The 206,961-nt window shown below is 30.1% G+C and carries 182 protein-coding genes, 2 tRNA genes, 1 other RNA gene and 16 pseudogenes; 126 read left to right on the top strand and 75 right to left on the bottom strand.

Annotated features, from left to right (window positions below):
* Window positions 1–979: cache domain-containing protein (locus AJ882_RS02265; protein WP_186820453.1), on the bottom strand; the 979-nt coding region annotated here is incomplete at its 3' end.
* 78 nt (window positions 980–1,057) lie between these two features.
* Between AJ882_RS02265 and AJ882_RS02260 the strand changes: the two are divergent.
* Window positions 1,058–1,486, top strand: a pseudogene (locus tag AJ882_RS02260) (MerR family transcriptional regulator).
* On the opposite strand, the gene acr3 reads toward AJ882_RS02260, so the two are convergent.
* The 5 genes and pseudogenes from acr3 to AJ882_RS02235 form a co-directional block, all read right to left on the bottom strand.
* Window positions 1,481–2,524: an arsenite efflux transporter Acr3 gene (acr3, locus tag AJ882_RS02255; protein ID WP_002858915.1), complete on the bottom strand. Its 1,044-nt coding sequence runs from the start codon at window positions 2,522–2,524 to the stop codon at window positions 1,481–1,483. The pseudogene AJ882_RS02260 and the gene acr3 overlap by 6 nt on opposite strands.
* Window positions 2,518–2,940 carry a low molecular weight phosphatase family protein gene (locus AJ882_RS02250; RefSeq protein ID WP_002787630.1) on the bottom strand — a complete coding sequence of 141 codons (423 nt, stop codon included), beginning with the start codon at window positions 2,938–2,940 and terminating at the stop codon, window positions 2,518–2,520. Before AJ882_RS02250 ends, acr3 begins: the two co-directional genes overlap by 7 nt.
* Complete coding sequence (locus AJ882_RS02245; RefSeq protein WP_002858914.1) at window positions 2,937–3,254, bottom strand: ArsR/SmtB family transcription factor; 318 nt, start codon at window positions 3,252–3,254, stop codon at window positions 2,937–2,939. The genes AJ882_RS02250 and AJ882_RS02245 overlap by 4 nt, the downstream gene beginning before the upstream one ends.
* A gap of 9 nt (window positions 3,255–3,263) precedes the next feature.
* Window positions 3,264–4,211, bottom strand: a complete 948-nt coding sequence (arsP, locus tag AJ882_RS02240; protein ID WP_002867862.1) for an organoarsenical efflux permease ArsP — start codon at window positions 4,209–4,211, stop codon at window positions 3,264–3,266.
* A 109-nt stretch (window positions 4,212–4,320) separates the two neighbouring features.
* Window positions 4,321–4,425: pseudogene (locus tag AJ882_RS02235) on the bottom strand (winged helix-turn-helix transcriptional regulator); the annotation flags it as partial.
* Here AJ882_RS02235 and AJ882_RS02230 point away from each other — a divergent pair.
* The 4 genes and pseudogenes from AJ882_RS02230 to AJ882_RS02215 all read left to right on the top strand — a co-directional run.
* Window positions 4,412–4,993: pseudogene (locus tag AJ882_RS02230) on the top strand (NAD(P)-dependent oxidoreductase). The pseudogenes AJ882_RS02235 and AJ882_RS02230 overlap by 14 nt on opposite strands.
* Window positions 4,994–5,168: 175 nt before the next feature.
* The gene (locus tag AJ882_RS02225; protein WP_002924228.1) at window positions 5,169–6,344 is read left to right on the top strand and encodes an MFS transporter; all 1,176 of its coding nucleotides are present in this window, start codon (window positions 5,169–5,171) and stop codon (window positions 6,342–6,344) included.
* Window positions 6,345–6,401: 57 nt separating this feature from the next.
* Window positions 6,402–6,821 (top strand): cupin domain-containing protein, encoded by a 420-nt coding sequence (locus AJ882_RS02220; RefSeq protein WP_002901921.1) that lies wholly within the window; start codon window positions 6,402–6,404, stop codon window positions 6,819–6,821.
* A gap of 193 nt (window positions 6,822–7,014) precedes the next feature.
* Window positions 7,015–7,392 (top strand): annotated as a pseudogene (locus AJ882_RS02215) (carboxymuconolactone decarboxylase family protein); the annotation flags it as partial.
* Window positions 7,393–7,469: 77 nt separating this feature from the next.
* On the opposite strand, the gene AJ882_RS02210 reads toward AJ882_RS02215, so the two are convergent.
* From AJ882_RS02210 to hsdR, 5 genes and pseudogenes are all read right to left on the bottom strand, one after another.
* Window positions 7,470–8,954: a type I restriction-modification system subunit M gene (locus AJ882_RS02210; RefSeq protein WP_011049998.1), complete on the bottom strand. Its 1,485-nt coding sequence runs from the start codon at window positions 8,952–8,954 to the stop codon at window positions 7,470–7,472.
* Window positions 8,955–10,025, bottom strand: coding sequence for a Fic family protein (locus AJ882_RS02205; protein WP_011049997.1), 1,071 nt, complete (start codon window positions 10,023–10,025; stop codon window positions 8,955–8,957).
* A gap of 119 nt (window positions 10,026–10,144) precedes the next feature.
* Window positions 10,145–11,353, bottom strand: coding sequence for a restriction endonuclease subunit S (locus tag AJ882_RS02200; RefSeq protein WP_079254359.1), 1,209 nt, complete (start codon window positions 11,351–11,353; stop codon window positions 10,145–10,147).
* A pseudogene (locus AJ882_RS02195) lies at window positions 11,343–13,674 on the bottom strand (AAA family ATPase). The gene AJ882_RS02200 and the pseudogene AJ882_RS02195 overlap by 11 nt, the downstream one beginning before the upstream one ends.
* Before the next feature lie 3 nt (window positions 13,675–13,677).
* On the bottom strand, window positions 13,678–15,987 hold the full coding sequence (hsdR, locus tag AJ882_RS02190; RefSeq protein ID WP_014517299.1) for an EcoAI/FtnUII family type I restriction enzme subunit R: 2,310 nt from the start codon (window positions 15,985–15,987) through the stop codon (window positions 13,678–13,680).
* A gap of 129 nt (window positions 15,988–16,116) precedes the next feature.
* Between hsdR and AJ882_RS02185 the strand changes: the two genes are divergently transcribed.
* The gene (locus AJ882_RS02185; protein WP_002855313.1) at window positions 16,117–17,193 is read left to right on the top strand and encodes an NAD(P)-dependent alcohol dehydrogenase; all 1,077 of its coding nucleotides are present in this window, start codon (window positions 16,117–16,119) and stop codon (window positions 17,191–17,193) included.
* A gap of 1 nt (window position 17,194) precedes the next feature.
* Here the strand turns inward: AJ882_RS02185 and AJ882_RS09185 are convergent.
* A pseudogene (locus AJ882_RS09185) lies at window positions 17,195–17,645 on the bottom strand (lipocalin family protein).
* The gene (gene rrpA, locus AJ882_RS02170; protein ID WP_002867871.1) at window positions 17,633–17,980 is read right to left on the bottom strand and encodes a MarR family transcription factor RrpA; all 348 of its coding nucleotides are present in this window, start codon (window positions 17,978–17,980) and stop codon (window positions 17,633–17,635) included. Before rrpA ends, AJ882_RS09185 begins: the two are co-directional and overlap by 13 nt.
* A gap of 99 nt (window positions 17,981–18,079) precedes the next feature.
* Here rrpA and AJ882_RS02165 point away from each other — a divergent pair, with 99 nt between their 5' ends.
* The gene (locus tag AJ882_RS02165; RefSeq protein ID WP_002867872.1) at window positions 18,080–18,658 is read left to right on the top strand and encodes an NAD(P)H-dependent oxidoreductase; all 579 of its coding nucleotides are present in this window, start codon (window positions 18,080–18,082) and stop codon (window positions 18,656–18,658) included.
* A gap of 32 nt (window positions 18,659–18,690) precedes the next feature.
* A complete protein-coding gene (locus AJ882_RS02160; RefSeq protein ID WP_002867873.1) occupies window positions 18,691–19,587 on the top strand; it encodes a DMT family transporter in 897 nt (298 codons plus the stop codon).
* Here AJ882_RS02160 and AJ882_RS02155 read toward each other — a convergent pair.
* The 4 genes from AJ882_RS02155 to tupA form a co-directional block, all read right to left on the bottom strand.
* On the bottom strand, window positions 19,584–20,549 hold the full coding sequence (locus AJ882_RS02155) for a biotin-dependent carboxyltransferase family protein (RefSeq protein ID WP_002858255.1): 966 nt from the start codon (window positions 20,547–20,549) through the stop codon (window positions 19,584–19,586). The two genes, AJ882_RS02160 and AJ882_RS02155, sit on opposite strands and share 4 nt — an antisense overlap.
* Window positions 20,530–21,270: a 5-oxoprolinase subunit PxpB gene (pxpB, locus tag AJ882_RS02150; RefSeq protein ID WP_002867874.1), complete on the bottom strand. Its 741-nt coding sequence runs from the start codon at window positions 21,268–21,270 to the stop codon at window positions 20,530–20,532. Before pxpB ends, AJ882_RS02155 begins: the two co-directional genes overlap by 20 nt.
* Before the next feature lie 9 nt (window positions 21,271–21,279).
* On the bottom strand, window positions 21,280–22,047 hold the full coding sequence (locus tag AJ882_RS02145; RefSeq protein ID WP_002860678.1) for a LamB/YcsF family protein: 768 nt from the start codon (window positions 22,045–22,047) through the stop codon (window positions 21,280–21,282).
* Window positions 22,048–22,188: 141 nt separating this feature from the next.
* A complete protein-coding gene (tupA, locus tag AJ882_RS02140) occupies window positions 22,189–22,998 on the bottom strand; it encodes a tungstate ABC transporter substrate-binding protein TupA (RefSeq protein ID WP_002867875.1) in 810 nt (269 codons plus the stop codon).
* 78 nt (window positions 22,999–23,076) lie between these two features.
* Here tupA and tupB point away from each other — a divergent pair, with 78 nt between their 5' ends.
* From tupB to AJ882_RS02105, 7 genes are all read left to right on the top strand, one after another.
* The gene (gene tupB, locus AJ882_RS02135) at window positions 23,077–23,763 is read left to right on the top strand and encodes a tungstate ABC transporter permease TupB (protein WP_002867876.1); all 687 of its coding nucleotides are present in this window, start codon (window positions 23,077–23,079) and stop codon (window positions 23,761–23,763) included.
* Between the two features lies 1 nt (window position 23,764).
* Window positions 23,765–24,760: a tungstate ABC transporter ATP-binding protein TupC gene (gene tupC, locus AJ882_RS02130; protein WP_002867877.1), complete on the top strand. Its 996-nt coding sequence runs from the start codon at window positions 23,765–23,767 to the stop codon at window positions 24,758–24,760.
* 138 nt (window positions 24,761–24,898) lie between these two features.
* Window positions 24,899–26,872 carry an acetate--CoA ligase gene (acs, locus tag AJ882_RS02125; protein ID WP_002867878.1) on the top strand — a complete coding sequence of 658 codons (1,974 nt, stop codon included), beginning with the start codon at window positions 24,899–24,901 and terminating at the stop codon, window positions 26,870–26,872.
* An 81-nt stretch (window positions 26,873–26,953) separates the two neighbouring features.
* Entirely contained in the window at window positions 26,954–27,778 is an 825-nt protein-coding gene (galU, locus tag AJ882_RS02120; protein WP_002860681.1) for a UTP--glucose-1-phosphate uridylyltransferase GalU, read from the top strand.
* On the top strand, window positions 27,772–28,992 hold the full coding sequence (locus AJ882_RS02115) for a glucose-6-phosphate isomerase (RefSeq protein WP_002860682.1): 1,221 nt from the start codon (window positions 27,772–27,774) through the stop codon (window positions 28,990–28,992). Before galU ends, AJ882_RS02115 begins: the two co-directional genes overlap by 7 nt.
* 126 nt (window positions 28,993–29,118) lie before the next feature.
* The gene (locus AJ882_RS02110) at window positions 29,119–29,568 is read left to right on the top strand and encodes a Dps family protein (RefSeq protein WP_002851546.1); all 450 of its coding nucleotides are present in this window, start codon (window positions 29,119–29,121) and stop codon (window positions 29,566–29,568) included.
* 64 nt (window positions 29,569–29,632) lie between these two features.
* Window positions 29,633–30,670 (top strand): DUF4143 domain-containing protein, encoded by a 1,038-nt coding sequence (locus AJ882_RS02105; protein ID WP_002867217.1) that lies wholly within the window; start codon window positions 29,633–29,635, stop codon window positions 30,668–30,670.
* Here AJ882_RS02105 and AJ882_RS02100 read toward each other — a convergent pair.
* From AJ882_RS02100 to coaE, 3 genes are read right to left on the bottom strand one after another with little or no spacing between them, the layout of a single operon-like run.
* Entirely contained in the window at window positions 30,667–31,398 is a 732-nt protein-coding gene (locus tag AJ882_RS02100; protein ID WP_002855377.1) for a glucosaminidase domain-containing protein, read from the bottom strand. The two genes, AJ882_RS02105 and AJ882_RS02100, sit on opposite strands and share 4 nt — an antisense overlap.
* Window positions 31,373–32,122, bottom strand: a complete 750-nt coding sequence (gene dapF, locus AJ882_RS02095; protein WP_002867218.1) for a diaminopimelate epimerase — start codon at window positions 32,120–32,122, stop codon at window positions 31,373–31,375. Before dapF ends, AJ882_RS02100 begins: the two co-directional genes overlap by 26 nt.
* Complete coding sequence (coaE, locus tag AJ882_RS02090) at window positions 32,119–32,724, bottom strand: dephospho-CoA kinase (RefSeq protein ID WP_002860686.1); 606 nt, start codon at window positions 32,722–32,724, stop codon at window positions 32,119–32,121. Before coaE ends, dapF begins: the two co-directional genes overlap by 4 nt.
* Window positions 32,725–32,784: 60 nt before the next feature.
* On the opposite strand from coaE, the gene purM reads away from it, so the two are divergent.
* Window positions 32,785–33,774, top strand: coding sequence for a phosphoribosylformylglycinamidine cyclo-ligase (gene purM / locus AJ882_RS02085; RefSeq protein WP_002867219.1), 990 nt, complete (start codon window positions 32,785–32,787; stop codon window positions 33,772–33,774).
* 19 nt (window positions 33,775–33,793) lie between these two features.
* Here purM and dcuC (AJ882_RS09180) read toward each other — a convergent pair.
* Window positions 33,794–35,227 (bottom strand): annotated as a pseudogene (dcuC, locus tag AJ882_RS09180) (C4-dicarboxylate transporter DcuC).
* Window positions 35,228–35,400: 173 nt separating this feature from the next.
* Between dcuC (AJ882_RS09180) and cas9 the strand changes: the two are divergent.
* From cas9 to cas2, 3 genes and pseudogenes are all read left to right on the top strand, one after another.
* Window positions 35,401–38,354: pseudogene (gene cas9 / locus AJ882_RS02075) on the top strand (type II CRISPR RNA-guided endonuclease Cas9).
* A complete protein-coding gene (gene cas1 / locus AJ882_RS02070) occupies window positions 38,351–39,241 on the top strand; it encodes a type II CRISPR-associated endonuclease Cas1 (protein ID WP_002799307.1) in 891 nt (296 codons plus the stop codon). Before cas9 ends, cas1 begins: the two are co-directional and overlap by 4 nt.
* Entirely contained in the window at window positions 39,234–39,665 is a 432-nt protein-coding gene (gene cas2, locus AJ882_RS02065; RefSeq protein WP_002780988.1) for a CRISPR-associated endonuclease Cas2, read from the top strand. Before cas1 ends, cas2 begins: the two co-directional genes overlap by 8 nt.
* A gap of 365 nt (window positions 39,666–40,030) precedes the next feature.
* On the opposite strand, the gene AJ882_RS02060 is transcribed toward cas2, so the two are convergent.
* Genes AJ882_RS02060 through cueO form a run of 5 tightly spaced genes read right to left on the bottom strand, consistent with a single transcriptional unit; the run spans window position 40,031 to window position 43,845 of the window.
* Entirely contained in the window at window positions 40,031–41,221 is a 1,191-nt protein-coding gene (locus tag AJ882_RS02060) for a molybdopterin molybdotransferase MoeA (RefSeq protein WP_002912466.1), read from the bottom strand.
* A gap of 2 nt (window positions 41,222–41,223) precedes the next feature.
* Window positions 41,224–41,640: a GyrI-like domain-containing protein gene (locus AJ882_RS02055; RefSeq protein WP_002869804.1), complete on the bottom strand. Its 417-nt coding sequence runs from the start codon at window positions 41,638–41,640 to the stop codon at window positions 41,224–41,226.
* Entirely contained in the window at window positions 41,637–42,080 is a 444-nt protein-coding gene (locus tag AJ882_RS02050; protein ID WP_002867223.1) for a molybdopterin synthase catalytic subunit, read from the bottom strand. The genes AJ882_RS02055 and AJ882_RS02050 overlap by 4 nt, the downstream gene beginning before the upstream one ends.
* Window positions 42,081–42,302, bottom strand: a complete 222-nt coding sequence (locus AJ882_RS02045; protein WP_002779488.1) for a MoaD/ThiS family protein — start codon at window positions 42,300–42,302, stop codon at window positions 42,081–42,083.
* A 1-nt stretch (window position 42,303) separates the two neighbouring features.
* Window positions 42,304–43,845 (bottom strand): multicopper oxidase CueO, encoded by a 1,542-nt coding sequence (cueO, locus tag AJ882_RS02040; protein ID WP_002869803.1) that lies wholly within the window; start codon window positions 43,843–43,845, stop codon window positions 42,304–42,306.
* A gap of 123 nt (window positions 43,846–43,968) precedes the next feature.
* Between cueO and nspC the strand changes: the two genes are divergently transcribed.
* The 13 genes from nspC to putP all read left to right on the top strand — a co-directional run bounded on the left by nspC (window position 43,969) and on the right by putP (window position 61,387).
* Window positions 43,969–45,117 (top strand): carboxynorspermidine decarboxylase, encoded by a 1,149-nt coding sequence (nspC, locus tag AJ882_RS02035; protein ID WP_002867225.1) that lies wholly within the window; start codon window positions 43,969–43,971, stop codon window positions 45,115–45,117.
* A gap of 304 nt (window positions 45,118–45,421) precedes the next feature.
* Complete coding sequence (locus AJ882_RS02030) at window positions 45,422–46,135, top strand: molecular chaperone (protein WP_002851502.1); 714 nt, start codon at window positions 45,422–45,424, stop codon at window positions 46,133–46,135.
* Complete coding sequence (locus AJ882_RS02025; protein WP_002803269.1) at window positions 46,110–46,301, top strand: twin-arginine translocation signal domain-containing protein; 192 nt, start codon at window positions 46,110–46,112, stop codon at window positions 46,299–46,301. The genes AJ882_RS02030 and AJ882_RS02025 overlap by 26 nt, the downstream gene beginning before the upstream one ends.
* Complete coding sequence (locus AJ882_RS02015; protein WP_011049993.1) at window positions 46,301–49,105, top strand: formate dehydrogenase subunit alpha; 2,805 nt, start codon at window positions 46,301–46,303, stop codon at window positions 49,103–49,105. Before AJ882_RS02025 ends, AJ882_RS02015 begins: the two co-directional genes overlap by 1 nt.
* Complete coding sequence (gene fdh3B / locus AJ882_RS02010; protein WP_002867228.1) at window positions 49,102–49,743, top strand: formate dehydrogenase FDH3 subunit beta; 642 nt, start codon at window positions 49,102–49,104, stop codon at window positions 49,741–49,743. Before AJ882_RS02015 ends, fdh3B begins: the two co-directional genes overlap by 4 nt.
* Window positions 49,740–50,672 (top strand): formate dehydrogenase subunit gamma, encoded by a 933-nt coding sequence (locus AJ882_RS02005; protein WP_002867229.1) that lies wholly within the window; start codon window positions 49,740–49,742, stop codon window positions 50,670–50,672. The genes fdh3B and AJ882_RS02005 overlap by 4 nt, the downstream gene beginning before the upstream one ends.
* A 166-nt stretch (window positions 50,673–50,838) precedes the next feature.
* Window positions 50,839–51,621 (top strand): formate dehydrogenase accessory sulfurtransferase FdhD, encoded by a 783-nt coding sequence (gene fdhD, locus AJ882_RS02000; protein ID WP_002867230.1) that lies wholly within the window; start codon window positions 50,839–50,841, stop codon window positions 51,619–51,621.
* On the top strand, window positions 51,614–52,351 hold the full coding sequence (locus AJ882_RS01995) for a winged helix-turn-helix domain-containing protein (RefSeq protein ID WP_002867231.1): 738 nt from the start codon (window positions 51,614–51,616) through the stop codon (window positions 52,349–52,351). The genes fdhD and AJ882_RS01995 overlap by 8 nt, the downstream gene beginning before the upstream one ends.
* A gap of 112 nt (window positions 52,352–52,463) precedes the next feature.
* On the top strand, window positions 52,464–54,566 hold the full coding sequence (ccaA, locus tag AJ882_RS01990; protein ID WP_002833220.1) for an aspartate chemotaxis receptor CcaA: 2,103 nt from the start codon (window positions 52,464–52,466) through the stop codon (window positions 54,564–54,566).
* 110 nt (window positions 54,567–54,676) lie between these two features.
* Window positions 54,677–55,249: a sulfurtransferase-like selenium metabolism protein YedF gene (yedF, locus tag AJ882_RS01985; protein ID WP_002867232.1), complete on the top strand. Its 573-nt coding sequence runs from the start codon at window positions 54,677–54,679 to the stop codon at window positions 55,247–55,249.
* 9 nt (window positions 55,250–55,258) lie between these two features.
* Window positions 55,259–56,281 carry a selenide, water dikinase SelD gene (gene selD / locus AJ882_RS01980; protein WP_011049992.1) on the top strand — a complete coding sequence of 341 codons (1,023 nt, stop codon included), beginning with the start codon at window positions 55,259–55,261 and terminating at the stop codon, window positions 56,279–56,281.
* Between the two features lie 130 nt (window positions 56,282–56,411).
* Complete coding sequence (locus AJ882_RS01975; RefSeq protein WP_002867234.1) at window positions 56,412–59,900, top strand: proline dehydrogenase family protein; 3,489 nt, start codon at window positions 56,412–56,414, stop codon at window positions 59,898–59,900.
* A 17-nt stretch (window positions 59,901–59,917) separates the two neighbouring features.
* On the top strand, window positions 59,918–61,387 hold the full coding sequence (gene putP / locus AJ882_RS01970; protein ID WP_002867235.1) for a sodium/proline symporter PutP: 1,470 nt from the start codon (window positions 59,918–59,920) through the stop codon (window positions 61,385–61,387).
* 15 nt (window positions 61,388–61,402) lie between these two features.
* Here putP and yedF (AJ882_RS01965) read toward each other — a convergent pair whose 3' ends face one another.
* Window positions 61,403–61,630 (bottom strand): sulfurtransferase-like selenium metabolism protein YedF, encoded by a 228-nt coding sequence (gene yedF / locus AJ882_RS01965; RefSeq protein WP_002851188.1) that lies wholly within the window; start codon window positions 61,628–61,630, stop codon window positions 61,403–61,405.
* A gap of 3 nt (window positions 61,631–61,633) precedes the next feature.
* Complete coding sequence (gene yedE, locus AJ882_RS01960; protein ID WP_002851361.1) at window positions 61,634–62,842, bottom strand: selenium metabolism membrane protein YedE/FdhT; 1,209 nt, start codon at window positions 62,840–62,842, stop codon at window positions 61,634–61,636.
* Window positions 62,843–62,981: 139 nt separating this feature from the next.
* Between yedE and AJ882_RS01955 the strand changes: the two genes are divergently transcribed.
* The 30 genes from AJ882_RS01955 (at window position 62,982) to AJ882_RS01810 (ending at window position 91,474) form a co-directional block, all read left to right on the top strand.
* Window positions 62,982–63,079 (top strand) — tRNA-Sec (locus AJ882_RS01955).
* 27 nt (window positions 63,080–63,106) lie between these two features.
* Entirely contained in the window at window positions 63,107–64,357 is a 1,251-nt protein-coding gene (locus tag AJ882_RS01950; protein WP_002855302.1) for an adenylosuccinate synthase, read from the top strand.
* Window positions 64,354–64,782 carry a flagellar export protein FliJ gene (locus AJ882_RS01945; protein ID WP_002797496.1) on the top strand — a complete coding sequence of 143 codons (429 nt, stop codon included), beginning with the start codon at window positions 64,354–64,356 and terminating at the stop codon, window positions 64,780–64,782. The genes AJ882_RS01950 and AJ882_RS01945 overlap by 4 nt, the downstream gene beginning before the upstream one ends.
* On the top strand, window positions 64,775–65,293 hold the full coding sequence (locus AJ882_RS01940; RefSeq protein WP_002855458.1) for a MotE family protein: 519 nt from the start codon (window positions 64,775–64,777) through the stop codon (window positions 65,291–65,293). Before AJ882_RS01945 ends, AJ882_RS01940 begins: the two co-directional genes overlap by 8 nt.
* 92 nt (window positions 65,294–65,385) lie before the next feature.
* Window positions 65,386–65,937 carry a DUF507 family protein gene (locus AJ882_RS01935; protein ID WP_002851269.1) on the top strand — a complete coding sequence of 184 codons (552 nt, stop codon included), beginning with the start codon at window positions 65,386–65,388 and terminating at the stop codon, window positions 65,935–65,937.
* Window positions 65,937–67,055 carry a glutamine-hydrolyzing carbamoyl-phosphate synthase small subunit gene (gene carA, locus AJ882_RS01930; protein ID WP_002851156.1) on the top strand — a complete coding sequence of 373 codons (1,119 nt, stop codon included), beginning with the start codon at window positions 65,937–65,939 and terminating at the stop codon, window positions 67,053–67,055. Before AJ882_RS01935 ends, carA begins: the two co-directional genes overlap by 1 nt.
* Window positions 67,052–67,711 (top strand): sulfite exporter TauE/SafE family protein, encoded by a 660-nt coding sequence (locus AJ882_RS01925; RefSeq protein WP_002867237.1) that lies wholly within the window; start codon window positions 67,052–67,054, stop codon window positions 67,709–67,711. Before carA ends, AJ882_RS01925 begins: the two co-directional genes overlap by 4 nt.
* The gene (gene bumS / locus AJ882_RS01920; protein ID WP_002851243.1) at window positions 67,708–68,919 is read left to right on the top strand and encodes a butyrate sensor histidiine kinase-like phosphatase BumS; all 1,212 of its coding nucleotides are present in this window, start codon (window positions 67,708–67,710) and stop codon (window positions 68,917–68,919) included. The genes AJ882_RS01925 and bumS overlap by 4 nt, the downstream gene beginning before the upstream one ends.
* A gap of 2 nt (window positions 68,920–68,921) precedes the next feature.
* Window positions 68,922–69,602, top strand: a complete 681-nt coding sequence (gene bumR / locus AJ882_RS01915; protein WP_002858876.1) for a butyrate response regulator transcription factor BumR — start codon at window positions 68,922–68,924, stop codon at window positions 69,600–69,602.
* 125 nt (window positions 69,603–69,727) lie between these two features.
* Complete coding sequence (gene ccoN, locus AJ882_RS01910) at window positions 69,728–71,194, top strand: cytochrome-c oxidase, cbb3-type subunit I (protein ID WP_011049990.1); 1,467 nt, start codon at window positions 69,728–69,730, stop codon at window positions 71,192–71,194.
* A 12-nt stretch (window positions 71,195–71,206) separates the two neighbouring features.
* Complete coding sequence (ccoO, locus tag AJ882_RS01905) at window positions 71,207–71,872, top strand: cytochrome-c oxidase, cbb3-type subunit II (RefSeq protein ID WP_002851187.1); 666 nt, start codon at window positions 71,207–71,209, stop codon at window positions 71,870–71,872.
* Between the two features lie 4 nt (window positions 71,873–71,876).
* Window positions 71,877–72,140 (top strand): cytochrome c oxidase, cbb3-type, CcoQ subunit, encoded by a 264-nt coding sequence (locus AJ882_RS01900; RefSeq protein ID WP_002804842.1) that lies wholly within the window; start codon window positions 71,877–71,879, stop codon window positions 72,138–72,140.
* Window positions 72,140–73,003 carry a cbb3-type cytochrome c oxidase N-terminal domain-containing protein gene (locus AJ882_RS01895; protein WP_002851306.1) on the top strand — a complete coding sequence of 288 codons (864 nt, stop codon included), beginning with the start codon at window positions 72,140–72,142 and terminating at the stop codon, window positions 73,001–73,003. The genes AJ882_RS01900 and AJ882_RS01895 overlap by 1 nt, the downstream gene beginning before the upstream one ends.
* Entirely contained in the window at window positions 73,000–73,221 is a 222-nt protein-coding gene (locus tag AJ882_RS01890; protein ID WP_002858873.1) for a DUF4006 family protein, read from the top strand. The genes AJ882_RS01895 and AJ882_RS01890 overlap by 4 nt, the downstream gene beginning before the upstream one ends.
* Entirely contained in the window at window positions 73,218–73,319 is a 102-nt protein-coding gene (locus tag AJ882_RS01885) for a hypothetical protein (protein ID WP_002858872.1), read from the top strand. The genes AJ882_RS01890 and AJ882_RS01885 overlap by 4 nt, the downstream gene beginning before the upstream one ends.
* A complete protein-coding gene (locus AJ882_RS01880; protein ID WP_002851454.1) occupies window positions 73,316–73,918 on the top strand; it encodes a hypothetical protein in 603 nt (200 codons plus the stop codon). The genes AJ882_RS01885 and AJ882_RS01880 overlap by 4 nt, the downstream gene beginning before the upstream one ends.
* Complete coding sequence (locus AJ882_RS01875) at window positions 73,905–74,426, top strand: FixH family protein (RefSeq protein ID WP_002851150.1); 522 nt, start codon at window positions 73,905–73,907, stop codon at window positions 74,424–74,426. Before AJ882_RS01880 ends, AJ882_RS01875 begins: the two co-directional genes overlap by 14 nt.
* A complete protein-coding gene (locus AJ882_RS01870; protein WP_070279643.1) occupies window positions 74,423–76,789 on the top strand; it encodes a PD-(D/E)XK nuclease family protein in 2,367 nt (788 codons plus the stop codon). Before AJ882_RS01875 ends, AJ882_RS01870 begins: the two co-directional genes overlap by 4 nt.
* Entirely contained in the window at window positions 76,786–79,551 is a 2,766-nt protein-coding gene (locus tag AJ882_RS01865) for a RecB-like helicase (protein WP_070279641.1), read from the top strand. The genes AJ882_RS01870 and AJ882_RS01865 overlap by 4 nt, the downstream gene beginning before the upstream one ends.
* Window positions 79,552–79,634: 83 nt before the next feature.
* Entirely contained in the window at window positions 79,635–80,060 is a 426-nt protein-coding gene (gene rplM / locus AJ882_RS01860; RefSeq protein WP_002779321.1) for a 50S ribosomal protein L13, read from the top strand.
* 2 nt (window positions 80,061–80,062) lie between these two features.
* The gene (gene rpsI / locus AJ882_RS01855) at window positions 80,063–80,452 is read left to right on the top strand and encodes a 30S ribosomal protein S9 (RefSeq protein ID WP_002851459.1); all 390 of its coding nucleotides are present in this window, start codon (window positions 80,063–80,065) and stop codon (window positions 80,450–80,452) included.
* Between the two features lie 124 nt (window positions 80,453–80,576).
* Window positions 80,577–81,536 carry a fibronectin-binding outer membrane protein CadF gene (gene cadF, locus AJ882_RS01850; RefSeq protein WP_002867241.1) on the top strand — a complete coding sequence of 320 codons (960 nt, stop codon included), beginning with the start codon at window positions 80,577–80,579 and terminating at the stop codon, window positions 81,534–81,536.
* Window positions 81,536–82,177 carry an HAD family hydrolase gene (locus AJ882_RS01845; RefSeq protein ID WP_002867242.1) on the top strand — a complete coding sequence of 214 codons (642 nt, stop codon included), beginning with the start codon at window positions 81,536–81,538 and terminating at the stop codon, window positions 82,175–82,177. Before cadF ends, AJ882_RS01845 begins: the two co-directional genes overlap by 1 nt.
* A gap of 92 nt (window positions 82,178–82,269) precedes the next feature.
* A complete protein-coding gene (gene nifJ / locus AJ882_RS01840; protein ID WP_002877436.1) occupies window positions 82,270–85,830 on the top strand; it encodes a pyruvate:ferredoxin (flavodoxin) oxidoreductase in 3,561 nt (1,186 codons plus the stop codon).
* Window positions 85,831–85,853: 23 nt separating this feature from the next.
* Window positions 85,854–86,165 carry a hypothetical protein gene (locus tag AJ882_RS01835; RefSeq protein WP_002855438.1) on the top strand — a complete coding sequence of 104 codons (312 nt, stop codon included), beginning with the start codon at window positions 85,854–85,856 and terminating at the stop codon, window positions 86,163–86,165.
* On the top strand, window positions 86,143–87,555 hold the full coding sequence (mshL, locus tag AJ882_RS01830; protein ID WP_002856543.1) for a pilus (MSHA type) biogenesis protein MshL: 1,413 nt from the start codon (window positions 86,143–86,145) through the stop codon (window positions 87,553–87,555). The genes AJ882_RS01835 and mshL overlap by 23 nt, the downstream gene beginning before the upstream one ends.
* On the top strand, window positions 87,548–88,156 hold the full coding sequence (locus AJ882_RS01825) for an ATP-binding protein (RefSeq protein WP_002851464.1): 609 nt from the start codon (window positions 87,548–87,550) through the stop codon (window positions 88,154–88,156). Before mshL ends, AJ882_RS01825 begins: the two co-directional genes overlap by 8 nt.
* 3 nt (window positions 88,157–88,159) lie before the next feature.
* Complete coding sequence (locus tag AJ882_RS01820; RefSeq protein WP_002867245.1) at window positions 88,160–88,747, top strand: hypothetical protein; 588 nt, start codon at window positions 88,160–88,162, stop codon at window positions 88,745–88,747.
* Window positions 88,737–90,296 (top strand): GspE/PulE family protein, encoded by a 1,560-nt coding sequence (locus AJ882_RS01815; protein WP_070279639.1) that lies wholly within the window; start codon window positions 88,737–88,739, stop codon window positions 90,294–90,296. Before AJ882_RS01820 ends, AJ882_RS01815 begins: the two co-directional genes overlap by 11 nt.
* Window positions 90,293–91,474: a type II secretion system F family protein gene (locus tag AJ882_RS01810; protein WP_002867247.1), complete on the top strand. Its 1,182-nt coding sequence runs from the start codon at window positions 90,293–90,295 to the stop codon at window positions 91,472–91,474. The genes AJ882_RS01815 and AJ882_RS01810 overlap by 4 nt, the downstream gene beginning before the upstream one ends.
* Here the strand turns inward: AJ882_RS01810 and AJ882_RS01805 are convergent.
* The 10 genes from AJ882_RS01805 to AJ882_RS01760 all read right to left on the bottom strand — a co-directional run bounded on the left by AJ882_RS01805 (window position 91,467) and on the right by AJ882_RS01760 (window position 99,164).
* Window positions 91,467–92,231, bottom strand: coding sequence for a TSUP family transporter (locus AJ882_RS01805; protein ID WP_002855821.1), 765 nt, complete (start codon window positions 92,229–92,231; stop codon window positions 91,467–91,469). The genes AJ882_RS01810 and AJ882_RS01805 overlap by 8 nt on opposite strands.
* A 3-nt stretch (window positions 92,232–92,234) precedes the next feature.
* Window positions 92,235–92,999: a TIGR02757 family protein gene (locus AJ882_RS01800; protein ID WP_011049985.1), complete on the bottom strand. Its 765-nt coding sequence runs from the start codon at window positions 92,997–92,999 to the stop codon at window positions 92,235–92,237.
* A 16-nt stretch (window positions 93,000–93,015) separates the two neighbouring features.
* Complete coding sequence (flgK, locus tag AJ882_RS01795) at window positions 93,016–94,842, bottom strand: flagellar hook-associated protein FlgK (RefSeq protein ID WP_002867248.1); 1,827 nt, start codon at window positions 94,840–94,842, stop codon at window positions 93,016–93,018.
* Between the two features lie 9 nt (window positions 94,843–94,851).
* Window positions 94,852–95,286 (bottom strand): flagellar protein FlgN, encoded by a 435-nt coding sequence (locus tag AJ882_RS01790; RefSeq protein ID WP_002779263.1) that lies wholly within the window; start codon window positions 95,284–95,286, stop codon window positions 94,852–94,854.
* Between the two features lie 42 nt (window positions 95,287–95,328).
* Entirely contained in the window at window positions 95,329–95,526 is a 198-nt protein-coding gene (gene flgM, locus AJ882_RS01785) for a flagellar biosynthesis anti-sigma factor FlgM (protein WP_002867249.1), read from the bottom strand.
* Window positions 95,527–95,588: 62 nt separating this feature from the next.
* Complete coding sequence (locus AJ882_RS01780; RefSeq protein ID WP_002867250.1) at window positions 95,589–95,930, bottom strand: hypothetical protein; 342 nt, start codon at window positions 95,928–95,930, stop codon at window positions 95,589–95,591.
* The gene (locus AJ882_RS01775; RefSeq protein ID WP_002826014.1) at window positions 95,930–96,976 is read right to left on the bottom strand and encodes a flagellar basal body P-ring protein FlgI; all 1,047 of its coding nucleotides are present in this window, start codon (window positions 96,974–96,976) and stop codon (window positions 95,930–95,932) included. The genes AJ882_RS01780 and AJ882_RS01775 overlap by 1 nt, the downstream gene beginning before the upstream one ends.
* Window positions 96,977–97,034: 58 nt before the next feature.
* The gene (rsmD, locus tag AJ882_RS01770; RefSeq protein WP_002869781.1) at window positions 97,035–97,718 is read right to left on the bottom strand and encodes a 16S rRNA (guanine(966)-N(2))-methyltransferase RsmD; all 684 of its coding nucleotides are present in this window, start codon (window positions 97,716–97,718) and stop codon (window positions 97,035–97,037) included.
* Window positions 97,711–98,094, bottom strand: coding sequence for a hypothetical protein (locus tag AJ882_RS01765; protein WP_002867252.1), 384 nt, complete (start codon window positions 98,092–98,094; stop codon window positions 97,711–97,713). The genes rsmD and AJ882_RS01765 overlap by 8 nt, the downstream gene beginning before the upstream one ends.
* Entirely contained in the window at window positions 98,091–99,164 is a 1,074-nt protein-coding gene (locus AJ882_RS01760; RefSeq protein WP_002867253.1) for a DUF5644 domain-containing protein, read from the bottom strand. The genes AJ882_RS01765 and AJ882_RS01760 overlap by 4 nt, the downstream gene beginning before the upstream one ends.
* An 86-nt stretch (window positions 99,165–99,250) precedes the next feature.
* Here AJ882_RS01760 and AJ882_RS01755 point away from each other — a divergent pair, with 86 nt between their 5' ends.
* The 3 genes and pseudogenes from AJ882_RS01755 (at window position 99,251) to AJ882_RS09535 (ending at window position 101,594) form a co-directional block, all read left to right on the top strand.
* Window positions 99,251–100,072 carry a thiamine-phosphate kinase gene (locus AJ882_RS01755; protein ID WP_002867254.1) on the top strand — a complete coding sequence of 274 codons (822 nt, stop codon included), beginning with the start codon at window positions 99,251–99,253 and terminating at the stop codon, window positions 100,070–100,072.
* Entirely contained in the window at window positions 100,041–101,159 is a 1,119-nt protein-coding gene (gene truD, locus AJ882_RS01750; protein ID WP_002867255.1) for a tRNA pseudouridine(13) synthase TruD, read from the top strand. The genes AJ882_RS01755 and truD overlap by 32 nt, the downstream gene beginning before the upstream one ends.
* A 120-nt stretch (window positions 101,160–101,279) precedes the next feature.
* A pseudogene (locus AJ882_RS09535) lies at window positions 101,280–101,594 on the top strand (hypothetical protein).
* A 157-nt stretch (window positions 101,595–101,751) separates the two neighbouring features.
* Here AJ882_RS09535 and prfB read toward each other — a convergent pair.
* Entirely contained in the window at window positions 101,752–102,849 is a 1,098-nt protein-coding gene (prfB, locus tag AJ882_RS01740) for a peptide chain release factor 2 (RefSeq protein WP_011049983.1), read from the bottom strand.
* 73 nt (window positions 102,850–102,922) lie between these two features.
* Here prfB and rimO point away from each other — a divergent pair, with 73 nt between their 5' ends.
* Together rimO and tilS are read left to right on the top strand one after the other, a co-directional pair.
* Window positions 102,923–104,242 carry a 30S ribosomal protein S12 methylthiotransferase RimO gene (rimO, locus tag AJ882_RS01735; RefSeq protein WP_011049982.1) on the top strand — a complete coding sequence of 440 codons (1,320 nt, stop codon included), beginning with the start codon at window positions 102,923–102,925 and terminating at the stop codon, window positions 104,240–104,242.
* Window positions 104,232–105,197: a tRNA lysidine(34) synthetase TilS gene (gene tilS, locus AJ882_RS01730; protein ID WP_002867260.1), complete on the top strand. Its 966-nt coding sequence runs from the start codon at window positions 104,232–104,234 to the stop codon at window positions 105,195–105,197. Before rimO ends, tilS begins: the two co-directional genes overlap by 11 nt.
* Here the strand turns inward: tilS and AJ882_RS01725 are convergent.
* From AJ882_RS01725 to ciaI, 3 genes are read right to left on the bottom strand one after another with little or no spacing between them, the layout of a single operon-like run.
* Complete coding sequence (locus AJ882_RS01725; RefSeq protein WP_002867261.1) at window positions 105,180–105,893, bottom strand: EI24 domain-containing protein; 714 nt, start codon at window positions 105,891–105,893, stop codon at window positions 105,180–105,182. The two genes, tilS and AJ882_RS01725, sit on opposite strands and share 18 nt — an antisense overlap.
* A gap of 1 nt (window position 105,894) precedes the next feature.
* Window positions 105,895–106,584 (bottom strand): dUTPase, encoded by a 690-nt coding sequence (gene dut / locus AJ882_RS01720; RefSeq protein WP_002867262.1) that lies wholly within the window; start codon window positions 106,582–106,584, stop codon window positions 105,895–105,897.
* 35 nt (window positions 106,585–106,619) lie between these two features.
* Complete coding sequence (gene ciaI, locus AJ882_RS01715; protein WP_002867263.1) at window positions 106,620–107,183, bottom strand: intracellular survival protein CiaI; 564 nt, start codon at window positions 107,181–107,183, stop codon at window positions 106,620–106,622.
* 74 nt (window positions 107,184–107,257) lie between these two features.
* Between ciaI and AJ882_RS01710 the strand changes: the two genes are divergently transcribed.
* From AJ882_RS01710 to AJ882_RS01585, 26 genes are all read left to right on the top strand, one after another.
* A complete protein-coding gene (locus AJ882_RS01710; RefSeq protein WP_011049981.1) occupies window positions 107,258–107,665 on the top strand; it encodes a hypothetical protein in 408 nt (135 codons plus the stop codon).
* Window positions 107,666–107,736: 71 nt separating this feature from the next.
* Window positions 107,737–108,519: a capsule polysaccharide transporter KpsM gene (gene kpsM / locus AJ882_RS01705; protein WP_002818958.1), complete on the top strand. Its 783-nt coding sequence runs from the start codon at window positions 107,737–107,739 to the stop codon at window positions 108,517–108,519.
* Window positions 108,516–109,178, top strand: coding sequence for an ABC transporter ATP-binding protein (locus AJ882_RS01700; RefSeq protein ID WP_002818959.1), 663 nt, complete (start codon window positions 108,516–108,518; stop codon window positions 109,176–109,178). Before kpsM ends, AJ882_RS01700 begins: the two co-directional genes overlap by 4 nt.
* Complete coding sequence (locus AJ882_RS01695; protein WP_002860355.1) at window positions 109,178–110,296, top strand: capsule polysaccharide transporter; 1,119 nt, start codon at window positions 109,178–109,180, stop codon at window positions 110,294–110,296. Before AJ882_RS01700 ends, AJ882_RS01695 begins: the two co-directional genes overlap by 1 nt.
* A gap of 1 nt (window position 110,297) precedes the next feature.
* Entirely contained in the window at window positions 110,298–111,956 is a 1,659-nt protein-coding gene (locus AJ882_RS01690; RefSeq protein ID WP_002869771.1) for a polysaccharide biosynthesis/export family protein, read from the top strand.
* Window positions 111,957–111,965: 9 nt separating this feature from the next.
* On the top strand, window positions 111,966–112,913 hold the full coding sequence (locus AJ882_RS01685; protein ID WP_002867265.1) for an SIS domain-containing protein: 948 nt from the start codon (window positions 111,966–111,968) through the stop codon (window positions 112,911–112,913).
* A 44-nt stretch (window positions 112,914–112,957) separates the two neighbouring features.
* The gene (locus AJ882_RS01680; protein ID WP_237957587.1) at window positions 112,958–114,511 is read left to right on the top strand and encodes a CDP-glycerol glycerophosphotransferase family protein; all 1,554 of its coding nucleotides are present in this window, start codon (window positions 112,958–112,960) and stop codon (window positions 114,509–114,511) included.
* A gap of 2 nt (window positions 114,512–114,513) precedes the next feature.
* Window positions 114,514–115,857 (top strand): glycosyltransferase, encoded by a 1,344-nt coding sequence (locus tag AJ882_RS01675; RefSeq protein ID WP_002867267.1) that lies wholly within the window; start codon window positions 114,514–114,516, stop codon window positions 115,855–115,857.
* Between the two features lie 35 nt (window positions 115,858–115,892).
* Complete coding sequence (locus AJ882_RS01670; RefSeq protein ID WP_002867268.1) at window positions 115,893–117,329, top strand: hypothetical protein; 1,437 nt, start codon at window positions 115,893–115,895, stop codon at window positions 117,327–117,329.
* Complete coding sequence (locus tag AJ882_RS01665; protein ID WP_002867269.1) at window positions 117,326–118,936, top strand: CDP-glycerol glycerophosphotransferase family protein; 1,611 nt, start codon at window positions 117,326–117,328, stop codon at window positions 118,934–118,936. The genes AJ882_RS01670 and AJ882_RS01665 overlap by 4 nt, the downstream gene beginning before the upstream one ends.
* Window positions 118,937–118,947: 11 nt before the next feature.
* Window positions 118,948–119,997 carry a GDP-L-fucose synthase family protein gene (locus AJ882_RS01660; RefSeq protein ID WP_002867270.1) on the top strand — a complete coding sequence of 350 codons (1,050 nt, stop codon included), beginning with the start codon at window positions 118,948–118,950 and terminating at the stop codon, window positions 119,995–119,997.
* Window positions 119,994–121,025, top strand: a complete 1,032-nt coding sequence (locus AJ882_RS01655) for a GDP-mannose 4,6-dehydratase (RefSeq protein WP_002867271.1) — start codon at window positions 119,994–119,996, stop codon at window positions 121,023–121,025. Before AJ882_RS01660 ends, AJ882_RS01655 begins: the two co-directional genes overlap by 4 nt.
* Complete coding sequence (gene hddA / locus AJ882_RS01650; protein WP_052773657.1) at window positions 121,022–122,041, top strand: D-glycero-D-manno-heptose 7-phosphate kinase; 1,020 nt, start codon at window positions 121,022–121,024, stop codon at window positions 122,039–122,041. Before AJ882_RS01655 ends, hddA begins: the two co-directional genes overlap by 4 nt.
* Entirely contained in the window at window positions 122,029–122,634 is a 606-nt protein-coding gene (gene gmhA2 / locus AJ882_RS01645; RefSeq protein ID WP_002860371.1) for a D-sedoheptulose 7-phosphate isomerase, read from the top strand. Before hddA ends, gmhA2 begins: the two co-directional genes overlap by 13 nt.
* Window positions 122,622–123,302: a nucleotidyltransferase family protein gene (locus AJ882_RS01640; protein WP_002870158.1), complete on the top strand. Its 681-nt coding sequence runs from the start codon at window positions 122,622–122,624 to the stop codon at window positions 123,300–123,302. The genes gmhA2 and AJ882_RS01640 overlap by 13 nt, the downstream gene beginning before the upstream one ends.
* Window positions 123,277–123,870, top strand: coding sequence for a hypothetical protein (locus tag AJ882_RS01635; protein ID WP_002867274.1), 594 nt, complete (start codon window positions 123,277–123,279; stop codon window positions 123,868–123,870). Before AJ882_RS01640 ends, AJ882_RS01635 begins: the two co-directional genes overlap by 26 nt.
* A complete protein-coding gene (locus AJ882_RS01630; protein WP_002867275.1) occupies window positions 123,863–125,164 on the top strand; it encodes an HAD-IA family hydrolase in 1,302 nt (433 codons plus the stop codon). The genes AJ882_RS01635 and AJ882_RS01630 overlap by 8 nt, the downstream gene beginning before the upstream one ends.
* The gene (locus AJ882_RS01625; RefSeq protein ID WP_002867276.1) at window positions 125,151–125,876 is read left to right on the top strand and encodes a class II aldolase/adducin family protein; all 726 of its coding nucleotides are present in this window, start codon (window positions 125,151–125,153) and stop codon (window positions 125,874–125,876) included. The genes AJ882_RS01630 and AJ882_RS01625 overlap by 14 nt, the downstream gene beginning before the upstream one ends.
* Window position 125,877: 1 nt before the next feature.
* On the top strand, window positions 125,878–127,359 hold the full coding sequence (locus tag AJ882_RS01620; RefSeq protein WP_002867277.1) for a sugar phosphate nucleotidyltransferase: 1,482 nt from the start codon (window positions 125,878–125,880) through the stop codon (window positions 127,357–127,359).
* Window positions 127,359–129,311: a hypothetical protein gene (locus tag AJ882_RS09530; RefSeq protein WP_011049979.1), complete on the top strand. Its 1,953-nt coding sequence runs from the start codon at window positions 127,359–127,361 to the stop codon at window positions 129,309–129,311. Before AJ882_RS01620 ends, AJ882_RS09530 begins: the two co-directional genes overlap by 1 nt.
* Window positions 129,280–131,148: a hypothetical protein gene (locus AJ882_RS01610; protein WP_186820452.1), complete on the top strand. Its 1,869-nt coding sequence runs from the start codon at window positions 129,280–129,282 to the stop codon at window positions 131,146–131,148. Before AJ882_RS09530 ends, AJ882_RS01610 begins: the two co-directional genes overlap by 32 nt.
* Window positions 131,149–131,177: 29 nt before the next feature.
* Entirely contained in the window at window positions 131,178–133,247 is a 2,070-nt protein-coding gene (locus AJ882_RS01605) for a capsular polysaccharide biosynthesis protein (RefSeq protein WP_032597527.1), read from the top strand.
* Window positions 133,244–134,428: a capsule polysaccharide modification protein KpsS gene (gene kpsS, locus AJ882_RS01600; RefSeq protein WP_011049977.1), complete on the top strand. Its 1,185-nt coding sequence runs from the start codon at window positions 133,244–133,246 to the stop codon at window positions 134,426–134,428. The genes AJ882_RS01605 and kpsS overlap by 4 nt, the downstream gene beginning before the upstream one ends.
* A 72-nt stretch (window positions 134,429–134,500) precedes the next feature.
* A complete protein-coding gene (locus tag AJ882_RS01595; protein WP_002780436.1) occupies window positions 134,501–135,622 on the top strand; it encodes a hypothetical protein in 1,122 nt (373 codons plus the stop codon).
* Entirely contained in the window at window positions 135,619–136,980 is a 1,362-nt protein-coding gene (locus tag AJ882_RS01590) for a cytochrome P450 (RefSeq protein WP_002780438.1), read from the top strand. Before AJ882_RS01595 ends, AJ882_RS01590 begins: the two co-directional genes overlap by 4 nt.
* A complete protein-coding gene (locus AJ882_RS01585; RefSeq protein WP_002780440.1) occupies window positions 136,977–137,396 on the top strand; it encodes a hypothetical protein in 420 nt (139 codons plus the stop codon). The genes AJ882_RS01590 and AJ882_RS01585 overlap by 4 nt, the downstream gene beginning before the upstream one ends.
* On the opposite strand, the gene acpS is transcribed toward AJ882_RS01585, so the two are convergent.
* A complete protein-coding gene (gene acpS, locus AJ882_RS01580; RefSeq protein ID WP_002780441.1) occupies window positions 137,397–137,744 on the bottom strand; it encodes a holo-ACP synthase in 348 nt (115 codons plus the stop codon).
* Window positions 137,744–138,280 (bottom strand): flagellar basal body-associated protein FliL, encoded by a 537-nt coding sequence (gene fliL / locus AJ882_RS01575; protein WP_002868488.1) that lies wholly within the window; start codon window positions 138,278–138,280, stop codon window positions 137,744–137,746. Before fliL ends, acpS begins: the two co-directional genes overlap by 1 nt.
* Window positions 138,281–138,382: 102 nt before the next feature.
* On the opposite strand from fliL, the pseudogene pgmL reads away from it, so the two are divergent.
* Together pgmL and AJ882_RS01565 are read left to right on the top strand one after the other, a co-directional pair.
* Window positions 138,383–139,772: pseudogene (gene pgmL / locus AJ882_RS01570) on the top strand (phosphoglucosamine mutase PgmL).
* Between the two features lie 47 nt (window positions 139,773–139,819).
* Window positions 139,820–140,197 carry a DUF1090 domain-containing protein gene (locus tag AJ882_RS01565; RefSeq protein ID WP_002869577.1) on the top strand — a complete coding sequence of 126 codons (378 nt, stop codon included), beginning with the start codon at window positions 139,820–139,822 and terminating at the stop codon, window positions 140,195–140,197.
* A 30-nt stretch (window positions 140,198–140,227) separates the two neighbouring features.
* Here the strand turns inward: AJ882_RS01565 and rsfS are convergent, their stop codons facing one another.
* On the bottom strand, window positions 140,228–140,554 hold the full coding sequence (gene rsfS / locus AJ882_RS01560) for a ribosome silencing factor (RefSeq protein WP_002874401.1): 327 nt from the start codon (window positions 140,552–140,554) through the stop codon (window positions 140,228–140,230).
* Window positions 140,555–140,581: 27 nt separating this feature from the next.
* Window positions 140,582–141,127, bottom strand: coding sequence for a nicotinate (nicotinamide) nucleotide adenylyltransferase (gene nadD / locus AJ882_RS01555; RefSeq protein ID WP_002780449.1), 546 nt, complete (start codon window positions 141,125–141,127; stop codon window positions 140,582–140,584).
* A 59-nt stretch (window positions 141,128–141,186) separates the two neighbouring features.
* Here nadD and gap point away from each other — a divergent pair, with 59 nt between their 5' ends.
* The 5 genes from gap to AJ882_RS01530 are packed head-to-tail and all read left to right on the top strand — an operon-like array spanning window position 141,187 to window position 146,383.
* Entirely contained in the window at window positions 141,187–142,185 is a 999-nt protein-coding gene (gap, locus tag AJ882_RS01550) for a type I glyceraldehyde-3-phosphate dehydrogenase (RefSeq protein ID WP_011049976.1), read from the top strand.
* Between the two features lie 2 nt (window positions 142,186–142,187).
* Window positions 142,188–143,390 (top strand): phosphoglycerate kinase, encoded by a 1,203-nt coding sequence (locus AJ882_RS01545; protein ID WP_011049975.1) that lies wholly within the window; start codon window positions 142,188–142,190, stop codon window positions 143,388–143,390.
* The gene (locus tag AJ882_RS01540; RefSeq protein ID WP_002859678.1) at window positions 143,387–144,058 is read left to right on the top strand and encodes a triose-phosphate isomerase; all 672 of its coding nucleotides are present in this window, start codon (window positions 143,387–143,389) and stop codon (window positions 144,056–144,058) included. The genes AJ882_RS01545 and AJ882_RS01540 overlap by 4 nt, the downstream gene beginning before the upstream one ends.
* A 3-nt stretch (window positions 144,059–144,061) precedes the next feature.
* On the top strand, window positions 144,062–144,886 hold the full coding sequence (fabI, locus tag AJ882_RS01535) for an enoyl-ACP reductase FabI (protein WP_002923484.1): 825 nt from the start codon (window positions 144,062–144,064) through the stop codon (window positions 144,884–144,886).
* A 3-nt stretch (window positions 144,887–144,889) separates the two neighbouring features.
* Window positions 144,890–146,383 carry a hydrogenase small subunit gene (locus AJ882_RS01530; RefSeq protein ID WP_011049974.1) on the top strand — a complete coding sequence of 498 codons (1,494 nt, stop codon included), beginning with the start codon at window positions 144,890–144,892 and terminating at the stop codon, window positions 146,381–146,383.
* On the opposite strand, the pseudogene feoB reads toward AJ882_RS01530, so the two are convergent.
* The 7 genes and pseudogenes from feoB to AJ882_RS01495 form a co-directional block, all read right to left on the bottom strand.
* A pseudogene (gene feoB, locus AJ882_RS01525) lies at window positions 146,380–148,220 on the bottom strand (ferrous iron transport protein B). The gene AJ882_RS01530 and the pseudogene feoB overlap by 4 nt on opposite strands.
* Window positions 148,217–148,441 carry a ferrous iron transport protein A gene (locus tag AJ882_RS01520; protein WP_002779147.1) on the bottom strand — a complete coding sequence of 75 codons (225 nt, stop codon included), beginning with the start codon at window positions 148,439–148,441 and terminating at the stop codon, window positions 148,217–148,219. The pseudogene feoB and the gene AJ882_RS01520 overlap by 4 nt, the downstream one beginning before the upstream one ends.
* Window positions 148,442–148,522: 81 nt before the next feature.
* Entirely contained in the window at window positions 148,523–149,863 is a 1,341-nt protein-coding gene (locus AJ882_RS01515) for an MmgE/PrpD family protein (RefSeq protein WP_011049973.1), read from the bottom strand.
* A gap of 8 nt (window positions 149,864–149,871) precedes the next feature.
* Window positions 149,872–151,239 carry an adenylosuccinate lyase gene (gene purB / locus AJ882_RS01510; RefSeq protein ID WP_011049972.1) on the bottom strand — a complete coding sequence of 456 codons (1,368 nt, stop codon included), beginning with the start codon at window positions 151,237–151,239 and terminating at the stop codon, window positions 149,872–149,874.
* A 9-nt stretch (window positions 151,240–151,248) separates the two neighbouring features.
* On the bottom strand, window positions 151,249–152,412 hold the full coding sequence (locus AJ882_RS01505; protein ID WP_011049971.1) for a trans-sulfuration enzyme family protein: 1,164 nt from the start codon (window positions 152,410–152,412) through the stop codon (window positions 151,249–151,251).
* Between the two features lie 12 nt (window positions 152,413–152,424).
* A pseudogene (dcuC, locus tag AJ882_RS01500) lies at window positions 152,425–153,817 on the bottom strand (C4-dicarboxylate transporter DcuC).
* Window positions 153,818–153,868: 51 nt separating this feature from the next.
* A complete protein-coding gene (locus tag AJ882_RS01495; RefSeq protein WP_014517285.1) occupies window positions 153,869–154,231 on the bottom strand; it encodes a RidA family protein in 363 nt (120 codons plus the stop codon).
* Between the two features lie 167 nt (window positions 154,232–154,398).
* On the opposite strand from AJ882_RS01495, the gene AJ882_RS01490 reads away from it, so the two are divergent.
* A complete protein-coding gene (locus AJ882_RS01490; protein WP_002867288.1) occupies window positions 154,399–155,055 on the top strand; it encodes a transcriptional regulator in 657 nt (218 codons plus the stop codon).
* Here the strand turns inward: AJ882_RS01490 and AJ882_RS01485 are convergent, their stop codons facing one another.
* Window positions 155,056–155,526, bottom strand: a complete 471-nt coding sequence (locus tag AJ882_RS01485; protein ID WP_002858381.1) for a Cj1386 family hemin-binding protein — start codon at window positions 155,524–155,526, stop codon at window positions 155,056–155,058.
* Between the two features lie 56 nt (window positions 155,527–155,582).
* Window positions 155,583–157,007 carry a catalase gene (locus tag AJ882_RS01480; RefSeq protein ID WP_011049970.1) on the bottom strand — a complete coding sequence of 475 codons (1,425 nt, stop codon included), beginning with the start codon at window positions 157,005–157,007 and terminating at the stop codon, window positions 155,583–155,585.
* Window positions 157,008–157,177: 170 nt separating this feature from the next.
* On the opposite strand from AJ882_RS01480, the gene AJ882_RS01475 reads away from it, so the two are divergent.
* Genes AJ882_RS01475 through fldA form a run of 3 tightly spaced genes read left to right on the top strand, consistent with a single transcriptional unit; the run spans window position 157,178 to window position 158,681 of the window.
* Window positions 157,178–157,492, top strand: a complete 315-nt coding sequence (locus tag AJ882_RS01475; protein ID WP_002855637.1) for a DUF2325 domain-containing protein — start codon at window positions 157,178–157,180, stop codon at window positions 157,490–157,492.
* Between the two features lie 2 nt (window positions 157,493–157,494).
* A complete protein-coding gene (locus AJ882_RS01470; protein WP_011049969.1) occupies window positions 157,495–158,190 on the top strand; it encodes a hypothetical protein in 696 nt (231 codons plus the stop codon).
* Window positions 158,190–158,681 (top strand): flavodoxin FldA, encoded by a 492-nt coding sequence (gene fldA / locus AJ882_RS01465; protein WP_002859666.1) that lies wholly within the window; start codon window positions 158,190–158,192, stop codon window positions 158,679–158,681. Before AJ882_RS01470 ends, fldA begins: the two co-directional genes overlap by 1 nt.
* A 44-nt stretch (window positions 158,682–158,725) precedes the next feature.
* Here the strand turns inward: fldA and AJ882_RS01460 are convergent.
* The 4 genes and pseudogenes from AJ882_RS01460 to selA form a co-directional block, all read right to left on the bottom strand.
* Window positions 158,726–159,255, bottom strand: a pseudogene (locus AJ882_RS01460) (hypothetical protein).
* A 5-nt stretch (window positions 159,256–159,260) separates the two neighbouring features.
* A complete protein-coding gene (locus tag AJ882_RS01455) occupies window positions 159,261–159,971 on the bottom strand; it encodes a thioredoxin fold domain-containing protein (RefSeq protein ID WP_002867291.1) in 711 nt (236 codons plus the stop codon).
* A gap of 48 nt (window positions 159,972–160,019) precedes the next feature.
* Complete coding sequence (gene selB, locus AJ882_RS01450; protein ID WP_011049968.1) at window positions 160,020–161,825, bottom strand: selenocysteine-specific translation elongation factor; 1,806 nt, start codon at window positions 161,823–161,825, stop codon at window positions 160,020–160,022.
* Window positions 161,822–163,144 carry an L-seryl-tRNA(Sec) selenium transferase gene (gene selA, locus AJ882_RS01445; RefSeq protein WP_002867293.1) on the bottom strand — a complete coding sequence of 441 codons (1,323 nt, stop codon included), beginning with the start codon at window positions 163,142–163,144 and terminating at the stop codon, window positions 161,822–161,824. Before selA ends, selB begins: the two co-directional genes overlap by 4 nt.
* A 77-nt stretch (window positions 163,145–163,221) precedes the next feature.
* Here selA and AJ882_RS01440 point away from each other — a divergent pair, with 77 nt between their 5' ends.
* Complete coding sequence (locus AJ882_RS01440) at window positions 163,222–164,895, top strand: 4Fe-4S dicluster domain-containing protein (RefSeq protein WP_002867294.1); 1,674 nt, start codon at window positions 163,222–163,224, stop codon at window positions 164,893–164,895.
* Here AJ882_RS01440 and AJ882_RS01435 read toward each other — a convergent pair.
* Window positions 164,892–166,193 carry an MFS transporter gene (locus AJ882_RS01435; protein WP_011049967.1) on the bottom strand — a complete coding sequence of 434 codons (1,302 nt, stop codon included), beginning with the start codon at window positions 166,191–166,193 and terminating at the stop codon, window positions 164,892–164,894. The genes AJ882_RS01440 and AJ882_RS01435 overlap by 4 nt on opposite strands.
* Window positions 166,194–166,358: 165 nt before the next feature.
* Here AJ882_RS01435 and rdgB point away from each other — a divergent pair, with 165 nt between their 5' ends.
* Window positions 166,359–166,961: an RdgB/HAM1 family non-canonical purine NTP pyrophosphatase gene (gene rdgB, locus AJ882_RS01430; protein WP_002855675.1), complete on the top strand. Its 603-nt coding sequence runs from the start codon at window positions 166,359–166,361 to the stop codon at window positions 166,959–166,961.
* A 30-nt stretch (window positions 166,962–166,991) separates the two neighbouring features.
* Here rdgB and AJ882_RS01425 read toward each other — a convergent pair whose 3' ends face one another.
* Genes AJ882_RS01425 through mqnE form a run of 6 tightly spaced genes read right to left on the bottom strand, consistent with a single transcriptional unit; the run spans window position 166,992 to window position 173,635 of the window.
* Window positions 166,992–169,463: an efflux RND transporter permease subunit gene (locus AJ882_RS01425; RefSeq protein ID WP_011049966.1), complete on the bottom strand. Its 2,472-nt coding sequence runs from the start codon at window positions 169,461–169,463 to the stop codon at window positions 166,992–166,994.
* The gene (locus tag AJ882_RS01420) at window positions 169,463–170,032 is read right to left on the bottom strand and encodes an ABC transporter substrate-binding protein (protein WP_002856450.1); all 570 of its coding nucleotides are present in this window, start codon (window positions 170,030–170,032) and stop codon (window positions 169,463–169,465) included. The genes AJ882_RS01425 and AJ882_RS01420 overlap by 1 nt, the downstream gene beginning before the upstream one ends.
* Window positions 170,033–170,041: 9 nt before the next feature.
* A complete protein-coding gene (locus AJ882_RS01415; protein WP_002867297.1) occupies window positions 170,042–170,740 on the bottom strand; it encodes a VacJ family lipoprotein in 699 nt (232 codons plus the stop codon).
* A 44-nt stretch (window positions 170,741–170,784) separates the two neighbouring features.
* On the bottom strand, window positions 170,785–171,228 hold the full coding sequence (locus AJ882_RS01410; RefSeq protein ID WP_002852389.1) for a phosphoribosyltransferase: 444 nt from the start codon (window positions 171,226–171,228) through the stop codon (window positions 170,785–170,787).
* A 13-nt stretch (window positions 171,229–171,241) separates the two neighbouring features.
* Window positions 171,242–172,561 carry an NCS2 family permease gene (locus AJ882_RS01405; protein WP_002856518.1) on the bottom strand — a complete coding sequence of 440 codons (1,320 nt, stop codon included), beginning with the start codon at window positions 172,559–172,561 and terminating at the stop codon, window positions 171,242–171,244.
* 9 nt (window positions 172,562–172,570) lie between these two features.
* On the bottom strand, window positions 172,571–173,635 hold the full coding sequence (gene mqnE, locus AJ882_RS01400) for an aminofutalosine synthase MqnE (protein ID WP_002856525.1): 1,065 nt from the start codon (window positions 173,633–173,635) through the stop codon (window positions 172,571–172,573).
* A gap of 143 nt (window positions 173,636–173,778) precedes the next feature.
* On the opposite strand from mqnE, the gene AJ882_RS01395 reads away from it, so the two are divergent.
* From AJ882_RS01395 to fumC, 4 genes are read left to right on the top strand one after another with little or no spacing between them, the layout of a single operon-like run.
* On the top strand, window positions 173,779–176,127 hold the full coding sequence (locus AJ882_RS01395) for a nucleotidyltransferase (RefSeq protein WP_002867298.1): 2,349 nt from the start codon (window positions 173,779–173,781) through the stop codon (window positions 176,125–176,127).
* Window positions 176,128–176,131: 4 nt separating this feature from the next.
* Window positions 176,132–177,928, top strand: a complete 1,797-nt coding sequence (glmS, locus tag AJ882_RS01390; protein WP_002867299.1) for a glutamine--fructose-6-phosphate transaminase (isomerizing) — start codon at window positions 176,132–176,134, stop codon at window positions 177,926–177,928.
* 2 nt (window positions 177,929–177,930) lie between these two features.
* Window positions 177,931–181,056: a S8 family serine peptidase gene (locus AJ882_RS01385; RefSeq protein ID WP_002867300.1), complete on the top strand. Its 3,126-nt coding sequence runs from the start codon at window positions 177,931–177,933 to the stop codon at window positions 181,054–181,056.
* A 55-nt stretch (window positions 181,057–181,111) separates the two neighbouring features.
* A complete protein-coding gene (gene fumC / locus AJ882_RS01380) occupies window positions 181,112–182,503 on the top strand; it encodes a class II fumarate hydratase (RefSeq protein WP_002867301.1) in 1,392 nt (463 codons plus the stop codon).
* A gap of 29 nt (window positions 182,504–182,532) precedes the next feature.
* On the opposite strand, the gene AJ882_RS01375 is transcribed toward fumC, so the two are convergent.
* Window positions 182,533–183,576, bottom strand: coding sequence for an AI-2E family transporter (locus AJ882_RS01375; protein ID WP_002859651.1), 1,044 nt, complete (start codon window positions 183,574–183,576; stop codon window positions 182,533–182,535).
* 3 nt (window positions 183,577–183,579) lie between these two features.
* Window positions 183,580–184,587, bottom strand: a complete 1,008-nt coding sequence (gene ruvB, locus AJ882_RS01370; RefSeq protein ID WP_002859650.1) for a Holliday junction branch migration DNA helicase RuvB — start codon at window positions 184,585–184,587, stop codon at window positions 183,580–183,582.
* 90 nt (window positions 184,588–184,677) lie between these two features.
* Here ruvB and AJ882_RS01365 point away from each other — a divergent pair, with 90 nt between their 5' ends.
* The 3 genes and pseudogenes from AJ882_RS01365 (at window position 184,678) to AJ882_RS09525 (ending at window position 187,932) form a co-directional block, all read left to right on the top strand.
* Window positions 184,678–185,088 (top strand): hypothetical protein, encoded by a 411-nt coding sequence (locus AJ882_RS01365; RefSeq protein WP_002783915.1) that lies wholly within the window; start codon window positions 184,678–184,680, stop codon window positions 185,086–185,088.
* Window positions 185,089–185,447, top strand: a transfer-messenger RNA (tmRNA) gene (gene ssrA / locus AJ882_RS01360). It begins immediately after the preceding gene.
* A 206-nt stretch (window positions 185,448–185,653) separates the two neighbouring features.
* Window positions 185,654–187,932: pseudogene (locus AJ882_RS09525) on the top strand (autotransporter domain-containing protein).
* A gap of 142 nt (window positions 187,933–188,074) precedes the next feature.
* On the opposite strand, the gene AJ882_RS01335 reads toward AJ882_RS09525, so the two are convergent.
* Entirely contained in the window at window positions 188,075–190,159 is a 2,085-nt protein-coding gene (locus AJ882_RS01335; RefSeq protein WP_002859644.1) for an RNA degradosome polyphosphate kinase, read from the bottom strand.
* A gap of 187 nt (window positions 190,160–190,346) precedes the next feature.
* Here AJ882_RS01335 and nrfH point away from each other — a divergent pair, with 187 nt between their 5' ends.
* The 4 genes from nrfH to AJ882_RS01315 all read left to right on the top strand — a co-directional run bounded on the left by nrfH (window position 190,347) and on the right by AJ882_RS01315 (window position 193,551).
* Window positions 190,347–190,862: a cytochrome c nitrite reductase small subunit gene (gene nrfH, locus AJ882_RS01330; protein WP_010891930.1), complete on the top strand. Its 516-nt coding sequence runs from the start codon at window positions 190,347–190,349 to the stop codon at window positions 190,860–190,862.
* Between the two features lie 14 nt (window positions 190,863–190,876).
* The gene (locus AJ882_RS01325) at window positions 190,877–192,709 is read left to right on the top strand and encodes an ammonia-forming cytochrome c nitrite reductase subunit c552 (protein ID WP_002867305.1); all 1,833 of its coding nucleotides are present in this window, start codon (window positions 190,877–190,879) and stop codon (window positions 192,707–192,709) included.
* Window positions 192,710–192,843: 134 nt separating this feature from the next.
* Window positions 192,844–193,398 carry a membrane protein gene (locus AJ882_RS01320; protein WP_011049963.1) on the top strand — a complete coding sequence of 185 codons (555 nt, stop codon included), beginning with the start codon at window positions 192,844–192,846 and terminating at the stop codon, window positions 193,396–193,398.
* A 63-nt stretch (window positions 193,399–193,461) separates the two neighbouring features.
* Window positions 193,462–193,551: transfer RNA gene (locus AJ882_RS01315), tRNA-Ser, on the top strand.
* Window positions 193,552–193,623: 72 nt separating this feature from the next.
* Here the strand turns inward: AJ882_RS01315 and ceuB are convergent.
* From ceuB to AJ882_RS01285, 6 genes are all read right to left on the bottom strand, one after another.
* Entirely contained in the window at window positions 193,624–194,616 is a 993-nt protein-coding gene (gene ceuB / locus AJ882_RS01310) for an enterochelin ABC transporter substrate-binding protein CeuB (RefSeq protein WP_014517282.1), read from the bottom strand.
* A gap of 12 nt (window positions 194,617–194,628) precedes the next feature.
* Window positions 194,629–195,384, bottom strand: a complete 756-nt coding sequence (locus tag AJ882_RS01305; protein ID WP_002867308.1) for an ABC transporter ATP-binding protein — start codon at window positions 195,382–195,384, stop codon at window positions 194,629–194,631.
* On the bottom strand, window positions 195,381–196,319 hold the full coding sequence (locus AJ882_RS01300) for an iron chelate uptake ABC transporter family permease subunit (RefSeq protein WP_002867309.1): 939 nt from the start codon (window positions 196,317–196,319) through the stop codon (window positions 195,381–195,383). The genes AJ882_RS01305 and AJ882_RS01300 overlap by 4 nt, the downstream gene beginning before the upstream one ends.
* Entirely contained in the window at window positions 196,312–197,280 is a 969-nt protein-coding gene (locus AJ882_RS01295) for an ABC transporter permease (RefSeq protein ID WP_002867310.1), read from the bottom strand. The genes AJ882_RS01300 and AJ882_RS01295 overlap by 8 nt, the downstream gene beginning before the upstream one ends.
* A gap of 85 nt (window positions 197,281–197,365) precedes the next feature.
* Window positions 197,366–198,355 carry a phospholipase A gene (locus AJ882_RS01290; RefSeq protein ID WP_002867311.1) on the bottom strand — a complete coding sequence of 330 codons (990 nt, stop codon included), beginning with the start codon at window positions 198,353–198,355 and terminating at the stop codon, window positions 197,366–197,368.
* Complete coding sequence (locus tag AJ882_RS01285; RefSeq protein WP_002867312.1) at window positions 198,352–198,927, bottom strand: molybdenum cofactor guanylyltransferase; 576 nt, start codon at window positions 198,925–198,927, stop codon at window positions 198,352–198,354. Before AJ882_RS01285 ends, AJ882_RS01290 begins: the two co-directional genes overlap by 4 nt.
* Window positions 198,928–198,988: 61 nt before the next feature.
* Between AJ882_RS01285 and AJ882_RS01280 the strand changes: the two genes are divergently transcribed.
* The 9 genes and pseudogenes from AJ882_RS01280 to AJ882_RS01240 form a co-directional block, all read left to right on the top strand.
* Window positions 198,989–200,296 carry an NFACT RNA binding domain-containing protein gene (locus tag AJ882_RS01280; RefSeq protein WP_002914001.1) on the top strand — a complete coding sequence of 436 codons (1,308 nt, stop codon included), beginning with the start codon at window positions 198,989–198,991 and terminating at the stop codon, window positions 200,294–200,296.
* Between the two features lies 1 nt (window position 200,297).
* Window positions 200,298–200,636, top strand: a complete 339-nt coding sequence (locus AJ882_RS01275) for a hypothetical protein (RefSeq protein WP_002852397.1) — start codon at window positions 200,298–200,300, stop codon at window positions 200,634–200,636.
* An 8-nt stretch (window positions 200,637–200,644) separates the two neighbouring features.
* Window positions 200,645–201,370: a phosphatidate cytidylyltransferase gene (locus AJ882_RS01270; RefSeq protein WP_002867314.1), complete on the top strand. Its 726-nt coding sequence runs from the start codon at window positions 200,645–200,647 to the stop codon at window positions 201,368–201,370.
* The gene (dxr, locus tag AJ882_RS01265) at window positions 201,367–202,437 is read left to right on the top strand and encodes a 1-deoxy-D-xylulose-5-phosphate reductoisomerase (protein ID WP_002867315.1); all 1,071 of its coding nucleotides are present in this window, start codon (window positions 201,367–201,369) and stop codon (window positions 202,435–202,437) included. The genes AJ882_RS01270 and dxr overlap by 4 nt, the downstream gene beginning before the upstream one ends.
* 1 nt (window position 202,438) lies before the next feature.
* Window positions 202,439–203,833 carry a M99 family carboxypeptidase catalytic domain-containing protein gene (locus AJ882_RS01260; RefSeq protein WP_011049962.1) on the top strand — a complete coding sequence of 465 codons (1,395 nt, stop codon included), beginning with the start codon at window positions 202,439–202,441 and terminating at the stop codon, window positions 203,831–203,833.
* Window positions 203,830–204,837, top strand: coding sequence for a tRNA (adenosine(37)-N6)-threonylcarbamoyltransferase complex transferase subunit TsaD (tsaD, locus tag AJ882_RS01255; protein WP_002864246.1), 1,008 nt, complete (start codon window positions 203,830–203,832; stop codon window positions 204,835–204,837). Before AJ882_RS01260 ends, tsaD begins: the two co-directional genes overlap by 4 nt.
* Window positions 204,838–205,353: a type II secretion system protein gene (locus AJ882_RS01250; protein WP_002799196.1), complete on the top strand. Its 516-nt coding sequence runs from the start codon at window positions 204,838–204,840 to the stop codon at window positions 205,351–205,353.
* Window positions 205,353–206,592, top strand: a pseudogene (locus tag AJ882_RS09315) (DUF2920 family protein). Before AJ882_RS01250 ends, AJ882_RS09315 begins: the two are co-directional and overlap by 1 nt.
* A gap of 9 nt (window positions 206,593–206,601) precedes the next feature.
* Window positions 206,602–206,961, top strand: a pseudogene (locus AJ882_RS01240) (motility associated factor glycosyltransferase family protein); the annotation flags it as partial.

Genomic DNA, 206,961 nt, shown 5'->3' with positions numbered 1-206,961 from the left:
AACCTGTTTGGATAGCTGCAAGTGGGGAGAGGTATTTTGATACGATGAAATAAAGGAGGATGATGCTAATAGATATCATAACAATTAAGGCTATAACTTGTATATATGCTGCTTTAAATATAGGTTTATTTATAATATCAGCGCTTTCGGTAATACAAGCTGTATAAGCAAAGACTTTAGTACAAGCTCCAAGTCTTTCTTCATTATTTAGCTTATAAGAGAAGAAGTTGTTATCACCATTGAGTTTATATGCATTTAGAACAGGAGAATGATCAATGGATGGATTTAATAATTCTTTATTGGTTGCTGCAAATATTTTATTTTTTTGATCAAATAAAAAAGTATTTCCAGGAGTGTTTGCAACTAAATTTTGCAAATCTTCTGATGGTATATCGACACCCAGTACTCCTATGATTTTGCCATCTTTATAAATAGCTTTAGAATACGTTATTACATATTGTTTTAAAATTGTATCTAAATATGCTGGTGTAACAAAAATATCATTTGTTTTTAAAGCTTCTTGATACCAATCTTTTGTCTTTATATCTAAATCATCACGTAATTCAGGCATTTTTGCATCATTAGATTTTTGACTAAGTAAAACTTTTCCATTGTTTAAACCTAAATAAACATTTAGTGCATTTATACTATGACGATAATATTTCAATATTGGACCAACATTGTTAATAATATTTTCTTCAGTGATTAAAGATTGATAAGGTAAGTTCGCGATATCTTTTTCTAAAGCTCTAGTAAAAGATTGATTTGTGGAACGGAAATCTTCAACGGTAGATTGTGTGACTTTAAGTAGATCAGTTTGATTTTTAAGAGTGCTTTCATATAGTGAGGTTTTTGTAAAATAAAAACTTACAATACCTAGAACAATTAAGGCAAAAATTGCAATTAAATTTGCAATGAGAGAAAGTTTGATTTTAATACTATTCATTATTTTCCTTTTAATTTTTGTTATTTTTAGTATAAAACTAATAATTTGGCTATTATTTTATCACAAAAAAATAAAAATAAATTTTTATTTTTATTTTAAAAAGGAGAAAATATGGCTTATACTATGAAAAGAGGTAGAAAAAGAAACAAAAATTAGTGCTCATACTTTAAGATTTTGGGCTAAAAAGGTTTGTTTCCTTTTGTTCAAAAAGATGAAAATAGTGTGAAATATTTTTCAAAAAGCGATATAGAATGGGCAAAATGGATAGAATGGTTTCGAATTTCAGGTATGCCAATAGAACAAATCAAACATTATATAAAACTTTGCTCTTTGGGTATAAAAACTGCCAAAGAGAGACAAGAGATGTTAAAGCAAACAAAGAAAAAATTACAAAACCAGATTAAAACATTAAAAGAAAGTGAAAAAGTTTTAAGCAAAAAGATAAAAATTTATGAAGAAATGCTTGCAAATGAAGTCGATGGGTTTAATCCAGAAAGCAAGGACTATCAACCTTGCGATAAGTTTTGTAAAGAATCATGAGGCTTGATTCATTTTTTTAGAATTTAAACTTTTGCCTAATGCCCATTTTACAAGTAAGATAAGTACAGGAACTTCTACTAAGGGGCCTATAATGCTTGCAAAAGCTTGTTCTGAGTGAAGCCCAAAAGTAGCAATGCAAATGATTATAGCTAATTCAAAGTTATTTCCACTAGCACTAAAGCATAAAGAACAAGTTTTAGGATAAGAAAGATGATTTTTCTTAGAAATAAACCAAGTTAGAAAAAACATGAAGATAAAATACAAAGTCAAAACAAAGGCTATTTTTAAAGCTTCTAAAGGCAGGTGAAATACTTCATTTGCTTTGTAAGAACACATAATGATAATAGTTGCTAGCAGGGTGATAAGAGTTATAGGGCTGATTTTAGGTAAAAAGGTATTTTCGTACCATCGTTTGCTTTTGTATTTTAAAAGTAGGGTTCTTGTTATAAAGCCCATTAAAAAAGGAATTCCTAAATAAATCAAAACATTTTTACTTAGAGCTGAAAAATCTATATCTAAACTTGTAGCTAAAGTGCTTTGACCTAGTAATTTTGGTAAAAAATCCAGATAAATATAAGCCAAAGTGGAAAAAAATAAAATTTGAAAAATGCTATTCATCGCTACTAAAGCACTGGTGTATTCTCTATCACCTTTTGCTAAATCGCTCCATACCACCACCATTGCGATACATCTTGCCAAGCCGATGATGATAACTCCTTGCATATATAAAGGCTCGTCTTTTAAGAAAATAAAAGCTAAGATAAACATAAGCAAAGGGCCTATAAACCAATTTAAAATCATAGAAAGCAAGATAACTTTTTTAGAATCAAATACCTTTGAAAGCTTTGCATAATCAACCTTAGCCAAAGGCGGATACATCATCAAAATAAGACATAAAGTCAATACTACATTTACAGACTTGTACTCAAATAAATTCCAAAATAAAGCGATATTGGGGAAAATGATACCTAAAATTAAACCCAAAAAAATAGCTAAAAATATCCAAAGCGTGAGAAATCTATCGATAAAACCTAACATGTAAAGTCCTTAAGAGAATTTGTCTTTATGGCTTGTAAAAGAGCTGTTATTTTATAATCTAAAATTTGAATTATTTTCCTAAATTCATCATCATAACTTCCGCTAGGATCTTTTAATCCAAAATCAAAATAATACCTTGATTTTAAGCTAGGACAAGCCACGCCACAACCCATACTTACGACTATGTCTAAATTTTGAGGCAAAGAATCAATGAGTTTAGAATAATGCTTTTTCATATCGATTTGATAAATTTCACGCATAAGTCTTATAGCCTGTGAATTTACACCCTTAGAAGTGTCGCTTCCTGCGGAAAATACTTCGATATCTATGCCCATTTTTTCAGCTTTATGCCTAGCTAGTGCTTCTGCCATTTGAGAACGGCAGCTATTGTGAATACAAATAAATGCAAGTTTCATTTATCGTTCTCGCAAGTGTTTTGTTCTAAAACTATGTTGTCAATATCTAGATTTTTAATATTTTCAAAAAGGTCAGAATGCAGTTTTAAAAGCTCATTGTTGATACCATAATACGCCCAAGTTCCCTTACGCTTGACATATAAAAATCCTGCATCTTTTAAAATTTTTAAATGTCTTGAAAGTCTTGATTGACCCATGTTTAAGAGCTCTTGTAGATCACAAACACAAAGTTCTTTGTATCTTAAAAGATGATGCAAAATCAAAACCCTACTTTCATCATTGATTGCTGAAATAATGGTTAAAAATTTTTGCATTTTATTTCCTTAAATTAAATTAATAAAAATTCCAAAAGATATAGCCACGCCTAAAATAATCATAACAAATAAAAATAAAAATTTTATTTTAAACATTTGTTTGAGTAAAATAAGCTCAGGTAAAGAACATCCAGCACCAGCGATTAAAAAACTCATAATCACTCCTTGGGAAATTCCCATTTGCAAAAGTGCTAAGCCTATAGGAATAATAGTTTCTACTCTTAAATAAAGGAAAATTCCTAAAAAAGCCGCTAATACAATGCTTAAAATTTCATTCCCATTTAGGTATTTTTGTAAAATTTCTTGAGGAATGAAACCATGAATAAAAGCACCGATAAAAACTGCCACAACGATATAGGGTAATAATTTTTTATAATTTTTCAAACTTTCTTTGAATAATTCTTTATAGTTTATCGTTATATTTTTAGGCTTATCTTGAGTATTTGCACAGCATGATTTTTGTTTAAAAATAAAATTGCTAGGATTGTGAGTGGTTTGGGTAAAAATATTTGATTTTGTATTTTTAGGGATATGTTTTAAAAAACTCTCTTCCTTAAATTTGGAAAAAACAAAAGAAACAATAAATATCAAAAATACCAAAAAAACCACATAAGTCAAACTTAACTTTAAACCAAAAGTTATAAAAAGCATGGAAAAAATGATAGGATTAATAAGAGGTGAAGTAAAAAGATAAGCTAAAGCTACGCTAAGTTTTACTTTCGCTTCCAAAAAAGCTCTTAAAAGCGGTATGGTAGAACAGGAACAAAATGGCGTTAAAGCACCTAAAAATATAGCTTTAAAATAACTTGAAATTTTATCACCAGCAAGTTGTTTTTTAAAAATTCCTTCGTATTTTTGATTGATAATAGAAACTAAAAAAGAAATAGCTATAAAAAGTACAGAAAGCTCAGTAAATAGATATAAAAACTCTTTGAAAGTATTTAAAAAAGACTGCATTTTTTATCCTTTTAAAAATATTTCCAAAAATATAACATATATAAATTAATATATCAATATATATTGATATATTAATTTGTTTCTTAAACGATATTTTATAGCTATTTCCCTAATTCTCAAGACTTTTTAAGATGGATTCTAAACTATTGCCTAAAGATATAAGTAAGTATTCAACTATTGGAGGAATTTCTGCGTAAACTTTGCGTTTGATCAGAAATTTAGAACCAGTATGTTTTATACGCAATAACTCTAAAATGAATGAATTTTTACCTCAAGCTAAAATAGCGCAAAAAGATCTTTTTGAGCTTGATTTTAAAGATCTGATAGATTTTGATATTATTATCGACGCTTTTGGAGAATGGGAAAAATTAAGCTTACATAAAAAGCACATAGAATGCTTGAGTAAAATTTTGCAAGGAAGCAAGGCTAAATTATTTGTTATATGGGGTATTGGAAGTTTGTATATGGATGAAAATCATACTACAAGACTTATGGATATACCTGATTTTCTTAAAGAGTATTTGGATATAGCTAAAGCAAGTGCAGAAGTATTGGAAATTTTTACGTAATGAAAAAGGCTTTAAATGGGTATATGTGAGCACATCTGCTATTTTTCACCAGAACTTCCAAAAACCAATCATTATAAAATCATAGGTGAAAAATTTGAAATTAATGCCAACAATGAAAGTAAAATCAGCTATAGTGATTATGCTAGTGCTATGATAGACATAGTGCTTAATTCTTGCTATGAAAACACACGCATTGGAGTAATAAGCCTATAAATAAAAGATGCCTTATGCTTTTAAGGCATCTTTTATTTCTTTTAAATGCTTATTTTGAAGTTTCAAATTTTTCTAAAGATTTTATTTAATATAGATAAATATTTTTATTTTAGGTTATTGACTTAGACCTACTCTCATCTTTTATACTTTTAAAAATATTAATTGAAAGGATAAAATGAAAAATTTAAATAAAGCTTCAAGTACTCAAATTATTCTAGTATTTTGTTTAGGGGTATTTGGGATTTTGAGCACAGAACTAGGGATGATGGGTATAATTCCTATTGTTTCTCAAAATTTCAGTGTAAGTATTTCAGATGCGGGTTGGTGTGCGAGTATTTTTGCACTCGTGATAACTTTTTGCGCCCCTATTGTCCCCCTGCTTTGTGCAAATTTCAATCCTAAAAAACTTATGCTTATTTGTTTAGCTGTGTTTATCTTAAGCTCGTTAACTTCTGCTTTTGTGAGTGAATTTTGGCAATTGCTTATTTTAAGAGCTATTCCTGCTTTTTTTCATCCTATTTATATAGCTCTTGCTCTAAGTATGGTTGCAAATTTGGTCGAAGATAAGAAAGAAATTCCAAAAGCTACAGCTAAGATTTTTGCAGCAGTTAGTGCTGGAATGGTTTTGGGTGTACCTATGACTAGTTATTTTGGTGGAAATTTTAGTTTTAAAATGGCAATGTTATTTTTTGTATTTTTAAATACCTTATCTTTTATAGCAACTTTATTTTTTGTTCCTGATTTTAAAAAAGTAAATTCTGTAAAAATAAGCAAACAATTGCTTATTTTAAGATACCCACTTTTATGGATTAGCATACTTTGTGTTATTTGTATAAATGCTGGAATTTGGGGTTTTTACTCTTATTTTTCTGATTTCTTACATAGTGTAGGAAAGATGAATTTTACTTTAATTAGTATTGTATTGGCTATTTATGGTTTTTCAAATATTATAGGCAATTATATAGCCGGAAAGACCCTTGTTAAAAACGCAAATTTTACTTTGATTTTAACACCTTTAATTATGATAGGATTTTATATTTTACTTTTTAGTTTTTATAGTGAAATTATACTTATAATATTTGCCTTTATATTAGGAATTTTAGCAGGTGTGATGAATAACGGCACGCATTTTATGATAAGTTATCCCTTTCCAAAGGCTGCTAATTTTAGCAATGGACTTTTTATAAGCGTGGCCAATATAGGATTAAGCACCGGAACTGCTATTTGTGGACTTGTGATTTCTTTGAGCGATACGCGTTATATTATCGTAAATACTATTGTTTTGTTGATTTTAGGAATTATCATGATTTTTGTAAGAAGTAGGATAGAAAAAATGAAATTAAGATTTTAAATTTTTACTTGACTTAGAGTAGCTCTCATGTTTTATAATACTAAAAAATGAGGTAAAATGCAAGAATTAGAAAAAGCAGGAATTCATGGAAGTTTTAAAGGTGATAGTAAATTTTTTAGCAAAAATGTAAAAGTTTCTATGATGTTTAAATCAAATGAGTGGAGAAATTTTAGTGGGGCTTTAGTTGAATTTGAAGTCAGTGCTAGAAGTGCATGCCATACTCATCCTCAAGGACAAACCTTAATCGTAACAGAGGGTGAAATCATCACAAAAGTTCCAGGCCAAAAAGCCTTTATAGCTAAAAAAGGCGATGTCATAAGCTGTCCTATAGGAGTAAAGCATTTTCATGGTGCAACTAATACAAGTAGTGGAGCACACATAGCACTTACAGGCGAGAAAGAGGGTAAAAATGTAGAATGGCTTGAGCTTGTTAGCGATGAAGAATATGAAAATGCCTTAAAAGAAGCAAGAGAGTAAAGAAATTTGTAAATAAAACATAAAAATTTTATAAAAACTTTTATGTTTTTTTGGAGTATTTTAAATGCTCTTTTTTATAAACTTTAAAAATCACAAAGGATAAAACCATGCAATTAAGACAAAAAGCAAGAGAAAATTTTGAAAAACTCTTAGGAGAAGTAAAAAAAGGATCAACTTTTTGCAAGTGATGAAAGACACTACTACGCAAGAAAATCGCAAAATAAAAGGTAGGGAAATACAAAATACTATTTTTGGTGAAGCTAATATCACTAAAATGATAGAATCTACCCCAGAAGATAAAGCTTTTATAAATGATTTTTTGAGTGCGAATTGTTTTGGAGACTACTATACACGCATGGGGCTTGATCTAAAAACTAGGGAGCTTTTAACCCTTGTATATCTTATCTCACTTGGTGGGCTAGACAATCAAGTAAAAGCTCACATACAAGGCAATCTTAACATGGGGCAAAGTAGAAAAGATTTGCTAAATATCATTGCAGCTCTTATTCCATATATTGGCTATCCAAAGGCTTTAAATGCCCTAAATTTGCTTGATGATATTAAAAAGTAGAATGCAAGCAATAAATATTTATTGTAAATTGAGCTTAGAAGTTATTTGTAAATTAGTTTTTATCAAAAAACTTGCAATCATTTTAGTATGCTTTTAAGCTCATTTAGATATTCTTGTTGTATTTTTAGATTTTCTTCTAAAGAATTTAAAATCTCTTCACTAGTTTTTAGGATTTTTTCTTCTTTTACATTTGGATTTTTAGCACTTAAATCATAATTTCTTTCTTCAAGCTCTTTTTTGCTAACAAGCCAAGAATTAGCAGTGATTTTTCTTTCTTTGTAGCACTTTAGAAATTCTTTAAAATGTGTGTATTCTAAAGGCTTGTTTTTAGTAAGTTTATAAGGCGGTATAAGTTCGTAGTAATAAACTCCATCGCCTTCACAAATACATTTTTTACCTTTAGAGAAAAAAAGCACATTAGTCTTAACAGCACTATAAGGCAAAAATACCCCACTTGGCAAACTCAAAACGCATTCTAAATTAAAATCATCTAGTAAATCTTTTTTTACACTCACAAAGGCATTTGAATTTTGAAAAAGCACACCTTCAGGCACGATGATCGCACATCTTCCGTTGTTTTTTAAAGATTTTAAAATGTGTTGTAAAAACAAAAGTTCAGTAGCGTTTGATTTTATAGGAAAATTTTCTTGAATTTGTTCTTTTTCTTTACCTCCAAAGGGTGGATTTGCCAAAATCACTTCGTATTTTTCGCTTTGGGTTATGTCTGTGATTTTTTTATTTAGAGTGTTTGTTTTGATGATATTTGGAGATTTTACCTCGTGCAAGATCATATTCATCACGCCCATTGCGTAGCTAAGCGGAGTTTTTTCTTTACCAAAAAGAGCATCATTTTTTAAAAATTCAAGCTCTTCTACGCTTAAATTTGCTTTTTTGCCTTTGGTTCTATCTTTATATAAAATATGTAAAAAACTCTCAACTAAAAATCCACAACTACCACAAGAAGGATCATAAATTCTTTCTTTTGGTTTAGGATCTATTACTTCCACCATAGCCTTTATCAAAGGACGAGGGGTGTAAAATTCTCCACTATTTCCACCATCGCTACCCATATCTTTTAGAAGTTTTTCATAAACTTCACCTAAGGCAAATACTTCATCTTCTTTATTAAAACTAATCTCATCAATGATATTTATCACTTCTCTTAAAGTATGTCCATTTGCTATGCGATTGTCTATAAATTCAAAAATTCCACCGATTTTATACTCTATACTTTTAAAATCATCATTATTTTTAAAATTTTTAAGATAAGGAAAAAGCTCTTTATTTACAAATTCAAGCAAATCCGATCCACTTAAAGCATTTTTTACATCAAGTTTGCCATCTTTTTTAGGCGCTGCCCAAACACTCCAACTAAATTTTTCTTGCAAAATGCTTTTATAATCTTTGCCATCTAAAAACGCTAAATCTTTTAAATTTGTCTCATAATCATCTAAAAATTTTAAAAAAAGTATCCAGCCAATCTGCTCTGTATAGTGCATAGCACCACTTATGCCATCATCTCTTCTTAGAATATCTGTGATTTTATCGACTTTATTTTGCATTTAAAAAATTCCTTTTCTAAAAAGTCTTAAAAGTTCTATATTTATATAATAATTACTTCTACCCATTTTAATACACTCTAATATTCCTAAATTTTCACAAATTTTAAGATATTTTGAAGCACTTTGTCTTGAAATGTCTAATTTTTTTATTAAAAAATCTATCTTTGTATAAGGATGAGAAAACAAAAGCTCCACAAAATCTTTACTATAAAAATTCGTTTTATTTTGTAAAATTTCACCTACATTAGACATCATTTTTTCTATCTTAATAATAGTTTCAATAGTTTTTACAGCGGTTTGCTCTATGCCTTTAAGTATGTATTCTATCCACTTTAAAATATCCCCTTCATCACGCACTTTTTGCAAAAGCTTATAATACTCATCTTTATTTTTTACTATGTAAGCACTAAGATATAAAATAGGAAAATCCAAAAGTCCTTTATATACTAAATAAAGTATATTTATAATCCTACCCGTTCTGCCATTGCCATCATAAAAAGGATGAATGCTTTCAAATTGATAATGTATAATTGCCATCTTTACTAAAAAATCAAATTCATCTAAACTATCATCGTTAATGTATAGTTCTAAATTTCTCATAAGTTCTTGTATATTATTAGGATTTTGGGGTGGTATGTGTTTTATTTCTCCTGTAATAGGATTTTTAAGCATAGTTCCACTTTGTTTTCTAAAACCTGCATTATTTCTTTCTAATCTTTTTTGAATTTCTAAAATATGTGCATTTCTTAATAACTGCTCTTTTTTTAATAACTCATATCCTTTTTTCAAAGCACTTTCATAATCTTTCACTTCTTTTGCTGCTCTTGTGAGTTTGTTTTCATCAACTCGTGATAAAAAAAGTTCATCATGTGTTGTGATGATATTTTCTATCTCACTTGAATCTTTTGCTTCTTGCAAAATCAAAGCATTGATTAAAATACTTGGATTTGGTATGCTTTTACTAAGTCCATTTAACTCTGCTAATTTTCTAGAAGCTTTAATGATAAGACTATAAATATTTGCATTTAATTCTATATTTAAAGGCAATTTTTGAGGTATAAATTCTTTCATAATTTTCCAATATGTTAATTTTTTCTAAAAATTTTAACATTATAAAAAAATATGTTAAAAAAATCAAAAATTTTTAACATATCAAGCCAATGTGTTAAAATTTGGCAAATTTTTTAACATTATAATTCTCCCTTAAAAGCTTTATTAAGCAAGGATTGCTTAAGCTCTTCATAATCTTTTAGCTCTTTAGTGTAAAGTTCTTTTAAAGCCTTTGCCTTTTCAAAGACAAAATCTAAATGCTCTGCGATTTGCTCTTGCTCTTTGAGTGGGGGTAGGGGGATTTGTAGGGATTTAAATTTTGGTATAGTAAGTTGCGGAATACTAGAACCTTCACCTTTTGCTATAAAAAAATTCAAACAAAAATATAAATAATGTAAGCATAATATATTTTCACAAGGAATTAAAGAAATAAGCCTTACAATAGGAAAATAAGGTTCTTTTCTAATGCAAACAAAACCTATTGTTCCTCTAGCAGATATAGTTAAAGAAGGTTTTATAATGGTAGCTTTATCTGTATATCCAACTAAACCATTATTATTTACACCATTTGCATAAACAGGGATTTGATTTTTGGCAGTTTTACTTTCTGTGCAGTTTTTTGGCTTATCTCCACCCGCAGAAATATTTTCGCTAATCTCTTCTAAGCTTTTCCATTCCCAAGATTGTGGGAGTTTATAGTTTTCTTTAGCATTGTCTTTTAATGGATTGAAAGCTTTTTGCAAGGCGCTTTGCATTAACTCATCTAAATTTAGCAAATCTTGCTCTAAGATTTTTATACTCTCATCTATCTTTGCAAAACTCTCATCTAAAATTCCCACTATCCTTTCTTGCTCTTTGAGCGGCGGTAGTGGGATTTGAATTTGTTTTAATCTTGTAATTGCCAATTTTGGTTGAGCAACTATTTTTGTAGAAGTTTGTATTTGTGTTTTAAATATATTTGATAATGTAAAAAAATACATAAATTTATTGGAAATATTGTTTTGAATATATTCTAGCTTTACAGCATTTTCTGTTAGAATGGCTCCGTTTAATTCTTTGGGGATAATACCGCTTTTTCCAATAGTTCCAGCAATGCTAATATATAGATTATCATCATAAATTTTATAATTTTTTAAAACATTGTAAGTGTTTTCATTGATAAATTTAATATTTTGTAAATTTATAGTCCCATTGTCCTGAAAATCCGCAACTCTTATATAAGCAAATTTTGTATTATTGTCTAATAAATTTTTACCCTTGGGAAGTCTTTTACCTCCTTTGATATTTGCAATTTCTTCAAGCTTTTTAACTTCCCAACCCTGTGGTAAATTTGTCATTTTATTTTGCATTGTCATTTTCTTCTATATCAAGGCTTTTTAATAATGCCTCAAATTGTTCTTTGTCTTTATTTTTAATATTTTCAATAATAATATTAATAACTTTATGTATTTCTAATAAATCTAAAGGCATTTTGGCTCTTTCAATATTTTCTAAATGAGAAAATTCGTTAATTACTCTATTAATTAAAATAGCATTCTCTTCTCCAAAAAAAAATATAATATTTTGTCATTAGACTATCATTATTTGGATATTTAAAATACATATAAGTATCTAAAAATTTTCTAATATTATTTGCCAGACTATAATATGAATCTATAGTAATATTTGTGTTGTTATAGTTTTTAAAAATTTGCTCAAATAGATAATTAAATTCAGTTACATACTTACGAATATAATCAGGTAAAATTTTAATATCACTATTGTTTGTTTTTTCTATCAAATACATAAAACTTTTTTTATCATTTTTATCGTATCCTGTTAAACTTTTTAGGTATTTTAGAAAATCTAAATTATGCGTTGATATAAAAAGTTGAGAATATTTGTTATCTTTAATCTTTTTTGCAATTTTAGCTTCTATTAAAGAGAAGATAAAAAATATATGATTGTTATCTAGGCTAGAGATAGGGTCATCTATCCATATTATAGGATTTTTATCTTTAGTTTTTGCATCTTCCAAACTTGCCACAAAATAGCAAAAGGCTACCAAACTACACTCACCCTCACTTAAATTCTTAGCTTGTTTGCCATTCCTTAAAATCTCAAATTCTCCATTTAATTGTCCTTTGTCATCTTTTTTTACTTTTAACTCTAGCATATTATGTCCAAAATATGATTTTAAATATTTGTTTATATTGCTTGTAGAGGTTTCTAGATTACTAAGTTTTTCTTTATATTTTTCTATTTCAAGGTTGTAGTTATTTATTTCATTTTTTTCTGTCTCAATAGTACTTTGCATATTGCTTAGTTTTTGGCCTAAGTTTTTAATTTCATCTTGTTTAGCAAAACAATCACTATCTTTAGCAAATTTTGCTACTTCATTTAGTCTTAGTTTTTTTCTTGCTTCATCTTGCTTTGATAATAAATTTTTTGCGTATTCGTTATTTTCTTTACATAAATTTTCAATTTTATTTAATATCTGCAATATCTCATCTGAAAAATCATTTATGTTTTCTAATTTCATAGGGGTAAAAACATCTTTTTTCTTTTTTGTTAATTTTTTTTCTATTTTTAACAACTCTTCGTTGTAATTTGCAATACTTACTCCTAGCTGTTCTTTCAAGCCAATAAAAATATCTTTATAGTTAGAATAAAAATTTTCATATTCAATACCTAGCAATAATTTTTTTGATTCTAGCTTATAGCTTTCAAAATTATCTAGTAAATCTTTTAATTCTTTTTCAATTTGTTCTTTTTCTCCGCTATCATCTTTTATGTTATTTTCAATCCAAGCTATTCTTTCTAGTGTTAAAGGGTTATTGCAAAATTTACATTGCTGTGTAAATGAATGCTCTTTGTGAAATTCCAAACCCTCTTCTAGCCATTTTCTCAATTCGCTTGTTAAATTTTCTTTAATGATAACTTCTTTTTCAAGAATCTTTAATGAATATGTGAAAATACCTTGAAAATTATCTTTATTAAAAGTATTTTTGAAAATTATATTTTGTTTTTCTTTATCTTCTAAGATTTTTATAAGTTGATTTTGTTCTTCATTGTTAAGAATATAAGCATTTATATTATCTTTAATTTCTATTAAATCATTTTCTAAATTTCTTTTATCATAATTACTGCCCTGTTTTATTAAATTTGGTTCACTTTTTACTAACTTAGCTTTATCTATAAGCTTTTCGTTTAAAGTTTTTATTTTAGCTTGTTGTGTTTTAGAAATATTTTCCCGATTGGCTTGTATATCTTTTAATTTTTCATTTCTTGTTTTTAAAATTTCCTTTCTTTTTTCAATACTTTCTTTTATATCTTTTTGCTCCACACCTATACTTTTAAAACCTTTTATATTTCCTTTTTTATCATATAAATAATTTAAATTTTCCTTTGCAAAATCACTATTATAAACTCTAATATCTAGATTAGAATTTATAACATCATTTTGGGTTAAAAAACTACCATCTTCTAGTTTTATTTTAAAATTTCCATCCAAAAAATCTTCATTATGTTTTTTAAGCTCAAAACTTCTAGCTATCCTTGAAAGTGTAGTTTTACCTGAATAATTTCTACCATAAAAAATATTAATTGTTTTAAATTCTTCAAGATTATTACCCCATTTAAAATTTTTATAAGAGCCAAAATTTATTTCATTAAATTTTAAAATTTTCATTTTTTACCTCGCATAAATCTCCCTTTGTAAATCATCAAAGCTTTGTTTTAGAATTTCTAAGCCACCAAATTCATCGGCCAATTCTCTTACATTACCCAAAGAACTAAGTTCTATAAGTGGTTTTAAGCCATCATCAAAATCTTTTATGCCGTATTCTTGATATCTATTTAGTAAAAATTCTATAAATTTTATAGCCTTTTCTTTTTGAAAGCGTTTTAAAAACTCACCATTTTCTACTTGTAAAACACGCTCTTGCCTTGTTTTTATCTCGGCATTAAAGCTTAAATGCGCTAAAACATCGTATATATCACAATCTTTTTGAAAAATTTCTCTTAGATCTTTTAAAGCATTTTCATCTACTCCATCATTTGCAAGGGCTTTTAAAAATCTTTCTCTATTTTTTTGATCACTCCAAATTTCACGCAATTTTGCTTCATCATCATAATACTCACCAAGCTTTCCTATCAAAAATTCCAAAAACTCCTTAGTGCTAAGTGGCTTACCTTGTGCTCCTACATAAGTAGTTGTGATATCTAAAACCTTAAGTTTTGTGCCTTTTAAGTGTATGGTTACGCTCTTTTTTTCTTTGCTTTCTTCTTTTGTTTGTTTTATATGCTCTTTAGTGATTTTTTCTTTTTCATCTTGCTCTTTTAATTCTTCTATTTTTTCACCATCCCATTTTGGATCATAAAAAAGCTTAGTCGCACCGACAAAATCAAGTATGGTAAAAAAGTCTTTGCCTTCATAAACCCTAGTGCCACGCCCGATAATTTGCTTAAATTCCACCATAGAACCTATATTTGCTAGCAATACTATATTTCGCACATTTTTTGCATCCACTCCAGTTGTGAGCATTTTAGAGCTAGTAAGTATGACAGGATAGCTTTTATCATTATCTTGAAACAATTTTAGATAATCAAGCCCTATTTTACCTTCATCACTCGTAACTCTTACACAATAATCATCTCTTTTAACACTTTTATATTTATCTATAGCTCTTTTTACTTCATTTGCATGAGCTTGATTTACACAAAAAATTATGGTTTTATCCATAGGATTTATAAGCTCTAAAATTTTCTTAGCGATAAAGTCATTATAGTTTGGTAAAAAGATATTTCTTTCAAACTCACTTTGTTTATAAAAGCCTTTTTCAAGCTCACCTTGTATCAAATCATCAGGATTGTAAGTATAACCATCACTCAAAGTTGTTTTTATGAGTTTGACTTTATAAGGGGTTAAAAATCCATCTTCAATACCACTTTTAAGACTATAATCATAAACACTCTCACCAAAATACTCATAAGTGTCTATATTTTCTTCTTTTTTTGGAGTAGCGGTTAAACCAAGCTGAGTCGCATAAGAAAAATACTCAAGCACAGCTCTCCAGCTTCCTTCTTCGTTTGCTCCACCTCTGTGGCACTCATCTATGATGATAAGATCAAAAAAATCTTTTGGGTATTGAAGATAAAATTTGCTCTCTTGTTCTTCTTGGATGTTTTCTTGTTCTTTTGAATTTGCGGCTAAGCTTTGATAAATTCCAAAGAAAATATTTGCATTTGTTATGATTTTTCCATCATTTTTCTTTATTTCTTCAGCACTAATTGCCTTACAATCACTTTCTATAGGATTAAATTCTCCTAAGGCTTGATCTCTTAAGCTCACTCTATCACATAAAAATAGTATTTTAGGCTTTTGATCTTTGTTTTCTTTATTCCATCTAGCTTCAAGCAAACGATAGCACAAATTAAAAGCTATGGTTGTTTTTCCTGTGCCTGTAGCAAGAGTGAGTAAAATTCTATTTTTGTTATTTATAATAGCTTCTATGACTTTGTCTATGGCTATTTTTTGATAATATCTTAATTCTTTTTGCGGAATATACATAACATTTTGGGTTAAAAGCCTGTATTGCCATTCTTTGACATTGCCATAAATCCTATCAAAAAGCTCTTTAGGACTTGGGAATTTATCTATATATTTACCACTATGATTTCTTATATCGTATTCATAAATTTTTTCTCCATTGCTACTATATACAAAAGGCACATTTAAAATTTTTGCATATTCTATGCCTTGAGATAAACCATCTAAAGGATCTTTACTAAATTTTTTAGCTTCTATTATAGCAAGGTTGTTTCCTTCATATCTAAGCAAATAATCTGCAAATTTTCTTTGTGCTCTTTTACCACCTAAAAGCTTTCTACCATCTGTAAAATAATAATTTCTTTTTATATTTTCTTCATTCCAAGAACTATCATAAAGCTTTGCATCTATAAATTTTACTCTAGTATCATCTTCTGAATACAAATTTTGCATTTTTACCCCAAAGTGAAATTAAATTTTATAATTATAGCATTTATACTAATTTTTAAAAAATTATTTTCACTCTTGACTTATAGCTACTCTAATGTTTTATAATTATAAAAAATCAAAAAAGGAGCAAAAATGCAATACAAAATTTTAGAAAACAATCGCATCGCAAGTAAAGGCTATGCAATGCTTAGCAAGGATGCGAAATTTACACCCTTTGAATTTAGTCGCCATGCTATTGGCGATAATGATATTTTGATTAAAATCCTATATGCAGGCATTTGTCATAGCGATATTCACACCGCAAGAAGCGAGTGGGGAGAAGCTACTTATCCTTGCGTGCCTGGGCATGAGATAGCAGGAGAAGTTATCGCTGTGGGTAAAAATGTGAGTAAATTTAAAGTAGGAGATTACGCAGGGGTTGGTTGTATGGTAAATTCATGCGGTGAGTGCGATGCTTGCAAACGCTCACAAGAGCAGTTTTGCGAAAATGGCAAAACCATCTTTACTTACAATAGTTGTGATGTATTTCATGGCAATGAAAACACTTATGGGGGCTACTCAAACAACATAGTTGTAAGTGAAAAATTTGCCGTTTGTGTGCCAAAAGATGCACCGATGGAAAAAGTCGCGCCTTTGCTTTGTGCAGGAATTACCACTTATTCTCCGCTTAAATTTTCAAATATCAAAGAAGGCTCAAGCGTAGCAGTAGCGGGATTTGGCGGACTTGGTATGATGGCGGTTAAATATGCTGTTAAAATGGGTGCAAAGGTTAGCGTTTTTGCTAGAAATGAAAACAAAAAAGCCGATGCTTTGGCTATGGGCGTGAGTTCTTTTTATACAAGCACAGATAAAAATGCTGTAAAAGAACGCTTTGATCTTATCATCTCTACCATCCCAACTCCTTATGATCCTAGTACTTATATGGATTTGCTTAAATTTGGCGGTGAAATGGCGATAGTGGGTTTGCCACCTCACGAAGTTGCTCCAAGTATCAGCGTGATAACCTTTGTACATAAAGCGGGTAAAAAAGTCTATGGTTCGCTAATCGGCGGGATCGCAGAAACTCAAGAAATGCTTGATTTTTCTTTAAAACATGAAATTTATCCAGAAACCGAGCTTATCACCCCACAAGAAATCGATAAAGCTTATGAAAATCTAACCTCAGGAAAGGCTAAATTTCGCTATGTCATTGATATGACAAAAGAATAATTTAATACTTATCAAAAACCACATCGCTAATGTCAAATCCCCTTTTTGCTTAGCGATGTTTAAAAGCTCTTTTATATTTTTTTCATCTATTATATTTCTTGCTAAAATCCAAAGATATTTTTTATCAGGACTACCCACAATGGCAACTTTATACTCGCTATCAACAAAAATGATTTCATAATTTACTTTATTAAAAAGGTTCATAAAGATGTTAAATCTCACTGCTAATTGCCTATTTGAAACGATTTTTGCCTTACCCTTTATACTTGAAATTTCATTTTTTTACTGCAAAAATTCTCAATTTCTACATAAGGAATGCCATTTTTGTATTTAAGCTCGTATTTTGCCTTTGAATTTAGGCAAGATTTTTGAAAAAAGGCCGGTTTTCTAGCCATTTCAAGCCATTCTCCCATATAATTTTGCAAAGAAAGTTCGCCAATTAATTCAAGCATTTTTTCCCTTTTTTGTCTTTCTTGCCCCATTTGCTCATAGCTTGTAAAATGGGAATTAAACTTTGTCCACGTTTGGATAAGCTATATTCTACCTTGGGTGGAATTTGAGCGTATTCTTTTCTGATAATTAAACCATCGTTTTCTAGTTCTCTTAAGGTATTGGTTAAAGTTTTAAAAGATATGGAGCTTAAAAAGCGTTTGAGTTCATTATAACGTACGATTTCATAGCGAAATAAGCAGTATAAAATACTCATTTTATATTTTCCATTAATTAATGCTAGAGTATAGTTAAATCCACATTCTTCGAAATTGCACTGAGAATTCTCTTTAGTCATTTAACATTCCTTTAGTATAGTATATTACTTTATTTTCTGTATTGAAAATGATATTATGCTAAGTTATAATTGTATCATAAAATTTAAAAAAGGATAAAAATGAAAAATATACTCTTGCTTAATGGTGCTAAAGAATTTGGAAGTTCAAAAGGACAGCTTAATTTGACATTGCATAATCATGCTTTAGAAATTTTAAAAACATTAGGATACGAAGTAGATCAAACTCACATAGATCAAGGATATGATCCTAAAGAAGAGATACAAAAATTTATAAAAGCTGATGCTGTGATCTATCAAATGCCAGCTTGGTGGATGGGCGAGCCTTGGATAGTTAAAAAATATATCGATGAAGTGTTTGGTTTGGGTGCTGGAGTGCTTTTTAAAAATGATGGAAGAACTCATGAAAATCCTAGTAAAAACTATGGAAAAGGTGGTTTAGATCATGGTAAAAAATACATGTTTTCTCTCACTTGGAATGCACCTCTTGAAGCCTTTAATGATAAAAATGAATTTTTTGAAGGAAAGGGTGTAGATATGGTGTATTGGCATTTGCATAAGGCTCATGAATTTATAGGTATGAAAGCTTTACCAACTTTTATGTGTAATGATGTGGTAAAAAATCCTCAAGTGGAAAAATATCTAAACGAGTATGAACTACACTTGAAAAAAATTTTTTAAAAAATTTGACTTAAAAATTTCAAGGTGTAACATTGACTCGAACAAAGTATTTGTATATCTTGCTTGTTATTGCTATGTTTTTATGGGGCTCATCTTGGCCAACATCTAAGATTTTAGTAAATTATACGGATACTTCTATTATTACCTTTTGGCGTTTTTTCTTTGTTGTATTGGGTTCATTTTTTGTTTTAAACTTCTTAAAAATTCCTCTTAAAATCGAAAAAACTGCCTTAAAATGGGTATTGATAGCAGGAGTTTTAAATGGGCTTTATGCCTTTGTATTTTTTATCGCTATAAAGCACGGCTTGGCAGGCAAAGGAGGAGTTTTAGTAACCACTATGATTCCTATTTTTTCTTATTTGATATTTATGATAGCGATATTTTTTCAAAAAAACAAAAAATCAACTCACAAGATCACAAAGAGTGAAATTCTAGGCTTATTTTTAGGTTTATTATCTGGATTTTGTTTGCTAAATTTAGGGAGTTTAGAAGATTTATTTGGTAAATTTAATATTTTATTTTTAACTTGTTCTTTTATTTGGGCTTTGATAGCAGTGTTTAATCATAAAGCCAAAGGAGCTCACCCTTTGGCGATTAACTTTTATATTAATCTCATTTCTGTTTTAATGTTTTCTTGGGTATTGTTTGATGTAAAAAGTTATGAAATTTTTCATTTTGAATTTAAATTTTGGATCAGTATGTTTGTCGTGGCTTTTTTATCAACTATTATAGGAACTAGTATTTATTATTATGGGATTCACATTTTAGGAAGCGTTAAGGCAAATTCTTTTGTTTTAATCACTCCTGCTAGTGCTTTAATTTGCAGTTATTTTATACTAGACGAGGTGCCAAATGCACTTACCTTGTTAGGTTGTGCCTTGGCTATAGGTGCTATATATTTTATCAATATTTATGGTAAAAAAGCTTAGATTAAATTTTCAAAATCAAGATTGATTTTTTGATCCATAGCTTTAAATTTCATTTCTCTTTGTTTATAAAGTTCTAAGGCTTCTTGCATGCTAATGCTTTGAAATTTAAAGCTAGAACCTAACTTAGCTTGTGCGAGTAAGCTTAGATCATTTTCTATAACCGTGGCTATTTTTGTATAGCCTCCTGTGCTTTGTCTTCCTGCCATTAAAATGATAGGAATACCACTTTTTGGCACTTGTATGCTTCCAAAAACTGCAGGATCTGAGATGATATCTGCTGAGTTTTTATGCTCTATACTTTCACTAGATTCTGCATAAATTGCCATTCTATCGCTTTTTAAACCTACTTTATAAGTAGTATTTAAAAAGGTTTCTATGCCTTTTTGGGTAAAAGCATCTTCATTTGTTCCTAAAATAACGCGTATAATAGGCTCTTTAGGGCTTTTAAAAAGAGGGTTTTCACATTCTCTAGCTTCTAAATTAAAAGGTATAAAAGTATTATGAGTATTTAAAATATCATCTTTTTGCAAAGCTCTTCCTTCAAAAACTCCAGCTCCCATTTTAGCATCACTGGATTTAGAGTTTAAAAAACTTTTTACTTCAAAGCCACCCGCTACGCATAAATACCCACGAAAACCTATTTTTGCTAAATCAAGTTCTAAAATATCGCCTTTATTTGCTTGATATACTTTGCAAGTTTTGATTTTTTGATTATCAAGCTTTGCCTCAAATTCAGCTCCACTTAAAACAAAATAATTCTCATCTAAAAATTCGTATTTTCCACCCTTTAAACAAAGCTCAATTCCTGCTTCATCTTGTTTGTTTCCAAGCAAGATATTTGCCATTCTTAAAGCATCTTCATCCATAGCTCCACTTCTTGCTATGCCAAATTTAGCAAATTTTTTTCTACCAAAGTCTTGCAAACTTGAATTTATAGACGCTTCAATGATTTTTATACTCATAAATTTCCTTTTGATAGACTTTTTTAGCAACTTGCTCTTGGATATCGAAAAATTCATCTTTTGAAATGGCTTTAAATTTTAAAAACATACCCGCTTTTAAAAGAGTGGGATTTTTTTCATCTTCTTTATCAAAAAATTCCAAAGGTGTTCTAGCAATGATTTGCCAACCCCCTGGGCTTGATATAGGATAAACTCCTGTTTGTTTATCGGCTATGCCTACGCTTCCAGCTTCTATTTTTGCTCTAGGGCTTGAAAGGCGTGGGGTAAAAAGTCTTTCATCTAAACCTCCAAGATAAGGAAAACCTGCCATAAAACCTAGCATAAAAACAAGATAATAAGGTTTAGTGTGAAGAGATATAAGCTCTTCTTTTGAAATTTGATTGTGTTTGCACACAAATTCTAAATCCAGCCCAAATTCTTCATCATAACAAAGTGGAACTTCTATACAAAGACTTGAGTTTTGCTCCGTAAGTTTGATATCCTTTTTAATTTTTTCCAAAAAATCAAGCAAAGAATTTAAAGAAAGCACGCAAGGATTAAAGTATATCAACAAACTTGCATAAGTACTTACCAACTCATCAATACCATAAATTTCACCTTCTTTTAGGGCTTTTTGTATCCTTTGTTCTGTGCTTAAAACATAGGCATTGATTTGAGGTGAAATTTCTTGCTCAAAACGCAAAAGCAAAGCTTTACTTCCACTAAAATGCACACTAAACATTGCTAAAACTTATATAAAATTTTCCAAAGCACAAATTTGAATTTGCTCTTTTTTTAAATTTTCTTTGATTTTTTTAACAAATTCTAAAGCTTTTGCATTATCCCCATGAACACAAATACTATCGGCTTTTAAATCAATTTCTTTGCCATTTATGCTTGTAACTTTGCTTTCTTTTATCATTTTTATCACGCGTTTGATAGCTAAATTTTCATCGTGTATTAACGCCCCTTCTAATTTTCTTGAAACTAAAGTGCCATCATCATTATAGGCACGATCCGCAAAAACTTCATTAGCATATCTTAAACCCTTTTTCTTAGCTGCTTCATTCATAGCAGAATTACTAAGCCCTAGAAAAATAATATTTTCATCAAAACTCGCCACTGCCTCACAAAGTGCTAAGGCTAAATTTTCATCAATAGCTGCCATATTATAAAGCGCCCCATGGGCTTTACAATGCTGTATTTTCATACCTTTTGCCTTAGCAAAGCCAAATAAAGCTCCTAGTTGATACAAGGCATAGTTTTTAGCCTCTTCAAAGCTTATTTGCATATTGCGTCTTCCAAAACCCAAAAGATCAGGATAAGATGGATGTGCTCCTATGCAAACACCATTTTGCTTGGCTAAATTTAAGGTTTCATCCATCACGCAAGGATCACCCGCATGAAAGCCACAAGCGACATTTACTGAACTTACAAATTTTAAAATTTCTTCATCCATTCCCATTTTATAGGCGCCAAAACTTTCCCCTAAATCACTATTTAAATCCACTTTGAACATTATTTGACCTTGTATATTTAATTATTGATTTTATTATATCTAAAGAAGAATTTTAAATAAACTAAAAGTTTTGAAAAATAAATAAAAAAGTTACAATAAGTAAAAAATGATATTTTAAGCAGGTTAAAACCTGCTTAATTTTTAGTCTTTTCTTGTTTTTGCATCAATTACAAATAAAGGTTTATTAAGAAGTTTAAAATCAGCAATGAAATTTAAAGTCTTATCACTTGTTACCCATTTGATAAATTTACTAGCTTCTGTATAATTTACATTTTTACAATGCTTAGGATTTGTCGCTATAACAGAATAAAAATTTTTAAGACTATCATCGCCTTCATTTACAATAACTAAGTTTGGTTTGCCTTTTTCATTGGCTTCATATTTGATATAAGTACCACGATCGGTTAAAATCACACCTTTTTTTTCTTCAGCGATTTTAATGCTTGCTAACATACCTTGTCCGCTTTGTTGATACCAGCTTTGCTTTTCAGGAACACCACCAAGATTTTTCCAAAGGCTTTTTTCTTTATTGTCAGTGCCTGATTTATCACCTCTTGAGATGAAAGTAAGCTTTTCATTTTTGATAAGTTCTAAGCTTTCTTTTAAATTTTTACCTTTAAATTTAGAAGCTAAAGATTTATCTGCGATGATGATAAAATCATTATACATCACAGGAGTTCTATCTACGCCAAAGTCTTTTTTCATAAATTCTTTTTCAGCCTTTGGAGAATGCACAAAAAGCACATCAGCATTGCAATCTTCACCCATTTTTAAAGCCGCACCTGTTCCTACGGCAACCCATTTTAAGGTATTGCCACTTTCTTTTTCATAAAGAGGTTTTAGAGCATCTAAAAGTCCTGTATTGTCAGTGCTTGTTGTAGTTGCCATTTTAAGTTCTGCTGCACTTGCACTTAAAGCTAAAGCAAGGGCTAAAGAAATGATTTTTTTCATTTTTTTTCCTTATAAATTTACATAAAAAAATATTTTAGCATAATTATGCTAAAATTACTTATTTTAAAAAGGATATTTTTGGATTATATTTTTGATGGTTTTAAACAGGCTTTATTTTTACTTTTCAATGCTGATGAAAGCGTAATTTCAGCTATAAAAACTACACTTTTAAGCTCAAGTATTTCTATAGTTTTAGCTTTGCTTATAGGTTTTCCTTTGGGATTTATCTTAGGCTTTTTTGATTTTAAAATCAAACGCTTTATAAAACTTATCATAGATACTAGCCTCTCTTTTCCAACAGTTGCAGTAGGACTTATACTTTATGCGCTGATTTCAAGTCGAGGACCTTTGGGAGAATTTGGACTACTTTTTACTATAAAGGCTTTAATTTTAGGGCAGTTTATCTTAGCGCTTCCTATAGTGATCGCACTTTTTTCAAATTTGATAGAAAATATGAATAAAAAACATTTTTTACTTATAAAATCTTTTCACCTAAGTCCTTTAAAACTTGTTTTAACGATGATTTATGAATTACGCTTTGCTTTGATTAGCGTCGTTGCACTAGCTTATGGACGCATTGTAGCAGAAGTAGGAGTAGCGATGATAGTAGGTGGAAATATCAAATACGATACTAGAACCATAACCACAGCTATTTCTCTTGAAACAAACAAAGGCGAATTTGCTAGCGGTATAGCTTTGGCTTTGGTTTTAATTCTCATTGCCTTTTGTTTAAATTTCATCACGCACAAACTCAAAAGAACATAAAATGATAGAAATTTCTAATCTTTTTTTCAACTATCAAAACAAAGAAGTTTTAAAAATCAAAAATTTAAAACTTGATACAAGTAAAATTAGCATCTTAATGGGAGCGAATGGAAGTGGAAAATCTACATTTTTAAGAATATTAAAATTTTTAGAAGGAGATTTTTCAAAAAATATTTCTTATTTTGGAAATTTTAAACCTAATAATAAACAAAAGCGTGAAATTTATTTGCTTTTTCCAGAGCCTATTTTGTTAAATCGTAGTGTAAGGGCAAATTTTTTATTTACCTTAAAAACTTATGGGATTAAAGAAGATATTGAAGAACGCATAAAAGAAAGTTTGATGTTTTTAAATTTAGATGAAAGTCTTTTAAGTAAACATCCTAATGAACTTTCATCAGGACAAAGTCAAAAAATAGCTTTTGCTATAGCTTTAAGCGTAAGAGCGAAGTATTATTTACTTGATGAACCAAGTGCTTTTTTGGATAAAAATACTACACTTTTATTTAAAAAAGCTATTCTTAAAATGCATGAAAATTTCAATACAGGTTTTTTAATCGCAAGTCATGATAAACATTTTTTAGATTCTTTGGCGCAAAAAAAGCTTTATTTACACAGTGGAGAAATTTTAGAATTTGAAAATACTAATGTTTTTGAACTAGAAAATCAAGGTGTGAAATTTTGTAATTTTATAGATTTTAGTAATTGTAAAAAATATAAAGATTTTAAAAAACCTCCAAGTAAAATTGCGATTGATCCTTATAAAATTTCTTTTTTTAATTCTAAAAATATCCCAAAAAATAATTATGATTTTATTTTAGAAAAATGTTATATTATAGCACTTAGAAGTAGGAAAAGTGATGTTTTTATAAGGGTAAGTTGTATGGATAAAATTTTAGAATTTGCCTTAGAAAAACAAGAATTTTTAAAATTCGATTTAAAATTATACGAAGAACTCAGTCTTTATTTTTATGAAGATGCAATATGTTTCTTAAATTAACATACATTATAAAATTTAAATAAAATATTACAAATATTCCCATTTTTTATAAAATTTATATTAATTATTTTTTAAATTTGTATTTAATACAAATAAACTCTTATATAATGTTTAAAAATAACCATATAAGGAGTTTTTATGCTTAATCAAAATAATCAAGAGCTTTTTAAGCCAAGTAAAGAATTTTCTCGTAATGCTCGTATAAAAAATTTATGTGAATACTATGATTTATGCGATGAAGCCAAGGAAGGTTTTGAAGGTTTTTGGAAAAGACAAGCACTTGAGAAGATCGAGTGGTTTTCGCCTTTTTCAAGAGTGTTAAATGAGGATAAAGCTCCATTTTATAAATGGTTTGAAGGTGGAACTTTAAATGTAAGTTATCAATGTCTTGATCGTCATATGAAAACAAGACGCAATAAAGCTGCTTTGATTTTTGAAGGTGAAATGGGAGATTATGAAGTTTATACTTATAGAAGATTATTGCATGAAACTTGCAAGGCGGCCAATTTGCTTAAAAAATTCGGAGTAAAAAAAGGCGATAGGGTTGTAATTTATATGCCTATGATTCCAGAAACAGCTATAGTAATGTTAGCTTGCGCAAGGATTGGGGCTATTCATAGTGTAGTATTTGGAGGGTTTTCTCCTGAAGCCTTAAGAGATAGAATTATAGATGCAGGAGCTAAACTTGTAGTAACGGCTGATGGTGCTTTTCGTCGTGGCAAACCTTATATGTTAAAACCTGCAGTAGATAAGGCTTTAAGTGAAGGGTGTGAAAGTGTAGAAAAAGTACTTATAGTTATACGCAATAATGAGCCTATAGAATATATTAAAGGAAGGGACTATGTTTATAACGAACTTGTGAAAAATGAGTCTTATAAGTGTGAACCCGAAATTATGGATAGTGAGGATTTGTTGTTTTTGCTTTACACTTCAGGATCAACAGGCAAGCCAAAAGGAGTTATGCATGCAAGTGCAGGATATATACTTTGGGCACAAATGACTATGGAATGGGTTTTTGATATTAAAGATTATGATAATTATTGGTGTAGTGCTGATGTGGGTTGGATTACAGGACATACTTATGTAGTTTATGGGCCTTTAGCATGTGGAGCAACGACTATAATGCATGAAGGAACTCCTACTTATCCAAATTCTGGGCGTTGGTGGAGAATGATAGAAGAGTATCAAATAAGCAAATTCTACACTTCGCCAACTGCCATAAGAATGCTTCATGCTGATGCACCTAATGAGCCAAGAAAATATGATTTAAGTACGCTTGAAGTGCTTGGAACGGTTGGAGAGCCTATCAATCCTAGTGCTTGGAAGTGGTTTTATGATGAAATAGGGGGAACTAAAAGTCCTATAGTCGATACTTGGTGGCAAACAGAAACAGGTGGGCATATGATCACGCCTTTACCAGGCGCCACTCCTTTAAAACCAGGTTGTGCCACCTTGCCTTTGCCAGGGATTTTTGCAGAAGTTATTGATGAAGAAGGCAATAAAAAAGATGAAGGTGAAGATGGGTTGCTTTGTATAACTAAACCTTGGCCTTCGATGATTCGTGGAATTTGGGGCAATGATGAACGCTATATAGAAAGTTATTTTTCTCAAGCTAAAAAAGATGGAAAAGCTGTATATTTTAGTGGCGATGGTGCTTTTTATGATAAAAATGGTTATATTACCATCACAGGAAGAACAGATGATGTGGTTAATGTTGCAGGACATCGTATAGGAACGGCTGAAATTGAAAGCGCTATTGCTAAACATCCAAGTGTAGCAGAATCAGCTGTAGTGAGTATTTTGGATACGATTAAGGGCGAGTCATTGTTTGCTTTTGTGGTTTTAAGTCCTGCATCCAGTTGTGATCTTGGCGGAGCTATAGAAACTTTAAAAGAACTTAATGACATTTTAAGAGTAGAAATAGGACCTATAGCTAAAATAGAAAAAATTCTTTATACTCCAGATTTGCCAAAAACTAGAAGTGGTAAAATAATGAGAAGAATTTTAAGAACTATAGCAAGAGGTGAAGAAATCAAACAGGATATTTCAACACTTGAAGATTCTAAAGTAGTAGAAACCATTGTTAAATTAGCTAAGGCAGAGTTTGAATAACAAGGTAAAAAGAACTTTGCCTAGTTGCATGAAAATTCATAAAAATAAGCTATAATGATAAAAAAATAAAAGGAAATTTTTATGCTTCAAACTTGTATTTTCCCTGCGGCAGGTTATGGGACGAGATTTTTACCTGCAACAAAAACTTTACCTAAAGAGATGTTACCTATCTTAACCAAGCCTTTGATCCATTATGGAGTTGATGAAGCTTTAGAAGCAGGAATGGAAAATATGGGATTTGTCACAGGGCGTGGAAAAAGAGCTTTGGAGGATTATTTTGATATTTCTTATGAACTTGAACATCAAATTTCAGGTACAAAAAAAGAATACTTACTTGATGAAATTCGCTCTTTGATCAATCGTTGTACCTTTACTTTTACAAGACAAAATCAAATGAAAGGCTTAGGTGATGCGGTTTTAAAAGGTAGACCTTTGGTTGGCGATGAAGCTTTTGGCGTAATTTTGGCTGATGATTTGTGTGTTAATGAAGAAGGCTTAAATGTTATGGCTCAAATGGTAAAAATTTATGAAAAATATCGCTGCACCATCATAGCTGTGATGGAAGTACCAAAAGAGCAAGTTTCAAACTATGGAGTAATTTCTGGAAATTTTGTAGAAGAAAATCTTATCATGGTTAATTCTATGATAGAAAAACCAAGTCCTGATGAAGCTCCAAGTAATCTTGCTATCATAGGAAGATATATTTTAACTCCTGATATTTTTGGAATTTTAGAAAATACTAAAGCGGGAAAAAATGGTGAAGTCCAACTTACCGATGCGCTTTTAACTCAAGCAACTAATGGTATGGTTTTAGCTTATAAATTTCAAGGAAAACGCTTTGATTGTGGAAGTGTAGAAGGCTTTGTAGAAGCGACAAATTATTTTTACGAGAAAAGTAAATGTTAAACAATACACTTTTTTTTAAGCAAAGTGAAATTCACACTATAAGTTCTTATGCAAATCGTATTAATGATGAGGTAAAAAGTGGAGATATAGGGTATTATCATCTTATTGATACAAGTTTGAATTTAATCGATGAGAGTTTGGCTTTTATCAAAGACAAAGAACACATAAAAAATATCGTTTTAGTGGGAATGGGTGGTTCAAGTTGTGGTGTAAAAGCCTTGCGTGATATGCTTTTTAATGAAAAAAGCAACCAAAGAGAACTTTTTATACTCGATAACACAAGTTCACATTCTTTTAATAAGACTTTAGAAAAAATCAAGCTTGAGGAAAGTTTGTTTTTAATCATCAGCAAAACAGGTAGTACTATAGAAGTTGTATCGCTTTTTAAACTTCTTATTGAACATTTTAAACTTGATATGCAAGAATTAAAAAAATACTTTGTTTTTATTACCGATAAGGATTCAAAACTTCATCAAGAAGGTGAAAATTTAGGTATTAAATGCTTTTTTATCCCTGCAAATGTAGGAGGTCGTTTTAGCATACTTTCAGCCGTAGGTATAGTTCCGCTTTGTTTTTGTGGCTATAATGCCAAAGCTCTTTTAGAAGGAGCTAAAGCTTGTTTTGAAGATTTTTTTACTCATAAAAAAGATGAAATTTTACAAAAAGCCTATCATTATTGCACACACAAAAATGCCAATATCAATGTACTTTTTTCATATAGTGATGCTTTTAAAGGCTTTAATGAATGGTATATCCAGCTTATTGCTGAAAGTTTAGGTAAAAAGCAAGGCTATAAACGTATAGGTTTAACTCCTATTGCACTCATTGGAGCAAGAGATCAGCATAGTTTTTTACAACTCATTATGGATGGACCTAAAAATAAAACTGTAACTTTTTTAAAAATCAAAGACGCTCAAAAAGCACCTATTATCCCTGATATTCATTTTAAATTTTTAGATTCTTTAAGTAATAAAGTCAATCTTCACGAACTTTTAAACGCTCAATGTAATGCAACTATGCACGCTTTAATCGCTGAAAATTTGAGTGTTGATGTGATAGAACTTGAAAAACTTGATGCTTGGCATGCGGGATATTTGATGTATTATTATGAACTTTTTACTTCAACTTGCGGTGTTATGCTAGGGATTAACACCTATGATCAACCTGGTGTGGAAGTTGGAAAGTTGATCTTAAAAAATATATTAAATTCTTAATCAAAATTCATTAAAAAAGAGTATAATAATTTTAAGTTAAAATTATAATAAAAATTTTTAATTAATAATAATTATTATTTAAGAATTTTATGTTATAATTTTAAAAATTAAAAAAAGGAGTCAATCATGTCAGTTACAAAACAATTATTACAAATGCAAGCAGATGCTCATCATCTATGGGTTAAATTTCATAATTATCACTGGAATGTAAAAGGTTTGCAATTTTTTTCTATACACGAGTACACAGAAAAAGCTTATGAAGAAATGGCAGAACTTTTTGATAGTTGTGCTGAAAGAGTTTTACAACTTGGCGAAAAAGCTATCACTTGCCAAAAAGTTTTAATGGAAAATGCAAAAAGTCCAAAAGTTGCAAAAGATTGCTTTACTCCGCTTGAAGTCATAGAACTGATCAAACAAGATTATGAATATCTTTTAGCAGAATTTAAAAAACTCAATGAAGCAGCAGAAAAAGAAAGTGATACCACAACAGCTGCTTTTGCGCAAGAAAATATTGCAAAATATGAAAAAAGTCTTTGGATGATAGGTGCTACTTTACAGGGTGCTTGCAAAATGTAATTTAAGGGGCTTTATGCCCCAATTATACAAACTAGGTTATAATATCCTTTTTTAAAGGATAAAATTGAAAGTACTTAATTTTTTTTATGAAAATCACCCTAAATTTGAAGTAAGTTATGAAAGAAAAAATCAAATTTCAAAACCAAATATTATCATAAAAGGCCCACGATTTTGTGGTAAAAAAACACTTATTTTTAATTTTTTATCTCAATTTAAAGCAAGTGAAATTTTGTTTTTAGATTTATATGATACACGCTTTGAAAAACAAAGTTTAGAAAGACTTGCTGATTTTCTGAATGAAAATTTACAAATTAAAATTCTTTGCCTTTATAATTTGGATTTTATCCCTAATTTAGAAAAAATTAAAATTCCCATCATCTTAAGTACAAATATAAAAGATTTAAATATAAATGGGTTTGAAGAGCTTGAACTTGATTATTTTGATTTTGAAGAATTTATTAGTGTAAGTAAGAAAAATTTACCTATAAATAATTTAGTAGGTCTTTTTTTACAAAGTGGACGCAGTAAATTTGGAGAAAAAAACATACTTCTAAGACAAAGCTTTACTCTTTTAGAATTAGAAATTTTAAAGTATTTAGCTTTAAATTTGGGTCAGCAAATCAGTATTTCTAAGATATTTATAGAACTTAAAAAAAGATTAAAAACTTCAAAAGATAGTGTTTATCAAGCTATAAAAAAATTAGAAAATACTTATGTGATCTATACTTTAAAACATGATGAAAAAAAACTTCAAAAGATTTATTTTAAAGATTTTGGCCTAAGAAATAATCTTTGTATTTCAAAGGATTTTTCGCATTTATTTGAAAATTTAGTTTTAAGCGAGTTGTTTAAATTTAAAGAAGATTTTTTTTATAACAAATACTTTAACTTTTATAGCCAAATATCTAAAATTGCTTATATTTCAAGTCCAACTTTAGATATTGATTTGATTAAATTACGTACTAAGAAAATTTTACCAAAGGCTTTAGAACTTGGAATTTTTCATGTGATTTTTATCACTCTTTCAAGCGAGGATAGTTTTTTTGAGCAAGGGGTTAAATTTGAAGTCATATCTTTTGATAAATTTTCACTTGGATTTTAGGTGTTATTTGAGTTTGTATCGTATTTTTCAAGGTTGTATCGTTTGATGATTTTTGTAATAAGATTGATATAATATCCCTTGCGTTCAGAATAAGAATCTAAAGTTTTAATAGCCTCTAGTCCTGTTATCTCTTTGCCTTCGCTTGCAAATTTAGCTCTTGCATCGCGAAACTTTTCATAAGCAAAATGACGATTTAAATTTAAAACATAAGAGTAAACACTATCTTGCAGACTATCAAAAATCTTAATTTTATGTTTTTTATCTGGATGTCTTAAATCAGGAATTAAACCTTTCTCACCCCAAGTCCATTCTCCAAAAAGATTATTTGCTTCTCTTGCGAAGCGACTTGTACCTGTAGCACTTTCAACTAAAGCTTGGGCTATACCCATGGATTTTGGAATTTTTTGAATACGTTTTTTATATTCTGCAAAATCATAAAGATTTTCAATGCGATATTTGTTTTTTATCGTGATAAGTTTTTCAAGATTTGTTTGATTTGAAGTCCTAAAGCCTGTTTTGTAAGCATCTTTAAAAAAGGCTTCAATAAAAGCTCTTTCTTGTTCAATTTTTTTAAAGCTTTGATCAAACATTTCATTCATTTTTATAAAAAAAATTTGTCTTTTTTGATCTATATCAAGTTTGTAATATTCCTCTCCAAAGCCATTTTTTAGATCATCAGCAAAAAGTGGGATTAGAAAAAGACTAAGAAAAATTATAATTGGCTTCAAAACAATACTTTACCTTTCCTTCAAAAAACAATTCTTCATTTTTATATGTAAACCCAACCTCTTCACCACTTTTAGGAGTTATTTTAACTTTATTTTGTACTTTTTTATTTAAAAATGCCAGATAAAAACAAGCCCCCATTCCTGTGCCACAAGCTAAGGTTTCATCTTCAACTCCGCGTTCATAGGTACGAACTTTTAAATGATTTTCATCTAAAATTTTTACAAAATTAACATTGGCATTATATTTTTGTCTCATTTTTTGACAAAGTATTGTATCAAATTCATCTAAATTTTGACAAAAATGCACTAGATGTGGAACTCCAGTGTCGCAAAGTTGCCAAGTTTTTCCTAATTCTTCAAAAGTATTTTGCACGCTTTTTATTTTGCCTAAAGATACTTCAACTTTATCTTGATTTACCTTTGCTTTTATTATTCCTGCACCGGTTAAAAAACTCATGTTAGGATTTATTTTGTTAATATGATGTGCAAAATGTGCCGCAGCCCTTGAGCCATTGCCACACATAGCAGCCCTTGAGCCATCGTTATTATAAAATTCCCATTCAAAGTCGTATTTTTCATGAGGCAATATCACGATAAAGCCATCCCCACCTATGCCCTCATAACGATTGCAAAGTTCTTTAGCTAAAGCACTTCTATCTTCTTTTCTATCAGCATTTGTTATGACAAAATCATTCCCACTTGCACAATATTTATAAAATTTCACATTTTTCCTTTAGAAATTTCTTGTATTACTTTAACACATTCTTGCCTAAAATCGACATAAGAATTAGTATTTTTAATGATAAAATCTGCTTTTTTAAGTTTTTCTTCAATATCTATTTGAGAATCAAGTCTCACTTTTGCAGCTTCTAAGCTGAGCTTATCTCTTTGCATGATTCTTTTAAGGCTTAATTCTTTAGGTGTGTAAATTACAATGACTTTGCCTAAATTTTCATAAGCACCGCTTTCAAAAAAAAGAGGAATTTCTACAAAAAAAGCTTTATTTTCTTTATCTAGAATTTGCATTTGTTCTAAAATTTTAGCTCGAATTTTAGGATGAGTGAAATTTTCTAAGGTTTTTTTAGCTTCTTTGTTGTTAAAAACAATTTCTCCAAGGATTTTTCTATCGATTTTCTTTTCTTTTGTGAGTAAATTTTTTAAGTTAAAGGGAGAAAAAATCTTTTCAAGTTCTAAAGCATTTTCATCTAAAATTTTATGAGCAATTTTATCTGCGCTAATGCTTTTAAAGCCTAAAGAATTCGCTATTTCTATAAAAGTGCTTTTACCACAAGCAATTGAAGCGGTTACAAAAAAAGCATTTTTCATCTTATGCCTTATTAAAACTTTTTTCGTTAAAATACCTTTTTAGTTCTTAAAGGAAAATAAATGAAAATTTCATATGAAGATGCAGGCGTAAGTATAGATAATGGAAATGCCTTTGTAGAGGCTATAAAACCTTTGGTTAAAGAAACTTTTAATGATAATGTTGTAGGCGGAATTGGTTCTTTTGCTGGTGCTTTTAGAATGCCAAGCGGTTTTAAAAAGCCTGTGATTTTAGGTGCAACAGATGGAGTTGGTACCAAGCTTCGCTTGGCAATTGATGCTAAAAAATATGATACTATAGGACAAGATTTAGTAGCAATGTGCGTGAATGATTTGATTTGTAATTTTGCTACGCCTTTGTTTTTTCTAGATTATTATGCTACAGCTAAACTTGAAGTAGAAGTAGCAAAGGCTGTTGTATCAGGCATTGCCAAGGGATGTAAGATGGCAAATTGTGCATTAATCGGCGGAGAAACTGCTGAAATGCCTGGAATGTATGCAAAAGATGATTTTGATCTTGCGGGTTTTGCAGTGGGTATGGCTGAAGAAGATGAGATCGATAGAAGTAAATTTGTTAAAAATGGTGATATTTTATTGGCACTTCCTAGTTCAGGACTTCATTCAAATGGTTATTCTTTAGCTAGAAAAGTACTTTTTGAAAGTTTAAAATTAAAATTTGATGACAAGATAGAGGATAAAAATTTAATTGATATTTTATTAGAGCCTACAAGGATTTATGTGCGTGATTTTCTTACATTAAAGCCTTATATTAGTGCTCTAGCTCATATTACAGGGGGTGGTTTAGTAGAAAATTTACCACGCGTTTTGCCTCGTGGCATGGGTGCAACTATACGCAAACACCATCTTAAAACTCCTGAAATTTTTTATATTATAGGACAGGCTGTAGAAGAAAGCGAAATGTATAGAAGCTTTAACATGGGAGTGGGTTTAGTAATGGTTGTAGATCCTTCTAATGTAAGTAAGGTTTTAGAAAATTCAGATGCCTTTATTATCGGCGAAATTTGCATTAATGAAGGTATTGTTTTAGAATGAAAATAAAGCGTCATACGCTTTATTTTTTTATTTTAAGTTCTATTTTTGTAGTGTTTTGTTCTTTTGGCAAAGGATTGGTTTGTGCTAGATAAAAGGCTACAAGTACATTTACAAGCATAGCGATAAGTAAAAGAGGAGTGGTCCGTTTTATAATATCCATTGGAGCTACTTTTGCAAATCCAGCTAAAGCTATGATTCCGCCTGCTATTGGTGAAGCTGCGCGACCTAAACAAGATGCAATTTCTACAGGTAAAACTAGAGTAATAGGTGCAATGCCTAATTTCGTAGCTATATCAGGAGCTAGTTTTCCAAAAGCATTAAAAGCAGCAATTCCACTTCCCATAATCACTGTGGCAAAATAAACTAAAAAGCTTAAAATAGCTATACTCAAAAGAATTCCAAACCATGCAAAATTTCCTGTTCCAAGATTTGAAACCGCGTTAGCAAGGATATTAACTCCACCAAGTGCTTTAATGCCTTCAGCAAATACTCCAGCGGCGATGATTATGCTTACGACTGAGATAAAAATTTTAGCCATAGCCTTTTAAAATCACCATCATATCTTCGCCTAATTTTCTAGCATTTCTGTGTCTTGCAAATTCAACAAGAAAAACTAAAGAAATTCTTACAAAATTTGCTTCACAACATCGAGCTTGATAGTAAAAAAATATGCTATAAATAAAAATACAACAGGTAACCAAGGAAAGAGTATGTAAAAAAGTAGGGCATTTAGGATCAATGATTTGCGGAATTTCAACTTCATCATTTAAAACACCTTTTTCTTTATCTCTTTTATCAATCCAAGCAAAATAAAAAGGAATCAAGATGGCAATAACTACAACATAGGCAATCACACTATAAATTTGGTAATTTAAAAAAAGCCCTACGACATTATCACTTTGTCCTACCATATCTGCCATATTGATTGAATTTCCATCTTTTGGATCATAATCAAGTGCAATTAAAGAAAGCGCACATACAGTTGTAATAGGACGGATTTTAAGTGAGATTAAAACAGGATAAATACATGCTAACAAAAGCAATCCAGCATAGCTAGAAATGACGATTTTTAAAGCCATTCCAATAACAAAAGTTCCACTTAAAATTAAGTATTTATTTTTTGATTTTTCCTGAGGGTTTATTTGCTAAAAAAGCAAGTTTTGCCGAAGCATTGATATGTTTCATGTAAGCAGTAAAGCCTGCCACACTCATGATAATAAGCCCTGCTCCAGAAAGCTGACTTTTAAAAGTCGCTGTGATAAAAGATAACTATCAAGTAAAACATTTAAAAGCTTGTATACTCTCTGCTTGGAGCTTTTGGTATAGGTGTTCCTGTGATATAAAAAGCAAAAATAAGCAAGATAATATTTGAAAGAAAAATACAAAAATGGGATCGTATTTTTTTGAGTATATCATAAAAATTAGCATAGGGTCTCTTGAATTTACAATAAATTGGATTTTATCTAAATTTTTAAATAAAAAATATTTTTTATTTAAAAATTACTTGTTTTTTGTATTATAAAATTAACATATATAGTTTGGTTACTGAAAAGTTTATGTTTGTTTAAAAAAATGATTTTTGTATTATAATTATACACAAATCATAAATATTAAAAAGGATCTAGTGTGGCAAGAATTTTGGCATTTGATATAGGAATAAGCTCTATTGGCTGGGCATTTAGTGAAAATGATGAGTTAAAAGATTGTGGAGTTAGGATTTTTACAAAGGCTGAAAATCCCAAAACAGGAGAATCCTTAGCCTTGCCAAGACGCCTTGCAAGAAGTGCTAGAAAACGCCTTGCTAGACGCAAAGCAAGGCTAAATCACTTAAAACATTTAATCGCAAATGAATTTAAGTTAAATTACGAAGATTATCAAAGCTTTGATGAAAGTTTAGCCAAGGCTTATAAAGGATCTTTAATTAGCCCTTATGAGTTAAGATTTAGAGCTTTAAACGAGCTTTTAAGTAAGCAAGATTTTGCAAGAGTGATTTTACATATTGCAAAAAGGCGTGGCTATGATGATATTAAAAATAGTGATGATAAAGAAAAAGGTGCGATTTTAAAAGCTATCAAGCAAAATGAAGAAAAACTAGCAAATTATCAAAGTGTGGGCGAGTATCTTTATAAAGAGTATTTTCAAAAATTCAAAGAAAATTCCAAAGAATTTACAAATGTTAGAAATAAAAAAGAAAGTTATGAACGCTGCATAGCGCAAAGTTTTTTAAAAGATGAATTAAAGCTTATTTTTAAAAAACAAAGAGAATTTGGCTTTTCTTTTTCAAAAAAATTTGAAGAAGAGGTGCTTAGTGTAGCATTTTATAAAAGGGCTTTAAAAGATTTTTCTCATTTGGTGGGAAATTGTAGTTTTTTTACCGATGAAAAAAGAGCGCCAAAAAATTCGCCCTTAGCTTTTATGTTTGTAGCACTTACAAGAATTATCAATCTTTTAAACAATCTTAAAAATACTGAAGGAATTTTATATACAAAAGATGATTTAAACGCCCTTTTGAATGAAGTTTTAAAAAACGGCACTCTAACTTATAAACAAACAAAAAAGCTTTTGGGCTTAAGCGATGATTATGAATTTAAAGGGGAAAAAGGAACTTATTTTATTGAGTTTAAAAAATATAAAGAATTTATAAAAGCCTTAGGTGATCATAGTTTAAGCCAAGATGATTTAAATGAAATAGCAAAAGATATTACCCTTATAAAAGATGAGATTAAGCTTAAAAAGGCTTTAGCAAAATATGATTTAAATCAAAATCAAATTGATAGTTTAAGCAAATTGGAATTTAAAGACCATTTAAATATAAGTTTTAAAGCCTTAAAACTTATCACTCCTTTAATGCTTGAAGGTAAAAAATACGATGAAGCTTGTAATGAGCTTAATTTAAAAGTAGCAATCAATGAAGATAAAAAAGATTTTTTACCCGCATTTAATGAAACTTATTATAAAGATGAGGTAACTAATCCTGTGGTTTTAAGAGCGATTAAAGAATACAGAAAGGTCTTAAATGCTTTACTTAAAAAATACGGCAAAGTGCATAAAATAAACATTGAATTAGCAAGAGAAGTAGGTAAAAATTACAGCCAAAGAGCTAAAATAGAAAAAGAGCAAAATGAAAACTACAAGGCCAAAAAAGACGCCGAACTTGAATGTGAAAAACTAGGCTTAAAAATAAATAGCAAAAATATTTTAAAATTAAGATTATTTAAAGAACAAAAAGAATTTTGTGCTTATAGTGGAGAAAAGATTAAAATTAGTGATTTGCAAGATGAAAAAATGCTTGAAATTGATCACATTTACCCTTATTCTAGAAGTTTTGATGATTCTTATATGAATAAAGTTTTAGTTTTTACCAAGCAAAATCAAGAAAAACTTAATCAAACCCCCTTTGAAGCCTTTGGCAATGATAGTGCAAAATGGCAGAAAATTGAAGTTTTAGCAAAAAATTTACCTACTAAAAAGCAAAAAAGAATTTTAGATAAAAATTACAAAGACAAAGAGCAAAAAGACTTTAAAGATAGAAATCTAAACGATACTCGCTACATCGCAAGGCTTGTTTTAAACTACACTAAAGATTATTTAGATTTTTTACCTTTAAGCGATGATGAAAATACAAAGTTAAACGACACACAAAAAGGCTCAAAAGTGCATGTAGAAGCAAAAAGCGGTATGCTTACATCGGCTTTAAGACACACTTGGGGCTTTAGCGCTAAGGATAGAAATAACCATCTTCATCACGCCATCGATGCAGTAATTATTGCTTATGCAAACAACTCTATCGTAAAGGCTTTTTCAGATTTTAAAAAAGAGCAAGAAAGCAACAGTGCAGAACTTTATGCAAAAAAAATAGTGAATTAGATTATAAAAACAAAAGGAAGTTTTTTGAGCCTTTTAGTGGTTTTAGGCAAAAGGTTTTAGATAAAATTGATGAAATTTTTGTCTCAAAACCTGAGAGAAAAAAGCCAAGCGGAGCTTTACATGAAGAAACATTTAGAAAAGAAGAAGAATTCTATCAATCATACGGCGGAAAAGAAGGAGTTTTAAAAGCCCTAGAGCTTGGTAAAATCCGCAAAGTAAATGGTAAAATAGTTAAAAATGGCGATATGTTTAGAGTGGATATTTTTAAACACAAAAAGACAAATAAATTTTATGCTGTGCCAATTTATACTATGGATTTTGCTTTAAAAGTATTACCAAATAAAGCTGTAGCACGAAGTAAAAAAGGTGAGATAAAAGACTGGATTTTAATGGATGAAAATTATGAGTTTTGCTTTTCTTTATACAAAGATAGTTTGATTTTAATTCAAACTAAAGATATGCAAGAGCCAGAATTTGTTTATTATAATGCTTTTACAAGCTCTACTGTTAGTTTGATTGTTTCAAAACACGATAATAAATTTGAAACGCTAAGCAAAAATCAAAAAATATTGTTTAAAAATGCAAATGAAAAAGAAGTAATCGCAAAAAGCATAGGAATTCAAAATCTAAAAGTATTTGAAAAATACATAGTTTCAGCACTTGGGGAAGTTACAAAGGCTGAGTTTAGACAAAGAGAAGATTTTAAAAAATGAGTTACGATGAAGCTTTTAAAACACTGCTTATTAGCTCTAATGCCAAGCTAAATTTAGAGCTAAATCATCTTGTGATTAAGCAAGATGAAAATATAGCCAAATTGTTTTTAAAAGATATAAATATCATCGTTTTAGAAAGCTTACAAGTAAGCATTAGTTCCGCACTTTTTAACGCTTTTGCAAGGCATAAAATCATCTTGCTAACCTGCGATGAAACTCATAGTATAAATGGTGTTTTTACTCCTTTTTTAGGGCATTTTCAAAGTGCAAAAATCGCAAAAGAGCAAATGAATGTAAGTGCTCAAAAAAAGGCTATTTTATGGCAAAAAATCATTAAAAATAAAATCCTAAATCAAGCCTTTATCTTAAAAAAATACAATAAAATAGAGCAAAGCAATGAGCTTATAAATTTGGCTAAAAAAGTAAGCTTAAATGATAGTAAAAATATTGAAGCTGTTGCGGCGGCGCTTTATTTTAAAACTTTGTTTGGGACTTCTTTTTCAAGAGATGAGCTTTGCTTTGAAAATTCTGCTTTAAATTATGGCTATGCAATCATTAGGGCTTGTATTATTAGAGCAGTTTGTATAAGTGGGCTTTTGCCTTGGCTTGGCATTAAGCACGATAATATTTATAATTCTTTTGCGCTTTGTGATGATTTGATAGAAGTGTTTAGGGCTAGTGTTGATGATTGTGTTTTAAAGCTTAAGGGTGAAAGTGAGTTTTTAAGCAAAGATGACAAAAGAGCGTTGATTGGCAATTTACAAAGCAAAATCAATTTTGATGGGCAAAATTATCCTTTAAACAGAGCGATAAATCATTATGTGGCAAATTTTAAAAATGCTTTATTGTATGAAGATGAACTAAAGATAGTGAAATTTGATGATTGAAGATAAATTTATGCGCGTGCTTTTGATGTTTGATGTACCTACTAAAAGTAAAAAAGAGCAAAAACTAGCAAGTAAATTTAGAAACAATCTTATAAAATTAGGTTATTTTATGCTGCAATTTAGCGTTTATATGCGTATTTGCAAGGGTTTAAGTTCTGCAAAAAGTTCTATTGAAAATGTAAAAAAGATTTTGCCACCTTATGGAAATGTAAGGGCTTTAATCATCACTGAAAAGCAATTTGATAAAATGGAGCTTTTGCTTGGTGGCATAGTTTTTAATGAAAAAGTTAATAACGAAACCAATTTAACACTTTTTGATATAGATAGTCATGGAGAATTTAAATACAAAAATTCAAATAATGAAGAAATACAACTAAACAAAAAACAAGAAAAATATCATCAGCAAAATTTATTTGAATTTTAAAAGCGGTTTTAGGGGATTGTAACCCCGCAGAGTCCCGCAAACTCTTTATTTTAGTCCCTTTTTAAATTTCTTATGAGATTATAGCATAATTTTTGCTATTTTTCATGAAAAAACCCCGAAATTTTCATTATCTGGTAAATATCTATTTTACCATAAAGAAATTTAAAAAGGGACTAAAACAGCTACTAATGAAAATGAAACAATTTTAGAATTTTACCATAAAGAAATTTAAAAAGGGACTAAAATAAACCCTAGTGGATTGAAACTCCGCTAGGGCTAATTACTCCACTAAAAGGAGGTTGCGAATTTGAAACTTATTGAAATTTAGGGTTGATTAAAATCGAAATAAAATTATTTAAATAATTTTAAGGCATAAAGATAATATCCACTAAACTTTCATTTTCTAAAATTTCACATTCTTTTGGCGCCACCATAAGGGCAGCTTTATTGTTAAGATTGTTTATAATCGCACTAGAGCCTTCTTTTTTGCCTTCAAGATTGGCTAAAATGCGTCCATTTTCAAACTTTATGTTACAAGCGACAAATTCCAAATAAGGTGTTTTTTTCTTGTAACTTCCTTGTAAAAAGGCTTTGCAAATATAGTCTTTAGGCTGAAGTAACCAAGAGTTTAAAATCTCTCTTGCGTAAAGATTAAACATTACCATAGCCGAGTAAGGAAAACCTGGTAAGGCGATGATGAATTTTTCATTAGCCTTAGCTATTTTGATATGTCTACCTGGTTTTATGTCGGCTTTATCGATGATGATTTCGTATTCTTTGATGGCTTTTTTTAAAAAGTCAAAATCTCCCATAGAAACCCCGCCCGTTGTAACCAAAATATCACAACTTTGCAAAGCACTTTCAAGGGTGGAAAAAGTGGCTTTCTCATCATCTTTTAAAAGAGGAAAAACCCTTGTATCGCAATTTAAATTTTTAGCTAAATTAGCTATGGCGATATGATTTGAAGAGCGGATTTGAGCAGGATTTTCCAAGGCTTCTCCTAGATCTTTGATCTCACTTCCACTACTTAAAACCCCTACAATAGGCTTTATAAACACACTAATGTGAAAAAATCCAAGTTCAGCTAAAAGAGCTATCTCGCTATAATTTAACTTTGTGCCTTTTTTGAGTAAAATTTCATCTTTTTTATAGTTTTCTCCTACCGCACGCACGGCAAAAGCTTGGGGAACTTTTTTTTCTATAAAAAGAGTATCATTTTCTATGCGTATATTTTCAACAGGGACTAAAGTATCGCTTCCTTCGCTCATGAGTGAGCCTGTAAAGGTTTTTACACAAGTGCCATTTTGTACGCTAAATTGTGGCATAGTGCCCGCAGGTGTGAGGCCTAAAATTTTTAAAGGCTTGTCTTGATCTTCAAATTTGATCGCATAACCATCCATAGCCGAGGTTGGAAATTCAGGCTGATTTTTAGGGGCTTTTATGTCTTGAGCTAAAATGCGTCCTAAACACTCTGTAAGAGCTATTTTTTCAATCTTTTCATAGGTTTTGATATGAGAGTGTAAAATTTTTAAACTTTCTTCATAAGACATTAGCATCTTTATTCCTTCATACTGATATAAATTTGAGTCTTGTTTGTTGTATAAAATTCAAAATCTGTGTCAAATTTTCTTTGGAGACTTGAATTTTTAAAAAATTCATTGATATTTTGCCAAAGTTTTGGGGCAATGATTTCAGGTTTTCCAGAGTCTTCAAAAAGCATGTATTTGCCACCTTTTATACAAATTTTTTCGCCTTTTTCGTGAGGATTTTTCATACCCACACAAATTTTATACTCTAACTTGTGAGTGTTTTTATAATCATAATACACGCTATAAATTTCATCGGGCGCACCAAAGATGCTATGAAATTTTTTCCACAAAGGAAAAATTAAAGAGCTGTTTAAATCGCTCTCAAGTTCCTCATCAGTTTTAACGCTTACTCCATAAATACTAAATTCTTCTATTTCTTGTATCATTTTAAAAGTCCTGCACCGCAAAGTTTGGTTGATCTTTCTTTGGCATAAATTCTTTCTTTGTTTATCACATCATACTTCCAAATGGGTGCACTTGCTTTAAAATCTTCAACAAATTCATTAAGAAGTTTAAGTCCTAATTTTCTTTGTTTGCTTAAAATTCCTGCAAAATACGAGCTTTCATGAACCGCCACATCGCCTATAGAGTGAGCAAAAAGCAAGCTAATACCATCAAAATCTACTCTTTTTTGCCACTCATCAAACCATTTTTTTAAAAGCGGTTCATAAATATCAAAACTAAGTGCCTCAATACCTCCTTCTTCACGCACAATACCACAAAAAGTCAGTAAAGCACCGCAGTTTTTATCCTTGGAAAATTCATACCATTGGCTATAAATTTTAGGAATATCTAAAGAGCCTTGATAAAGTGTAAAATGTTTCATTTAGCCTCCACAAACTGGCGGTAAAAGTGCTATTTTATCACCATCTTTTAACTTGGTGTTTTCATCAAAAATGATTTCATCATTTAAAGATACAGCACAAAGTTCTAGCCATTCTTTTAAACTCTCATCTTTTTGCAAAATTTCTTTTAATTCTTTTAAATTTTTTACTTCAAGTTCTAAATTTTCTTTATTTATAGGGCCTAAAAATTCCACTTTTACCATTTTATTCCTTTACTTCTAAATTTCCCATCATTCCTAAATCTTCATGTTCTAAAATATGGCAATGATACATTCTAAGTCCTTTAAAATCTTGTTTCATTCTAAGTCTTAACTCTTCATTAGGACGCACATTTATAGTATCTCTGAAGGCTCTAAATTCGGCTTTTTGAACTTTGCCATTGAGTTTTGATGAGATGAGTTCAAATTGCGTGCCGTGTATGTGGAAAGGATGATCCATGTGAGATTTATTTATCACTATCCAGTCTTCAACTACTCCAAGCTTGGAGCTTAAATCAATGCGTTTTAAATCATAGCTTTTGCCATTGATTAAAAACATAGACGCAAGAGCGATTTTTAATTCATTTTCACTTTTTCCCATCATTCCATGCATTTGCATATGATCTTCACTCATGATTATTTCTTTAAATTCCTTAGGTTCTTCTAAAGGTTTGAAAATTTTTAAATTTTTTGGAAGTTCTAATTTTTCTTTTTTTAGGCTAATACTAGCTAAAAATAGGGTATTAGGTTCTTCTTCTACCATCATTTTATCCCTATCATAATAAGCACTTTCTAGTCTAAATTCCCCATCTTTTGGAGCGTCGATTAAAACTTCTACACGAGAAGCAGGACTTAAGAAAAGTTCTTCTTTATAAATAGCTTTTTCTATAAGTCCACCATCAGTACCAACAAGTATAAACTTAGCTCCTTGTATGCGTAAATTTAAATATCTTGCTGCAGTAGCATTATAAATGCGTATGCGTTCGTTTGTGGCGAGTTTGATTTTAGGTTTGAATTGTCCATTGATGAGTACAAATTCTCCTTCTCTACCATTAAGCCAATCATTTAGGTTGTTGTTTGGAATTTGAGCGTTTTCATCAAGACGCAAATCGCTAATCATCAAATCTTTTTCTTTTAAATGACTTAAAGCATCTTTTTTTGCTTTGATCACAAAAGCCCCTGCTAAACCCATAAAAACTTGTTTAGAAGCCGTATAATGAGGATGTGGATGATACCAGTAAGTTCCTGCGCTATCTTGAGGAATTTCAAAACGATATATTCTTTCTTCTCCTGCTAAGATAGGATCATGTGGGCTTCCATCTTGATCAGGTGGCACAGGAACGCCATGCCAATGTATAGTTGTAGCTTCTTTGAGTTTGTTTTTGACTAAAATTTCAAGTTTATCTCCTTCAAAAACTTCTATTTTTGGAGCAGGCACGAGGCCATTGTAAGTATAAAATAAGGTTTTTTTACCTTTGATAAGCTCTATATGATTTTCTTTGATTTCTAGGGTAGCACGAAAAATATTTTTTTCTTTACTTTCATTTTTGAGTAAAGGCAAGGCTTTTAAAATTTCTCCTTGGGGGAATTGTTTTGGATCTAAAAGCTTTAAATTTTTTGGAGCAAAGTTTATAAAAGAAGTATCTAAGTCATGATTTATAGAATGATTTTTATGCATGGAGTGCATATCGTGCATAGGATTTGCATAGGCTACACCCATACTTGCTAGAGTAAGTGCATTAAATTTTAAAAAATTTCTTCTATTCATTAGTTTTTCCTTTTGCTTGATTTTTTATATTATAGTCATTATTTTTTTAGTTTTAGTAAATATTTATTTTGAAAATTTGGTTTAATTTTGTTATGATTTTAGCAATTTAATCAAGGAAAAATAATGTTTTATGAAAAAATTCAAACTCCAGCTTATATTTTAGAAGAAGATAAATTAAGAAAAAATTGTGAGCTTTTAGCAAGTGTTGGTGAAAAAAGTGGTGCTAAAGTGCTTTTAGCTTTAAAAGGTTTTGCTTTTTCAGGAGCTATGAAAATTGTCGGAGAATACCTAAAAGGTTGCACTTGTAGCGGACTTTGGGAAGCAAAATTTGCTAAAGAATACATGGATAAAGAAATTCATACTTATTCGCCTGCTTTTAAAGAAGATGAAATAGGTGAAATAGCCAGTTTATCTCATCATATAGTGTTTAACTCTTTAGCTCAATTTCATAAATTTCAAGCTAAAACACAAAAAAATTCCTTAGGTCTTCGTTGTAATGTTGAATTTTCTCTAGCCCCAAAAGAACTTTACAATCCTTGTGGAAGATACTCAAGACTTGGAATTCGTGCTAAAGATTTTGAAAATGTGGATTTAAATGCTATAGAAGGACTTCATTTTCACGCACTTTGCGAAGAAAGTGCTGATGCTTTAGAGGCTGTTTTAAAGGCTTTTGAGGAGAAATTTGGTAAATGGATAGGGCAAATGAAATGGGTGAATTTTGGAGGAGGACATCACATCACCAAAAAAGGCTATGATGTTGAAAAACTTATTGCTTTGTGTAAAAATTTCAGCGATAAATATGGTGTACAAGTTTATCTTGAACCAGGTGAAGCAGTGGGTTGGCAAACAGGAAATTTGGTTGCTAGTGTAGTAGATATCATAGAAAATGAAAAACAAATTGCTATTTTAGATACTTCAAGCGAAGCACATATGCCAGATACTATCATCATGCCTTATACAAGTGAAGTTTTAAATGCTAGAATTTTAGCCACGAGAGAAAATGAAAAAATTTCAGACTTAAAAGAAAACGAATTTTCCTATTTACTAACCGGAAATACTTGTTTAGCAGGTGATGTAATGGGAGAATATGCCTTTGATAAAAAGCTTAAAATCGGCGATAAAATTGTTTTTTTAGATCAAATTCATTACACCATTGTGAAAAACACAACTTTTAATGGTATAAGACTTCCAAATCTCATGCTTTTAAATGCAAAAAATGAACTTCAAATGATAAGAGAATTTTCTTATAAGGATTATTCTTTAAGAAATTAGTATTATTTATAATTTGCATAAAATGTTAATTTTATTTGGAAGAGAATCAAAGATATAAATTTTATGCAAAGTATTTTATTTTTTCAAATATAAAATCAACTCAAATATCTAATTTTCAATACTTTGGTATGATTTTTTTAAGATTTTAAATCCTTGTGGAATTTTATTGAAATTCAGTGATTTTTAAATCAAATAGTATTAAGATAAATCGATTTAAAAATCGGCTTTAAAATGAATATTAGGTATATTTTGCATAATATTCATTCAAGCAAAATTTAAAGCTATTTTTGAAAATTTTGAATGCATGGGGGCTTTAATGGATTTGGAAAAATTAAGATTAGCTAGAAGTCTTTATTATCAATGTCTAGGAGAGCTTTTTGTTTTTTCATTTTCTGAAGAAAGATTGTCAAAATTACAAGAGTATTTAAAGACAATGCAAGAATGTTTATTTGATGAAAATTTAAAATCAAATTTTGATATCTTGCTTAAGCATTTAGATGATGAAAATTCTATACAAGCATTTTTTAAAGAATATGATTTGCTTTTTTTAAGTCTTAAAAATAGCATTCCAACGACTTTTTCTTACATAGAAGAAGGTTTTGAAAATTCAAATCCTTTACTTTGCGTGCGTCAAATTTTAGTCAAAAGTAAAATAAGACGCAATGAAAAATTTTTTAAAGAAAGTGAAGATAGTGTTGGATTTTGTTTATTGTTGATGAGTGAATTTTTAAGGCAAAATGAAGATGATTTAGCCAAAGAGCTTTTTGAAAAAGTGATCAATAAAAGCATTGATGAGTTTTTAGGCGATGTTTTCATGAATAAAAATGCGAATTTATATAAGGAAATTGCAAGTATTGCATCGGCTTTTATGGAATTTGAAAGACTTTGCTTTGAAGTGGAAAAACCTGCAAAAATAAATTCTAAAAAAGTGCAAAACGATCTATCGCGTTCAGAATTTTTAAGAAGAGAAGCAAATAAACAAAGGAGGACTCGTGAAAAATCGCAGGGAATTTCTTAAAAAATCTGCTTTTGCCTTAGGGGCTGCTGGAGTGCTTGGTAGCACGACTTTAGCTCTAGCTAAAGATGAAGAAAGAAAAGATTTGGTTAAAGGTAAAAGTAAGAAAAAAGAAGTGCTTTTTCAAAGAAGTGCTAATTGGGAAAAATATTATATAAAGGCTGAGTAATGTCAAGTGTAGGTGAAAATATCAAGCTTACGCGTCGTTCTTTTCTTAAAATGGCAGCACTTTCAAGCCTAGCAACACCGTTGCTTGCTAGAAGTGAAACTTTAAGAGAAGCGAGTGCTGATGAGCTTAAAGAAGCGTATGAAGGTAGTAAAAAAGTAAAAACAGTTTGTACAGCCTGTTCTGTAGGCTGTGGGATTATTGCAGAAGTGCAAAAAGGTGTTTGGGTGCGTCAAGAAATTGCTCAAGATCATCCTGTGAGTTCAGGTGGACATTGCTGCAAGGGATCTGATATGATCGATATGGTGCGTTCACATGTGCGTTTAAAATATCCTATGAAAAAAGAAAATGGAGAATGGAAACGCATAAGTTATGAGCAAGCTTTAAGTGAGATCGGAGAAAAACTAGCTGCTTATCGTAAAGAAAATCCTGAAAGTGTTATGTTTTTAGGTTCTGCAAAACTTAATAATGAACAAGCTTATTATATAAGAAAATTTGCAGCATTTTTTGGAACGAACAATGTAGATCATCAAGCTAGAATTTGACACAGCGCAACAGTCGCCGGTGTGGCGAATACATTTGGTTATGGCGCTATGACAAACCATCTTGGAGACATTCAAAGAAGTAAATGTATCATTATCATTGGGGCAAATCCAGCGGTAAATCATCCTGTGGGTTTTAGACATTTCTTAAAAGCAAAAGAAAAAGGTGCAAAGCTTATCGTTGTAGATCCTAGATTTACAAAAAGTGCGGCAAAAGCGGATATTTATGCAAGAATTCGTCCAGGAACCGACATTGCTTTCATGTATGGAATGCTAAAAATCATCTTTGATGAAGGCTTAGAAGATACAAAATATCTTGATGAAAGAGTTTTTGGAATCGATAAAATTCGCGAAGAAGCAGCAAAATGGACAGCCGAAGAAGTAGAAAATGTTACAGGGATCTCTAAAGAACTTTTGGTGCAAATCACTCACGAAGTAGCTAAAAACAAACCAACTACGCTTATTTGGGCTATGGGTTTAACTCAACACACTGTAGGAACTTCAAATACACGTTTAGCACCTATTGTGCAAATGGTGCTTGGAAATATAGGTAAATTTGGTGGTGGAGTTAATATCTTACGCGGACACGATAATGTTCAAGGTGCTTCAGATATGGCTTGTTTGAGCGAAAATTTACCAGGTTATTATCCTTTAAATGAAGCGACTTGGAGATACTATGCCAAAATTTGGGGTGTGGATTATGAGTGGCTTTTAGGAAATTTTGTAAGCAAAGATTGGATGCATAAAACTGGGCTTTCACTTGCTAGATGGTGGGCAGCGGCTTTAAATGGAAAAGATGGAAATGATGCTATCGATAATGCAGGAACGCCTTTAAAAGCTTTAGTAGTTATGGGAAATGGTATTACTTCGACTGCACAACAAGTAAAAGTTAAAGAAGGTTTGGAAGCTTTAGAGCTTTTAGTTTTAGCCGATCCTTTTGTAAATGAAGCAGGGATTATTGCAGAAAGAAAAGATGGAATTTATCTTTTACCTGCAGCAACACAGTTTGAAACAAGCGGAAGTGTAACAGCAACAAATCGTAGCGGACAATGGAGATTTAAAGTTGTAGATCCACTTTATGAAAGCATGGAAGATCAAGAAATTTTATTTGAGCTTGCTAAAAAATTAGGTTTTTATGAAGACTTTACCAAGACTTTACGCGATGAAAAAGGTGAGATTGTTTGGCCTGAAAATGCAACAAGAGAAATTGCAAAAGCAGTTAGAAGTATAGGGCTTAATGGTTGGAGTCCTGAAAGGCTTAAAAAGCATACTTTATACTGGGATAAATTTGATGAGGTAACTTTAGAAGGAAAAGACGAAGTTGCTGGCGAGTATTACGGGCTTCCTTGGCCTTGTTGGAGTGATAAGCACCCAGGTTCTCCTGTGCTTTATAATACCGACATTGAAGTAGCAAAAGGTGGTATGGGCTTTAGAAACAATTTTGGACTTGAATATGAAGGAGAGAGTTTACTTGCTAAAAATGCACCTTTAAATTCACCTATTGATACAGGTTATCCACAAATTACTAAAGATAATATAGAAAAAGTTTTAGGTATTACTTTAAGTGCTCAAGAAAAAGAAAAAATGGGATCAACTTGGTCTTATGATGATAGCAATATCATAGCAACTAAATGTATAGAAAAAGGCATAGTTCCTTATGGAAATGCTAAAGCTAGAGCTGTAGTTTGGACTTTTAAAGATAAAATTCCACTCCACCGTGAGCCTTTACATTCTCCAAGAAACGATTTGGTGCAAAAATATCCAAGTTTTGAAGATCAAAAAGCGCTTTACCGCGTGGATACTAAATTTGTTTCTGTGCAACAAGCTAAGGATTATTCTAAAGAATTCCCGCTTAATCTTGTTACTGCAAGACTTGTGAATTTAAATGGTGCAGGTATGGAAAATAGAGCATCTATGTATCTAACGCGTTTAACACCTGAAATGTTTTGTGAGATCAATCCTGAATTAGCAAAAGAGCAAGACATTAAAGCAGGAGATATGATTTGGGTGCATTCTCCAGAAGGTACTAAAATTCATGTAAGAGTGAAGGTTAATCCAGGTGTAGCAAAAGATATGATTTTCTTGCCTTTCCATTTTACAGGAGTTATGCAAGGCGTGGATTTAACGCACAATTTCCCAGAAGGAACTAAGCCTTATGCAAGCGGAGAAAGTGCTAATACGGTAACAAATTATGGTTATGATATCATGTGTCAGATTCCAGAGACTAAAGGTGGACTTTGTAGAATCAGTAAGGATGGAAAATGAGTAAGGTAAATTTTGCAAATTTAGAAAAAGAACGCTTGAAATTCTTTTGTGATAATGAGCGTTGTATTGATTGTAATGGTTGCGCGGTAGCTTGTGATGAAGCACATGAGCTTCCTATTCATATTCGCCGCCGCCGTGTGATTACTTTAAATGAAGGAATTCGAGGAAAAGAAGTTTCAACTTCTATTTCTTGTATGCATTGTGATGATGCTCCTTGTTCTATCGTTTGTCCTGTGGATTGTTTTTACATCCGTGCTGATGGTATTGTTTTACACGATAAAGAAATTTGCATAGGTTGTGGATATTGTCTTTATGCTTGTCCTTTTGGTGCACCACAATTTCCAAAAGATAGTGTTTTTGGAAATAAAGGCATTATGGATAAATGTACTATGTGTGCAGGTGGCCCTGAAGCAACGAATTCAGAAAAAGAAAGAGAACTTTATGGTCAAAATCGTATCGCAGAAGGAAAAGTCCCTGTATGTGCTGCGATGTGTTCAACAAAAGCACTTTTAGTAGGTGAAAGTTCTAAAATAGAAGAGATTTATCATAATAGACTTATGAATAGAAATTATGGCATTCCAAATCCTTCGGAAAGTTTGGAATGGAAGATTGCTTACACAGGAAAGGAACGCTTATGAGAAAAGTATTTGTAACGCTTTTATTAAGCGTAGTGAGTTTATTTGCTTATGGTAGCGAGAGAATGGGACAAGATACTCAAATTTGGGATTTTCATCGTATTACAAATATCCCAAATTATGATACTTTTGGCAAACTTTGGACAACTTTGCAAGGTGAATATATAGCTACTATAGCTTTAATCGCTGTTATTGCGGTATTATCTGCATTTGCTTTGCATTATATGGTTATAGGACCTAAGCAATTTTCACACGATGGAAAGAAAATTTATGCTTTTACATTATTTGAAAGACTTTTTCATTTTATCGCGGCAATTTCTTGGGTGATTTTAGTGCCAACTGGTTTTGTGATGATGTTTGGGGCGACTTTTGGAGGCGGACTTTTTGTAAGGGTTTGTAAAAATTTACATGCTTTTGCAACGGTTTTATTTATCATCTCTATAATCCCTATGTTTTTATGGTGGATTAAAAGAATGCTTCCTGCAAGTTATGATATCAGATGGATGATGATAGTAGGTGGTTATTTAAGCAAAGTAAAACGTCCTGTACCTGCAGGTAAGTTTAATTTTGGTCAAAAATCTTGGTATTATATAGCTGTATTTGGTGGATTTTTGATGATAATTACAGGTGGATTTATGTATTTTCTTGATTTTAATTCCACGGCAATTCAAGGTCTTTTTGGTTTAACTCAAATTGAACTTTTAAGAATTTCAGCTATAGTGCATAATTTCTTGGGTATAGTGTGTGCAGTGTTTTTTGGTGTGCATATTTATATGGCAGTATTTGCAATCAAAGGCAGTATCCATTCTATGATTAGTGGTTATAAAGAAGAAGAAGAGGTTTATATTTTACATTCTTATTGGTATAAAGAATTAAGCAATAAAAAGCAAATTGAACCTAGTTTTTCTTATGATCCTAATGTAAAAATTTAATCTTTAACCGCTATGTTATTGCATAGCGGTAGTTTTAAGCTTTTTTGAAATAAATAGAACGAATTTTATTTTATAAGTTGAATCTAAAATCTATTTTTCCATATGTGAATTTGTTATTTATGTTTTTTTGATATAATATTATTTAAAGATATTTAAAGGATAAGGTATGGATCCGTTATTTACAACTCAAATTTTAAAATATAAAGGCAATGAATCTTTTACATGTGATGATACTTTAGTGCGTGAAATTAAGCTTGAAATTTTTATTAATGATGAAAAAGTAGGTGCTTTAATGGCAACTCCTGTAGATGAACAGGCATTAGCAATAGGATATTTAATGAGTGAAAATATCATTGCGAAAGTAAGTGATATTGAGAGTATAGAAACAAAAGATGATGGTATGAGTGTGCATATTAAAGCAAAGATTGATAAAGAAAATTTAGCAAAGCTTAATGCTGAAGGTGTAGTTATAAGTGGTTGTGGTAGAGCACATACTGCAAATATCGATCCAGAAGCGATTGAAGCGAGTAAAATTAGTTCTGATGCAAAATTTAGCAAAGGTGAAATTTTAAAACAAATGAGTACTTTTTATACTCAATGCGAGCTTTACGAGAAAACAGGCTGTGTGCATACGGCTAAGCTTTTTGTAGATGAGAAAACTTTTTTTATAGGTGAAGATATAGCTCAACATAATACCATAGATAAAGCTTTAGGAAAAGCACATTTAGCTGGGGTTGATTTAAGTCAATGTTTTTTAATGGTTAGTGGAAGGCTAAGTTCTGAAATGGTAGCTAAAGCAGTTATGCATAAAATTCCAGTGCTTGTTTCACGCACGGCTCCTACTTGTTTAGGGGTTATGATAGCAAGAAAATTTGATTTAACGCTTTGTGGTTTTGCTAGAGAAAATAAGATCAATATTTATAGTGGAGAATTTAGAATTCATGGATAAAAATCAAGAAAAAGAAATCATCTCATATATGAGAGAATTGTTAAATAGCAATGAAAAATTAGATTGTGGTACGGCTTTTAAAATTGCAAAGAAATTTAATATAAATATAGAAAAAATCGGACAATTAGCCGATGAAAATCACATGAGAATTGATAATTGCGAGTTGGGGCAATTTGGACATTTAGATTTTGAAAAAGCAAAGATTGAAGTGCTTAAAAAAATAGAACCTAGTTTAGATGAAAAGCGTAGAATTTTTTGTAAAGATGCAAGAGATATTGCTAAAGAAGGTTGTGGACTTAAAGGTATGCGTTCAGCTTTAAAAACTTATAAGGTTGATGTAAAGTATTGTCAACTTGGTTGTTTTAAAGAAAAAAAAGGTAAGCAATTTATAGTAAGAACAAAAACTTGGATTGAAAATGCGGATGGAGATTTGCTTTTTGGTCGAGGAAAAACAGAACTTTTAGAACTTATCGGACAAACAGGTAGTTTATTACATGCTTCTAAACTTATGGGGATTAATTATAAAAAAGCTTGGATGCATTTACAAACCTTACAAAAAAATTCTCAAGAAATTTTAGTTAGCACAAGACAAGGACGCTCTAAAGAATCAGGAACAAAACTTACTCCTAGAGCTATGGAATTGATGGAAAATTACTCTATTTTGCAAAAAGACATAGAAGAATACGCTAATAAACGCTTTAAAGAATTGTTTTTAAAAGGAAAAAAATAAATCTTCTATCAAAAAATACTAATACATAATTTTTTTATAATTAATTAATATTATTTTTTTAAAAATATGTTAAAATTAGAATCTAAATTTTTTATTTTTTAGGAGTTATAAGATGTTTAAATCTTTAAATATAGGTTTAAAACTTATTTTTTCTGTGGCAGCTGTTGTTGTTATTGGACTTGTTATTTTAATTTCATTAATCACAAAACAAGTAAGTCAAAATATTACCAAAAATACAGAAGATATTCTTGCTTCTATCACGAAAGAATATGCTACTCAAACTCAAGGAATTTTTGGGGAAATGATCGCTTTAAATAAAAGTATTTCAGGTACTTTAACAGAAATGTTTAGATCAACCTCTAAAGAAGATTTAGATATAGACAATATAACAAATATTATAACCAATACTTTTGATAATAGTGCTTATTCTAATTTTACTTATTTGTATCTTATTGATCCGCCAGAATACTTTAAAGAAGAGAGTAAATTTTTTAATACTCAAAGTGGAAAATTTGTTATGCTTTACGCTGATGAAGAAAAGGATAATAAAGGCGGAATAAAAGCAATACAAGCTAGTGATGAAATAGCTAATCTGCAAGTTGTGCAAGATATATTAAAAAAAGCAAAATATGGGGAAAATAAAGTATATATAGGCCGTCCTATTAAGATGAATTTAGAAGGTCAAGATTTTGATGCTGTAAATGTTGCTATGCCTATTTTTGATCGAAAAAATCAAGTTGTAGGTGTCATAGGCATGACTTTAGATTTTTCAGATATTGCTACTTATCTTTTAGACCCTAAAGGTCAAAAATATGATGGTGAATTAAGAGTTCTTTTAAATTCAGATGGTTTTATGGCGATACATCCAAATAAAAATCTAGTTTTAAAAAATTTAAAAGATATCAATCCTAATAAAGGTGCACAAGAAACTTATAAGGCCATAAGTGAAGGAAAAAATGGAGTTTTTAACTATATAGCTTCTGATGGTGATGATTCTTATGCTGCGATTAATAGTTTTAAAGTGCAAGATAGTTCTTGGGCAGTTTTGGTAACTGCTCCTAAATATTCAGTATTTAAACCCTTAAAAAAATTACAATTAATTATTCTTGGTGCATCTTTTATTTTTATTTTTGTTGTTTTAGGAGTGGTTTATTATTGCGTAAGAAAAATTGTCGCATCTAGATTGCCTGTGATTCTTAGTTCTTTAGAATCATTTTTCCGTTTTTTAAATCATGAAAAAATTGAACCTAAGGCTATTGAAATTCGTGCTAATGATGAGCTAGGAGCAATGGGAAGAATCATAAATGAAAATATTGAAAAGATTCAAATATCTTTAGAACAAGATCAAAATGCTGTAGATGAATCGGTGCAAACTGCTAGAGAAATCGAAAAGGGTAATTTAACTGCAAGAATTACTAAAAATCCTATAAATCCTCAATTAGTAGAACTTAAAAATGTTCTTAATAGGATGCTTGATGTTTTACAAAGTAAAATTGGTTCTAATATGAATGAAATTAATAGAGTTTTTGATAGTTACAAGGCTCTTGATTTTAGTACAGAAGTATTTAATGCTAAAGGTGAAGTTGAGATTACAACTAATATTTTAGGCAAAGAAATTAAAAAGATGCTTGTAGCTTCTTCAAATTTTGCTAAAGATTTAGCCAATCAGTCAGAAGAGTTAAAAAATTCTATGCAAAAACTTGCTGATGGCTCTAATGCACAAGCGAGTTCTTTAGAACAATCGGCTGCAGCTGTAGAGGAGATTAATTCTTCTATGCAAAATGTAAGTGGAAAAACAGTTGAGGTTGCTTCACAAGCTGATGATATAAAAAATATTGTCAATGTGATTAAAGATATCGCTGAGCAAACGAATCTTCTTGCTTTAAATGCAGCTATTGAAGCTGCACGTGCTGGAGAACATGGGCGTGGTTTTGCAGTTGTTGCAGATGAGGTAAGACAGCTTGCGGAAAGAACAGGAAAATCCTTATCTGAAATCGAGGCAAATATTAATATACTTGTTCAAAGCGTAAATGAAGTAGCAGAATCTGTAAAAGAACAAACAGCAGGAATCACACAGATTAACGATGCTATAGCACAACTTGAAACTGTAACTAAGGAAAATGTCGAAGTTGCAAATGTCACCAATAATATAACAAATGAAGTCAATCAAATTGCTGCGGCAATTCTTGAAGATGTGAATAAAAAAAGATTTTAAAAAAGCTCATTTTTGAGCTTTTAAATTTTTTCTATATTATTTAAAATTTTTAAACACAAAACAAGTAATAAAATAATATTATTTTTCAAAGCTAATATCAAGGAAAAATAATGAAAATTGATTGTCGCAATCTATCTTGTCCTCAGCCTATAGTTGAAACAAAAAACGCTCTTGAAAAACTTCAAGAAAATGAAATTTTAGAAATTGTTTTAAATTCTATTATTTCAAAAAATAATGTTGTAAAATTTCTTAACTCTTTAAATTTAAACCCTATTGTAGATGAAAATGCACAAGAGTTTTGCATCAAAGTACAAAAAAAGAATTTTGATTCTAGTGAAGTAAATATTCACGATTATAATGTTTTATTTTTAAAAACCGACAAAGTGGGTGAGGGTGAATTGGGACAAAATTTACTTGTAGGATTTTTAAGTACCTTAAAAAATTTAGATCATGCTCCAAGTAAAATTCTTTGCGTAAATGAAAGTGTTTTAATCAATGTTGATGAAAATCATAAAGCACATTTAGCTATGAAAGAACTTGAAAATTTAGGTATTGAGATCATAAGTTGTGGAGCTTGTCTAGAATTTTTTAATAAAAGCAAAGAACTTAAAATAGGAAATATAGGCAATGCTTATGAAATTTTAAACGAGCTTTTTGGTAAAGCAAAAATCATTACTCTATAAGGAAAAACACTGCAATATAAAAATCAAAATTTAACGCATTTTGTTAAAGCAGCAGGTTGAGCAGCGAAATTAAGCCCGGGTGGTCTTAAAACAATTTTAAATTTCATGCAAAAAACTCCTGCTTTACTTAGTGATATCGGAAATAATGAAGATGCAAGCGTATATCAAATCAGCCGCGATTTAGCTTTGGTGCAAACGCTTGATTTTATCACTCCTATAGTAGATAGTGCTTATCATTTTGGTGCTATTGCTGCAGCAAATGCTTTAAGCGATGTTTTTGCTATGGGTGCAGAGGTAATTAATGCCTTAAATATAGTAGGTTTTGATACTTGTAATCATGATGTAAATATCTTAAAAGAGCTTTTAGAAGGTGCAAATGATAAGGTTCAAGAATGCAATGCTTTAGTTGTGGGTGGCCATACTATAGAAAGCACTGAGCTTTTTTTTGGACTTAGTGTTACAGGAAAAGTACATCCTAGTAAATTTATTGCTAATAATACTTCTAAAATCGGAGATTGTATCATTTTAACCAAGCCTTTAGGAACAGGAATTTTAAGTACAGCTTTAAAGGCGCAAATGTTAAATCAAAAACATTTAGATATAATGCTTAAAAACATGATGGAGTTAAATTATAAAGCCAGTCAAATTGCTCTTAAATTTCATCCAAGTGCCATGAGTGATGTCACAGGTTTTGGACTTTTAGGACATTTAAAAGAAATGCTAAATAAAAATATTTCTTTTGAAATTTTCCAAAATGAAATTCTTTTTCTAGAGGGAGCAAAAGAATATTTTAATATGGGTTTAATTCCTGCTGGAGCTTATAAAAATTTAGAATTTATAAAAGAACTTATCCCTGATTTAAATGAAGAAAAATTATTACTTTGTGATCCGCAAACTTCAGGAGGACTTTTAATTTCTATAAGTGAAAAAGAATCCTTAGAATGTTTAAAAAAACTAGAAGATGAAAATATTCAAGCTAAAATTATTGCTAAGGTTGTAAATAAGCAAGAAAATGATATTATCATTTCTTAATTTTTGTTACTTATATACCCATTAAAATTTTTTTTATCATTTTTTATACATTTTCTATGATTTAAAATATTATTTTTATCTTATTTATATATTATTTATTAAAATTTAATTTTATCTTAGGAGATGCGAAATGATACAAAAAGCTTTAGCCTTAGCTGAAGAATTGCAAGGACAAATAGAAGCCAATATTTCAAATTCTGAAAAAGAATTTCATGCTAAAATGCAAAAACTTCTTAACAATCCCAAAAATAAAGTTATGCTTATAGAACTTTTAGATCGTTCTTTTAGATGTAAAGATAAAAATGCAAGTTTTGAGCTTATAGAATATACTTTGAGTAAATATGGCATAGCGGATTTTTTTAGCACTTTTGAAAAATTCCTACTTTTTAGCTTTTTAAATTTTGGCAAATTTGCTCCTAATTTAAGTGTGCCTTTTTTTGTCAAACATTTAAGAGAAGATACTAAAGCTATGGTTCTAGATGCAAACCCTAGTGTTTTAGAGCCGCATATTAATAAAAGAAAAGAGCAAGATAAAATTATCTTAAATGTGAATTTAATCGGCGAAGAGGTTTTAGGTGAAGCTGAGAGCAAATATCGTATGCAAAAATATGAAGAAGCTTTAAAATCAAGTTATATCACTTATATTTCCATAAAAATTACTACTATTTTTTCACAAATTAATATTATAGATTTTGATTATTCCAAAGAAGAGGTAGTAAAAAGACTAGATTATCTTTATGCTTTAGCCTTAGAAGAAGAGAAAAAACAAGGTGTATCTAAATTTATCAATCTGGATATGGAAGAATTTAGGGATTTAGAGCTCACCGTTGCAGCTTTTATGGAAAGTGTGGCTAAATTTGATATTAAAGCAGGGATTGTTTTGCAAGCTTATATTCCTGATTCTTATAAGTATCTTAAAAAACTTTTTGCTTTTTCAAAAGAGAGGGTTTTAAAAGGTATGAAGCCTATTAAGATCCGTTTTGTTAAGGGTGCTAATATGGAAAGTGAAGAAACTATTGCATCTCAAAAAGGCTGGGAGCTTCCTACTTTTTACAAAAAAATAGATACTGATAGCAATTATAATAAAATGCTTGATTTTATTCTTGAAGGAGATAATTATAAATACATCAACATAGGAATTGCAAGTCATAATATCTTTGAGATTACTTATGCTTATACACGCATAAGTGAAGCGGGTGCTTTAGATTCTTTTACTTTTGAAATGCTTGAAGGTATGAGTTTACAATGTTCTTATCAATTATCCAAAATGCATGATTTAATCCTTTATGCCCCAGTTTGTGATGAAGCACATTTTAACAATGCTATTGCTTATCTTGTAAGACGCCTTGATGAAAATACAAGTGAAGATAATTTTATGCGTTATTTTTTCAATCTTAAAGTAGGAGATAAAAACTGGAATATCCAAAAAGAACTTTTTTTAAAATCTTTAGAAGGTATAAAAACTCTTGATAATACTACACATCGTAAGCAAGATAGAAATAAAGAGCAAAATATCACAAGTTCTTACGAGAGTAAAAAATTTAGCAATGAAAGTGATACAGATTTTATTTTAGCGCAAAATAGAGTTTGGGCTAAAGAAATTAAAGCTAAATATGAAAATTTAAAAGATTATGATGTTTATCCTGTTATAGGTGAGCTTGATTTTAAAGCAGAAAATTTAAATGTTTTAGAAGTTAAAGATAAGATTGAAGATAGAGTGATAGGAAAGGCTTATTTAGCAGGAGAAAAAGAAATCAAACAAGCTTTAGAAGTAGCTAAAAATTCCAAATTTACACAAAAAAGTCATGATGAAATTTATCAAATTTTAGCCAAAAGCGCAAAACTTATGAGAGAAAGAAGGGGAGATTTAATAGGTTTGGCAGCTTTAGAAGTGGGCAAAACCTTTTTAGAGATCGATCCTGAAGTAAGTGAGGCTATTGATTTTATAGAGTTTTATCCGCACTCTTTAGAAGAGCTTAAAAAACAAAATCCAAAAGTTAAATTCGCACCTAAGGGCATAGGGGTTACCATAGCTCCTTGGAATTTTCCTGTAGGGATTTCAGTGGGCACCATAGCTGCACCACTAGCTGCAGGTAATGTGGTGATTTACAAACCTTCTTCACTTTCAACTCTAACAGGTTATATGCTTTGTAAGTGTTTTTGGGATGCAGGTATTCCAAAAGACGCTTTGATTTTCTTACCTTCAAAAGGAAGTGATATTTCTAAATATTTACTTGTTGATGAAGCGATTAAATTTTCAATTCTTACAGGAGGAGAGGATACTGCTTATGCTATGTTAAAAGCTAATCCAACCTTGCTTTTAAGTGCTGAAACGGGCGGAAAGAATGCGACTATAGTTTCTAAATTTGCTGATCGTGATAGTGCGATTAAAAATATCATTCATTCTGCTTTTAGCAATAGCGGTCAAAAATGTTCAGCTACTTCTTTGCTAGTCTTAGAAGAAGAAGTTTATCATGATGAAGAATTTAAAAAGACTTTAGTAGATGCTGCAAGTTCTATGGCAGTAGGCAATCCTTTTGAATTTAAAAATAAATTGGGTTCTTTAGCTGATAAGCCAAGTTCTAAAGTTCAAAAGGCCTTAGATGAATTACAACCTTATGAAGAATGGGCATTAAAACCTAAGTTTTTAGAGGATAATCCTTATTTGATGACTCCAGGCATAAAATATGGCACTAAAAAGGGTGATTTTACTCATATGAATGAACTTTTTGTACCGATTTTAAGTGTAATGAAGGCTAAAGACTTAAAAGAAGCTATTGATATAGTAAATTCCACAGGTTATGGTTTAACTGCAGGTTTTGAAAGCTTAGATGAAAGAGAATGGGAGTATTTTCACACTCACATAGAAGCAGGAAATATTTATATTAACAAACCAACCACAGGGGCTATAGTGCTGCGTCAACCTTTTGGTGGGATTAAAAAATCTGCCATAGGTTTGGGTAGAAAAGTGGGAATTTATAATTATATCACTCAATTTTTAGAGATTAAGCAAGAAGATTTTGATGATCATTTAATTGAAGATAAATTTTCAAAAAAATTAGCACAAATAGATTTAAAAGAAGCACAAGATTTTATGAACGATTTAATTAAAATGTCTCAATCTTATGCTTATCATTATAAAAATGAGTTTAGTGTTTCAAAAGATTATGTCAATATTCGTGGAGAAGATAATCTTTTTTCTTATACTAAAATAAAGAATATGGTTTTAAGACTTTGTGGAAATGAAAGCTTAAAAGATGTTTTAGGTGTGGTTTTAGGTGCAAATATTGCAAATATTGATCTAAGTATCAGTTATGATGAACAAGATGTTAGTATGATAGAACGAATTGTTCAAAGCATAGGAGCAAAAGTATTGTTTTTAAAAGAAAATAAAGAAAATTTTATCAAGAGTATTAAAGAATATGAAAGAGTGCGTTATTTAGCAAAGCCAGATGTAAATGATGAGATTTATAAAGAGGCTGCAAAGCTTGCTAAAATCATTATAAGAGAAAAGCCATTATTAAATGGTCGTTTTGAACTTTTAAATTATTTTAATGAAAAAGCTTTAAGTATATCTTTTCATCGTTATGGAAATTTAGGCATTAGAGCAATATCTTAATGATCAAGGAGAGATTGATGGAAGTGGTTCAAATTAATACCCCAATAGCAGTGATGTTTGTAGTGTATGCCTTATTAATGCTTTATATAGGTTTTTATTTTTATAAGCAAAATAAAAATTCAGAGGATTATTTTCTAGGTGGGCGTACTATGGGGCCTGTGATATCTGCACTTAGCGCAGGGGCTTCTGATATGAGTGGTTGGCTTTTAATGGGTTTACCGGGAGCTTTATATGTAAGTGGTTTTATAGATTCTTATATTGCAATTGGGCTTACTATAGGAGCTAGTTTAAATTGGATTTTTGTGGCAAAAAGACTTAGAATTTATACCAGTGTGATTGCAAATTCTTTGACTATTCCTGATTATTTTGAAACTCGTTTTGATGATGATAAACATATACTGCGCATCGTATGTGCGGTGGTAATTTTGATATTTTTTACCTTTTATGTTTCATCAGGGCTTGTAAGCGGAGCAAAACTTTTTGAAAGTACTTTTGGTATCAGATACGATTATGCTTTAACTACTGGAACGATTATTATTGTTGCTTATACTTTTTTAGGTGGATATAAGGCGGTTTGTTGGACGGATATGATACAAGGACTTTTAATGATGATAGCTTTAATTATTGTACCTTTGGTTATGCTTTATCATTTAGGTGGCTTTGGTGAAGCGATGAATATAGTAAAAGAAATAAAACCACAAGCTTTATCTATGGGCGAAGGAGTAGGAGTTATAAGTATTATATCTGCACTTGCTTGGGGTTTGGGTTATTTTGGTCAACCACATATTTTAGTGCGTTTTATGTCGATTCGTTCTACTAAAGATATTCCTATGGCCACTTTTATAGGTATTGCTTGGATGGCGGTTTGTCTTTTAAGTGCTTGTATGATAGGTATTTTGGGCATAGCTTATGTGCATAAATTTGAATTAAGTTTGCAAGATCCTGAAAAGATTTTCATCGTGATGTCGCAGCTTTTATTTAATCCTTGGATAGCAGGTATTTTACTCAGTGCTATTTTAGCGGCTATTATGAGTACGGCAAGTTCACAATTGCTGGTTTCAAGTTCTACTATAGCGGAAGATTTTTATAAAAAGATTTTTAGAGAAGATGCACCAAGTCATATTGTATTAAATTTAGGTAAATTAGGTGTTTTATTGGTAGCTGTAATAGCGTTTTTGATTTCTACTGATAAAAACTCAAGTGTTTTGAGTATAGTTTCTTATGCATGGGCTGGATTTGGAGCTTCTTTTGGTTCTGTAATGCTTTTTTCTTTATTTTGGAGTAGGATGACAAGAGTAGGAGCGATCTTAGGTATGATAACAGGAGCTGCTACTGTGGTGCTTTGGAAGAATTTTGCAAATTCAGGTCTTTATGAAATAGTTCCAGGGTTTTTAGCAGCTTCGGCGGTGATTATTATTGCAAGTTTGTTTACAAATGTAAGATCTGGAACTAAAGCAGCTTATGAAAAGATGTTAAAAGAGCTTTGAGAACAAAAGCCTTTTTTAAGGCTTTTGTATTAAAAATCTTAGCGTGGGTCCACTTTGATCGATTTCAAGCACTTTAAAACCACGGTTTTTTACATCTTGAGGTATGGAATTGATACTTTGTGGGCAATCGCAAAGCACTTCCAAAATTTCTCCACTTTTAAGCTTAGGTAAGACATCAAGTGTTGCTATAGCAGGATAAGGACAAGCTTCACCTTGTAAATTTAAACTATAAGTAATTTTCACTGTTTATCCTTTAAGTTGATTTTTAAAAAAGTGTTTTTTGTAAAATACTACAAAAACAAACATTAAGATGAATAAAATAAGGTTGATAAAAAATCCATTTAAATTGCCAAATTCAGTTAAAAGATTGATTTTTATACCTTCTTTAAAAGCTTTTGGTAAAAAGTCATAACTTAAAGCTAAAATCATAGTTCCTATTATATTTGCAATTCCTACTATTATAAAATGACTTTGTCCTTCAAAGGCACGATAAGTCCAACCACACTCGCAACCTCCGGCAAAAACTATACCAAAACCAAACAAAAATGCTCCCACAGCTACAGCAGGAGAAAGTTCTATGAGTTTACTAGTATGACCCTGCAAGATAAAAGCAAAAGCGATTAAAGAGGCGATAATCATACCGATTAATGCGCCTTTTATAGCATTATCTCTACCAAATAAAAATAAATCTCTAAAGCAAGAAGTAAAACAAATTTGCCCTCTAGAAATAACAAAGCCAAAAACAAAACCAAAAATCAGTGCTAAAGCTAGAAGACTTTGTTTGTTTTGTGTGCTGATATTGCCATTTGTAAAAACAAGATAAAACACCCAAACTAAAAAGGCTATGAAAAGCAATATGCCTAAGTTAAAATATAATTTTGTACGCAAACTTTGCTTGTTTAACGGCAAGTTTTCTTTATTTACACGTTCTAATTTAGCTTTAGGTTTAAAAAAGGAAGTGTTGCAAATTTTCACTCCTAGATAAATTCCTAAAACCATAAAAACAGTAAAAAGCCAAGTGTGTAAAGAAAAATAAGGTAAACCTGTAAAAAAATTAGCTAAATTGCATCCAAATGCAAGTCTTGCTCCATATCCTGAAAGAATTCCACCTACTATTGCTTGAAAAATTCTTATATTGCTAGCAGGTAGACGAAATTTGACTTTGTTAGCTAAAAGTGCGGCTACTAAACAACCTATAAACATACCTATGAGCATAATACCATCAGTTCTTGTTAAAGGGGTTCCATTTAAATTTTGCTTTTGGTAATAAGAATATCCATCTAAATTCATACCTAAAAGCTCTAAAAACTCGCCACCCCAACGTGTCATTTCTCCAGTAACAGCCCAAACGCCACCAAAAATCCCAAAATACACTGCACTTAAAATTCCAAGTGCAATCATAGAACGGGAATTGTCCCAAAAATTGATTAAATATTTTTGTTTAAAAGAATTCAAAGAAAGATCCTAAAAATGTAATCATCAAAACTTGATGCTAAAAAAGAGTGAGATTATAGCTTAAATTTAATATGAAGTCAAAAAGAATATTGATAAATTTATTTTGTTTTTCATTAAAAATCGCTATAATTATCACTTTGGAAGATTAGCGTATCTGGTGATCGCCACTGACTTCAAATCAGATGAAAGGATAGTTGACTATTCTTTGGGGAGTTCGATTCTCTCATCTTCTCGCCAATATTAAGTAAAATCAAGGAAATTTTTATGAGCAAAGCAGATATTATTGTCGGCATTCAATGGGGCGATGAAGGAAAAGGTAAGGTAGTTGATAAATTATGTGAAAATTATGATTTTGTTTGCAGAAGTGCAGGTGGACACAATGCAGGACATACGATTTGGGTAAATGGTGTAAGATATGCGCTTCATCTTATGCCAAGTGGAGTTTTGCATCCAAGATGTATTAATATTATCGGAAATGGAGTTGTGGTTTCTCCTGAAGTATTGATTGCTGAAATGGCTCAATTTGAAAATTTAAAAGGTAGATTATATATCAGCGATAGAGCTCATTTAAATTTAAAACATCATTCTTTAATAGACATTGCAAAAGAAAAGCTCAAAGGCAAAAATGCCATAGGAACAACAGGTAAGGGTATAGGACCTTCTTATGCAGATAAGATTAATCGTACAGGACATAGAGTTGGAGAGCTTTTAGAACCACAAAGACTTTGCGAGGCTTTGATAAAAGATTTTGAAGCTAATAAAACTTTTTTTGAAATGCTTGAAATTGAAATTCCAAGTGCTGAAGAATTGCTTGCTGATTTAAAACGTTTTAATGAAATTTTAACTCCTTATATTACAGATACTACAAGAATGCTTTGGAAGGCTTTAGATGAAGATAAAAGAGTACTTTTAGAAGGAGCTCAGGGCTCTATGCTTGATATTGATCATGGAACTTATCCTTATGTTACAAGTTCAAGTACTATTTCAGCAGGCGCTTTAACAGGACTTGGGTTAAATCCTAAAGAAGCGGGAAATATTATAGGTATTGTAAAAGCTTATGCAACGCGTGTGGGAAATGGAGCTTTTCCTACTGAGGATAAGGGCGAAGATGGAGAAAAAATTGCGCAAATTGGAAAAGAGATTGGCGTAAGCACGGGACGCAAAAGACGCTGTGGATGGTTTGATGCGGTTGCTGTAAGATATACAGCAAGGCTTAATGGTCTTGATGCTTTATCTTTGATGAAGCTTGATGTTTTAGATGGTTTTGAAAAGATAAAAATTTGTCGTGCTTATGAATATAAGGGTATGGAAATCGACTATATACCAAGTGATTTAGAAAATGTTCAACCTATTTATGAAGAAATGGATGGTTGGGATAAAGTTTTTGGTATAAAAGATTATGATTTATTGCCAGAAAATGCTAAAAAATATATAGCAAGACTTGAAGAGCTTGCAGGGGTTAAGGTAAAGTATATTTCTACTAGCCCTGAAAGAGATGATACTATCATCTTATGAAAAGTAAATATAATTCTGTTGTAAAGGTAAGAAAACAACAACTTGATAAAGCAGAATCAAATCTTAATCAAGCCAAACAAAGACAGCTTGAACATGAAAAAGCTTATGAACTTTCACGCCAAGAGTGTGAAAGTTTAGGCGTATTGCCAAAATCAGGATCTATAGCAGAGTTAAGATCGAATTTAAGTATGGCACAAGTAGGACGCGAGGCTTTGGCAAGAGCTAAGGAGAAAGTAGAACTTTCTAAAAAAGAAATGAATCATTATCAGTTTTTATATCAAAAAGCACATTTAGATTATGAAAAAATGAAGGTTTTAGAAGCCGAGGAAATTAAACAAAAGCAAAAAGAACTTGCCAAGGCTGAAGAAAAATTTTTAGATGAAATTGCAATCAGTCGTTTTTTCAAAGGAGAAAAAGATGATTAAAAAATTTATATTGTTAGTTTTTATTTCAAGTGTAGTTTTTGGAGCTGAACAAGATTGTGAGCAGTATTTTGAAGCTAGAAAAGCTCAAATTGAATTGCAAACTAGAGAATTTGATGAAGCAAGACAATCTTTAGAAGCTTATAAAGCCTCTTTTGAAGCTTTGCAAAAAGAAAGGCTTGAAAATTTAGAAAAAAAAGAGGCTGAGGTTAATGCAACTTTGGCAAAAATTGAAGAATTAAAGCTTGAAAACGCAAGGCTTGTAGAAAAACAACAAAAGATTTTAAATTCAATCAATGATAAAACTCAAGGTAGGGTTAAAGAAATTTATTCCCAAATGAAAGATGCAGCCATTGCAGATGTTTTAAGTCAAATGGATGCAGAGGATGCAAGCAAAATAATGCTTTCTTTGGAATCGCGTAAAATTTCAGGTGTTTTATCTAAAATGGATCCAAAAAAAGCTAGCGAGCTTACTTTGCTTTTGAAAAATTTAGATAATAATGCTAGTAATTAGGTGATTAAAATAATGAAAATTTTTCATTTTTAACATTCTTTTACCAAAAATAAGCTATTATTTCAAACATTATCAAATAAAAGGTTTTTAAGATGCGTATAAAATTACCACATATTCCTTATATCGCAAATAAAATGATGTTAGATATAGCTAATTCTTCTTTTGTAGAAATTAAAGATCAATTAGAAAAGCTTAAGGTATGTATAATAGAAGTTTTAGAGAAAGATATTCTAAATGAAAGAAAATTAGATGAAAGAGTAAAAGAGCTTTTAGAGCAACAAGAAGATGAAATGGAGCTTATGCAAGTAGATCGTAAAAATATGTTTTGGCTTGTGAAGAAAAAGTTAGCTCCTGAATTTAATGTGATTTTAGATTCTGAAGATAGACATAATCATCTAGCGCATCAAATTTTAGAAGAACTTGTAGAGAATGATTATATTAATTTTATAGTGAGTGAAAATAGAGTTAAAAATTTAATCTTTTCAAGCATAGAGTCTTATCTTAAAATTTATGAAAAACTTGAAGATGAGGTTTATGAGAAAATTAGCAATTATAAAACAAAACCTATTCCAGGTAGCGAAGAATACGATCTTATCTTTGAAAAACTCTATCAAGAAGAGCTCAGAAAAAAAGGTATGTTTTAATGAAGGCTTATATTTATTTAGAAAATGATATTTTTTTAAGTGCTAAGGCTTTTGGAAAGAGCGGTACTTTTTTTGGAGAGCTTGTATTTAACACTTCTTTAACAGGGTATCAAGAAATTATTTCAGATCCTTCTTATGCAGGGCAATTTATCGTATTTTCCATGCCAGAAATTGGTATAGTGGGAACCAATGAAAATGATAATGAAAGCAAGGAAATTTTTGCAAGTGGTGTTTTAATGCGTGAATTAAGTTCCAGTTTTTCAAATTTTCGCGCTAAAGAAAGTCTGCAAGATTATCTTGAAAAACATGGAAAAATAGGAATTTATGAACTTGATACGAGATATCTAGTAAAAATGATAAGAAATAATGGCAATTTAAGAGCTGTAATTTCAACTGAAATTTCAAATAAAGAAGATTTAAAAATCGCCTTAGAAAAATCAGCAAAAATTGATGAAGTAAATTTTGTAAAAGAAGTTAGCACTAAGAAAAATTATTCTCATAAACAAGGCGTTTGGAACGCTAGTTTTCAAAAATTTAATGATGCTAAAAGAAGTGAGAAAAAAGTTGCTGTTATAGATTATGGTGTTAAAACAAATATCTTAAATGAACTTGTAGAAGTAGGTTTTGAAGTAGAAGTTTATCCATATAATGTTAAAGCAGATGAGTTGATTACTCTGTATAAAAAAGGTGAAATTCAAGGCGTGTTTCTTTCTAATGGTCCAGGTGAGCCAAGGATTTTAAAACAAGAGATTGCAGAGATTAAAAAACTTGCAGAAGCTAAAATTCCTATGCTTGGAATTTGCTTAGGTCACCAGCTTTTAAGTAATGCTTTTGGATATGAAACTTATAAAATGAAATTTGGACAACATGGAGCAAATCATCCTGTGATCAATCTTGATACAAAAACGGTAGAAATTACCGCACAAAATCATAATTATAATGTTCCAGAAGAATTAGCTCAAGTGGCTCATATCACTCATAGAAATTTATTTGGCGATAATGTTGAAGGAGTAAGATATAAAGACTATCCTATTATTTCAGTACAACATCATCCAGAAAGTTCTTCAGGTCCTCATGAAAGTAAGTATATTTTTAAAGAATTTATGAATTTGATGTGAGTATAGATTTTTTAGCTATTATCAGCGTTGCTTTTTTATCTAGTTTTGGACATTGCTATTCTATGTGTGGTGGTTTTAATTTACTTTTTATAAATTTGAATTCAAAAAGCAATAATTTATTTTTATTAACTTTTATTTATCATTTGTTTAGAATTTTTGCTTATATTGTTTTAGGGATAATTTTTGGGACTTTTGGGAATATCTTGGCAATCAATGCTAAGGTTCAAAGTTTGTCATTTTTTATTCTTGGTATATTTATGATGATTTTGGGTTTTGCTCTTATTTTTAGAGGCAATATGTTATCTTTTATTGAAAATAATGTTTTTTTTGATAGTTTTGTAAAGAAAATTATTAAAAAATCTAAAAATTTTAAAGGATTAAAATCAGCCATATTTTTAGGATTTTCAAATGGTTTTGTTCCTTGTGGATTGGTGTATTTTTTTATAGCCAATGCAATGAGTAAGCAAAATATTTTTGAAGGTATTTTGGTAATGATGATTTTTGGAATATCAACTTTACCTGCGATGTTATTTTTTTCTAAAATTTCACAGTTTTTTAGTGATTTTTTGAAAAATTTATTTAATTATTTATCGTATGGCGTTATTGTTTGTTACGGTATAAATCTTGCCTATATAGGTTTTAAGGCTTTTCAATGAAAGATTTTTTTAAAGATCAGTTTTTTAAAGCTCTTGAAAAAAATACAATTTTTTCAAGAGCTGATGTTCAAGGAAATTTAATTTTTGTCAGTGATAAACTTTGTCAAATAAGTGGATATAGTAAAAAAGAGCTTATAGGAAAAAAACATTCAATATTTAAACATCCAGATGTTGAGGAATGTTATATTGAAGAACTTTTAAAAAAACTTTCATATAAAAAACCTTATCAAGTTATTTTTAAAAATATTGATAAATTAGGCAAAACTTTCTATCTTGAAACTTTATTAATCCCCATATTGGATAAAAATAATGAATTAATAGAAATAGTAGCATTCTCTCATGATGTTAGTAATTCTTTTAAGCTTAATGAAGAGCTTGCTCTAAATCACGCTAAATTAAGAGAATTAAGTATTAATCTTGAAAATACAGTTAAAAATCACCAACAAGAATTTATACAGTTAGGTAAAAAATTTGAGAAAAAAATGCAAATTGCCTTGGAAAAAAATGAAAAAGATATTAAAATAGCATATGAAGAGATTTTGAAATCTTCATTAGAACAAATGATTAGCGATATAGCACATCAATGGAGACAACCGTTAAATGAGCTCGGTATTGCCATGTTTCAAATGAAGCAAAATCTTAAAGATGAAAAAGGATTTGCTGAAATTTACTCACAATCAAAAGATATGATTAAAAATATGTCAGAAACAATTGATGTGTTTAGAACTTTGTTTAACAAAGGAGTAGAGCAGTGTGTATTTATAAAAGAGACTTTAAATAAAGCCTTGGAAATTGCTTTTGAAACTATAGAAAAAAATCATGTAAATATTAATATTGTTTCGAAAAGTGATTATGAAGTTTTGGCATATGAGAATGGTTTAATAAGAGTTTTTCTTAATTTGATTTTAAATTCAATAGAAGCATTTAAAAACAAAAAAAGGAAAATCATAACAATAAATTTTTCAAAATTTGGAAAAAATTATCTGAAAATTACAATAAAAGATAATGCTGGTGGGATTGATAAAGAAAATTTAGATAAAATTTTTCAACCTTATTTTACAACAAAACATCCTAGTCAAGGTATAGGAGTAGGACTTTATATAAGTAGACAAATTATCGAAAGTTTCCAAGGAAAAATAAAAGTTAAAAATGGAAAAGACGGGGCTTGTTTTGAGATATTTTTAAAACTAAAAGAGAGGGTAGAGTAGAAATGTCACAAGAATGTAAAGAATTGATAATATTAGTAGTTGAAGATGAGGTTAAGGCTAGAGAATCAATGATTAATATATTAAGCGAACGCTTTAGTAAAGTAATCGGAGCTCAAAATGGAGATGAGGGGCTTAAAAAATTTAAAAAATTTAAGCCAGATTTAGTTATCACAGATATTGCTATGCCTATTATGGATGGACTGGATATGGCAAGAGAGATTAAAGAAATTTCAGATGATGTTCCAATTGTTGTTCTTAGTGCGTATTCAGAGAAAGAGAGACTTTTGCGTTCTATTGATATTGGTATAGATAAATATTTGATTAAACCTGTTGATATAGAAGAGTTGTTTAAAGTTTTAGATTATCTGATAGGTGAAAAAATTGAAGCAAATATGCTTGTAAAAATTTCTGAAGAATATCAATTTAACAAAACTAAACGAACTTTAATTTACAGTGGTGAAGAAATTGTTTTAACTAAAAAAGAATTGGCTTTTATTTCTTTGCTTTTAAAGCAACCTGGGGCTTTGGTTTTGCATGAAGATATTAAGAAAAATGTTTGGATAGGTGAACATGTGAGCGATACTGCTGTTAGAACTTTTATAAAAAGAGTAAGAGATAAAGTGGGTGAAGATTTTATAAAAAATGTGCCAAGTTTAGGTTATAAGATAAATATCAATAAATAAGACTGATTTAACCTTAAAATATAAAGCATAACAAATGATTAACAAAATTGTTGTTTTTAAGAAAAAATGTATAATTAATATTCTATAATATTCTCTTGTTATCAAAAATTTTAAGGAGAAAGTCGATGCATCCAGGTAATGTATTAAATTACGACTATACGGTTACAAGATATTTTATGTTTGCGACCATATTGTTTGGCATTGTTGGTATGGCTATAGGAACTCTTATAGCTTTTCAAATGGCATATCCTAATTTAAACTATTTAGCAGGAGAATATGCCACTTTTTCAAGACTTAGACCACTTCATACTTCGGGTGTGATTTTTGGTTTTATGCTTTCAGGGATTTGGGCAACTTGGTATTATATAGGTCAGCGTGTTCTTAAAGTGAGTATGGCTGAGTCAAGATTTTTAATGGCTGTTGGTAAGCTTCATTTTTGGCTTTATATGCTTACTATGGTTTTAGCTGTTATATCTTTGTTTATGGGTGTGACTACATCTAAAGAATATGCAGAGCTTGAGTGGCCTTTAGATATTCTTGTTGTTCTTGTTTGGGTTTTATGGGGTGTAAGTATTTTTGGACTTATTGGAATTCGCCGTGAAAAAACCCTTTATATTTCTCTATGGTATTATATAGCTACATTTTTAGGTATAGCTATGCTTTATCTTTTTAACAACATGGAAGTACCAACTTATTTTGTTACTGGAATGGGTAAATGGTGGCATAGTGTATCAATGTATGCAGGAACAAATGATGCTTTAGTACAATGGTGGTATGGACATAATGCTGTGGCATTTGTATTTACTGTGGGTATTATTGCTCAAATTTATTACTTCTTGCCAAAAGAAAGTGGTCAGCCGATTTTCTCTTATAAACTCTCTTTATTTGCATTTTGGGGCTTAATGTTTGTTTATCTTTGGGCAGGTGGTCACCATTTGATTTATTCAACTGTACCTGATTGGATGCAAACTATGGGTTCGGTTTTCTCTGTAGTATTGATTTTACCTTCTTGGGGTTCAGCGATTAATATCTTGCTTACTATGAAAGGTGAGTGGAGTCAGCTTCGCGAGAGTCCGTTGATTAAATTTATGATTTTGGCATCAACTTTCTATATGTTCTCAACACTTGAAGGGCCAATTCTTTCAATTAAATCTGTTAATGCTTTAGCACACTTTACAGATTGGATTCCAGGACATGTTCATGATGGAACATTAGGTTGGGTAGGATTTATGACTATGGCTGCGCTTTATCATATGACTCCTAGAGTTTTCAAAAGAGAGCTTTATAGCAAATCTTTAATGGAAGCTCAATTTTGGATCCAAACCACAGGTATAGTTCTTTATTTTGCTTCAATGTGGATTGCGGGTATTACTCAAGGTATGATGTGGAGAGCGACAGATGAGTATGGTAACTTGCTTTATAGCTTTATTGATACTGTTGTGGCTATTGTTCCTTATTATTGGATTAGAGCGATTGGTGGATTGTTGTATCTTATCGGTTTCTTTATGTTTACTTATAATATTTACAAAACAATTGCTTGTGGAAGAGTGCTTGATAAAGAACCAAAAAGCGCTTCGCCTATAGCAGCATAAAAAGGAGAAAATATGTTTAGTTGGTTAGAAAAAAATCCATTCTTTTTTGCTGTAGCTGTTTTTGTAGTGATTGCTTATGCAGGCATAGTTGAAGTTTTACCAAATTTTGCAGAAAATGCAAGACCAATTGAAGGTAAAAAACCTTATACGGTTTTACAACTTGCAGGGCGTGCAGTATATATTAAAGATAGTTGTAATGCTTGTCATTCACAGCTTATTCGTCCATTTAAATCAGAAACAGATCGTTATGGTATGTATTCTGTAAGTGGTGAATTTGCTTATGATAGACCTTTTCTTTGGGGCTCAAAAAGAACAGGACCTGATCTTGCTCGTGTAGGAAATTATAGAACGGCTGATTGGCATGAAAATCATATGTGGGATCCTACTTCTGTTGTTCCAGATTCTATTATGCCTTCATATAAGCATATGTTTAAAAATAATGCAGATATTGAAACTGCTTATGCTGAGGCTTTAACTGTGAAAAAAGTTTTCAATGTTCCTTATGATGCAGAAAATGGAACAAAACTTGGTTCTTGGGAGGATGCACAAGCTGAAGTAAAAGCTGAAGCTCAGGCTATAGTTGATCAAATGAAAAATCAAGAAGTAAAAGATGCTTTTGCTAAAGGTGAAATCAAAGAAATAGTTGCTTTGATCGCTTATTTAAATAGTTTAAAGTAAGATGATGGAACATTTATCAATAGTTTTTGATGTGATTAAAAATTTAATCACATTTGATTTAGCAACAGTTCAAAAACATGAGTGGGAGATTTTCCAAGGTTATGGTTTTTTTGCACTCGTGATGTTTTTGTCAATAGTATTATATGCGTATTTGTATCATTTATATAGAACAGAAAAAAAAGGCGAGAGAAATTATGAAAATTATGCAAACCTTGCCTTAAAAGATGATATTGATGATAGTGTATTAGAAAGTAAAAGGAGTGCTTAATGCAATGGTTAAATTTAGAAGATAATGTTAATCTCTTATCTTTAATTGGAGCTATTCTTATCATTTTAATCACACTGGTTATTGTGGGTAGAATGTTTAAGCAAATGAAAGAAAAAAAAGGCGAGTCAGAGCTTAGTGAACATAGTTGGGATGGAATAGGAGAGTATAAAAATGCTGTTCCTACTGGTTGGGCTGTGGTATTTTTCCTGACTATTGTTTGGGCTATTTGGTATTTTCTATGGGGATATCCTTTAAATTCTTTTTCAAGTATAGGTCAATATAATGAAGAAGTAGCAACTCATAATACAAAATTTGAAGAAAAATTTAAAAATTTATCTCCTGAAGATAAAATAGCAATGGGTCAAAATATCTTTTTAGTTCAGTGTTCGGCTTGTCATGGAATTACAGGAGATGGTATCAATGGTAAAGCTCAAAATTTAAATATTTGGGGTAGTGAAGAAGGTATAATCAATGTAATTAAACATGGTTCAAAAGGTATGAATTTTCCAGGTGGAGAAATGCTTGGTGCTGCTGATTTAGGTGTAGCAGAAGAAGATATTCCTGCTATTGCTGCTTATGTAGCAAAAGATCTTTCAGCTATTAAGAAAACTGCAAATGAAAATTTAGTAGCAAAAGGTAAAGAAGCTTATGCAACTTGTGCAGCATGCCATGGAGAAGATGGAAAAGGTCAAGATGGAATGTTCCCAGATCTTACAAAATACGGTTCTGCAGCTTTTGTAGTAGATGTTTTACATAGTGGTAAGGCTGGTTTTATAGGAACAATGCCGAGTTTTCCAACACTTAATGATATTCAAAAAGAAGCTGTTGGCGAGTATGTAATTTCTCTTTCAAGGGGTGAATGATGGAAAATAATAATAGATGCGTGTTTTCTCTTTCAGGTGTTACAGGTATGTTAATTGCTACGGTTTTGTTGCTTGCTATCTTAGCAGTTTTAACTATTTGGGGTCTTAAAGCTCAGCAAGAAGTGATGCAAAAGCCATATAGTCTTAAAGATGTACAAAGTGTAAAGATGTTTGGTTCAAAAGAACAAGATCATAGAAGTATAAAGGAAGCACAATGAGTAAGGCTTTGGAATATTTAATTGTTATTGGTTTAGTTGTTGCTGCTGCAATCACCGCTTGGTCGGTTTTGACCGTAAATCATCTTCATATAGGATGAAAAAAATATTACAAGATGGCTTTTTTTTAGCTATCTTCTTCTTTGTTTTATTGCCTTCTAGGGTTTTTGCTCTTGATGCTGTACTTTTTAATGAAAATATTTTAAGTCAAAAAGTAAGTAACGAGATTAATCTTATAGGAAAAGAGCTTTACCAAAAAAGTAATATTTTTATCGGCGTTATGGTTGGTGATAAAACTGAAATTGAAACTTTATTAAATAAACAAAAAGAACTTCCTCAATCTTATATATTGCTTCTTTTGTCAAAAAATTCTCACAAAGTTGATATAGTGGGCTCAAAAGGTGCTTTAGCTTTGATTGATAAAGAAGCTGTGCTTAGTCCTTATCCTGGAACAGGATCTATTTTGCCGATATTAGCTACAAATAAAGGTGATATTTATAATGCTGCTATACTTAATGGTTATGCAGATATTGTAGATCGTGTGGCAAAATCCTTGGGATTACAATTAGAACATTCTATAGGTAATGCAAATCGTGATACTATCAATATTTTAAGAATACTTATCTATGGATTTATTTGCTTTGCATTGTTATACTATGCACAAAGAAGAATAAAGAGGAAAAAAAATGTTAGAAACTAAAAAAAGTTTTTGGCCTTATGGTATTTTGCTTTCACTTTTGGCTATAATTATTGCTTGTATTGTAACGATTTTTATAGCAAGTCACCATCCTGTGTATGAGGATGATTTTTATTTTGACTCTTATCAAAATGTTGAAAATAATTACAATCAAATACAAAAACAACAAGTAAATTTTGATAAATTTTTTAAAGTAAATTTTCAAAATGATAAAATCACTTTTATAGGTAAAAGAAAAATTCCTAGTTATGAAGTGGATCAAAATTCCTATGTTGCAAATTTTAAAATTTCTGCATTACAAAATATAAATTCTAATGATTTAAAAGTTCAAGTTCTTCTTACAAGACCATTCACTAAAAATTTTGATCAAAAGTTAGAAGGACAAGTTAAAAATGGAATTTTAAGTATCGCTTTACCTAAATTAGATAAAGGTAGATGGGAGCTTAAGCTAAAGTTTTATGCAAATCAAGAAACAGTGGGTTTTTTTAGCTACGAATTAAATGCTCAATGAAATTAAGAATTTTTAGCTCTTCAAGGCAAATTAGAGAATATTATAATCAAAAAAAACAGCAAAATGCTTTATTAGATAGTGCTATTCATATAGGTGAATTTTTAGATAAAGTTTGTTTGAGCAATTTTCATAAAGCAAGTTCTTATGAAAGTTTGCTTTTAATGCAAGAAGCTTGTCTAAAAAGTAAGGATTTAGAAAAAAAACTAGGAATTTCGGTAGAATTTTTTGCTTTTTTGAAAAATAACGAATATCTTTTTTCTTTTTTTAAAGAACTGAGTTTGGAAAAAAAAAGCATAGAAGATCTTAAAAACAATGATTATTATGCCACCTATAATGAACATTTGGAAATTTTAGATGAGGTATATAAGAATTATCTTGCTTTGCTTGAAAAGAATTCTTTTTATGATGATCTTTCTTTACCTAAAAATTACACTCTTAATAAAGATTTTTTAGATGAGTATGAAGCTATAGTTTATGATTTGCAAGGTTTTTTAAGTAAATTTGAAGAAAATTTATTAAGTGAAATTTCTCAGATTAAAGAAGTGGTTTTAAGTTTTAAAACGAGTAAATTTAATCTTGAATATCTTTTAAAACTTGATTTTTTAAAAATATTTGATTTAAAAATAAACACTCATTATGAAATCAATCTTTCAAAACAAGAGATCTTAAAAGAAGAAATTTTTAAAACAAAAAATTCAAAAATGAAACTCAAATCTTTTGAATTAAGGGCTTTGCAATGTGCTTTTGTTATGGATGAAATTTCACATTTTGTACGCAAAGGTTTAAAGCCTGAAAATATTGCAGTTATAACTCCAGATGAAAGTTTTTGTGAGTTTTTAAGACTTTTTGATAAAGACAATATGCTTAACTTTGCAAGTGGAATTAGTATTAAAGAGAGTTTGTTTTATCAAAAATTTCAAGCACTTTATGAAAGTGCTAGTAGTGCTTCTTTTGTCTATAAAAATCAAGAGGATTATTTTGAAGACACGCAGATGATTTTTGATTATCACAATACGCTTTTACATTCTTTAAAACTTGATTTTATAGAGTTTAAAAAGTATTTTGATGAGAAATGTGATTTTGAATATTTTGAAAAATTACTTGCTTTGTTTTTAGAAAATGAAAAGCAAGAGCTTATGTATTTGATACGAAAAGAACTTTATTTTATTAAAGATTTATTGAAAAATCAGTCTTTAACTCTTAAAGAGTTGATCCATCTTTTTTTCATGCAAATTTCACAACTTTCCCTTAGTGATGTAGGTGGAGGTAAGGTTACGGTAATGGGACTTTTAGAAAGTCGTGGGCTTTGTTTTGATGGAGTGATTTTGGTTGATTTTAATGAAGAATTTATTCCTAAAAGAAGTGTTAATGAGCTTTTTTTAAACAATGAAGTGCGTAAAAAAGCAGGATTGATTAGCTATGATAGAAGAGAAAATTTACAAAGATTTTATTATGAAAGCTTGATGAAGAATGCTTTAGAAGTAAGTATTTGCTTTGTGGAAAATGAAGAAAAAAGCAAATCACGTTTTTTAGATGAACTTGATTTTGACTTTTTTTATGAAACTCATATCCACCAAAAAGCTTATCTTAATGCTTTAAAATTAGACTATGAAGGCATAAAACCTAATCTAACTCCTATAAAAGCTCCTATTTTAAAGCATAATCCTTTCGAGTTTCCGCTTTCTTTTAGTCGTTTTAATTTATTGGAAAATCAAAAAAGAACTTATTATTATCGTTATATTTTAAATTTAGCAGAACCTAGGGTTTTAAGCGAGGAAAGCAAAGCGAAAAATCAAGGAAATTTTATCCATAAAATGCTTGAAATTTATTATAAAAATTATGCAAATAATGATTTTGATATAAAAGTTTTTGCAAATTTATTGGATAAAGAATATCAAAAATACAATATCAGTGAACTTGATCTTGAAGTATTTAAATTAAAATTTATACAATTTGCTAAAAATGAAAAAGAGCATTTTTCAAAAGGCTTTTATGTCGTACATACAGAGCTTGAGTTAAACAATATTTTAAAGCTCGGAACAGATAGTATAAAATTTAAGGGTACTATAGATCGTATCGATAGTTCAAAAGAAGGTAATTTGATTATTGATTATAAAAGTGGAAAAGTGCCAAGTAATTCTTATCAACTTGCTTTTTACCAAGCTTTATATGATAAAAATGCAAGCGTGGGTTTTTATGATTTAAATAGTATGCAAATATTGCATCAAAAAGCCAAAAGTTTAGATGAGCTAAGAGAAAGACTTAAAGATTTAGTTCTTATGAGTAAGGAAGAAATAGAGTTTGAAAATGAACAAGATGAGTATTGTCCTTATAAACTCATTTATAAAAAGGAATTAAAATGAGTCAATTTGAGCCTTTTTTGGCATTAGAAGCGAGTGCAGGAAGCGGAAAAACCTTTGCCCTGAGTGTGCGTTTTGTAGCACTTATTTTAAAAGGAGCTAGGATTAATGAAATTTTAGCTTTGACTTTTACCAAAAAAGCTGCTAATGAAATGCAAAAAAGAATTATTGAGACTTTTTTAAACTTAGAAAAAGAAAATAAAACCAGTGAATGCAATGAACTTTGCAAGCTTTTAGGTAAAGATAAAGAAGAGCTTATTTCTTTAAGAGATGCTAAAAAAGAAGAATTTTTAAGAACAGAGTTAAAAATCAGTACTTTTGATGCTTTTTTCGGAAAAATTTTGCGTGTTTTTGCTTTAAATTTGGGCTTAAGTAGTGATTTTACAATGAGTGAAGAGAGGCTTGATGTAAGAGAGATTTTTTTAAAACTTCTTAAAAAAGATGAATTAAAAGATTTGGCTTATTATATTAATTTAGTTGATGAGAAAGAAAATTTTTTTAACGAGCTTGAAAAATTTTATGAGAATGCTTATTTTCAAAATCGTCCTAAAATTCTAAATCCAACTAAAGCTTATATCAATAAAGCTTATAGTGAGTTAAGAAGTTATTGTTTGGGTCTTACTCATGTAAAAAATTATAAAAATTTGTGTGACAATTTCAAAAGTGAAGTTTTAGATTTATCCGTGTTTATGCAATCAAGTTTTATGACAAAATTTGAAAGTACAAAATATTTACAAGATTTAGAAAGTACTAACTTGCATTTTAGTGCAAAAAGAATGGAGTTTATAAATGCTTTAAATACCTATGTCATAGAGCTTGAAAATTATAAAATTGCTAATTTAATGAATCTTTTAAATCATTATAGTGAAGCTAAAAATATATTTCATAAAGATAAAAATACCTTAAATTTCCAAGATGTGAGTAAAAAAGTTTATGAGTTAATAACCAGTGAATTTAAGGATATGATTTATTTTCGTTTAGATGGTTTTATTTCGCATTTGCTTATTGATGAATTTCAAGATACAAGCGTGATCCAATATCAAATTTTACGCCCTTTGATCGCTGAGCTTGTTTCAGGAGAAGGGGTTAAGAAAAATCGCACTTTTTTTTATGTAGGAGATAAAAAACAAAGTATTTATCGCTTTCGTAAAGGAAAAAAAGAATTATTTGATTTGTTAAAACAAGAATTTAGTCAAATTAAAAGTGATAATTTAAATACTAATTATCGTTCTAAAGAGCTTTTGGTTGATTTTGTTAATGAAACTTTTAAAGAAAAAATCAAAGATTATAAAGAACAATTTGCCTTAGAAAGTAAAAAAGGCGGTTTTGTGCGTATTGTGGAGTCTAAGGAACAAAAGGTTAAAAACCAAGCCCAAGAAATTAAGGAAAAGACTTTAGAAACTTTATTTGAGCAAATTAATTTTTTAAGATCTAAAAATATTTCTTATGATGATATTTGTATTTTGTGTTGGAAAAATAGCGATGCAGATATGGTTTTGGATTTTTTAAGAGAGCAAAATATTCCTGCATTTACTCAAAGTAATGTTTTGCTTGAAAATAAAGCAAGTGTAAGACTTGTTTTAGAATATGCTAAATATTGTATTTTTGGTGATGAGTTTTACTTGGTATTTTTAAAGGAACTTTTAGGTTTTGAGCCCAGAAAAATTACCCTTGATTTTTCAAAAAATGCTATGGAAAATGTACTTTTTTTAATAAAAGAATTAAAACTTGATTTAAATGATATCGCTTTAATACAATTTATCGAATATGCTAAAACTAAGGAGAATTTTTTAAAGCTTTTATTTGAGCCTTGTGCTTTGAAAATAGTAAGCGAACAAAATATGGGAATTAGTATTATGAGTGTGCATAAATCTAAGGGTTTGGAATTTGATCATGTGATTTTACTTGATAGTTTATCTAAAAACAATTCAAACAATGAAGATATCATGCTTGAATATGATATCAATCAAGGTTGGCAACTCCATATTAAAGATAAAATTCGAGAGCTTACTAAAGAGCCTATTTATACTCTTTTTAAAGAAAATATTACAAGAGCAAATTATGAAGATGATATTAATAAACTTTATGTGGCTTTTACAAGAGCTAAGGAAAGTTTGATCATCATAAAAAGAAATGAAGAAAGTGTAAATGGAAATTATCCAAGTTATTTTAAGGGGGGATTTTTAAATATACATTCTCAAGAGAGAGGTTTTTTAGAAAGCAAAGAACAAATTTTAAGCGTTAAAAAAGAAAGCATTCAAACTTTGCAAAAATTTGAAAAAATTACCTTGCAAGAAATTCAAAGCGAAGAAAGGCTTGATAGTAAAGAACTATATTTTGGAAATGCTTTTCACTTTTTTATGCAAAATTTAAAACTTCCTAAGGGTGAAAATTTTCAAATACTTACTCAAAGATGCAAGAGTAAATTTAGACATTTTTTAGATGAGAGTGATTTTGAAAAGCTTTTTAAAAGAATTGAAATTTTACTTAAAAATATTCAATTTCAAAATTTGATTGGTGATGGAAAGCTTTTAAAAGAACAAGCTTTGAGTTTTAATGGAGAAATTAAACAATTAGACTTGCTTGCTTTAAAAGATGAAGAAGCTTTTATAATTGATTATAAAACAGGTCTTGCTATGCAAGATAAACATAAAGAGCAGGTAGGAACTTATAAGATCGCCATTAGTGAAATTTTGCAAAAAGATAAAGTGCGTGCTTTTATAGTTTATTGTTTGGAAAATGAAATTCAAATTTTGGAAATATAAACTTTATTTTTACTTAAATTAAGTAAAAATTAATATTATTTTTTATACAATCACATTTTAAATTTTTGGCAAAGGTAAAAATTATGACAAAGATAACAAAGCCAAACGAAGTAAAACGAGAATGGATTGTTTTAGACGCAGAAGGCAAACGCTTTGGTCGTCTTTTAACTGAAGTAGCAACAATTTTGAGAGGTAAAAACAAACCTTGCTTTACTCCAAATGTTGATTGTGGTGATTATGTAATTATCATCAATGCTTCAAAAGCTGTATTTACAGGTGCTAATAAAGCAGAAGATAAGCTTTATCATAGACATTCAGGATATTTTGGAAGTGTAAAAAGCGAAAAATTTGGTGATTTACTTGAAAAAAATCCTGCAAAATTATATAAATTAGCAGTTAGAGGTATGCTTCCTAAAACAAATTTGGGCAGAGCTATGCTTAAAAAATTAAAAATCTATGCGGGTAGTGAGCACCCACACACTGCACAAATTGCTAAAGAAGGAAAATAATCATGGCAACAACATACGCAACAGGTAAGAGAAAAACTGCTATCGCAAAGGTATGGGTAAAACCAGGTAGTGGTAAAATTAGTGTTAATGGTGTTGATTTAAACACTTGGCTTGGTGGACACGAGGCGATTAAGCTTAAAGTGGTTCAACCTTTACTTGTGACTAAACAAGAAACTTCAATGGATATTAAAGCAACTACTTTAGGCGGGGGCTATAGTGCTCAAGCTGAAGCTTTAAGACATGGAATTTCAAGAGCTTTAGCAGCTATGGATGCTGATTTTAGAGCCTTATTAAAACCTAAAGGACTTCTTACTAGAGATAGTAGAACTGTTGAGCGTAAAAAATATGGACGCCGCAAAGCAAGAAGAAGCCCACAATTCTCTAAACGTTAATATTTTTGGTGGGATTTTCCCACCTTTCTACAATTTTTTATAAAACTCATCCTTTTTTCTATCATTTATGTTATAATTGCAAAATTTAAATTTTTATTTTATAACACAATGAAAGGTTTTTTCTATGAAAAAAATATTCTTATGTTTAGGTTTGGCAAGTGTTTTATTTGGTGCTGATAACAATGTAAAATTTGAAATCACTCCAACTTTAAACCATAATTACTTTGAAGGTAATTTAGATATGGATAATCGTTATGCACCAGGGATTAGACTTGGTTATCATTTTGACGATTTTTGGCTTGATCAATTAGAATTTGGGTTAGAGCATTATTCTGATGTTAAATATACAAATACAAATAAAACTACAGATATTACAAGAACTTATTTGAGTGCTATTAAAGGTATTGATGTAGGTGAGAAATTTTATTTCTATGGTTTAGCAGGTGGAGGATATGAGGATTTTTCAAATGCTGCTTATGATAATAAAAGCGGTGGATTTGGACATTATGGCGCGGGTGTAAAATTCCGTCTTAGTGATTCTTTGGCTTTAAGACTTGAAACTAGAGATCAAATTAATTTCAATCATGCAAACCATAATTGGGTTTCAACTTTAGGTATTAGTTTTGGTTTTGGTGGCAAAAAGGAAAAAGCTGTAGAAGAAGTTGCTGATACTCGTGCAACTCCACAAGTAAAATGTCCTGTTGAACCAAGAGAAGGTGCTTTGTTAGATGAAAATGGTTGCGAAAAAACTATTTCTTTGGAAGGTCATTTTGGTTTTGATAAAACTACTATAAATCCAACTTTTCAAGAAAAAATCAAAGAAATTGCAAAAGTTTTAGATGAAAATGAAAGATATGATACTATTCTTGAAGGACATACAGATAATATCGGTTCAAGAGCTTATAATCAAAAGCTTTCTGAAAGACGTGCTAAAAGTGTTGCTAATGAACTTGAAAAATATGGTGTAGAAAAAAGTCGCATCAAAACAGTAGGTTATGGTCAAGATAATCCTCGCTCAAGCAATGACACTAAAGAAGGTAGAGCGGATAATAGAAGAGTGGATGCTAAATTTATTTTAAGATAATGAATAAAACTATTTTATTTGATTTAGATGGCACTTTAATTGATTCTACTGATGCTATTTTAAATTCTTTCCAAGGAGTTTTTAAAGCCCTTGGATTAACTTCTAAAAATAATGAAGAAATCAAAAATCTCATAGGTTATCCTTTAGAGCAAATGTTTAGAATGCTTTATCCAGATAAAGTAAATTTAAGTAAAGAATTTGTATTAGCTTATCGTGAAATTTATGCACAAATTTATTTAGAACAAACCACTCTTTTGCCTAAAGCAAAAGAAGCATTAGAACTTGGAAGCGAAATTGCAGATCTTGGTATAGTTACAACAAAAGGAGGTAAATTTACTCCGATTCTGCTTGATTATTTGGGAGTTAAAAAATTCTTTAAAACTTTAATTACTCTTGAAGATGTCACAAATCCAAAGCCAAGTTCCGAACCTATAATTTTAGCCTTAAAAAGACTCAATAAAACTCAAGAAAATGCCTATATGATAGGCGATACAATATTAGATATTCAAGCTGCAATTTCTGCTAATATCACTCCTTTAGCCTTAACTTGTGGCTATGGCAATGAAAATGAATTAAAAACCCATTCTATGGTATTTTTAAACGCATATGAGGCTGTTAATTATATAGCTAGATTAAACTAATTTCAAGTTTTCGTTAAACGCCTTTTAAGAGAATTTATAGTAAATTGGTAGCTAAAAAATTATAAAAATTATCAATATAAAGGAAGGTCTCAATGGGTAAAATTATGAAAACTATGGACGGAAATGAGGCTGCTGCATACGCTGCGTATGCTTTTACTGAAGTTGCTGGAATTTATCCTATTACACCTAGTTCTCCTATGGCTGATTACACCGATATGTGGGCAGCTGCAGGTAAAAAAAATCTTTTTGGAGTTCCTGTAAAAATCGTAGAAATGCAAAGTGAAGCAGGTGCTGCAGGTAGTGTGCATGGATCTTTACAGGCTGGAGCTTTAACTACAACTTATACAGCTTCTCAAGGATTACTCCTTAAAATTCCAAATATGTATAAAATAGCAGGTCAATTGCTCCCCTGTGTAATCCATGTAGCAGCGCGTTCTTTGGCTGCTCAAGCTTTGTCTATCTTTGGCGATCATCAAGATATTTATGCGGCAAGACAAATTGGTTTTGCTATGCTTTGTTCGCATTCTGTGCAAGAAACCATGGACTTAGCTGGTGTAGCACATTTAGCTGCAATTAAGGGAAGAGTGCCATTTTTGCATTTTTTTGATGGTTTTAGAACAAGCCATGAAATTCAAAAAGTTGAAGTGATGGATTATGCGCATTTTGATAGATTATTAGATAGAGAAGCTTTGCTTGAATTTAGAAATAATGCTTTAAATCCAGAAAATCCAAAAACACGCGGAACAGCACAAAATGATGATATTTATTTTCAAACTAGAGAAGTAAGCAATCGTTTTTATGATGCTTTGCCTGATGTTGTTAATGAATATATGCAAGAAATTTCAAAAATTACAGGTAGAGAATACAAACCATTTACTTATTATGGTCACAAAGAGCCAGAGCGTGTGATTGTTGCTATGGGTTCTGTAACTCAAGCACTTGAAGAAGTGGTGGACTATCTTAATGCCAAGGGTGAAAAGGTAGGGATTTTAAAAGTTTATCTTTATCGTCCATTTAGTTTAAAATATTTCTTTGATGTTATGCCAAAATCAGTGAAAAAAATCGCAGTTTTAGATAGAACCAAAGAACCAGGAAGTCTTGGGGAGCCACTTTATCTTGATGTAAAATCAGCTTTCTATGGAAGAGAAAATGCTCCTGTTATAGTAGGTGGAAGATACGGACTTTCTTCAAAGGATGTTGATCCTGCTCAAATGATAGCAGTATTTGAAAATCTTAAACTTGATAATCCAAAAGATGGCTTTACTGTAGGTATAGTTGATGATGTAACTCATACTTCACTGAGTACTGGAGAGAAAATTTCACTTGGAGATGAAAGTACGATCGAATGTTTATTTTACGGACTTGGTGCTGATGGAACTGTGGGTGCAAATAAAAACTCGATTAAAATTATCGGGGATAAAACGGATTTTTACGCTCAAGCTTATTTTGCTTATGATTCTAAAAAATCAGGGGGTTATACAAGAAGCCATTTAAGATTTTCTAAAAAACCTATCCGTTCAACTTATCTTGTTTCAACTCCGCATTTTATCGCTTGTTCGGTAGCGGCTTATTTGGAAATTTATGATGTTTTAGCAGGAATTCGTAAAGGAGGAACTTTCCTTTTAAATAGTATTTGGAATGCTGAAGAAACCATAAGACAACTTCCAGATGCAGTAAAGAAAACTTTAGCTGAAAAAGAAGTAAATTTTTATATCATCAATGCAACCAAACTAGCTCGTGATATAGGTTTGGGAAATCGTACAAATACCATTATGCAATCAGCTTTTTTCAAACTTGCAAAAATCATTCCTTATGAAGACGCACAAAAATACATGAAAGAGCTTGCGTATAAATCTTATAGTAAAAAAGGCGATGCTATTGTAGAAATGAATTACAAAGCTATTGATGTGGGTGCTGATGGACTTGTAAAAGTTGAAGTGGATCCAAATTGGAAAAATTTAGAGCTTAAAGAAAAAGAACAAACCAATGCCTATAAAGGCACTGAATTTGTTGAAAAAATCGTAAAACCTATGAACGCAGCTAAGGGTGATGATTTACCTGTTTCAGCCTTTTTAGGTTATGAAGATGGAAGTTTTGAACACGGCACAACCGAATATGAAAAACGCGGTGTCGGGGTTATGGTGCCAAGATGGATAGAGGCAAATTGTATTCAATGTAATCAATGTGCTTCAGTTTGTCCGCATGCTGTTATCAGGCCATTTTTGATCAATGATGAAGAAATGGCAAATGCACCTCGCGGTGTAAAAGATCATGCTTTAGAAGCTAAAGGAACCAAAGGAGAAAAATTAAGCTTTAAAATTCAAGTTTCTCCACTTGATTGTACAGGCTGTGAGCTTTGTGTTCATGAGTGTCCTACTAAAGAAAAATCTTTGGTTATGGTACCACTTCAAGAAGAGATGGATTTTGGTGAGCAAGAAAATGCGGATTATTTATTTAAAGAAATCACATACAAAGATGATATTTTAAATAAAGAAACTACAAAAGGAGCACAATTTGCCCAACCTTTATTTGAATTCCATGGAGCTTGTCCTGGATGTGGAGAAACTCCTTATATTACTTTAATTACAAGATTGTTCGGTGAAAGAATGATTGTGGCTAATGCGACAGGTTGTAGTTCTATTTATGGGGGTTCAGCTCCATCAACTCCTTATAGAAAAAGTGTGAAAAATGGACACGGTCCTGCTTGGGGAAATTCACTTTTTGAAGACAATGCTGAGTTTGGTTTGGGTATGAAAATTGCAACTGAAAATACAAGACACCGCATTGAACATATCATGAATGAAAGTATGCAAGAAGTTCCAAATGCTTTATCAGCTCTTTTTAAAGATTGGATTGCAAATAAAGACAATGGTGCTATGTCTGTGGAAATTAAAGATAAAATGATCCCTATTTTAGAGCAAAATAAAAATATTAAAGCCGTACAAGATATATTAGAGCTTAAACAGTATTTAAGTAAAAAATCTCACTGGATTTTTGGTGGTGATGGTTGGGCTTATGATATAGGCTATGGCGGACTTGATCATGTTTTAGCAAGTGGAGAAAATGTAAATATTTTAGTGCTTGATACAGAAGTTTATTCTAATACAGGCGGTCAAAGTTCAAAATCTTCTAGAACAGGAGCTGTAGCACAGTTTGCAGCAGCAGGCAAACCTATACAGAAAAAAGATCTAGGTCAAATTGCTATGACTTATGGTTATATTTTTGTAGCGCAAGTAAACTCAACGGCAAATTATACTCATCTTATCAAAGCTATCACTGCAGCTGAGGCCTATGATGGACCATCTTTGGTGATTTGTTATTCTCCTTGTATAGCTCATGGTATTAAAGGTGGGCTGGGTTACTCAGGAGAGCAAGGTGAGCTTGCTACAAAATGTGGTTATTGGCCACTTTATACCTTTGATCCTCGTTTAGAAGAGCAAGGAAAAAATCCTTTAACTCTAACAGGAAAAGAACCTGATTGGGATTTATATGAGCAATTTTTGATGAATGAAGTGCGTTATAATTCACTTAAAAAAGCAAATCCTGAACACGCTGCTGAGCTTTTTGAACGCAATAAAAAAGACGCTCAACGTCGCTATAGACAGCTTAAGCGTATCGCTATGGCTGATTATAGCAATGAGGTCGAAAGCTGATAAAATATATTTTTAGTGCTACATTGTGTTTTAGCACTTTGTTTGCACAAGATAATTTTGAAGAGTATTTTAAACTTATAGATAAAGAAAATCGTATAAATTTTAATACTCTTCAAAACCCATTTGTGAATCCTACTTTTGAAAAATTAAGACATATTAAAATTACTGCAATTATGCTTGATAAAGTAAAAATTTATGATCGATGGTATAAAAAAGGTGATATGATTGATGATGCTATAATATATGAAATAAATACTAAAGAGATTAAATTCCAATATGATAATTTAGAAATTGCAATCCAAATAAATAAAAATGATAAGATTAATATTAATTAACATTCTTTTTTGCCATTATCTTTATGCTTTAGATTGTCAAAAGCGTCTTTTTGATATCAGTATTAATGAAAAATTAAGCATACAAGAAAGTCTTGATGAGCTTGCAAAATATTGTTCTTTTAGTATTATTGTTAAAGATAAAATTGCCAAAGAAAAATTAGAAATATTGCAAAACTCTGTCAATATTCATCAAATGAGTTTAGACGAAATTTTTAATTTTTTTATCAAAGAGCATGATCTTAGCTATGATTTTGATGGTAAAATTTTAAGAATTTCAGGCATTAATACGAAGATTTTTAAGATAAGTTATATCACTTCTATCAGAGAAGGACAAAGCATAACTAAAGCGTCTGTAGACGCTAAACCAAGGCAAAGTGAATATAGCGGTAGTTTTGATGACGCAGAAGACAATATGATTAAAAGTATGGAAAAATTTGATTTTTGGCAAAATATAGAAAAAGAGATTATTGTATTATTAAAAAATTCTCATGAAGATTATGAGGCTAAAACTCCCATTATAAATCCCAATGCAGGTCTTATTATAGTAACTGGAACAAATTCTCAGTTAAAAAGTGTGAAAAATTATTTGCAAAAACTAGAAAATCGTCTTAAAAAACAAGTTATTATCGATGTTAGCATACTTGCTGTGAGTTTAAATGAAAACCATTCTAGTGGGATTAATTGGCAAAATTTTAATATAGGTTTAAATTCGCAAGTAAATAATGAAAATTCTTTTATTCAGTTTCAAAATGGGCAAGGTTTTGTTAAGAATTTGGGTTTAAGGGCGAATTTAAATTTTGATTCTATTATTAACTTTCTTTCTCAAAATGGAAAAACTAGCGTGCTTTCTAATCCAAAGCTTATGGCTTTAAATAACCAACAAGCCATTATTTCTGTAGGTGATACTATAAATTATCAAGTTAAAGAAAGTTCTAAAGGCACTGAAAATGGGACTACTGTTAGTGAAAGTTATAACAATTATTCTATTTTTGTAGGCATTTTACTCAATATCTTGCCTGAAATTTCTGATGATGGAAAAATAATGCTCAGGATTAATCCAAGCTTAAGTGATTTTAAGTATCCAGAAGATAATAAACGACAAAAAGAACCAAGAACTATTGCTCCTGATACCATACAAAAAAAGCTTTCTAGTGTTGTGCAAGTAGAGAATAATCAAACTTTAATTTTAGGTGGATTGATTTCTCACGATAAATCTAATGAGAAAAATTCTATCAATTTTCTATCAAAAATTCCAATCCTAGGTTCTTTGTTTAAAGGAGAAGTTTTAAATTCTAAAGCAACCGAAATTGTTTTTATTATCACTCCAAGTATAGTAGATAGTGTAAATGCTCCAAGTCTTAAAGATCTAGGATTTAAGCATTATGAGTAAAATTATTCCATTTAGAGAAGAAATTTTTCATCAAATCAATCAAATTTTAGAAAGCCAAAAAGCTTTTATTTTTTTATGGGGAAAAAGTGGTAGTGGTAAAAGTGTATTGTTGCAAAGATTGGCAAAAAAATATAATGTTGATTTTATTAATGAAAATTTTAAAGATCAGAGTTTCTTAAAAGAAAAAATTGAGTTTTTGATTTCACAAGGTCAGAGTTTAATCATTCTTGATGAAGTGGGAATGTATGATTATGCAATGCTAGAAAGCATCAGGATTTATAGTGATTCTATAAGTTTTGTTTTAAGTTCTCATAAAAAGTTAAATATACTTAAAAAAGAGCATTTTAAAAGTCGTTTAAGTGCTTGTTTTAAATTGAAAAATATTAGTCTTTTAGAACTTGATGATTATATTAAATTGAAATTCGGAATGAATTTTTCAAATAAATGTCTTAAGTTTTTACAAAAAATTTCTCAAGGAAATTTAAGATATATTGATAAAACTTTAAAAAGTTTTTATGAGATAAATAGTTTTTTTGATAAAAACAAAAGTCAAGAGTATATTTTAAAGCTTAGTGCTTTAGAGAATGGCTTATTAAGGTAAGATATGCAAGAAAGAATTAAAGAGCTTGAGCTTAGGTATAAATACTTTTTACTTAAAAAATATTTAAAATATTTATTGTTAGTTATTTTAATATCAGTTATAGCATTTTGTTTTTTTGTGCTAATGCAAAAATATAATAAGCAAAAAAATATTTATTTGCAAGCTATTGAACATAAAAAGCATTTAGAGCAAAAGATTCTTCAAGCGCAAATTTTACAAGAAAAAAATAAGATTTCTAGGGAAAAGTTATATAAAGAACTAGAAGAAGTTAAAGCGGTGCAGGAAAATACACATATTAGTAAGATAGAAATTGATTCTAAAATTTTAAATATTTCTGATTTAAAAAAATCTTTTTATCAAAATCCAAACTATGAAAAGGCATTAAATTTAGCTAAGAAGTATTTTGATATTAAAGCTTATCAAAAGACAATATTTTGGGCTTTAAAAGCCAATGAACTTGACAAGCAAAAACAAGATTCTTGGCTGATTTTTGCTCAGGCTAAAAGAGCTTTAGGCGAAGAAAAAGAAGCTCAAAGTGCTTTAGATGCTTATATAAATTATTATGGTTTAATTGAATTAGATGGAAAGTAGAATGGATAAAATTTTTCAAGCTTATATTGATAATGAAATAAGTCTTGATGAAATTTGCACTAAATTTAATATCACTTCTTGGGATTTTTTTAACAAATTAGCAAATTTTTGTAATTTACATTTTGTTGATTTAGATGAAGATAATGATTTTATTTATGAAGGTATACCTTTTTCTTTACTTTTAAAATTTAAATTTCTGCTTATTAAAAACAATGACGGCTTTATGATTATTAGATCCAAACCTTGTTCTTTAGAGCTTTTAGAGCAAGTTAAGACTTTTATGATTTGTGAAAAAATCGACACTGCAATTGCCGATGAATTAAAGATAGCTAAAATTTTAAATCAAATTCGCATTCAAGAGGAGATTAAAAGATTAAGCATTAAGCTTAGACTTGAATGGCAAGAAAATTACAAAAGAGATGATCAAAGTTGCATCAGTCAAATTTTTGATTTTTTATTACATGAAATTTTATCTTTTCATGCGAGTGATATTCATATAGAGGCAAGAAATGATGATGCTTTGATTAGGTTTAGGGTTGATGGAATTTTGCGTGAATTTGCTATTTTTGAGAAGGATATTTATGAAGCTTTGGTTTTTCATGTCAAATTTTTAGCTTGTTTGAATTTAGCTGAATCAAGAAAAACACAAGATGGAAGTTTTGAATTAGATTTTGAAAATGAAAGATATGATTTTCGTGTTTCATGTTTGCCTTTGATTTATGGAGAAAGTGTTGTTATAAGAATTTTAAAACATGATAAAGAAATTTTGGATTTGTATAAACTAAATCTTGGAAATAAAAATTTAGAAATTTTAAAAAAGATTTTACATCGTCCCAATGGAATGATTTTATTAACCGGTCCTACAGGTAGTGGTAAAAGCACAACTTTATACGCGTGTTTAAATGAGTTGAAAAGTATTGAAAAAAAGATTATTTCCGCAGAAGATCCTATAGAATATAAAATTCCTTTAGTGCAGCAAATTTTGCTCAATTCAAAAGTTGGAGTCGAGTTTAATAGTGTTTTAAGAGCAATTTTAAGGCAAGATCCTGATATTATCATGATAGGAGAAATTCGCGATGAAGAAAGTTTAGATATTACACTTAAAGCTTCTTTAACAGGTCATTTGCTTTTAAGCACCTTGCATACTAATGATGCTCTTAGTACCATTGATAGGCTTTTGGATATGCAAGCAAAAAGTTACTTGATAGCATCGGCTTTGAGTCTTGTTATAGCACAGCGTTTGGTTAGAAAACTTTGTCCTTGGTGTAAGCAAAAAAGCAAAAAACATTATATTGAATTTGAAGGTGAATTTTTTGAACCAAAAGGATGTGAGCGTTGTCATCATAGTGGATTTTTTGGCAGAGAATTAATCGCTGAGTGCTTAGAGATCAATGAAGATTTAGCTTGTGCAATTAGGGAAAATCAAGATAAAACGATTTTAATGGAGCTTGCAAAAAAATATGGCTTTCAAACTATGTTTGAACAAGGTTTAAAAAAAGCCAAAGAAGGTCTTACAAGTATAGATGAGCTTTTAAGGGTTGTAAGATGAAATTTTATGAAGTGGAATTTCTTAAAAACAATCAAAATTATACAAAAACTATAAAAGCTGAAAATTTAAATACAGCACAAGCAAAAGCCTTATCAAAGAATTGGAAAATCATTGATATAAAAGAAATTCAAAAATCTAATTTTCAGAGATTAAAAGATGAAAATTTTATACTCTTTTTTAAAGAGCTAGCTTTGTTGTGTGAAGTTGGATTAAGTGTTCAAGAAGCGATTAGAGAATTATATCTTATGCACTCTTGCAAGATTATGAAAAAAATATTAGACAATTTAATTTTAGCCCAAAATCTAAATCAAGCTTTTGAAAATGCTAATTTTGGATTAAATCGTGCGGAGTTAGCTTTGATTAAAACGGCTGAAAAGACAGGAAAAATCAGTGAAGTGTTTAGTCAAATTTCTAAACTTCGAGAAAAAAGCTTAGAGAGTCAAAAACAATTGAAAAAGGCTTTTAGATATCCTACTTTGGTTTTTTTAAGTATTATCGGAGCATTTTTGTTTTTAATGCTTTTTGTAGTGCCTAATTTTAAAGATTTATTTGAAAATTTAGGCGCGAGTTTGCCTTTTATCACGCATGTAATGTTAGAAATTTATAATTTTTTAGATGACTATGGAATTTTTTGCATATTTTTGTTTGTTGTTTTTATTGTTATGCTTATTTTAGCTTATAAAAATTTTCATTCTTTTGCTTTTTCTTGCGATTTTTTATTTTTAAAAATACCTTTGATTTCTCGTTTGATTATTTATAATCAAAATTATTATTTTTTTATGGTTTTTTCTTTGCTTTTAAAAAATGGAATTTCAATATCTAAAGCTTTTGATTTAGCTATTATAGGGCTTGAAAATAAATTTTTAATTTTTCAGTATAAAAAACTTTTTAGTTTTATAGATTCTGGTCTTGAGTTAAGTCAGGCTTTTAAAAAGATTGATATTTTTGATTCTTTGGTATTTTCTATGCTCAGTGTTGCGATGAAAAGTGGAAGACTTGAAGTGTTAAGTGAAGAAATTGCCAAATATTATCAACAAAAAAGTGAAAATTTAATGGATAGATTTTTGGTTTTTTTAGAGCCTATGATGACTTTATTTGTGGCGTTTTTAGTTTTGTTTTTGGCTTTAGGTATATTTTTACCTATGTGGGAGCTTAGCTCAGGGGTCAATTTTAACTAAAATAATCCCAAGCTACTTTAATAATAGTAGCTCCTACAACGATTAAAAATAAAGTTTTTATAAACTTTCCATTAGTTTTTAACACAAGTTTTGAACCCAAATAAGCTCCTAAAACTTGTCCTACACCCATAAGCAAACCTACAGCCCATAAAAGTTCATATTGCCATAAAAATATAGCAAGAGCAATGATGTTGCTTGTGAAATTTAAAATTTTAGTATTAATGCTCGCTTTTCTCATATTAAAACCTAGTAGCATCACACAAGCAAAAATCCAAAATGAACCCGTTCCAGGCCCTAAAAATCCATCATAAAATCCTAAAGTTAAGCCACAAATTAAATGAAAAATTTTGATATTTTTTATTTTAGGTTCGCTTTCGTGTTTGCCTAAGTTGGGACGTAAGGCTGTATATAAGAAGGTAAGAGTTAAAAAGATTAAGATAATAAGCTTTAATTGCTCATCTTTTACAAAAAGAACACTATAACTTCCTATAGCTGCTCCTAAGGCTGTGAAAAAAACACCCCAAGCAAGATGAGGTAGAGTGGTGGATTTAAAATAAGTTAAAGTAGCCGTAAAAGAACCAAAGACGCTTTGGAGTTTGTTTGTTGCTAAGGATAAATGCGCAGGAATTCCACAGGCTATGAGTGCTGGTAGAGTAATAAGTCCTCCTCCACCTACAATAGAATCTATAAAACCAGCAAAAAGAGCTACAAAAAAAAGTATGAAATAATAAATCGTATTTAAGTGCTCAAAACCCATTCTTCACTCCTTAAATTTGTCAATTTCCTTACTTTGCCCTAAACGATAGAGTGCAAAGTCATATTTTATGGGATCATTTGCATCTAATTTTTTTAAATTTAGTGTGAGTTCTAAAACACTTTTATAATCATATATTTTACGCTTTAGAAGTCCTAAAGTCAAGGAAATTTTATGTGCATGTGTATCAAGTGGAATTAAAAGATCTTTGGTGTGAATTTTGGTAAAAAGTCCAAGATCAAGTTCATCTTTTCTAACCATCCATCTTAGATACATATTATAGCGTTTAAGAGGTGAAGTAGGAGTGTTTTGCCAAATTTTTCCAAAGAAAAAATCATATCCATAACTTGAATATGAATTTAAGGTTTTGATTTTTTGCATAAAAGCTAAGATGGCATCTGTGGTATTTTCTCTTTCTTGATAGGCTTGATAAAAAAGTTCGTAGAGTGAAATTTCATTTTTCAGCCTTGAAAGAGTGATAAAAATTTCTTGTATATCTTTTTCATTTTGGAAGCGGTATTTTAAATTTTTAAGTTCTTTTTTTATTTGTTTTTCTTGAAGGTTTAATAAAGAAAAATCAAGTTTCTTTAGAAAATTTACTATATTTTTAGCATTTCCATAGGCAAATAAAGCACAAATTAAGGCAATAAATTCATCATTGTGAATTTTAGCAATTTGCAAAGGATCTGGAGTTTCAAAAAGGGAATGATTGGTATTTTTTTGATTGGCTAAAAAATCGAGCTTAGCTTTAAGATGGATAAAATTTTTCATTTGATATTACTAGAGCTTAAGATTTAAGCCCTAGTAAGGTATCAAGCATTTGATCTACGGTTGAGACGATTTTTGCTGCTGCACCGTAACTTGATTGATATTGTATAAGGGCGGCTAATTCTTCATTTGTATTTACGCCACTTTTAGATTGGTACTCGCTATAAACAGAATTATAAAGAGTTTCATTGCTTGAATTGACGACATTGTTATTTTCACCATCTGAGGCTATTTTACCTGTAAGTTTGCGGTAATATTCTTCCATGGTAAGATTATCGATAGTGCCATCTTCATTATAAAAATTAACTTTTTCATATTGAAGTTGGATGATTTTATTTGCCATGTCATTGCCACTATCAACCCCACTTAAACTTGCTCTTACTGTGCTTGGATCATTTAAGATGGAATCTTTTACTTTCATATTACTTGCATCAGTTCCGCTGAAAAAACCACCTATACTAAACGCACCTGCGAAATTTGTGCCCTTATCTTCAATGGCTACCTTAAAACCTGATTTTGCATTGATTTGAAATAAACCATCTCCAGTTTTTGCATCGTAGCTAAAACTTGCATTGATATGATCATCAACATCATCGTTTGAATTTTTATTGTTATTATCATCTGTATTAGCATTGATTTGACGCATGATATCATTCATGGTTGTATTTACATCTATGGTGATGGTTTTGGTGAGTTTTTTATCGCCTTTATCATCATAAATGACTATATCAAAACTTCCTGGTTGTATGGTTCTGTCGTAATTAACTAAAGGAATATCTCCCTTAAGCCCAGATAGATAATCAGAAGTAACAGAACTTTTCGCAGAACTTGCATAAAGATTGTTAGTTTCATTGATCATGGTCTTAGCAAAAGTATCTAAAGAATCCATATAACCTTGGATAATTCCATCTTCATATTTTCCTTCGCTTTTGCTATAGTTTCTACCGCGTAAGTCAAGTTGAGCACCAAGCTGTCCACCGCTAATTTTTGCAGTAAGATCGCGAACTTTTTCATCAGGAGTTTCATAATAAATGCTATAAGATTTATTTTTATCATCATAATCAAGCTTTAAAGGATGAAAATTTATTCCATCTACTATACTAAAACCTTCTATACTTAGATTGTATTGATGTCCTGGATCAGTGATGGTTGTATCAAGGCGATTGTCTTGATTGATTTCATTTTTGCTTGCAACTGCACTAACTAGCTTTGAAAGAGTAAGCTCAAGTTCATCTCTTCTATCCCTAAGTTCATTTGCGTGTTCTGTTGGTAAGGCTTCTTGTCCATAAATTTGTTTATTTATAGTAGCAATTTCTTCGCCAATTCTATTAATCTCATCAACTGTATTTTTAATATCATCATTTACTTTTTTTTGGATTTTATCTAAGGTTGCAAAAGTGTTATTAACGCTTTCTGTTAAGGTCTGAGAAGCTTTTACAAGGGCTATTTTTGTGGCATTTTCGTTGGGGTTAGATGCAAAATCATTCCAAGCTTTGTTATAATTTTCTAAATCTTGCAAAATTCCAGTATTTTGTAAGTCGGGAAAACGCTGCGCAATTTCTTGTAAAGTGGAAGCTATATATTTAGTATATTCTAGTTGAGTAGATGCACCTTTTAATTTATAGTAAGAATACTCATCATGCAAACGCACTATACTTTCTACAGCAGTTCCTGTGCCTACTTGAACTCCACCTGTTGTAATATATCCATTTGTAGTTTGCACCACTCTTTGGCGTGTATAAAAAGTTGCATTAGCATTTGAGATATTATTTCCAGTTGTTGCGATTTGAACTTCGCTTGCCTTTAAGCCTGTAACACCTGTGTATAATGTTCCAAAAATACCCATTATAAATCCTTATACATTGATCTTGAAAATTGACTCTGGATTTGTCTTTTTATCTCCATAAGCATTATTTGTTCCATCATTGATATCAAACATTTTATTTACTAAGCCATCAAGAAAATCTTTGACAATAAGAACAAATTTAGCATACTCTTTGTTTTTACTATGAAGGTTTTGAAGATTTTTTTTAAGTAGATCTAGTTTTTGTTTATCTTCATCATCTAAGAGTTCACTAAGCCCTTTTGTAGAGCTATTATTTAGCTCAACCAAGGCAACATCAAGTTGTTTTTTAGCTGTAATAAATTCCGCGATAAGTTTGTTTTTTTCTTCTACACTTGGCGTTACACTCTCATGTTTAGCCACTTTGATATTTTCTATATCTTCTTCGGTTAAAGCAATAAGTTTTGCTAAGATAGCATTTACTTCATCAAGTCTTTGTTTAAGCATATTTTCTCCTTTTCTCTCTCAAAAAAAGGAGAATGAAAGTTTTTAGATTAAAGAGTCAGCAATCGCAGCAGCCGTAGCTTTTGTATCGATTTTATAAGTACCATTTTTAATCTGCTCTGCGATTTTACTCGCTTTATCATTTTCCGCTTTTTGAGTATCGTTTGTTTTAGTTTCTTTATCTATTCTATTTGTATTTAATGCGGTATTTGCCACATAACTTTGTTGTATAGGATTGATCATTTCTGCCTCCTTGATCTTAGTTATAATCCTCTACAAACCATATCGACCTAAATTTAAAAAACTTAACCCCTTTCTTTTAAAAAATCGTATAATAATTTTGAAAAACCCATACCTCCACTTAAAGCTTTACTCATGGTATCATTATACATGGAAGAGTATATTTCATCGCTGGCATCTTTTCCAAAGAGTGAATTTTGACTTTTTAAAGATACATCTAAAACTTGCTTTAAAAAAAATGCCTCAAAAGCATCCGTTTGTTCTTTTAAGGCTTCATCTTCTTTGCTCTTTGTAACTATATCATTGTCATTTATTTTGATGCTTGATTCTAAACTTCTTGCTTCGGCTGCACGATCAAGTAAAGCGCTATTCATACTATAAGTATTTAAAAAATTATCCACTTTCATTAAATGATCTCCAAATCCGCGTTAATTGCACCTGCGCGCTTTAAATTTTCCATAATAGCGATAATGTCATTTGGGGTTGCTCCAAGTTTGTTAAGCATTCTAGCTATATTTGCAACTGTGCTTTTTGCATTGTTGATTCTTAAGGTATTTGAACTTGGATCTACAAAACCACCATCTTTCATATCGATTTCATTTTGATTAGCTACTGCGTTATTGTTTGGATCTATTTTTATAGTGATATCTTTATGAGTGATTAAAACAGGTTCTACCTCTACATCAACTCCAGCAATCACTGTTCCTGTTCTTTCATCGATGATAACTTTGCTTTGTGGTTTATAAGCTATATCTTGTTCTAAAACTCTTGCCATAAAATCAACATTTGAAAGATCTTCAGGTTTTTTGAGTTTTACTGTGCGAGAGTCGATAGCTTTAGCTACTTCTTCGCCAAAGACAGTATTTAAAACTCTTTCTATATCGTTTGCGGTTTTAAAATCCGCTACTTTTAAACTTAAGGTTAGATCATTGTTTTGGCTAAAATTTTGTGGAATTTCTCTTTCTACATTAGCTCCGCCCATTACAGTTGCAGCAGTTGAGTGAGAACCTGCTCCTCCTGGTCTAGGTGTTAAACCTCCTGTTGAGATAGAGCCTTGTGCTATGGCATAAATTTCACCATCAATCCCACGAAGTGCAGTCAGTAAAAGTGTTCCGCCTTGTAAAGATTTTGCATCACCCATAGATGAAACGGTAATATCAAGTTTATCTCCGCTTTTTGCAAAGGCTGGAAGTTTGGCTGTAACCATAACAGCTGCGGTATTTTTTGATTTGATGTCGTTAGGATCTACTTTGATATTCATACCTTGCAAAAGGTTTGAGATGGATTGTAGTGTAAATTTAGAGCTTGTTCCATCGCCGCTTCCATTAAGCCCTACAACAAGTCCATAACCTATAAGTTGGTTATCTCTTACACCTACAGTGTTTGCTACATCCTTGATTTGCACTGCAAAAATGCTTGTCATAAAGAGTAAAAATATCGTTAAAACTCTCATGGATTCTTCCTTTAATCTATTGTTGATGATAGATCAAGCAAGAAGTGTTCCAAGTAAGTTAAGAAGCGTAAAAGCTTAAGCTAGTTGATCCAAATTTCTTTTCTTTGACTTTTTGAAAATTTTGGATTTTTTCGGGAGTTTTTATGGTTGAGTGGTGTTCAAAAATGATTAAATTTAAAGTCTTTAAATCTAAATTTTCTAAAAAATGATAAATTTTTTCATAAATATCGCTAAAACCTTCTCTGGTATCAAAAGGTGGGTCAAGATATAAGATGATTTCATTTTTTGAATTTTCTATGAGTTTAGGTAAAATTTCAAAAGTATTTGCATGGATCACTTCTAAATTTGGATCTATATTTTTAGCATTTTCTAAAGCAATTTTATAAGCTTTTGCATCAAGTTCTATAGCATAAGCTTTTAAAGCATGATTACTTAGTGCTTCAGCCGCCATTAAAGCACTTCCTCCAAAGGCTTCAATGAAAATTTTACTTCTTAAATCTTCTCTTATTACATTAAAAACACAACTTTTGACTATGCTTTTAGTACTTCTTGTTGTTGTAAGACTAGGTAAAAGTAGTTTTTTCCCTTTGTATTTACCACTTTCTATATTTGTATAAAGCTTTGTTTCTTTAGTTTTTTTTGTTTTTTCTTTAGGAGGTTTAATTTCTTGTTTTTGAAGAAATTTTTTTCTTTTTTCATTGTGATTAAAAAAGTCTTTAACGCTTATAAATTCATCATTCATCATTAAGTGCTTTTACGAGTTTGTTTTTAAGATCTTTTATGGCAAGATCGATTTTATTTTCATAATCTTTTTTAAATTCCAAAGCAATAGCGTCAATTTTTTCTTCAAGCAGTCTTTTTTGTTCAAGTGCAAGTTGCAAAGCTGCTGCTTTTAAGGCATTATCAAATTCATTTAAAGACTCAAACAAGGCTTCTTTGCTAAATGGTATGCTTAAAAATGGAGAGTTTTTAGAGATGATAAATAAGGGTTTTGTGGTATAAATTTTTTCATCGCTAATGATGAAATCACAATTTTTTTTCATTACCAAATGATCTTTTAAAAAAAGTTCTAAAGTTTTTTCTATGATGAGATCTTTGCATTCTAAAGAGATTTTCATATCAAATTAACCTTTAAAGTGTGATTTTTTAATGATGGAGCTTGTATGCCTTGGATAAGGGCTAAAAACTCAAAACGGCTTAAAATATAAAAGTCTTCAAATTCCCTTCCACTTGTTTGCATAAGTTTTTTAGCACAAGTATCAAAAAGATAAAAATCTTTTTCTTCTTTTACTACCATAAAATCAGCCCCGCTATCATAAGCGTCCAAAACAATATCTGCGGCTATTTTATAGCTTAGCGTAGGATTTAGATTAAGCAAGCTAAAGCCATTATTTTTTATACTGTTTTCATAGGAAATAAATTTAGCCTTAAGTTTGGATTTTAAAGTATCGCAAGCATTAAAACCATAAAAAGCTATATTGAAATCTTTAAAATTATGTTTAATTTCTTTAAGTTCTTTGATCTCATTATCAAAAGCATTGGTTTTAGGTAAATCAAAGTGTAAAATATTTTTATCAAAAAGCCCTAAATTTAAAATTTCATTTTGTAGGTTTTTGATCGTTGTTTCTAAAATTTCATTTTTGCTTTCAAGATGATAAAAAATACCCTTTTCTTTATCTGCTAGAGTTTTTAAAATTTCTATCTTTTTTTCAGGATATTTTTCTATCATTTTTGAAGCCAAATAAAACACTCCATCGCCCATATATTCAGGAAGATAGTCTAAAATTTCACTTGCATAATATAAATAATCATATTTTGCATAAAGTTTTTTATCCTCTTCATCACCAAATTTTTCAAGATATTTGTATTTGTCTAAAAAATCATTTTTATCGATGATAAGATCTTTAATGGCTCTTTTTGTGCTTAAAGGCTCGATACAAAGACTAAAATCAAATTCTTTTGCTATTTTTTCTAAAGGTGTAAAAAGTGGTATGATTTGCTTATTTACAACTATGTAAGTATCTTCATCTTTATCAAAATCAAAATAAATATCATCATCTTGAACTTGCAAAAGCAGATCATAAAAACTTGCAAAATTTTCATAATTATCATAAATATAAGGTTTATAATAAGCCTCATAATCCTTGGTTTTATCAAATCTAAAAATTCTTAATTCTAATTTTTTCATGGTTTTTCCTTAAATATTTTTATATTATATAAAATTATTCTAAAATTCACTAGAATTTAAAAGGAAATTTTATAAAATCACGCATTATGAACAAAGAAGATTTTATTATCAAAGCTTTTTTAAATGAAAAAAATGGCGATGATGGAGCTATTATTGATGATTGGTGTTTTAGTAAGGATTTGTTTTTTGAAAATGTGCATTTTAAAAGAGAGTGGTTTAGCTTAGAGCAAATTGCTACAAAAGCAATGCTTGTTAATATCTCAGATGCTATTTCAATGAATGCTGTACCAAAATACGCACTTTTAGGACTTGCTTTACCAAAAAATTTAAGCGAAAATGAGATCAAAGCCTTGCAAAAAGGTTTTTTAAAAACAGCTAGGAAATTTAATATAAAAATCATAGGCGGTGATACTATAAGCAATGATAAAATAGACATTAGTCTTACTATCATTTCAAAGATTAACGATAAAGCTGTTTTTAGAAAAGGTTTAAAAAAGGGGCATTTACTTGCTTATACGGGAAAATTAGGACGAAGTTTAAAAGGGCTTGAAATTTTACAAAATGGGGGCACTTTAAAACCAAACCATGTATTTATAAAGCCAAAATTAAGAGCTAGTTTTTTTTATGAAATCGCACCTTTAATTTCTTGTGCTATGGATATTTCAGATGGTTTAAGCAAGGATTTATCAAGACTTTTAGCCTTAAATAAATGCGGTATTTCTTGGTTTAAAAAACTTGATGATTATACGCTTTATAGCGGAGAAGAATATGAAATTTTGTTTGCTTTTGATGAAAAAGAGCGTCAAAATATAAAAACAATAGCCAAAAAACACGGCGTGAAATTAAATATCTTTGGAAAAGCAGTGAAAGGAAAATATGAATTTAGAGGAAGAGAACACCATTTTTAAGCCTTTGTATAGTTTAAAACACAGTCCTATTAATGCGTATTTTAGTAAAAATAGCGATGATTTTGTAGTGCGTGAAAGGCCTTTGTATGAATTTAGCGGTAAGGGTGAACATCTTATTTTGCATATCAATAAAAAAGATTTAACCACAAATGAAGCTTTAAAAATTTTAAGCGAAACAAGCGGGGTTAAAATAAGAGATTTTGGTTATGCAGGGTTTAAAGACAAGCAAGGATCAACCTTTCAATACCTTTCTATGCCTAAAAAATTTGAGAGTTTTTTGTCAAATTTTTCTCATCCTAAACTTAAAATTTTAGAAACTTTTATCCATGAAAACAAGCTAAGAATAGGGCATTTAAAAGGAAATACTTTTTTCATACGCTTAAAAAAAGTTTTACCAAGCGATGCTTTAAAACTAGAACAAGCTTTGATGAATTTGGATAAGCAAGGTTTTACAAATTATTTTGGTTATCAGCGTTTTGGAAAATTTGGGGATAATTATAAAGAAGGGCTTGAAATTTTGCGTGGCAAAAAAATGAAAAATGTAAAAATGAAAGAGTTTTTAATTTCAGCTTTTCAAAGTGAGCTTTTTAATCGCTATTTGAGTAAAAGAGTGGAGTTATCACATTTTGCAAATGATTTTAGCGAAAAAGAATTGATCCAAATTTATAAAATTTCTAAAGAAGAAGCTAAGGAACTTAAAAAACAAGAACAATTTTTTAAGCTTTTAAAAGGTGAGGTTTTGGGGCATTATCCTTTTGGAAAGTGTTTTTTATGCGAGGATTTAAGTGCTGAGCTTGGGCGTTTTAAGGCAAGAGATATAAGCGCCATGGGGCTTTTAATCGGTGCTAAGGCTTATGAAACAGGAGAAGGTTTGGCCTTAAATTTAGAAAATGAAATTTTTAAAGATACTTTGGAGTTTAAGGCTAAAATGCAAGGTTCAAGACGCTTTATGTGGGGATATTTAGAAGAGTTAAAATGGCGTTATGATGAAGAAAAAGCTCATTTTTGTATAGAGTTTTTCTTGCAAAAAGGCTCTTATGCTACTGTGGTTTTAGAAGAAATTTTGCATAAAAATTTGTTTGAGTGAAATAATTATGAGTTAAATTTTATGTGATTTTTACTTTAGAATTTATTGCAAAAATGATATTTAAATTTTAAATTTAGGTATAGTTATATTAATTTAATTTTAAAACTAGGAGCAAAAATAATGAAAAAGATTTTAACAAGTGCTTTGGCTTTAGGAGCTATGACTTTGATTATAGGTTGTGGCGATGGCGATTTAGTCGAGTAAAAAAACAATGGCAACGATCAAGCTACGTTTGATTTAGGTAATCAAGAGATTATGAAAAAATATCCAAATTATAAACTTTATGATTATACTTCAGTCAGAACAATTAGTGATATTAACAATCCAGAAGGCAAAATTAAAGAAATGAAGCGTGATTTAGAAATAGATAAAACTCCATACTCAAACTATGTTTTCTTATTAAATCCAAACGATAAAAAGACTATAAAGTTGTGAGTGTTTATTGCGATAAAGATTTTAAGAAAAGAGTTTATTGTTCTGTGAATGATGCTCTTAGGTTTTATGCAAGATAATAAAACAAGCGGGAAAATCTCGCTATCTTTCTAATTTTTTTATACCGACATTTTGCAGAAATTACTTATTTTTAAGCCTGTTACTCCGCTTTTAAGGAAATTAAAACGCCTTCTATCATTTTTTTGATATCCCCATCAAGGATATTATCCACTTGAGAAAAAGCTTCTCCGCTGCGATTGTCTTTGACTTGCTGATAAGGGAAAAGCACATAAGAACGGATTTGATGCCCCCAACCTATCTCGCTTTTTTCTCCAGTATTAGCACTATCTTGTTGTTTCATGAGTTCAAGTTCATAAAGGCGAGATTTTAGCATTTTAAAAGCGGTGGCTTTGTTTTTGTGCTGACTTCTGTCATTTTGGCATTGTACGACTATGCCGGTTGGAAAATGCGTGATTCTCACAGCCGATTCTGTTTTATTGACATGTTGTCCGCCTGCACCGCTTGCTCTGTAATAATCTATTCTTATGTCTTTTTCTTCGATTTCAATTTCTATATCATCATCAAGTTCAGGGCTTACCATAACACTTGAAAAGCTTGTATGACGGCGTCCTGCACTATCAAAAGGAGAAGTTCTTACCAAACGATGGATACCATTTTCAGCCTTCAAATAACCATAAGCATTTTCTCCTTTAACTAAAAAGCTCACATCTTTAAGTCCTGCTTCTTCGCCTTCTTGAAAGTCTAAAGTTTCGACTTTAAAACCTTCTCTTTCACAAAATCTTAAATACATTCTATAAAGTATGCTTGCCCAGTCATTACTTTCCGTTCCACCTGCACCTGGGTGAATGGAAACAATGGCATTTTTACCATCATTTTCCCCGCTTAAAAGCATGGAAATTTCAAGACTTGTGATGGTATCTTCAAGTTTTGGTGCGTCATTAAATAAAGCTTCAAGTGTTTCTGTATCGTTTTCGCTATTAGCCAGATCGAAAAGTTCGCTTGCGTCATTTAGAGCATTAAAAGCATTTTCATAGTTTTTAAGTAGATTGGTGATTTTAGTTTTTTCTTTACCTATGACTCCTGCTTGTTTAACATCACTCCAAAAAGAAGGAGAATTTTCAAGCTCTTCGATTTCTTTAAGCCTTGTTTGGATATTTTCAGGCTTGATGATGGAGGCTATGTTGCCGACTTTGTTTTTTAAAGTTTTTAAAAGTTCGCTAAATTCGTAATTATCCATAAAATTTCTTTGCTATAATTATATTTTTAAAGTCAAAAATTATATCAAAAGAAAACTTTAATATAGGAAAAAAATGTCAAAACTTTATCTTATGTCTTTAGGTTGTAATAAAAATTTAGTCGATAGTGAGATCATGCTAGGGCGCCTTAGCGCTTATGAACTTTGCGATGAACCAAGCAAAGCTGATGTTATAATCGTAAATACTTGTGGTTTTATCGATAGTGCAAAAAAAGAAAGTATTAATGCGATTTTGGATTTGCACGAACAAAGAAAAAAAGATTCTCTTTTGGTGGTTACGGGTTGTTTGATGCAGCGTTACCGCGAAGAACTTATGAAAGAACTTCCTGAGGTTGATCTTTTCACAGGTGTGGGTGATTATGAAAGAGTCGATGAAATGATACTTAAAAAAACAAATTTATTTTCAAATTCGACTTATTTGCAGAGTGAAAATTCTAAACGTATTATCACAGGTTCAAATTCCCATGCTTTTATAAAAATCGCCGAAGGTTGTAATCAAAAATGCTCTTTTTGTGCCATCCCAAGTTTTAAAGGCAAGTTAAAATCTCGCGAGATAAGTAGCATTATAGCTGAGCTTAAAGATTTGGTAGCTAGAGGTTATAAGGACTTTTCTTTTATTGCACAAGATACGAGTTCTTATTTGTTTGATAAGGGTGAAAAAGATGGGCTTATACGCTTAATCGATGAGGTGGAAAAAATCAAAGGCATAAGAGCGGCTAGAATTTTATATCTTTATCCTACGAGTGCGAGTGAAGCTTTGATCAAACGCATTATAGCTTCTGAAATTTTTGTAAATTATTTTGATATGCCTTTACAGCACATAAGTGATAATATGCTTAAAATCATGAAGCGTGGGGCAAATAGCACAAGACTTAAAGAAATGCTAAATTTAATGAAAAGTGCGCCAAATAGCTTTTTACGCACGGGCTTTATCGTAGGGCATCCAGGTGAAAGTGAGGCAGATTTTGAAGAGCTTTGTGAGTTTGTTAAAGACTTTGGTTTTGATAGAGTGAGTGTTTTTGCGTATTCTAAGGAAGAAGATACAGCCGCTTTTGATATGGAGCAAGTGTCTTTTAAAGTGATCAATAAAAGGCTTAAAATCATAGAAAAAATTGTTAATGAAGTGATAGAAAAAAGTTTTGAAAAAGAAGTGGGGCAAAAGCGTTTAGTAGTTTGCACAGGAGAAAGTAGTGAGGGAGAGTTTTTCATCGCAGCTAAAGATTTAAGATGGGATAGAGAGATTGATGGGGAAATTCTTATCAATGAAAGCGAATGTGGAAATTTAGAAATGGGGCAAATTTATGAATGTGAAATTTTACAAAACCTTGATAAAAAGCTCCTTGCTAAGGCTTTAAGAAAAGTAGATGCAAATTAAAGATGAAATTTTAGCCCTTTTAAAAAAGGGTAAAAATTTACTCGCTTTTTCTTATGGAAGTGATTCTAGTGCGCTTTTTTATCTTTTAATGCAAGAAAAGATCGACTTTGATCTTGTGATGATAAATTACAAAACAAGAAAAAATAGTGATTTAGAAGAGTTAAAAGCCAAAGAACTTGCTTTAAAATTTCATAAAAAAATTTTCATAAAACACGCTCCTAAATTTCAAAGTAATTTTGAAAAAAAAGCCAGAGATTTTCGCTATGATTTTTTTGAAAAAATTTGTCTTGAGCAAGATTATGATCATCTTATCTTAGCCCATCATTTAAACGATCAATTTGAATGGTTTTTGATGCAACTTTCACGAGGAGCAGGTTTGGCTGAAATTTTAGGTATGCAAGAGTGTGAAAAACGCCAAAATTATACACTTTTACGCCCTTTACTCTTTATAAGTAAAGATGAAATTTCATCTTTTTTAAAAGAAAAAGATATTTTTTATTTCCATGATGAAAGTAATGAAAATGAAAAATATTTTAGAAATTATATAAGAAAAAATTTCTCTAATGCCTTTGTGAGTGAATTTCATCAGGGTTTAAAAAGAAGTTTTTCTTATCTTGATGAAGACAGGAAAAAACTTTATGATTTTGAAAATATCAAAGAAATTCAAGGACTTCTTATTTGCCCTAAAAATGAAAGCTTGATTGCTAGAGCGGTGAAAATGAAAGGTTTGCTTTTAAGCACGGCACAAAGAAAAGAGCTTTTAAAGGGTGATTGTGTTTTAGGTGGTAAAATAGCACTTGCATATAAAAACGAACAAGCTATTGTTTTTGAGTATGAAACTTGTCAAAAATTACCTAAAAATTTCAAAGAAGAGTGTAGAATAGCTAAAATTCCAAGACTTTTAAGAGCTTATTTATACAATCACAAAATCGATATTTCAAGCCTTAGCTTTTAGTTTTAAAATTCTTTGATAGCTTAAATGTGTGAGAAAAATCACAAAAAATACTTGCAAAAAAAGTCCTAAAAGTGGTACTGATGAGAGTAGATAAAAACAAAGAGTGCTAAATTTAAACTCTAAAGGCGAAAAATCAGAATGAAAATTTTTAAAACTTTCTTTGTCTAAAATCGTGCTTGTAACATCAATCATTAAAAGTTTGTGAAAGAGATAATAAAAAGCAAGATAATATACAAAAATATTGATAAAAGGTAAAAATAAAGCCAAGGTGCAAAGCAATAAAATCCCTATAAATTTTATAAATATTTTAAAAATTTCAAAGATAGTTTTTAAGGTTGAAACTTCGTTTGTATTATCATAATGGTAATATTTTTGGTTGATTTCTTTAGCGATAAAAGGAGTAAGAAAAGAAGTGATAAAAAGGGCTAAAAAAACCGAAGCAAAAACAACAATAAAACCTGAAAATAAAAAACTTATGATGGTGATTAAAATTTGTACAAAATGAAGGGCATAAAACCACGCCCAAAACGAATCCTCTCCAACGCTAAATAAAGAATTGAAATAATCAAGCAAGGCCGAAAAGCCAAGTACTCCTAAAAAAAGCATCAGTACAAGGCTAAAAATTAAAGGAATTAAGGCAAATTTTAAAAATTTAAGACTTAAAAAATCTTTGATTGCAAGTTTTAAAATATCCAAATTATGCCTTTTTGTAGTATTCTTCTAGTTTTTTATAAATAGTATCAAAATCAAGCTCTTGTTCTAAAATTTGAGCTAAAACTTCATTGTCTTCTTTGCCATTCCAAGTTTTTTTATAGCTACCATTTTTGTAACCATGGTTTTGTCTAAAGATATTTAAAACATTTTTACCTATGTAGGTTTTATAAAGAATTTCAAGATTAAGCCCACATTTAATAGCTAAAGTAAAATATATTGAAAGTAATTCTTCAAGATTAAATCCAAAACCACTGCATTTATGGATAATAAGCTCTATATCATTTAAAATGCCATAAATATCACTCTCATTAGGATGCTCTTCTTCTTTACAAAAATCTTGAAACACACTTACAGCATTAACTTCTGTGGCTATAGCTTTCAAATCTTTTCCATTTTTATCGCGATACTCTTCAAGCAAAAGACTTAAAATAAAATGCCAAATATCGACAATCTCTATACGCACATTTTCCCAATTTGTCGGATTTGAAATGTTTTTCCAATGTTTCCATGCAAAAGAGTCTATAAGTTCTGCACATTCCATATAAATACAGCGTCTCCAACTGATCAGTTTTCCTTCTTTGGTGTAGCCATTTTCCCAATTTAAGCCGTTTGTTTCGTCGTTAAGTTTTTGTTGGAGTTTGAGCATATTTTCTAAAATTTCGATATTTGTCATTTAAAACTCCTTGATAATTTTTAATATTATATGATTTAAGCGTAAAGATTTAAACTATCATCTGTCTTATCTTGATTTTCCTTGGCTTTTTCTTGTTGTTTTTCAAGTTGTTTTTTCATTTGTTCTAAAACTTCATCAAGAAGTTTTTTGCTATCTTCAAGCATAGAAGTATTGATATCTTTATCATTTGTTTGATTTTGTTTTAGCAAATCACTGAGTTTATTTGTAAAATTATTCATAATAGCATTTTGATGGTTTTTATCATTTGGAGTTGGTAGAACATTTGCCATTTGCATAGCTGATTCGATAATTTCCTTTGGCTTTAACTCTCCAACTTTAGAATTTGCTAAAAAATCTTTGATCATAGGTTCAACTTCTTTCATAGCATTTTTAATCTCATCAAGATCATTTTGTGTGAGTTTAGAGCCTTCAAAAGTAAAGCTAAAACCATACTGACGCTTAAGATTAAGAGTTTTACCTTCTTCATTATTTGCATAACTTATGCTTTGATTGTCATACATAGATAAGGCTAAGTGTTTGCCACTTTTTGTTGTATAATCCATCGAAAAACTTTGGTTTTTACTAGCATCAATTTGCATTTCTTCCCCTTATATTTATAGTTTAAATCAAAAATCGGTTATTTTTAAAAATATTTTAGTATAATTTTTATAATATGGATGAAAGAATTTTAGAATTTATAAAAAATGAGCAGCTTTTATCTTGGGCTATGATTGATGAAAAAGGTGTTTATACGGCTAGTGCTTTTTATGCTTTTGATGAAAAGAATTTAGCTTTTATTATCGCTTCTCATGAAGACACTAAGCATATAAGATTGGCCAGTGAAAATTCAAGTATAGCACTTAATATAGCTAAAGAAAATAAAATAGCTTTTTTAAAAGGTGTGCAAGCTAAGGCCGAGTTTAAAATCGCAAGCAAGGAACAAGTGAAAATTTATTTTTCTAAATTTCCCTTTGCTAAGCTTGATAAAAGTGCAAAAATTTATGCTTTAGAGCTTTTTTGGCTTAAATTTACTAACAATGCTTTAGGACTTAGTAAAAAGCTTGAATTTTGTAAAAAATAAATTTTTATGATTTTATTTAAAAAAATGAGTTATGATTATAGTTTATGTAAATTGTTAGGTATAGAAAATAAATGTTAAATGTAATTCACGCTTTATTTTTTAGGGAGTTAAAAACTAGATTTGGAAAAAATAGGTATCTTGGATATATATGGGTAGTTGGAGAGCCTATGAGCGTTGTGCTTTTGGTGACTATTATAGGAACTGTCATTAGGGAATATCATCATCAAGTTATGCCTGAAGGAATTTCTATTTTTATGTTTTTAATTTCAGGTATTATGCCTTTTTTTATGTTTAGAAGTATAGTTACTCAACTTATGAATGGAATAGGGGCAAATTTATCTTTGTTTGCCTATAAACCTGTAAAACCTATACATGTATTTATTGCTAGAACTTTGCTTGAATTTTGTATTTATTTTGTGATTTTTATCACCGTGCTTTTTTTTGCAGGGTGGTTCTTTAGACTCGATGTATTTCCTGTTCATTTACTTGGAGTTTTATTTTGTATTTTTTTACTCATATGCTCAGCTTTTGCTTTAGGGATTTGTTTTGCTATTGTTTGGCACTTTGTAGAATCTTTAAGAACTTTATTAGCTTATTTTAGTATAGTATTTTATTGGAGTTCTGGGATTATATTTCCTACCTGGTTAACTCCTCGTCCTTTACTTGATATATTTTATTACAATCCTTTGCTTCATATTTTTGAACTTTTAAGATTTAATTTTTTTGAGAATTATCCTTTGCAAGATGAATATAGTTATTTTTATGCTATATTTTGGATTTTACTAGTTTTATTTATAGGGCTTTTTATTTACTACTATAATAGACAAGCTCTAACGGCGGCAAAAAAAGAATGATAAAGCTAATTAATCTAACTAAATCTTATCCTTTATTTAGTGGCGGAAGGCATTATGTTTTTAAAAATTTTACTTTTGAATTTCCTGAAAATTGTAGTATAGGATTGATGGGGGGTAATGGCGCAGGCAAGTCCACTCTCATGAGACTCTTAAGTGGAGCAGAGCTTCCTGATAATGGTAAGATAATTACTAATAAAAAATTATCTTGGCCTTTGGGTTTAAATGGGGCTTTTCAAGGTTCTTTAACCGCTAGAGATAATGCTAAATTTGTAGCTAGAGTGTATGGTTATAAAGGCAAGGAACTTCAAGAAAAAGTAAAATTCGTAGAAGATTTTGCAGAGCTTGGGAAATTTTTTGATGAGCCTATGAAGACTTATTCTTCGGGAATGAGTGCTAGGATAGCTTTTGGACTTAGCATGGCTTTTGATTTTGATTATTATTTGATCGATGAAGCGGGAGCTGTTGGAGATCCTGCTTTTAGGGAAAAAAGCGTGAAATTATATAGAGAAAGATTAAGCAAATCAAAAGTGATTATGGTATCTCATAATGTAGCTGAAATTAAAGAATGGTGTGATAAAATAATTTATATGAAAAATGGACAAATTACGGTTTATGATGATGTAGATGAAGGAATAGCTGTGTATCAAGGAAAGGCTTAATGGAAGAAAATAAAACTTTACTGGAAAAAATCAAAGATTTAAGTATATTTGATTCTTTTAAAATTGTTTGGTTTATAATGATTCTTGTTGTGATTTATTATACATTGATTGCAGCACCAAGATATGTAAGCACGATGATTTTAGATGTTAGATCAACAAGTGGAGAAAGTGCTCAAACAAGTGGAATCTTGTCTTTGCTTAGTAGTACTTCTACAGCAAGCGAAGATTTAAACTATCTAAAAGGTTATATAGAATCAAGTGATATGTTAAAGATTTTGGATGAAAAAATCAAACTTAAAAGTCTTTATCAAGAACAATATATAGATTTGCCTTTTAAAATTTGGGATTCAAGCTCGATAGAATCTTATCTTAAATACTATCAAGCAAGAGTTAAGGTTCATACGGATGAAACCACTAAGCTTTTACAGGTAGAAGTAGAAGGTTTTACACCTAAATCAGCTCATTTGATTGCTCAAACTATTATGCAAGAAAGCGAAAAATTTATCAATGAAATCTCTCATAAAGCAGCTAGAGAACAAATGGCTTTTGCTGAAAATGAAGTACAAAAATACAAAGAACGATATCAAAAAGCACAAAATGATTTGATTGCTTTTCAAAATAAATATGGGGTTTTTGATCCCTTGAAACAAGCTGAAGCTAAAGCAAGTTTGGTTGCGCAAATTGAGACTAATTTAGCTCAAAAAGAAGCTAAACTTTTAACTTTACAAAGCTATATGAATGATGCAGCACCTGAAGTAGTAGCACTTAAAGCAGAAATTGAAGCGATTAAAAAACAGCTTTTAAGGGAAAAATCTAAAATTTCAGCTAACAATTCTTCTCAAAAGCTTAATGATTTGGCTGCTAAATTTCAAGATCTAACTATAGAAGCTACTTTTGCGCAAAAAGCTTATGAAGCAGCTTTAAAAGCTTATGAAAGTGCTAGAATAGAAGCATTAAGAAAAATAAAACAACTTGTCATCATTCAAAGTCCAGATATTCCAGAAAGCGCAAAATATCCTGAAAGAATTTATGATATTTTAACAGCATTTATTGTATTATCTTTGATTTTTGGGATTGTTAAATTTATTAAAATGATAATAGAGGAGCATAAGTATTAAAATGAAAAAAATATTAATTTTACTTTTTAGTTGTATTTTATGTTTTGGAGCTGTGGATGTTTCACAAATCATTTCAGCAGAGGATCAAGGTTCTACTACAACTAGCATAGATCAAAATTTAAGCTCAAATTATGATATAGCAAATAAAGAAAATAATCTTACAAAAATTCATCAAATTTTAGTATTCGGTGCTCATCTTTTTAATGGAAATTTTAAAAATTACAATCAAAGAGTTTATAACCCAGATTATAAGATCGCAGTTGGTGATCAAATCAGTCTTAAAATTTGGGGAGCTGTTGAGTTTTCGCAAGTTTTAGTGGTGGATTCTCAAGGAAATATTTTTATCCCTAAAGTAGGAGCTGTAAATTTACTAGGTGTGAAAAATAGCGCCCTTGTAAGTGTTATAAAAGCACGTGTTAATAAAATCTATAAAAGCAATGTTTTTGTTTATGCAGATATGAATGCTTATCAAAATGTCAGTGTTTTTGTAACAGGAAGTGTTAATGCTCCAGGACTTTATCAAGGACTTAGTTCGGATTCAGTGATACAGTATCTTGATAAAGCAGGGGGTATAAATTTAGAATATGGAAGTTTTAGAGATATTCAAATTTTGCGTAATAACAGCGTGATAAAAAATATTGATTTATATGATTTTTTGCTAAAAGGGCAAATGGATCTTTTTCTTTTTAGAAGCGGAGATGTTATTTTAGTAGGAAATGTTCAAAATTACGCTTTTGTTGATGGTGATGTGCAAAGACCTTTTCGTTTTGAACTTTCAAATGATATTAAAACTTTAGCTGACTTAGCTAGAGTATCAGGTGCTAAACCTATTGTAACTAATGCTATCGTAAAAAGTTATGGTGAAGATCATAAACTTGATGTCAGTGCTTATAATAAAATGCAATTTCCAAAAGTTTTACTTAGAACGGGAGATGAGGTAGAATTTCACCCTGAGTATGTTTCTAAAAATATAACTATAAGTGTAAATGGCGAGCATAATGGTTTAAAAACTTTAGTTGTGGGTAAAGGAACGACTTTAGAAGATATTTCTAAATTAATTAAAGCCAATCCACAATCAAACATGCAAGCTTTACAAGTGTTTAGAAAAAGTGTAGCTAGAACTCAAAAAGAACTTATCAATGCTCAGCTTAAAGAGCTTGAAACTCTAGCTTTAACTAGTGGTTCTGTTACAGCTCAAGGTGCAGCTATAAGAGCTCAACAAGCAAAAACGATTTTAGAATTTATCCAAAGAGCTAAGCAAGTAGAGCCTAAGGGTCAAATTGTCATTGATAATCCAAAGTCTTATAATTCGGTTATTTTAGAAGATGGTGATACTATTAATGTACCAAGTAAGAATAATCTCATCATAGTTCAAGGTGAGGTTTCTTTACCTGGAGCTTTTGTGTATGATAAGGGCAAAGATTTAAGATATTATATCAATCTTGCAGGAGGTTATGGAGAAAGAGCGGATACTTCAAAAGTTTTGGTGATACGAAGCAATGGAAAAGCTGAAAAATATCATAGTGGTATAGATATGAAACCAGGCGATTCTGTGTTGGTATTGCCAAAAGTAGATAGTGAGAATTTGCAAATTTTTTCAATGTTAACTCAAATTCTTTATCAAATTGCTATTGCAACCAATGTTGTGCTTAATCTTTAAGGTTTAAAAATGAATACTCTTGAAATAGCCAAAGAAGTCTTTGAAAAAGAAGCGCAAGCTATTTTGGATTTGGCTAAAAATTTAGATGAAAATTTTAATCAAGCTGTGAATTTGATGCTAAATACCAAAGGGCGTTGCATAGTCAGTGGAATGGGTAAATCGGGTCATATAGGTGCTAAGATAGCAGCTACTTTAGCAAGTACAGGAACGCCAAGCTTTTTCATCCATCCAGGAGAGGCTTTGCATGGAGATCTTGGAATGCTAACTCCTGAAGATGTTTTAATTGCTATTTCAAATTCAGGGGAAACTGAAGAAATTTTAAAAATCATTCCAGCTATAAAAAAGCGTAAAATTCCACTTATAGTAATGTGTGGTAAAAAAAATTCCACTCTTGTAAAGCAAAGCGATATATTTTTAAATATAGCTGTGGAAAAGGAAGCTTGTCCTTTGCAGCTTGCTCCTATGTCTTCGACAACCGCAACTTTGGTTATGGGGGATGCTTTAGCTGCTGCTTTGATGAAGGTAAGAAATTTCAAGCCTGATGATTTTGCCCTTTTTCATCCAGGGGGGAGTTTGGGGCGTAAGCTTTTAACCAAGGTAAAAGATCTTATGGTTTCAAGTAACCTTCCTATAGTGCATCCTGATACTGAATTTAATGATCTAGTTGATGTGATGACTAGTGGAAAGCTAGGGCTTTGTGTGGTACTTGAGAATGAAAAATTAGTGGGTATCATCACTGATGGGGATTTGCGTCGTGCTTTAAAGACAAGCGATAAACCAAGATTTGATTTTAGAGCCAAAGAAATCATGAGTACAAATCCTAAAGTAGTCGATGCTGATGCTATGGCAAGTGAAGCAGAAGAGATCATGTTAAAACATAAAATCAAAGAAATTGTTGTATCTAAGGAAAATAAGATTATAGGTATTATTCAACTTTATGCGATAGGGAATGTATGAAAATTTTTAGTATTTTTTTTTATTTATACAGGAGATTAATTCGTTTGTTTTCTTCATGCAAATTATTTGAGAGAAAAAAATGGATATTATTAGATAATTATTTTAATAATAATTCTGATTTAAATGATAATTTATGTTTGTTTGAATTTATATTGCAAAATAAAACCAAATATGTTTACTATGTGATTTCAAAGGATCATATGTTATGTAAAAAATTAAAACAGAAATATCCAAAAAATCTTATTATTGTTAATAAGAAATTTTTATCATTTAATTTTATGTTGCATTTACTACAAACAAAATATATTTTAGATTCTTTTCAGGTTTTTAGCTCTAAACTTAGATTAGGAAGTATTTTTTGTAATTCTGAGATCCACTATATCTATACACAGCATGGTGTTAATTTTTTTAAAAAATATTTTTTAAAAAATACAGATAGTTTATCTGATGAAAATTTTAATGCAATTGTTTTTTCAAATCCATATGAAAAGTCTTGTTACAAAACAATTTATAATTATCCCGAAGATAGACAGCTTTTAATTGGTTTAGCAAGATGGGATAGTATATTGCCTATTGAGCAATGTGATGAAAAAATTGTTTTAGTGTATTTTACTTTTAGAAGATATTTAATGCAAGATCAAAAGATAATAGAATATAAGATATTTAAAGAGTGGTATTGCTTATTAAATGATGATATTTTTATAAATTATATGAAAGAAAATAATATTAAAATTTATTTTGCATTGCATCACGAGATGGAAAAGATGAATGATAGTAAGTTTGATATTTTAAATCCTATTAGCCAGAGTAGATTAAGTGAAATTAAAAATAAAGCAAGTTTGTTAATAACAGATTATTCTAGTATGGCTTTTGATTTCATGGTAAAAGACAAACCTGTTTTGTTTTACAGAATAGATCAAGATGAATTATGTTTAGATGAAGAAAGTAGAGAAAATTCTAAATATGCCGAAGAATTAAATGATCAAATTTATAATATTTTTTATAATAAAAAAGATGTAATTAATAAATGTATGTATTATTTTAAAAATAATTTTATCTTAGAAGATGAATTTAAAGCACAAAATAAATGTTTTTTTGCTTGTAGGGAGAATTTTAGAGAAAATATTTATAATGCTATTAGCTCATTAGAAGAAAATAGTCCATTTGCAAATATTTTAACACCAATTAATACGGTTTTATCTATATCAACATCAAAAAATATTAGAAGTGTAGGTTTATCTAAAAGAGAAACACATGGAAGATGGAGTTTAGGCGATGAGGTATCTTTTTATTTTAATTTCACTGAATACAAAAGAATTATTATTGATTTTAAACTCCATGCTATTACAGATTTAGATACAGCTGTTTATTTGGATTCTAAAAAGATGCTTTCGTGTAATATTTTCAAGGTAGTTAATCAAAATAAAATTTCTATTGTTGTTAGCAGAAAAAAATTATTAAAACAAAATGGTTGTATCATGATAAAATTCATCATTCGTTTTCCTATTAGTCCAAAAATGTTAAAGTTAAATCAAGATTCAAGAATGTTAGGAATATTTTTTCATTCTATAGATATTCATGAGGTAAAAAAAGGTTAGAAATGTTTATTATATATGATTTTACTCGTTTAGATCAAAGACAGAATTTGCCTACACCTTCTGGTGTAGATAGGGTTGATTTATATTATATATTGTTTTTATTAAAAACCTATAGCAAGATTATTTTTGTTCGTGGTTATGGTGGCTACTTAAAAACATATCCAACACAAAGTGCTTTAGATGTACTAAGAAAGATAGCGAAAAATTGGGCAGAGATTGATAATATTTCTTATAATATTGATAAAAATGATTTTATTAATACAAAAATAGATGCAGAAAGAATTTTGAAAAATAATATACAATATACTTATTTTAATCTTACTCATAGTCTTTTAATAGGAAGATATACTATAGCTAAATTTGCCGTAAAAGATAATATTAAAATGATTTATTTTTGTCATGATATGACGCCAATTACACATCCAGAGTATCATGCAGAGGGAATGATTTCTTTTAAACAGCATAGTTGTGTGATGAAATTAATGCTTTGGAGTGCGGATTTAATTCTTACTACTTCTCAAGCAGTACAACAAGATGTTTTGAATTATTCAAAAGAAATAGGTGTCAATCCTCCAAAAGTTGTTGCGAAAGAAATAGGTGCTGAAGAAAATTTTCTTAAAGCAAGATGGAGTAAGCAAGATTCTCATAAACATTTTATTTATGTTGGGACTTTTGAGCCAAGAAAAAATCATATATTATTATTTTTAGCATGGAAAAAATTATATTCTATTTTACAAGAAAACACGCCCATGCTTTACATTATAGGAAGAAAAGGGTGGTTGATCGACTGGCTTGATAGATATTTTGAAGTTGAACCTAATGTTTCAAGATTTGTAAAAAGATTAGAAAATATTCAAGATTCACAATTAGAAAAATTAATGCTTGAATCATATGCTACATTAAATCCATCATATACTGAAGGTTGGGGTATGCCTGTAGCTGAATCTGTATCTATGGGTGTACCAACTATATGTTCTGATATACCAGCTTATCATGAGAGTTCTCAGGAATGTGCTATATTTTTATCTCCACTTAATGTAGATGTTTGGGTTGATACTATTTTAGATGTTCTAAGTGATAGGGTGATTTTTCCTGATTATGTTTATAAAATTCCTACTTGGAAAGAATATTTTGCTGAAATAGATGAGATTTTAAATAAGGATTTCTTTTTAAGAGATAAAAAACAATATATACAAGTTTTTTACAATAGTTTAGAAGATTTTCATTTTGCAGCACATAAAATACAACCTAATCAAAAAGTTAAAAAAAGCATTAAATATAAAATGAGATTAAAACTCTTAAGGTCAAAATTTTATTTTGTTAGGTTTTTTGGACAATTTTTTTAACTTTAAAAATCAAAAAGAGGAGGGATAGTTAAAATATGCAAAGTATAATTGTAAAGGTATGTAAAATTCCTATTTTTAAAACAATAAGTGATGATAATTTGAAAAAATATTATTTATTGGGTGTTTTATTTTTAAGAATTCAAATTTTTAAGAAAAGCAAAAAATATTCTTTATTTGGTTTGCCAATTTTAAAATTATTTTATAGTGATAATATTTCAAAATTTTGCAATATAAATCAACAACAGCAAACAATGGAAAAGTTGATAGGGCAATTAAATAAAAATGATATAGTTAAAGAGAGTGATTTTGCTTTTTTAAAATCTAGAAAAACAAATAAAGAAAAGAGTGCCGTTTTTGGTGTTTTACCGCCAGAAAAAACGGGAATAGCTATTTTTAATCACAATGCCTTTGTTGATTGTGACTATTTTGATATGTTTTCCGATATTCGTGATTTGAGTGTAGCTAGAGGATTATCTAAAAATGTTTTTGATTTAAAAACCTTTATAAAATTTGATATAAATTATTTGTATAAAAAATTTATTTATATTTTGGGAAATTCTAGTCATAATAATCCATATTTAAATATGGCAAAAAATAGCATTGATAAGCAAAAATCTTGGCTTTATATTCATGAAGCTAATTTAAATAATTTATTATTTTCTCATTGCAATGGTAACTTTTTAACTATGAAACAGTATCTGATTGAGCATTATCCGGAATTTAATTCAGAACTTATTGAGCTTAAAAATTTTCAAGAATTTAAAATTTGGAATGAAGAATTAAAAATTTACAGTTTAAGAGTTATTGTTGGATTAACAAATATTTTCAATTTTATAGTAAATAACAGCTTATGTAAGAATTTGGTTTTAAAAGAATTAAAAGACTGTAAGGTTAACATTATCGAGGCTTTTTTACCATTACCTAAAATTGTAAATATCAGTCATTCTGGTCTTGATAAAAAAAATAGTCAATTTTATATTGGAGCTTTTGGTGTTCCTCATGAGTTAAAATTTTCTTTAGAAATAGTTCAGGCGATAGAGTATCTTAATGAATATAAGAATATGAGTATAAAGTTGTTGGTTGTTGGCTATGGGGCTAATGATTTTTTTAAAAAATATGATTTTAATAAATCTTATCTGGAAATTTATGAAAATGTTAGTGATACTCAATTTTATGATTTAATTAAAGAAGTTGATTTGGTGATTCAATTAAGAAAAAAACCTCATGGGGAGAGTTCTGGACCGATAGTAAGTGCACTAGTTTTAGATAAAAAGATAATTACAAGTAAAGATTTTTTAGATAAAAAAATAGAGGATAAAGTATTTGTGCTAGATAACCATGAGCTTGATTATAAAAAAATAGCAGAAAAGATACTTGAATGTATTCAAGTTTCTAGCAATGTGGTTAATTATAGTGAGATTAAGAATTCATATACTTATAGTAATCTTGTTAAGTTATTGGATGAATTATGATTAATTACAAAAAAAAGCTACATTTAATAATTTTTAAAAAAGTATTTTCTTGTGATTTTTTAAAAAGGAAAGCTATTGTTTTTACAGATATGTTTTATGATGAAAATCATGAATTAATAGATAATTTTTTGTTATTTAAATATATGCATGATTTAGGTTATGATGTTTACTATGTGATCAATAAAAATCATATTAAATATAAAGAGGTAAAACAGAGTTATAAAAAAAATATCATAGGTTGTTTGCCAAATAGAACTTCTTGGAGATTGTTAAGTATTATAGCAAAGACAAAAATTTGGGTTGATTCGTGTCAGTTGTTGTTTTTATCAAAATTATATTCTCTTGTAGATAAGAGTAAAGTATGTTGTATTCAGGCTCAACATGGGATAAATTATTTTAAAGAAGGATATAGGTTTCATTTATCTGAATTTATTTATGATAAAGTGATTGTAAGTAATGATATAGAAAAATCAATTTATCGCAAAAATTATTCTTATTGTGAAGATAATTTCATTAAGGCTGGGTTGCCAAGATGGACATTGTTAGAAAACCATCAAGAAGAAAATTCAATTTTAATTTACTTTACGTATAGACAATATATTAGTCTAATAAAAGATAATTTTAAATCTTCTAGCTATTATAAAAAAATTATGGATTTTTTAAATAGTGAAAAATTAAATGAAATTTGTAGCAAGTATAAGACAAGAATTTATTTTGCCATGCATCATGAAATTGCAAGATTGTTTGGAGAAGATTGTTTTGAAACTGAAAATTCTTATATAATCTTTATAGGTGAGCAAGATATAGGAAAAATAAAAAATAAAGCTTCTATGCTGATTACAGATTTTTCATCCATGTGTTTTGATTTTATGTATATAAATAAACCTGTTATTTTTTATAATATAGCAAAAGATGATATTTTAATGCAAAAAATTCAAGAAGAAAGAGATATTTATAATCGTTTGGAGGAAAAATATAAATTATTAAATCATGTCTATATTTTAGAAGATAAAGTTTTGGAGCAAATAGAGTATTATTTAGATAAAAAGTTTTCATTAAGAACAGATGAAGAGAAAAAAAATAAAGAATTTTTTTATTCTTGTAATGTTATGGAAGAAAGTGTAAAAGGTATATTAGAAGAAAAAAGAGAAACAAATATTTTTTTCAATAATTTGCATAATCCTTTGAAAAAAAACTATTTTTATACTTTTTTTGAAGATAAAGATTTTAAATTTTATGGATTTTATGCCGATGAGAATCAAAAAGGAAGGTGGACTGCGGCTAAAGATTCAGTTATATCTTTTACGATTCCGTATAGCGATAAAAGCATTTTTTTAAATATATCATGTAAAGCTTTTTTGTGCAAAAAAAGACCACAAGTTAAAATAGAGTTATTTCTTAATGATTGTCAATTAATAGAAAGAAAACTTTGTTTGACTTCTAATAAGATAAACCAATATTTTACAATTGATAAGCAACTATATGGAAAAACAGTTTTTCTTAAATTTAAAGTAGAAAATACGGCTCAACCTATATTTTATAGTAAGTCTTTTGATACAAGACCATTGGGCGTGTTTTTAGAAGGTTTATGTTTATATGAATTATAATAAGGATGGATATGAAAAAAAATGATAAAATTTATATAGCTGGCCATAGGGGGTTGGTTGGTTCTGCTATTTTGAGAAAATTAAAAGATAATGGCTATGAGAATTTAATTTATAAAACGCATTCTGAATTGGATTTAACTGATCAAAGTGCTGTAAAGTTTTTTTTTGAGAAAGAAAAACCAGATTTTGTTTTTTTGTGTGCAGCGAAACTTGGCGGTATGGATGCGCATAGAAAATTTAGAGCCGAATTTATTTATGATAATTTACAAATTCAAAATAACGTAATCCATCAATCGTATATAAATAATGTAAAAAAACTTTTATTTATCAGCAGTACAAGTGTCTATCCAGAGCATGCTTCACTGCCTATAAAAGAAGAATGTTTATTAAGTGGTAAATTACAATATCTGCATGAACCTTATGCTATAGCTAAAATAGCTGGTATGAAGATGTGTGAAGCATATTCTGATAGATATGGTGTAAATTTTATTTCAGTATGTCCTACAACTTTATATGGACCAAATGATAATTTTGATATTGAAAGTGCTAATGTTGTTTCAGCTTTAATGAGAAAAATATATTTGGCCAAGTTATTGAAAGAGAAGCGGTATGATCTAGTTTTAAAAGATTTAGAAATTGATGATATTGATAAAGCCAAAAACTATTTAGATATTTTAGGTGTGAAAGAAAATTCCATAGAAATTTGGGGAAGCGGTAACCCAAAGAGAGAATTTTTATATAGTGATGATTTGGCTAACGCTTGTATTCATATAATGCAAAATATTAATATTGAACATATAAATAAAATAGATAGAGATAATCCGCATATTAATATTGGTCCTGAAAAAAATTATTCGATTAAAGAACTAGCGTATTTATTAAAAACAGTTATTCAATTTGAAGGTGAATTTAGATATAATTTAAGTAAGCCCGATGGCACATATGAAAAATTAACTTGTTGTGATAAAATAAAGCAAATGAATTGGCAAGCTTATACAAAATTAGAAGATGGGATAAGATCAACATTTCATTGGTATAAAAGTAACAAAGGATTGATATGAAAAAAACAGCGTTAATTACAGGATTTACAGGGCAAGTTGGTTCTCAAATGGCAGATTTTTTGCTTGCAAATACGGATTATGAAGTTATAGGAATGATGCGTTGGCAAGAGCCTATGGACAATATCTATCATTTAAGTGATAGGATTAATAAAAAAGATAGAATAAGCATTTTTTATGCAGATTTAAATGATTACTCTAGTCTTCAAAAACTTTTTGAGAGTCAAAGACCTGATGTGATTTTTCACCTAGCAGCTCAGTCTTATCCAAAAACTTCTTTTGATATACCGATTGAAACTTTACAGACTAATATAATAGGTACGGCAAATATCCTAGAAAATATTAGAATTTTAAAGGCGAAAGATGGTTATGACCCTGTAGTGCATGTATGTTCTTCTAGTGAAGTTTATGGTAGAGCAAAGGTAGGTATTAAGTTAAACGAAGATACAACTTTTCACGGTGCAAGTCCTTATAGTATAAGCAAAATCGGCACCGATTATTTAGGAAGATTTTATGGCGAAGCTTATAACATTCGCACTTTTGTTACAAGAATGGGAACACATAGTGGCCCAAGACGTTCTGATGTGTTTTTTGAAAGCACGGTTGCAAAGCAAATTGCTTTGATTGAAACGGGTTATCAAGAGCCTGTTATCAAGGTTGGAAATCTCTCAAGCGTAAGAACCTTTCAAGATGCCAGAGATGCTATAAGGGCTTATTATCTACTTTCATTAGAAAGCCAAAAAGGAAAAGTTCCTTGTGGGGAAGCTTTTAATATAGCAGGAGAAGAGGCTTTTAAACTCCCAGAGGTTATAGAAATTCTTTTATCTTTTTCTACAAGAAAGGATATAAAAATAGAGCAAGATGAAGAAAGATTGCGTCCTATTGATGCGGATTATCAAATGTTTGATAACACAAAAATCAAAAGTTTTATTAACTGGAAGCCAGAAATTGCAGCTAGAAAAATGTTTGAAGATTTGTTAAATCATTGGAGAGATGAGATAAAAAAAGGAAGGATTCCGTTAAATAGATGAAAACCATACGCACACAAACTCCTCTTCGCCTTGGTTTAGCAGGTGGAGGGACTGATATAAATTTATATTGTGATAAATACACAGGTTATGTTTTAAATGCGACTATATCTTTATACATACATTGTACTTTGATCGAAAGAGAAGATGGAAAAATCATTTTTGATTCGCCTGATACAAATTCTTACTCTGAGTACGAAAGCAAAGAATTCTTAGAAAATGATGGAAAATTAGATATTTTTAAAAGCATTTACAATCGCATTGTAAAAGATTTTACAAAAAAACCTTTGAGTTTTTCTTTGCATACTTATTCGGATGTACCAAGTGGTAGTGGCTTGGGCGGAAGCTCAACCTTAGTTGTAGGTGTTATAAAAGCTTTTTCAGAATGGCTTAATTTACCTTTAGGGGAATATGAAATCGCTAAGCTTGCTTATGAGATAGAAAGAGAAGATTTAGGCATAGTAGGCGGAGCACAAGATCAATACGCTGCAACTTTTGGCGGCTTTAATTTTATGGAATTTTATAACAATAAAAGAGTCATTGTTAATCCTTTGCGTATAAAAAACTGGATTGCAAGTGAGCTTGAAACTAGAATTGTGCTTTATTTTACAAATATCACAAGAGAAGCAAAAGATATAGAAGAACATAAAAAAGGAAAACTTGGAGATGAAAAATCTCTCGAAGCTATGCACGCCATAAAGCAAGATGCAATAAAGATGAAAGAAGCTTTGTTTAAGGCGGATTTTGATACTTTGGCGAAAATTTTAGGAAAATCTTGGCAGTCAAAAAAAATCATTTCTGAAATTGTTAGTAATGATGAGCTTGAAAGAATTTATAAACTAGCTATAGATAATGGAGCTTATAGTGGCAAAACCAGTGGAGCAGGAGCAGGTGGGTTTATGTTTTTCTTTGTGGATCCTACTAAAAAATACAACTTAATCAAAACTTTAAGCAAAGAGCAAGGTTATGTGCAGGATTTTTCATTTACAAAAGAGGGGGTTAAATCATGGAGAATTTAAATTCTTATATAAAAGAACATTTTCAAGAATCAATTTTAGTAAAAGAGCAAATTTTAAAAGATGAGAATTTGATAACTCTTATTAAAAATGCTTCATTAGAAGTCATAAAAGCTTATAAAAATGGTAACAAAACTTTACTTGCAGGAAATGGTGGTAGTGCTGCAGATGCACAGCATATCGCAGGGGAATTTGTAAGTAGGTTTTATTTTGATAGACCCGGTATCGCAAGTATTGCACTTACTACAGATACTAGCATATTAACAGCTATTGGCAATGACTATGGTTATGAAAATTTATTTGCAAGACAAGTGCAAGCACAGGGTGTTAAAGGAGATGTTTTTATAGGAATTTCTACAAGTGGAAATAGTAAAAATATTTTAAAGGCTTTAGAGCTTTGCAAGCAAAAAGAAATCATAAGCATAGGCTTAAGCGGAGCTAATGGCGGGGCTATGAATGAGCTTTGTGATTATTGTATAAAAGTACCTTCAACTTGCACACCAAGAATTCAAGAAGCACATATTTTAATAGGACATATTATTTGTGCTATCGTTGAAGAAGAGCTTTTTGGCAAAGGTTTTTCTTGCAAGCAATAATACTTTGTGGCGGCTTAGGAACAAGGCTTAAAAGTGTTATAAAAGACATTCCAAAGCCTATGGCACCGATAAATGATAAGCCTTTTTTAGAATTTATTTTTGAGTATCTTAAAAAGCAAGGCATAAAAGAAGTTATCTTAGCAGTATCATACAAGTATGAGGTGATACAAGAATATTTTAAAGATGAGTTTTTAGGTATAAAAATAAAATACAGTATAGAAAAAGAACCTCTAGGAACAGGCGGAGCCATAAAAGAGGCTTTGAAATTTATAAAAAATGAAGCTTATGTTTTAAATGGTGATACGATTTTTGATATTGATTTAAAAAAGCTTATTTTAAATAATAGTAAAATCTGTCTTGCTTTAAAACAAATGAATGATTTTGATAGATATGGTACAGTAGAGCTTGATAGTAAAAATTATATTAAGCTTTTTAAAGAAAAAGAATTTAAAAAGCAAGGGTTGATAAATGGCGGAATTTACTTTTTAAATAAAGATATCTTTAATGATTTTACTTTACAAGAAAAATTTTCTTTTGAAGAATTTTTACAAGAAAATTATGAAAAACTAAAAGCTAAAGCTCATATTTTTGATAATTATTTTATAGATATTGGCGTACCTGGGGATTATGGGAGATTTATGAATGATATTTTTACATCGTCAAAATAATTTAGACTTATCTATTGAAGGTTATGGTATAGAAATTGATTTAAGGTATAATCAAAAATTAGTATTAAACCATGATCTATTAGAAAAAAATTCTCTATATCCTTTTTTTAAAGAAAAAATTCAATTTATGAAAAATATCCCTATAATTTGTAACGTGAAAGAATCGGGACTAGAAGAAAAAATTATAGAATTGCTCAGTGATGATTTTGAGTATTATTTTTTAGACTCTCAGATTCCAGATATTTTGAGATTATCAAAAAATGGATATCAAGGTAAATTTATCATTAGAATTTCAGATGTAGAATCTTATAATGAAAAACTTATGGATATTAGTAAGCCTAAATATGTATGGGTGGATTATTCACAATTTTCTAGTTTTAATATTAAAGATTATCAAGAATTTATTTATAATATCAAACCAAAGTTAGGACAAGTTGAACCTATATTGGTTTCTCCTGAGTTATATGATCGATCATATGCAGAACTTATAAAACCTATTCAAAGTATTCTGCCAAAAGGATTTTCTGTGTGTACTAAAAAGCCTGAGTTATGGAGTATGTATGTTTAATTTTAAAAAAATAGCTGAAAAATATAAACTTATTATGGTTGATATTGATAATACTTTGTTTAATTATACATTTGCACATAAAAATGCTTTAGAAGTTGTAATGAAACTATATAGTTTTACGCTAGAAGATTATGATTTAGCAAAAAAGATGATTGCAAAAAGAGGATTATCTGCAAATCATCATAAAAAAGAATTGTATTTTAAAATTATTTGTGAAAATAAAAATATTCATTTTTCAAAAGCTAGTGAAATGTTTGAGTTGTACGTTTCTATTTTTACAAGAAATTTAAAAGTAGATAAAACAATGTTTGAATTTTTATGTTTTATTAAAAGTCTTAATAAAAAAGTAATAGCTATAACAAACTTTTATTTTATTGAGCAAATCCATAAGCTAAATTGTGCAAATTTGACAAATATGATTGATTATTTGGTATGCTCTGAAGAATTTGAGCTTGAAAAACCAAATAAAGCACTTGTTAATAGAGCTTTAGAGCTTTATGGAGAGCTTGTTGATGAAGAAGAAATTGTAATGATTGGAGATTCTATCGCTGATGATTTTCTAGGAGGAGGGTATAGGATAAATTACTATCCATATAATTGTTCAAAGCTGTTGATCTCAATTTCTGGAAAAAGTGGAAGTGGAAAGACTACTTTGAGTAATGCTATTGATGAGATATATAAAAGTTTTATTATTAGTACAGATGGCTATCATAAATATGAAAGACACTCTAAGATGTGGGAGAGGGTGACGCACTACAACCCAAAAGCAAATAATCTTATTCAGTTAGCTATGGATATAAAACATATTTATCAAGACATAGGAAATAAGCTGTATATACCAATATATGATCATAAAAATGGAGTGATTGTTAAATCTGATGAGATTGAGATTAAAGATTTAGACATTGTAATTATAGAGGGTTTGCATACTTTATATCAAGAAGTTATAGGAGATTTTGTAAAAATTAAAATATATATTGACTCAGATGAAGCGGATCAACAGAAGATAAATAGAGATAGTAAAGAAAGAAATTATAGTCATTCAAAGATTATAGATACTATACAAAAACGAGAGGAAGATTATAAAAAATATCTTGAAAAACAAAAAGATAATGCAAATTTTTTGATTTTAGTTAGAGATGGTATTTTTAAAATATATTTAAAGGATATATTGTTAAATAATTACTTGCAAAAAGAATATACTGGTAGATATGAAGATTTGATTCAAACTGTAAAAAATATTTTCAGTTTGATTTTGCAAAATAGATGGGTAAAGAAAAATGATATACAATAAAGAAAAACTTGATGAGTGTATTAAAGATTACCAAGAATTGTGTAAAATTTTTGGTAATATCTTGGATGCACCATCAAAAGGTGGAAATATTTCTATAAAGAATGATGAATATTTTATAATTAAGGCTTCAGGCGAGGATTTAAAAAAAGAGCATAAAATCTCTGTTTTTAAAAATAATATCAATTCTTTTTCTTATTGTAAAGGTTATTCTGAGGATATTGCAAAGCCATCTATGGAGATTAAAATGCATATGGTGTTTAAAAATAAATATGTAGCACATTATCATCCTGTTTATATTTTACCTTATTTGTGTGCTAAGGAATATAAATTTGTAAATTACAAAACAATTGATTTTGCTTTACCTGGAAATGATTTATATGAAGCATTAAGTAAAAGTTATTCTTATCAAGAAAAGGGTATAGTGTTGCTGCGAAATCATGGTGTCATTGTTTATGCAGAGCAAATTCAAGATATAATAGAATTATATAATCAATTAAAAAGTGATTTTTTTGAACAAAATGATTTTGTGTATACTCCGGATGATGCAGTTGATAAGATCAATGGGGAATTGTGGTTATTTAGAAATGCGATGGAAAATATTGCTTTAAAGAAACAAATTAGTTTAATCCCATTAAAAGTAGATGAAATTGATAAATTATTAAATTTACCTGATGAGCAATATAGAAAAAAAATTATAGAAAGTGAGAGTTAGAATGAATATTATTATACCTGCAACTGGAATAGGTAAGAGATTTAAGGAAGCTGGATATAAAGATTTAAAACCTTTTATTAAGGTTATAGAAGATAAAGTTATTTTGGATTATGTGGTTGAATGCTTTGATGTTCGCAATGATGTTTATTATTTTATTGCTCAAGAATGTGAAAAAAATAAATTTGAAGATTTTATTTTATCTAGGAAAATTCATGCAAAAGTTATTGTTTATAAAGGAGGAAAACTAGGACCTGCTGGAAGTTTATATGGCGTAGCGTCACAGTTACAAGATATACTTGATGAAGAAGTTATTATTAGTTATTGTGATTTTGGACAAGAATGGAATTATAAGGATTTTCTGCAATTTACACAAGAAAATCTAGATGTTCAAGCTATAATTCCTTGTTATACTGGTTACCATCCTCATTTATTACCTTTAGAAAATGTGTATGCAGCATGTAAGATGTATGATAATACTTATAAAGCATATAAAGTTATAGAAAAATATAATTCTAAGAATAAATTTGAAGAATATTATTCTTCTGGTATTTATTATTTTAGAACCTTAAAGTTGGCTATTGAGGCAATAAAAAAACAAATAAAAGCAAGAGATATGGTTTTTGGAGAATATTATATATCTATGACCAATAATTATTTAGAAAATGTTTTATGTTATCCTTTTATAGAGAAGTTTTATCAATTTGGCACCCCGAAAGATTTTGAATATGCAAAAAAGAAATTAAATTCACAAGATGTTAATAACGAAAAGATAAAAATACAAAATACTATTATATTATCTGCTGGTAGAGGAGAGAGGTTTTTAAATCTTAATTTTAATCAACCAAAACCATTTTTACCTCTTGGTAAAACAAGTATTATAGAGAATATAATTGATACCTTAAAAGATGTTGAGACGAAAATTATTTGCGTTGGTGCACAAGATCATAAAAAATATTGGGAAAGTATAAAACAAGAAGTAAGGTTTGTGAAACCGAATAAAATTGGTGCGGCATATTCTTATAAAGAATCTTGTGGAAATTTATCAGGTGATGTTTTAATTCTCCCTTGTGATTTGATTGCCAAGCATATTACTAAGGAATTTATAAGATTGCAAAAAGAATATGAAGTTATTGTATTTGTTACACATGCTTCTAAATATAATGTCAATAATTCGCATTATTTTACTTGGGTAGATGGGGAAAATAATAAAATAGATAATATTTTTGTTAAAAATAGACCTAATGATGCAAATTTAGTAATGATAGGAAGTTTTTATTTTAAGGCAAATTCCTTGTTGTTAGAATATATAGATAAAATATTTCAAGAGGATATTAAAACTAATGGAGAATTTTATATAGATAATGTATTTGAGTTGTTAATTAAAAAACATAAGATAGGTTATATGATTGTTGATAATTATTTTTCTTATGGAACTCCCGAGGAGTATTTGGAAAATCAATATTGGTTTAAGGTTAAATCGTGATGCAGACAATTAAATCTAAGTTGCAATTATCTTTGCAGAATTGGGATTTTAATACTTTGGAAAATTATTATGAGCTATTAGTAAAGAATAATAAAAATCATATGGATTATATTGTTTATTTGTATGAAACTGGACAAATTAAAAAAATAAAAAAAATACTTAATTCTTGTCAAAATGAGCCAAATTGGTGGGTGAGTGATAAAATTAATATCTCTTATGAAAATCTTGTGAGTATAATAAATAGCAAAGAGATGGTTAATTTGTCTGATGTTTCTATTGGTTGTTTTGCATGTTTACAATTAAATAGTTCTATATATAACGGGATTGTAGATATTGAATTATTATGTAAAAATTTTCTTTATGAATATAGCAATAAAATGAGTAGACTATCGAAAAAATATTATATTTCGAAAATTATAGATTTGGCTTTATCGGGAGAAAAAATAAGCAAAAATGAAATTTTTAATAATGAAAATCAAATAAAAGATTATTTATTCTTTGCAAATTTATCAACTGTATTACTAAATGATTTTAATCAAGATTATGGTAGTAGGATTTATTATAAAAAATGTAATTATATTTTAAAATCTTTTTTATTTAGAAATAAAAAAATACATACACCTAATAGGATTGCTCTTTGTATTTCTGGAGCAGCTAGGGGTAATTGGTTGGAGGGTTTAAAAGACGTCATAAAAACCTTCTCTCAATCATTTAAAGTTGATTGTTTTTTATTTACATGGAAAGAGGCAATAGAATGGCCTGCATTGTGTGGAGGTGGATACTGGGTTAAAAGATTATTAGATCCAGCTTTTGATAAAATAGCAGATGAGGAAATTAAAAAAGATATTTTATTTAAAAAATTTTTTCCAAATGTTTATTCTATTTTAAATAAGGAGTTTTATTCGCAAGATGAAGTTTCGGCTATACAGTTAGATGGTATAAGTGAAATTAAATCTTATGTTATAGAGAGACAAAAAGATTTTGAAGATAGATACGGGAAAGTTGTAAACAATTCTAAATTAAATTATGGTATTTTTAGAGCTTTTGAATTAATGGAAGAATATGAAAAGCAAAATAATTTTAAGTATGATTTTGTTATTAGGCTTAGACCCGATGCTAAATATATTACAAATTTAGATTTAAAAAGATTAAATGAGGTAAACAATGGCGAGTTAGCTTTAAAAATTTTTCCTTATCAAAGTGGCACTCCAAAAGATTTTGCCGTATATGGCAGAAGAAATACAATGGAAGTTTACTCTAAAATATGGTATTATGCCTTTTTTAACAAAGATTTTGATTTTTTTGAACAAATTCCTAAAGTACTACATAATCATCATGTTGCAAGAAATTGGATTTTGCTTAATAATTTTGAAATTGTTCAGACCTATATAGAGGAAAAGTTAACGGGAGAGTCTTTAGTCTCTAATGGCTACATTATGCCTAATATATCAAGAGAAATATATTTGGATTTACTAAAACTTCAAGGTAAAGTTGATAACAAGAAGCTTAATAGATTTGAATATTTTTTTCAAGAGATTATGAAAAAGTATGGAAAAATTGAAAATAATGTTTATTTGAGTGCTTTGCAAAGGGTTAGAAATCATCTTTGTTATAAATTTGGAGTTGCATTAATAGAAAATTCAAAAAGCATATTAGGATATATAAGAATGCCTTATGTATTATCTCATATAAAAGATAAACATAAACAAGAACAAAAAGCCTATGAAGAAAAAATAAAAGAAAATCCAAATTTAGCTTTGCCTCCTTTAGAAACATATCCAGATTATAATGAAGCTTTAAAAGAAAAAGAATGTTTTACTTATAAACTAGGACAAGAATTTATAAAAGCAAGTCAGAATTGGTATGGGGGGGGGTATATCAAGTTGCTATTTGAAATTAGGAGGTTAAAGAAGGAATATTATGATAAAGGAAAAGGAAAAGGAAATCTTTAGTATAATTGAAAGAAATTTGCAATTATGGAATTTTGATTTAGTTGAAAGTATTTATTATACGAATTACAAGCTATCTGTAAATATAGAAACAAAATTTTATAATTTTTTATATTTAACTGGTAATATAGGTAAATATATACTAGAGGAAGAAAGATTAAATGATGAAATATTATATACAAGAAAAATATTACTTAATGGCAATATAAACTATCAAAACATAAAAGATAATTTATATGAGAGGGTGTCTAAGGATATACTTTCTTGTTATTTATTAAATAAAAATTTTTATTTTTGCGATACAAATGATAGTATAGACAATTTATTGGATTTATATAAAAATTATATCCATGGTTCTAGTAATATTATTACGAGAAATTATTTTATTGCTACTTTAATACGTTTTTGTGTTATTTTAGGCAAGCAGGAATTGTTTTATATTAAAGAAGGTTTTGATCTAAGATATTATTTATTGCAAAAGATGTATGATATTAATACCAGTGGTTCTAAAATATATCATAGTTTATTTATTGATGAACTACAAGATCAATTAAAAAATGGAAATATAAAAAGTGAGGTAAAATTTGCAATTTGTATGTATGGTATGTTGCGTGGTGATTGGAAGGGAACGTTAGAAAAAAATATAAAGATTGCCAAAGAGCAATTAAATGCTGATATTTTTTTATTTACTTGGAGTAAGAAACAGGATTGGCAAAATATAACAACTGGTGGAGATTGTTGGGTAGATAGGAAATTGGCGAAAGATTTTTTTCAAGAAAGTCCAAAAGAAATTTTAAAAACTAGTGATTTAAAAAAAAATATGCCCAATGTTTTTTCTAGACTCAATCATGATATTTTTTCTAAATATAATTATAGCGAGTTAAAAAATCTTATTGAGTATTATGAAAATTTTCGTGGTTTATTGGTTGAAGATCAGCAAAAGGTGCAGCAAGATGAAAGCTTAAGTTCTAATATTGAATTCATGTATTATGCTATTTATAAGTCTTTTAAAATTCTAGAAAAGTATGAAGAGTCAAATAATATTAAGTATGATTATATTATCCATATGAGAGTTGATTCTGAAATATTGATAGAAGGTTGTTTAAAAAATGAAATTATAAAACTACGATCGAATAATATTTATGATTTAAAAACTTTGGCAGGTAATGGAGTTGGAAACGTTGTCGGTAGTAGAAATGTAATTAATATATATTCTTCTTTATATGTACATAGAAAATTTTATAAAAATTTAATGATTGCAAATACAAAAGATCCACATGAGATGTTTTTTAAATGGTTATCTTTTAATGGTATTTACTCTATTAAGCCAAACTTTAAGATAGAGCATAGATATACAAAAGCGCAAAATGGATACATTATGCCAGATATATCAAAAGAGTTATATTTAGATTTATTAAATCTCCGAGATAAATTTGATACTAAAAAACTTGATAAGTTTATATATTTTTTTCAAAAAGTTACAAAAAAATATTGTAAAGAAAAATTAACTGATAGTGTATATTTTAGTGCCAAATCAAGGATAAAAAATCATTTGGCTTATCAATTTGGTTTGACGATGATTCAATATTCAAGAAATATTTTAGGATATGTTAAGATGCCATTTATATTATTTCAGACTTTTAGGCAATATCAAAACAAAAAAAAAGAATATTATGAAAGAATTTCTGAGAATCCTAAGTTCATATTGCCTAAAATAAAAGAGTATGCAGATTATCAGGAAGCGATAAAATTAAAAGAAAGTATTACATATAGACTAGGGCAGGCTCTTATACAAGCCAACAAAAATTGGTATGGGGGGGTATATCAAGTTGCTATTTGAAATTAGGAGGTTAAAGAAGGAATATTATGATAAAAGAACGATTTCTTAGCTCGTTTAAAATTTCAAGGGAGTATTCTTATTTATATATATTTTGTTATAAATTTTTTAGTAGAATAAAAGACTCAGATGTTTTTGTGGGATGGGGACGAAAAAAATCGGGTTTAAAAGCTATGAATTTAGCTAAAAAACATAAGGCTAGATTCATACTCTTAGAAGATGGATTTATTCGCTCATTAAACTTAGGGGTTGAAAATAGCCCAAGTTTTTCTATAGTTAAAGATGATATAGGTATTTATTACGATGCAACAGTGCCTTCAAAGCTTGAAAATCTTTTAAATACTTATGAATTTAAAGACAAAGAAACCAAACAAGCTAAAAAAGCTATAGAGCTTATCAAAAAATATAAAATTAGCAAGTATAATAACAATCTTGATATTCCAGATGATTATTTTCAAAAAGATGAAAAAAGGGTTTTAATCATCACTCAAACGGCCAATGATGCCTCGCTTGAATTTGGACTTGCTAAAGGTTTTAAAACCGTCGATATGATAAAAGATGCCATAAAAGAAAATCCTAAATCTAAAATTTATATAAAAATCCATCCCGATGTTTTAAGCGGTAAAAAACAAAGTGATTTAGATATAAATTCCTTGCCTAAAGAATGTATTTTAATCACTGAAAATTTTAATCCCGTAGTCTTGCTTGAGTTTTTTGATAAGGTTTATACCAAAACTTCTGGTATGGGTTTTGAAGCTTTGATGCAAGAATGTGAGTGTATTTGTTATGGTATGCCTTTTTATGCAGGTTGGGGTCTAACAAAAGATAAATTAGAGTGTAAAAGAAGGATGCAAAAAAGAAGTTTAGAAGAAGTTTTCTATGCTGCTTATATACTTTATGCTGAGTATTTTAATCCTTATTTAAATCAAAAAAGTAATATTTTTGATACTATTCAAACTTTAGCAAAATATAAAGATATAGAAAAGGCAAATTCTAATAGACTTTTTTTCTTTGGATTTTCAAAATGGAAAAGGAAATTTGTAAAACCTTTTTTTATAGCTAAAAACAATGAAATCATATTTCTAGATTTCTTAGATTGCTTAAAGAATATACAATTAAAAGAAAATGATAAATTTTTCATTTGGGGTAAAAGGATAGATTATAACGCTCTTAAAACTACTCTTATAAAAAAAGCGCAAGATGAGAATTTGCTCCATTTTACTCCCAAAATTTCTTTAGTTGAAGATGGATTTATTCGCTCAATCTCTTTAGGTTCTGATCTTACGCGCCCTTTTTCTTTAATCGTTGATGATAAAGGACTTTACATAGATCCAAATAAAGCAAGTAAATTAGAAGAGCTTTTGCAAAACGAAATTTTTGATGAAAATATGCTAAATAGGGCAAAAAATATTATAAAAATCTTACTTGAGAACCGCTTTTCAAAATACAATGGCTTAAAGCATGAAAATTTAAAAATCAATGCCAAAACAGGGCAAAAAATTATTTTAATCCCTGCTCAAGTTGAAGATGATGCTTCGATGATTTTAGGGGGTTTTGGCTTATCTACTCTTGATTTGCTTAAGGAGGTGCGTTCTAAAAATCAAGATGCTTATATCATCTTTAAACCCCATCCTGATGTGTTAAGCGGCAACCGTGTAGGTTTAAAAGATGAAACACTCATCTTGGAATTTTGTGATGAGATTGTAAAAGATTGCAGTATTGATAGTGCTATAAAAATTGCTGATGAAATTCACACTATTACTTCTACAAGTGGTTTTGATGCTCTTTTAAGAGCTAAAAAAGTTTTTACTTATGGTATGCCTTTTTATGCGGGCTGGGGTTTAACAAAAGATAAATATAGATGCGAAAGAAGAACAAGAAAACTAAGCCTAGAAGAGCTTGTAGCAGGTGCTTTGATAGCATATCCAAGATATATAAATCCTAAAACAAAAACTTTATGTGAAATTGAAGTTTGTTTAGATATAATGCTAAATTTACAAAAAGATTATTTTTCAAAAAAATATATAAAATTGGTAATAGATTTTAAAACTTTTATGCTTAGAAAAATAAGAAGATTTTATGAATTTTTAGCAAAGAAATGAGATTTAGCACTAAAATTAAAAAAGAATTTAGCGGTAAAAATGTTTTACTCTTGCAAGGACCTGTGGGAAATTTTTTTCATCATCTTGCAATAAAAATGAAAAAAAAACAAACCAAAGTTTTTAAACTCAATTTTAACGGTGGAGATTTTTTTTTCTATCCTAGTGGAACGAGGTGTAAGTGCGATGAAAAAGATCTTGAAAATTTCTATAGAGATTTTTTTCAAAGCAAAAAAATCGATGCTATTTTAATGTATAATGATTGTCGTATTATCCATGCTAAGGCTATTAAAGTGGCTAAAGAATTAGGAATTGAAATATGGATTTTTGAAGAAGGATATTTAAGGCCTTATTGTATTACTTTGGAAAAAGATGGGGTGAATGCAAATTCTTCTTTACCGCGTGATAAAAATTTTTATCTTTCTCAAAATATTTTTACCAAAGAAAGCATAAAAGAAATTCCAGGTGGATTTAAATTTATGGCTTTTGATGCTTTTTTGTATTGGTTGTTTGCTTTTATTTTGGCTCCATTTTTTAACAACAAACTTCATCATCGCACTTTATATCCTTTTGAATTTTTATTTTGGTTTAGATCATTGTATAGAAAGTATCTTTATAAGATTACAGAAAAAAAACTAAATGAAAAGATTTATAATTTAGAAAAAAAGTACTTTTTGGCGATTTTACAAGTTTATAGCGATACGCAAATTAAATATCATTACAAAAAAAGCATAGAGCACTTTATAGATGAAACCATACTTTCTTTTGCAAACCATGCAAGAGCTAAATCTTATCTAGTTTTTAAACACCATCCCATGGATAGGGGCTATAAGAATTATTCTAAACTCATAAATGATTTAAGTCAAAAATATCATGTAGAAGGAAGGGTTTTATATGTTCATGATACCCACTTGCCAGTTCTTTTAAGAAAGGCTTTGGGTTGTATTACTATAAATTCAACAGTAGGCCTTAGTGCTATTTTAGAAGGCTGTCCGACTAAGGTTTGTGGCAATGCTTTTTATGATTTTGAAGGCTTATCTTATCCAAAAAAACTTCAATTTTTTTGGCGTGAAGCTCATGCTTATAAACCCAATCCTGTTTTGGTATGTAATTTTAAAAAATATCTTTTACAAACTAATCAATTCAACGGCAATTTTTATAAAAATTTCTTTTTAGACAAATAAGACTAAAAAGCTTTGATTAAGAGAGCTTTTAAAGCAAAGTTGTTATAATTAAAAGCAAAAAGAAATTATTGTATGGATAGGGAAGTATTTTATATAGCAGGATATGATCCTAAAAGTTATAGATTTTATTATGATTTATTTAAAAAAAACCTAAAAGATTATTCTCATGTTTTTAACATTAAAGTTGATTTAAGTAAAATTGAAAAAAATGAGCAATTTCCTTTTTTTCAAATTTCTTGCGAAGGAGTACAAACTAAATATCATTTTTTAACATGGAATGATATTGTTAAGAAAAATTGGTCAGAAAATTATAAAGATGCTTTGGCAGATTGTTATAGTTTTTTTAGAATTTATACTATCACAGGGCTTTTTATCAAATTTGGCAAAGAGTCGATTTATCAACTTATCACAGGTTATTATCCTTTTTTTTATGTGTTATTTTCTTTACTATTTTCTTTGGTTTTGGCTTTTGGAAGTTTTGCTTTTTTGCAAAATTATATGCATTTTTCTTTAGCTATTATCATAGGATGTTTTTTAGGATTTTTACTAAATCATTTTTTATTTAAATTAGGTAAGAAATTAGCTGTATTTTGGATAGCAAGAATTTGTGCTTTTTGTGCTACTTGGCAAGATAAAAAAACAGGCACTATGCAAGAAAGAATCAAGCTTTTTGCGAATACCATAGTAGATAAGCTAAAACAAAATGAAAATAAACAAGATTATGAACTTGTTTTAGTAGCACATAGTGTTGGAACTATAGTTTGTATAGAAGTTTTGGAGTGTATTTTAAGACAAAATTTAGATTTATCTTTACTTCGTAAATTAAAAATTCTTACTTTAGGAGAATGCATTCCTTTAGTGAGTTATCAAAAAAAAGCGGATGAATTTAGAAAGAAGCTTGAATTTGTTTCAAGGTTTGATTTAAAATGGTATGATTACACATCGATTATTGATGGAGCATGTTTTCCTCAAGTGGATTTTTTCCGCACGAGTGGCGTAAATGCTAAATTTACACCCCCATTTTTAAGTGCTAAATTTCACACTTTATATGAAAAACATGAGTATAAAAAAATAAAAAGAGATAAAAACAAAGCGCACTTTTTATATCTTTATAGTATTAGTGTTAAAGGTGATTATGATTTTTTTTCTTTCATCATAATGCCTAAATTTTTAGAAGAAAAGGTAAAAATATGAGTGAATGCCCCTTTTTTCCAAAACCTTATAAAAATAAAGCTTCTACGCTTTTAACTTTTTTGTTAAAGCGTAGATCTTGGCTTGACGGGCTTTATGAGCGTAGTTATAAAATGCAAACAGGCTATGTGAAGATGCCAAATTTTGATCTTTATGTCATAAATGACACTAAAGAAGTTAAAAGAATGATGGTTGATGAGGTTAGAGAATTTCCTAAAAGTGCATTTTTACATGAGCTTTTAAGTCCGCTTTTAGGGGAGAGTATTTTTACTACAAATGGTGAAGTTTGGAAAAAACAAAGAGAGCTTTTGCGTCCAAGTTTTGAAATGACTCGTATCAATAAAGTGTTTAATCTTATGAGTGAAGCTGTGGCAGATATGATGGATCGTTTTAGCAAGTATCCAAATCATGCTGTTATCGAAGTAGATGAAGCTATGACTTTTATTACCGCTGATGTGATTTTTCGCACCATTATGTCTTCAAAACTCGATGAGGAAAAAGGTAAAAAAATCTTAAACGCATTTGTGACTTTTCAAGAGCAAAGCGTGCATACAGCCATGCGTCGTATGTTTCGTTTTCCAAAATGGCTTTCTTATGTGTTAGGAGATTGTAAGCGTGCTAAGGCCGGAGATGTGATCAGACAGGTTTTAAGTGATATCATAAAACCAAGATATGATATGGCAGATAATGCAGAATTTGAAGATATTTTAGGATCTTTGCTTTTAGTAGTGGATGCTGATACAAATAAGCGTTTTTCTTTTGAGGAAATTTTAGATCAAGTGGCTATGCTTTTTTTAGCAGGACATGAAACCACAGCAAGTTCTTTGACATGGACGCTTTATTTGCTTAGTCTTTATCCTAAGGAGCAAGAAAAAGCTTACGAGGAGATTACTCAGGTTTTACAGGGTGGAGTCATTGAAATTTCGCATCTAAGACAGTTTAAATACTTAACAAATATTTTTAAAGAATCTTTAAGACTTTATCCTCCTGTTGGGTTTTTTGCAAGAGAGGCAAAAAAAGATACTCAAGTTAGAGATAAGCTTATTAAAAAAGGTTCTGGGGTGGTGATTGCTCCTTGGCTGATACACAGACATGAAGAATTTTGGACAAATCCGCATGGATTTAATCCTTCTCGTTTTGAAGGAGAGTACAAAAAAGATGCTTATTTGCCTTTTGGGGTAGGGGAAAGAATTTGTATAGGACAAGGTTTTGCTATGCAAGAAGCGATTTTGATTTTGGCTAATATTTTAAAAACTTACAAACTAGAACTTGAAGAAGGTTTTGTACCTGATGTAGTAGGGCGTTTAACAGTGCGTTCGGCTAATGGTATGAGGATAAAATTTAGCAAAAGAAAGCTATGAAAAGAGTTAGAACTAAAATTCGCGCCAATTTTCGTCGTCGTGTAAAACGCACTTTAAAAGGAAGCTTAAAAGAAAAATTAGCAGGGACTATTCTGCTTTGTGCAATAGTACCTTTAGCAGTTTTAGGATATCTTTTTATCGTGATTATAGGAATTTTTTTTAATACCGCACGAGCAAGACAGGGTGTTAGAGCCTTAGATCATTTTGTAAATGCAAGCTTGTTTAATGGCTATGCTTGGGAGAGCGTTTCTTCTCATGCGTGGCGTGAAAGAAATCGCAAAAAATGGGCAAGGATTGTTATAAAAATCACAGATTTTTTTCAAAAAGATCATTGTAAAAGAGCAAACAAAAGAGAACAACCTGTGGTGGATTTCATACTTTCAAGAAATTTAGACAAGCAAACTATAGGAAAATAATCAAACTACAGCCACTATGGCTATAGCAAAACCATTATCATGAGAAATACTTAGGGAAGTTTGAGTGATATTAAAATCTTTTGTAATTTTTTGAGAATATTTTAATTTAGGCGCGTTTTTTTCATCTTTTGATATTTCAATATCAAAAAAACTGCATAATTCACAAATTCCAACACCCAAAGCCTTGCTAGCGGCTTCTTTAGCAGCCCAAAGACCTGCTAGAGTTGCTGGATTTTTAATGAGTATTTGTTCTTTTGGGCTTAGAAATTTATCCAAAAAATTTTTGCCATGTCTAGAATGAATTTTTTCTATCCTAGAAATGGCGATGATATCACAGCCTACACGCATTAAGAAACTACAAAATCCGTAAAATAAACATTTTTAATAAAGCCATCGGTTAAAATTTCATTGATTTTTCCAACTAGCTCATCTTTTAAACGTTCTTTGCCTTTTTGTGTACTTACTTCTTCAAAGGTTTTAGCTGTTAATGTACGAATAATAATATCACGAATCACTGGGACTTTTTTATCAAGTTCAGGTTTTAAAAGTTCGCTATTTTGTTCTAGTTCTATAGTGCATTTTACATATCTTGAGCCGCTATCGCTAAGTAAATTTAGGGTAAAAGGATCAAGTGGATACATAGGACCTATATTAGCAAAATCACTACCTCGCTGAGTAGGAGCTGAAACTTTAGGTTTATCAGTTTTTGCCTCTTCTTTTGGGGCTTCTTTGACTTCACTTTCATCACTTGAACTGCTTGAAATAAGCCAAGCAATTACTCCCATAATACTAAGAAGTAAAACAAAAAGTAAAATAACAATAATAATTACAAGTGAACCGCCTTTTTTCTTTTTCGTTTCTTCGTTTTCTAATTCTTCATCCATAAATTTTCCTTCATTTAGTGAAATTAATGTAAAATTGTAGCAAAAATTTCTTTTCTATCCAAATTTGCTTTAGAAAAACGATAAATTTAGGTTAAAGAAGAGATGAATTTGAAGGAAAAAAATGTTAGATGTGATTTTTAGAGAATATGATATAAGAGGACTTTATGGCAAAGAACTGAATGAAAAAAGCGTTAAAGCTATAGGTTTTTGCTTGGGACAAACCATGCTAAATAAAGGCTGTAAAAATGTAAGTGTGGGCTATGATGCAAGATATAGTGCAAATGAGCTTTTTAATTATCTGGTGAGTGGACTTAACAAAGCGGGAATAAAAATCTATGATATAGGGCTTGCGCCAACTCCATTGGGGTATTTTAGTCTTTATGAGGGCTTGAAATTTGATGCAAATGTTATGATAACAGGCTCTCATAACCCAAAAGATTATAATGGTTTTAAAATCACTATCAATAAAGAAAGTTTTTTTGGCGTAGAGTTAAAAGAGTTTTCAAAAGAAGTTTATAAGCATTTAAATGATGATATTGAAGAAAATTTAGAAGTAGAAAAATACGATATTTTAAGCCTTTATGTGAAATTTATATGTGAGCAATTTAGCTTTTTAAAGGATTTTAATTATAAATTTGGTGTTGATTGTACAAATGGTGCGGCTGGAGTAGTGATAGAGCCTTTAATCAAGGCTTTAAATTTAAAAGCTCATGTAATGTTTGCAGAGCCTGATGGACAGTTTCCAAACCATGCCCCAGATCCTACAGAAGAAGAAAACTTAAGTGCGATTAGAGAATTTTTAAATCAAAATCAAGATTATTCTTTGGCTTTTGCTTTTGATGGGGATGCTGATAGAATGGTTGCTTTAAGTAAAACTCATGTATTTTGTGGGGATGAGCTTTGTTATTTGTTTGCTAAAAATATCCCTAATCCACGCATTTTAGGCGAGGTAAAATGTTCTAAAAATCTTTTTGATGAAGTGGCTAAATTTGGAACTATTTTTATGGGAAAAACAGGACATTCTAATATCAAAAAAATGATGAAAGAAAAAGATATTGATTTAGCTGCTGAGGTGAGTGGGCATATTTTCTTTAAACATAGATATTTTGGTTATGATGATGGAATTTATGCATTTTTAAGAGCCTTGGAGCTTGTTTATAAAGGTTTTGATCTAGAAAGTATGATTAGAGCTTTACCAAAACTTTATACTACACCTGAAATTAAAATTCCTGTAAATGAAGAAGAAAAATTCAAACTTGTGGAAGAATTTCAAAAAGAGATTGAAAAAGGAGCTTTAAAAGGTGTTAAAAGTCTTTGTGAAATTGATGGAGCTAGGATAGATTTTGGCGATGGATGGGCTTTACTTCGTGCATCTAACACCAGCCCTTATCTTATCACACGCTTTGAGGCAACGTCTTTAGAAAGAGCAAAAGAGCTTGAAAGTATGGTATTTACTTTATTTGATGATATAAAAGCTAGATTTAAGAATTGATGAGATAATATTTCGCGATTTAAATTTATCTTAAAAAGGAATAAAAAATGAAAAAAATACTTGTTCTACTTACGCTATGTGCTTTTGCTTTTGGTGCAAGTGAATGCGATAAAAAAATTGATCGTATTAATAAAGAAATCAGTTTTTCTAAAGCACATAATGACACAGCTAGAACTTTAAGTTTAGAACTTGCTTTAAAGCAAGTGCAAAATGATTGTACTAAAGATCCTATGTTTTATGATAAAAAACTAGAAGCTAAAAAACTTAAAGAACAAGAAGTGGAAAAAATCGAAAAAGAACTTGATGCTTTAAAAGAACAAAAAGATTATATGAGTAAGGCTGAGTATAAAGCTAAAAAAGAAGCTTTAAAAGAACAAAAAGAGAAAATCAAAAAAGAAATTAAAGAATATATCGATAATCTCTAAAAATTAAAAGGCTAATTAAATTTAGCCTTTTTAAACCCTACCTTTTTTAAGATTTTCTAATAATTCTTCTATATTATAAATTCCTCTGTGTTCTGGTGTTAAAAGATGGATTAAAATATCACCAAGATCAATCACGCTCCATTCTTCACTACTATCTATGTTTAAAAATTCCTCACCTTTGGCTTTAAGTCGTGTTTTAAGCTCATCGATCAAAGATAGAGCGTGTTTTTCTCCTAAAGTAGCTGCGATAATGACATATTTTACAAAGTATTCTTGCTCGCTCATGTCAATGGTTTTGATATTTTCAGCTTTTTTTTCATCTAAAATTTTAACGATTAAATCTATTCTTTCTTGCATTATTGTCCTTTAATTTTTGAAATTGTATCAATTTTTTTGTAATTTTTCATAATATTTTTTTACTTCATCTTTAATTTCTTCACAAACCTCATTTGTATTTAAAGTGTCGCGTATGAAAGAAGAAGCGATTTTTTTATTGGTTTTTAAATCTTTGAAATTCTTAGGAATTCCTATATCATTGCGATTGGCAATAACAAATTCTACTAAAGAATTGAGTTTTTCAAAATCATGCCAAAGATGAAGTTTTTCTAAATGATCTGCGCCAATTAAAAGATAAAATTTACTAGGATTATAAAGCTTATAAAGATACTTAACACTTTCTATGCTAGGAACAGGGCGTTTTTGCCTGATTTCAAAATCGCAAATTTCAACTTTTGGCAAATGTCCCCAAAGTTTTTTAACCCATAAGAATCTTTGCTTTTCATCAGCACTAAAACTTTGTTTAAAAGGATTGATATAAGTAGGCATAATAATAAGTTTATCAATATCTAATTTTTCCAAAGCCTCTAAAACAACGCTATTATGACCATTATGCGGTGGATCAAAACTGCCACCAAAAAGTGCTATCTTCATTAAAATTTTAACCTTTTTTTTGTAGAATATTAGCATTATATTTTGCAAAAGGAAATTAAATGGCTGTAAAAGTTGCTATAAATGGTTTTGGACGCATAGGCAGATGTGTTGCAAGAATCATCTTAGAAAGAAATGATATTGAGCTTGTGGCGATAAATGATACTACGGATATTGAACTTACAAAATACCTTTTTAAATACGATACAGTACATGGTGAATTTAAAGGCAGTGTTGATAGTGAAGGCGATGATTTAGTGGTAAATGATAAAAAAATCAAAGTATTTAAAAGTCGCAATGTAAAAGATCTTGACTTTGCAAAACACGGCGCACAAATTGTTTTAGAGTGCACAGGAGCGCATTTAACTATGGCAAAAAGTCAAGAATTTATAGATATGGGAGTACAAAAAGTGATCATGAGTGCTCCTGCAAAAGATGATACTCCTACTTATGTTTTAGGAGTAAATTCAGAACTTTACAAGGGTGAAAGCATTATTTCTAATGCAAGTTGTACAACAAATTGTTTAGGTCCTGTTTGTCGTGTTTTACAAGATAATTTTGGTATAGAAAAAGGACTTATGACAACAATACATGCTTATACAAATGGACAAAGTATTATTGATGCTAAAGCTAAAGATAAACGCCGTTCTCGTGCTGCAGCGCAAAATATCATTCCAACTTCTACAGGCGCAGCAAAAGCTATGAAACTTGTTATGCCTGAACTTAATGGCAAGCTTCACGGACAAAGTATGCGTGTGCCAGTGATTGATGTATCAAGCGTGGATTTAACTGCGCAGCTAAGCCGTAAAGTCAGCAAAGATGAAATCAATGAAGCTTTTAGAAAAGCTGCAGCTACAAATTTAAAAGGCATTTTAATGGTGGATGATGATGAAAGAGTTTCAAGCGATTTTATCACTTGTTCTTATGGAGCTATTGTAGTAAGCGATTTAACTCAAGTGATTGCGGATGATTTTATCAAGGTGATTGCTTGGTATGATAATGAATGGGGTTATTCAAGTCGTCTAGTAGATATGGCAGTATATATTGCAAATAAGGCTTAATCATGAGTGATATTATTTCTATAAAAGATATTGATTTAGCTAAGAAAAAAGTTTTTATAAGATGTGATTTTAATGTTCCTCAAGATGATTTTTTAAACATCACTGATGATAGACGCATAAGATCAGCTATTCCTACGATAAGATATTGTTTGGATAATGGTTGCAGTGTGATTTTAGCCTCTCATTTAGGGCGTCCAAAAGAAATTAGCTCCAAGTATTCTTTAGAACCTGTGGCTAAGCGTCTTGCTAGACTTTTAGATAAAGAAATTATTATGGCAAAAGATGTTATCGGCGAAGATGCAAAAACCAAAGCTATGAATTTAAAAGCAGGTGAAATTTTACTTCTTGAAAATTTACGTTTTGAAAAAGGCGAAACTAAAAATGATGAAAATTTAGCCAAAGAACTTGCTTCTATGGTTCAAGTTTATATCAATGATGCTTTTGGAGTATGCCATAGAGCACATTCTAGCGTGGAGGCGATTACTAAATTCTTTGATGAAAAACACAAAGGTGCAGGATTTTTACTCCAAAAAGAAATTGATTTTGCAAGCAATCTTATCAAACATCCAGCACGTCCTTTTATCGCTGTTGTTGGAGGTTCAAAGGTAAGTGGAAAACTTCAAGCATTGACAAATTTATTACCAAAGGTAGATAAATTAATCATAGGTGGAGGTATGGCATTTACTTTTTTAAAAGCCTTAGGTTATGATATAGGAAATTCACTTTTAGAAGAAGAACTTTTAGAAGAAGCTAATAAAATTCTTACCAAGGGTAAAAATTTAGGAGTGAAAATTTATCTTCCAGTAGACGTTGTAGCTGCTCCTACGTGCTCACAAGATGCGCCGATGAAATTTGTTCCAGTGCAAGAAATTCCAAATGGTTGGATGGGTTTAGATATAGGACCTGCAAGTGTGAGGCTTTTTAAAGAGGTGATTTCTGATGCGCAAACGATTTGGTGGAATGGACCTATGGGTGTTTTTGAAATTGATAAATTTTCAAAAGGTAGCATTAAAATGAGTCATTATATCAGCGAAGGACATGCAACTTCTGTTGTTGGAGGCGGTGATACGGCTGATGTGGTTGCGCGTGCAGGTGATGCAGATGAAATGACTTTTATTTCCACTGGAGGTGGTGCTTCTCTTGAACTTATAGAAGGTAAAGAACTTCCAGGCGTAAAAGCTTTAAGATCTAAGGAAAATGAATGATCTTTGCTGCAAATTTAAAATGCAATCACACAAGAGCAAGCTTTAAAATTTATGCTGAAATTTTAAATAAAACCATGGGAGCAAAATGTGATGATATTATCGTTTTCCCACCTAGTGTAGCATTTTTAGAAAATGAAAATAACTTCATACAAGGAGCGCAAAATTTTTATCCTTGTGTTAATGGTGCTTTTACAGGCGAGCTTGGAAAAGAGCATTTGGACGAATTTGGGATCAAATGTGTTTTAATCGGGCATTCTGAAAGAAGAGCTTTAGGAGATGAAGAATTTATTAAGGCTAAATTTGATTTTGCTAAAGAGCATGGTTATAAAATTGTTTTTTGTATAGGTGAAAATTTAGATACAAAAAATTCAGGCAAGACTTTAGAGTTTTTAAAAAAACAACTTGAAATTATTGATTTAAATTATGAAAAACTCATCATCGCTTATGAGCCTATTTATTCTATAGGAACGGGAGTGAGCGCACAAAGTACAGATATCGCTAAAGTGCTTGAATTTTTAGCGAGTTTAACCAAGGTACCTTTGCTTTATGGTGGAAGTGTGAATGAAAATAATATCAAAGAAATTTTAAGTGTAAATCATTGTGGTGGAGTTTTGATAGGCTCTGCAGCTTTAAAAGTAGAAAATTTTATAAAATTAATCAAAGGATAAAAGATGATTATGAAGGGTAAAAAAGGCCTTATTGTAGGGGTTGCGAATAATAAATCTATCGCTTATGGCATAGCAAAAGCATGTTTTGATCAAGGAGCCGAGCTTGCTTTTACTTTTTTAAATGATGCTTTAAAAAAACGCGTAGAACCTATAGCACAAGAGTTTAATTCTAATTTTGTTTATGAGCTTGATGTAAATAATAACGAGCATTTAGATTCTATCGCTGAAAAAATCAAAAAAGATTTAGGCGAGATTGATTTTGTAGTGCATGCGGTTGCTTTTGCTCCAAAAGAAGCTTTAGAAAATTCTTTTTTAGAAACTTCAAAAGAAGCTTTTGATATAGCTATGCAAACTTCTGTGTATTCTTTACTTTCTTTAACACGTTCGCTTTTACCTATTTTAAAAGATAAGGGTTCGATTTTGACTTTAAGTTATCTTGGTGGGGTTAAATATGTACCTCATTATAATGTTATGGGTGTAGCAAAAGCTGCACTTGAAAGTTCTGTGCGTTATTTGGCAAGAGATTTAGGGGTAAAAGGAATTCGTGTTAATGCTATTTCAGCAGGTCCTATTAAAACTTTGGCAGCAAGTGGAATAGGGGATTTTAGAATGATTTTAAAATACAATGAAATCAATTCTCCTTTAAAACGCAATGTTAGTATAGAAGATGTAGGCAATTCGGCTATGTATTTACTTAGTGATTTAGCAAATGGTGTTACAGGTGAAATACATTATGTTGATGCAGGATATAACATCATGGGTATGGGCGATGTTGAAAAAAATGAAGAAGGGCAAACTGTTCTTTGTTGGGATAATCAAAAAGGATAAAAAATGGCAAAGCTTAGCAATGAAGAATTAAAAAATATACTTGAAGATCGCATTAAAAAACTTGAGAATTCTACTTTAAAAGAGGATAAGGTTATCAATGAAGAAAGTGTAAAAATTCTTGCTAGGCATTTATCTTTAGGCAATGAAATTCCAGCTCTTGCTCAAAGATTTTTTCAAATCGCACCTAAAACAAAGTTAGTATGGCTTCATCTTTGTGAATGTACAGGGTGTAGCGAGAGTTTGTTGCGTGCGGATTTACCAAGTTTTGATGAATTAGTTTTTGACTTTTTTTCTTTAGAGTATCACGAAACTTTAATGGCGGCAAATGGGACAAAAGCTGAAGAGCTTTTAGAGTATGTTTTAGAAGAAGATTTTATTTTAGCGGTTGAAGGTGGTGTTGCAGCCATTGATACCTTTTTTCTTACTATAGGAGCGCAAGGAGAGAGTGGCTATGAAATTTTAGAAAAACTAGCCGCTAAAGCCAAGGCTATCTTTGCAGTGGGTACTTGTTCAAGTTATGGTGGTATTCAGGCTGCTTATCCAAATCCTAGTAAAACTTGTGGTATTAGCGAAGTTTTAAGTCAGAAAGTAGTAAATATTCCGGGTTGTCCTCCAAGTGATATAAATATCATTGCGACTTTAAGTTTTTTTGCTTTATTTGGAGTTTTGCCTGAACTTGATGAGCAAAATCGTCCTGTGTGGGCTTATGGTAAATGTTTGCATGATATATGTGAAAGAAAGGCGAAATTTGAAAGTGGGATTTTTGCTGAACATTTTGACGATGAAGCTGCAAAGAATGGAGCTTGTTTATTTAAGATAGGTTGTAAAGGACCTTATACTTACAACAACTGTCCTAAAGTGAAATTTAATGCTAAAACTTCTTGGCCAGTGGCTGCAGGACATGGTTGTATAGCCTGTAGTGAGAAAAATTTTTGGGATGAGTTTGGGAATTATGAAAAACCTATGGCAAATATTTTTTCTTACGCTAAACTTTGCAATGAAGAGTTAAAACAAGAATTTTTTCTAGAAGAGCAAATTAAAATTTTAGAACAAATAGATTTTGAATTTGAAAGCAATATAAAACTTATTTTACAAAATATAGCTAAAAATAAATTAGGTGCTTCGCTTGTAGAAAATTATAAAAAATCCTTTGAGAAAAACTATGCTTTTATAGAACAAAATTTTGATGAAAATCCTATGCCTTCAAAAGATTTTTGGAAATATCTTGAGATGAGTTTTATTTTGGTTAAAGGCGCATTTTTAAAAGATAAGAATGATTTTTTAATTGCGGCAAAAAATTATGCTTTTAAACATGCAAGTCCTTATGATTTTAAGTTAAATATGAATGCTGAAAAACCAAAGCTTGATGTGAGTAAATCTTTTCGTATGACTTTAATCTATCTTTGCGGTGGGCTTGATTTTGAAGGTATTGCTTATAGTATTTTAAAAGCTTTTGAAGATAATATTACTAAAATTTCATCATTAAAAGCAAGTTAATTTAATAAAATTTTAGCAATATGAAGCCCTATAAAAGCTACTATATAAGCACTTGTGCAGGTAAAAAGAAAGAGAAAGAGAGTATATTTTAGTTTTCCACTTTCTTTTGAAAAAACTATAGTTGCTGCAAAGCAGGGATTATAAATCATTACAAATAAAATAAAAGCCACTGCACTTGGTATAGGTATATTTTTGGCAATAATTCCTTTTAAATCATTATTTGTTTCATCTACATCTTTTCCTAGTGAATAAAGTACTCCCATAGTTGAAATCATCACTTCTTTAGCGGCCAAACCACTGATTAAAGATACGCTTAATTTCCAATCTAACTCAAGGGGTTTAAAAATAGGTTCTATGCCTTTGCCAAATTGTCCTAGATAACTTTGTTCTATAGCTCTTTCTTGAGCGTTAAAATCATTTAAATTTTCTTCATTTTTTGGAAAATTGCTAGCAAACCATATGAGCAAAGAGGCTAAAAGTATGAAAGTTCCTGCTTTTTTAAGATACATTTTGGCTTTATTATAAACCATAAACCAAACTAAATGCCAATTTGGCATACGATATTTTGGCATTTCCATAACAAAAGGTTCATCAAGTCCACGAAATGCTGTCATTCTTAAAAATTTTGCAGCACAAAGTCCTAAAATCGCACCTAAAATATAAATTCCAAAAAGATAATTTCCTGCTTTTTCACTTGGATAAAAAGTACCGATAAAAAGCACATATACAGGAAGTCTTGCCTCACAACTCATAAAATTGATCACAAAAAGAGTTAAAAGCCTATCTCTTTTGTTCTTAAGAGTGCGTGTAGCCATAAAAGCAGGTACCGAACAACCAAAACCAGTGATTAGCGGAATAAAACTTTTACCATGCAAACCAAATTTATGTAAAATCCCATCAAGTAAAAAAGCTACTCTTGACATATAGCCTGTGGTTTCTAAAAGAGCTATGCCTAAAAATAAAATCATTATATTAGGCAAAAAAAGTATCACAGCACCAACACCTGCGATAATCCCATCAGCCAAAGCTGAAGCGATAAAGGTATTAGAAATATTGTTTTTAACAAATTCACCTAAGGCATTAAAGCCTGATTCTATATAATCCATAGGAATTTGCCCTAAGCTAAAGGTGAGTTGAAATAAAAGCCACATTAAAAATAAAAATATAGGTAAGCCAAAGAATTTATGGATAAGTAAAGCATCGATTTTTTTGGTTAAATTTCTTTCTTCTTTTTTGTGTGTAATAATTTTTTTTGAAAGTTCATTAATAAAATATAATAAATCTTCTTTTTCCGGACTTTTTTCGCAAAGCGGAGTGTAAAATTGAGATCTTGGAATAAATTTACTTTCAAATAAAATAATAATTTTTTGCAGCAAAAGTTCTAAATTTTCTTTTGTTTTTGCTGAAATTTCAACAACTTGACTTTGAAATTCTTGGCTTAAAATAGAAGTGTCAAGCTCTATACCTTCTTTTTTGGCTTCATCGCACATATTTAAAGCTAAAAGCATTTTTTTATTAAGACTTAAAAGTTCTGCACTAAGGATAAGATTGCGTTCTAAATTGGTAGCATCTAAAACATTAATAATAACATCATAGTCATTTTGATTTAAAAAATGACGTGTGATTTTTTCTTCTTCGCTATATCCATCTAAAGAATAAGTTCCTGGCAAATCAATGACTTCAAATTCATAGTTTTTATAAAAAGTTTTTGCGCTTGCTTTTTCTATAGTAACTCCGCTAAATTTCCTACTTTCATATTGGCTTTGCAAAGTGCATTAATAAGAAGACTTTTGCCTACATTAGGCTGACCTACAAGAGCTATTTTGATTTTTTTCATATAAGATTCACTTCTATGGTTTTAGCTTCATCAGATCTTAGGATAACACAACTTGTATCAAGTTCTACCATTATGGTGGCATTTTTTAAAGAGGAGTGAATTTTTTTCAAGTTTTTATTTTTAATAAATCCAAAGCTTAAAAGTCTATTTTTGAGTTCTTTGTGAGCGTTTAAATTGACAATAATAGCTTTTTGTCCATCTTTTAACTCGTTTAAAGTCATTGTAATTCCTAAATTAATAATAAATATTATAATAAAAAAGTGTAATGAAATTATCCTTTTTGTAAAAAGAAGGATAAATATTTAAAAAGAAAAGTGGTTTAAATTTTCTAGATTGATGATTTGATCTAGAATTTTGTTAGCTTTAGCATTATCAAGGTAAATTTGTGCATTGGCTAAAAATTTAGCTTTTAATTCTTCAAAACTTAATGGATTATCAAAATTACCTTTATTGATAAAAACATCTTTTTGGATTATGCGTCCATCTTGCAAACTGGCTTCTAAATGCCCTGGAAAGTATTTTGGAAAGCCTTGAGATTTCCTTTTTTCGTAACTGATTTTTTTAGCAAATTCTAGTACTTCTTCACGCTTTAAATTTTCATAAGATTCAAGAGTGATTTTACCATCGAAAAAACCCAAAGCCATTAAAAAGGGCATAGAAAATTTAGCTTCATAAGCACTTTTTGGAGTGTATTTAGCCTCTAAAGAATCACAAATAAAAGCGATAGGAACTTCATCAACAAAACAATGGATACTTTTTATCTCATCAGCTTTTAAACCATCATTTTTTAAAGAAATTGCACAGTCAATAAGTCCATGTGCAAAATGACAGCTTGGATAAGGTTTAATCGACACTTGCATAATTTGCCAAATTTCTCCTAAGGCTTTGTTAAGTTCTGTTTTATCGCATTCTTCTTCTATGCCAAAACATTTAAAGATATTATCCCTACCTTCAAAAATACTCAAAGGTCCACTCATATGGTTTTTAGCAAAATGAGCTACTATAATACCGTTTTTAATAGCATTAGCAATATGTAAGACCTTAGAATTTGAGCCATTTGACAAAAATTCATTAACCCCACTTGCAAAGCTTCCCGCAAGTCCTAAGGCATTGACGATTTGCTTTTTCTCTAAATCAAGCAAAACAGCCACCGCACTCACTCCACCAAAAATTCCTGCAATAGCCGTTGTATGAAAGCCTCTTTTATGAAAGCTTCCCTTACTTGCTATACCGACTCTAGCAGCCACTTCCCAGCCTACTATAAAAGCTTTGATGATTTTTTTCGCATCTTTGCTAACATGAAAACCATAACTTAAACAAAGTGGAGTTAAAATGGCACTAGCGTGCAAAATCGCTTCTGTATGCGTATCGTCAAAATCTAACGCATGAGAAGCAATGCCATCTAGCATGGCTGCGTATATAGGATCTAATTTTTGATCACTCACCCAAATAGGCGTGTTTTTAACTAGACTTAAAGCGTCAAAGGCTTTAAAAGCGTTTAAAACGCATTCTTCCTTACTTGCTGCTATAGCTGTTCCAAGGCTATCAAGCATAAGCTCTTTAGCCCTTTGAACAACTGCATCAGGGATATTTTCATATTTAAGATTGAAAATAAAATCCGCTAAAATTTCACTATAGAACATGATTTTTCCTATTTTAAGATAGCACTATTTTTGATTTTTGCCAAAAATTCATCGACAAGTTTTGGTGCATATCCTACATAAGTGCTAGCATCAAGCAAGGCATCGATTTCTTTTTCTTTTAATACCTTAGATACTCTTTTATCTGCAAGTAAAACTTCTTTAAAAGTTTTTTGTTTTTCTATACCTAGCATAGCATTTTCATAAACGATTTCGTGAGCGTGCTGCTTACCATAATGATCGCTCAAAGCAAACATCACGCGTTCGGCTAAAACAAAGCCATTAAGGGTGTTGAGATTTTTAAGCATTTTATCTTTTTTTACTTCTAAATCACTAAGAGCGAATTTCATATTTGCTAAAACCACAGAAAGCATTAAAAACATTTCAGGTAAAAGCTTCCATTCCATTTTCCAAACTTGACCATCTCTTTCATGTTCATGTCTTTCAATATCACTTAAAATGGCTAAATTTGCTTTAAAGGCATTGCTTACTGTAACTGCATTTTCGCTTACTGCAGGATTTCTTTTGTGTGGCATAGTGCTTGATCCTACTTGTCCTTTGCCAAAAGGTTCAGCAACTTCATCAATTTCATTATGCGAAAGGATTAAAATTTCATGAGCGATTTTGTTAAAAGTGGCATTAATATTACCCAAAACAAAACCAAGTTCTATAAAGCGGTCTCTTGCTGGCTGCCAAGAGATATTAGGCACATCAAGTCCTAAATTTTCTAAAGTGAGTTTTTCTACCTCATTGCACTCATCGCTTAAACTTGCTTTAGTTCCTACAGCACCTACTATACTGCCTACATAAAGTCTTTTTTCAAGCTCAAGTATTCTTTCAAAATGGCGATCAAGCTCACTAAGCCAAATGGCAACCTTATGTCCAAAAGTAATAGGCAAAGCCTGAAGCGCTAAAGTTCTTCCCATCATAGCAGTATTTTTATGGGTTTTAGCTAGTTTCGCCAAGGCTTTTGCGATAGCTTTTAATTCACTTTTTACCAAAATCATCGCTTCTTTAAACTGCAATACAAGCCCCGTATCAATGACATCTTGAGTGGTTACTCCAAAATGCACATATTCACCCAAATTATCATCGCAAGCTTTTTCTAATCCTCTTACCGTTGGCACTAGGGGGTGCTTAGTCTTTTTATATTCTGCGAAAATGAAATCCATATCCATAAATTTATAATGTGCTTTTTTAGCAATTTCATCGGCAGCTTTTTTAGGGATAATTTTAAGTTTTGCTTGTGCTTTTGCTAAAGCTGCTTCAACATCGAGCCATTTTTGTATGCGGTTTTGTTCGCAAAAAATAGCACGCATTTCTTGCGTGCTCCATGAGTCTGCTAGTAATCTATGATCAAATACGCTAATTCCTGTCATCTTATCTCCTTATTTTTTAATACTATCAAAAGCTTGTGTTAAATCAGCAATTAAATCTTTAGTATCTTCAAGACCTATATGAAATCTTACAAATGGCCCTCTTGCACTTAGGTCTGTTGCAGTTCTTGGCGGAGTTGTTACTGTGGCTAAACTTTCATAGCCACCCCAACTAGCACCTATGGAGAAAAATTGCAATAAATCTACAAATTTAATCGCATCATCTTTAGTGTAATCTTCTGCAAATTCTATGGTAATCATGCCATTTGCACCTTTATGATCACGCATGAAAATTTCATGATTTGGGTGGGATTTGAGTTTTGGATAGAAAATTGTTTTAATTTCTTTTCTGCTTTGTAAAAACTCTACAATTTCATCAGCACTTTTTTCGTGAGCTTTCATTCTCACATCTAAGGTTCTCATGCCACGAAGCACTAAGTAAGCATCATCAGGACTTGTTGTAAAGCCTAAAGCTTCTGGAAGTTTGTCAAAATTTTTCCACTCTTTTTCGTTGATTACTACTATACCCATGGTTACATCAGAGTGTCCGCTAAGATATTTTGTAGCGGCGATAACTGAAATATCCACTCCAAGTTCTAAAGGATTTAGAAAATATCCACTAGAATAAGTATTGTCAATCGCTACAGGGATATTGTAAGAGTGGGCGATTTTACAAAGCTTTGGTAGATCTATGATTTCATAAAGTATAGAACCTGGACTTTCACATAGGATAAGCTTGGTATTAGGTTTGATTTTTTCTTCTACATCACTTGCATCAGCTTTTAAAAAATCAATTTCAACTCCCATTTTGTCTAAAAATAATTCGCAAATCGTTCTTACAGGCCCATAAATTGCATCAGTGATTAAAAAATGTGCATCTTTGCTTGCATAGTTTAAAAGCACCATAGCTAATGCTGCAAGTCCTGTTGGGAAAAGTTGTGCTCTATAACCACCCTCTAGAGTGCAAATAAGTTTTTCAAGTTCAAAATTGGTTGTTGTTCCTCTAGCTCCATAACTTAAAACACGATCTGTTTTTCTTAATCCTCTGTATTTTTGCCAAGTTGCGTGATCTTTAAAAAGTATGGTTGATGCACGCATAAGTGTAGGATTGACTGATCTTACTTCAGCGCCTTGATCGCCTCTGCCACAATGAATAAGTTTAGTTTTTGAGTTCATTTTTTCTCCTTTTTAAAGATAGATATAAGTCATAATAACATTTACAATAGCCGCTACAAGCATAGGAATAGCTGTTCTTTTAACCACGGCAAAAGGACTTACTCTTGCAATAGCTGAGATAGCTAAGATCGCTAGTGCAATAGGACTAACACATCTTCCAAAGCCCGTCATGATTTGAATCGGTGCTATCATAGTGATAGTTTCAACTCCAAAGTGTTTTGCTATATTTGGGATAAGTGGGGCAAAGCTAAAAAATGCCGCATTTCCTGAACCCATTAAGAAAGCACAAACCGCAAGTAAGATTGAAACAGCGATAATAATAGCCAAAACTCCAAATCCTGCATTTTTGCAAAATTCTATTAAAGTATCTACAAAACCTACAGATAAAAGACTACTTGCAAATACTTGACCACAAACGATGAGTGAAACTGTGATAACAAATAAATGTCCCATTCCTTTAAAGAAAATCATCATAGAATTAAGAGTTTCTACTATACTTTTATAGCGTATCATTTCAAAAATAATAGCCACAAAAGTTGAAATCACCATTGCTACTGGAACATTCATTTTAATTGCAGTGCTAGCAGCTGCTTTAACTTCTTCAGCGCTACTTATTCCCATTAAAACCAAGATGCTATCAAGCATGGAACTAAATCCTAGGATTAAAACCAAAGGAATTATAGGTAAAATCGCATAAATTCTAGGAGGCTTTTTAAGTTCTTTTTCTTTACCTTCATTTTCATTTAGTTCTTTTTTCAATTTCTTGCGCATTGAAGACAAAATTATCTTTTTTGTCAAAAAATTTATTGCAAAGATATATTGCAATACTTACAGCTATAATGATAGGCAAGGTTGTAGGGAGTTGATAATGAACAAAATAAATTGCAGGATCAACTTCAGCTTTTTCTGAGGCCATGATCACATTTCCACTTCCAGGTCCATGATCGATATATTGACAAATAGCAATCACACTTAAGGCAGAAAGTTTTGAAACACCAGAGCGTACAAGTATAGGATACATAGTAACCATAAGTAAAAGTGCCAAGCCTGCGTGAGAAGGGATGAAAAGAACTAAAAATTGCACGATAAAATAAGCAACTATGAGTAAAACATAAGGAGATTTTACGGCTTTTAAAGGTTTTTCAAAAACTTTAAAAAGTGCATAAGAAGCCCCTACATGATCCATATAAGCAGAAAAACCTGCTATAGTCATAAGTGTAAGTCCAAGCTCTGCTAATGTACTTGACATGGTTTGATTAAAAACTTGAAAAATATCAAAAAAACCTAGATTTAAAGAATCTTTGGTAACAATGTGTGGAGAAAGTCCAAAAATAGCAGCTAAGGAAAGTAAAAGCAAACCACTTAAAAGCAGTGCCATGTGAGCATTGATTTTTTTATAAAGCATAAAAACAAGTAAAAAAACACTAAATAAAGAAAAAACAATACCTAGCATATTTTATCTTTTTTGAGCGATGATCTCTATCTCTACTTTAGCTTTTTTTGGTAGATCTTTTACTGCAAAAGCACTTCTTGCTGGATAAGGAGCTTTAAAAAATTCAGCATAAATTTCATTAAATGCTACAAAATCATTAATATCAGCTAAAAAGCAAGTGGTTTTAACCACTTTATCATAACTGATACCATTTTCTTCTAAGATAGCACCGATATTTTTCAAAGATTGTTTGGTTTGTTCTTTGATATCATGGCTTTCTATTTCGCCTGAATCAGGGTTGATAGGAAGTTGTCCTGATATAAATAAAAGTCCATTTACTTCTCTGTAAGCTGAGTATGGACCAATGGCCTTTGGATAGTTTGACATGAATTCTCCTTTGTTAAATATAGATTAAGCAGAATGCATTTTATCACTACAATAATAATTTGTCAATAGTTTATTATCATAATAATAAAATTTTATTTTTAAGAAATGTTTTAAAGTATAAAGAGTAGAATTTAATATTATATTAATTTTTTATTGAAGGCAGTTTTATGGATGAGGGACAAAAACAACAATTTATAAAGTTGACATATTTTTTAGGAGAAGTTTTAGGTGAGCAATATGAGATAGTTTTTCATGTAATTACTGAAGATGGGGCCTATATTGCAGCAATTGCTAACAGTCACATTAGTGGAAGAAGTTTAGATTCTCCCTTGACTGCTTTTGCAAGTGAGCTTATGCAAAATAAAAAATATTTAGAAAAAGATTTTTTATGTGATTATAAGGCTCTTATTGGAAAATCAAAATTAATTAGAGGATCTACTTTTTTTATTAAAAATCATGACAAATTAGTAGGTATTTTGTGTATCAATCATGATACTAGCATTATGAGAGATTTAATATGCAAGATGATTGATTTAGAAAAAATTGGAGATATGGGTGATATTTTAGGAAATATTAGTTTTTCTCAAAATGATTCAAGTATAGAAACATTAAGTCACTCGATAGAGGATATTTTAGTTCAAAGCGTAGATTCTAGTTATTTAAATTCTGATTATCAATTAAGCATTACTCAAAAAGAAGAAATTGCTGAAAAGCTATATGAAAAAGGTATTTTTAATATAAAAGGGGCGGTTCCTATCGTAGCAAAATTTTTAAAAATTTCAGAACCTAGTGTCTATAGGTATCTGAAGAAATTTAAAAAATAACTAAAATTTTTTGATAAATTTTAGTATTTTTAGGCTTATTTTCTTTAAAAAATTATTTTTAGATTTTTTGAGTAAAAATTCTGCCACATCTTTGCGTCCAAACATAATAGCAAAAGTATAAGGTGTCATTCCTAAACCATTGTTTTCATCAATATTTGCTCCATATTTAACTAAAAGTTCACACATAGGTAAGTATCCTTTAAAACAAACTCCCGCTAATGGGGTTTGTCCACGATCGTTTTTTTCATCTACTTTTGCACCTTTTTCTAAAAGCATTTTAGCGCTTTCATAAGAATTATTATAAGCTGCAAGCATAAGCAAGCTATCGCCTTTATGAGTTTTTAAATTTACATTTAAACCTGCTTCTATCATGATTTTAAGATTTTCACATTCATTATTTCTTGCAAAATTAAAAGCCATTTTGCAAAGCTCTTCAAATCTTTTTTCTTCTTCTAAACTAAGAGTTGTCATTGTTTTTCCTTAATTATTATAATCTTTAGTTTGCCACCAAAAGTGGCAAGTAAAAATTATTTTTCTAAAGCTTTTTTAATTCCTTTTGCATAATCAGGTGAAATTTTTTCAAAATGTTCTAAAGCTCTAGTGATAATTTTTTCATCAACTCCCTCCATAGAAGCGGCGATATTATGAAAAAGTTGAGTTTTTTGATCATCATTCATAAGATTAAATAAAGCTCTTGGTTGAGTATAAAAGTCATTATCTAGTGGAGTATATCTTTGTGCTACGCCTTCTAAGACTAAATCAGGTTCAAGATAGCTTTTGTCTTCTTTTGGGCTATTATCATAGCTGTTTGGTTCATAATAAGCAGCATCATTTTTATAACTATCAAAATTCATAGCACCAGCGACATTGTAAGTATTCACTTCGCTTTTTGCACGATTTACTGGTAAAAGATGATAATTAGTTCCTATTCTATATCTTTGTGCATCAGGATATGAAAAAATTCTAGCTTGCAACATTTTATCAGGGCTAAAGCCAATTCCAGGAACGATATTGCTTGGACTAAAGGCAGCTTGTTCAACTTCATTAAAATAATTTTGAGGATTTTTGTTTAGAATCATTTCGCCTATATCCATCAAAGGCACAAGACTATGAGGCCAAATTTTTGTTAAATCAAAAGGATTAAATCCAAGTTTTTCTATATCTTTTTCAGCAAGAATTTGAACTTGAACTTTCCATTTTGGAAAATCTTTATTTTCTATAGCATTATAGAGATCTCTTTGATGACTTTCTCTATCTTTTGCTATAAGCTCGGCAGCTTCTTGGTTGGTAAGATTTTTAATCCCTTGTTGGGTTTTAAAATGGAATTTCACCCAAAATCTTTCATTTTTATCATTAATAAAACTATAAGTATGGCTTCCAAATCCATGCATATGACGATAACTTGCAGGAATTCCTCTATCGCTCATAAGAATGGTTACTTGATGTAAACTTTCAGGACATAAACTCCAAAAATCCCAAGCAGCATTATTACTTCTTAGATGAGTTCTTGGATCTCTTTTTTGAGTATGAATGAAATCAGGAAATTTATACGCATCACGGATAAAAAAAGTTGGAGTATTATTTCCTACTAAATCCCAGTTTCCTTCTTTGGTGTAAAATTTAATGGCAAAACCTCTCACATCACGCTCAGCATCTGCTGCACCTGCTTCACCTGCAACAGTAGAAAAGCGTAGGAAAAGAGGAGTTATTTCTCCTTTTTGAAATATTTTTGCCTTAGTATAAGCAGATAAATCAGCGGTGATTTTTATTTCTCCATAAGCCCCACTTCCCTTGGCATGAACGGTTCTTTCTGGAATTCTTTCTCTATTTTGATGAGCAAGTTTTTCAAGCAAAAGATAATCTTGCATAAGCAAAGGTCCTTTTGCGCCTGCACTTAATGAATTTTGGTTATCGGCTATAATGTTTCCAAAATCGTTAGTTAATTTTTTCATTGTTTTCTCCTAAATAATAAATTTTATTAATTAGTAAATTATATCTATTAAAAATTAAAATTAACTGAATAATTGCATTTTATTGATAATAAATTTCAAAATAAATTTAGTTTTTTTATATTATAATAATAATTATCAAAATATATTTTAAAAATCACAAAGGAGAATTTATGTCAGTTTTGGTTATTGGTGCAGATGAAATCACTCCTATTAGAGCTGTTTTACATGATTTAGGTGCTAAAAAAATAGAACACTGGGATGCGCGTAATGAAAATAGAGTTAATCGCAAGCCGATTCCTTGTGATACAGAATGTATAGTAATGTTAACAAGCTTTTTAAATCATAATACTATGAAAAAAATCAAAAATGAAGCTAAAAAGCGTAAAATTCCATTAGTTTGTGCAAAAAGAAGTGTAAGTTGTGTGTATTGTGAATATTGTAAAATTTTTAATCTTAATAAAGAATTTTCTTGCTATAAAGGTTAAAGATGTTATTTGGATTTGATGATAAGCGAGAATTTATACCACAAATTTATCATTATTTAAACAATCAAGAGCTTATGTTGACTTTTTTAACTCAATATAATGCGAGCGTTGATAGCGATCTAAAAATTCCTCTTTTATATGCAAAAAATACCAAGAGTTTAAAAATGATATTTGAAAATTTTTTACATGATATAATGCATGTTTCATTTGGTAAGATTCAAAATATAAATATCAAGCTTAATGCATACGCTTTTTGCTTTCAAAAAAGAAAAAGCTTGATTTTTAATACTAAAATATCTAAGAATGTCGATTTTTTAAGACTTTTAAGAATTTATCTTTATGGCATTTGTTTTGATGCGCAAATTTTATTTAGCTCTTATGTTTATGATAAGGTTTCTTTTCAAAATAATGAAAAAAATATAGATCAAGATGGTGATCTTATTATAATAGATAAGAAATTTGCAATTTTACCACTTTGCAAAGAGATTAATACACATAATTTAAAAATTGAAAATGAAATTCATGGATTATTGAATTTAATAAAAGAAAACAATTTTGAAAAATTTTATATTGTTTGTCCGCGTAACAAAAATTTCACACATTTTATTGAAATAAAACATTTTTTGTGTGATTTAAACAAAACTATGTTAAAATTAGTTCCGTATAAAATATCAAATCAAATTATAAGGAGAAAATAATGTCAGTAGCAGTAATCTATGGTAGTGCTATGGGAAATACAGAAGGAGCGGCTAATACAATTGCTTCAAAACTTGGAATTAGCGATGTTTTTAATATCTCAGATATTGATGCGGCTAAAATGAATTCTTACGATAAATTAATTTGTGGAACTTCAACTTGGGGAAGTGGTGATTTACAAGATGATTGGGATGGTTTTGATTTTTCAGGGCTTAGTCTCGGTGGAAAAACCGTAGCTGTATTTGGTATGGGTGATAGTGAAAGTTATTCTGATACTTTTTGTGGTGGCATGGGTAAATTAGCTCAAAATTTAAAAGATGCAGGCGCAAATTTGGTAGGAGAAGTTTCAACTGATGGTTATACATTTGAAGCAAGTGATGCGGTTGTAGATGGTAAATTTGTTGGACTTGCTCTTGACAATGATAATCAAGAGGATCAAACTGAATCAAGAATTGATGCTTGGATAGAACAAATCAAACCTTATTTTGCTTAATAATTCTTAAAATCAAGAGTTTTTATACTCTTGATTGTCTTTTCTTAAAAATAAAAAAAACTCACTATTTGATTTATAATTTTATTTTCTAAAGATAATTGACAGCGTTCTTTATTTCCAAGATAAGCTGTTCTAGCAAGAAGACTTGTTTTTTGAGAATTGTGATTTTTAGAGTTGATTTGTAAATTAACTTGCATAGTATAGTAGTTTTCTACCATCCATTCTCCATCACTTTCCAAAGGATCAAAATCATAAAAAAATCTTGCTGAAGTTGTGTTTTTTGGGCATAAGAATGCTTTTTCATATCTATAAGATTGATTAAAATTTCATAATCTGCATTCTCTTTTACTTCTTTTAAGCCTAAATTTTTAAGTTTTAAAGCCAAATCTCTATTCAAAGTAGTTCGAAGTTGACTAGGATTTTGAAAGGAAATTTTAAAACTTTGTTGTTTTTGTGATCTGATAAAAATGCCTTCATTACTTGTTTGAATAAAGCTTTGTATGAAAGTTGCATTGGTGCAAGCACTCATAAAGAGTGCTATAAAAAAGCTTAAAATTAAAGTAATTTTAGACATTAGGTTTATTTAATAATAGTTGGAGTAGCGCTAAGACCTAATGAGCGATATTTTTCATATAAGGAAAAAACTTCTTTTAATTCTGCATCGCTTACTTTTGGATAATTTTTGATATTTGCATCATAGTATTTGTTTAAAATTGCGATTTTTTCTTTGTCATTTTTTGCTTTTTTTGCTTCTTTGTAGATTAGAGCGGATTTTTCAAAGGCAGATTTTCCATGTACTGGAGTTAAAATATAATTAACTTGATAGTTTTTAAGTTCATTATCAATTTGAGCTAAATGTTCTCTACAATATGGGCATTCAGGATCTGAAAAAACATAAATTGCGGGTTTATTTTTATCTCCTAAAGCTATTACCATGGTTTCTTTTTGTGCTACAGCTTTAGCATTTTTTGTAAAATTTTCTCTTGCTTCTTGAAATTTTTTCATTTCATATTCTTGAGCATAAGAAATTCCCGTTTTCAAGTCGATAAGATCAGGGGTAATAAGACTATCTTTTGTAAAAAGAATGTTTTCTTGTTTTTGTCCATTTAATTCAACGCTTACAATAACACTTTCAAAACCCGTATTACCAACCTTTTGACGATTTGATACACTAACGGTAGCATTTGGAAATTGTGCTTTAATGCTTTTTGAATAAAAATCACTAATTTCTGAATTACTTGCAGCAAACAAAGATGCCGAACAGGCAAGAATTAAACTTAATTTTTTCATAGTTTATAAATCCTTTAAATAAATTATGTTTAATTCTATAATGATTTTCTAAATGTTTGTTAAAAATCTTTTTTCAGCTTCTTTGCTTACTTGAGGAAATTTGTCTAAGTATTCTAAATAAGCAATAGCATATTTTCTTGAAAGATTGAAATATTCTTTCATACTTTGCACATCAAGACTTTGATTTTTTAATAAATTTAAACATTCTTGCATAAGTTTTTCAAGAGCTTGTTTTTCTATAAAAAGATTGTGTGAAAGTCTTACAACCAAGCCTTTTTGGGTAAGTTTTTTGAGTATATTATCTCCGCTTTTTCTATCAAGTTCTAAAAAATCATAAAGATTATAAGGAGCTTCGGGTTTAATACCTTGTTTTTTTAAAATTTCATATAATTGATTATTATTTTTTTCTTGAAGTTTTTCAAAATCTATGCCTTTTTTAAAATAAATTCCATTTTGAAAATCCAATAAATTTGACATCTCTTTAAGCCCGAGTTCGCAAAAATTTTCACTTGCCCAAGTAATCCTTAAAGCTAAAGAATGTGCTGAAAGCATGGCATAAGGATTTTTTTCAAGTATGAATTTGATGAAATTTTTAATTTCTTCTAGACTTTGTAAATGATATACATTAAGATTTTTTTCATCAACAAATACTTGATTTAATTCTTTTGCTAATTTCAATGCTTTTTGATGAGAAAGTTTAAATCTCTGATAACTTGAAAGCAAGCCAAAGCCGTATTTGTGTGCGTCTTTTAAGAAAGAAAAAGCCGCTTTAAAATCTTTATTTTTCAAAAACATTAAAAATTTATTTTTTTGTTCTTTTTTTAAAGGTTCGCTTAAAGGATTTAAAACCTTACCACCGCCTATAACACGATTGTTTTGTAATAAAATAAAAGCCTCATCAAAACTTAAAAATACATTTTTATCAAAACTAAAATGCACAAAAAATTCATCATTTTCTAGTTTTTTTAATATATTTATTTTGCATTCTATTTGTCTTGAACCTACGCAAAAAATCATTTTGTTATTTTGTAAATTTTTTGCTTTAACTAAAGCATCGCATTCTTTAAAGGCTTTAAAATAACCTTTTTTACTTAGCAAATAACCTTTTTTTAACTCTTTATAATCACAATTTAAACTCAAAGCCACACGGTTACAAGCTTTGATTTGCTCTAAATTAGTATCGTGATTTTGTATATTTTTAACAATGAGTTCTTTTTGAGTGTCTAAACAGATGATTTTTTCATTTAAAGTGATACTTCCTTCATTCAAGCTGCCTGTGACGACAGTTCCTATGCCTTTTAGAGAAAAAACTCTATCGATATAATAATGAAAAATCAGTTCTTCATCATTTTCTTTGTTTTCTATGGTATAAAGATAATTTTTTAATTCTTCTATGCCTTGATTATTTTTTATACTGGTGTGAAATACTTTTAAAATGGGATAATCTAAATTTTTTAACTCTTCTAAAATTTCTACACTTTTTTGCTCTATATTTTCACAAAGATCGCATTTGCTAAGCACTAAAATGATATTTTTAATATCAAGAATTTTTAAAATTTCTAAATGTTCTAAACTTTGTTCTTTTAAACCTTCGTTAATATCTACAACAAACAAACAAATACTAAAGCCAAAAGCTCCACTTACCATAGTTTTAACCAAATCTTTATGTCCTGGAACATCGATAAAAGAAATGTTTTTATCTTTTAATTTAAGATTTGAAAAACTTAAATTAATGGTGATTTGTCTTTCTTGTTCTTCTTTTAAACTATCACCTTCAAAACCATTTAAAGCTTTAATGAGTGAAGTTTTTCCATGATCAATATGTCCTGCAGTTCCTATAATAACAGACTTCATAAGTTTTCCATTTGATTGATTGTAAGAATAAGTTTTTGAAGTTCATTTTCTCGTATAGTTCTAAAATCAAGAACAAATTCATCATTTTCAATGCGTCCTATGATATTTTCTTTTCTAAATCGAGTTTGTAGTTTTAAAGCATCTCCTTGAAAAGTTAGTATATAAGTATCTAAACTTTTATCAGGCATAGAACCTCCTCCTACTAAACTTTTGCTTTTTTTAAGCTGGGTTTGAAAATTTAATTCTTTTTGCACTCTTAAAGCTTTTTTTTCTATAAAGGATAAGTCATCATTTAAAAGTTTTAAGGTAATAATTTTTTTATAATCTTTTTGCAAATAAGCTTTTAAGCTTTCGTTTAAAAAAGATAGAGTTAATTTATCCACTCTTAGCATTCTTAAAAGTTGATTTTGTTTAAGTTTTTCTATGAGTTCTTTTTTTCCAAGTATAATGCCTGCTTGCGCACTACCAAAAAGTTTATCTCCACTAAAACTTAAAATATCACATTCTTGTACGAGTTTTTTGATTTTAGGTTCATTTTTAATCAGCTTTTCATTTAAATTTTCACACCAGCCAGAACCTAGATCATAATAACTCAAAAGCCCTTTTTCTTTTGCTAGTTCATGTAGATCTTTTATATTTACTTCACTGTGAAAACCCATAAGAGCGAAATTAGACTTGTGGGTTTTTAAAATTAGAGCGGTATTTTCACCGATAGCTTGTTCATAGTCTTTTAAGTGTGTTTTGTTACTAGTTCCAACTTCGCAAAGCTTTACACCTGCAGCTTTTATCACTTCAGGCACACGAAAACTTCCGCCAATTTCTACAAGTTCTCCTCTTGAGCTTATGACTTCTTTATCATAACAAAGAGAATTAAGCACTAAAAAAACTGCCGCAGCGTTGTTATTGACTACTAAAGCATCTTCGCATTCAAAAAGCATTTTAAGTTTTTCCAACACCAAAGCATAGCGAGAGCCTCTTTTTCCATTTTCTAAATCAAACTCTACATTAGAATAATTACAAATGATATCTTTACACGCTTCATAAAGTTCTTCATGGATTACACTTCTACCAAGGTTTGTGTGTATAACCACTCCACTTGCATTGATCACACTTTGTAAATCTTTGCGGTAAAAAGTTTTGATTTCTTTTTTGATTTCTAAAAGTAGTTTATCTTTAGAAATTTCATCTTGGGAAAAATTTTCTTTTAGTTTTGCGACAACTTTTTTACAAAAAAATACTTTGATATAAAAAGGATAGGATTTTAAACTCTCATCTTCAATAAGAGTGTTAATCTGTGGAAAAGTTCTAAATTTGTTCATCTTAAGCCTTAAGAAAATATTTGGTTATTTTAACATAGAATTTATAAAATGATGTTTTAAAGAGATTAAGGAAGACAATGCAAGATTTTGTTTATATAAAAAATGATGTTTTAATCCCTTTGCCTGATGCTATTGAAATTTTAGATCAGGCAAATGATAAAGAAACATTAATTTGCAATGATAAAAATCAAAAAGCACAAATTTATGCCCCTGAGATTAATTTTTATCTTAAAAATTCTCAAGATGAAATTTTAGAGCAAAGTAAAAATGTTTTAACGCTTTATGAAGCAAGGGCTAGCGTTTATGATTTAGGGCTTGATTTAGAACAAAGCAAAGAAGTGCAAAATCGTTTGATTTTAGTAGATAGCGATACTCAAACTGTAGAGTTTTTAAAAGAACATGGATTTAAGGTTATTGCTTTAAGTAGTGCAGAAATTTTAGCTGTTTTTGGAAGTGTGGGGGAGCTTTGTGCTGTGGTTAAAAATCAAGGCGAAGAAGTGGAAATAGATTTTGATTTTTTACTTTTTAAAGCTGAAAATTTAAGCGTTGTGCGTAAAGATTTTACAAGACAAAGTGGATGTTATAATCTTTTAAATTTTGAAAATCTTGAAGCATTGTTAGAGTTTTTGCAAAGCAAAAGTCCAAAATATCCTTATAAAACTTATATTAGCTATAATGCTAGCGTGTGTCAATACCATGAAAGACGCAGTGAACATTGTGCAAAATGTGCTGAAATTTGTCCTACTGTAGCGATTTTAAAAGATGATGAAAACAAACATTTGGAATTTTCTCAAGTGGATTGTTTGGGTTGTGGAGGATGTATTAGTGTGTGTCCTAGCGGATCGCTTGATTATGCTCCTATGCCAAGAGAAAGTTTTTTTACCCTTTGTGAGTTTTATAAAGATAAAAAAATTTTAATTATTCCTAAAAAAATGTCTTTAGAAAATTTAAACCTTGCTTTACCAAAAGATGTTTTACCCTTTATGATAGAGGGTGAAAAATGGCTTTCTTCTATGCATTTTTTAACACTTTTGCAAAATAGTGGTGCAAATTTGGTTTTTTATACGGACTTTGTATCTCGTGGTAGCAATGAAGCCATTACGCTTTTAAATACTTTTTTTGAGAGAAAATTTCAAAAAAAAGCTATTTTTGTTGCTAAAGATGAAAAAGAATTGCAAAATGTTTTAAAAGAGCAAGAATTTATACAAGATTTAAAATATGATTTTCATAACAACACCTTAACTACAAGAGAAAATTTTGCCAAAAGAATGCAAGAAATGATAAAAAATGAAGATTTTGGCAGTATAGAAAGTGGCGAATGGTTGCGTTATGGCAAGGTAGAAATCAATCCTAACACCTGTACGCTTTGTCTTTCTTGTGTGGGTGCCTGTAATGTAGGAGCTTTAATCGCTGATGCTAAAGAAAATGCTTTGAAATTCAATGCTTCTCTTTGTACGACTTGTGGGTATTGTGAGTTAAGTTGTGCCGAAAAAGATACTTTAAAATTATTTCGTAGTGGAATGGAGTTTAGAGCTTCTTATTTTGAATATCAAACCATGGCAAAAGATGAGCTTTTTGCCTGTATAGAATGTGGTAAAGAATTTGCCACCAAAAAAGCTGTAGAAAAAATAGCCAATTTAATGAAGCCTAAATTTGGTAATGATGAGAATAAAATCAAAACACTTTATTGTTGTGCAGATTGCAAGGCAAAAGTGATGATAAAAGCAATGGGTTTTGCGGGGCAAAATTAGATCTTAATTTTGCCTTCTAATTCTTCTTTATTTGTAAGTTTGCTATCAAATTTAACAACAAGATTTTTAGAGTTTTTATAAATATCTACAACCCCTAAATTTTCACTAAAAGTACTGAAATTTAAAGGTGTTTCTAAAGGTAGATAAAGGTTTTTAAAATCAGCTGGATTTTTTAAGAAAAATAATGCCACAAGCCAAATTAGAGCTAAAATTACTAAAATAATAGCTAAAAGATTTAAGGCATCTAGATGTAAAAATGTCCCTCCGATAATACCACCTATAAAACTTCCACCATATCCAAAAGCATTAAACAACCCTAATGCCGCACCTTTTTCATGAACTTTACAAAATTTTGATGCACAACTTTGCATAATAGGCTCGTGTAAATTAAAACCTATAAAAAAAATCACAACTGCTATGATAAAAAAATCTATAGAATTACTAAAAGTAAAAAAAAGATAAGCAAGTATGAAAAAAACAATTCCTAAGAGTAAAATTTGTTTAGCTAAACCTCTTTTTTCGCCTAAACTTCCAGCAAAGCCCATAGCGATAAAACCTGCTACCATAGAAGCGCTATAAACAATCCAAAGTTTATCAGAAGCAAAGCCTAAATGTTTTACTAGAATGATAGGAATGCTTAAAAATGCTATACTCATAAGCATTTTTTGCATGAAATTAGTAAGATTCATAAGGGCTAAATTTTTTTGTTTAATAAGATGAAAAAAAGGAGTTTTTTCATTTTCATGAGTGATTTTGTTTTCTTTAGGTACAATAGTATAAAGCAAAATTATACATAAAAGAGACAAAGCTGCACTAAGATCAAAAAGGCTAGATAAACCCCATTTTGCACTCATTAAAGGAGAGATCACCATAGAAGCTGCAAAACTAAGTCCTATAAAAGAACCCATTACCGCCATGGCTTTACCACGATTTTCTTCTGTGATAAAATCACTTATCATTGCTGTAGCCACAGCTCCAATAGCTCCTGCACCTTGGAGCATTCTTCCTAAAAGCATGGTGTAAATATTTTCCGCAAAAGAGCAGATTAAAGAGCCTATTATAAAAATAATCAGTCCAATGAGCATGGTTTTTTTACGACCAATTTTATCACTTAAAATCCCAAAAGGCACTTGTAAAATCATTTGAGTTAAGGCATAAACACCAACTAAAAGTCCCACTAAAAATTCATTAGCACCTTCAAGTTTTAAAGCATAAAGACTTAAAACTGGCAAAACTATAAACAGCCCAAAAAATCTTGTTCCAACTATGAAAGATAAGGGTAAGACATAATTTAGCATTATCAATTTCCTATTAAATTTGAAATTTAAATTAGGATAATTTTACTATGAAATGGATTAAGCATTGATTAACATCGTTTTATCATTTGATATTTAAAAGCTACGCACAAGGATAAATTTTATAAAATCATATTTTTGTTTTGATATTATTTTGGAGCTTTTGTTATGAAGATTATCCTAGCTACGAGCAATAAACATAAAGTTTTAGAACTTAAAGAAATTTTAAAAGATTTTGAAATTTATGCTTTTGATGAAGTTTTAATGCCTTTTGAGATTGAAGAAAATGGAAAAACTTTTAAAGAAAACGCCTTGATTAAAGCAAGAGCGGTTTTTAATGCTTTGGATGAAAAGCAAAAAAAAGATTTTATCGCTTTAAGTGATGATAGTGGCATTTGTGTAGATGTTTTAGAAGGAAATCCAGGAATTTATTCTGCTCGATTTAGCGGTAAGGGCGATGATAAAAGTAACCGTGATAAACTTGTCAATGAAATGATAAAAAAAGGTTTTAAACAAAGTAAGGCGCATTATGTTGCTGCTATTGCTATGGTAGGTTTGATGGGGGAATTTAGTACGCATGGAACCATGCATGGAAAAGTAATAGATACAGAAAAAGGTGAAAATGGTTTTGGTTATGATAGCCTTTTTATTCCAAAGGGTTTTGATAAAACCTTAGCCCAACTTAGCGTGGATGAGAAGAATAATATCTCTCATCGTTTTAAAGCTTTAGAGCTTGCAAAAATCATTTTAAAGATTTTAAATAAAGGATAAAAATGAAAAATTTTTTAAAATATATAGCTATTATTGTTTTAATATATGCTCTTTATGTTGGTTTGGAAACTTGGTTTTCTTAGAATAAATAGTGATTAAAAAGCTTGGTAATAAGAACAAACTTCCACTTAAAAGCAAAATCATTACAAAAACGGTTAAAATTCCAAAATAAATCGTTGGAATGAAATTACTACTCATCATAACACTAAAACCTAAAACTATGCTAATTGTGGTATAATAAAGTGCCGAACCTATACTAAGGTGAGAAATTATAATGGCTTCTTCTAGGCTTTTGTTTTTAATTTCTTCCCTAAAACGATAAATATAATGTATAGCATCATCAACGCCTATACCTATAGCAATAGCAGCTATAGTAATACTCATCATATCCAAAGGAATACCTAAAAGCCCCATAAGAGCAAAAACCACACTTAAAGGAATAACATTTACCAATATAGCCGCAACTGAAAATTTTAAATCTCTAAAAACAATGATAAAAAGTATAAAAATAGCTAAAATTACAAATATAAGAGTATCAAATTGCGATGAAAAAAGACTTTGGAGCATATTATTATAAAGTACCATTATACCTGTGATTTGAACTTCTACTCCATCATTTTTTACAAGCTCGTTGAGCTGTTTTTTAAGATCTATTAAAAATTCATTACGTCTTAAATTCGGATCAGAATCAACAATACGCATACTAAATCTTAACTCGTTATTCTCTATACTTACAAAAGGTGAAAGTAAGTCTTGTTTAAATTTAGCAGGTAAATTCTCATTTAAAAACGCAAGAGCAAAATCATCTAACTCTTTTCCATCGTTGATATTTTTCCCTAGGGTTAAAAGACTATTAAGACTTAAAATCGAGCCTACAAATTCTTTATTTTCTAAAAATTCATGAACTTTTTTTGCAATGCGTGTTTTTTTAGAGTCAAACCAATAAGTTTCTTGTGTGGCTAAATTTTCAAATTCGCTTTCAAAACTATCAAGAGTATTGCTTGTATTTTGATCGTTTTTATTATTTGGAAAACGAATGATGACTTCTAAAGGCAAGGTTCCACCTAGATTTTTATCAATAACCAAAAGTCCTTTTTTGATTTCACTGCCATCTTTGAAATAATTGACAAAAGAATTTTCAACTCTGAGTTTTGAAATGCCTATTAAAGCTAAGATTATAGCAAGAACTGAAATTCCATAAATCATGCGACGCTTTTTAGGATCAAGAGCGGTTTTAGCACAAAAGGCTAAAAGATTAAATTTAAACTCTTTTTTATGATAGTTTTTTGGTTTTAAAAGAACTAAGATACTTGCTAAAAATAAATAACTAAAGATAAGAGCTAAACCTATACCTATACTCATCATAATACCAAGTTTTATGATAGGTTCGATATTTGAAAGCATTAAAGAAAAAAATCCTATCATCGTTGTAACAATGGCATAAAGGCTAGGATTTGCTTTGGCTAGTAAGGTTTCAAGCACTATGCGCTCAACTTTAGCTTTGGGATAATTTTGGGTATTTTCGATAAAATGCGTGATCAAATGAACAACTACACTTAAGGTGATAATTAAAACCAAAGCAATGTAATTTGATGAAATAACCGTGATTTGAAAATTTAAAAGTGCAAAAACTCCACTAGCTGCACTTAAGCTTATAAAACAAATAAAAAGAGGTAAAAAAACAAAGCGCCATGAACGGAAAAAATAATAAAGTGCAAGTCCTAGTAAAAATACAAGAGAAACACCATAGAGTACAAGATCAGATTTTATATAAGCTATCATATCATCAGCGATCATGCTTACGCCACCAAGGTAGAGCGTATCTTTATTTTTTTCATAATTTCGAACTATGCTTTTAATAGTATCTAGACTTTGTTTCGTGATAACTTTTTGCTTGTCTTGATGTTTTTTTATAGCAAGACGAATTTGATCTTTTTCTTTTTCATCGGTAGCAAGATCGCGTTTTTCTACAAGATCATTATAAACTGTATCAGGCTTTAAGTAAATAATAAGCCCTGTTACTTTTCCATCTTTTGAGATGATATTATTTTTATAAAAGGGACTATTTAAAATTTCGTTTCGGGCTTTTGTGCGGTTTATATCTTGGCTTTCTATGTTTGGGATATTTTTTAACAGTTCTTTTAAATCCGTATTTTGTGAACTTTGAAGCAAAGGGGCATTGATGATGCTAAAAACGCGCTCTACTAAAGGGGCCTTTTCTAATTCTTTATGAAGTTTTTTTAATTTGGCTAAATTTTCATTTGAAAAAGGTTTTTCATCATAGGGTTTGAAGGCTAAAAGTAAAAAATTATCACTTTTATAATGTTTTGAAATTTCTCTAAAAGTTTTTAAATCTGCATCATCTTCTAAAAGTAAACTTTCAGCACTTGCATCTACGCTAAGCTTAAAAGCAAAAAAGCTTAAAAGCAGGCATATAAACAAGGTTCCAAAAAAAGTACTTTTTGGACGAGAAATAAAAAACTTTAAAAGCTTTGCAAACATTATTCTATGACAATACTCTCAAGTTTTTGAAGTAGGGCATCAAAGCCTTGGTTGGCTAAAATATCTCCAAATTGTGATCTATAAGTTTGTACTATACTCACACCTAAAACATCTACATCATAAACAAGCCAGTTGTTATTATCATTGTAAAATTTGAAAATGATATTTTTTTCTTCCCCATCTACTACCATAGAAGTGGTTAAAAAATAGCGTTTTTCATTTTTTAACTCACCATTTTTGACCTTTAAAACCTGATCTTTATAAAGACTGAGTTTATCGGTAAAACTTTTTTTAAGACTTGCTTCAAAGGCTGTGGTAAATTTTTCTTGTTCTTTTGGATTTAATTTAGAATAATTTTTCGAAAGACTGAGTTTTGCCATGAGTTTATAATCTATTATGCTATCAAAAAGTTTAAAAATTCCATCAGCAGCTTGTTTTTTGTCTTCTTTGCTATCTTGTAAAAGTTTTAAGCTTGCATCAATGTTTTTTTGCATAGTACTAGAAATTTCATCTAGCTGCAAGGCAAAAGCATTAAAAAATAAAGCCAAGATTAAAAATATTTTTTTCATTATTTTCCTTTATTTGCTAAGTTCATTGCGTCTTTGCTCGTAAGCATCACGCAAGAATGGATATAAATTAGGCGTGTTGTGATAAATTTCATCAATTTCATCAAGTCTAAAACTAAGTTCATTACCAAATCCATAAGCACTTATAGCTATACTTGCCCAAGTAGGATCAATGTAAGCAGTAAAACTTGCATACCAAGTTGCAGGTAAAGCAAGAGTATCTCTAAGATTACTAGGGCCGAGTATAGGTAAGACAATATGAAAACCGCTTCCTACACCCCAGTGAGCCAAAACGGTTCCTAAGTCCGCGGGATGTTTTTTAAGACCCATTTTTGATGCCACATCCATAAGTCCACCAAAGCCCATAATGGTATTGGCGGTAAATCTTTTAAATTCTTCTCCCGCTTCTTCAAATTTAAACTGCAAAATATTGCCTACAAAACGCAAAGGAGCAAGTAAATTATCAAAGAAATTTCTTACCCCTAATCTTATAAATTCAGGAGTGATAGTGTTATAGCCCTTAAGAACGGGACGCAAACCATAATCATACAAAGCCACATTAAAACTTGTCATAGCTTTGTTATATCCTGAAAGTGGATCGTTTACTTGATAGTTTTGGTATTCTTGTTCGAAATCATCTAAATTTTGTTCTTTAGCAAAAGCAAAAACAGCAAAAAAAATTAAAATAAAAGATATAAATTTTATTCTCAAGCAAAAACTCCTAAAAATTTTAAAAGTAAAATTATAGCAAATTTTTAATCAAGGTTTATATCCCAGTAAAAATCCACCCATTCAGTAGCTTCTTTTACTTTAAAATCAGGCTCTAAAAGAGCGGTTTTTTTGTAAAAAATGGTTGTAATTTTAAGTTCTATATGAGGAAATTTTTCAAGCAAAACTTTTTTTATTTCTGCTAAACTTTCTCCACTATCTACTATATCATCAATGAGTAGAATTTTTTTGTGCTTGCTTAAATCAGGAATGTTAAAAATTTCAATAGTATCAAGTTTTTTCGTATTATCGTAATGAATTGAGTTTAAAGCAAAAAGTTGACGCGTTTTTAAAGCCACTGCTAAAGAGTGTCCTAAACTCATCCCCCCTCTTGCTATAGCTAAAAGTGCATCAGGGTTAAAATCTTCTTTAATTTCTTTAGCAAGAATTTTTACATCTTCTTTAAATTCTTCATAGGAGTAAAATATCATTATATATCCTTATTTATTGTAGTGCCATAAGTAAAAAATTACCCAAAGATAATAAACTTAAAACTATAATGCCAAGATTGATTTTATCCCATTCGCGTTTAAAAATTCTTACAAGTAAATAAGAAAGAAAACCAAAAGCAAAACCTGTGGTGATGGAGTAAGTAAAAGGCATCATGATGATAGTAAAAAAGCTTGCTACAGCTATAGCACTATCTTTAAAATCTATATTTTTAACTTCCATAAACATTAAAATTCCAACCATTACAAGTACGGGGTATATTGCGTTTGCAGGAATGGCTTTAAAAAGTGGCAGTAAAAAAAGTGTAAAAGCAAAACAAATAGCTACAACTAAAGCTGTAAGCCCAGTTCTTCCTCCGCTTTCAACCCCTGTAGTGCTTTCAACAAAGGCTGTAACTGTAGAAGTGCCTGTCATAGCTCCTAAGGCTGATCCTGTTGCATCTGCCATTAAGGTTTTGCTTAGTTTTTTTTCTCCATTTTTGGGATCATCAAAAATCTTTCCTCTTTCACCCACACCTGTGATAGTTCCTATGCTATCAAAAAGTTGAGTGATAAAAAAAGTAAGAATTATAGGTATCATAGTAATATTTAAGGCGCTTTTGATATCAAGTTGTAAAAAGATGGCTCCTAAACCATTTTCCATGCTAAAATTTGGCCAAGAAAAGATTTGCACAGGAAAACTTGCATTGTCTAAATGGAAAATCCAAGCAATAATAGAGCTTGCTAATACCCCCAAAATAAAAGCTCCGCGAAGTTTTATAGCCCAAAAAAAGATGATTAAAGCTAGAGTAAAAATTCCAAAAAGCACATGAGGGCTTTTGAAATTTCCTATGCTGACTAAGGTATCTTTATTATGCATTATCACACCCATTTGACTTAAGCCTAAAAATGCAATAAAACAACCTATGCCCGCACAAATTGCAAGGCGTAAATCTTTTGGGATATTGCGGATTACCCAAAGGCGAAAATGCGTAAAAGAAAGTATGAGAAAAATAATACTTGAAATAAAAACAGCTCCTAAGGCACTTTGCCAAGCTATGTTTTGACCTAAACAAACCGCAAAGGTAAAATAAGCATTTAAACCCATTCCTACACTCATAGCTACAGGAGTATTGGCAAAAAAAGCATTAAAAGCACTTGCAACTATGGTAATTAAAGCTGTTGCGGTGATTAAAGCTTCTATAGGCATTCCTGTATTTCCTACTATACTAGAATTTACGGGGATAATGTAAACCATAGCTAAAAAAGTAGTAAGTCCTGCTATAACTTCGGTTTTAAAACTCGTATTGTTTTCTTTGAGTTTAAAAAAGCTCATTTTTTCTCCTTAGTAGGTTTTTAGCTCATTGTATAAACTATCGCGTTCTACAGGAATAAGATTTGAAGTTTTTATCATATCGATAAAAGTTTTTAAACTTGTGCCTTTGGCGGACTTTGCACCACCTGCACTTTGTATACTTTCTTTTTCTATAGTGCCGTCTAAATCATTAGCTCCAAATTCTTGTGCTACCATGGCTAAATTTAAAGTCATTGTTGCCCAGTAAGCTTTGATATTTTTGATATTATCAAGCACTAAACGAGAAATGGCAATGGTTTTTAAAATTTCTTCACTATCCATGATTTTATCAGTTTGTATAAAGCTATTATCCCTTTGCCAAACTAGAGGGATAAAAGCATTAAATCCACCGGTTTGATCTTGAAGATCACGCAGTCTTAACATATGATCGATCCTGTGATGTCTTTCTTCTATATGTCCAAAAAGCATGGTAGCATTACTTTGCTTGCTTTTTTCATGCCAAAGTTTATGAATTTTAAGCCAATTTTCACTGCTAACTTTTCCATGACAAATTTTCTTACGCACTTCTTCATCAAAAATTTCAGCTCCACCGCCTGGCATGGAATCAACGCCGTATTCAAGCATTTTTTCTATCACTTCTTCATAACTCATTTTAAAACGACGATGTAAAAAATCAATTTCAGCAGCAGTCATAGCTTTTACATGAAGATTAGGATATTTTTCTTTTATCATTTTAAAAATTTCTAAATACCATTGCCAAGTTGTATCTTTGTTGTGAGCTGAAACGATATGCACTTCTTTGGTTTCTCGTTTTACAGTTTCATCGACGATTTTCATGATTTCTTCATGAGTCATCAAATAAGGATTAGGATTTTTTCGGTGCGCTGAAAAGGCGCAAAATTTACAGGTATCCGCACAAATATTTGTAGGATTTATATGGCGATTGATATTAAAATAGACTTTTTTTCCATGAAGTTTAGTGCGTTTTTTGTGAGCGTATTTGCCTAAGGTAAAAAGATCTAGATCCCAAAGTGCATTGGCTTCTTCTTGGTTTAATCTTTCTTCATTTTCTAGTTTGGTGATTAAATTTTTCATTTTAATTTTACTCTTTTGCTGTTTTTAAATAAAGCATTATAATTTTTGCTTACTGAAAAAGAGTTTATAGAAAAAGCCAAAATAAAAGATATTTTTGTTAAGATTATTATTAAAATATTAAAATTTTAAAGAGAGTAGAAATTTTGTTAAATAAAGAATTAGAAATTTTTAAAAAAAATCTTAGTTCCTATACCCAAAGTTGTAGAAAATTTTTTCTTAAGCAAGGGGCGTTTAGCTTATATCATTCTAAAAATATGGATAATTTCATAAAAAAAGCTTATGATATAGTTCTTAAAGATTATTTTGATGATTTTTCACCTCCAAGTGATAATATCCCTTTTTGTGTTTTAGCAAGCAAAGCATATGCAAATAATAGTCTTTGTTTTAATGAAAGTATTTCTTTGATTTTTGTTTATAAAGATATTAAGGCTTTTCATTTAAAACCTATGATTAAGGCTTTTATCGAAATTTTAAATGATGCGCATTTGCAAATTGATTCGGTTATCTTAGAATTTAATGGACTTTATAATGCTAGCAATGAGCTTAAGACTTCTATAATACAAACTCGTTTCATATGTGGTTCTAGGATTTTATTTAAAGGGATTAAGATAAAATTTGAGAGTATTATAAAAGAAAATAAAAATGATTTTGCCAAGCTTTTGCTAGAAAATTTTAAAGAATTTGACATTCCATTTATAAAGCAAGAATTTAATATCTTAAAAGATTTTGGCGGATTAAATCATTTAAGATCCTTAGAGAGTTTGCTTGTTCTTTTTAAGACTTCTCCAAAAAATTATGCTTTAAATTTTATAGATGAAAAAAATTTAAGCGAGTTGCGTTTAGCTGGAGATTTTTTACTTTCTTTAAAATCAGCGATGAATTTATTAAGTGCTAAAGATGAGGATGAATTTTTACTTATTAATGTTCATGATTTGAGTGAATTAATGTATAAAAAAGCTAAAAAACATTTTGGAGCAAATGAGTTGTTGGTTCAAAAGGCTTTGCAAAGTATGCATACTATAGGTTTTTATACACACTTTTTAGCAAAGCAAATTCAAGATGGATTAAATCATACTCTTAAACAAGAATATAAATTTAAAACTCTTGTGGAAGTTTTAGAATACTTATTAAAACTTGAAGATAAACATGTTATTTTCGATCTTAACTTGGTTTTTGCCCTAAGAAGATTGAAATACGGTAAAAAAGATATAGAAAAAGCTTTAATACTTTTTGAGAAAATTTTTTATAAAAGGCATAGTTTTTGTGTTTTAAAACTTTTGCTTGATAGTGGAATTTTAAAAGATTTATGTAAGCCTTTTTGGACAGTTCGTTTTTTAAGCGATGAAGAAGGAAATTATAGTTTTGATGAGCAAGTTTTTCTTATGTTAAGTGAATTTGAAAAATACGAAGATGAGCTTGAGATACTCCAAAAACTTAAAACCGATGAAAAAATGATTTTAAAGCTTGTGATACTTTTAAGCGCTATAGAAAGTGAAAATGAAATTTCTTTAGCAGGCATATATAGAGCGTATTGCTCTAAATTTGATTTAAAGAATGAAATTTTAGAATGGGGTCTTAAGATATTTAAAAACAATAATGCCTTAAAAGATCTTGTAGAAAAAGAAGATATATACAATCCTATTGTTGTAAGTAGCTTGGTTTCTAAGCTAGAAAATTTAGAAAATTTAGAGCTTTTATATACTTTAACTTGGCTAAAGGCTAAGGCTTTAAATTATAATGCTTTTTATTTTAGAGTTCTTGATAAACTTTTAGAAAATGCAAAACAAGGTTTTGAAGATGAAAATCTACTTGAAGAAAGCGCAAGAAGAGTAAAAAAAGAATTAACACTTAAAAGAAGTAAGATTTTTTTAGAGCAAGATGAAATTTTGCAAGATAAAATCATACATATCAAATCAAATCTTTTTATTATAAAAAATACTTTTGAAGATATTGTTATGATTTCTAAATTAGCCAAAGAAAATGATTTTAAATTTTGGTTTAATAATGAAACAAATCTTAGTTTGCAAATTGTTGCACCACTTCATTTTAATATTGCCATTATTTTAAGTTCTTTAACAAATTTAAATCTTATTTTCATGAATTTTTTTGAACTTTTTGATAATAAAATTTATTTAAGATTTGAATATGATAATATTATCAGTGATGAGCAAAAACTAAAACTTTGCGAGCTTTTAAATTCAAATCTTTCTGGTTTTAATTTGAAAAAAATTAAAAAGCCAATCATTAAAAAAGATGAGTTAAAATTAGACTTAAACTATTCTAAAATGTATGCCAAATTAGGTCTTAATACGAAAGATCAGCAGGGTTTAATGGCGTATTTGATGAATGTTTTTAATGAACTTGAACTTGTTTTATGTGCAGCAAAAATTCAAACCATAAGACAAAGGACGCGTAATATTTTTATTTTTCAAAAGAATGAAAAATTAGAACATAGCGAGCAAAAGTTAGTTAATTTATTAATAAGTGAGTAAAAAAATGTGTGGAATCGTAGGTTATATAGGAAATAATGAAAAAAAACAAATTATACTAAATGGACTTAAAGAATTGGAATATCGTGGCTATGATAGTGCGGGTATGGCAGTGATGCAAGAAGGAGAGCTCAGTTTTTTTAAAGCTGTAGGAAAGCTTGAAAATTTGGCGAATAAATGCACGGATTTTGAAAGTCAAGGTTATGGTTTTGCTATAGGTCATACAAGATGGGCAACTCATGGTAAGCCTACTGAAATCAACGCACATCCTCATTTAGGACAGTATTCTTGTGTGATTCACAATGGTATTATAGAAAATTATAAAGAAATCAAAGATAAACTTGAAAAAGAAGGCGTGAGTTTTTTAAGTCAAACCGATACAGAAGTTATTGTCCAGCTTTTTGAATTATATGCAAGAAATTTGGGAGTTTTTGAAGCTTGGCAAAAAACCATCAAAGAACTTCGCGGTGCTTTTGCTACTTTGTTGGTAACAAAAAAAGATCCCAATCATGTGTATTTTGCAAAAAATGCTGCTCCTTTGATTATCGGTAAAAATGCAAATAAAGAATGGTATTTTTCTTCAGGTGATGCGCCTTTGATAGGAAGTTGTGATGAGGTAATGTATCTTGAAGATTTAAGCTTGGGATACGCGAGTAAAGATGAGCTTGTCGTTTATGAAAATGATATTTTAAAATCACTTTGTTTTTCTAAGCTTTCAGGCGATAAGGCTTATGCAAAAAAAGACGGCTTTCGTTTTTTTATGGAAAAAGAAATTTATGAACAAAGTCGCGTGATGAGTGAAGTTTTAATGGGGCGTATTCAAGGCGATGAAGTCGTTTTTGATGAGCTAAACAATGAAGATTTAAGTCAAGTAGATGAAATCACGCTTTGTGCTTGTGGAACAAGCTATCATGCTGCAATGGCAAGTGCTTATTTGTTTGAAAGAATTGCTAAAGTTAAAGCTAAAGTAGAAATTGCAAGTGAATTTCGCTACCGTGAAGCAATTATAAAAAAGGATTCTTTATTTATCGTTATTTCTCAAAGTGGAGAAACAGCAGACACTTTAGAGGCTTTAAAGATTGCAAAAGAGCAGAGTGCTAAGACTTTTGCAATTTGCAATGTGGATAATTCTAATATAGTGCGTTTAGCACACCTAAGTCTTTTAACTCGTGCAGGTATAGAAAAAGGAGTTGCTTCAACTAAAGCTTTTGCGACTCAAGTTTTAACCCTTTGGATGTTTGCTATTTTTATGGCACAAAAAAGAAATTTAAATGTTTCTGCTGAAATTAAAGCACTTTTGCATACTCCAAATTGCGTGAGTGTAAAACAGGCTTTACATGAAAAAATTCATCGTTTATCCAAGCGTTATTTAGATGGACATGGCTTTTTCTTTATAGGCAGAGATGTGTTTTATCCTTTGGCTTTAGAAGGAGCTTTGAAACTTAAAGAATTATCTTATCTTCACGCTGAGGGTTATCCTGCAGGAGAGATGAAACATGGCCCTATTGCTTTGGCTGATTCTAAGCTTTATACTATAGCTTTAATGCCAAAGCACATGCTTTATGAAAAAACAAAATCAAATGTTGAAGAGCTTATTGCTAGGGATTCTACAGTGCTTAGCATTTCACCTTTAGAATTTGATTTAAGTGATGATTTTATAAAAACCAATGAGCAAGATCATTATATGTGTGAATTTTTTGAAATGATGGTCATTACTCAACTTTTGGCGATGGAAATTTCCATAAGACTTGGCAATGATGTGGATATGCCAAGAAATTTGGCTAAAAGCGTAACGGTAGAATAGAAATGAAAAAATTTTTTTGTTTAACTTTAGTTTGTAAACTTTTTGCTTTAAGCGAATTTGAACTTCATCATATTGATAAAGTACATAAGCTAGGGTATAGTGGAGATACTATTATAATAGGTGTAGCCGATGATGCTTTTAATCAAGATCATATTAGTTTAAAGGATAAGATTTTAAAGTCTACTTATCCTACTGATACAGCTGGGAAACAGCTTATACCTGATTTGAAAAAATCAACACACGGAAGTCATGTAGCAGGTATAGCTGTTGGAGCAAAGATAGGCGATAGCAAACCTTATGGAGTGGCTTATGGGGCAAAATTTTATGGAGCTGGGGTGTTTCCAAATGGCTCTTACACTCAAATTCCTGATATTTATAATTTTTTCAAAGATGTGAGTATTATTAATAATAGCTGGGGTATTAATTTTTATCCTTATTTTAATCTTAAGGCTTCAAATTCTGGATTAGTAGATTGTACTCAAACTAATCAAGGGACAAGCTATAATATCTGTAATACTCCTTTGGAATATGTTATGAAAGCAGATAAGGTTGCTAATGATATGATGAGGCTTAGCAAGGACAAGGGAGTATTAAATGTATTTGCTGCTGGTAATGAAGGAATTCTTAGCCCTGCTTTGCATGCGATTTTACCAAGTTATGATGAATCTTTAAGAGCTTGGTTGGCTGTTGGAGCTTTGGATGCAAATGAGATTACTTTAGAATCAGATGGGACTTTAATAATTAAAAGTCAAGGTTTGGCTGATTTTAGTAATGGTTTTAAGGGAGCTACGAATTTTTCTTTAGTTGCTGCTGGAGTAAATATTAATAATGTTGATTCAAGCACTAATGATAAGTTTACAAAAAAAAGTGGAACTTCTATGGCAGCACCTATGGTAAGTGGAACAGCGGCACTGGTCAAGCAAAATTTCCCTTTTTTGGATGGTAAGCAAATTGCTGATATACTGTTAAGTACAGCAAATAAAAATTATAAGGCTCCAAAATTTACTGTTAAACAAGTAACCGATGGAACAAATCAACCTAAATTTCTTATTGTGTATATTTCGCAAGATCCACCTAGGATAGAAGATGAAATAAAACGGGATTTAAAACAGCTTTACAATGGAATACAAGTTCAAGTTAATGGACAATGGATTGATTATAGTGATTATATTTGGGATAATAGAGATAGTGCGCAGTCACAAAAACTTAATACTTCTACTATTAGTTCTATTAATGGAGTAGTTAGAGTTGAGAAAGAAGAATTATTTGGACAAGGAATTTTAGATGCACAAAAGGCGTTAAAAGGACTGAGTATTTTAGATGCAAACAGACTCAGTGATCAGGATGTATTAAAATATGAGCAAGAACCTAATACAGCTTATTATACTATAAACACTGCAGGTTATGATGCTGAATTTTCTAATGATATTAGTCAAAGAAAATGGGATGAAAATACTCATTTATCAAGTGCTATTAATAAACCTACACATTTAGCTAATCTTAACATAGGATTATCTAAAGAAGGTGAAGGTATTTTGATTATCAGTGGTCAAAATACTTATGAGGGTGCAACTTTAATCAAACAAGGAGAATTAAAGCTTAAAGGAAAAGTTAAAAATAATGCTTATGTAGAACAAAAAGCAATACTAAGCGGTAATGGTATTGTAGGCCAAAATTTAAACAATAAAGGTATAGTTAGACCTGGAAATGAAGATTTAAATGATTTAACCGTGCAAGGAACTTATACTCAAGAAGGAGTTGACTCTAAATTGCAACTTGATTTTGGTAATTATAAAAATTCTAAACTGATTGCAAAAACTTATGATATTAGGAGCGGGAATTTAGAATATATTCCTTTACCTAAATACTATATCTTAAATAAGCCAGTGAAAATTAATTTAGGAGATTTGGAAAAAAGTTTATCATCTTTTAATCATGTTTTGATACAAAATACCTATGCTTTAAATTTTGATTTTGTTTTAAGTGATGATTTAGTGAGTATTAATAAAACCTTAATAAAACCTAATTTAAAGCCAAATGCTTACGAAATTCCTAATACAAGCTTGGGAAATGCTTTAAGACAATTGCGATCTAGGGCAGACTTGAGTCAGACTTATCAGGAATTTTTTGCTTCTTTAGATAATGGAATAGATGTAAAGACTAAATTAAATAGAATAGAAGGTTCAGGGTATTTAAGCACTTTTAGTAATCATAATCAATCTAATTTAATGCAAAATAATATGTTATTTACCCTTCATCCTCTTAATATTAATAATTTTGCACAAAACAATAATATCTTACTTGCTAGTACTTATTTACCTAGAATTTTTAGCAATGAAGAATATTTTTGGCATCTTACTCCAAGTTATAAATACTATAAAGATAAAGATTTTTCAGGTCAAAAAACAGGTGCTAATATCTCTTTAGGAGAAAATTTCTCATCAGGCTTTTTAGCTTATGCTTTATCTCTTTCTAGCGCTAAATTTAATTTTAATAATGGTAGTGATTTGAAGAGTTATAACATGGATTTATTGCTTAATTATAACCATGATTTAGATTTTATAAAAATATTAAGTGGATTAGGTATAGGTGTAGGATTTAATACTCTTAATCGTTTTGTAGTAGAGCAGCCAATTGAAGGCAAATATAAAACATTGCAAACTTCAGCCCAGCTTGGTGTAACTAAAGATATTATTTTAGGTCAAGATTTTATTTTTAATCCTTTAATGTATTTTACACATAGTTTTTTTTATCAAGAAGATTTTAAAGAAAATAAAAGTCCTTTTGCTAAAAATTATGAAAGTTTAAAACATCATAGCATAAATGCAAATTTAGGTTTTAATCTTGCTAAAAATATAGAGCAAGATGATTATCAAGCTTCTTTTTCTACTTTTGTAATTTTTGAAAAAAGAATTTATGGAAGAACTTTAGAAAATAAGGCTAGTTTTGTTGATTTTCCTATTACTTTTATTCAAAAATATAAATTAAAAGATAATATTTTAAGTCAAGGTTTTAATTCAGAATTTTTATATAAAAACAATGTATTTTGGCAGTTTATGTTAATGAATAGATTTTCTCATAATGCCTATGAATTGCATTTAATGAGTTCAGTAGGAAAACGTTTTTGAAAGTATTTATTTTTTTAGCTTATAATAAATAAAATTTTAATCAAAGGAAAAAATTATGGAATACAGAGTTGAACATGATACCATGGGTGAAGTTAAGGTCCCAAATGACAAATATTGGGGAGCTCAAACTGAAAGAAGTTTTGAAAATTTCAAAATCGGTTGCGAGAAAATGCCAAAGGTTTTAATCTATGCTTTTACAAATCTTAAAAAATCTTTAGCTTTGGTCAATAACAAACTTGGCAAACTTGATGATGCTAAGAAAAATGCTATAGTTCAAGCTTGCGATGAGATTATCGCAGGTAAATTTGATGATAATTTTCCACTTGCGATTTGGCAAACAGGTTCAGGCACACAAAGCAATATGAATATGAATGAAGTTATTGCAAATCGTGCCACTGAAATCATGGGCGGGGATTTTCGCAAAGAAAAGCTTGTACATCCAAATGATCATGTTAATATGAGTCAAAGTTCAAATGATACTTTTCCAACAGCTATGAGTATCGTTGCGGTTGAGCAAGTAGAGAAAAAGCTTATCCCTGCGCTTGATGAGCTTATTGCAACTTTTGAAAAAAAAGTAAAAGAATTTGATAGTATTATCAAGATAGGACGCACGCATTTACAAGATGCTACTCCACTTACTCTAGCACAAGAATTTAGTGGATATCTTTCTATGCTTTTGCATTCAAAAGAGCAAATCATCGCTTCTTTACCAACTTTAAGAGAACTTGCCATAGGAGGAACCGCAGTAGGAACAGGGCTTAATGCGCATCCAGAATTAAGCCAAAAAGTAAGTGAAGAGCTAACTCAACTTATAGGTACGAAATTTGTTTCAAGTCCAAATAAATTTCATGCTTTAACAAGTCATGATGCGATCAATTTTACTCATGGAGCTATGAAGGGTTTGGCTGCAAATTTAATGAAAATTGCAAATGATATAAGATGGTTAGCTTCAGGCCCAAGATGCGGTCTTGGTGAGCTTATCATCCCTGAAAATGAGCCAGGAAGTTCGATTATGCCAGGTAAGGTAAATCCTACCCAGTGTGAAGCTGTTACTATGGTTGCTGTACAAGTGATGGGAAATGATGCAGCTATCGGATTTGCAGCAAGTCAAGGAAATTTTGAACTTAATGTGTTTAAGCCTGTGATTATTTATAATTTCTTGCAAAGTCTTGATTTGTTAGCTGATTCTATGCATTCATTCAATATCCATTGTGCTGTAGGCATAGAACCAAATCGTGCAAAAATCGATCATAATCTTCATAATTCTTTAATGCTAGTTACCGCTCTAAACCCATACATAGGTTATGAAAACGCTGCTAAAGTAGCCAAAAATGCCCATAAAAAAGGTATTTCTTTAAAAGAAAGCGCAATGGAGCTTGGTTTGGTTAGCGAAGAAGATTTCAATAAATTTGTTGATCCTACTAAAATGATAGGTCCAAAAGCCTAGAACATAAAACTTGCCTTTTTTAAGGCAAGTTAAATTAAATTCTTATCTTTTAAAATCACATACATTCTTAAAGTTGATACAAAAAAAGTTAAAATTGCAGGACCTAGTATAATACCCCAAAAACCAAAGGTTGAAATTCCTGCTATCATGGCCAAGAAAATTAAAAGTTCGTTGATTTTAGTGGGAGTTTTTACAAGTTTTTTGTTGATCCATTTGATGATTAAAGGTTTGATTAAAGTATCTGCTATAAAAGAAATTACAATTACAGAATAAATAAAAATAACAAGAGCTGAGTTAAGATTGTTTGAGGCAAATTCATAAAGACTTACAGGCACATAAATTAAAGCTCCTCCTATAGCAGGTATGAGAGAACTTACAGCAAAAATTACTCCCATTAAAATTCCATCATAACCATAAAATATTGTGATTAAACCAAAAAGTGCACCTTGAAATATTGCTACAATTACCATAGAGTAAAGCACAACAGCCATAACATTACCCACTTCGCTTAAAACATCATCGAGTTCTTTTTTATCAATAGGAATGATGGATTTAAGATAGATAACAAGTTCTGTTCCATATAGATTTGCAAAGAAATAAAACACACAAATTAAAACCATATCTATAAGAAATTTAGCTCCTGATTTTGTAAAACTTGAAGCATAACTTAGAATTTGTTTAGAAATACTATTTAAATCTATAGAAGCTAAAAATTCTTTAATTTTAGGTTCTAAAAAATTAAAGCTTTCAGGCAAGGTGAATTGATAGTTTTTGACATAATCAAGTGTTTGTGTAACTAAATTAATATCAAAATTCTTTAAAGCTTTGGCAAGTTCTATCATAGCATAAACAAAAGGTGCAAAGAAAAGCAAAACCATACAAGCTGTTGTAAGAATGGAAGCTAAAAATTTATGTCCTTTAGTAAGATTTAAAAATTTTGCATTGATGTTTGAGGTAGCTACCGCCATTAAACTAGCTATGATAATTACAAGTAAAAAACCTTTAAAAAGGTAAAGTAAAAGAAATAAAATAACTAAAATAAAGCTTATAAGAAAGAATTTTCCATTTTGCAAAATTTACTCCTCAAATAAAGTTTTTTCATAGTTTAGTTTTAAAGCACTATAACTTTTTGCACTTGCTATACGCCCTTTTGCAGTGCGTTCTATATAGCCATTAGCTAGTAAATAAGGCTCGATTACATCTTCTATGGTATTTTCATCTTCACTTAAAGCCGCAGCAATACTTGCAAGTCCGATAGGTTTTTGTTTGGCAGCGGTTAAAAGTTCAAGATATCTTAAATCCATCGCATCAAAACCAAGCTCATTAACTCCTAAAGAATTTAAGGCCTCATTAGCTCTTTTTTCTGTGATAATCTCTTCATCATTAACATCGGCAAAATCTCTAACTCTTTTTAAAAGCCTTAGAGCTATTCTAGGAGTTGAACGACTTCTTTTAGCGATCTCAAGTGCGGCTTTTTCTTCGCAAGTTTTATTAAGTTTTAAAGCTGCTTTTTGCAAGATGAGAGCAAGTTCGCTATCTTTGTAAAATTCTAATCTAAATTGCATACCAAAACGATCACGTAAAGGATTGCTAAGCATACCTGCACGCGTTGTAGCCCCTATAAGAGTAAATTTTGGTAAATCGATTTTTATGGTTTGAGCAGCTGGACCACTACCTATGATAATATCAAGGCGGTAATCCTCCATTGCAGGGTAAAGCACTTCTTCGATAGCAGGACTTAAGCGATGAATTTCATCGATAAAAAGTATATCTCCTTCGCTAAGATTGGTTAAAATAGCGGCTAAATCTCCGCTTTTTTCTATCATAGGAGCGGCGGTTGTTTTGATATTTGCACCCATTTCATAGGAGATGATATTAGCTAGTGTTGTTTTTCCAAGTCCTGCAGGACCACTAAAAAGTATATGATCTAAACATTCATTGCGTTTTTTGGCTGCAGCTATAAAGATATTTAAATTTTTTTTAATGCTTTCTTGACCTATATAACCATCAAAATTTGAAGGACGCAATGAAGTTTCATAAGTTTCATCAAAAGAGTATTTTTCTATTTCTACTATTCTATCCATATCTTTGCTTATATTTTGGAAAAATTAAAATAAGATTTTAGCTAAAATTTGCTAGAATTTACATTAAACTTTAATGATTATGGTTTAAAAATGGGAATTTTAACAAAATTAGAATTAGATTATGAAATTGACGATATAGAAAAATTTTTACAATTTTTTAGAACCATGTGCGATAGGTTTGAACCTTTAATCATCAAGCTTGGAAGCGATAGCGTGCGTTATAAAGAAGCTATAAAAGAGCTTGAAACTTTAGCACACAATACCGCTTGGGCAGCAAGACGCTTAAATCTTGAAGAAGTGACTGATTTTTGTGTATTTTGTGAAGAGATGATGGCGCAAGCAAATCGCTTTAACGGGCCTGCTAGTGATGAATTTACGGATTGGATGCTTTTGATGAGTGATCAGTTTGAAAAATATTGTCGTTCATATGAAAATGATGATTCTGTTTTAGCGGTTTTTAATCCTTTAATTGTTAATGTTCCAAATATTATTTCTAAATAAGGGAGCGACTTGGCTTCGACAGGAGTAAGTCTGCTTAGATGGCATGTCGCTTTGGGCAAAGCGTAAAAAGCCCAAATAAAATTAAACGCAAACAACGTTAAATTCGCTCCTGCTTACGCTAAAGCTGCGTAAGTTCAGTTGAGCCTGAAATTTAAGTCATACTATCTAGCTTAATTTTCGGTCATTTTTGATAGTGTAGCCTTGCGTTTGACAAGCGTTGAGGTGAAATAAAGTCTTAGCCTTGCTTTTGAGTTTTGGAAGATGAGCGAAGTAGGGTGAAGTAGTCATCTTTGCTAAGCATGTAGAGGTCTTTGTGGGATTATTTTTGGACAGGGGTTCGATTCCCCTCGCTTCCACCATCACGCTAATTTTAAGTAAATCATAAGTTTATTTCAAATTTTTTAGAATTTTTTATATGAAGTTAAGAACGATTTATTACCCTTAAAACTTTGATATATTAGGTTTTATAATTTTTCATTAAAAATTTATAGTTTTATTTTTAAGCTTATTTTTAGGGGGGGGGTATAATTTTTCCTTCAGTTTAAATTTATTGAAGGAGAAACTTATGAAGAAAAATGCTTCGAGCAAGATATTGCTAAGCTTAGGTGTAGCAACTTTGCTTTATTCAGGTGCTTTTGCACAAGAAATCAATCTTACAGAGTCTTCAGATATAGGAAAATATTTTGAAGAAAATGGTAAGGATATCAATCTTAAAAATCCTGATGATTACAAAGGAAAAGATTTAGGTATCACAATGGGCGTTTAGGATTTACCAAGCGATGGTTATGATAGCGCTGATTATCGATTGAACATTGATATCGGTAAAAACAATACTTTAAGCTTTAAACACAATAATGGCGATCATCCTGCTTATGTAACAAATTTAAACGCTACTGCCAAAGAGGTTAAAACAACAGATATAGTTTTACAAGCTTTTGCACCTTCGGTGATTAATGGAGATTTGACTATGACTGGCTCAGGAAAGGAAGCCATTACCGAGGATGAAAAAAAGGCTCAGGTATAATTCTTTATAATGGAGCAGTTGAAGGAAAAAGTGCTAATGGTAGCTTAACTATAAATGGAAATTTTACCGCCGATAAAACCCTTTTTGCTACTTATGGAAATTTTGTTAAGGTAAATGGAACTGCAAATCTTGCAAATTCAAATTTTGGACTTATCAAACGCTCTTATACAGATTTAGAAGCAAATAATGTAGTAATGGTTCAAGCTAAAGATTTTAACAAAGATATCTTAGAAGAAAAATCAAATAATAACGCGGGTGCATTACTTTTAAAATTCGCAAGTGATTATATCTCAACCGATGTTCAAGGCAAAGATCCTTTGGAAGCAGGAACTATAATAGATATTAGCGATGAAGATAAATACGGCGATGGAGAAAAAGGCTTAGTAGATTATAAACTTAGCGTTCAAAACTGCGGTGGCAATAAATGCTTAGTGATCAATGGAGGTGCTACTGCAGCGGCTAAAGATAAGCTAGTTCAACTTCAAGTAGATATAGATACTATCGATAAATTGCTTGAAAATGAATTTGATTCCGATCAAGATGAAGAATGGGCAAAAGTCAAAGAAGCCCTTGAAAAACAAAAAAACTGAACTTGAATAACTCAAAAAAGAAGCTCAAGAAAACGGCGGAAAAATCGATGATGAAAAATACATTGATTTAGTAAATAAAAATTCAAATTGAAATCTTAGTGCTAATGATAAAGCTTCTATCCTAGCACTTCGTTCTATCACAGAACAATTAGGAAGTATAGGAGCAGATTTAGCAAGTAGAGAAGGTGTAAAACTAGCTTTAGATATCAAAAAAGACACAGACAATACAGGTAAATCTGTATCTAATCTAAATTCAGCTTCTAGTGCAGTAAATACCACTATGAATATTTCTAATGATGTTTCTATAGGTTCTCGTGTAGCAATGCTAAACAATCCTTTTGGAACTTATGCTTTAAAATGAATGGTCTTAAATTTGCTGCTTTAGATAGCGATATGAGACCAAGCTATGTAAATGAATATACCAATAGTGTTTGGGCTAATGCTTTTGGTGGTGCTAACATTATCGATGGAGATAGTGGTGCAATGTATGGTGCTACCGTGGGAGTAGATAAACAAGCTAATGATGATGTTTTATGGGGTGCTTATTTTACTTATGCAAATGCTAAAATCAAAGACAATAATTTAGAACAAAAAAGCGATAACTTCCAATTAGGTATGTATTCTACTATCAATATAGCTCCACAATGGGAACTTAATCTTAAAGCTTATGCTCAAGTTTCTCCAACTAAACAAGACAATGTTCAAATAGATGGTGCATATAACTCAGATTATACAAGCAAATTCTTAGGACTTAGTGTTAATGCAGGTCGTGTGTTTGACTTTAGTGATAATACTTTATTTATTAAACCTTTTGCGGGAGTAAATTATTATTTTAGTTATACTCCATTTCATACAGAAAATGGTGCTATTGCTAAAGATATTGATTCTATGAAAAACAATTCTGTAAGTGTTGAAGTGGGTGCTGAATTTAGAAAATATATGAATGAAAACTCTTATATTTTTGTAACTCCAAAAATAGAACAATTTGTTATCAATAGTGGTGATGATTACACAGCTAACCTAGCTGTAAATAATGCTTTCTTTACTAGTATTGAAGCTAACAACAAGAAAAAAACATACGGACAAATTATCGTAGGGGGTAATGTAGATTTTACAAATCAACTCAGTATGAATCTTGGCTTTGGTGCTAAACAAATACTAGCAGGTAAAGTAGATAATAAAAATGAAACTTACTTAAGTGGTCAAGTAGGACTTAAGTATAAATTTTAATCTTAAAAATCATTTCTAAATCTTTTTATAGTTTAGAAATAATTGTTTATTTCTATGCGAAATCTCCTAGGGCTTTATCTTAAAGCCCTTTTTTATAACAAACAAGTAAATAAGTCTTTAGAGTAAAAAACCCTAAAAACTTTTAGTTTTCTTTGAAAAGTTTGGAAGCTAAGTGCGTTGCACGACTTTGATCTGTATCTTTTTTAAGTGTTTTATAAATTTTACTTACATATTCTTCTAAGGTTTGTTGAGAATCTATGATTTTTTCAGAAGAAGGAATTTTTTCATATTCTCCATTATTTTTAAGCTTATAAGCTAAAACATTATCACTAAGTTGCAAGCGTAAAAATTGAGCTAATTTAGCTTTGCTTCTTTCATCATATATAGGAGTCATAAGTTCTAAACGGCGTTCTAAATTTCTTGGCATCCAATCTGCACTCGATATAAAATAATTTGGCTCACTATGTTTAAAATAAAATACTCTAGCATGTTCTAAGTATTTTCCTATGATGCTTCTAACGCGTATGTTTTTGCTGTATTCTTCATCAGGTTTTAAGCAACAAATTCCGCGTATGATAAGATCGATTTGCACTCCTTCCATACTTGCTTCATAAAGCGCTTGTATGATATCACTATCCACAAGAGAATTCATTTTAGCTACAATCACACCTTCATTTTTCTTGCTTGTTTCAATGCGTATCATTTCTAAAACTTTTTCTTTGATTTGATTTGGGCTCATTGAAAGAGTTTGAAGGCGACGATTTTTACTAAAGCCCGATAAGATGTGGAAAAAGCTTGTCGTATCTCTTGCAAATTCTGCTTTGCTTGTAAAATAACTCACATCAGTATAGATTTTAGCACTGCTTGCATTATAATTTCCTGTGCTTAAATGCATATAAAATTTAAGTTTATCTCCTTGTTTGCGTATGACTTGAGAAACCTTAGCGTGGACTTTAAAACCTGTAATGCCATAAATAACATGAGCTCCGGCATTTTCTAAAGCTTTCGCCCAATGAAGATTATTTTCTTCATCAAAGCGTGCTTTTAATTCTACCATCACAGTTACTTGTTTTCCATCACTTGCAGCATCAATTAAAGCTTGAACTATATTGGAATTTTTTTCCACTCTATAAAGTGTCATTCTTATGGAAATTACTTCAGGATCTTTGCTTGCTTCTTTGATAAATTTATAAACTGGATCAAAACTTTCAAAAGGTTGTATGATGAGTATATCTTCTTTTTCTACAGCATCAAAAATAGATAAATTCTCATCAAAAGGTGGTAAAGTTTTAGGCGTGTAAAGTGGGCTTAAAAGATGCGTAAAGGTTTTATTTCCTGCGATTTGCCAAAGGCTAGGGAGATTGAGTAAAATAGAATATTCATAAACATCTTTATGAAAAATTTTCATGTGAGTATTAAGAAATTCTACGATTTGCTCATCTGCATCTTTTTGAATTTGCAATCTTACAAAAGCTCCTTTTCTGCGAAGTTTTAAGCCTTGTTCTAAAATCATCATAAAATCATCAGCTTCTTCCTCTTCTATTACCATATCTGCATTTCTAGTCACTCTAAATGCTGCTGAAGCCAAGAGTTTATAGCCTGGAAAAATTTCTTCTGCGTGTTGATGGACTATACTTTCTATAGGAACATAAATATTTGCACTTACTTCATAAAAACGAGGTAAAACTCTTGGAATTCTAATCATTCCAAATTTTACAAGTTCAGGATGCGCTTTATCGCAAATTTTAACCGCTAGTGAAAAAGATAAGTTGTTTAAATGCGGAAAAGGGTGAGTAGCATCAACAGCTATTGGAACAATAACAGGAAAAATATTGGAGAAAAAATACTCATCACATTTTTGTTTTAAATTTTCATCTAAATTCTCATAATGTTTTATGAAAAGATTTTCTTTTTCTAATTCACTTGTGATTTCATTAAAATAACGCTCCAAAAGTTCTTTTTCTTGGTGTAAGTATTTGCGTATGGCTTTTAATTGTTGTAACGGGGTCATTTCATCGCTACTGCTTGCATTAACTCCAGCTGAAAAAAGTTGTTTTAAGCCTGCGACGCGTATCATATAAAATTCATCTAAATTAGTGCAATATATAGCTATAAATTTTAATTTTTCTAACAAGGGTAAATTTTTAGAACATTGGTCTAAAACACGAGAATTAAAGCGAAGCCAAGAAAGTTCGCGATTGATAAACATATCAGGACTTGTTTGCATTAATTTTTCCTTTTTTAGTTGTATTTTATCATTTATTTTGAAATTATTGAATAAAAGTTTTAAATTTTTTAGGTTAATTAAGAGTAAATATATCTTTAAAATTATATTAAATTTATCTATGTTAAAATTAAAAAATTTATTTCTGGTAAATTCTGTGACATTGTTGTTTCATTGAAGATTTTAAGAAATGATAATTTTAAGGAGGAAAATTTTGAAGAAAACTTCGAATCTTTTTACTATTTTTCTTGTTTTGCTTTTTGTTTTCTTTGCGGTTGGGTTTTATACTTTTTATAACGCTAAGGGCACATCTTATTTAAGCAATGCAAGTGAATCTTGTAATAACTGCCATATTATGAATGAAGTTTATAACGAATACATGGCAGGACCACACTCTCAAAAAGTCAAAGGCGAACCAAGAGCAACTTGTGTGGATTGTCATTTGCCACATAATTTTGTAGCTAAGTGGATAGCTAAAGCGCAAAGTGGTTTAGGACATGCTTATGCTTTTACTTTTAAACTTGATGAGTTGCCTACAAATTTGAGTGCGACTGAAAAAAGCAGAAAAATGGTGCAAGAAAACTGCATACGCTGTCATGCAGATTTTGCTCAAACAGCTATCAATGCTACAACAAATCCACATGCAGACAAGTCATTAAATTGTGCTTCTTGTCATAAAGATGTTGGACATAAACACGGAATTTAATAAGGAGAAGATGAATGAAAAAAAATATTTTACGCTTAGGTATTGTCGTTTTGGTTTTACTTATAGCGGGAGTTTTATGGCTAAATAATGATATCAATCAAAAAAAAGAAGATGAAGCAAATAAAAATGCCATTGCAGCAAATGCTGATTTTTCTTTGCTTAGTGATGATGATCCAAATTTTGAAAAATGGGGTAAGGTTTTTCCAGAGCAACTAAAAATGTATTTAACGGTTGAAAAAGAAGAACCTAAGGCTACTGAATTTGGTGGTAATTTAGCTTATTCAAAATTAATTCGCTTTCCTCAATTAACCATACTTTGGGCAGGATATCCTTTTAGTCTTGATTTCAATGAAGAAAGAGGGCATTTTTGGGTTCAAGTAGATCAAATGAAAACAGCAAGAAACAACAAAGATTTTCTTAATGCTCACGGCCTTGCTGCTTTTAAAGGCCAGCCCGCAGCTTGTATGAATTGTCATAGTGGATGGACTCCATGGCTTATAAAAAATGTTGCTAAAGGAGATTTTACTGCTTTTAACTCTACAAATTATTGGACTATGATTAAAAATATCCCAGCCGTTGATGGTATAGTGGAAAATTCACCTGAACATGCAGGTCCACATGGTGGTAAAAGAATGGGTGTAACTTGTGCAGATTGTCACAATCCAAATGATATGAGTTTAAGACTTACTCGTCCAGCAGCTATTAATGCTTTAGTTTCTAGAGGATATGAAAAAGATCCAGTGCAAGGCGTAAAAGCTACAAGAGAAGAAATGAGAACTTTAGTTTGCTCTCAATGCCATGTTGAATACTATTTTAAACCAACGGGGGAAAAAGTAAAAGTAATGGGTGAAACTATTGTAGATGATAGTTCTAAAAAATGGTGGAATGGAACTCAGAAAAATTATGATGAGTATGAATTTTGGAGAGATGGTAATAAAGCTAAAGAGATTGAAACCGATGGTATAGTTTTAACTTTTCCTTGGAGTGAGTGGAAAAAAGGGCAACCATTTAGAATTGAAATGTTAGATGATTATTATGATAAAGTTCGTGGAGTATTTGGAGCTGATTTTACTCATAAATTAACAGGGGCGCAAATTATTAAAATTCAACACCCAGAAAGCGAACTTTATAGTGGCGGTGTGCATGCTGCAAATGGGGTAAGTTGCGTGGATTGTCATATGCCTTATGTTAGAGAAGGAGCTAAAAAGGTTACTCAACACAATATCACCTCTCCTTTAAGAGATATTAACTCTGCTTGTAAGTCTTGTCATAAACAAAGCGAAGATTATTTAAAAGCTCAAGTGCTTGACATACAAAATAGCGTTGCACATGATCAAAGAACTGCAGAGTATGCAATTGTTAGTTTGATTATGGATACTAAAAAACTACGCGATGAACTAGGTAATATGGAAAAATTCCAAAGCGATGGAAAAGCTGATGCGAAAAAAATTAGCGAAGAACTAAAAGAAGTTTTAGAACTTCATCGTAAAGCTCAAATGAGAGCAGATTTTGTTAATGCTGAAAACTCAACTGGTTTCCATAATCCTCGCGAAGCTTCAAGAATGTTATTGCAAGCTGTTGATATGGCAAGAATGGGACAAACTAAACTTGTAGAAATCGCCGCAGCAAATGGAATTAAAGATTTTAAAACTTCAAATTTAGGTTTTGAAGATATTCAAAAATTTAATCCAGGAGAGCTTTATTATAAAGTAGATGTTAATAATCATAAAGCTGGAGAGCGTTACTATGCAGATGAAAAAGATGTTAATGGTAATCCTCCAAAAGAACTTTTAGAGCATGATAAAGAGCTCGCTCCTTATAATTATCAAGTGATTGATAAAAAATAATTCTTAAGCCCTATAAATTATGGGGCTTTTTCTTTTTTATTTTAAAAAATATAAACTTTTTATTTAAAATTCACTTTTGCTTCACTTTGTTTTGTCAAAATATCACAAATTTTGATAATCAAAAAGGAGTTAAAATGATCAATAAAAATAAATTGTTTAGACAGGTTCATATCTATCTTAGTTTGTTCTTCTTGCCTTGTGCTTTGCTTTTTGCTTTAACGGGTATAGCGTATATTTTTGGTATTAATCAAGATGTGGGCTTAAAAGTTGAGCAGTATCAATTGTCAAAAGTTATAGAAAGTGGTAAAGAAAGAGAAGCTTTAATAGAGTTTTTAAAAACAAATGGTTTAAAAGTGCCATCTAATACAAATATAATTAAAAGTAAAGATAAAGGTATAACAATAGGTGGAACTCATTATAGTGCTAATATAACTCAAAATTCTACTAATGAATACAGCATTACTCTAAAAACAAGATCTTTGCTTGGAGATATGATTATGCTTCATAAAGATAAGGGTGCTTGGTATTTTTCTGTGCTTAGTGTAGGTTTTGGTATTACTTTATTTATGCTTTATATTTCAGGGCTTATGATTACTTTGTTTGCAAATAAAAAAGATAGAAGTAAACAATTTGCAGTTCTTGGAGTAGGGGTTGTTGTAACTTTGCTTTTGGCTTATCTTGGCCTTTGATTTTTCCTAGCTTTTTAAGCTAGGTATTATTTATTTTTTTGTATAATTACACTTTACTTTATTGGACAGATGGGTGAGCGGCTGAAACCACACCCCTGCTAAGGGTGCAGATCTTAACGGGTCTCGAGGGTTCAAATCCCTCTCTGTCCGCCACTAAAACTTTCTTGAAAATCCCAAGTATTTTATTAAGTATCGAAGCAAGAGACTAGCCCTTGCGAAGTTATATTATTTTACAGCGTTTTTGATTTCTAAAATCATAGTTTTTAAAGACTCTAGTCCATTTCCACTTGCTAAATACCAGTATTCTGGATCAAGATAGATGATTTTTTTGTTTTGTGCTGCTTTGGTTTTAGCGACAAGCACATTATCGAGTATGCCTTGAGCGCGTTCTTTGTTGCCTACGATGACATTTCTATCAACAACAAAAATATAATCAGGATTTTTTTCTAATATAAATTCAGAGTTGATACTTTTTCCGTGTGTGCCTACTTTTATATTCTCATCTACTGCATTAATCCCTAAAACATCGTGAATAATCCCAAAGCGAGATTGAGGACCAAAGGCTGAAATTTTGTTAGAATTTGTAAGAATGATAAGAGCTTTTTTATCTTCATCAACTATACTTTTGGCTTTTTCAATTTCATTTTTAATATCTGAAATTTTTTCTAAAGTTTCTTTTTCTAAACCATAAAGTTTTGCAACGCTTAAGACATTGTTTTCAAAAGAGCTTAAAAAATTTGCATTATCAAGACCTACAAATAAAGTTGGAGCTATTTCTTTTAACTTATCATAAAATTTACTTTGGCGTCCAGAAATGATGATAAGATCAGGTTTTAAAGCATCAATGGCTTCAAAATCAACTTGTTGTACTCCACCTACACTAGGTTTGTTTTTAAATTGTTGTAGGTATTTTGGTAAATTTTTAGCAGGAACGCCAACGACTTTATCATTTAATTTTAAAGCATCAAAAGTATCTAAAATTCCAAGATCTAAGATCACTACCTTAGAAGGATTTTTAGGGATTTTATTTTCTCCTAGACTATCCTTCACTAAAAAACTATCACCCTCATCGCTCATACTAATAGGCAAAACTTTCACCGTAGCAGTGTTGGTTTTTGTTGTAGAACTTGCGTTGTTTTCATTTGAGTTTGAATTACAAGCTGTTAAGATTAGACTTAAAAAAAATGCAAAAAATGCAAAAACTAAAGATTTTTTCATATTTTCTCCTTTTTAAAAATAAATACAAATTTTCTTACCATTAATTTGACTTACGGGTATATCCATATCATAAATTTGTTTTAAATTTTCTTGATTGATGATTTCATCTTTTGAGCCTTGTTTTAAAAGCTTCCCATCTTTTAAGGCTATGATTTCATCAGAATAAATCGAAGCAAAATTAATATCATGTAATACAACAGCTATACTTTTGTTAAAGTCTTTGACTAAATTTTTCATTAGTTGCATGATTTGTACGCTATGCTTCATATCAAGATTGTTCAAAGGTTCATCAAACATTATAAATTCAGTATCCTGAGCGATGATCATGGCTATAAAAACTCTTTGCTTTTGTCCCCCGCTTAATGTATCTAAAAATTCATTTCTTAAGTTGTTAAGTTCCATGTATTCTAAAGCTTCATTGATTTTGATTTTATCGTTTGTATTAAGTCTTCCTTGAGAATGCGGAAAACGCCCAAAAGCGACTAATTCTTCAACTTTTAATCTTAAATTGATATTGTTTTGTTGTTTGAGAATGGAAATTTTTTGTGCTAAGATTTGCTCTTTATAATTTTTTAAATTCATTCCATCGATATAAATTTCTCCACTACTAGGTTTTATCAAACGACTTGCTAGAGCTAAAAGAGTGGATTTTCCAGCGCCATTGGCTCCTATTATAGAAGTGATTTTGCCTTTATGAAAATCAAGGCTAAGATCTGAAATAATGACTTTATTATCATAAAATTTGGTGATATTTTTTAGTTTAATCATAATTTATTACCCTTTAATACAAGATAGATAAAATATATCCCACCTAAGAAATTAATAACCACGCTTATAGTGGCATTATAATCAAAAACTCTAGAGACAAAAAACACCCCTCCAAGTAAAGCCAAAATACTAATAAGTATACAAGCGCTTAGCAAAATACTATGCTTTGCAGTTTTAAATAGTTCATAAGTGATATTTACCACCAAAAGCCCTAAAAAGGTTATAGGACCTACAAGTGCGGTGCTAATAGAAGTTAAAATAGCTATGATAATCATTAATTGTTTTGAAATTTTTTGATAATTTATCCCTAAATTTATCGCTAAATCTTTGCCTAAATTTAAAGGATCTAAAAATTTCATATAGCGAAAAATCCATATAAAACTTAAAAAGCTAATAATATAAGCAAGAATTAAAACATCAAAAGCAATATTATCAAAACTAGCAAACATTCTTCCTTGTATTACCATGAATTCATCAGGGTCGATTAGCACTTCAAAAAAAGAGCTTAAAGTGCTAAAAAGTGTCCCAAAAACTAAGCCTAAAAGCATGATAAGATAAATACTTCTATCACTACTAAATAAAATCTTATAAAGTCCTAGTGAAAAAACCACCATACAAACTAGAGTGATTAAAAAATTGATATCGTTTTTATAAACACTTAAATTAGCTGCACCAAAAGAAAAGATAAGAGCACTTTGAAGTAACATATATAAAGAATCTAATCCTATGATGGCAGGGGTTAGAATTTTGTTATTGCATAAAGTTTGAAAGATTACCGTTGAAACAGCGATACAAATAGCTACTATGATAATAGCTGCAATTTGTAAAAAACGACTTTTTAAGGCATACTCATCAAAGCCATTTAAACCCACAAGTATAAAAATCCCTATCATACCAAGTGTTAAAAAGCTTAAAATCAGCATTTTTTTACGCATAAGCTTTCCTTTTTAGCAAAAGAAAGATAAAGATTAAAGATCCTAAAACACCTGTAGTGATACTTAAAGGCATTTCAAAAGGAAAGATGACAAGTCTTGCAATGATATCGCAAACAAGTAAAAACAAAGCTCCACAAAGTGCTATATAGATAAGATTTTTTCTAAGATTATCACCTAGATAAAGAGCTACTAAATTTGGGATAATTAGCCCTAAAAAAGGGATAATTCCAACGCTTACAATCACTAAGCTAGTGATAATGCTTACAATCATCAAGCCTAAAAATAATATCCCATTATAAGAAATTCCAAGATTTAAAGCTATATCTTCGCCCATGCCAACTATGGTGATTTTGTGAGCTAAAAAATAAGCAAGTATAAAAAGTGGCAAAGAAATGTAAAGTAATTCATAATTTCCCTGCATAACATTTGCCATACTGCCTTGTAGCCAGCCTTGGATATTTTGTATATAATTTAAAGCATAGGCAAAAAAAGTGGTTATAGCACTAATAATGCCTCCAAACATCAAGCCTATCAAAGGTACAAAAATCACATCTTTGAGTTTGATTTTTCTTAAAATTTGGATAAATATAAAAGAACCCAAAAGTGCAAATATAGAAGCAATGATAGCTTGAATGAAAAAAGATGCTCCAGTAAAAAATATTAAAGAAATAAGTATGCCAAATTTAGCACAATCCATAGTTCCTGCCGTAGTTGGAGAAACGAATTTATTTTGCGTGAGTTGTTGCATGATAAGCCCGCATATACTAAGACTCATTCCTGTGAGTAAAATCGCTATAAGTCTAGGAATTCTTGTAAGGGTTATGATTTCTAGTTGAGTGGAGTTAAGATTAAGGATATCTTTTACATTGATACTGATAACTCCTATAAATAAACTTATCATTCCAAAGAATAAAAGTAAAGCTATAAGCACTTTTAAACTCAATATATGCTTAAAAAACAAATCTTTCCTTATAGTAATAATAATTATCAAAAATGAAATTGTAATGAAAATTGTTTTAAGAAATGATAAAACTACAAAGGATATTTTAGTAAGAAATCAAAAATCCAGTGGAAAGTCTTTGTAAGTGTTTGTTATAGTCTATAAGGCTTTCTCCATAGCCATTAAAGTATTGTAAATACCAATAAATTCCGTTATTAAAAATATCATATCCTAGATCAACTTGTATAGCGCCTTTATTATTGTGGAATTTAAGATTATTTCTTAGCATAAGATTGATAAAATAATCATCACCTAAATACGCTAAATTCACATCAAAATTTCCCATATAATGCAAGATGGCAGGATTATCATCATCTTTTTTGTTTTCAGGAATTCTATACCAAAGGCGTGGAACAAATAAAAATTTATTATATAAAATAGCAGTAGATACATAAATTCTATTCCATGAGCGAGATTGTAAATTCTCATCTCCCTTGCCATTGCTTTCATGCAATATACCTACGCGTAGATTGTTAAAAAATTCATAATCTTTAAGATATAAAGGAAGATCTATAAAAAATTCTGGTTGATAGTTGGTTTCTCTAAAAGGAGAAGAATGCTTATAAATTTGCCACCAAGAAGTTTGAGTATAGGCTATATAATATTTTTCATCTAGTCCTAGTAAATTTTCAAAAAGTCTTTTTTTAACACTAAGTTGAAATTTCGCCTCACTCTTATTATTATTTGTTCCTAAAGAATTAAAACTATAAGCAAAAGGTAAAAAATAATTCATCTTATAAGAGCTAATGCCAAGGGGATTAAAACTTTCATTTTCACCAAGATAATTAGCCAAAGCTAAGCGAGAAAAGTCTTGTTTTTCTTCTTTTTTTATAGTGATAGAATTTTGCATTTGTGTTGCTTCGCTTGAGTTATTTTGTTCTTGAGAAATCAAAACAGATGAATTTTTTAAAGCGAGTTTTTTGTAAATTTCCATAGCTTTTTTATAATCGCCTTGTTTTTCATACTCTAAAGCTTGTTGTAAATCACTAGCCCATATAAAAACGCATAAGCTTAAAAATAAAGCAATTTTTCTCATTTTAACTTGCTTTTAAATTTTTCATATTCTTCATAAAAATTAAGATTTAAAAAAGCATCTTCATCTTCAAATTCTACAAATTTGGTTTTAATCTCAGAAAATAAAAGTCCTATTTTTTGTTCATTTTTTTCTAAGAAATTTTTACAAGTTTGAGCTAAAGAGCTGTGATAAAAGCCACATAGGGGATGTTTATGCAAAGGGGTTTTTGCTATGATTATTTTATAGTTTTGTTCTAAAAAAGGAAGCATTTTTAAAAGTTCATTTTCACCTACTTTAGGACTATCTACACTTAAAACAAAAACAAATTCATTTTTAAAATTTGAAAGTATAGAGTAAAGCGCAAGCATAGGAGAGTAAACTTCAAATTCTAAAGAATCTTTTATCAAGCTAAAATGGTTTTCAAATTTGTCTTCTTTCGCGCTCACATAGACATTTTTAAAAATTTTAGAAAATTTATCTACTTGAAATTGAGTTAAATTTTGATTTTTAAGAATCAATTTGCTTTTATCTTGTCCCATACGGCTAGATTTACCACCACATAAAATCACGCAATTTAGCTCATTAAGCTGCACAAATTTCCTTTTTAATGTAATTCTACCACAAAATTCGCCAAAATATTTTATAATTTCTTTTATGAAATACACAGAACTTTTACAATTACAAACTTTTTTTTCTCGGTTTAAAAAAATCGATTTTATCAAGCGTATCAATGACAATATTTTGGAATTAAGCTTTGATAGAGAAAGATTTATTTTTGATCTTACTCGTGCAATGAGTGCGATTTATACAGCTAAATTTAATGCAAAAAATTATAATGCACCTTTTGATTTTATGCTTAAAAAGTATTTTAGCAATGCTTTTATAAAGGAAGTTAAAGTCCTTGAAGGCAATCGTATTTTATGTTTTAGTGTAAAAGCTAATAAGGCTTATAAAAGCTATGAGAGCAAAATTTATTTTGAATTTACGGGTAAAAATACCAATGTTATTCTTACAGATGAAAAAGATTTGATCATAGAGGCTTTAAGACACATTGATAAAAGTTATCGTGTTGTAAAACCTAATGTGATTTTAGAGTCTTTAAAGCCTTATAAAATGGATGAAAATTTTGAGGAAATCAAAGACTTTGCAGATTATTTTTCTCGCAAATTTACAAGCATTTATGAGAGTAAAATCAAACAAATAAAAAATTTAAAACTTGCACAAGTGGATAAAAAAATACAAAATTTACAAGAACTTTTTTCTAGTTTAGATGAAGAAAATTCTTTACTCTTAAAAGCTTTAGAATACAGAAAAAGGGCTGATGTATTGTTTGCAAATTTGAGTGTTTTAAAAGATTATGAAAGGGAATTTAAGCTTGATGATTTTGAAGGCAAAGAGCTTGAATTTAAGCTTGAATTTAATCCTAAGCAAAGCGCTAATTTATATTATAAAAATGCTAAAAAATTAGAACAAAAAGCTAAAAATTTAAACATACAAAGACAAAATTTAAAAGAAAAGTTAGATTTTACCTTGAGTTTGAAAGAATTATTGCTTCAAGCTAAGAGTGAGATAGAGCTTGAAATTTTACTACCTAAAAAAAATAGCAAAAAAAATCAAGATCATAAACAAGAAGATCTTGTGGTAAATTTTTATTTTAACGAGTTTAAAATTTGCGTGGGTAAAAATGAAAAAGGCAATGAATTTTTACTTAAAAATGCTAAAAAAGATGATTTGTGGCTTCATGTAAGGGATATTCCTAGCGCACATACTTTGATTGTATCAAACAAGCAAAAAATCAGCCTCGATGTGATAGAATTTGCTGCAAGGCTTTGTGTAAGCTTTTCTAAGTTAAAGAAAGGTTCGTATTGGGTCGATTATACCTTAAAAAATTTTGTCAAGGTTCAGCAAAAGGCGTTTGTAAATTATACAAATTTTAAAAGTATTAATATCACAAAGGATTAAAATGCCAGTTAGCCCTTTAGGAAATATCAATTATATAAATCAGAATATGGCTTATCCAGCTACACAAGCAAGCAATGAGCTTGCAAAAGAAGGTTTTGCAGCTACGCTAAATATGGCTGAATTTAATGAAAAAGAAAAAACTTTGAACAAGCTTGAGAAAGTCAATGAGACTCATGAAATCAAAGAAGAGATCAAAGAAAAAGCCGAACAAGAAGAAAAAAAGAAAAAACACAATCAAGAAGCTAAAACCAGCGATGATGAGAAAAATGAAGAAGATGAGTCTAAAGATCCAAATTTTAAAGACGCACAAAGCATTCATCGCTTAGATATTAGTATATAAGGAAAAATATGTTTAATACAACTAGAATTATTTCAGCTCTTGTGATGATAGGGGCTATTATTATTATCGCGTTGATTGATCAATTTTTTATCAATTTTATCGTTTTTGCGGTTTTATTGTATCTATCTTTTAGTGAAGCAAAAAAACTTTTTGCTTTAGAAAATATCTCTATTATCCCTTTGGCTATAGCTTTTATTTTGGGAAGTTTGTCGCATAAAGCTTTGCTTTTTGGGATTTTAGCTTTGTTATTAGTCGTTGGATATTTGGTTTATAAAAAGGCTTCTTTAAAACCAGCTCTTATTTATATTTATCCTAGTTTGCCTATTTTAGCACTTTGGCAAGTGTATTTAGATCAGGGTATGTTTGCACTTTTTTGGCTTATCATTATCGTTGCAGCTTGTGATAGTGGGGCGTATTTTATCGGAAAACTTATGGGTAAAACTCCTTTTTCTCCAACAAGCCCAAACAAAACCTTAGAAGGTGTTATAGGTGGCTTGATTTGTGCGAGTGTTATTGGAACTATTTTGGGAGTTTTTGTTTATAGTTTTTGGCTTTCTTTGCTTTGTTCGTTTTTTGTAGCGATTTTTGCAGTGATTGGAGATTTGCTTGAGAGTTATTTTAAAAGAGAAGCAGGTGTAAAAGATAGTGGAGATCTTATCCCTGGTCATGGGGGCATGCTCGATAGGATCGATGCGGTGATCATTGCTGCTTTTGTGATGGTTGCTCTTTTATGATACTTTTTGGAAGTACGGGCAGTATAGGAGTAAATGCTCTTAAACTTGCTGCTTTAAAAAACATTCCCATTTCTGCTTTAGCTTGTGGGGATAACATCGCTCTTTTAAATGAGCAAATCGCAAGGTTTAAACCTAAATTTGTTGCCATAAAAGATTCAAAAAATAAGCATTTAGTTAAACACGATAGAGTTTTTATAGGGCAAGAAGGTTTAGAGCAAATTTTAACAGAATGTCAAGATAAGCTTTTACTCAATGCCATTGTAGGTTTTGCAGGACTTAAAAGCACTTTAAAGGCTAAAGAGCTTGGCAAAAACATAGCTTTAGCTAACAAAGAAAGTCTTGTAGTAGCTGGGAGTTTTTTGAAAGGCGCTAAATTTTTACCCGTTGATAGTGAGCATGCAGCTTTAAAATTTTTACTCGAAGGTAAAAAAAATATAGCAAAACTTTATATCACAGCAAGCGGCGGAGCTTTTTATAAGTATAAAATCAAAGATTTAAATCAAGTCAGTCTCAAAGATGCTTTAAAACATCCTAATTGGAACATGGGAGCAAAGATCACTATAGATAGTGCGACTATGGCAAATAAGCTTTTTGAGATTATAGAGGCTTATCATTTATATGATTTTAAAGAAATTGATGCTTTAATAGAACCAAGATCTTTAGTGCATGCAATGTGTGAATTTAAAAATGGAGCTAGCACGGCGTATTTTTCAAAAGCAGATATGAAACTAGCTATTTCAGATGCTATATTTGAAAAACAAGATACGCCTATTTTAGAGGCTGTTGATTTTAGTAAAATGCCTGCTTTAAAATTTCATCCAATCAGCACAAAAAAATATCCTATTTTTAAGCTTAAAAATACATTTTTAAAAGAGCCAAATTTAGGTGTTATCATCAATGCTGCTAATGAAGTTGGTGTTTATAATTTTTTAGAAAATAAAAGTGGATTTTTAGACATTGCTAAATGCATTTTTAAAGCCCTTGATCATTTTGGAGTACCTAAAATTTCAAGCATAGAAGAAGTTTTTGAGTATGATTTTAAAACAAGAGAGTATTTAAGGAGTTAAAATGAAATTTTTTTTAACAATTTTATTTTTTATAACAAGCATTTTTGCTTTAGAGCTAGACTTTAGCGTAGGAGAAAATGGAAAAAGTCTAGATGATAATAATACAGTTTTAATTTTTGGTGGAATTCAAGGCGATGAGCCTGGTGGATTTCATGCGGCAAGTTTGCTTTTGAGTGATTATAATATCACTAAGGGTAAGATTATAGTGGCTCCAAATTTAGCTTTTGATAGCATTATCAAGCGTTCTCGTGGGAATAATGGGGATTTAAACCGTAAATTTGCAAGCATTAGCCCAAAAGATCCTGATTATAAAACCGTTCAACGCATTAAAGAGCTTATTTTACTTCCTGAAGTTAGTATGGTGATCAATCTTCACGATGGTTGGGGTTTTTATAAACCCACTTATATCGATGCGATGCAAAATCCTAAGCGTTGGGGAAATTCAAGCGTGATTGATACAAGCGAAATCAATGCAAGCAAATACCCTGATCTTGAAAATATCGCCACTCAAACCGTAAATAGTGTCAATTCTTCGCTTGCTGATCCAAAGCATGCTTATCATCTTAAAAACACCAAAACCCAAGAGCTTGGCGATACGGAAATGCTTAAAGCTTTAACTTATTTTGTGATTTCAAATCACAAAGCCGCTTTTGCAAATGAAGCGAGTAAAAATCTGCCTGTAAATTTAAGAGCTTATTATCATCTTTTGGCAATTGAAAATTATTTAAAAACTGCAGGAATTGAATTTAGCAGAGATTTCGAACTCACTCCGCAAGGAGTTGATAAAGCCATAAATAAAGAGCTTGAAGTAAAACTTTTTGATGATAGAATTTTACTTTCTTTAAAAAATCCAAGAAAGCTTATCAACTATGTGCCTTTTCCGGTAAATAAAGAGTTAAATTATAACACAAGCAATGAACTTACGGCTGTTATCGCAGAAGGAAATTCTTTTTATATCCAATATGGCAATCGTTTTCAAACAAGATTATATCCTGAGTATTTAGAATTTAGCGATGCTTTTAATGAAGTAACTTTTCAAGTTGATGGCAATGAAACCACAGTTCCTTTTGGAACCAAGGTAAAAGTAAAAGAGAATTTTCTTATTCCAAAGATAGCTAATGTGCGCGTAAATATCATAGGCTTTGATCACTCAAAAGATGAAAGTGGTATTTTAGTTCATAAAAAAAATATGCAAACACAATACTCTTTAGACATGGCAGGTAAAATTTATAGAGTGGAATTTTATGAGTTAAGAGGTGCAAATTTGCAACAACTTTTAGAGGCAAATATCAATAGCAAGTTGATCAAAAACGCTAAAAATTTGGATTTAAATACTCTTAAAATGGCAAGATCAAAAGATAAATTCTTAGGTTCTATTTTAGTGGAATTTGAATGAAAAATCTTATCCTAGCTATAGAAAGTTCTTGTGATGATAGTTCTATAGCTATCATTGATAAAAATACATTAGAATGTAAATTTCATAAAAAAATTTCCCAAGAATTAGATCATAGTATCTATGGGGGAGTGGTACCTGAACTTGCTGCAAGACTTCATAGCGAGGCTTTACCAAAGATGCTTAAGCAATGCAAAGAGCATTTTAAAAATCTTTGTGCCATAGCTGTGACAAATGAACCTGGACTTAGTGTTTCTTTGCTCAGTGGAATTTCTATGGCAAAAACCTTAGCAAGTGCGCTAAATTTACCCTTAATCCCTATAAATCATCTTAAAGGTCATATTTATAGTCTTTTTTTGGAAGAAAAAATTTCTTTAGATATGGGAATTTTGCTTGTTAGTGGTGGGCATACCATGGTGCTTTATCTTAAAGATGACGCAAGTTTAGAGCTTTTAGCAAGTACAAATGATGATAGCTTTGGAGAAAGTTTTGATAAAGTGGCTAAAATGATGAATTTAGGTTACCCTGGTGGGGTCATCATAGAAAATTTAGCAAAAAATGCCAAACTTAAAAATATCTCTTTTAACACACCTTTAAAGCATTCTAAAGAACTCGCTTTCAGTTTTTCAGGGCTTAAAAATGCAGTGCGTTTGGAAATTTTAAAACATGAAAATTTAAATGAAGACACAAAAGCAGAAATAGCTTATGCCTTTGAAAATACAGCTTGTGATCATATCATGGATAAATTAGAAAAAATTTTTAATCTTTATAAATTTAAAAATTTTGGCGTTGTAGGTGGAGCTAGTGCAAATCTTAACTTGCGTTCGCGTTTGCAAAATTTATGTCAAAAATATAATGCAAATTTAAAACTAGCTCCTTTAAAATTCTGCTCTGATAATGCTTTGATGATAGCAAGAGCCGCAGTTGATGCTTATGAAAAAAAGGAATTTGTAAGTGTAGAAGAAGATATTTTAAGCCCTAAAAATAAAAATTTTTCAAGGATATAGATGAAAAAAGCTTTTACTATATTAGAACTTGTTTTTGTGATCGTTATTTTGGGAATTTTAGCCGCTATTGCTTTGCCAAAAATGAGTTCAAGTAAGGATGAAGCTGAAGTTAGCAAGTCTTTAAACAACCTTAAAACTTTGATCAATGATATAAGCATTTATACTTTAAAAAATGATCATTTAAGCTCTATAAAAACGATGAGTAATGTAAGCGGGGTTGAAAATGTTGATCTTAGTAATTTTAACGGTATAAAAGAAGTAAATTTTCGCGTAGGCGATGATAAAGAATGCTTAAAACTTGTTTTTATAAATAAAGCTGATTTTATACTCATGGGAATTTCAAGCAATGAAGCAAGTAAAAATGCTATCATCAACGCAGCTAATCAAAGCCATGAAGATTTAGAAAATATAGACTTTACAAGCTCTTCTAGTAATAAAGCTTGTGTGATTTTAAGTAAGAATGAAAATTTTAAAAACCTAGCGAGTAAAACTTATCTTTTAATAGGGGGAATGTAATGATAGTGAGTAAAGCTTATGAGATTGACTCTTGTGATGATGTAGAGCTTGGTATAAAAAGAGAATCAAAGCTTGAATTTAAGCTTTGGTATGATGATGAAAAAACACCTGAAGCCTTGGTGTTTGTGGTGCAAGGTATGGGTGATGATATATCATCGATCCAATATGTTGGTGATTATATGGTAAGGCAATTTAATACTGCTGTAGTTGGAGTAAATTATCATTGTATTGGCAATCGTCCTCAAACTGGATCAACTTTTTATTTAGATGATATAGACAAGCTTATTTTAAAAGCAAGTTGTGAAGCTGCGGATATCAAGCTTCCTTATGATGTTGATAAAATTCAAGACTATAAACAAATGAGTGAAATTTTTCATTTTGTAAATAATCAAATGGTTGAAGGCAAGCAAAAAGGTAATTTTACACCAAATTATTTTTTAAATTTACATGTGAGTTTGCAACCTGCAAAAAACGAATATCAAAATTTTGGGATTATGCAAGCTCAAGATCTTTTAAATGTTGCACTTTACCTTAAAAAACATGCTCCTTTTGATACTATGGGGGGGTATACCCGTTATTATGATAGGTAGTTCTCATGGGGGATATTTAGCACATTTGGCAGCTAAGATTGCACCTTGGTTAGTAGATGGAGTGTTGGATAATTCTGCATACGCTAAGTTTTTATGGAGAGTTGTAGGTTTTGGAAAGGAAATAGATTTTATGCAGTATAGCGAATTTGCTACTTTTGATTTTTTTCATCATATTAAAACACATTGTTCGACAAAAACTTTTTGGACAAGTAATTCTTCGTCGCCTCGTTTTTTTTCTCCCGCAAGAAGAAAAATTCGAAATCTTTTAGAGGAAGATCATCTTTTAGAACAATCAAAATGTTTAAAAACTTGCTTTATAAGTTATCATTCATTATATGATGAGTATGTTTCTTTAAAAGAAAAAACTATGCTTTATAAAGAGCTTGAGAAACTTGGTTTTGATGCAACTTTGCATTCTATTACTAAAGAATCTCAAGTTGATGGAAAATTTATTAAAAACTTAAATCACGGCATGGGAATTCCAGTAAAACTTTTGATTAAGAAAGAACTTCCTTTAATGCTAGAAAAAATAAAACAAAATCCAAAAAAAGATTGTAAAGAAAAATACATCTCTTATCCTTGTGAGGATTTGTTGTATAAATTTAGCGAAAAAGATGACAAAATATCACTAAAAATAGATAAATTTTAAGGAAACCCAATGACCATACTAGAAAAAAACATACAAGCTTTATTAAGTGGGGTAAATGAACCCTTAGGAAATAAACTTTTAAATTTCATACAAAATAAAACTTGCTCTCGTTTTAATATAGATGAAAATTTAAATATCTATGATAAAACTCATAATGTTTTTATGTATGAAAATTTAGAAGAAGAAATAAATTTTTTCTATCAAAGTATTTTAGAAAAAACTCATAGATATCCTTTTGCATGTATTTATGGTATAGGCAATGCTTTGCTTATTAAAAATTTATCCAAACACTATAAACATCTTTTTGTATTTGAAAGTGAAATCGAACTTTTTATCCTAGCTTTAAGCACGATAGATTTGAGTGAGGAA

The sequence above is a fragment of the Campylobacter sp. BCW_6461 genome (genome assembly GCF_001762735.1).
Lineage (GTDB): Bacteria > Campylobacterota > Campylobacteria > Campylobacterales > Campylobacteraceae > Campylobacter_D > Campylobacter_D jejuni.
This window is presented reverse-complemented; position numbering and strand designations above follow the sequence as displayed.

Coding starts and splice junctions, on each gene's coding strand:
- acr3 (WP_002858915.1), bottom strand. CDS start 2,524: ATGTTAGGTTTTATCGATAGATTTCTCACGCTTTGGATATTTTTAGCT.
- AJ882_RS02250 (WP_002787630.1), bottom strand. CDS start 2,940: ATGAAACTTGCATTTATTTGTATTCACAATAGCTGCCGTTCTCAAATG.
- AJ882_RS02245 (WP_002858914.1), bottom strand. CDS start 3,254: ATGCAAAAATTTTTAACCATTATTTCAGCAATCAATGATGAAAGTAGG.
- arsP (WP_002867862.1), bottom strand. CDS start 4,211: ATGCAGTCTTTTTTAAATACTTTCAAAGAGTTTTTATATCTATTTACT.
- AJ882_RS02225 (WP_002924228.1), top strand. CDS start 5,169: ATGAAAAATTTAAATAAAGCTTCAAGTACTCAAATTATTCTAGTATTT.
- AJ882_RS02220 (WP_002901921.1), top strand. CDS start 6,402: ATGCAAGAATTAGAAAAAGCAGGAATTCATGGAAGTTTTAAAGGTGAT.
- AJ882_RS02210 (WP_011049998.1), bottom strand. CDS start 8,954: ATGCAAAATAAAGTCGATAAAATCACAGATATTCTAAGAAGAGATGAT.
- AJ882_RS02205 (WP_011049997.1), bottom strand. CDS start 10,025: ATGAAAGAATTTATACCTCAAAAATTGCCTTTAAATATAGAATTAAAT.
- AJ882_RS02200 (WP_079254359.1), bottom strand. CDS start 11,353: ATGCAAAATAAAATGACAAATTTACCACAGGGTTGGGAAGTTAAAAAG.
- hsdR (WP_014517299.1), bottom strand. CDS start 15,987: ATGCAAAATTTGTATTCAGAAGATGATACTAGAGTAAAATTTATAGAT.
- AJ882_RS02185 (WP_002855313.1), top strand. CDS start 16,117: ATGCAATACAAAATTTTAGAAAACAATCGCATCGCAAGTAAAGGCTAT.
- rrpA (WP_002867871.1), bottom strand. CDS start 17,980: ATGACTAAAGAGAATTCTCAGTGCAATTTCGAAGAATGTGGATTTAAC.
- AJ882_RS02165 (WP_002867872.1), top strand. CDS start 18,080: ATGAAAAATATACTCTTGCTTAATGGTGCTAAAGAATTTGGAAGTTCA.
- AJ882_RS02155 (WP_002858255.1), bottom strand. CDS start 20,549: ATGAGTATAAAAATCATTGAAGCGTCTATAAATTCAAGTTTGCAAGAC.
- pxpB (WP_002867874.1), bottom strand. CDS start 21,270: ATGTTTAGTGTGCATTTTAGTGGAAGTAAAGCTTTGCTTTTGCGTTTT.
- AJ882_RS02145 (WP_002860678.1), bottom strand. CDS start 22,047: ATGTTCAAAGTGGATTTAAATAGTGATTTAGGGGAAAGTTTTGGCGCC.
- tupA (WP_002867875.1), bottom strand. CDS start 22,998: ATGAAAAAAATCATTTCTTTAGCCCTTGCTTTAGCTTTAAGTGCAAGT.
- tupC (WP_002867877.1), top strand. CDS start 23,765: ATGATAGAAATTTCTAATCTTTTTTTCAACTATCAAAACAAAGAAGTT.
- acs (WP_002867878.1), top strand. CDS start 24,899: ATGCTTAATCAAAATAATCAAGAGCTTTTTAAGCCAAGTAAAGAATTT.
- galU (WP_002860681.1), top strand. CDS start 26,954: ATGCTTCAAACTTGTATTTTCCCTGCGGCAGGTTATGGGACGAGATTT.
- AJ882_RS02115 (WP_002860682.1), top strand. CDS start 27,772: ATGTTAAACAATACACTTTTTTTTAAGCAAAGTGAAATTCACACTATA.
- AJ882_RS02110 (WP_002851546.1), top strand. CDS start 29,119: ATGTCAGTTACAAAACAATTATTACAAATGCAAGCAGATGCTCATCAT.
- coaE (WP_002860686.1), bottom strand. CDS start 32,724: ATGAAAAATGCTTTTTTTGTAACCGCTTCAATTGCTTGTGGTAAAAGC.
- purM (WP_002867219.1), top strand. CDS start 32,785: ATGAAAATTTCATATGAAGATGCAGGCGTAAGTATAGATAATGGAAAT.
- cas1 (WP_002799307.1), top strand. CDS start 38,351: ATGAGTTACGATGAAGCTTTTAAAACACTGCTTATTAGCTCTAATGCC.
- cas2 (WP_002780988.1), top strand. CDS start 39,234: ATGATTGAAGATAAATTTATGCGCGTGCTTTTGATGTTTGATGTACCT.
- AJ882_RS02060 (WP_002912466.1), bottom strand. CDS start 41,221: ATGCTAATGTCTTATGAAGAAAGTTTAAAAATTTTACACTCTCATATC.
- AJ882_RS02055 (WP_002869804.1), bottom strand. CDS start 41,640: ATGATACAAGAAATAGAAGAATTTAGTATTTATGGAGTAAGCGTTAAA.
- AJ882_RS02050 (WP_002867223.1), bottom strand. CDS start 42,080: ATGAAACATTTTACACTTTATCAAGGCTCTTTAGATATTCCTAAAATT.
- AJ882_RS02045 (WP_002779488.1), bottom strand. CDS start 42,302: ATGGTAAAAGTGGAATTTTTAGGCCCTATAAATAAAGAAAATTTAGAA.
- cueO (WP_002869803.1), bottom strand. CDS start 43,845: ATGAATAGAAGAAATTTTTTAAAATTTAATGCACTTACTCTAGCAAGT.
- nspC (WP_002867225.1), top strand. CDS start 43,969: ATGTTTTATGAAAAAATTCAAACTCCAGCTTATATTTTAGAAGAAGAT.
- AJ882_RS02030 (WP_002851502.1), top strand. CDS start 45,422: ATGGGGGCTTTAATGGATTTGGAAAAATTAAGATTAGCTAGAAGTCTT.
- fdh3B (WP_002867228.1), top strand. CDS start 49,102: ATGAGTAAGGTAAATTTTGCAAATTTAGAAAAAGAACGCTTGAAATTC.
- AJ882_RS02005 (WP_002867229.1), top strand. CDS start 49,740: ATGAGAAAAGTATTTGTAACGCTTTTATTAAGCGTAGTGAGTTTATTT.
- fdhD (WP_002867230.1), top strand. CDS start 50,839: ATGGATCCGTTATTTACAACTCAAATTTTAAAATATAAAGGCAATGAA.
- AJ882_RS01995 (WP_002867231.1), top strand. CDS start 51,614: ATGGATAAAAATCAAGAAAAAGAAATCATCTCATATATGAGAGAATTG.
- ccaA (WP_002833220.1), top strand. CDS start 52,464: ATGTTTAAATCTTTAAATATAGGTTTAAAACTTATTTTTTCTGTGGCA.
- yedF (WP_002867232.1), top strand. CDS start 54,677: ATGAAAATTGATTGTCGCAATCTATCTTGTCCTCAGCCTATAGTTGAA.
- AJ882_RS01975 (WP_002867234.1), top strand. CDS start 56,412: ATGATACAAAAAGCTTTAGCCTTAGCTGAAGAATTGCAAGGACAAATA.
- putP (WP_002867235.1), top strand. CDS start 59,918: ATGGAAGTGGTTCAAATTAATACCCCAATAGCAGTGATGTTTGTAGTG.
- AJ882_RS01950 (WP_002855302.1), top strand. CDS start 63,107: ATGAGCAAAGCAGATATTATTGTCGGCATTCAATGGGGCGATGAAGGA.
- AJ882_RS01945 (WP_002797496.1), top strand. CDS start 64,354: ATGAAAAGTAAATATAATTCTGTTGTAAAGGTAAGAAAACAACAACTT.
- AJ882_RS01940 (WP_002855458.1), top strand. CDS start 64,775: ATGATTAAAAAATTTATATTGTTAGTTTTTATTTCAAGTGTAGTTTTT.
- AJ882_RS01935 (WP_002851269.1), top strand. CDS start 65,386: ATGCGTATAAAATTACCACATATTCCTTATATCGCAAATAAAATGATG.
- carA (WP_002851156.1), top strand. CDS start 65,937: ATGAAGGCTTATATTTATTTAGAAAATGATATTTTTTTAAGTGCTAAG.
- bumS (WP_002851243.1), top strand. CDS start 67,708: ATGAAAGATTTTTTTAAAGATCAGTTTTTTAAAGCTCTTGAAAAAAAT.
- bumR (WP_002858876.1), top strand. CDS start 68,922: ATGTCACAAGAATGTAAAGAATTGATAATATTAGTAGTTGAAGATGAG.
- ccoN (WP_011049990.1), top strand. CDS start 69,728: ATGCATCCAGGTAATGTATTAAATTACGACTATACGGTTACAAGATAT.
- ccoO (WP_002851187.1), top strand. CDS start 71,207: ATGTTTAGTTGGTTAGAAAAAAATCCATTCTTTTTTGCTGTAGCTGTT.
- AJ882_RS01900 (WP_002804842.1), top strand. CDS start 71,877: ATGGAACATTTATCAATAGTTTTTGATGTGATTAAAAATTTAATCACA.
- AJ882_RS01895 (WP_002851306.1), top strand. CDS start 72,140: ATGCAATGGTTAAATTTAGAAGATAATGTTAATCTCTTATCTTTAATT.
- AJ882_RS01890 (WP_002858873.1), top strand. CDS start 73,000: ATGATGGAAAATAATAATAGATGCGTGTTTTCTCTTTCAGGTGTTACA.
- AJ882_RS01885 (WP_002858872.1), top strand. CDS start 73,218: ATGAGTAAGGCTTTGGAATATTTAATTGTTATTGGTTTAGTTGTTGCT.
- AJ882_RS01880 (WP_002851454.1), top strand. CDS start 73,316: ATGAAAAAAATATTACAAGATGGCTTTTTTTTAGCTATCTTCTTCTTT.
- AJ882_RS01875 (WP_002851150.1), top strand. CDS start 73,905: ATGTTAGAAACTAAAAAAAGTTTTTGGCCTTATGGTATTTTGCTTTCA.
- AJ882_RS01870 (WP_070279643.1), top strand. CDS start 74,423: ATGAAATTAAGAATTTTTAGCTCTTCAAGGCAAATTAGAGAATATTAT.
- AJ882_RS01865 (WP_070279641.1), top strand. CDS start 76,786: ATGAGTCAATTTGAGCCTTTTTTGGCATTAGAAGCGAGTGCAGGAAGC.
- rplM (WP_002779321.1), top strand. CDS start 79,635: ATGACAAAGATAACAAAGCCAAACGAAGTAAAACGAGAATGGATTGTT.
- rpsI (WP_002851459.1), top strand. CDS start 80,063: ATGGCAACAACATACGCAACAGGTAAGAGAAAAACTGCTATCGCAAAG.
- cadF (WP_002867241.1), top strand. CDS start 80,577: ATGAAAAAAATATTCTTATGTTTAGGTTTGGCAAGTGTTTTATTTGGT.
- AJ882_RS01845 (WP_002867242.1), top strand. CDS start 81,536: ATGAATAAAACTATTTTATTTGATTTAGATGGCACTTTAATTGATTCT.
- nifJ (WP_002877436.1), top strand. CDS start 82,270: ATGGGTAAAATTATGAAAACTATGGACGGAAATGAGGCTGCTGCATAC.
- mshL (WP_002856543.1), top strand. CDS start 86,143: ATGATAAGATTAATATTAATTAACATTCTTTTTTGCCATTATCTTTAT.
- AJ882_RS01825 (WP_002851464.1), top strand. CDS start 87,548: ATGAGTAAAATTATTCCATTTAGAGAAGAAATTTTTCATCAAATCAAT.
- AJ882_RS01820 (WP_002867245.1), top strand. CDS start 88,160: ATGCAAGAAAGAATTAAAGAGCTTGAGCTTAGGTATAAATACTTTTTA.
- AJ882_RS01815 (WP_070279639.1), top strand. CDS start 88,737: ATGGAAAGTAGAATGGATAAAATTTTTCAAGCTTATATTGATAATGAA.
- AJ882_RS01810 (WP_002867247.1), top strand. CDS start 90,293: ATGAAATTTTATGAAGTGGAATTTCTTAAAAACAATCAAAATTATACA.
- AJ882_RS01805 (WP_002855821.1), bottom strand. CDS start 92,231: ATGGGTTTTGAGCACTTAAATACGATTTATTATTTCATACTTTTTTTT.
- AJ882_RS01800 (WP_011049985.1), bottom strand. CDS start 92,999: ATGAAAAATTTTATCCATCTTAAAGCTAAGCTCGATTTTTTAGCCAAT.
- flgK (WP_002867248.1), bottom strand. CDS start 94,842: ATGGGTATTTTTGGAACATTATACACAGGTGTTACAGGCTTAAAGGCA.
- AJ882_RS01790 (WP_002779263.1), bottom strand. CDS start 95,286: ATGCTTAAACAAAGACTTGATGAAGTAAATGCTATCTTAGCAAAACTT.
- flgM (WP_002867249.1), bottom strand. CDS start 95,526: ATGATCAATCCTATACAACAAAGTTATGTGGCAAATACCGCATTAAAT.
- AJ882_RS01780 (WP_002867250.1), bottom strand. CDS start 95,930: ATGAAAGTGGATAATTTTTTAAATACTTATAGTATGAATAGCGCTTTA.
- AJ882_RS01775 (WP_002826014.1), bottom strand. CDS start 96,976: ATGAGAGTTTTAACGATATTTTTACTCTTTATGACAAGCATTTTTGCA.
- rsmD (WP_002869781.1), bottom strand. CDS start 97,718: ATGAATGATGAATTTATAAGCGTTAAAGACTTTTTTAATCACAATGAA.
- AJ882_RS01765 (WP_002867252.1), bottom strand. CDS start 98,094: ATGAAAATCTCTTTAGAATGCAAAGATCTCATCATAGAAAAAACTTTA.
- AJ882_RS01760 (WP_002867253.1), bottom strand. CDS start 99,164: ATGAAAAAATTAGAATTAAGAATTTTTAGATTTGATAAAACCAAGGAT.
- AJ882_RS01755 (WP_002867254.1), top strand. CDS start 99,251: ATGAACAAAGAAGATTTTATTATCAAAGCTTTTTTAAATGAAAAAAAT.
- truD (WP_002867255.1), top strand. CDS start 100,041: ATGAATTTAGAGGAAGAGAACACCATTTTTAAGCCTTTGTATAGTTTA.
- prfB (WP_011049983.1), bottom strand. CDS start 102,849: ATGGATAATTACGAATTTAGCGAACTTTTAAAAACTTTAAAAAACAAA.
- rimO (WP_011049982.1), top strand. CDS start 102,923: ATGTCAAAACTTTATCTTATGTCTTTAGGTTGTAATAAAAATTTAGTC.
- tilS (WP_002867260.1), top strand. CDS start 104,232: ATGCAAATTAAAGATGAAATTTTAGCCCTTTTAAAAAAGGGTAAAAAT.
- dut (WP_002867262.1), bottom strand. CDS start 106,584: ATGACAAATATCGAAATTTTAGAAAATATGCTCAAACTCCAACAAAAA.
- ciaI (WP_002867263.1), bottom strand. CDS start 107,183: ATGCAAATTGATGCTAGTAAAAACCAAAGTTTTTCGATGGATTATACA.
- AJ882_RS01710 (WP_011049981.1), top strand. CDS start 107,258: ATGGATGAAAGAATTTTAGAATTTATAAAAAATGAGCAGCTTTTATCT.
- kpsM (WP_002818958.1), top strand. CDS start 107,737: ATGTTAAATGTAATTCACGCTTTATTTTTTAGGGAGTTAAAAACTAGA.
- AJ882_RS01700 (WP_002818959.1), top strand. CDS start 108,516: ATGATAAAGCTAATTAATCTAACTAAATCTTATCCTTTATTTAGTGGC.
- AJ882_RS01695 (WP_002860355.1), top strand. CDS start 109,178: ATGGAAGAAAATAAAACTTTACTGGAAAAAATCAAAGATTTAAGTATA.
- AJ882_RS01690 (WP_002869771.1), top strand. CDS start 110,298: ATGAAAAAAATATTAATTTTACTTTTTAGTTGTATTTTATGTTTTGGA.
- AJ882_RS01685 (WP_002867265.1), top strand. CDS start 111,966: ATGAATACTCTTGAAATAGCCAAAGAAGTCTTTGAAAAAGAAGCGCAA.
- AJ882_RS01675 (WP_002867267.1), top strand. CDS start 114,514: ATGTTTATTATATATGATTTTACTCGTTTAGATCAAAGACAGAATTTG.
- AJ882_RS01670 (WP_002867268.1), top strand. CDS start 115,893: ATGCAAAGTATAATTGTAAAGGTATGTAAAATTCCTATTTTTAAAACA.
- AJ882_RS01665 (WP_002867269.1), top strand. CDS start 117,326: ATGATTAATTACAAAAAAAAGCTACATTTAATAATTTTTAAAAAAGTA.
- AJ882_RS01660 (WP_002867270.1), top strand. CDS start 118,948: ATGAAAAAAAATGATAAAATTTATATAGCTGGCCATAGGGGGTTGGTT.
- AJ882_RS01655 (WP_002867271.1), top strand. CDS start 119,994: ATGAAAAAAACAGCGTTAATTACAGGATTTACAGGGCAAGTTGGTTCT.
- hddA (WP_052773657.1), top strand. CDS start 121,022: ATGAAAACCATACGCACACAAACTCCTCTTCGCCTTGGTTTAGCAGGT.
- gmhA2 (WP_002860371.1), top strand. CDS start 122,029: ATGGAGAATTTAAATTCTTATATAAAAGAACATTTTCAAGAATCAATT.
- AJ882_RS01635 (WP_002867274.1), top strand. CDS start 123,277: ATGATATTTTTACATCGTCAAAATAATTTAGACTTATCTATTGAAGGT.
- AJ882_RS01630 (WP_002867275.1), top strand. CDS start 123,863: ATGTTTAATTTTAAAAAAATAGCTGAAAAATATAAACTTATTATGGTT.
- AJ882_RS01625 (WP_002867276.1), top strand. CDS start 125,151: ATGATATACAATAAAGAAAAACTTGATGAGTGTATTAAAGATTACCAA.
- AJ882_RS01620 (WP_002867277.1), top strand. CDS start 125,878: ATGAATATTATTATACCTGCAACTGGAATAGGTAAGAGATTTAAGGAA.
- AJ882_RS09530 (WP_011049979.1), top strand. CDS start 127,359: ATGCAGACAATTAAATCTAAGTTGCAATTATCTTTGCAGAATTGGGAT.
- AJ882_RS01610 (WP_186820452.1), top strand. CDS start 129,280: ATGATAAAGGAAAAGGAAAAGGAAATCTTTAGTATAATTGAAAGAAAT.
- kpsS (WP_011049977.1), top strand. CDS start 133,244: ATGAGATTTAGCACTAAAATTAAAAAAGAATTTAGCGGTAAAAATGTT.
- AJ882_RS01595 (WP_002780436.1), top strand. CDS start 134,501: ATGGATAGGGAAGTATTTTATATAGCAGGATATGATCCTAAAAGTTAT.
- AJ882_RS01590 (WP_002780438.1), top strand. CDS start 135,619: ATGAGTGAATGCCCCTTTTTTCCAAAACCTTATAAAAATAAAGCTTCT.
- AJ882_RS01585 (WP_002780440.1), top strand. CDS start 136,977: ATGAAAAGAGTTAGAACTAAAATTCGCGCCAATTTTCGTCGTCGTGTA.
- acpS (WP_002780441.1), bottom strand. CDS start 137,744: ATGCGTGTAGGCTGTGATATCATCGCCATTTCTAGGATAGAAAAAATT.
- fliL (WP_002868488.1), bottom strand. CDS start 138,280: ATGGATGAAGAATTAGAAAACGAAGAAACGAAAAAGAAAAAAGGCGGT.
- AJ882_RS01565 (WP_002869577.1), top strand. CDS start 139,820: ATGAAAAAAATACTTGTTCTACTTACGCTATGTGCTTTTGCTTTTGGT.
- rsfS (WP_002874401.1), bottom strand. CDS start 140,554: ATGCAAGAAAGAATAGATTTAATCGTTAAAATTTTAGATGAAAAAAAA.
- nadD (WP_002780449.1), bottom strand. CDS start 141,127: ATGAAGATAGCACTTTTTGGTGGCAGTTTTGATCCACCGCATAATGGT.
- gap (WP_011049976.1), top strand. CDS start 141,187: ATGGCTGTAAAAGTTGCTATAAATGGTTTTGGACGCATAGGCAGATGT.
- AJ882_RS01545 (WP_011049975.1), top strand. CDS start 142,188: ATGAGTGATATTATTTCTATAAAAGATATTGATTTAGCTAAGAAAAAA.
- AJ882_RS01540 (WP_002859678.1), top strand. CDS start 143,387: ATGATCTTTGCTGCAAATTTAAAATGCAATCACACAAGAGCAAGCTTT.
- fabI (WP_002923484.1), top strand. CDS start 144,062: ATGATTATGAAGGGTAAAAAAGGCCTTATTGTAGGGGTTGCGAATAAT.
- AJ882_RS01530 (WP_011049974.1), top strand. CDS start 144,890: ATGGCAAAGCTTAGCAATGAAGAATTAAAAAATATACTTGAAGATCGC.
- AJ882_RS01520 (WP_002779147.1), bottom strand. CDS start 148,441: ATGACTTTAAACGAGTTAAAAGATGGACAAAAAGCTATTATTGTCAAT.
- AJ882_RS01515 (WP_011049973.1), bottom strand. CDS start 149,863: ATGTTCTATAGTGAAATTTTAGCGGATTTTATTTTCAATCTTAAATAT.
- purB (WP_011049972.1), bottom strand. CDS start 151,239: ATGACAGGAATTAGCGTATTTGATCATAGATTACTAGCAGACTCATGG.
- AJ882_RS01505 (WP_011049971.1), bottom strand. CDS start 152,412: ATGAACTCAAAAACTAAACTTATTCATTGTGGCAGAGGCGATCAAGGC.
- AJ882_RS01495 (WP_014517285.1), bottom strand. CDS start 154,231: ATGTCAAACTATCCAAAGGCCATTGGTCCATACTCAGCTTACAGAGAA.
- AJ882_RS01490 (WP_002867288.1), top strand. CDS start 154,399: ATGGATGAGGGACAAAAACAACAATTTATAAAGTTGACATATTTTTTA.
- AJ882_RS01485 (WP_002858381.1), bottom strand. CDS start 155,526: ATGACAACTCTTAGTTTAGAAGAAGAAAAAAGATTTGAAGAGCTTTGC.
- AJ882_RS01480 (WP_011049970.1), bottom strand. CDS start 157,007: ATGAAAAAATTAACTAACGATTTTGGAAACATTATAGCCGATAACCAA.
- AJ882_RS01475 (WP_002855637.1), top strand. CDS start 157,178: ATGTCAGTTTTGGTTATTGGTGCAGATGAAATCACTCCTATTAGAGCT.
- AJ882_RS01470 (WP_011049969.1), top strand. CDS start 157,495: ATGTTATTTGGATTTGATGATAAGCGAGAATTTATACCACAAATTTAT.
- fldA (WP_002859666.1), top strand. CDS start 158,190: ATGTCAGTAGCAGTAATCTATGGTAGTGCTATGGGAAATACAGAAGGA.
- AJ882_RS01455 (WP_002867291.1), bottom strand. CDS start 159,971: ATGAAAAAATTAAGTTTAATTCTTGCCTGTTCGGCATCTTTGTTTGCT.
- selB (WP_011049968.1), bottom strand. CDS start 161,825: ATGAAGTCTGTTATTATAGGAACTGCAGGACATATTGATCATGGAAAA.
- selA (WP_002867293.1), bottom strand. CDS start 163,144: ATGAACAAATTTAGAACTTTTCCACAGATTAACACTCTTATTGAAGAT.
- AJ882_RS01440 (WP_002867294.1), top strand. CDS start 163,222: ATGCAAGATTTTGTTTATATAAAAAATGATGTTTTAATCCCTTTGCCT.
- AJ882_RS01435 (WP_011049967.1), bottom strand. CDS start 166,193: ATGCTAAATTATGTCTTACCCTTATCTTTCATAGTTGGAACAAGATTT.
- rdgB (WP_002855675.1), top strand. CDS start 166,359: ATGAAGATTATCCTAGCTACGAGCAATAAACATAAAGTTTTAGAACTT.
- AJ882_RS01425 (WP_011049966.1), bottom strand. CDS start 169,463: ATGTTTGCAAAGCTTTTAAAGTTTTTTATTTCTCGTCCAAAAAGTACT.
- AJ882_RS01420 (WP_002856450.1), bottom strand. CDS start 170,032: ATGAAAAAAATATTTTTAATCTTGGCTTTATTTTTTAATGCTTTTGCC.
- AJ882_RS01410 (WP_002852389.1), bottom strand. CDS start 171,228: ATGATATTTTACTCCTATGAAGAATTTAAAGAAGATGTAAAAATTCTT.
- AJ882_RS01405 (WP_002856518.1), bottom strand. CDS start 172,561: ATGAGCTTTTTTAAACTCAAAGAAAACAATACGAGTTTTAAAACCGAA.
- mqnE (WP_002856525.1), bottom strand. CDS start 173,635: ATGAAAAATTTAATCACCAAACTAGAAAATGAAGAAAGATTAAACCAA.
- glmS (WP_002867299.1), top strand. CDS start 176,132: ATGTGTGGAATCGTAGGTTATATAGGAAATAATGAAAAAAAACAAATT.
- AJ882_RS01385 (WP_002867300.1), top strand. CDS start 177,931: ATGAAAAAATTTTTTTGTTTAACTTTAGTTTGTAAACTTTTTGCTTTA.
- fumC (WP_002867301.1), top strand. CDS start 181,112: ATGGAATACAGAGTTGAACATGATACCATGGGTGAAGTTAAGGTCCCA.
- ruvB (WP_002859650.1), bottom strand. CDS start 184,587: ATGGATAGAATAGTAGAAATAGAAAAATACTCTTTTGATGAAACTTAT.
- AJ882_RS01365 (WP_002783915.1), top strand. CDS start 184,678: ATGGGAATTTTAACAAAATTAGAATTAGATTATGAAATTGACGATATA.
- AJ882_RS01335 (WP_002859644.1), bottom strand. CDS start 190,159: ATGCAAACAAGTCCTGATATGTTTATCAATCGCGAACTTTCTTGGCTT.
- nrfH (WP_010891930.1), top strand. CDS start 190,347: ATGATAATTTTAAGGAGGAAAATTTTGAAGAAAACTTCGAATCTTTTT.
- AJ882_RS01325 (WP_002867305.1), top strand. CDS start 190,877: ATGAAAAAAAATATTTTACGCTTAGGTATTGTCGTTTTGGTTTTACTT.
- AJ882_RS01320 (WP_011049963.1), top strand. CDS start 192,844: ATGATCAATAAAAATAAATTGTTTAGACAGGTTCATATCTATCTTAGT.
- ceuB (WP_014517282.1), bottom strand. CDS start 194,616: ATGAAAAAATCTTTAGTTTTTGCATTTTTTGCATTTTTTTTAAGTCTA.
- AJ882_RS01305 (WP_002867308.1), bottom strand. CDS start 195,384: ATGATTAAACTAAAAAATATCACCAAATTTTATGATAATAAAGTCATT.
- AJ882_RS01300 (WP_002867309.1), bottom strand. CDS start 196,319: ATGCGTAAAAAAATGCTGATTTTAAGCTTTTTAACACTTGGTATGATA.
- AJ882_RS01290 (WP_002867311.1), bottom strand. CDS start 198,355: ATGAGAAAAATTGCTTTATTTTTAAGCTTATGCGTTTTTATATGGGCT.
- AJ882_RS01280 (WP_002914001.1), top strand. CDS start 198,989: ATGAAATACACAGAACTTTTACAATTACAAACTTTTTTTTCTCGGTTT.
- AJ882_RS01275 (WP_002852397.1), top strand. CDS start 200,298: ATGCCAGTTAGCCCTTTAGGAAATATCAATTATATAAATCAGAATATG.
- AJ882_RS01270 (WP_002867314.1), top strand. CDS start 200,645: ATGTTTAATACAACTAGAATTATTTCAGCTCTTGTGATGATAGGGGCT.
- dxr (WP_002867315.1), top strand. CDS start 201,367: ATGATACTTTTTGGAAGTACGGGCAGTATAGGAGTAAATGCTCTTAAA.
- AJ882_RS01260 (WP_011049962.1), top strand. CDS start 202,439: ATGAAATTTTTTTTAACAATTTTATTTTTTATAACAAGCATTTTTGCT.
- tsaD (WP_002864246.1), top strand. CDS start 203,830: ATGAAAAATCTTATCCTAGCTATAGAAAGTTCTTGTGATGATAGTTCT.
- AJ882_RS01250 (WP_002799196.1), top strand. CDS start 204,838: ATGAAAAAAGCTTTTACTATATTAGAACTTGTTTTTGTGATCGTTATT.